Origin of the sequence: Pedobacter nyackensis, from assembly GCF_032678475.1 — a bacterium.
GTDB classification, from domain to species: domain Bacteria; phylum Bacteroidota; class Bacteroidia; order Sphingobacteriales; family Sphingobacteriaceae; genus Pedobacter; species Pedobacter nyackensis_A.
Genome location: NZ_JAVTSF010000005.1, coordinates 173,014 through 403,699 on the forward strand (window position 1 = coordinate 173,014; position 230,686 = coordinate 403,699).

Here is a 230,686-nt window from a genome sequence, read left to right on the forward strand (position 1 = left end):
ATATCCAGCGACACATGGAGATGGGCAAAAACAAAGTAAGAGCAGCTTCTGATGCGACAAGGGAAATTGGTTTTACCGTTGTATCTATCACCCTGGTAATTGTTGTTGTATTCTTCCCTATTGCGGTAAGTACAGGGCTTGTGTCGAACATTCTCCGTCAGTTCTGTGTGGTAGTAATTATCGCAACCATGCTTTCCTTGTTAGCTTCATTCACCATTGTACCATTATTATTCTCAAGATATGGTAAACTGGAACGTATTGAAGGTAAAAACATGTTTGGTCGTTTTATCTTATGGTTTGAAAAACAATTAAGAAAATTCACCTTATGGGTTACAAAGATCTTAACCTGGTCATTAAATCATAAAAGACGTACGATGGCTGGCGTTGTTGTGATGTTTGTCGCGGCTATGTGGTTAGCTGGAGCCGGTTTTATCGGATCAGAATTTTTCCCTAAATCTGATAAAGGGGAATTTTTAATTCAAATTGAATTACCTAAAGATGCACCTCTGGAACAAACCAACTTTTACACACAACGTGCCGAAGCATTTTTAGATAAACAACCGGAGATTACGCAAATGATCACTACAGTTGGTCAGGCCAGTGGAGATTTTGGTGGAACTCAGGCTACAGCTTACAAATCTGAGATCAACGTAAAATTAGTTGACCGCAAGGAACGTGAAGGTGTTTCATCAGACATTTTCGCAACCAAAATGAGTCGTGCACTAGCCAAAGAACTGGTAGGTGCAAAAGTTAAAACTGTACCAATTAGTATTTTGGGTATTGCAGAAAATGCACCAATACAATTAGTGGTAATGGGTTCTGATCTGGATAGTGCATTAAAATATGCCGAAGGTGCACAAAAAGTACTGGCAACAATTCCAGGTGCTACAGAGATCAAATTATCTGTGGAAAAAGGAACCCCTGAGATTAACGTTCAGGTTGACCGCGATAAAATGGCCGCAGTTGGCTTAACCCTGGCAACGGTAGGCTCTACTATGCAGACTGCTTTTGCGGGTAACACTGATGGTAAATACAGAAAAGGCGAGTACGAATACGACATCAATATCCAGTATCAGGATTTCAACAGGAAAAATGTTGATGATGTACGTAACCTGATTTTTATAAATGACAGAGGAGAGCAGATTAAACTATCGCAATTTGCGGCAATCACTGAAGGATCAGGACCAAGTCAGTTAGAACGTTTAAATAAATCTACATCAGTATCTGTTAAAGCACAATCTATCGGTAGACCAACAGGAACCGTAGTTGCTGATTTCCAAAAGAAACTGGAGGAACTACAAAAGGATGGGAAGTTAAAAGCTCCTATTGGTGTAAGCTACACCTGGGCAGGAGATCAGGAAAACCAGTCTGAAGGTTTCGGTACTTTAGGTATTGCCCTAATGGCATCTATCATCTTAGTCTACTTAATTATGGTGGCCTTATATGATAGTTTTGTTTATCCTTTTGTGGTAATGTTCTCCCTGCCACTGGCATTGATCGGAGCTTTCTTAGCACTGGCTTTAACAAATAACTCAATCGGTATCTTTACCATTTTAGGTTTTATTATGTTAATGGGTCTGGTAGCGAAGAATGCGATTATCCTGGTCGATTTTACCAACCACATGAAAGCAGAAGGAAAATCAACAACGGAAGCGTTAATTTTAGCTAACCACGCTCGTTTACGTCCAATCCTGATGACCACAATCGCCATGATTTTTGGTATGTTACCTATCGCATTAGCGAGTGGTGCCGGTGCCGAGTGGAAAAATGGTTTGGCCTGGGTTATCGTAGGCGGATTAACCAGTTCGTTATTTTTAACGCTGATTGTTGTCCCGGTTGTTTACCTGGTCTTCGATATTATATTGGATAAATTAGGCTTCAACAAAAAAGGAAAAACAATTGATGAAATGCTGGAAGAACCTTATGATCATAAGGATGTGTTAGAATATGATCTGGATCACGGTCATTAGTCTTTCAAACTAATCAATAAAAAGAGGAACCCTGACACGGTTCCTCTTTTTTTATATCCACAAAAAAACCCGAAGATTAAATCTTCAGGCTTTTACGTAACCTATCAGAGTCGACTAAATATGTATCGCCCTGTTTTCAGTTGCAGCCATAGCTGCTTCTTTTAACGCTTCAGTATAAGTTGGGTGTGCATGACAAATTCTTGCAATATCCTCAGCAGATGCACGGAATTCCATAGCAACAACTGCCTCAGCAATCATATCAGCAGCACGCGGACCAATCATATGAACACCTAAAATTTCATCCGTCTTAGCATCAGCCAACACCTTTACAAAACCATCCGTATCCATACTTGCTTTAGCACGTCCACTTGCTTTGAAAGGGAACGAACCAGCTTTATACTGAACACCTTGTTCTTTTAACTGCTCTTCAGTATAACCTACAGAAGCAACTTCAGGCCAGGTATAAACAACACCCGGGATCAGGTTATAATTGATATGTGGTTTTTGTCCGGCAATTCTTTCAGCAACATATACACCCTCATCTTCTGCTTTGTGCGCAAGCATTGCTCCTTTAATTACATCGCCGATAGCATACACACCTGGCACAGCAGTCTCCAGATGATCATTTACAGGGATTTTATTCCCTCTTTCTTCAGTTTTGATACCGATATTTTCTAAGCCCAATCCTTCGGTATAAGCAGTACGGCCAACAGCAACAATACAATAATCAGCATCGAAGCTTACTTCTTCACCTTTCGCATTGGTTGCAGTAACCGTTACTTTTTTGCCTTTAGTAGTAGCACCTGTCACTTTATGGCCCATAAAGAACTCCATACCAAGTGATTTTTTCAATACACGTTGCAGTTCTTTACCTAAACCAGCATCCATAGTACCGATAATAGACGGCATGAACTCAATTACAGAAACTTTAGTTCCCAAACGAGCGTAAACAGAACCTAACTCCAAACCAATTACCCCGCCACCAATTACAATCATTTGTTTTGGTACTTCAGTAATGTTTAAAGCTTCTGTAGAAGTAATGATACGTTTTTTATCAATTGGTAAGAAAGGCAATGCTGTAGGTTTTGAACCTGAAGCAATGATTACATTTTTAGCCGTAATCGTTTCAGATTTACCATCCTTAATGATCATTATCGTGTTTTTATCCACAAAAGAACCAACACCTTCAAAAGAATCGATCTTGTTCTTTTTAAATAGATACTGTATACCAGCTGTATTTTGAGCTACCACATCGTTTTTACGTGCGATCATTTGCGGCATATCAACTTTTAAATCTTTTAAGTTGATACCGTGCGTTTGAAAAGTATGTGTCGCATTATGAAAATGTTCTGACGAGTCTAACAAGGCTTTTGATGGAATACAACCTACATTTAAACAGGTTCCGCCAAAAGTTTTATATTTTTCTATAACTGCCGTTTTTAAGCCTAACTGGGCGCATCTGATTGCTCCAACATAACCGCCCGGGCCCGAGCCAATTACAACTACATCGTATTGCATATTAAGGATTTTTTTTGCGTAAAGTTAAGAAACATTAACCAATTCCATATATTTAAGCGACTAAAACTCCGTCTATGTTCCCTGTAAAATCTTTGTGGTTTACCATTTTACTTTTATTTGCAAGTATATCTCTATTTGCACAACAAACCGACTCAGCTTACATCCGTCAGCACTATACCAAAATAGAACGGCTTATCCCCATGCGTGATGGGATCAAGCTCTTTACGGCTATTTATATCCCAAAAGATAAAGATAAAAAATACCCTTTCCTACTGAATCGTACACCTTACACGGTTTCCCCATACGGAGAAAACAACTATAAAACCAGTCTGGGTAATTTCCCTGCCGAAATGAAAGAAGGGTTCATCTTTGTATACCAGGACGTAAGAGGTAAGTGGATGAGTGAGGGCGAATTTGACGATATCAGACCACATGTGGCAAAAAAGAAAAGCAAAAAAGACATCGATGAGAGTTCAGACACTTATGATACGATCGACTGGCTGCTAAAAAATATAAAAAACAATAATGGTAAAGTCGGAATTTATGGTATCTCCTACCCAGGGTTTTACAGCACAACTTCCTTACCGGGTGCACATCCGGCATTAAAGGCCGTTTCTCCACAAGCCCCCGTCACCGATTGGTTTATTGGTGACGATTTTCACCACAACGGAGCCCTGTTCCTTAACGATGCCTTTAGCTTTATGAGTAGTTTCGGCGTACCAAGACCCAAACCCATTACCCCCGACAAAGGCCCTAAGGGATTTAAGTTTCCTATTCAGGATATTTATCGTTTTTACCTGGAAGCGGGATCTGTTAAGAATTTAAAAGAAACATACTTTGGTGATAGCATCCGATTTTGGAACAATCTTTTTGCACACCCTAACTTGGACACCTTCTGGAGGGCCAGAAGTATTGAACAACACCTTACTAAAGTAAAACCTGCGGTAATGGTAGTTGGTGGATTCTTCGATGCCGAGGATGCCTACGGAACTTTTGCAACCTATAAAGCCATTGAAAAACAAAGCCCTGGTGCCAACAATATTCTCGTAGCGGGCCCATGGTTCCATGGAGGCTGGGTACGCGGCGACGGCAGCAGCTTTGGCGACATCAATTTTGGTCAGCCGACCAGCACCTACTACCAGGAAAAATTTGAGCTTCCTTTCTTCAAATATCATCTGAAAGGTGAAGGCAGTTTTACTCCGGCGGAAGCTAACATATTTTTAAGCGGCAGCAATGAATGGAAATCATTTAGCGCATGGCCTCCCAAAGAGACTGAAGAAAAGACACTTTACTTCCAGCCGAACGGGAAACTGAGTTTCGATAAAGTAAAGCGGACAGATAGCTGGGACGAATATGTGAGTGACCCCAATGCACCTGTCCCATACCAGGAAGGCGTTCAATCCCGAAGAACCCGGGAATATATGATAGACGATCAGCGCTTTGCTGCCCGCAGACCTGATGTTAAAGTTTATCAGACAGAGGTGCTAACAGAGGACATTACCTTAGCAGGCCCGGTGCTGGCAAACCTGGTTGTTTCTACAACAGGTACAGATGCAGATTATGTAGTGAAATTGATAGATGTATATCCGGAAGATAGCCCGGCCCCATCTCCCAACCCACGTAATATTATTATGGGCGGTTACCAAATGCTGGTACGGGGCGAAATCATGCGCGGTAAATACCGCAATAGCTTCGAAAAACCAGAGCCTTTTGTACCCGGAATGGTAACTAAAGTAAACTATGCACTTCCAGATGTTGCACATACCTTTAAAAAGGGGCACCGAATTATGGTACAAGTACAGAACTCATGGTTTCCACTAGCGGATAGAAACCCTCAGAAATTTATGGACATTTACCAGGCAGAACCTCATGATTTTCAGAAGGCAACACACCGAATCTTCCATGATGTAAATAACTCATCTGCCCTCACGCTAACGATATTAAAACCATAATGAGAAAGGTCATATACTATTTCCTGTTCATCCTGATCACGACAAACTGCGCAAATGCCCAGCTGATGCAGGGAAAGCAACAGTTTTCAAAGGCAGACACCCTACGTGGGACCTTAACACCATTACGCAGCTGCTATGACATCAACTATTATCACCTTGATGTTAAAGTTGATATTCAAAATGAATTCATCAGTGGTAGTAACGAATTTAAATTTACTGCAACACAAAATTTCAAAAAACTACAATTTGACCTGTTTAGCAATCTAAAGGTTGAAAAAGTAATTTATAACGGAAATTCACTGCCGTTTAAGCGTGAGTTTAATGCTGTTTTCATAACCTTTCCCCAGGAAATAACAAAAGGATCGAAAGACAGCTTTACTGTATTTTATGCTGGAAATCCTGTTATCGCTAAAAACCCGCCATGGGATGGTGGCTTTATTTTCAGTAAAGACAGGTCTGGTAATCCATGGGTATCAGTAGCCTGTCAGGGATTTGGAGCAAGTAGCTGGTGGCCAAATAAGGATCATCAAAGTGATGAAGTAGACAGTATTCTGATCAGCATAAGTGTACCTAAAGGTTTGCAGGAAATCTCCAATGGCAAACTGCGCAGCATAAAAGAACAAGCGGATGGCTATACGCAATACAACTGGTTTGTAAATAACCCTATCAACAATTACAACGTCACATTATACATTGGTAAGTACGCACATTGGACAGATCAGTACGATGGGGAAAAGGGAAAGCCTGAATTAGATTACTGGGCCTTAAAGGAAGACAGTACGCGCGCCCGTCCACATTGGGATGCAGACGTGAAACCCATGTTAAAATCTTTTGAGCATTGGTTTGGCCCTTACCCTTTTTATGAAGACGGATATAAACTTGTCCAAGCCCCACACCTTGGTATGGAGCATCAAAGTGCAGTAGCTTATGGCAATAACTTCAAAATGGGTTATCAGGGTAATGACTTGTCCGGTTCTGGCTGGGGATTAAAATTCGATTTCATCACCATTCATGAAAGTGGGCACGAGTGGTTTGGTAATAACATTACCACGAAAGACATTGCTGACATGTGGGTCCACGAAGCTTTTACAAATTATTCCGAAACTTTGTTTACCGAATCAACATCAGGAAAAGAAGCCGGATCAGCCTACGTTATTGGAATCAGGAAGAACATAAAAAATGACAAGCCGATCATCGGTATATATGGGGTAAACCAGGAAGGTTCCGGGGACATGTATTACAAAGGAGCAAATCTTGTGCATATGATCAGACAGCTGATCAACAACGATGAAAAATTCAGGAATATCCTAAGAGGGCTAAATAAAACCTTTTACCACAGTACGGTCACGACACAGCAAATAGAAGGTTACATCATCAAAGAAAGTGGTTTAAAGCTAAACAAGGTGTTTGATCAGTACTTAAGGCATACCAATATACCTACACTGGAGTATCGGGTCAATAATGGAGTACTTAAATACCGATGGATTGCTGATGTAAAAGACTTTGATATGCCTATAAAAGTAACACTTAAACCAGGTAGCTTCAGTTTCATTACGCCTTCTGCCAATTGGAAAACGACCACCATCGATAAATCAATTAGCGGTAAGTCTTTTAAAACAGATCCTAACTTTTACATTAACATCAAATCAGCCAACTAAAACCTGGTATAGAAAGCCAATTGGATGGCATTGTTAATGGTATTCGTAGAGCGCCCGTTAATAAATTGATTTAAGTAACCTGCTTCTACATCAAAACTTTTGGTAAACCGGTAACCAGCTGCCGCATATGCCCGGTTTTGATCAAACAATTTACCGTTTAACTTCGCTTTGTTTTGAACATTGAAGAACAATTCATTCTGCAATGCGACAAACGGGCCTTGCACAAACGCCTCTTTAGGACCAAGAACAGGAAGAGTAGCTCTAAAAAAATATCTGAACCGCTGTGAAAAGACATCCCCTCCAGCGGTTTCCATAAAGCGCTGCTCTAACCGAAAGCGATGTTGTGCATACACAGGTTTAATCCTATGTGTGTAAATATATTGCTCCCAGATCCGGTGCTCCGTCAGTGTATTATTTGCTGCCCCGTCATTCTTTAAATAAGTATTAGTCAGTAAATACCCTACAGTTGCATTGCTATTTTTATTGATATAGTGGGTAACACCTGGCCTAAAGAGGAAATTCCTAATGCCATCCCAATCATCTGCGGTTCTCAGCTGGACATCAAGATGCATCCCCCACTTATCATTAATTTTGGTACTATTTAAAAACATAACCCACCCAGAATTTTGGTTTACATTCTGGGAAAAACCATTCAGTACAAAAAGAGCAAGAAAAAAGGTAAAGATTAAACGCTTCATATGCTTAGGATCAGATCAAAGCACTAAAATAGAAAACAAATCCCATAAAAAAGGTTCCAGAGATCATCCGGAGCCTTTTCTTATTCAATATTTTACAAAATTATACGCCTAAAAGCAATCTTGCCGGATCTTCTAATAATTGTTTAACCCTAACCAGGAAGCCTACAGACTCTCTTCCGTCTATAATTCTGTGGTCATAAGATAAAGCAAGGTACATCATCGGACGTACTACAACTTCTCCTTTTTCAGCAATTGGACGCTCAATGATATTGTGCATTCCTAAAATAGCCGATTGAGGCGCATTGATAATTGGTGTAGACATCATTGAACCGAAAACACCACCATTGGTAATAGTGAAAGTACCACCAGTCATTTCCTCGATAGTTAATTTGCTATCGCGTGCTTTGGTAGCCAGTTCGATAACAGTTTTTTCAATTTGAGCCAGGCTCATACTTTCTGCGTTTCTGATGATTGGCACAACCAAACCTTTAGGTGCAGAAACAGCAATAGAAACATCTACGAAGTCATTGAATACTACCGACTCGCCGTCAATGCGTGCATTTACTGAAGGGAAATCCTTCAATGCTTCACAAACAGCTTTTGTAAAGAAGCTCATGAAACCTAAACCTACGCCAAACTTTTCTTTAAACTGATCCTTATATTTTCCACGCAGATCCATAATCGGCTTCATGTTCACCTCATTAAAGGTGGTTAACATAGCCGTTTCATTTTTAACAGCAACCAAACGTTTTGCTACTGTTTTACGCAATGGCGACATTTTTTCTTTGCGCTCATTCCTTGAACCCGCTACAGCTGCAACAACAGCCGCTTTTGGTGCCTCAGCTTTAGCAGCAGGGGCAGTTTTTTGTGCGTTTAAAGCATCCTCTTTGGTAATTCTGCCATCAACACCAGTACCTTTAACAGCAGCAGGATCAACACCTTTTTCAGCAAGGATTTTACCCGCTGAAGGAGAAGGCGTACCTGTTGCATAACTTTCGTCCGACTTCTCTGCTACCGGAGCAGCAGTTTTATCTGCCGTTGCAGCCGGAGCGGCCGCAGGTGCAGCTTCTGCTTTAGCTTTTGGCGCAGCACCACCATCTTCAATTTTACAAACTACAGCACCTATTGCCAAAGTATCACCTTCAGCTGCTACTGTTTTTAAAGTTCCGGCTTGTTCTGCAGTAAGTTCAAACGTTGCTTTATCAGACTCTAGTTCTGCTATCACTTCATCCATTTCTACTACATCACCATCATTTTTCACCCAACGGGATAAAACAACTTCGGTTATTGACTCGCCTACTGGCGGAACTTTTATTTCTATACTCATAACACCTGTATTATTTTTTCTAATCTACATTAAACACTTTACTCACAGACTTCTTTGCAATCTTCTGTTCTTGTTCTGTAACAGCCATTTCAAAAGCTTTAGCTAAAATATAAGCCTGCTGATCTGCATGTTGTTTTGCAAATCCTGTAGCTGTACTGCTGCTTTCTTTTCTTGAAACCAATTCAATATCACTAAAGATAGTCCTTCTCAACCTGCGCAACAAGTAAGGCCATGCGCCCATGTTTTCAGGCTCCTCCTGAACCCAAACGGCTTCCTTAGCATTTTTATATTTCTTATATACAGCCTCCATTTGCTCAACAGGAGTTGGATACAATTGCTCTACACGAACAATAGCCACATCCTTAGTCTGATCCTTTTGCTGTTTTTCTAACAGTTCATAATAAATTTTGCCTGAGCAGAACAATACTCTTTTTACATCAGCCGCTTTCACATTGCTGTCGTCAATAACCTCCTGGAATTTTCCTTCGGTAAAGTCAACCAATGGCGACACGCATTGCGGATGACGTAATAAACTCTTAGGTGTAAACACAACCAAAGGCTTTCTAAAATCACGTTTAAACTGTCGGCGCAATGCATGGAAGAAGTTTGCAGGTGTAGTACAATTGGTTACCTGCATGTTATAATCCGCACAAAGCTCCATAAAACGCTCAATCCTTGCAGATGAATGCTCAGGGCCTTGTCCTTCATAACCATGTGGCAATAACATCACCAATCCATTTTCACGTTGCCATTTTGTTTCCGCACTCGCAATATACTGATCCACTACAATTTGAGCTCCATTAAAGAAATCACCAAACTGGGCTTCCCAAATCGTCAGGGCATTCGGGTTAGCCATCGCATAACCATACTCAAAACCTAAAACACCATACTCAGATAAATGTGAATTATAAATATCAAATGGTGCCTGTTGGTCAGAAATATTTGCCAATGGGATATATTCTTCTTCCGAATCTTCTAAGGTGATTACAGCGTGACGGTGGGAGAACGTACCACGTTCCACATCCTGTCCACTTAAACGTACCCGTTTACCTTCGGCAAGCAAGGTACCATAAGCAAGTTGCTCACCCATAGCCCAATCAAATATATGGGTAGTGTTTGCCATTTTACTACGCTCATCAAAAAGCTTTTCAATTTTCTTGAAGAACTTTTTATTAGCAGGTAATGTACTTATTCTTTTTGCTATCTCTAATAAGGTTGTTTTCTTCACCGCAGTTACCGGTGAGCTTTCAAAATCCTTAGGCGTAGCAATACGCATATCAGACCATGCACCACCAAATTTAACATCCTGGTAAGTAGAAGTAATTGCTTTAGCTTCATTCAGGCGCTCTTGCAAAAGACCACGGAATTCCTTTTCCATTTCTTTTGCCGCACTTGCTTCGATTGAGCCTTCTTTAACCAATTGATCGATATAAATATCTCTTGAATTGGCATGTTTTTCTATTAATTTATAAAGTAGTGGCTGCGTAAATTTCGGCTCATCAGATTCGTTGTGTCCAAATCTGCGGTAACATAGGATATCAATAAATACATCATTTTTGTATTTCTGACGGTACTCCATCGCCAGGTTAATGGCGTAAACCAAAGCTTCAACGTCGTCTCCATTTACATGGAATACCGGCGATAAAGTTACTTTAGCGATATCGGTACAGTAAGTACTGGTACGCGCATCTTTAAAATTCGTTGTAAAACCTACCTGGTTGTTAATAATCAGGTGAATCGTACCACCTGTTTTATAACCGTCCAAACCAGCCATCTGGATTACTTCGTACACAATGCCTTGTCCGGCTACCGAAGCATCACCGTGAATTAGAATTGGTGCAATGCGGGCATTATCACCACCATATTTAAAATCTATTTTAGACCTGGTCATACCTTCAACCACTCCGTTCACTGTTTCCAGGTGTGAAGGGTTCGGACAAAGACTCAGGTGTACACTCTTGCCATCATTTGTAGTAACGTCTGTAGAATAACCCAAATGGTATTTAACATCCCCACCAAAAGGTGAATCAGCACTATAACCTTTCCCTTCAAACTCCGCGAAAATGTCTTTATAAGATTTCTGCATGATATTAGCGAGAACATTCAAACGTCCTCTGTGTGCCATACCAATTACAAATTCTTCGATACCAAGATCTGCACCTTTTTCAATTACTGAATCCAATGCCGGAATCAAAGCCTCAGCCCCTTCTAATGAAAATCTTTTCTGACCAAGGAATTTCGTTCCCAGGAAATTCTCAAAACTTACTGCCTGATTCAGTTTGGCTAAAATGCGTGTTTTTTCACTAATTGAAAAGCTTGCTGTATTCCGCACACTTTCCATCTTATGCTCCAGCCAGGAAAGGATTTCCGGTGTACGCACATATTTATACTCTACACCTATCGAACGGCAATAGGTTTGTTTTAGAACAGCGACAATATCACTTAATTTTGCGGCACCTATACCAAGTTCAACACTGGCATTAAAAACAGTATCAAGATCCGATTGGGCTAAACCAAAATTCTCCAGATCTAAAGTAGGTAAATGCTGACGTCTTTCTCTTACAGGGTTAGTATGCGTAAACAAGTGACCACGCTGGCGATAGCCATTGATCATATTTAACACATTTACTTCCTTTAAAAAGTGGTCAGGGGCTTCAGCGCTAACAGAAGTACCGGAAGAATCTCTTCCAAAGTCAAAACCTTCAAAAAATTTCTGCCATCCAAATTCAACAGAATTTGCGTCTTCTCTATAAGATTGGTATAAGGACTCTATGTATTCGGCATTTGCGCCGTTGAGATAAGATAAATTATCCATTATGTTTAAGTATGCTATAAGTGATGCAAAATTAGGATTTTACCTTATAAAACAGGCAATATTCTTTATAATTCTTCAAGAAATTCCACCATATCACAAACATTCTTTAAAGGGGTCAACCGATCGTTTATAAGAAGGTCAAATTCCGAGATCAGGCTTCCGCCAACTAATAAAGGAACTTCAATATGTTCCATTACTTTTGCAATAATTTTATTAAGATCTTTCCCGAGATTTAAAGAGGTCAGTATGATAAAGGCGTAATCAGGTTGATACGAATGAATGACCTTTTTGATATCATTATATCGAACATCTCCCCCAAGATAAAGCGTTTCATGTCCGCATCGTTTAAGTAGATACCTGGCGAAAAGCAAGCCGGTTTCATGCATTTCTTCTTCAGGCAAAAAGAGTACAAAACGCAAAGGCTTCTCCAGCTCTGGTTTTTGAATTTTATCAATTTCGACTATGATACGGTCCCGGATCAGGTTAGCCGCAAAATGTTCCTGCGAAGGCTCGATGGTACCGGTTTGCCAAAGCATCCCGATCCGCTTCATAAACGGGAACAGCACTACGTCCATTGCTTTTATCAAACCCATTTCCTTAATACACCCCATCAGGATCTTTGAAAACTCCCTTTCGTCATATCTTAATGTTGCATTGGAAAGGTTCAACAGCTGTACCGTTTCATTCTCCAAATTAGCATTAAGCTGTACAATCAAATCCAGGATCTGCGGTTTGCCCATTCTGGCTATTCTGCTGATTTTATAGCCGTTCTCATTTAATGTAACAATGTTGAGCAGCATTTTCAAATCCTCCTCATCGTAATACCTGATATTGGTTAGGGTACGTTTTGGCGGAACAAGATTATACCTTGCCTCCCAGGCCCTTATTGTATGTGCTTTTATACCGATAATGCCTTCTATGTCGCTGATTGAATATCTCTTCACCTTCATTAAACAACAAAAGTTAAACAACTTTGTTTAAAATGCAAATTCGTTGAGCTTTTGTTGAACGCAAAAAAATATAAAACTTAAAATCAGGCAAAAAGAGAATCATCAGGAAGTACCACTTCCAAAATTTTGATCTGTTTGTTTAAATCGAACCCATTTTTTGACTTAACATCCTTACTAACCCCCGCTACGCTTGCCCAGTTCCCCCAATTACTTGCAGGTGCATAATCAACCAGTTTTTCTTCAAAATAGGCCGCACCACAACTCCAGTGAACTCTTAGTATATGAACAAGAAATGTAGCAACCAGCAATCTCCCGGCATGAGGTATAAAACCAGTCGCGTTTAAATCAAACATATATTTATCAACTACAGCATTACCAGTGTTTCCCGATTTCCAATCCTCCAAACCTGTTCCTTTTAATTCAAGGGCAGTGAGAATAGCCTGTTCCAGGTTCTCTTCCTGAAAAAAAGTAACGCCATGTTTTTTAAACATAAACCTGTAATAATCTCGCCACAACAGCCCCAGTATAATTTGATTAAAATTACTGTTACTGCCAAATTTACTCTCAGCCTCTTTAACCTGCCAATAAACTTTTCTCGGCGACAAGCATCCTAATGCCAGCCATGCCGACAATCGTGATGCAAATCCGGGCTTATCTATACTTGATTTATGATTTGTCTTTAAATAAATATCAGAGCCTTCGCTAAGCAATAATCTCAAATGCTCAAGCCCTGCCTCCTCACCACCCTCTGCATAACTGGCATCAGGATCATTACCATTTAAGCTAAAGCCCAATTCATCAAGCGAAGGGATGACTCCCCAACTGTCATGCTCTACAAAAACGATACTTTGTGGAGAATCAAAACAAGATTTCACAATAGCGTCTCTTTCCGTTTTCTTTTTAAACTGAGCAAAGACATCCGGGATATCCTTTATAGGAAAAGGAAGATCTTCCTTATTATAAAGCGTGTGTCCTATAAAATGCCTTAGGTTAATTTTAAGCGTCCACAAAAGATCTTCTACGTGACCAGATATAAGTGTTTCCTCTGGTCCTACTTCGCGGTGATGATACACTTCCGCAATATCAAATTGTTCAACAAGTTCTTTTATATGATCTTCTGGCTTGCCATGAACCAACAAAATATCGCCCCCCATCTTTTGAAACACGGTTCTTAAAGCAGCTACACTTTCTCTTAAAAAACGTGCCCTAAAAATACCCGTCTTAGCAGTACCAAATTTTGTATTTTCAAAATAACGCGGGTCAAAAAAATAAACGGGTAAAATACTGTCTGATTTAGCAATTGCCTCAACCAACATCTCATTGTCATGTAAGCGAAGGTCGTTTCTAAACCAAACTAATATTTTTTTATTTTTCATTAATTTCTGAACTAAACTTTTATGATAAACTTCAAAAATATGCCATTTTTTATCTTAAAGCTAATAATACGCCAATCTTTACATAAGCAGAACAAAATATTTACCATAAAAAGATAATTTAACAAACCAAATCAACCGGGAATAGTTATATAAGAGCCGCAATAAATCTGCAATTAAATAACACTACCCAAAGAGAATAACAATTGTTTTAACATCTTTAAGTTAACCCTTCATTTAAACCTAAGAAACCTGTATATGAACAAGCAAATTTTAATCACGGGAGCAACAGGATTAATAGGAAAAAAAATAATCAATGCTTTGCAAAAAGCCGGACATACGGTATCCATTCTTTCCAGGAAAAACATTTACATACCCGGTGTTAAAACTTATGTATGGGATGTTTATCACGATAAAATTGACGCCAATTGCATGACGGGAATTGACACAATCATCCATCTCGCCGGAGAAAATATTGCTGCAAAAAAATGGACCCCAAAACGAAAGCAACAAATCATTGACAGCAGGGTATTATCTACCCGGCTATTATACAAAACGATAAAAGAGACCAATGCAACAATCAACACCATAATTTCGGCTTCCGCAGTTGGCTATTATGGCGACCGCGGGGAAGAGATTCTTACTGAAGATAGCCCACCGGGTTACGGCTTTATGGCCGATTGCTGCAAACAATGGGAAGAAGCCGTAGATGAAGGTAAATCACATGGGATCAGAATTGTAAAATTCAGGATTGGTGTCATACTGGCCAAAGGCGAAGGTGCACTGGATTCCCTGGAAAAACCAATTAAATTCTTTGTCGGTGCAGCACTGGGCCCGGGAAACCAATGGGTTCCATGGATACACATTGATGACATTGTTGCTATGTTCACCAATGCGGTTGAAAACCCATCGATGAACGGCGCATACAATGCCTGCGCACCATTCCCTGTAACCAACGCGAGCCTAACCAAATCCATCGCTCAAACACTTCATCGCCCCGTATGGCCTTTTAATGTTCCCGAAAGTTTGCTTAAAATCATCCTGGGAGAAATGAGCGAAGTGATCTTCATAAGTACAAATGCTTCGGTTCAAAAACTACTTTCAACGGATTTCAAATTCAAGTACATCCAACTTAAGGATGCTTTATCCGATATTTACCGTTGAAAAAACTCCTTATGAAACAAGAAATCGCCATTTACTGGATGCGCAGGGATTTAAGGCTAACAGACAATGCAGCACTTCACCATGCACTTAAATCAGGCTATCCTGTACTCTTGCTATTTATTTTTGACAAACACATTCTTTCTAAACTCCCTTCTAAACAAGATGCACGTGTCACTTTTATTTTTGATACAATCGAACAGCTCAACCTAGATCTGAATGAATATGGTTCATCTCTATTGATAAAATATAACACACCAGAAGGAGCATGGGCGGAAACACTGTCTGCCTTTAATGTAAAAGAAGTATATACCAATCACGACTATGAACCTTACGCTCGCGAAAGAGACGATACGCTGGCCGAGTACCTTGCATCAGAAAATATCATCTATAAAACTTTCAAAGATCAGGTGATCTTTGAAAAAAATGAAATCATCAAAGCAGATGGCAAGCCTTACACTGTATTCACACCGTATTACCGTCAATGGCAACAAAAGCTAGATGCATTTTATTTCAAAGCATATCCGGTACAAAAATACCTTAAAGATCTTCTTCCCATCACAATAAAAAATAAGCTGAACCTTGAAGATATGGGATTCGAACGCTCTATGCAGAAATTTCCGACTAAGCATTTTGAGGATAAGCTTCAGACTTATGAAGACAAAAGGGATTTCCCGGCAGAAGATGCAACTTCCCATATCGGCCTGCACCTTAGGTTCGGAACCATCAGTATTCGTGAAGCTGTGAGAGCTGCGATTACACAAAAGGCACATAAATGGCTCTCGGAACTAGCCTGGAGAGACTTCTACATGATGATTCTCTGGCACTTCCCCCACACAATACAGCAGTCTTTCAAACCCGCATACGATAACATACAATGGATTAATGATGAGGCCGATTTTGAAAAATGGTGTAACGGAAACACAGGCTATCCCTTAGTTGATGCCGGGATGCGACAGCTTAATGCAACAGGCTATATGCACAACCGCGTACGCATGGTTGTTGCCAGTTTCCTAACCAAGCATTTATTGATCGACTGGCGTTGGGGCGAAGCTTATTTTGCAGAGAAACTATTAGACTATGAACAAGCCAGTAATGTTGGTGGCTGGCAATGGGCTTGCGGATGCGGCAATGATGCTGCCCCTTACTTTAGAGTATTCAACCCCGAACTTCAGGCTAAAAAATTCGATCCGCAAAACAAGTACATCCATCAATGGATACCTGAGCTAAAACAACAAAAGCATGTTGAACCTATAGTTGAACATGCTTTTGCCAGAGAAAGAGTCTTAAAAGTATTTAAAGAAGCATTAAATCAATAATGCTATACCAATTAATTGGTAACACTCACGATCTCAATATCAAAATCCAGGCACGAATTTGCCGGAATGGATACGTTTCCATTTCCATCTGTTTGCGCAAATTGGCCATAACCTAAATCAGAAGGGATCAACAGTCTGATTTTACCTCCTACACCTATTTTACCTGGTATAACTTTTGTCCAGCCCTGAATTACTTCATTCAACACAAACTCTACCCCGTCAGCACTTGAATCAAATACAGTTCCATTCAGGAATCTACCCGTATATTTCACTTTAACTTTCGACGTTTCCTTAACAGTTTCTTTACCTGTACCCTCTGCCGATATGATGTAACGGACCCTTGTAGGATCTAGTGTTGTTTGCAAATTATTAGCTGCAATAAATTTCTCTAACAAAGCATTATCCAGCTGCACACGGTTCGCATAATCAAGCAGCCCAACTTCAATAATTACGATCTCGTTAGACCCGATTCCCAATTGAGACTGACCATTCTTACCGAAAGCCAATCTTGACGGCAGGATAATTCTTGCATTACCTCCTTTTTTTAATTTATTCAAGGTAAGTCTGACAGCAGGTATCATCCTGAAACTAAACCTATCGGTATAACCTAAAAAAGTAGACGGAATCTGATAATCAGGGCTTTTTAAGAATGAAGTTCCGTCGGCACGTTTAAAATCGTAAGTATAATATACAGAGTCCGGGTAATTAACATCAGCTCCCGTACCTTCATTAATAATCTGATAATAATAACCCAATGTATCTTTTGCATCAGTAATGTTATTTTTAGCCAGATAATCTGCTATCGAACGCTCGTCTAATGTTTCAATAGTTTCATACTCTTTTTTACATGAATTGAATAATACTAAACAGCCTAACAAGGCAATGGTATACAATGATAACTTTTTAATCATTTGTGTTTTTGGGTTTTACAGAATCTATATCTAAAGTAATATCTAAAATTGAATTGGGTGCTATTTTCGGTGAAACAACTTCCCTTTGCTGATAAGCGAGGGGCGAGGGGACAATTAATCTGATTGATCCTCCTACCTTGATTAAACTAACGCCAATCTTCCAGCCTTCAAAATAACCGGGAAGCGTAAATCTAAATGTGCTGTCAACACTCTTGCTTAATAACACCGAATCTTTTAAAATTTTCATGGTATAATTACCAAATATGGTATCAGTCTGACCAACTTGAGCTCCTTCACCTGGCCGGATGATTTTATAATACAAGCCCGAATTGTGTTTAGTCATAGTTACGGCACTATCTACCAAATATTTCGCAATTATCTCATCGTCAATCTCCAGCTGCGTTACGCTATCATAAGGCACTTCTTTTTTGCAGGCAAAAAATGCAACTGCCATCAAAACAAAGGCCAACAAGACACTGGTTTTTAACATAATTCACAAAAATAGTCTTTTATTGCCGATAGCACAATTTTTAACCAATTTTAACAATTATCAATTCCATAAAAAAAGCCCGCAATCTAATTACGGGCCTTCCAGTTTTAATTATGAATCGTCTCTTTTATAACAACTTAATTAGTAACAATATTTATTAGCAGCAATCAATTGTTGTGCCACATTTTGCCTGGCATTTTTAACATTAAAAGCTTCCATTTTAGTAAACCTTTTCAAGCCTACCATCATCATGCGCTGTTCATCACCTTCGGCAAAAGCCCACAATGCCTCTTTTCCTGCTTTTTGTACCGCATCAACTGCTTCAACAAAATAAATACGCATCATATTTAACTGACCTTCGCAAGCTTCCTCACCACGCATACTCACTAATTTCTCCGTTCTCAACATTGCCGATTCAGCGATATAAACATAGCTGGCCATATCAGCAATATTCATCAATATCTCCTGCTCTTTTGATAAGCTCATCATCAGCTTCTGTACCGCAGCACCGGCAACCATAAGTGTTGCTTTCTTCAGGTTTTTAATGATCTTTTTCTCAGCTGCAAAAAGTGTATCATCTTCTTCACCGAAATCAGGTATCGACATCAGCTCAGCTGCAACAGCAGTCGCAGGCGTCATCAAATCCAGCTCACCTTTCATTGCTCGTTTCAGCATCATATCTACCGTCAGCAACCTGTTGATTTCGTTTGTACCTTCAAAAATCCTGTTGATCCTTGCATCACGATATGCCCTATCCATTGGCGCCTCCGCTGAGAATCCCATACCTCCATAAATCTGAACACCTTCATCCACTACATAATCCAGTGCTTCAGAACCCCATACTTTCAGGATGGCACATTCTACCGCATATTCTTCTGTAGACTTCAGCTTGGCTTTACTCGCATCCATACCACCTGCAACCAGGCGTTCATAGGCATCATCAATATTCTGACCTGCACGATAATTTGCAGATTCTACTGCATATACTTTTGCGGCCATTTCCGCCAATTTATAACGAATCGCACCGTATTTCGAAATCGGGCGATCGAACTGGATTCTTTCATTTGAATAATTAACTGCAGTATCGATCACTGCTTTAGAAGCACCAATCGCGGCAGCTGATAATTTAATACGACCGATGTTTAAAATGTTAACGGCAATTTTAAAACCATTCTGGCGCTCAGAAAGCATATTCTCTACAGGAACAGGACAATCATTAAAGAACACCTGTCTGGTTGAAGAACCTTTGATTCCCATTTTATGTTCTTCCGGGTTCATGGTAATACCGCCAAACTCCCGCTCTACAATGAAAGCGGTTAAATTGGCATCGTCATCAATTTTAGCAAACACAATAAAAACATCCGCGAAACCACCATTGGTGATCCACATCTTCTGACCAGTAATCAGGTAATGTTTCCCATCTGTAGATAGCTTTGCTTTTGTTTTACCAGAATTGGCATCCGAACCAGAGTTAGGCTCTGTTAAACAATAAGCAGCCTTCCACTCGCCTGTACCAAGCTTAGGAATATATTTATTTTTTTGTTCTTCAGTTCCATAATACAGAATAGGCAAAGTTCCAATTCCGGTATGTGCCGATAAAGCTACAGCAAAAGAATGTCCCGCACCAATTACATCAGCCACCAGCATTGAGGTATTGAAGTTTTTTCCAAATCCACCATATATTTCAGGAATAGAAACCCCTAAAATACCCAGCTCACCTGCTTTATCCATCAGTGATGGCATCAAACCTTCTTCCTGCGTGTCAATACGGTCCAGGTTAGGATATACTTCTGCTGCCAGAAAATCCCGACAGGTCTGTGCAATCATTTGCTGCTCTTCATCAAATTCTTCAGGAATAAATACATCCTGGTAAGTGGTTTCTGTTATCAAAAACTCGCCACCTTTAATTGTCTTTTTGTCTGTAGCTTCCATGTTTTTTATATTAGATTAAAGCATTTCAAAAATTCCGGCAGCCCCTTGTCCTGTACCTACGCACATCGTTACCATTCCGTATTTCTGATTTCTTCTTTTTAGTTCATTAAATATTTGCACCGATAGTTTCGCGCCTGTACATCCCAATGGATGTCCGAGTGCAATAGCTCCTCCGTTTACATTTAAGATATCCGGATTGATTTTTAACTCCCTCACAATAGCCAGCGATTGCGAAGCAAAAGCCTCGTTCAGCTCAATCATCTCTATCTGATCAAGCGTCATACCAGCTTGTTTTAAAGCCTTTGGTATAGCATAAATTGGTCCAATACCCATAATACGAGGCGGTACACCGGCAATACCGTAACTTACCAAACGCGCTATAGGCTCAACTCCCAGTTCCTTCATTTTCTTTTCAGAAACCACAAGGACAAAAGCAGCACCATCCGACGTTTGCGACGAATTACCCGCTGTTACACAGCCATCGGCAGCAAAAACAGGTTTCAGTTTCGCAAGTTTCTCTACCGAAGTGTCAGCACGGGGGCCCTCATCCGTATCTACCACATAACTCCGGGCCTTCTTTTTCATATCCGCATCCAGGTAATTTTCATTCACCGTAATTGGCAAAACTCCAGCTTTCAAATGGCCATTTTTAATGGCCTCCACAGCTTTCTGGTGCGACTGGTAGGAAAACATATCCTGATCTTCCCTACTCACATTATATTCCTTAGCTACCGCTTCAGCAGTCAATCCCATCCCCCAATACCAATCCGGATTAGTTCTGGCAACATCTGCATTTGGAACAATTTTCCATCCACCAAAAGGCATACCCGACATCACTTCAACTCCACCTGCTATGATGCAGTCAGCCATTCCACTTTTGATCTTGGCAACAGCCGTAGCAATAGTTTCCAACCCCGACGCGCAATACCTGTTTACAGTAACACCCGGCACTTTATCCGTATCCAACCCCATTAGCGAGATCATACGGGCTATGTTCAATCCCTGCTCAGCCTCAGGCGTCGCATTCCCAACAATTACATCATCAATCTGTTCTTTATCCAGATTAGGTACCGAAGCAACCAATGCCCTGATCACTTCTGCGGCCAGATCATCAGCTCTTGTAAAACGAAATACACCACGAGGGGCCTTGCCCACTGCGGTACGATATCCTGCTATAATATATGCTTCTTGCATGTCTTATCTTTTTATTAAGCTAATTAGTTTCTTAATGGTTTACCCTTGGTTACAATACTTTGAATACGTTCTAAAGTCTTACGCTCACCACAAAGCGATAAGAAGACTTCTCTTTCCAGATCCAACAAATACTGTTCTGTTACCTCTGTTGGCGAAGAAAGATCTCCTCCACACATCACCCAGCCCAGTTTCTCAGAAATCTTTTTATCATGCTCAGAAATGTAATGACCAGAGTACATCGTATTCGCGCCAGCATAAACAATTCCCAATCCCTGCTTACCTAAAACTTTAATGTCTTTACGCCTTACGGGCTGTGTATAGCCAGCGTCTGCAAGCTCAATCGCTTTAGCTTTGGCATCAGCAATCAGCCTGCTCCTGTTCATAGAAATCGAATATTTATCCTTTTGCAAATAGCCCAATTCAAAAGCCTCCACAGCTGAGGTAGAAACTTTAGCCATACCAATCGTAAGGAATCTATCTTTTAATGCATTTTGTACAATCTGGTCGTCCCTGTATTCATCAGAAGCACGCAAGGCGAATTCTTTTGTACCGCCACCACCAGGGATTACACCAACACCAAACTCAACCAATCCCATATAAGTTTCCGCATTCAGCTGCACATGATCTGCATGTAAGCTAAACTCACAACCACCACCAAGGGTTAAATTATGAGGAGCAACAACTACCGGAATTGAAGAATATCTGATTCGCATAGAAGTGTTCTGGAACATTCTGATCGCCAGGTTCAATTCCTCCCATTCCTGCTCAACTGCCATCATAAAAATCATTCCCACGTTAGCACCTGCCGAGAAGTTTGCCCCGTCATTACCAATCACTACCCCTCTATAATCTTTTTCTGCCATATCAATGGCTTTATTTATCGCCTGCAAAGTATCTCCACCAATGGTATTCATTTTAGAGTGGAACTCTACATTCAAAATGCCATCACCCAGGTCAATAATAGAAGCTCCGGAGTTTTTCCAGATCACTTTATTGGCCCTTAAATTATCCAGAATGATAAATTCTTCCGCACCAGGCACTACTTTATAACTTTTAGATGGGATATCGTAATACTTCCTTACTCCATTCTCTACCTTGTAAAACGACTTATTTCCGGCAGCAAGCATCTCATGGACCCAGGCCGCAGCCTCATGCCCATATTTCTTCATACCTTCAATAGCTTCGGCAACACCTACAGCATCCCAAACTTCAAATGGCCCCAGGTCCCATCCAAAGCCAGCGCGCATCGCATCATCGATTCTGTACAATTCATCAGAAATCTCAGGGATCCTGTCCGATACATACTCGAACAATCCAAAGAATGAAGCCCTGAACAACTCTCCAGCTTTATCTTTTCCAGCGGCAAAGACTTTCATCCTGTCGCGCACACTTTCAATTGGCTTAGTCAGATCAAGCGTAGCAGATTTAACTTTCTCCTGTGGACGGTACTCCAGCGTTTTTAAATCCAACGCTAATATTTCTGTTTTGCCTTCGGCAGTTTTTGTTTTTTTATAAAAACCCTGTCCGGTTTTATCGCCCAGCCATTTGTTGGCTTCCATCTTTTCCACGTAAGCAGGTAGCTTAAACAAGTCGTGCGCTTTGTCATCCGGACAATTGTCATACAGTCCTTTCGATACTTTAATCATCGTATCCAGACCAACCACATCAGTAGTACGGAATGTCGCCGATTTAGGCCGTCCCAAAGCCGGTCCGGTAAATTTATCAACTTCCTCAACCGTCAGCCCCATCTTTTCTACCAGATGTAGCAAGGCCATAATCGAATATACACCTACCCTATTCGCTATAAATGCAGGTGTATCTTTACATAAAACAGTTGTTTTACCTAAAAACTTATCACCATAATGCATTAAAAATCCCACCAGTTCAGGATTAGTATATGGTGTTGGAATAATTTCCAGTAACCTTAAATAACGCGGCGGGTTAAAAAAATGCGTTCCACAGAAATTTGCTTTAAAATCTTCCGAGCGTCCTTCTGCCATTAAATGGATTGGAATACCCGAAGTATTGGAGGTAACCAAAGTACCGGGCTTACGGTATTGTTCTACCTGTTCAAAAACCTTTTTCTTAATGTCAAGATTTTCCACTACCACTTCAATAATCCAGTCATACCCGGCAATCTTAGACATATCGTCCTCAAAGTTCCCGGTAGAAATTTTATTCAGAACCTTTTTCGAATAAACCGGAGAGGGATTGGTTTTTACGGCATTTTGCAATGCGCTGTTTACAATGGTGTTTTTATCACCCTCTTTCGCTGGAATATCCAGTAAAAGCACCTCTACTCCTATGTTCGCAAAGTGACAGGCAATTCGCGAGCCCATAATCCCTGAGCCCAGCACCACTACTTTATTTATCTTTTTGTTCATCATTTTCATTAGGATATAATTTCTTTTTTATCGGTTATGAATTTAAAGGCTATGAAGCTATCATAAACTATTCATCTCGTTTTGTCGATGGTGTGTTTATGATGGTTTCAACGGGAATTTTATATGCCAATGTCAGTTTATTCAATTTCTGCAGGGTAACTATAAGATTGTTTTTTTCGGTAACACTCAGATTTTTCCCCAGGTACTCATTAAAAGCAATCACCACACCCTTAGCCATATGTCTTTTTTCATAACCAAGGTCTGTCAGATAGACTTTTACAGAACGCTTATCACCTGCAGAAGTCTCCCTGTATATTAACCCTAATTCTTCCATATTGTTTAGCATTCTCGACAGACTTGTTGCCTTTACGCCAAGGAGGCCGGCAAGCTGTGAAACCGCCGTTCCCTCTTTATCAATGTTGATCAACACATAGCCTATAGCTTGCGTTATTCCAAATCCTGAAGCTATCTGATTGTATGTATTCGATACATTTTGCCAAACCACCTTTAAAAAATAATCAATTGTTTCCTGCTGTTTCATTAAATACTATGCTTGCATAACAAAGCTATAGAATATAAAACTATAATGCAAGGAGAATTATTAAAATAATAAAACATAAAAAAGCCTCCCTAAATAATTCAGGAAGGCTGTTAAATTCAATGATTTTAGTGCTTAGAACAAGGTAAATTCAACCCTTCTGTTCTTCTGACGACCAGCAGCCGTTTTATTAGAGGCAATAGGCTGGTTCATTCCATAACCAGTTGCTTCAATTCTTGACGGATTAGCGCCCTGAGAAACCAGATAAGCTTTAATAGCCTCCGCTCTGTCTTTAGACAACCTCATATTTAGCGCTGCCGAACCAGTGTTATCTGTATGACCAGCTAATTTTAAACTGAAGTTCTTCTCTATCAAAAGTGCAGCAACACGATTTAATGTAGCGTAAGATTTTTGGCGGATAGTTGCCTTACCTAAATCGAATTCCAGATTTTTTATGGCATCCTCAACAACTCTGCGATCAGCTTCTGTGATGATTACTTTTTCCTGAATAACCGGAACCGGTACTTTTAACGGGCAGCCTGAACCATCCACTACAATACCAACTGGTGTACCCGGACATTTATCCAGTTTATCTGCAACACCGTCACCATCGCTATCTTTCAATAGGTCGTTCATTTCAGACCTTAATTTCGAATTTTCAGCTTTCTGTGCGTCCAGATCACTTCTCAACGACGTAGCCAGTTGTTTAGCCTGCAATGCTTCATCATAAGTTAAAGCTACAGGATTATGCCAGGCCAGCTGTTTTCCTTTGCCAAGCGCAAACTCCAGGCCTCCGTAAGCATAATTGTATTTATCGTTACCTCCACGACTGAATCCATCAAGATTATCACCGTCAACATAGTTAATGGTCCAACCTAAATCCAGGTTCAACCTCTCAGCCAATTTGAATTTAGCGCCTACACCAACTGGAATAATAAGCTCTTTAATTGTCTTACCGCCAGCATAATCCGTTAATCCGCCACTTCCTGCGGCAGTTTTAACTTTATAACCAGCTAAACCAGCACCGGCAGAGGCATACAACTGCACAGCACTATTGTCATTAAACATACTGATGTTAAATAAATTCACCACAGCATTTAAGCTTCCTGAGTAAGAAAGGTCAGTTTCAAAAGCACTTACAGGACTTGTGTTGGTCGCCCCACCATCCCATGCTTCAGAGTTATCTCCTTTTAATTTACCCCTGACTCCATCTAAACGCAACGAGAAATAAGGTGTGATTTGTTTTTTGATGTACAAACCATACCCCAAATCGGTTTTCCATTTGGAGAAATCATTTTTACCGCCTAATGGAGAAACAGGTGTCAGCGCACCTGCATTTAAGCCAATAGACCAGGTTGAGAGCGAACTCCCCTCGGCTATTTTATCCTGCGCCTGAACAGCACCGCCTAACAATAAGGCTGAGAAAGCCAGCGGCAAGCATTTAAATAGGTTTTGTTTCATAGTAGGGTTATTAATTAGTTAGCAGAATGTTTAATTCTCAAAACCACAATTCAATCTTCAAGCCAAATTCTGAAAACCCCTTTTTCACTATGAATACAAACTTTACCTGTGCGTAATTCTATACACCTTACCGATCAAAACATACACATCTGACAATCTTCCATTTACCACTATTTTCGCCCAGCGAAACTTATGATATACAACTACCCTTTGTATCCCTCAGCGTCAGCATAAATTTTATCAATAATTACTGCGTTTTTCTCTAGTACAACTTTTCTTTTCAAGCTCAATTTCGGTGTAAGTTCACCACCATCTATACTCCATAACTTAGGTAATAAAGCAAAACGTTTTACTTGCTCCCATTTACCAAAATCTTTACTACTCAATTCCACTATCTGACTAAATTTCTCAATAACCTGAGCATTTTTAGACATATCTTCATCATTGGTGTAGTTAATTCCCTTTTTCTCGGCCCAGGCTTTCAACGCCACAAAATTAGGTACTATTAAAGCTGCCGGGAATTTGCGGTTTTCACCCAATACCATCACCTGTTCAACCAAAACCGTTTCCTTAAATTTATTTTCTATAGTTTGTGGAGCGATGTACTTCCCGCCAGCAGTTTTAAATATTTCCTTTTTACGATCGGTGATCTTAAGGAACCTGCCTCCAACAATTTCACCGATATCACCAGTATGGAACCAACCATCCTTATCTATCGTTTCGGCAGTCAGATCATCACGCAGATAATACCCTTTCATAATTGCATGTCCACGCGCCAAAACTTCGCCATCTTCCGCAATCTTAATCTCCATCCCATCAATTGCAGGCCCCACTGTTCCAAACATCGTATTATCAAAATGATTAACTGTAATTACCGGCGATGTTTCTGTTAAACCATAACCTTCAAAAACCGGCATTCCTGCAGCCCAGAATATTCTGGCCAAACGAGGATTTAAAGCTGCTCCACCAGAAACAATGACAACAATATTTCCACCCAGGGCCTCCTGCCATTTCTTAAAAACCAGCTTTCGGGCAATACCCAGTTTTAAATTGTAGAACCAGCCATTCCTGACTTCATATTTTTCGGCCAACGCTACCGACCAGAAAAAGATACCTCTTTTGATTCCGGTAAGCGCTTTACCTTTTTCCATAATCTTTTCATACACCTTTTCCAACAAACGCGGAACGGTTGAAAAAACACTAGGTTGCACAAACTGTATATCGGCAACGATGGTTTCCATACTTTCAGCATAGTAAACACCTACACCAGAGTACATGTAGAGGTATACCACCATTCGCTCAAAAATATGAGAAAGTGGCAAAAAGCTTAAGCCTTTTTTTATACCATCCGGCAACAACACCGCAGAGTTTTCAAAGTTTTTCACCAGATTATTATGGGTTAACATTACCCCTTTAGGTGTTCCTGTGGTTCCCGAAGTGTAGATCAACGTTAAAATATCGTCTGCCTTAACAGCATTTCTATATTCATCCAGATTTACCTGATCCTGACTTTCACCTGCTTTTAACAAGGCTGTCCAATTTTCTGTTCCGGCTATTTCATCGAATGTGAAGATCTTAACCGGTGAGGCTAATACTTTATTTACGGCTTCCAGTTTTTTATAGATGACTTCATCAGCTGCAAAAACTACAGTCACCTCAGCATTTTCGAGAATAAATTTAATGTCATGTTCCGCAAGTGTAGGGTACAACGGGATCTGGTAAGCTCCAATCTGCATAATCGCAAAATCAGTAATATTCCACTCCGGCCTGTTGTGCGACATAACCGCTACCCGGGAAGTCTTACCCAGACCTAACCCGACCAATCCTTTACTTAATAAATTAACTGTATCACTAAACTTTTGGGTACTATATTTCACCCATTGACCTTTTATCTTACCACTGATAAATTCCTCTTTCGGAAAATTCTCTAAGTTGTATTGAAGTAAATCGAATACTCTTGTTATCGTTGCAGCCATAGTATGATCAGCTTAATTAAAGATTTGGTTAAATGACTGTACAACGATAGATACTTTTGCACAGTCCTTGCTTCCCAAACTTAATTAAAAATAATTGAATTTTACAGCTGCTGCTTTCCAAAAAACCGAAAGTCATTTCATCATTTTTTAGGTATTTTTTCAGAAACCCAACCATTTCGATTAACAATACAAGCTTTTTTTGACTACTGTTTTCTGATACTACCGTAAATACGAACAGGGACATAACAGGGAGATAACAAGAGCATAGCCCGGATCAAGCAGAGCCAACCTCCCTAAAAAAACATATAAAACGCTTTCTATAACGGGCTCATTTTCTGATATCAGAAAATGAGCCTGTTAATCACAAACGACGTTTCAAGTATTTGTACTATTGATTCTATTTAGGATTTAGGCTCCTGGAATTTAGCTTTTACCTCATCCAATGTGAGGTTTTGACCAACCACCATTCCTTTTTCGTTAAGCAGGAACATCGCTGGAATAGCTTTGATTTTCCATGCATCAGCCGATGGCCCCTTATCCAGAAAACTTGGCCAAGGTAATTGTTCTTCAACTTCGGCTTTTTGCCAGTCTGCCTCTTTTTTATCAATAGACACGCTAACGATCTGCAGTCCTTTAGCATTCAATTCAGCATATAGTTTTTTAAGCGCAGGGATTGATTTCCGGCAAGGTGCACACCAGGAAGCCCAGAAATCAACAAGAACATATTTGTGTCCATTGGTTAAGGCTGCAATAGCCGGTGAAGCATTATTATTTGCTTTCATATCTAGTAACGGTGCCTGTTTACCTATAAATCCTTCCGGAAATAATTCCTCTTTAACTATTTTCCCGTAGTGACTTTTTTGAGCCTCTGGAGAAAATGACTCGAACAACTTGTTTTCATTCGGTGTAAAATAGCTCATCGTATTTAACATAAAGAATGGCCCCCACCAGGAGTTATTATTTTCTTTAACAATTCCAGTAAGTGTTTTGGACACATGATTGAAGAAAGCGGATTCATCTGCCTCAAATTGCTTGTAGGCATCAGTTTTTCTTAATGAATCAACTTTAACACTATCTTTTGCCTGTTGTGCAACGGCTAACTTCGAACTAATGTCTTCCCCTCTTTTGTGATAAGCCGCATAGTCACCATCCAACGCATATTTTGGAGCCACCTTTTTAAGGTAGAGATCATGAATCGGACTACCTTTTACTTTAATATTGCTGAAGTTGTAAACTTTAATACCCTCTCTATCTTCAAAAGTTGCCTTTCCTGTTACTGTGATCGCTGTATTTTCAACCATAATTTCACAACCTCCATAGGTACCCTTTACCTGAATCATCAGAAATCTTGGTCCAGCTACGGTTCCTTTAAAAGCAAATTTTCCATTAGCGATTGTTGTTGTTCCTATTGCTTTTTCATTTTTATGTGTAGAAGCCGGGACAAGTTCTAATATCGTACCGTTATTAAGTCCCGAAAAACTTCCTGTTATTGTAAATGTTGAGGCCAAAGGGTTTGCCTTAATCGCCAGGGCAAAAAACAATAATGCCAGCGTATTTATTATTTTGAATGATTTCATTTTATTTTTTCTAATTATTTACTTACGTTTTGTTCCAGTGTTCCATTTCCCGGATTTTTAATCGCGCCCAAAGGGAATGGCATTGTCCAGAGGTGGGAATTGGGCGACAAGCTTAAATTCTGACCTCCTTCTGTTTTCGTGAGTGTAGTGGCGTAATTGCTGTCTTTATTTAAGCGCCGCATGTCAGCAAATGGTACTACTCCAAAAATCAAGCTGTTGCCTTTAGTACGCTGTATGAGTTTAACAGCCTGGATAACCGTGGAAGCACTAGACGCCACATAATTTTGTGGAAAAATGTGCTTCACACGAACCGCATCAAGTGTAGTAAGCGCTCCGCCAATATTATTCAAACGCGCCTGGCATTCAGCTTTGATCAAATACACTTCTGTCGTTGTCAATCCACTATGGTTGTAGAAGCCGTTAGTGATACTTGTAAAATAGGTATCTGGCCCTACCGTTCTCTGCCTCCAGCGCGACGCAAACATAGCATCACCATTCTCATACCTGGCGGCCCTATCACTACGGATTGTAAGTTCTCTTCCATTATTACTGCTGAGACCATGGCGGAAGTAATAAGTTTCCACAAAATTAAATCCCATAGGAGAGGGACTAAGACTATAAACTGGCTGGTTATTTGGGTCCACAGCCTCAATTCTGCTCTTGTTCTCCGCATAATAAGCAGTCCAGTCGAACAACTTGTCGTTATATTTCAAAGCTTCATTTGCAGCAGTTAGCGCCTCATTGTATTTACCCATAGTCAGGTAAAGACGTGCCTTGAATGCATAGGCAGCCCCCAAATTGGGATGTAATACCGTTGCGCTGGTTGCTCGCAGCGCTGGTATTGCCTCATCAACATTCTTTAGCATAAAGTCATAAATCTCCTTTACAGATACCTGTTTGTAAGGGGCGTCAACATTTGCACTGGTAATCAGTGGTACCGCACGCTTGTTAGCGGCATTTGCTTCCTCATAAGTATCCGCATAATAATTCGCAACAGTATAGTAAGCTATTGCCTGAATTATCTTTGCTTGCGCGATAAGTTCTGCCTTCTGCGCATCAGTACCCTCTGTTGCGTTATTTACGTTCTCAATCAGCAGATTTGTGGTACTGATAGTCGAGTAACTGCTATAATAAGTCGTTTCATCAGCATTGTTGAGTGTGATCCGGTTGGCACTCTCGTTCCAATTGTAGTTAACCCCATCTAATGGACTATAATTCAGGTTTGCCGTGGTTTCGAAACGGTCATTCAGCAATAAAGTTGCACGGTTTACATTCGTCGTATGATTATCATATTCGTTGCGCATAAACGCTTCATAGTCAGCAAAAGTAGTTGGTATCTTTTGCCCCGTAGGTGGGACGTCTATAAACTTTTTGCAACTGATAAAACTTAAGCTGAGTAAAACCGTTAGTATGCCTATGTTTTTTGAAAATATTGTTTTCATCTTTATAGAGATTTAATAATGTCTAGAAATTAAGGTACATGCCCCATACGTAATTCGGTCGTACATAACCGTTCAATAGGTATTTGGCATTCTGACTTTTAGCAAGTGTAAAAGCATTCTCTACGTTGAACTGGAAGCGCACACCTTGCATACCCCACTTGTTGCTGATGTTAGCAGGCAGTTTGTACGCAAGTGATATGTTTCTCATTCGCAGATTGCTCGCATCCAGCACATTGATATCAGCATTCTGATAGATACCAGCACTCTGACTGCTAAAATCAGGATCTTCGGCAAATACAGCACGCGGCACATTCGTCCTGGTCTCATCACCTTTTACTTTCCAGCGATTATTGATATCCTTATTAATCACCCCAATTGTACTGACATAGCCAAATAGATTATTGTTATCGTTCTCTAGCATTGGAAGGAACGTATTTCTCATTTTATGCCCCCCTTCAAAAGTGAGCAGGAACGAGAAAGTAAAGTTTTTATAATCCAAAGTGTTGTTTATTGATCCACTATATTTAGGCACCATAGTTCCTGCATAAACAATTGATTGCAGTGTGCCTGGAGAATAAGTAAATTTCTCACCCCTTTCATCATAAACCTGCGGCAAGCCGGTATCGCTCAAGCCCGCCCATTTATATGCATAAATTGCATTGTAAGGATTGCCAACCCGTGGAAACGCTTCAGGATAGTCTAACTGCAGGAAGTATACCGGTGCTTCAATGTTAACATAAGTTACCTCATTTTTATTCCGTGCATATTGAACTGCCAGGTTCCAGTTTAGATCTTTACTACGTAAAACATCACCAGCAATTGAAACTTCAATTCCTTTGTTGACCATTTCTCCATTGTTGATACTGTAAGTGCTATAGCCAAATCCCTCAGTCGGAACACCCTGCGTATTGGCCAGCAGGTTTTTACCTTGTCTGTTGTAATAATCTACACTACCGGAGATTCGGTTATTAAACATGGCAAAATCAACTCCAACATTTGTCGTAGTTGTTTTTTCCCAGGAAAGCAGTGGGTTTGGTCTACTGCCCACACTAGCCTGCAAACCACCAACATTATTGTTTTGATAATAATAAGCGGTCAGAAAAGGAGCTCTGTCCGAATAAATATTTCCACCTGTACCATACGATGTACGAAGTTTCAATACGTCTAACCAATCGGTTTGAAAAAATGATTCTCTATGAATGTTCCACCCTGCTCCTGCAGACCAGATTGGTGTATTCTGGTATTTAGAACTGTTACTCCAGAGGTTAGACTTATCCAGACGAATGCTACCGGTAAGCAAATACTTATCATCATAACTGTATCCAGCATTGGCATAAAAAGATACGAAACGATTTACATTCTGATATTGAACATACTGATCCCTGTCCATGAAACTTCCAGAGCCCACAATATTACCGGGGTAACCGGCCAGCAATTGGGGATTAATGAAATCATAGCTCAATACTTGCGGATCAAAATTATATAGATATTGTGAATTGTTTTCTCGTTTTGCATTTCTGATCTCTGTACCCATAATGGCATTCAGGCTATGTTTTTCTCCGAAACGCTTATCAATATTCAACTGCTGCCGGAAGTTGTAAGCACTGCGGAACTGATTTTGGTCGTAATTAATGTGACCATAGGGCAAATTAAAGGTCGCCGGACCAGTAGGGTTACTTGAAGCAAAACTATTCACTCTGTTCCGCACATAGAAAGAGTTTTTGTCATACAAGATATTGCCACGATCGGTAGCATATTCGTACTGGAAGGTTGGGCTGTAAGAAAGCCAATCGGTAATCTTTGCATGCAATTTGACAAAAGTCCGGCTGCTGAAACTTTTTGTTTTCTCAATATTCCAGGCCTGCTCCTGTAATGGGTTAATATCCAAGCTGTAGAGTCCATTGCTGTTGATCTGTGTCATGGTACTTGCGGCCAAACGTGAAGCTGCTGCGGATACAAAATTGCTGCCATCAGGATTTACAAGCCTGTCATAAGGTAAATATTGATATCCTGGCGAAAGGGTATTATAAGTTTGTGCTTTATTTTCTGTGTAAGACAAAAACGTATTGAGATCCAGGCTAAGCCATTTGGTAATCTGCGTTTTATTGTTCAGGTTCAGACCTACAGATTCATCTCCATTGTATTTATTTTCAAACTTATTATTACGGTATGTAACAGAGCTGTAAAACGAGTTTTTCTCCGTAGCATTGCCAACACTAACATTGTATTGCTGGTAGAAAGGACTGCGCTTGCTATATTTTTCTACGTCTTTATAGTATTGAAATCCAGCGCCTGCAAGACGGTCCAGGGTGGCATTCATTTCTGCCGCAGATAATGTGCCCGCTGTATTGCGCAATATCGCATTGATACCCTGATTTTGGTAAGCTACATTTTCCAGGAGATTCGTTGCATATGCCGCAGCATCTGCACCTTTAAGATTGGGGTTACTTGCTGCCCATTCTTTTTCAAGGGCAATAATATCAGCTGCATCGGTAAGGTTGCCAGTATAATAGCGGTAAGGCTGCAAAGTTAAGGTGCTGGAAACATTGATCTGCGGCTTTCCCAGTTTTGCTTTCTTAGTAACGATGACAATAACTCCATTAGAAGCACGGGAACCGTAAATCGAAGCCGCAGCAGCATCTTTTAATACAGTTATACTTTCTATATCTTCCAGGTTCAAACCCGGAATTCCATCGGTAATTGAGCTGTTAGGATCATATTTGGTATTTTCTACCGGGAACCCATCAATAACATACAAAGGAGCTGTTAACCCCTGCATGGTAGAGGTACCACGGATAAGCCCGTTGTTGTAACCCGCAATCCGGCCTTCCAGTAAAGACTGCATACTGCTTAAACGTTGCTGTTCCAGTTTTTTTGAAGACAGCGTAGAGAATGATCCCGTTACGCGTTCTTTTGGTAAGGTTTGATATCCGGTAGACACGGTAACTTCCTCCAGTTCATCCGTAGCCACTTCCAGACTAATATTTCCCAGATCTTCTCCAGCTTTTACTTCTTTAGTTTTATATCCTAAAAAAGAAATAACCAAAACTGCATTTTGGTCTACTCCTTTGAGCACAAAACGTCCCTCCTCATCCGTCGAGCTAACTCGCTTGGTTCCTTTTACCAGTATGGTCGCACCAATAAGTGGCCTTCCTGCTTCATCTAATACTTTACCCTTAACATCAATTGCCTGAAACCGGGCGATAAGATTATCTACAAACGAGGGTTCTTTTTTCTTAACAAGGACTGTTTTATTATTTATGATAAATTCCAGTGGCTGGTTTTTAAATATCTGTTCCAACACATCTTTTAAATCGGCATTTTTTGCCTGTATGCTTACTTTTGCAGCATTTTTTAACATAGAATTGGTTACAACAAAGCTAAAGCCTGTCTGATCACTGATCTGATCAAAAACGGTTAGTAATTTTGCGTCCTTAACTGACAAAGAGATCTTTTGTGCATAGGTTCCGGCATTGACCTGCATAATTACTACAAATAAGAGTAGAGTGGTTAACTTCATAACTCTCCATATTTTATACTGCGCATACCATGAGCACAGCATTTGGGTGCAAATTTTGTACATTTGTTTAGGGTCGGTTGTTAGCTGTTTGCCTTGTATTTTCCAGATTCGCGGCGTCCAGCGGTTAGTTGATATTTATATCTATTATTTTCATCCGTACTTATACCAGTTCGATTGCATTCGGACTGGTATTTTTATGAATTTTAAGTAGCATTTACTTCATCACAGTCACCCTCCTCCCTTCGATTTTAAATTTAACTGCATTGGAATAACTCAGCATTGTTAATACTTCGCTAATATTCTTATATCTGGATATATTTCCACTGAATTTTTCATCAGACATTTCACCTTCATAACTCACTTCAATATCATACCATCTGCTCAATTGTATCATAACCTGGTCTATCCGCTCACTATTGAACCTGAAATAACCATTTTTCCAGGCCAGGGCATCTTTGATATTTGCCGGTGTAACTTTCAATTCATTGTCGGCAGTTAATATAGATTGCTCTCCTGGTTTCAGGATATTTTCGGCTTTATTTTCTTGCCTGGTTACACGTATTGCACCTTCAATTAGAGTGGTAATCGTCGCACCTTTATCTCTATAACTATTGATGTTAAAATGCGTACCTAAAACATGAACTTCCTGCCCCGGGGTTTTTACAACAAATGCCATTCTGCTCTTTACAGCTCCATGCATGGTCATCACCTTTGCCACCTCAAAATATGCTTCACCTTCAAGTGCAATATTTCTAACAGATGAATTGGCGGACATCGAAGAAAAACTAAGCTTACTGGCCGAGTTGAGCCAGACGTTTGTACCATCAGGAAGTTTAACCTGATATTGTCCACCTCTTGGAGTTGAGATCGTTCCGCCTTCCATCCCCTGATCTGATTGCGTTTCAACGCTCGAGCCATCATTATAACTAAGCTTTGAAGCATCTATTACAAGTCCGGTTTTATCATTACTTAACTGGATCTTTTTTCCATTTGCCAATGTTAAAATTGCGGCATTTCCACCTGGTGGGATATCATTTTTAGCGATGACCTGAGGGTTATTACTTATAACATACGGTTGTGATACATAGAACCAAAGACCGGCACCCACTATAACTATGACAGCAGCAGCGACAGCGAACCATCGCCATAACGTATAAATACCCGCTGATTTCTTATTAATTGAAGCATGAATTTGTTTCCAACTTTCCTGAGCAATCGAACTGAAATCAATAGATTTATCTTCAAAAGACCTCTTTAATGCGGTTTTCTGATAAATATTTTCAACAAGACGACATTCTTCGGGACTACAATCTCCCGACAGGTACTTGTCAATTAACTCTTCTGCTTTGTGTTTTGAATTCGTCATTATCCTTTGATTATAATAAGGACACTTCTCAACCTATGCAGGTGGTATTCTATATTAAAATAAAAATCATTTTCTAATGCACGAATTATACGATAATCTTTTTAATGCCTGTACCGCATGATTTCCAAAAGAATAACAGAAGCCCCGGCATATTTATCCAACTTGATTTTAATGGTTTTTATGGAGTTCGATATTTGCTTCTTAACGGTTTCTTCTGTTGTACCTAAGAGGGCAGCAATTTCTTTGTTAGTCAGAAAATCCTTCCTGCTCATTTCAAAAACCTGTTTCATCCTTGGTGGTAACAAGTTAATCTCCTCATCAATTAAAGCAATTAAATTTCTATCATCGATTTGCTTAATAAGTCGTTCGTCAGCTTCCGGCATTGCTTCAGCAAGCATGACTATAAAATCATCATTGATTCTATTTTTTCTGATATAATTAATTACCCTGTTTCTTGCCATCACGTACAAGTATGATTTTAAGCTCGTACTGATGTGCATAGTGGAGTTTTTTGACCAAAAGGCAATAAAGAGCTCCTGAATTACATCTTTCGCCTGATCTTCATCACTTAGCATCTTGTAGGCATGGAGATAAAGCGGGTGCCAGTATCTTCTATACACTTCAGTAAACGCCAGCTGGTCACGCTCCCTAAGTAGGGCGGTTAGTTCCTGATCAGAAAAATTACTGTAGTCAACCATTATCAAGTTTTTCCAATGTCAAAGTTACCAAATTTTAAATCAAACCAGCCGTAACAACTATTGCCATGCCTTTGTCATTATTCCGGCACAATAGTTGATAAGAGATTCCCGATTAGAAAATTAAATAAACATATTATGATTATGAAAAAATTACTTTTTACTTTAATTGCCGTTACTGCCCTTTTCACGATGAGTGCTACTAATGCAAATGCTCAAGACTACAAGAATGCTATTGGTGGTCGTTTTGGAGCTGCCAATGGAGTGAGTTTTAAAACACAATTAAACAAAGGTGCGATGCTTGAGTTAATTGGTAACTTCAGAAGCAACCATGGTGCTACATATGCGAAAATTACAGCTTTATATGAGGTTTATAATCCAATTGGTGGCGCTGAAGGTTTAAACTGGTTTTATGGTGGTGGTGGATCAGTTGGTTCTTATAAAGTTAAAGGTTTTGATGGAGATGTCTATCTAGCTGCTAACGGTATTTTAGGCCTTGACTATAAATTTAATGGTGCTCCAATCAACTTATCATTGGATTGGATGCCAGCTTTAGAATTAACTCCTGACACAGGTTTCTGGGGTGGTGATATAGGTTTAGGTGTACGTTTCACTTTCTAAACTTCTTTAACAACACAAAAAAAGGCGGCATTTTTACAAATGCCGCCTTTTTTTAGCTCCTGGCTTAACCATAAAAATTACCTTCTCTGAAGAGCATAGGAAAATTTTTTCAGTAGTTTCTATTTTCTTTGCCTTCAAGATTGCTTCGCAATTTGTCCTTCTTCTGGACAAAAGGTTCCCGCGATGAAGAGAATGGTTATTTTTACATCCATTGTTTTCTCACTTTCTTTTGTAATTCACTAGCCTCCGCATCAATCTCTCCTACCAGTTTAATACCGTGGTAATTTTTAAGCGTAACTTTAATGTCTTTTAATTCACCATCTCTGGCAACTTTAATCACCACTACGTCACCAACCTTTTTATTGCTGATGGCCGGCATACGCTCAACCGCAGCCTCGATAGGTGTACCATCAATACTGATCAGCTCATCGTTAACATTTAAACCATCAACCCAGGCTGCTGAATTACGTAAAACTGCTGAAATGAACATTCTTCCTTCAATTTTCTTAGAAGTAACACCTAAATAAGGACTGGTTTTCCCTTCAAGTTCATTAGTTACTTTTATACCGGCGTAGCCAAAGTATTTAGCATACTCAGGTAAGGTTGTACCATTTACATATTTAGCCCAGAAATCCGTAAAATCCTGACCACTGATCTTTTCAACCATTGCTTTAAACTCAGCATCAGTATAACCTCTTTTCTGAGCTTTATTCTGCCAGTACATCGCTTTCATTACGTCATCCAGACTTTTAGTCCCTTTAGTCGCCTGAGCAATCGCAATATCCATCAATATACCTACCACTTCACCTTTGGCATAATAAGAAACAGTAGTATTGTTTGAGTTTTCATTAGGCCTGTACAATTTAATCCATGCATCAAAGCTCGCTTCGGCAACAGATTGCACCTGTGCCCCCGGAATATTAGAAACATTACTTACTGCAGTAACCAACTGATCAACAAATTCTTTCTCTGTGATAAAACCTGCGCGAAGCATCAACTTGTTTTCGTAATAAGCGGTAAAACCTTCTGCTACCCATAAACTCGTTGTATAATTCTCATTGTCATAATCGAATGGGCCTAAAGCTATCGGGCGCATTCTTTTCACATTCCAAAGGTGATAGTATTCATGTGCAACCAGGTTTAAGAAACCATTGTAACCTTCTCTGTTTGAATAGGCATTTCTACTTGCACCTAAAACGGTAGAATTTAAATGCTCTAATCCGCCACTGCCATTTGCGAAGTTATGTACAATAAAGGTATAATGTTTATTTGGGTTCTCTCCATAAATTGCAGTTCCTTCTTCTACAATTTTGGCCATATCAACCTTAAGTTTTTCCTTATCATAGTTACCACCGCCATACATCGCTACCTCATGTCTCACACCCGAGGCCATAAACTCAAATATGTCCTGGTTCCCCACCTCTATCGGGCTATCATACAACACATCAAAATCCGATGCAGTATATGTAAATGCTTTCCCTGCAACAGGCTCTAATCCTGTCGACACTTTAGTCCAGCCATTAAAAGGAATAATTTTTACGGTGCTCGGGGTATTCAGCATACCATCAGGATGCATAAACACACCAGTACTCGAAAGGAAGGCATGTGTATCATCAATAAATGAGGTACGTACTGAAACCTCGAATGCATATACCCTATATTTAATCTTTACAGCATTGGCTCTTTTTGTGTAAACCCTCCAGGCATTTTTCCTTACTTTCTCATGTTTCAGCACTTTTCCGCTTGCTGTAGCACCAAAGCCCTCTACACTTTTGGAGAATTCACGTACCAGGTAAGAACCAGGCGCCCAAACAGGCATTTTTACATCTACATAATCTTTAACTAAACCTGAAATGGTCATTTCTACTTCGGCATAATGCGCCTGGGGTTCTATAAAGCTAACCTCGAACCCTATTTTTACTTGTGATTTGGCTGTCATACCTACTGCGAGCAATATTACTAATGCAATTAATGGTTTGTTCATCTGTTATTTTTTTATCTTTTTTGCTCAGATGGATCCTTTAGTGATTCATATGAATAATTGTTGTTAAGCTGCGCCAAACTTAGAAAAATTTGATACTTAAAGCAAGCCGGTTTATGGCATACGCCATGCAGGCAGCCATAAACGTATAAGTTCTACATGCTGTAACACACTTAATACAAGCTATTCTTGTCATTTTAAATATTTTTGTATGTTAACCCAATCAAAAGTGTTATCAAAACGTTATCATAGCGTACGGAAATACCAATACATAAATTTGCAATCGCAGGAACTCGAATTGCAGAAAAAAGAACCACAAATGAAAGTAAAGTACATCATTTACACCCTTATTGTTTTAGGGGTAGCTTATTTAATCTACTACAGGATCGATGCAAATAAAAAAATTGCAGCAGAAGGAGCCAGTATGGGAGGCAAAGGTAAAACTGGCGCCACAAAAGGACTACAGGTTGAAGGCATTGTAGTAACAGCAGGCGACTTCACCAATGACCTGGAAGTAACCGGGACCCTTGAAGCCAACGAATCTGTTGAATTACGCAGTGAAGTCTCTGGCCTGATTACCAGCATCAATTTCAAAGAAGGTGCTCATGTCAGCAAAGGCAGTCTCCTGGTGAAGATTAACGATCGCGACATACAAGCCCAGTTACAGGAAGCGCTAACTAAACAACGTTTATCGGCCACCAACGAAAACCGCTCCAAACAATTGCTGGAAAAAGGAGCAATCAGTCAGGAAGAATACGACACTTCACTGGCCGACCTTCAATCCTTAAAAGCACAAACTCAATTGATTCGGGCGCAACTTGCCAAAACAGCAATATATGCGCCATTTAGTGGAAAAATCGGACTTCGATCTGTGTCTGTAGGCGGTTATTTAACTCCGGCAACACCCATTGCGAATCTGTCTAGTATAGACCCTTTAAAAGTTAGCTTTTCAATCCCTGAGAAATATATCGGACAGATAAAACCGGATTCAGAAGTGACTTTTACAACTGATGGTTTTAATAAGAAGTTTACCGGTAAAGTTTTCGCTATTGAACCGGGGATCAATACGCAGACCCGCACATTACAAATCAAAGCGCTTGCACCGAATGCCAATAATGAGTTGTTACCGGGTTCTTTTGCTAAGATAAACCTATCACTAAGCACCATAAAAAATGCATTACTGATCCCAAATGAAGCCATTATACCGGTATTAAAAGGCAAAACAGTTTACATTAGTAAAGATGGTAAAGCGCAACAGGTAAATGTTGAAGCAGGTACCCGTACCTCAACACAAATACTGATTACATCTGGTCTAAATATTGGTGATACCGTGCTTACGACTGGTGCAATGGCCTTAAAACCTGATACTCCTGTAAACGTAACAGTGGTTAATCATAAATCTAAAATATGAGTATTTCAACCACCAGTATAAAGCGGCCCGTACTGGCCATTGTAATGAACCTGATGATCCTTTTGTTTGGCGTCATCGGCTATAACTTCCTGGGTGTAAGGGAATACCCAAACATCGACCCTACAGTAATTAACGTACGTACATCTTATCCGGGGGCAAACTCTGACATCATTGAATCGCAGATTACTGAACCATTGGAGAAATCCATTAATGGCATCGACGGGATCCGGAACATTTCTTCATCCAGCAACCAGGGTAGCAGCAACATCACCATCGAATTTAACCTGAACAAAAACATTGACGATGCGGCCAATGACGTAAGAGATAAGGTTTCCGAAGCTGCCAGAAGATTACCCAAAGATATTGACGGGAACCCTGTAGTAAGTAAAGCCGATGCCAATTCGGATGCAGTAATTACCATGACCATACAAAGCGATAAACGCAATGTAATGGAACTGAGTGATTATGCAGAGAACGTAATTGCTGATCGTTTACAAACCATTACTGGTGTGAGTAGCATACAGATTATGGGACAAAGAAAATACGCCATGCGTATTCGAATTGCTCCGGATAAACTGGCAGCCTATGGATTGACATCCCAGGATATCGTAGCAGCGCTGGACAAAGAAAACGTGGAGCTACCTTCGGGAAAAATCACAGGCGAAAACACGGAACTCATTGTAAAAACACTTGGAAAACTGACAGATGTTGATGAGTTTAACAACCTGATTCTTAAAAATGACACAGACAATGTGGTGAAATTAAAAGATGTTGGTTTTGTGGAACTTGGTTCTGAAAATGAGGAGACTGTTTTAAGGGAATCAGGTAAACCGATGGTTGCCGTAGGGCTTATCCCACAGCCTGGGGCAAATTACCTTGATATCTCCAAAGAATTTGACAAGCGTTTCGCACAACTGCAAAAAGATGTACCCCAAGACATTAAACTCAACATATCTTTAGATACCACTAAATTTATCAAAGCATCGGTAACAGAGGTAGCAGAAACCATCATCTTGTCGTTAATTCTGGTAATTATAATTATTTACTTGTTTTTTAGAGATTGGGCGATTGCCATCAGACCGCTTATCGATATTCCGGTATCGTTGATTTTCACCTTTTTCATTATGTATATTTTTGGATTTTCCATTAATGTCCTATCCTTACTGGCCATAGTACTGGCGACGGGTTTAGTTGTGGATGATGGGATTGTAGTGACCGAAAATATATTTAAAAAAGTAGAAGAGGGCTACTCTCCTTTTGAAGCAGCGATTAAAGGATCGAACGAAATATTCTTTGCCGTAATATCTATTTCTGTTACCCTTGCAGCGGTGTTTTTACCAGTTATATTTTTACAAGGATTTGTAGGTCGGTTATTCCGGGAATTTGGAGTGGTAATTGGCGCAGCAGTATTGATATCCGCTTTTGTCTCGCTTACCTTAACCCCCATGTTAAATGCTTACCTGATGAAAAAAACAGGCCATAAGAAATCAAGGTTCTATGAAGTAACAGAACCTTATTTCATTAAGCTAAATGAGGGGTATGCTGAAAAATTAAACAAATTCCTGGATAGAAAATGGTTGGCTATTCCGATTATAGCAGTATGTGTTGGTTTGATTGTATTATTCTGGAAAATCCTTCCAAAGGAAACGGCTCCTTATGACGACCGTAGCGCTATCAATATGAACCTGACTACCCCTGAGGGATCTTCTTTTGCTTATACCGATAGGTTTATGATGAAGGTGCAACAAATGGTTAGTGATTCGATTCCGGAAAAGAAGGTGAATATTACGATTACCTCTCCGGGTTTTGGAGGTGGGTCTACAAATAGTGGTTTTGTTAGGATGGGCTTAACTGACCCGGGCGACAGAGATAAAACACAGGCAGAAGTTGCTGCCAAACTGACTAAAATCACCAGAAAGTACACAGAAGGAAAAGTAACAGTAATCCAGCAACCTACCATCTCTGTAGGAAGGCGCGGAGGCTTACCAGTTAATTATATCATCCAGGCACAGAATTTTGAAAAACTAAGAGAAAAGATTCCTTTATTCATGGACGAGGTTTCCAAAGATCCGACTTTTACGACTTCTGATGTAAATTTAAAGTTCAACAAACCAGAGATCGACCTGACCATTGACCGGGATAAAGCTAAAAACCTTGGCGTATCAGTTTCGGATATTGGTACGGCCTTGCAATTGGGATTAAGCGGTCAACGTTTCTCCTATTTTTTCATGAACGGAAAGCAGTACCAGGTTATCGGACAGTTTGAGGTTGGCGACCGTAAAGATCCTTTAGATTTAAGTTCAGTGTATGTGAGGAATGACAAAAATGAGCTGATACAACTGGACAACCTGGTTACGGCCAGAGAAGAAAGCAGTCCTCCACAATTATACCGCAACAACCGCTTTACGGCTGCTACAGTTTCGGCTGGTTTAGCTCCAGGAAAAAGTATTGGTGAAGGTATTGAGGCAATGGACAGGATTTCGGAAAAAGTATTGGACGAGTCATTTTCTACCGATCTGGGCGGGGAATCAAGGGATTTTAAGGAAAGTTCATCCAATACACTTTTTGCATTTGGACTTGCATTGCTATTGGTTTATTTAATCCTTTCTGCACAGTTTGAAAGTTTCATAGATCCTATTATTATTATCTTAACCGTCCCTATGGCTGTTGCAGGGGCATTTTTATCCTTGTGGTTATTTGGACAGAGCTGGAATATATTTAGTCAGATCGGGACCATCATGCTAATTGGTTTGGTAACTAAAAATGGTATTCTGATTGTTGAATTTGCGAACCAGCTGAAGGAACAGGGAAAAAGTGTTCATGATGCCATTCGGGAGGCTTCAGTATCCAGGTTAAGACCGATCCTGATGACAAGTCTTGCTATCGCCATTGGCGCCGTCCCTATTGCCATGGCATTAGGTGCAGCTGCTAAAAGCCGGATGGGAATGGGAATCGTAATTGTAGGAGGAACAACATTTGCATTGATATTAACACTATTCGTTATCCCTGCAATTTATTCCTACTGGTCAAAAGAACATAAAGCAAACACAGAATTAGAAGAATCATTAAAAGCAGCTTTGGAACATGAAAAAGCTTAATTATATGCCTGGGAAACGTGGCACTGTATTTTGCCTGATGACGGTTTTAATATGGAGCACTCAACTGGGTTTTGCACAACAAAGACTTAGTCTGGAAGAAGCAATCAGTGTAGCGTTAAAAAACAACTACGATATTAAACTGGTAAACAACGACATCCAGATAGCTAAAAACAACGTGAATGTAGGTAACGCTGGCATGCTACCTAAACTAGACGCCAGTTTTTCAGATGGTGGTAGCAGACAAAATATTACACGTACACAAAGTAACGGAAATCAGCAAACACTGGATGGCGTAAGAAATACAAGTATGAATTACGGTGCAGCATTGGGCTGGACAATATTTGATGGCTTGCAGATGTTCACAAATTATGAAAAACTTAAAGAACTCCAAAAGTTAGGAGAAGTCAATGCAAAAGCAACAATACTCACAACAGTTAGTGATGTAATCAATGCCTATTATACCGTATTAAAAGAACAGCAACTGGTAATTGCCAGAGACAGTGTATTAGACATTTCGCAATTGAGGTTAAAAATTGCAAATAACAAATTAACAATTGGCAGAGGCTCTAAACTTGATGTGCTGGCAGCAAAAGTGGACTACAACACGGATACATCAGCATATTTACAGGAGATTAATCTACTTAAAACAGCTAAAACGGCTTTGAACCAGGTCATGGCCAGAGACCTGAATCTTGATTTTAAAGTAGATCATGAAATTGCTATTGATGCTGCATTGGATTATACAACTTTGTCGGGACAAATGGCGCAGTTAAATCCTGATTTGCAAAATGCTTTCATTAATAAAAAAATAGCAGAACTGAACCTGAAACAGATTAAGGGACAGCGGTATCCTGTAGTGGCAGTAAACAGTGGCTATGAATTTCAGAAAAGTGCAAGTCCTACTGGTTTCAATACACAAACCCGTTCCAATGGCTTTACCTATGGGGTTACGGCCAGTTTAAATATTTTCAACGGCTTTTTACAACGTCAAAATGAGCGAAATGCTAAGATAGGTATCAACTCCTCAGCACTGTCTTTCGAAAAGATAAAGCAGGATATCAATGCACAACTGTTGTCGACTTATCAAAACTATAGCACGAACCTTGATTTGCTGAAAATAGAAAAGAGCAATGTGGAAATTGCGAGGCAAAACCTTGATATTACTCTTGAAAAATACAGACTAGGCAGTATCTCTCCACTGGAGCTCAGAGAGGCTCAAAAAAACTCGATTGATGCCATAACTCGTTATCTGGAAGTACAATATCAGGCAAAACTTACAGAAATTAGCCTAAAAGAAATCAGTGGTACATTAAATATTCAATAAGATTACTATTTTTAGCGAATGATTCTAGTAGCAGACAGTGGTTCAACAAAAACTGATTGGATGGGTTACAGCCCAAATGAACAAATCAACTTCAGTACACAGGGGATAAACCCTTATTTCCTTAATGCACACGACATTTTCAAGCTTTTTTCTAAGAAGAAGGAAATTGCACAGTATGCGAGTAAGGTTAAGGAAGTTTATTTCTTTGGAGCAGGCTGTTCTTCACCTGATAAGGTAGAGGTCATATCAAATGGGATCTCTTCTTTTTTCACCAATGCTTATGTAGCCGTAGAACATGACCTTATGGGCTCTGCATATGCTACCTGTGGTGATAAACCAGGGCTAACCTGTATTTTAGGTACCGGATCTAACATATCCTACTTCGATGGACAAAACCTACATCACGGCATACATGGATTGGGTTATGTACTGGGTGATGAGGGCTCAGGCACCTGGTTTGGACGTAAACTAATTACTGCTTATTTATATAATCAGATGCCTGCCGAACTGAGTGTGGAATTTGGGAAAGAATTTCAGATCGATAAAGAGACTGTAATCACTAATGTCTATCAAAAAGCTTCTCCAAATACCTATCTGGCTTCGATAAGTCGTTTCATGGTAAACCATCAGGACCATCCATTTATTCTAGACATATTGCGCAAAGGTTTTCAGGAATTTGTAGACAGCAATATCAAGGACTATAGCAATTACAAATCGCTTGATTGTCACTTTGTAGGCTCAATAGCTTTTTATTATCAGGACATCCTGAGAGAAGTTTGTTTAAACAACCAGGTTAAATTGGGTCAGATTCTTCAAAAGCCAATTCAGGGGATTTACAATTATATTTTAAGAAAAGAAGGTATTACTGTTTAAGATTAATTTTTCTTAATCCATATACTGCAGCAGCACCGAGAAGCACCACGAGCCCCCCATCAACCGGGACATCAGGATCTCCTCCGGGGAAACCGGGATCATCAATTTGCTGACCTATTGCCAGCAAATTACCAAACATAAAGATGGAGATAAATAAATATTTCATACAGATTAGTTTTTAAGCATTTTAAAGGTTGCGATAGTTCTGTTTCTTTTTGTATCAATCAGTTGCAGTATGTAAAGCCCTTTCATGAAATGATTAGCCGGTAGTTGAACTGGCATACCTGGTTCAAGTAAAGGCAAATCACCAGTCCAAACCACCTGACCTGTTATTGTTCTGATCAGGATCTTCAGATTTCTCCAGCTTTGACTTCCAGACTTGATGTAAATCATATCACTTATCGGATTAGGGTATAACAAGAGGCTGTTATCCTGCTCCTCATATCCCGGGTTCATAGTTTCGAAAGGTTGAATTAGCAATGAAAAACGTTTTCTGCCATGGGTATCACTGTTCTCCGCATCTATATCAAACAGATATTGCTGCTTCCCTTCTTTAACCGTGATTTGTTTATTCAGGTAATGGTCCACAAGAATAACCTGTTCTTTATTTTTGATTTTACCTATCAGACTTAATTCATAGGTACCACTATCCCAGTCCTTCACAAACAATTGAATTGTTCTGCTAGCTGTATTCACTCCCCGCTCATCAATAGCCAGCTTGCTATCGTTGGAGGTTAAACCAGAAATACTTACATAGCCCTCCCCAATTTTAGGCGCATCAGCGTCCGTAATTTCATCATGACCACCGCTCTTCATGATCAATACGTATTCATCCGATAAGTCTTCTTTCGATAAGCTTATCCGAAGTTCTGTTTGTATATGATCTGTATTTACCCCCTTTTTTGTATCAACGGATGCAAATTTAGCAGATGTTAAAACAGGTGCAGCGGAGTACTTTGATGCTTCTGTAAATGTGACCTCTCCAGTACTATGTCCTGTACTTACTTTAACAAAAAATCCTTCTCCAGAATGAATGACATGTGCTTGATCATCGGTTACCAGATAAGCATTATTCTTAGGGTCAAATACCCAAACAAAGGGCAATATATTTACTTTCTGTACTTTACCCCATGTTATCGGCGAAGCATAAGGGTTTCCCAACAAATTGTAACCATCCCCCTCTTTCCCTGCATTTCTATTAAAAAGATCTATTTTAAGTTCCCCCACAAACAGTTTCCCCTTAGCAGTGATCGTGTAGGCTTGCGGATTTGAAAACGGAGGGCGTTGTATCTGTTGTTCGAAGGCATTCGGATCTGAGCGGCTCCCCCTTGAAAATACATAGAATCCCTTTCCTAATGTTACACTTGCGCTCATGTTAGCTATACCTGTATATTTCTGCGAAAGCGTACCCGGCAATGCTTGATTATGCGTATAAATTGTTGGGTTATTGTTTGGTGAGACATCGAATCCATTCACAATTCCACCAGGCCCTGTAACAAAAATACTTTGTTGGACGGCATTAAAATTATACTCCCGAATACTACCCGGGGATTGAAAAACAGGTGAGCTCAGTAAGCGCCAGCCTCTTGCCGTGGAAGGGTTGGAAAAACTACCGTCAATAAACTGTTGTACGTTAACATTTCCAACAATGCCGGTCTGATAAATATTTCCAACAGGTGCTATTGTTCCATAACTTTTATATCTGTTTGCCAGTAAAGTAAGTTGATCGTTTGCATTGAGTATACCCTTTAAAAGGCTCAATTGTGTACTGACATTGATTTTTGCATTCAGCAAAATGGTACTCAGGGGTATGGCTTGATTGACTTCCAAATGAGAAACTGTGGTTGTACCGGATCCCGAAAAACTCTGCAAAGAGGCTCCGCCATTAAAAACCAACGTTCCTAAATGCTGATCTAAACTAATTTCCCCATTGTTAATCACGTCATTTTTAAACGTTAGTCTCACCCGTTCTTTCAATATCACAGATGAAGAAATATCAAATTGTGCTTTACAATTCACGTTCAGATCAGCTGCTAAAACAAGTCGGGCTCCCGTTTCTAAACCCAGACTATTTACCGAAATAGAATTACCCGGATCTATTTGCACCTCTCTTCCTTGTGTAACAACGACATTAGTGTAACTTCCAGGTACGCGTCCAAAACTCCAGTTTGCTTCATCATTCCAGCTACTTGTGCCATTAGCCCCGGTAAACCTGTTCACATCTGAGTGTTGTTCCGGATTAATCTCCTGAGTAGAAATAGTAACAAAACTTACAGGGTTTAGCTGATTTTTATATTCTGTCAATATCCAGTCTATAGACCTCTCCACATTTCCAACTCTCAACTCATCAATTACTCCGTTAAAATAACGGTCATTTTGTTTACTTCTGCCAATAATTATTGACCCTTCGTTATGTCTGCCCGGAACTGGAGCAAAACCTCCTCCCTTGTACAAGCCATTTAATAAAATCCGCTTTAGCCTTCCGTTAAGGCTAGCTGTTAGAAAAACCCAGGTATCAACGGGTAAAGCTTCAACCGTGACATGGCTACTTACTGTCCCCAATATAATGACATCAAAAACTATTTTTCCCTGGGCATTAATCTTAAGCAGGCAGCCGTTTCCGGCGCTATCATTAGCGAAAATCATCTGTTCCGTACCAAGCTGCCTGAGCTTTATCCAGCCACTTATACAGAAATTTCTATTCGTATCCGGGGTTGAATGCATCGCATCACTTACGCCATTAAAACTTGTTGCTGCTCCTATTATCCCATTAGTAAAACTTGCAGCGTTCATGCCGAAGACACCAATTGCATTACTTCCTAAACCAGGGACAGCATTAAAACTTACAGCAGGTTCAGCATCAAACCCCATGTGCCAGACGCGCTGGTACCCCATTGTCCAGATCGCACTAGTTTCTTCAGATGAATATCCCTCAGCCTCATTTCCTCCATAGTAAAAATAGATTTCATTGAAGCCTGGCCTACCCGCTGTAATGAGTTCAGCAATTTGTACCCAGCAAATAAGTCGGCCTGTAACAGGATCATAACTATCGATCTGAAAACCAATGGGCACATCAGGTTTACTTTTCAAAGCAAACGAAATCGGCAATGCATTATGCTGCGCTCGGTTGCAACCGGGCAGATCACTCAACTCTACTGACTGCAGTTCAATCAATAAGTTAAAATTGAGCAGATTTGAAGCACCAGAAACTTTAGATTTATCAACAGTGATTGTCTTCCTAAAGTTATACCCTTTCATCCACGTTTGGGCAAACGCGGATTGGCTCAGCACAATTACAAAAAAAAGAGCAGCAAATTGTTTAGCACAAAAAAATGATAATTCTTTCAAAATATTAACATTTAATTACAGAATACCTAATTATTAATTACCAGCAATTCAACTGTAATAATTATTATTGATATTCCGTGAATTAAATTAACAATTATGAAAAAAAATAATCACACAAACACTATAAGTTTCGAATCCATATGTTACGATAGCTGACTAAGTCTCCATGGTCCTGCAAGCTTAAAGGCTCCTTATCTCCATGTTTTTCATAAGACGGGGCACCAATGTATTGTGTAGTCCCGGCAATTATTGCATGGTTCTGAACCAATACTCCATTGTGAATAACGGTTATATTGGCTGGGATTTTTACAGACCCGTCTTCATTAAACCTGGGTGCCATAAAGATCACATCATAACTTTGCCATTCTCCCGGTTTACGTGAAGCATTTGCCAGAGGAATTAATTGTTTATAGATACTGCCAGCCTGACCATTAGAGTATGTTATATTCTCATAAGAGTCCAGCACTTGTAGCTCATATTTACCCATTAAGAATATCCCACTATTTCCTCTTCCCTGCCCATTTCCTTTAACAACTTTGGGGGCTCTCCATTCGATATGTAACTGACAATCTCCAAATGCCAACTTACTGGTGATCATACCTGTACCTTTTTCTACGGTCATACTTCCATCAGCAATTTTCCATTTTACAGGTTTACCATCACTTCCAATAAATGCTGAAGCATCTTTACCGTCAAATAGGACAATAGCGTCTGATGGGGCCCCGGAATCCGTTAAACCGGGTGTTATCAACTTAGGACTGGGTTTCCAAACCTCGGTAAGTGTAGGGGGATCTATTTTTTTTTCCTGGGCGATCGCTCCTCCCGAAATCCCTGTACTTAACAGGCATAAATATAAAATACTTCTTCTCATGGAATGAACTTTGGATAAGTAATTAATATTCTAAATATATTAATTATCCTCCGCTAAATGAAGCCATTATCTAAAATATATTGACTAGGCAAACGCCCTTTGTGCTCTTTTTTTATTCATTTCCCTGTTTACCATTTCTGCTACCCACTCCAGCTTTTCTTTTTCCTGAGGAAGGAATTCGCGCTTAACTTTATCGATAATACAAACAGATCCGATCCGGATTCCCTCATCTGTAACAATAGGCGTGGCGGCATAAAACCTCATTCCAAATTCAGCAGCGATTAAAGCATTTGTGATAAGTGAAGGTGCTACCGAAAGTCCTTCAAAAGCATCTGCAATTTCATTTGCAATAGCCAGGGAACAAACACTTGTTTCAAGCTGCAAGTTCGAAAGTCTCTTTGATGACAGTGCTTTTTTGGTCCAGAAATGATGATGATCAACAAAATTGATAACCGCAATCTGAGTATTGAACAAACTTGCTGTAAACGCAGATAATTCATCAAAAAACCTTGATGTTTTTGTGCAAAGTATTTGATATCCTTTAAGATTTTCCAGTCGCGATTTTTCAACGAGGGAAATACTTTTTCTTATTCTCTTTTCCAATTTCAACAGTAGATAGATGTACTGTGAATTAAACAATTACCATACCTGATTATTATTTTGCCTGCGACAAAACACCAAAAAATGACGATGGCTTCTTAAAAGTACTTTAAAAAGCAAACAGTGATGTTTTCGTTCACGACGGTCTATTTTTTTCAGAAAAGACAAGAAAAACAGCTTTCAAAGGATTAAGAAAAACGGGGATTATCTAAAGTAAAAAGGGTAAATTTTTACTCAGTTTTTAGCTTTCCACAGGTTCAAAACTGATGAATATCCATTCATTTTTGATGCTTTTTTTATAATTTACCTTATAGCTTTTATTAGGAGGGATTGTAAAATGAAAAGTCAATTCGTTTTCGCTGGGGTCTTTTGGAATAAACCCAGGAAGCAAAGTATCGGCGATTAATTTAATTTGTCTTTCAGCATGCATAATTAACTATTTAATTAAAGATTTCATTTTGCATGCTTATAATAAGCAAAATTTATCTTAAAATTGAATAACAAATATGTTTTTAATGTAATTATAGCATAAATATTTTTAACATATAGCGGAAAATGAGTCGTATAGCAAAAACCCCATATAAACTCTAAAGAAAAGCCTATACGGGGTTTAGCCGAGAATCAATCTTATTTATTTTTTGGTAACCTTAAATTCTGTTCTTCTGTTCAATGCCCTTCCATCAGGATTGTCTGCTCCATTAGGCAGTTCATTTGGTGCAACAGGTCTGGTTTCACCATAACCTTTACTGGTCATTCTATTTGTAGCAATACCTTTTTCAATTAGGTAATCAACGCAGGATTTAGCCCTTCTCTCAGAAAGGTCCAGATTATAAGCATCACTACCCTTACTATCTGTATGCGAGCTCAGCTCGATCTCAATCGTAGGATTATCAACCATAATGGTATAAAGATGATCTAGTTTCTCCTTAGAGTCGGGTGTTAATTCAGCTTTATTAAATTCATACAATACATCCTTAAGTACAATTGGCTTATCTATTTCAAAAGGAGTCAGACACAGTTCCGGACTAAACAAGGTATCCCTTTGTGCCATTTGTCCGTGATTAAAAGTAAGCGTTTTACTAAAGTATTTATCCTTTTCAGCAGTTAACTTAAAGTATCTGTTTGAGTTCACTTTAAAAGTATACCTGCCCAAATCATCTGTGGTAAATTTAAATTGTTGTACCGAATCCGCAAGCGTAATTACAGCTCCACTTAAAGGCTTTAGTGTATTGCAGTCAAGGACTGTCCCCTTAATAAAAAGGAACTCCCTTCTGATATGAAAAACCTCCAGACAACAAACAGACTCCCTGTCTGAGCTAATATATCCCTCTGAATCATTATCTGTAACCGGCGTAAAATAAAGATCATCTTTTGATGAATTAAATGGATAACCTAGATTTTGTGGTTCAGACCACTGACCAAAGTCACCTACACTTTCAAAGAAATCAAAACCACCCATACCCACTTTTCCATTACTACTAAAAAGCAATCTTTTGGTGGCAGCGTTATAGTAAGGTGCCTCTTCATCTTCTGGAGTATTGATCACACTACCCATATTGACTGCAGTACCTAAGACGCCGTCAATATGAATTGCAGCATACCAGAGGTCATATTTACCAGCCCCTCCAGGTCTGTCAGATGCAAAAATTAAATACTTTCCATCCTTAGTCACAAAGGGTTGCATTGCATTGAAACCTTTTACATTGATCTGGCTTCCCAGCTCTACAGGTGCAGACCAATCTTTTGAAGTGCCCGTCATCGCATTCAGCTGGTATATTTTTTTATTGCCCTGACCAGTCCAGCTGGTTATAAAAGCAATTTTTCCATTTGGATGAAATGCGGGTGCGGCCGACTCCTTTTCTTTTCCTTCAACAGTAGCTTTTCGGATGGTTACATCTTCTTTAAGCGGGTTCCCCGAAGTAATATAAATAGCATTTAAATATGGGCTTTCTTTTCTGGTAACTTTTGCATTCTGGTCACTTAATACTTCTTTTTTACCACCAACATGCAATGGCCGTGATGAAGTAAAGTAGAAATTACCTCCTTTTATCGTTGGTGTATAATTTGACCCTTTATCATTAATTTCATTCTTCAGTTTGTTTACGCTAAACATTCTTGGATAGCGCAACTCGCTCAATGCAAATCGACAAGAAGCAATTTCCTCTACCGCTTTAGCCGAATAACTATCTTTAACATTATACTTATCCAGAAAGACATTGAAAGCCCTAATGGCTTCTTTAAATTTTTGATTTGCCCTTAAACTTTCCGCATACCAAAAAGCACTTAAAATATATTTAGGGTTGGTGAAATCCCTTGACACCTCATACCATTTCTCGGCATCATTAAAGTTCTTATATTTCCTGGAAGATTCCCCAAGCTGAAATACACAGTATTCGTATTCTTCTCTTTTTGGACTTTCTTCTTTTATTTTGTTTTTGAAACCATACGGAACTATAGAGCCCGAAGTATCCGCTTCAATCTGCAATGCTTTTTTATAGTATTCAGATGCGGCATAATATTCCTTATTTTGAAAATATACGTCAGCCACTCTTTTGTTATTGGTTACAAATTGCGCGTGAGCCGCGGAGGCAAATAAACAGAGGATCAGAAGTATCTTTGTTTTCATCAGTGTTTCATTAATGGGTAATGAATTCATATTAGTTCAACTATAATCGTGGGCAAAAGAAGTTCGGCCCAAATATTCCTTTTCTGCCGGTAAAGGAGACCGACAGCTCCAACCCTCCTTTACTTCCGGTAATTCGGTTTAAGCTCGAAGTATTAAAATCATAACTCAATCCGAACACCATATTTTTGAGGTGTAATCCAAAAAATGCAATAGCAGAATCATCTACCCTATAATTAGAGCCGAACATCAAATCAGTCTCTTCATTAAGCATATACTGGGCGTAAGCACCTGCCGAAATTTCGCGGGCATTACCTTGCTTCATATACAGTCCGTTTGGAGTAATATCAAACGCATCCGAAATTTTTATACGTGCCCCACCATGTGCAGCATATCGAACAGGCATTCTTACACTGTTCCCTAAAAACTTGTCTACCGGTCTTGTTAAGTGTGCCGCTGTAGCTCCACCAAACACATTAACCTGCTGATCAGGATTTCCATCAAAATACATCACACCCACGTTTACATCAGGGACAAGCGTATTGGATGAAGCAAAAGATTCGCTAATCCCTAACCCCGGATCGTATCCGGTTACAGGATTAAACTGGCTACCCAATGTAATTTTGGATGGGTCAAAACTCTTATTTAAAATACCTGCCTGCAGACCAAAATTTACCATGTTTAGTCCAGCCCTGCCGAAGTGAATACGGTAAGCGCCGGAAACCAAAGCACTCAAATGATTATAGCTGATATCCCCTGCATTTTGATTGAGCACCATTGCTCCAAAAGCGAGGTTCTTAACAGGGGCCATATCAAACGATGCGCCCCCTGTTAAAAATGAATTAGAGATCGATCCCCATTGCTGTTTAGCGTTTAATGAAACCCTGTATTCTCCATCGGTAACCCCGGTAAGTGCCGGGTTTAACCATAGCGGATGTGCATAGTATTGAGAAAAATGAGGATCAATTTGAGCTGTCCCATTTAAAGCTCCCAAAGTTAAAAATGCTCCTATTGCTATTGTTCTTATTAGTTTCTTCATGATAAATTTGTTTTTCATTGTTCCCGGATACATTTATCTTAAAAGTGTTACGGTACCTTTTTTAGTCGCTTTTTTACCGTCGTTAAACTCAACATCCAGGTAATACACATACACTCCGTTTGGTTGCATCTGTCCTTTGTAAGTTCCGTCCCAACCATTTTGAATGGTTAGTGACTCATATAAGAACTGCCCCCACTGATTGTATATACGGAACTTCATTTTTGCTATAGTATTTCCGTACACATACAACACATCATTTTTACCATCGTTATTTGGCGTAAACGTATTCGGAACAAAAATCTCATTGCCTAGTGGATTATCGCTGCTACCATTAAAGGTAGTCGCATCGCTCAACTGGCAATCCAGCTGACCTTTGGCCCTTACCCTGATCGTAACTTTTTGGTCAGGTTGTAAGCCAGCGATAAGATGAGAGGTTCCTGCAGCTCCAGAGCTTGGCTGTATCCATGTTAAACCATTATCTATTGAAACCTCATAACCCGTTGCATCGGGTATCGCTGCCCACGCAAAAGTGACACTCGTTGCAGTTCGTGATTGTACTAAAACTACAGGAGCGGCCAGTTTTGCTGACACAGTAAGCGTAACTGCGGTCCGTGTAGCACTTGAGCAACCAGTTAGAACATTGCTGGCTCCTACATAGTAAATAGTTGTCGCATTTAGTACAGGAACATTAAATGTAGTTCCGTCGGCCAGAGCAGTTCCGCCTGTTGCTACACTATACCAGGTATACTTCAATGAAGGGTCTGGATTGTTGACCGTCAACACGGCAGTACTACCTGGACACAATGGATCCGAAGCACCTGAAACTGATGGAGGTGGCAATGGAATTGCACCAGCATTTACAATAACAGGTGTACGTGAGGTGCTGATACAGTTTCCAGATTTGGCTTCAACATAAAAAGTCGTAGTTGCTGCTGTAATTGGTTGCGTGGTAAAGGTTGTGCCTGAGCCCAATATAGTCGTACTAATGGCCGTTGCATACCAGTTGTAAGTTACACCTGATACCGGTCCGGATACCGTTAAAGTTGCCGAACTTCCAAGGCAGGTGTTAACAGTACCTAAAGCCACTGCTGGAACCGCAGGTTTGGTTGTCACATTTACAGTAACTTTAACTCTTCCCGTTGCAGTTCCACAACCAGCAGCGCTTGTTGCAAGCACATAGAAGTCAGTCGTTGCACTTAAAACACCTGTAGTGAAAGATGTACCTGTACCAACCGGAGCACCTCCATTCGGCACATTGTACCAGCTATAGGTAATTCCAGCTTGTGCATTTTGTATCGTTAGCGTAGTCGCTTCCTCAGAACAAATTGTGGTCCCGGTAGTAGCAACACCAGGGGTATTTGGTAATGGGTTAACCGTTACCGTCACTACTTTAGCTGTCCCCGCAACGTTTTCACAGCGGTTATCGCCTTTCACAGTTACATAATAAGTAGTGGTTTCAGTAAGCGCTTTTTCTAGTACCGGTCCGGTAAACACAGCATTTGTCAATGCTGCATCACTGTACCAGGTAAATACAGGTTTGGTCACTGTAGTACTGCTGGCTGTTAATTTAACGGTAGTACCCGCACAAACAGGGGTCTCAGCTCCTGCTACAACCACATCAGAAGCGATTGCAGGAGGGTTCACCACCAGGGTAACAATTTTAGCATCACCGCTGGCATTCTCGCAACGATTGCTTCCTCTTACAGTTACATAGTATGTTTTAGTTGCAGTTAATACAGGTTCGAATACAGGACCGGTAAATGCAACATCTGTCAGGGCCGCATTGTTGTACCAGGTAAACACTGCATTGTCAACAGTTGTACTGCTAGCCGTTAACATTGCTTTTGAACCAGCACAGAAACCTGTATTGGTTCCGGCAACCGTGATATCAGCAGCTAATGCCGGTGGATTTACTGTTAAAGTAACCACTTTAGCGTCTGCTTTCAGATTTTCACATTGGTTTGATCCGCGAACGGTTACATAATAAGTTGTAGTTGCAGTAAGTACCGGTTCAAACACTGGTCCTGTAGCAGCCACATCGGTCAGGTTTGCATCCCTGTACCAGGTAAATACCGGGGTGTTTACAGTTGTACTGCTAGCCGTTAATTTCGCCTTAGTTCCTTTACAGAATGGGGCATCATTTCCTGCTATTGTAATATCACCAGCTGTTGACGGTTTGTTTACAATGATAACTACTGTTTTCGCATTTGCCGGTGTATTTGGACATCTGTTGTCCCCGCTAACCGTTACATAGTAGGTAGTACCCACTGTTACAGTTGGCTCATAAACAGGACCTCTGAATACCTCGTTCAATAGTCCGGAATCACTGTACCATATAAATTTAGGATTGGTTATCGCAGCATTTGCCGTTGCAGTTAAAGTTGCTTTTGCTCCGGCGCAGAATGGAGTTCCATTTCCTGTAACAGTAATATCTGCGGCTGTTGATGGTGTATTTACAATAACTGTTATTGACTTACCTGTATTAGGTAGGTTTTCACATTTATTAGCCCCCTTAACCGTTACATAATAAGTTGTTGTAGCGGTAATGGCCTTCTCAAATACAGCACCCGTAAATGCTGCATTTGTTAAGGCCGCATCAGTATACCAGGTAAATATAGGGTCGGTAACAGTAGTACTCGCAGCATTTAGCTTAACGGTTGCCCCTGCGCAAATTGGCAAATCGGCACCCGATAAAATTAAATCCGAAGCATCTGCAGGTTTATTCACAATAAGTGTTACAATTTTTGCATCACCAGGTACATTTGGACATTTATTAGCACCACTAACGGTTACGTAATAGGTTGTAGTAACCGCCACTACTGGTTCAAACACAGGACCGGTAGCAGCTATATCTGTTAAGGCTGCATCTTTATACCAGGTAAATACGGCACCAGTTACAAGCGGGGCTGTTGCTGTTAACAGCGCTTTTGTACCCGCACAGAATGGTGCATTGTTTCCGGTAACGGCGATGTCAGCTGATACCGCAGGCGGGTTAATCACCACAGTAACGACCTTCGCTCCTGCTTTCAAACTTTCACATCTGTTCGTTCCCCTTACAGTTACATAGAAGGTTGTACTTGCTGTTAATACAGGTTCGAATATTGGTCCGGTAAATACGGCGTCTGTAAGATCAGCATCTCTATACCAGGTAAATACAGGATTGTCAACTGTGGTACTGCTTGCAGTGAATTTAGCTGTTGTTCCCTTACAGAACGGAGCATTATTGCCAGCAACACTAAGATCGGCCTGTGTGGATGGGTTGTTAACCACAATGGCTACAACTTTTCCAGTTCCAGACTCATTAGGACATCTGTTGTCACCACTAACAGCTACATAATATGTAGTGCTGGCAGTTAATGTTGGTTCGTAGATGGCACCTCTGAATATTTCAACAGTTAATGCGGCATCACTATACCATATAAATTTAGGGTTCACGATTGCAGCATCTGCAGTCGCTGTTAATTTTGCTTTTACTCCGGCACAGAACGGCCCATCATTTCCGGCAACTGTAATATCAGTAGCTACCGATGGTGTATTTACAGTTACCGTTACTTTTTTAGCATCTGCCGGCAAATTAGGACATTTATTATCTCCACTAACGGTTACGTAATAAGTAGTAGTTACGGTAACCACTGGCTCATACACAGCGTTACTTGAAACCGGGTTGGTCAATGCGGCATCCGTATACCATGTAAATTTCGGATTACTTACAGTTGTTGAACTTGCTGTCAACAAAGCTTTTGCCCCTTTACAGAACGGTGCATCTGCTCCTGTGACATTGATATCAGCCGCTACTGCAGGTGGGTTCACAACAATGTTCACTACTTTTGCATTCGCAGGTCCGCCATCGCAAACGTCATCACCACTTACACTCACATAAAATGTAGTATTAGCTGTAATAATTGGCTCATACACCGCATTCGTAGATACCGGGTTAGTCAATGCAGCATCAGTAAACCAGGTAAATTTCGGATTAACGATCGCACTGCTAGCCGTTAAAGTTGCCTTAGTATCTTTACAGAATGGCAAATCGGCTCCCGTTACAGCAATGTCAGCTGGAGTAGATAACCGTTTAACAGTCAATGTAATCATTGTACGTGCAGCCATGCTGATACATGAATTTGCATTTGAAGCTTCTACATAGAAGTTGTATACTCCTGGAGTCAGGTTCGCTGCAGTTGTATAAGTATCCGTGTTTGTTGCCAATTGGTTTCCGGCAGTCAAAGCATCAAACCAGTTAAAGCTTACACCAGCTACGGGAGTTACAGCAAGTACAACTGCCACATTAGGACAAACACTTTTAAGGTTTGTCGCAACTGGCACCGGTGCACCTGGTGCCGGTAATATGGTTACGGTAACTTTAGTTTTTGCACTGGCGCAATCATTACGACTTGCAGTTACAAAATAATCGTAAGTACCCGCAGCCAATGTTGTTTCAGTGGTATACGAGCTACCTGTTCCAACTGGGGTACCATCATCTTTATACCAGGTATAAGTAATTGGTCCTCCTAGCGGTGACGGGTTCTGAACGTTCAAGGTTGCCGCTTTTCCTACACAGGCAGAAGCGTTTGCACTTGTTACTTTTGGCGCAACCAGTACACGTTGTGCGTAGTTGAAATCAAGTGTTGTTAAAGCGGCTACAAGACCTGATCTTAATCTAAGCTCAATACCATCGAATGGTTTTGTAGGCACGAATGAAATGATTCCATCGCTGTCACCACTCAATAATTCCAGATGAATCAGCGGATTATCGGCAAGCAACATATCATTGTTACTTAATGTCCCCTGGAATGTAGTTAACTCAATAGAAGGCAATACTGCTAATGAAAGTAATTTCCCCGGAGCGCTGATACGCACACGTACAGTATCTCCAATTGTAGATAAACCGTTGAACCCTACTTGCTGATACACAGATGCACCAAGTGCACCAACTGGCATAACTAGCGAAGAAGCACTCTCGGCATCAGCATCAGTAGCTCTTTCCTTATTAAATACTCCAGTCAGCAAGGCAACACCATCTACACCCTCTCTCACCAATACTGTAGCAAGCTCACATGGAACCCCACTTGGGTCTTTGGCAGGTAATACAGTTACTACCACAGCTGCTTCTGCCGAAGCAGGACATCCTCCAGCAAGTTCTGCAGTTGCATAAAACGTAAAGGTTTTAGGCGTATTACCTGGATTGTTTAAGACTGCTGTAATATAACGGGCATCAGTTGATACAACCGTATTTAATGGAAAATCATCGTACCATTTAAAGTTGGCACCAGCAGTACTGGACGTTGCAGTTAATACAGCGGAAGTTCCAGACTTAATGGTTACTGCCATTGGTGTAATTACCGGTTTATCCAAACCATTTAAAGTAATTTGTGCAGTTGCTTTTGTTGCTGAAGGCACATTACATGCGATTGAAACGGCTTCAACCGAATAACTGGTAGCAACAGTTACATTTGTGATGATGAAGGTCGCCCCATCTTTATTTGTCTGATAAACTCCAAGGTTGTCATACCATTTATAAGTAATTCCTGTAAGCGGATTTGCTACCTCAAGCCTAACATCAGATCCGGGACAAGTAGTTATCGTTGAATTAACCAACGTAGGCGATACAGGTACCGGAGTTACAGTAACATCAACCTTGGTTTTATAACTCACGCAACCAGTGGTACTGGTAGCAGCTACATAATAAGTTTTATTTGTTGTTAATCCTGCAATGTTGAACGTAGTTCCCGTAGCCAAAGCTACGGCATCTGTCGCCCTCGAATCATACCATTTATAGGTAAGTGCCGCATTGGGATTTTTAACCGTAAGCGTTGCTGGTGTATTCGCACAAATCGTAGGATTAGCCACTACCAGAGTAGGTGCTACTAAAATGCGATGTGCATAATTTACATCTATAGTCGAAAGCACACCTGCAAGTCCTGAATTCAAACGAACTTCCAGCTGATCAAATGCTGCTGCAGGAACAAAGCTAAGCAAGGCCTGGCTATTGTTACTCAACAGCTCCAGATTGATCAAGTTACTGTTTAAAGAAAGTGCATCATTGTTACTTGTCGCGCCATTATAAGTAGAAACCCGAATGCTTGACAATAAACCCAGAGACAATAATTTTCCTGGTGCACTTAGTAATACCTTAACGGTATCTCCGGCACTAGAAACAGAACCAAATCCTAAACGCTGATAAACTGAAGCGCCCAGAAGGCCAACAGGCATCACTAATGACGAACCAGTTCTGGTATCACCATCAACAGCCAATTGTGGATTAAATACAGCTGAAAGTAGTGCCACACCGTTAACATCGTGTGTTTCTGAAATTGCGGCTTCACACGGAACCGGGCTAGGCAAGCTATTGTCAACAGTAATCGTTACCTGTACACGGCTAAGCGAAGTACAACCTGTTGTATTCGATTTAGCTTCTAAATAATAAGTAGTATTTGCAGTAAGTGGTGCGGTAACATAAGTAGCACCAGTATATATTGGCGTTGTTGCATTTGCAGAAGTGTACCAGTTAAAGGTAACATTCGCATCTGGCGACGATGCATTTAAAATGACAGTCTGACCAGGCGCAACAGTTGTTGCAGAAGCCTGGATCTGTGGTAAAGTCACCACCGGATTAACAGTAACAGGTACAGCAGTACGTGTAGAAACTCCACATCCCGGATTAGCTGCTTCCACATAATAAGTAGTATTCGCAAATAATCCTGGCGTCACAAACGTTGTTCCCGTAAATACCGGAGTAACGCCCGCAGCTGTTGTATACCAGTTGTAACTTACACCCGTTACCGGGTTACTTACAGCAATACTCGTTGTTGATCCATAGCATACAGGCAATACCGTTGCAAATGCCGGTGCAGCTGGTGCTGGAGTTACATTAACTTTAACCGGTATACGTTGTAAATTTGCGCAACCGGCTTTGCTCACTTCTATATAATAAGTTGTTGAGGCATTAAGTATAGGGGTAGTAAAAGTTGTACCATTACCAAGAGATGCTCCTCCGTTTGATGCCGCATACCAATTTAGTATTGTACCACCATTTGCTGTAGCAGTTAAAGTAGTCGTATTGCCTGCACAAATGGTTTGACCAGTTGCGGCAACTGTTGGATTAGGATAAATGATCGTAGCACCATAAATTTTGTAATTGGTTAGTAAGCCCGCCACAGAACCTACCCGAATTTCAACAGCATCAAACGCAGCAGTTGCAGGGAATGTTGCCTGAACCCTGTTGCCACTTAAAAGCTGAAGATTTAACAACGAAGAATTTAAAGGATAAACTTTAACTGCAGTACCACCTTTGTAAACAGTAATTGTAGCACCGTTTAACACCCCTATATCGGCAAGGCCAACTGGGATCTCCATGTCAACACGAATGCTATCAGTGGCAGCCCCCTCCTTTCCAAACATCATTTTCTGATAAGCTACACCTGCCACATTAACACCAAGGTTAATGGTTGTAAATGTATTCGCATTTGCATCGGTAGAACCAGACGGATCAGTGATTCCGCACAACAGGCATAGTAAGGACTCAATTTTAGTTACCTGACCTGTAGCGGCATTACAGTTAGGATTAACCGGACCACTGGTCACAGTTACAACAACCGGAACCCTGGTTGCACTTTTACAGCCCGTTGCATTGGTTGTTTCAACATAATAAGTTGTGGTAGTATTTAATATAGGAGTGGTAAAGCTCGTACCTGAGCCCAAAGCTACACCACCTGTTTCTCCTGCAAACCAGCTAATGGTATTTCCTGCTTCTGCTGAAGCTTGAAGTGTAGCCGTTTGTCCGGCACTAATCGACTGACTTGAAGAAACCACAGCTAAGGCCGGAGTTGGACGTGCGGTTACGGTTACTGCAGTACGACTACTTGTTGCTGTTCCAGAAACGGCCTCTACATAATAAGTCGTATTCGCAGTTAACGCAGCAGTAGTATAAGTAGCGCCCGTAAAGATTGGTGTATTTCCTGTCGCCGCATACCAGTTATAAGTTACCAGCGGTAATGTGTTACTTACACTAAGCGCAGTCGTACTTCCCGCGCAGATACTCGTTGAAGCTACTACTGGTGCATCAACTTTTACTTTTACAGTAAAGGTTGTTGTTGTTGAATTGTTGGCTGCATCCTTTGCAGTTACCGAGAATGTAAATGTTCCACCAGTTGTCGGCGTACCGGTCAACTTACGTGTAAGCGGATTAAAATCTAATCCCGCAGGGACATTAGCGGCAGTATATGTATAAGGCCCGGTTCCACCAGTTACTTCAGGTAAAGTCTGTTCGGTATAAACCGTTCCAACAGTACCATCAACTAAAGCCATTGTTGGCAAGTTCAATGCACCAATTACTCTTAATGAATAGGTATTCGACGCTTTAGTGCCAGCGCCGTCAGTTACGGTTACACTTACGGAATACAAACCCGATTGTGTTGGCGTTCCTGAAATGACACGGGTAGTTGGATTAAAGGTAAGCCCCGGAGGAAGACTTGCTACTGTAGCAGCATAAGTATATGAGCCTGCCCCCCCTGTGGCAGCTGGAATTGGTTGTGAGGTATATCCAACATTCACATTTCCATCGGCAAGCGTTGCGGGAGGTAAAACCAATGGGTTTCCTACAACAATCGTATAGCTTCTGGTAATCGTTTTTCCGTCTCCATCTGTTACAGTAACAGGAATTGTATAAGTTCCTGCAAGTGTTGGTGTACCTGTAATCTCACGAGTTAGTGGATTAAAAGTTAACCCGCCTGGTACCTTATCCGCCGGGACAGTGTAAACAAAAGGACCTATTCCACCTGTTGCTGCCGGAATAACCTGAGTTGGGTAAGGAATTCCTACTGTACCATTTGCAAGTGTTGCCGGAGGTAAAGCTAGTGGATCCCTAACCACAATCGTGTAATTTATTGTTTTTGTATTTCCATTTGCATCGGTAACCGTTACAGGAAACACATAAGTTCCAGCCTGAGCTGGTGTACCCGTAATTTCACGGGTTGCCGGATCAAAGTCTAATCCCGGAGGAAGACTTGTTTCAGGATCACTATAAGTATAAGGTCCTGTACCGCCGGATGCTTCCGGAAGTGTTTGTTTTGGATAAACTACGCCAACAGTTCCGTTAGGAAGTAATGCTGTCTCAAGTGATAAAGCACCTTTTATTGTTAAACTAAATGGCGTTACAGCTGTACAGCCTTTGCTATCTGTAGCCAGAATAGAGAAGGTATAGGTATCTTCCGGAGCCGTTGGTGTTCCAGAGATCACTCCCGTTGCAGACAGACTTAATCCGGCAGGAAGTGCAGTTCCAGGAGCTACCGTATAGTTAAATGCTGGTGTACCACCTGTTGCAGCCGTAATTTGTTTAGCATAGGTAGATGCTAAATTTGCATTCGCTAAAGTAGTGGTTGGAAAAACTATGGCAGGGTTTACATTCACTTTAACAGGAATGCGTTCTGCATTTACGCAAGTCCCTTTACCTACTTGTATATAATAAGTTGTAGATGTGGTCAGTCCTGTTGGAGAGTAACTATTTCCTGAAGCCAGCTCAATACCGCCTGTTTCATCGGCATACCATTTCAGGGTGGTGCCATCAACCGGAGTTGCAGTTAGCGTAGTTCCAGTACCAGAACAAATATTCAGGCCAGTTGTAGCAACTATTGGATTTGGATAAATTACTGTTGCACCATAAACATTTACGGTAGTCAAGGCTGTCACTACAGCACCCAACCGTATTTCGATACCATTATAGGCGGCCCCAGCGGGAATCGTTACTTTAAAACGACCTCCACCCAATAGGCTTAAATTTAATAACGAAGAGTTCAGATTATAAGTTTTAACAACTGCACCGTTCATCAGCACATTTGCTGTGATACCACCCAACACTGAAACATCCGCTAGACCACCAGGTATACCTAATTCCAGACGAATACTGTCTGTACCAACACCTATGTTAGGGAAAATCAAACGTTGATATGCAGAACCTGCAACCCCCACAGCTAACCTGATACTTGAAAAGTTAGTTAAATCTGCATCAATTGCAGACATTGGGTTTTCTACACCACATCCAACACAAAGCAAGCCGTTTACACCATTACTTTGCGCGTTGGGAACATTACAAGCTAAACCCGGATCAATATTGGTTACCGTAACAAGAACGGCAATTCGATTAGCACTTAAACAACCACCTGCACTTTGTGTCCCTACATAATAAGTAGTATTTACATTTAGGGCAGGTGTAATAAAGTCGTTTCCTGTAGCAACTGGTGTTCCCCCCTGTTCAGTTGTATACCAATTTACAGTACTACCCACATCAGCTTTAGCAGTAAGGGAAGCGCTTTGCCCTTTAGAAATTGTTACATTGATTAAGGTCACCTCCGCATCGGCAGGAATTGGATTAACTGTTACATCTACCTTAGTGCGGACACTCGCACAAGCTCCTATAACAGATTCCACATAATATGATTTACCCGCCGCTAAATTTGGCGTAACAAAAGTTGTTCCTGTAAAAACCGGGCTACCTCCTGTTTCAAGTTCGTACCATTTATAGATCTCTCCTGCAACTGGCGTATTGACCGCTAAGGTTGTATTAGAACCACTACATATTGGAAGCGGAACTGATACAACCGGTATGGATGGTTTATTAACTGTAATCCTTACCAGTTTCCGTGGTGTTTCATTTGTACAGTTGTCCCTTTTTCCGGATACATAAAAATCATGAACACCAGTAGCAAGGGCCGCAGGTGTAAAGCTTGTGCCTGTAACTCCTGTACCTCCGGTAGCCTGAGTATACCAGGTGTAAGTTGCACCTGCTTCTGGTGTATTGATGCTTAAAACTACAGCATCACCTGAGCAAGCAATCGCATTGGCTGAAACTGTAGTTGTTGTATTTATTTTTATTGATGTTGGTAATGCCATTGAACGGGAAACTTCGTGAAGATTCACCGCGTTTAATACATTAGCTACACCGCCTACCCTGATTTGAACCCGGTCAAACAAGGTTGTCGGCGCAAAAGTTACCACCCCAATGGTACTTCCGGGACTCAAAAGCCGAAGGTTAAGTAACCCACTACCACTAACCGGCGTTCCGGGGATATCGCCGTTAAAAGTTTGAATGGAAATTGCACTTAATAAATCGGCAGATACCAGGGCACTTCCAGTAGACATTAATACGCGTACTGAATCACCAGCTTTAGACAAACCGGGGAATATAACCGTTTGCTGAGTATAGCCTAAAACACCTGCTACTGCACCCAACGTAGCATAAGTAGCCTCATTCCCATCCATTGCATTGAGTGGATTCGAAACTCCACCCAGACCTGCAATATTTGAAGATATCCCATGTAATTCATCAACTGGCAGATCGCAATTTATATTTGTTGCATCTTTTAAATAATAAGCGTGATAAACATCTATTGATGCAGCGGCACTTACAAGCCCACCATCTATTGTCACCCTTATCCTATTATAAGGTACACCTGGAGAAGGGATAAAAACTTCCGTCTGATTACCCACCGCCAAAAGCGTTAATAATCCAGAGTTCCCATCATACTCGTTTCCAACAAGCTGACCGGCTGCATTAACAGCCTGAAGTTTAATACCCCCGAGGAGGTTAGCCGTTAACAGTTTTTCGCCGGTACCTAATTTAACTACTGCCGCAGGGCTACCGGTTAAGTTCGTCGGAGAAAATATAAGATCCTGAGAAACCCGGGCTCCGAGTAATGCCACTGTCAGGTTTACGGTCGATTTCGTGTAAGGACTACCATCTGTTGCCAGCGTAGGCGTTATAACGCCACAGCCTATGCAAAGGCCTGTACTATTCGAGCTTTGTGAAGTCGCATAAACACGTTCCTTTGCTTGCGCATACGATTTTGAACTTACAATCGTTATACAAAAGAAAATAAGAAGGAAAAGATACTTTTTAAACAATTCTAGCAGGGTAGATGTCCTTTTCATAGGAGAGGGATTGAGATGATTATATAATAATGCTACAATTTTAGGCATAGATTCGATCCCATTCTCCGTTCGAATTGTTCATTCCAAGCAATTCAGAGGCGTACTATTGTTCATTTTGTTCATTATTTCTGTTCACAAAAAAACATTTTCCCGCTCAACCTCGTTTAAACGCTTGTCAGATAGGTTTTTGACCATTTGTTTTCTTTTTTTTAAATTTCTTAACAAAATAACCGCCGTTCATTATTCTTATTAAAGCATTACATTCGTTTAGTTGATTTTTTTAACGCTCACTTATAAAGTGTATGGATGAAGTATCTATCTTAAATGAACTCAAAGGATTAATCCTAATTAAAACAGGAATTAGGACGATTACTCCGGCTGATTGCAAAAGGATATCGATTGAAATCAGTAGGACATTAAATAAGAACGTTAGTGAAACCACTATTAAACGGTTGTTTGGATTTGCTGTTGTAAAACATAATTTTTCTAAATTCACCATCACTACCCTCTCAGAATATGTAAACGGAGAAAATCTGGAAAACTGGCCTTCGGCTGTTAGTCATATCAGCAACGTACCTGCAACCTGGAATGATGTAAAATATAAAGTAGCCAAGATCACGGACTTTACCCTAAAAGGTATCAAGAACCGATCAGGCATGCCTTACCAGATGACCATCAGCAGAAAATTTGCTGAACATGATTTTGATGAATTCTTTAAAAGTGACTATAGCTTTACTGCATTCATTTCTCAACCAGGTTATGGAAAAACAATTCTGTTAAGCCACGTTGTAGAAAAGTTTTTCAACAGCGCCAGCCCTATTTATAAGGATTCCTCAGTATTGTTTTTGCAAGCCTATAGCTTTTTCAACACGGAAAATATTTTGCTCAATTTTGAGGATCAGCTCAAGGCCCTGCTTAACATCCCCAAAAAGGATAGTCTGCTAAATTATATCGAAGAAAATTATCAGCAGACTAAAGGCAAGTTTGTTATTTTTCTGGATGGTTTCTCAGAACTTACACTTAAAAAAGAATTAAAGAAACAGCTATTTGAGAGCATTATTAATTTTATCTGTGCAATAGAACACTTAGATTCAATTAAATTGGTATTAAGCATGCGTTCTACCAATTGGACGCGTTTCTATGATCTGATCAGGCATTCAGCTTATTTGAGAACAAAATGGTTTACAGGTAACTACTTTAATCATACAGAAATTTCAAATGTTCCACCCCTTACTGAGAAAGAGGTTGACCAGATCATATCTAATATTGGTGGGGAGAATGTTAAGGAAATTAACCCAAAACTCAAGGCGCAACTAAAATTCCCTTTTCATATTCAATTGTACCATCAGCTAAAAGAAGAGGATCCTACATTCAATTATTCAACAAACATTACTTTCCATGAATTGATATCGAGATTTATTCAGGAAAATATATACCGTTCCAATTACTATACAGAAAAGATACTCTTCCTTAAAAAAATAATCCAGCTTACAAATTATGGTAAAGATGGAACTTCCGTTCCTAAGGATAGTCTAATCGGAGAATTAGCAGCATTCAAAAATGCATACATGGAACTGCTTTCCGATGGAATAATCATGGAAGAAAAACGATATGAAAACTATCATCCCCGGGAATTTGTCCGTTTTATACATTCACACATTTTTGAGTACTTTCTGTTTATAGAGCTTCTTGAAATTTTTCATTTACAGGTTGATCAAAAGTTTTTTCAACATGTACAAACTCAATACGAAAATGAAAGTATCCGCTTTCAGCTGATACAATGGGCACTCCGTTTCATCATACGTATCGGTGATCTGAAAGCCCTGTTCAGCATTTTTGATTTACCGCTAAATCAAAAAGAACACAACTATTTAATTCTCTTTATTGCAGAAAATTTAAAATACAGATCCAGATATAGTGCTGATACTACTTTGCTATTAAAGGAGTGTAATATCCACGACAAGATTATAGAAGAAATGATGCATTTTGACTTTGTAGATTCTTCATATAAAGAAGCAATCGAGGTCATGTCGGATATTTCGGATTCCAATGAACATCAGGTAATCTATCAGTCGCTACTCGCTATTTTGGATATGTTGAGTCTGGACGAGGAAAAAATCAATGTTCGTATGCAATCGATACGGGCGCTGGATTGTAGTGACTGGGAGTTAAATCCTTATGAAGTGATAAAGTTAGTTTATTCAAAACTGACCAATACACCGACTGAAAACCCATTGTTTCTTGCCCAGATAGAGCATTTTCAATATCCATTTTTAGGCCGGGAAAAAGCACTTAATACAAAGCAGGGAATTATCTATCTGCTGACCATTGTACTCAATTTATTTTATGGATCAGATGAGGACACCATTAAGATTATAGACCTCATCATTAAATCACATCCGCAGGAATTTAAAAAACGTTCTGCCTTTACAATATTGTTCATGAACATACTTGCTTTATCTAAATCCAGAATAAAGCCTGGTAAAAAGACAGATCAATTGATAAAAATTCTTGTTCATATTCATGAAAATAAAAACAGGTTTAAAGCCACACAAAATGCCGAATCCATTCTAAAAATGACACAGGCTTATCAGCTTAGAAACAAAGGAGAATACCTGCTGGCCAGCGAATACTGCGATGATTGCATCCACCTCTTTAAGAGAAATCATTTGAATTTAAACTGCATACTTATTTATAATCTGGTGATATCTCTTTATGCGGATTTAAACGACATTGTCAAAGTAAATGAATACAAGTATGAACGTTTATGTTTTATGGATGATCATAATATTCCCGCCAGGATTTTCGCCCTGCCAACTGAATTCACAGACTTTAAAAATCGCTAAATGAAAAAATCCCTTTTGATGTATAATCAAAAGGGATTTTTTCATTTAGTGAAATTACTTATTTTTTGTACTCAGCTGCCAATTTCAACGCATCATATGCGTTTACAATACCACCGGTAACACATAAATCTGAGAAAGGAACAGTTTTAGTATCTGTTTCAGTTTTAATCTCTACTGACTGATTAACTTTAACTACAGATTTAAGAATGATATCCTTCACCTCTACGGCCTTTAATTTAGGATAATAAGAACGAATAAGAGCTGCCAATCCTGCTACTACAGGAGCCGCCATACTTGTACCACTTAATTTTTCATATTTCGATCCTGGAACTGTTGAGTTGATATCTACACCCGGTGCAAAAACATCAACTTTTGTTTTTCCGTAGTTAGAAAAGTTAGCTTTTATCTTACCATCGTTTGTCCATGCAGAAGCACCAACAGTAATCCATGTAGCAGCTTTACCACCACCTACATATTCCGGGTCAGGGAAATTAGACTCTACTTCAAGGTCTTTATTGTCATTACCTGCAGCATGGATCAATAATACATCTTTTGAGACTGCATATTTAACAGCCTCATCCACGATTGCTTTATCCCAAGAATAAGATTTTCCGAAACTCATATTGATTACTTTAGCACCGTTATCAACCGCATAACGGATACCATTAGCAACATCTTTATCGCGTTCGTCACCATTCGGTGTGTTTCTCACGCCCATAATGACAACGTTATTGGCTACCCCCTGTATACCAAGATCATTTGTACGTACTGCTCCAATAATTCCTGCTACGTGTGAACCATGTTTCGCATCTGGACCCGCTACATCATTGTTTCCATAGAAACGTTCTTTACTATTATTTGGATCATCTCCGACGATACCACGTGGATCAAAATCAACATTTAGATTATATTCAACCTGGTTTTTATAATGATCGTAAGCAGGTTCAATCTGACTGGTATAGAACTCATCAAAGCTGGTATTTTTTAACTGGCCAACCATAATTCTCTGAATATTGGTTTCCATGTCGTCAGCAGGTTTAAATGCCTGAAAATCTTCTCTTGTGGGTTTCTCTTTTCCGATTTTCTTTACAACTGCATCGATAGCATTTTTAATACCTGAAAAACGCTCATAACCAACTTTTGCTTCAGCCAGTTCTTGCTCAAGTGCCGCTTTATTTTTCTGATAAGCTTCGAAAGCGGGAAGATCATCTGCTTTTACCGAAGTCGCATCTGAATTTGCAAATCTGGCATTGTCTCTTCTTACCAAACGCGTTAACTCCAAAGTCTCGTAGTTAATTGATCCCTTCGACGAACCTAAGAAGTTCCATCCATGTACATCATCTATATAACCATTCTTATCGTCATCTTTCCCGTTTCCCGGCTTTTCTTTTTTATTTAACCAAACTACAGGCTTTAAGTCCTCATGCTCAATATCAACACCACCATCCAATACAGCAACTATTACCGGTACAGATTTCTTTCCTTTTAACAATTCATTATAAGCTTTTTCTGTGCTGATACCAAATGTAGAATCTGCTTTCAAATCCAGATTCTGCCAGTTAGGTTTCTGAGCAAATGACACAAAAGGCATAGCTGCTAAAAAAGCCACACATAATCCCCTACCGCAGAAAAAATTCAGGTTATTCTTATTCATAGTTTTCAAAATTTTGACCAAAGTTAATTAAATTTATAAGCATCATCGTACGGAGCGATAAGTCAATATCACCCGAAATAAAATGACAATGTCATAAAAACGATCGCCGCAATGAATTTATTTCATTACGGCGATCGTGTATAAAAAATGTTATAAAAGTATCGTTTTACCTCGTATACTATTAAGTGACTAATGTATCATCAGTTTCCCTGGCAATCACATCTGCAATAGTGGTTTGAGCAAGTACTTTTAAAGTTGCATCTCTTACATCAATAAATGTTTTTCTAATTCCACAAGTTAGCTCATCATGGCATTCATCACATTTACGATAAAATTTTAAACTGGCACATGGAACCATCGCAATGGGGCCATCTGTAATCCGGAGTATATCAGCCAGATAAATTTCATTTGGATCTTTATTCAAACTATATCCCCCCCCTGCACCTTTCTTACTATATAAGTAGCCTGCATTCCGCATATCCAGCAGTATTTGCTCCAGAAACTTCCTGGGTATCATTTCCTGCTCTGCCAGCCTCACTATTTGCATAGGAGGATTTTCTCTATTCTTGCCAAGAGCAACCAGTGCCTTTATTGCATATTTCGTTTTCTTTGACAGCATACTAGCAAAGCTAAGAAAAGATTTACGCATTTATACAAAATTTGCGGTTTGACAGTTTATTTACCCCATTGCCAGATCGCTGTCTTTTAATGCTTCATCTCTCTACACATTGTGGAATAAGTCTACAGTTTCCGCGGGCAACCAAGACCACAAAACACTGAAAACAAATAAATTACCCAGAAACACTATTTATGGCACCATTCTGTATTATATCTTACCGTAACTAATTGAGAATAGAATTTAAAATTTATAACTATGAAAAAGATCATTTTATCAGCAGCATTCCTGGCATTTGCAGGATTAACCACAGTAAAAGCAAGCGAAATCAAAGTTCCAGTTGTAATTAGCACGTTGCAAGACAGTGTAACTAAAACTCCGGTTGAAGTGAAAGACCTTCCGGATGCAGTTAAAACTACCCTATCATCAGACAAGTATAAAGAATGGATTCCTACCGCAGCATTCCTTGTGACAAAAGCAGACAAATCTGAATATTATCAGGTTGATGTTAAAAAACAAGAAGAAACTGCTTCTTTAAAAATTGGAAAAGATGGTGTAGTTATTGAATAGTCCCTATATTCCTTAATTAAATAACAATTTAACACCTTACAAAAGCCGGATTTCATCCGGCTTTCGTATTTTTGCTATATTCTCTAGCGAAATCCTATGGCAAAAATACTCATCATTGAAGACGACACCACTTTTTCTCAGGTACTGGAAGGCTTTCTAGCAAAACATGGCCATGAACCGCATGTTGTTAATGATGTAAAAAAAGCTTTTAAGATAACCGATGAGCAAAACTTTGATTTGCTGTTGATAGACTATCGCTTACCCGATGGCACAGGACTAGATATTCTTTCGCATATCCTAAAAAAAGGCGCTATGCAACCAGTCATTATTATGACCAGCTTTAATGACGTCAGGACTGCTGTAAAATCAATACAGTTAGGTGCTTTTGATTACATTACAAAACCTGTTAATCCAGACGAACTGCTAATGCTTATAAAAAATGCGTTAGGTAAAAAGGGAGCATCTGATCCTGGAAAATCTGTTGAACATGCCGATGCAATAAAAGGAAAGAGTGCTATTGCCGATAAACTATATGAACACATTAACCTTGTAGCGCCTACTGATATGTCGGTGATTATACAAGGCGAAAGTGGCACGGGAAAAGAATATGCTGCAAGGGCATTGCATATGCAAAGCAAGCGAAGTGACCGGCCTTTTGTTGCTATTGATTGTGGGGCCTTATCAAAAGAACTTGCAGCAAGTGAATTGTTTGGACATGTAAAAGGTGCTTTTACAGGAGCCCTGACGGATAAAAAAGGACAGTTTGAAGCAGCCAACGGAGGTACTTTGTTTTTAGATGAAGTAGGCAATTTGAGTTATGAAGTTCAGGTTAAAATGCTGAGGGCAATTCAGGAGCGGGTTATACAACCCATCGGCAGCACCAAAACAATTAAAGTCGATGTAAGGATTATTACTGCTACAAACGACGATCTGAAAACCAGTGTAGCTAATGGGTCTTTCAGAGAAGACCTTTATCACCGCCTTAATGAATTTAAAATACAGCTCCCCGCTTTAAGGGAAAGAGGTAAAGATATTGACTTGTTTATCAACCATTTTATAAAACTTTCGAACCTGAAGCTTCAAAGAAACGTACAGCACATCTCTACACAGGCCAAAGACCTTTTATTACAATACGATTGGCCGGGTAACCTTAGAGAATTAAAGAACGTGATCAAGCGGATGGTCTTATTGACCCCCTCTGATACGGCAGATGTAGATTCGCTTCCTGAAGAGATGATTATTTCCGTGAACCAAACACCAAGGCCAAACACCTCTGATCTGAAAGTGATTAATGAAGTAAATGAAAAGGCTGTGATTATTGAAACGCTCATTAAAGTCAAATACAATAAATCAAAAGCTGCAAAACTACTAAATATTGACAGGAAGACCCTGTACAGTAAAATGGAGCGTTACGACATAGAATAGTCTTTTAAGTCTATTGCTCAATAAGGGACAAAAGTGCTGTTACTTCTTTCAACAACCTCCGTATACGGTCTGTTTTATCCTGATCTAAGCCAGTTGATGCAAGTTCTATTTCGATAAGCCTAAATGCAGAAGCAAGCTTTCTTGCTCCTACCTGTGCAATACGTCCTGCCATTCGGTGTAAAAGCAACCTCAATTGATCTGAATCATTTTCGAGAATTGCTTCTTCAATTTCCTGACTATCATTCAAACTGTCTTCCGAAAACCTTAGCAAAATGCGTTGCAACTGAGCTTCATCATTAAAAGTCATCTTTTTTAAATTGGTTAAATCCAGGTCTGCCATCTCCGGTTTTTCCCCTTCAGTTTTCACTTCTGATGTTTCTTTATTAAACAACGCTAAGAGTTCGGCCTCTTTAAACGGTTTCATGATCAAACCATCAAAACCATTGTTCAACAGAAATTCACGCTCATCTGGCAACACCTGCGCTGTAATCGCAACAATAGTCACCTTATCTCCAACCTTTTCCCTTAACAACCTGCAAAGTGTTATACCATTCATTTCAGGCATACGCATATCCATCAATACATACCGCACATCTTCATCCCAATATGCACCCAGCAATTGTGAAGGGGCATTAAAGAATCGCGCATCAACTTCATGCTTTTGAAATATGATTTGACATAGGTCCAGTATCAGTTTATCATCGTCTACTACCCAAACCTTTAAGTTTTTCAAATCAGGAATATCGATAGTATTTTCACCTAGCGGTGATACTGTTGTTTTGAGGGTAAGGTAAACTGTAAAAACACTCCCCTCATCTTTTTTACTTTTTACATATACCCTTCCACCCTGCTGCTCAATTAGTGATTTAATGATCGTTAAACCCAAGCCTGCGCCGGCTTTATTTACTTCTTCATTCTCCAGTGTATTGATCTGTTCAAACTCATTAAAAATGTGGGCACTTTCAGCTTCAGTCATTCCAATTCCGGTATCTTTTACCATAAAAGTAAAATGAAACAGATCCCCTTGTCTTTTATAAAAAGCAGAAAGTGTTACCGTCCCTTCAACAGTAAACTTGATGGCATTTCCGAGTAGATTAAACAAGATCTGTTTAAGCCTAAAAGGGTCCCCTTCAACAAATGTCAAACCCTGAAGATCAAATTCAGCAACTAGATTAAGTGCTTTCTTTTCGGCCTGCGCCTGCATTACGGACACCACTTCGTTTAAAAGTTGTCTCATGTCAAATGCTTTTTCGGAAAAAGTAAACTTGCCGGATATGATTCGGTTATAATCCAGCACCTCGTTTACAATCTGCAACAAATGACCAGATGAAAGATATATAGCCTCAATATCTTTTTGTTGGGGATGCTCCTGATTTCTTATAATTTCTGAATAACCAATGATAGATTGTAGCGGTGTTCTGATTTCATGGCTCATATTGGACAGAAATCTCTGTTTAGCCATGCCATGATATTCAGCTTCATCTTTAGCCTTTTCCAGCTCCAGCCTGTATTTATTACTTCGGGTAATATCTGTTAAAATGAAATACAGCAATAATACCGTTAAAAAGAAAAACACGAGCATAATAATGCTGATGGTATTTATACCTGTGTTTACCACATTTTTTGCCTGAATCCCGTTCAACTCTATTTGGGCTACAACCTCACTCTCTACTTTCCTTAAAACATCCAGCATCTGGCTAACCAGCAAATTATTTGCATCGGTTAAGAGCGCTTCCATGTTTAAAAAACTCTCATTTTTAATACGCTGCTCTTTTTCAATAACTTTTAAGGACTGTTCAAGATTTTTAGTCATACGGTCTTCAGCCGACAAAGCAATCGTGTCCCTTTTTACACTTTCTTCGTTAACAATCTTAAAAGCATTATCCGGGTCATTATTTTTCTTTTTACCAAACAGCTTGTTAAAAAAACCTTTTGGCTTTTCTTCTGTGGGATAAATGGTAGTAGTTGACGTCTTCTGTTCTGTAGCAACAATGGTACTATCAGCCTGTTCCGCACTTCGAACCACAATTGCACTAAGGTTTTTAACCTGTTTTGAAAACGACTTGTTGTTGATCAATCGCTCTCTTACCTTTAAGTAATTTATAAATTGTTTGTCCCTTTTTCCCAGGAGTTTTTTGATCGTTACAATCCTGTTCAGCTGAATAGAATCATCTGCATATAATGTAGCTAAGGTATCCAGTACCAGACGTAATTGCCCGGATTCTTTAAATAGTTTATTGTAATTACCGGGATCATTAAAAGCCTGCTTTTTCTGCAATTGATCGAGATTACCTATTTGTCGTGAGATGGCATTTACAACCCTCAGTCTTTCACTGGGTGCCGTAATATTCTCGACAGTAGCGAGCATTTCCTTAAATGCGACTTTACTTACCCCCCAGGCCATAAACAAGGCACAACAACCCAATAGTAAAGCAATAATGACTTTTCCTTTTATAGCCTGAAAAAAACTTCTCTGGGGTGTATTACTCATCTTTGTTACTCCTAAAACGGCAATAATCTTGTTTTAATGCCCATCAAGTAATAAAAACAAAAAGTATGCTACAATTTGCTTACAAAGAGCCTAATGACCTCACGGCTTTTAAAAAATCCCATTTTTTATTTCCAGACTGTTTTTGCTCTTCAATCAGCAATCTTGCAAGCTTCGTGATACGAGCTTCGTTTTCACTAACAGTTCTATCTCCAAGTGCTACTAATTTTTCAATATTAGTAGGGCTTGCCGCATCCAGGCCTTCTTTTATACTTTCCAGGCTATTCGGTTCAATACGGATATAGTTTTCCGTTTTACCTGCCGAATGAAACAGCTGTTGCAGAAAGAAATCACTGGTTTCCGCCACACCACTCATCATAATGTCAAGTATCGCTGGCACAATGGCCATGGCGCTACTTTTCTTAAAATGATCATAGTCATAAGACCTTCTTGATCTTCCTGTACCTAAGGACACCAGAAATATATCGTTTATACGAGTTTGATTAAATGCCCGGGTCACTTCTATTAATCCACTAAGTGCGGGATTAGTCGCAAATACACCTCCATCGAGCAAAGGATAGCGAACATTAGCCAGAGAATGAATTTCTGCCACACTAAAATAAGTCGGAGCTGCTGATGTAGCACGACAAACATCCTTTAAATAAAAATCACGCGTATCACCTCTTGCAATTGCCGATTGCTGTCTGAAAAAATGGGTTTTTCTCAACTCAATGTTATATGCGCTAATGATACACGGCTTAATGAGCTGGCTCAGTTTACTTTCTCCGAAATAGGTGGTTAATACACCTTCAAAAATAGCACTGTTATATCTTTCCCCAGCAAGTCCAAATTTTGCTCTGAGCCTTTTAAAGAAGCTCATTTTAAAAATCTCGTTTCCGTGTTCCAGGTATAAATCCAGTGCAGCCTTAGCAGAAAACTTTGGCCTTGAAGGATCTATCTCTGATGGGCATAACAGCAAGGACGTAAGAATTCCGCCAGTACTGGTGCCTGCAAAAAAATCAAAATAATCAACAATTGCCGCATCCGGATTTTTACTCTCACGTTTCAGCTTTTCTTCCAGTGCAACTAAAATCATTCCGGGAATAATACCTCTTATTCCTCCACCATCAATCGAAAGGATCTTCTTCATAATATAACTAGCGCTTAAGGTAAATATAGGTTTTCTACCAGAATAGTTTATCAACTAACTATCTATATTAATAGGGTTTTGATCAGTTCATCAACAAATAAGGTTGCAGACTTTTTCCTGTACCCTCCTTTTTGCCATAAGATAAAGGCTTGTTTATAATATTCCTTGCCGGATATGGGTATTGCCACGAGGTTATCCCAGGTAATAAGTGCCTTTTCATTAAGGATCGTAGCCCAACTCCCATTATCAACCAGCGATAACAGCGAATGTATATTGTTCAACTCAATTTTTATCAATGGAGAAAGATTAGCTTTACGGAACAATTCATCCAATAAATCCCTCGAGCTAAAACCTTTGCTCGGTAAGCAGAGTTCTATCCTTGCAAGATTAGCCAGAGAAATCTTTTTGAGGCCCGCAAGTGGATGATGCTTTGATACCACCATCATGATCCTTGATGAAAAAAGGTGCTCCATCTCAAGACTCGTATCGTCACTATCCGACTGTTCATGAAAAGCCAGAAGTACATCGAGCTCAGATTGTTTAAGTTTATGTTCAAGCTCCGCCGCTGTGCCATATTCCACAACGATTTTAATTCCCGGATATTTAGCCGAAAAAGGGGCCAGTGCGGGCAGTAATACAGAACTAAATGCAGACGTAACCCCTATTTTCAAATCCCCGATAACCAGATTATTTAATTCGAAAATCGCCTGTTTAGATTTTTTTACATCCAGCATAATCTGCCGGGCATGGTTCAAAAACACACCGCCAGCTTCAGTTAAATGTACATGCTTCCCTATCCTGTCGAACAACAACATACCTAACTCTTCTTCCAGCTGTTTAATTTGCTGCGAAAGGGTCGATTGCGTAACAAAACAGGCTGCAGCTGCTTCTGTAAAATGCAGCATTTCGGCCGCTTTTATAAAATAATTGATTTGTCGTATTTCCATTTCATCTCAACATTCAATCGTTAAAACTAATCAATATCATTAAAACAATCAATTTTACCACTTTAATTCTTATCCCGAGATTTGTATCGCAGCATCGTAATAAAAAAACACCTATGTTCAGATCATTAAAGTACCGCAATTTCAAACTCTTCTTTTACGGACAATCTATTTCTCTTATAGGGACCTGGATGCAGAAGACGGCGGTAAGCTGGTTAGTTTATAGGTTGACCGACTCGGCCATGCTACTGGGCCTCGTAGGTTTTGTAAGTCTTATCCCCTCTTTAATCTTGTCGCCATATGCAGGTAGCTTAATAGACAGGCATAACAAATACAAAATACTGTTGATTACCCAGGTGGTCTCAATGGCGCAAGCTGGTGCACTTGCTGCAATCATATTTTTTAAATTTTACAACATCCCTGTTATTATCGGCTTAAGCTTACTTCAGGGTATCATTAATGCCTTCGATGTAACTTGCCGTCAATCGCTAATGGTTGAAATGGTAGAGGATAAAGCAGATTTACCTAATGCGATTGCACTGAATTCAACCATGGCAAACCTGGCCCGTATAGTAGGGCCAGCAATTGCTGGTGTTATCCTGAGTACTTTTGGTGAAGACTTTTGTTTTGTAGGCAACTTTGTGAGCTATATACCTGTGCTGATTTGCCTGCTCATGATGAGATTAAACTTAGCGGTTATACCACATGGACAAAAGAGTATCTGGACAGAACTTGAAGAAGGTTTCAAATACATTTCTGGAGATAAAGAACTGAGCAGTATGATTGTGATGATAGGCATCAGCAGCCTATTTGTAATTCCTTTTAATACACTGATGCCGATTTTTGCCAAAGATCTTTTTAGGGGTAACGCCGGCACTTTTAGCTGGTTTGAAAGTGCAGCGGGGTTAGGCTCTATGATCAGCGCCATGTACCTGGCAAATTTAAAATCAGCGAAGCCATTGATGAAGATTACAATTATTGCAAGTGGAATCTTCGGCTTTAGTCTAGTCCTCCTCTCGTATTCTTCCATACTACCACTGGCACTTGTTTTCATGACGCTCAGTGGACTGGGAATGATGGCCCAGACATCTGCTATCAACACCTATATTCAAACACATGCGGCACCTGAAATGAGAGGAAGGGCGATTAGTTATTATGTGATGGCTTACCAGGGTATGATTCCAATTGGGAGTTTACTGATTGGCTGGGGGGCACATGCATTTGGTCCAAGATTAGCTGTTTGCATCGCGGGGTTAATCGGACTGCTCGCTACACTCATGTTTGTATTGTATAAAACAAAGTTCTCCGGCAAACAGATTTCAGCATCGATCATGAGATCCTGATCTGATAAAAAAAGGTTGTACGGACACACCTTTCCATACAACCTTTATTAAGCAAAGTACTGTTCCGTTATTTCGCGCAGTCAGTGGGAACAAACGTAAACCTTCCCTTTTCAAAACTAATTGGCTTTCCTTTCACAAAATAAGACTTACCCATACTCGTTTCTATTTGCCCAACACCCAATACCAATTTACCTTCTTTCTTTAAAAAAGCCAGGGGATTTTTGTAAAAAACTTTATTGGTTGTCCCAATTTTGAAAGTATAATCAACAAATAAAGTATCCCCTTTATAAGCCCCGGATATTTCTCCGTCGTTCTTTCCCTTGTCTAAATAATTAATAACCAGGTGCCCGGTAATCTTACCATTATCAGTTTCATGAAGGGTTAATTTAGCCGTATCCCGCTCATCTACCGCTACAAAACATTTTTCACTAGCTACAGCAGGGCTAAGCGAACTTAAAGTATCTTTCAGATCTGAGCTTTTGTTACCGGTCTGGTTGCAACTAAATGCTAAAGGCACTGCTAAAAATGACAAATAGAGTCCTGTTTTTTTCATAATCAACTTAATGTATAATAAACGATTAATTGGTATTTGATATACAAATAAAAAAAGTGTGCATAATGTTTTATTTATTTCAATTATTAGATCCTATTGACCACACTTTTAATCAAACCTGTTTAAATAGCTTTTGGAAATATTTAACTTACACACTTTATAAAACAACCTCATATATTTTATATTATAGTTCAATCATGCTTAAACGATTCATCCTTTTTGCCTGTTTATTTCTGCATCTGGATAGCTTGTACGCTAACGACATTGACTATAGCTTTTGGCCATTATCTGTAGACAAAGGATTGTCTCATTCTGACGTAGTCTCTATTTTACACGATCGTAAAGGATCTTTATGGATAGGTACGGTATCGGGATTAAACCGATACGACGGACAACAAGTTAGAAATTACTTTAGTAAACAAGGAGAAAAATTCTCGCTACCCAGCAGTTACATTCGTTTCATAGCTGAGGATGACAAAGGCAATATATGGGTATCTACCACAAATGGATTAGTCAGGTACGATCGGTTTGGAGACTTTTTTATTCCTCCCCTTTCGGACAAGCAAGTACATGTAAATTCCTTTTATAGCACAGACGATCGTATCTTTTTTGGGGGAGATCATCTTTACGAATTTAAAAATGGGACATTTAAGAAGATTTCTATAAAATCTAAAGGAATTTATCCTTCCATTAATGCGATCTATGAGTGGAAGAAAGGAATATTATTACTCATCCTGGATAACACAGAAATTTATGAGTACGATTATCAGCGTCGTATCCTTAAAAAGTCTGTTTACCCAGAATTTGTAGATGGCGGAATTACATCTTCACATCTGGATACCCAGAAAAACCTTTACTTATCTTCATATGGAAAGGGTATTCATATTTATAATGCTAAAGGCAAACACTTAAAACATTTAACCTCAAAAAACTCCTACCTTACGCACGATGTGGTTCTCGACATGGTCGAAAAAGACGGGAAATTGTGGATAGCCACTGATGGAGGGGGCATAAACATTTTAGATACAGATGATGCATTTACAATTTCTTCTTTAGCCTACACACCTGGCGACAAAAATTCAATGCCTTCTAATGCCATCGTATGTCTACACAAAGATCAATATCAGAATATCTGGGCCGGAAGTGTTCGTGACGGAGCTTTTGAGATTAGAGAAGAATCTGTCCGTACTTATGCAGACGTGCCTTTCGGTAAGACATATGGACTAAGCAATAAAACAGTAATCAGTTTGTTTCAGGGCAAAGATGGAATTATCTGGATAGGAACAGACGGCGGAGGGATAAACCGATATAATCCGAAGGATGGAATTTTCACTCATTACGCTTCTACTTATAAGGAGAAAATAGTTTCTATGATTGAGTATTCTAAATCTGAACTGCTCATTTCCTTGTATGATAAAGGTGTATACTTATTTAATAAATCAACCGGAAAATGTACACCATTTATTAAAGACAGCTCGTTAGTCAATTTTCTTAAATCTCAGTCTGGTCATTTACAATTAATCTATGAATTACCAAATGATAAAATTCTATTTCTTGCTGAAAAAGCATATTTCTACGATAAACAAACTAAAAGGTTCTCTCCTTTAAAAACTAAAGAAAATCCGAGATTTTTATCTGTCTTACAATTAATTGATATCGCTGAAAAAAAAATCCATTTTGTCCAGGGCAACAGGTTGATGGAGGGAGATTTAAAATCTGAAAGTGTTTCATCTTTTTTCACAGTGAATGATAAAGAGCAGGTAAAAGTAGTAAGCAGGGACAAAAGTGGTATATTCTGGATAGGTACCGATCAGGGATTAAGACGGTTAAATCCTGCTACTAAACGATATGAAAACATAGAAACCAAATTATTTAAAGATGTAACTGCTATTCAGGTGGAAAGTGAAGAGCGTATCTGGATCGGATCACAGAACATGCTGTTTTCTTATAATCCTAAGGAAAACAAATTTGTTATCTGGTATGATTCAGAAAATTTCTTACCCAATGGGATGTCAAATATGCAAAGTCCTCCTTCGTATGGTAAATATATATATTTAGGAGGAATACGTGGCCTGGTAAGAATCAACAAAGAAACCATTTCAAATTCAAACATTCCTTATGATAAAATTCTCTTAACCGATGTAGTATTAAACGGCATCTCCATGAGGGATGAAGACAATTCGGAGATCTCAGTTCCCTGGGATTATAAGTTGCTACAAATAAGGGTCAGAATAACTGGAGAAAATACATTTAGAAAAAGTAGGTTCAAATATATAGTGTTAAAAAATGGACAAAATGAAGCTTTCACTATGGAGTCCTACGAACCTACCATCCCTTTGAACTTATTATCACCGGGAAGATATACCATCCAGGCATCTTATTATACGAGTAATGGAACATGGAGTCCGGCGGCTCAAATTTTAAACTTCTCTGTTAGCCCTCCTTGGTATAAAGACTGGCGCTTTGTAATAGCTGTGCTTCTGCTCTTATTTGGAATTCTATTCTGGTCGGTGCTGGGTTTTGTTCGCAGAAGAGAAAATCAGATGAAATGGAAAATGAGTGAAAAGATCCAAAAGGTGAATCAGGAAAAAATTCAGTTTCTGCTAAATATTAGTCATGAATTACGTACTCCGCTTACATTGATTTATTCCCCGCTAAAAAAAGCCCTCGATACAATCGATAAAGAGGAAAAAAATCAGACCGCCTTAAAAAGTCATCTGATGAGTGCTTATAGCTTTGCAAGCAAAATGAAAAACATTGTAAACATGACACTTGACGTAAATAGAATAAGTAGTGATGAAAATCCATTAAATAAAAGAAAACACAGGTTAAACGAATGGATTTATTCGATAGCGGAAGAATTTAAACAAGAATTTCGAGACAAAAACATCTCCCTTATATATAGACTGGATGAGCATATTGAAACAGTAGAATTCGATGATATAAAATGTGAAGTTGTGCTTTCTAATTTTTTAATGAATGCGCTGAAATTTAGTCCGGAAAACACTCAAATAGAAATATCAAGTCAGCTTCAAAACAATTGCGTACATGTTAGCATTTCAGATCAGGGCATCGGGCTGGAGAATGTAGATCTCGATAAGCTTTTTACCAGGTATTATCAAGGTAATCATAATAAACTAGGCACTGGGATCGGGTTATTTTACAGCAAAATCTTAATTGAAAAACATGGTGGTACCATAGGGGCATTTAAGAATATGGGACAAAAAGGAGCTACGTTCTATTTTGAACTACCATATCATCCTGTTGAAAATGAAATAGTATTTATTGAAGAAGATCATACTTCCTTTTATAACACTTTAACACTTCCCATTACAGATGCTCTTGAAAAAGCAAATTTTAATACACAATCTTATACAGTAGTGATAGCAGAAGATAATGATGAACTTAGGAAGTTCCTCGTTAATTCGCTCAAAGAATTCTTTAAAAAGATCTATTCAGCAGAAAATGGAGAAGATGCCTGGGAACTTGTCGCCAGATACACGCCAGATATTGTGGTTAGCGATATCATGATGCCTATCTTTAATGGATATGAACTGTGCCACAAAATCAAAGATAATGAGCACACAAGACATATACCAGTCGTACTGCTCACCGCACTTGGTGATGTAGTAAACACAACTAAAGGTTATAAAATTGGGGCCGATGCCTATCTTCCTAAACCATTCGACGTAGACCTATTGCAAAGCATGCTTAGTAGTCAGCTTCAGAATAGGGAATCATTAAAACAAAAATACCGGGAAACTTTTGTTCGCGTGTTAGACACAGATACTTCTCTTGCGCAAATAACGAATAGCGACGAACAGTTTTTACTAAAACTTAACAAATTAATAATTGATAATATCTCGAACATAGAATTAAATGTAACCTTCCTTACAGACCAAATGGCCATGAGCCGTTCTCCACTTTATACAAAACTGAAAGCATTAACCAATCTCGGTGTAAATGATTACATCAACTTGTTGAGAATAGAAATGGCAGCGAAATTACTTGTCGAAACCTCAATGACAATTGCCGAAATATCGGACCGGGTCGGCTTCGAATACCCACGTTATTTCAGTACCCTATTCAAACAGACCAAAGGCCTTACGCCAACACAGTTTAGGCAACAAACCCCTCCTAAATAACAAAAAAGGACAATTACGGACTTAATAAGGATAATTACGGATGTCGTAAATGGCATTTCTATGCACATTTGATTCTCAATGTATAGGGCTACCTATGCCTTTTACCGCCACTTTCATTGAGCGCTTACTAACCAAATTATAAACCTTTAATCAGAACGCCTATGGTAGTATAAAATACATCTCTCCTAATTTTTATAAACCAGAATAGTATCAGCTATCTCTTCATCCGAAGAGCGCTAGAAGATATTATCACATGAAATTTTCTAAACAAACCAAAATGAAAGAAATAACTTTTTTTATAAAAAAAATGTCAAGTCATGTACTCACCTTATGTACAGTATTACTACTGAATTTGGTGATTGCTTTACCCAATATTGCTACAGCATCGTCAGTAGAAAGTGTCAGTTCTAAGTCATTAATAATTTTACAACAAAAAGATACCATTACGGGTCTGATTACCGACGCAAATGGAGGCCCACTGGTAGGAGTTATTGTCCTTGAAAAAGGTACAGACAACCGTACTACATCTAACAGTGAGGGGAAATATAACATAAAAGTTTCTCCCAATGCCATATTAGAATTCAGATATGTTGGCTACAACAACGAAGAGCGAAAAGTATCTAAATCAGGGACTATTAACGTGCGTATGACCGATACGAATAACAACCTGGAGGATGTGGTAGTCGTTGGATATGGACAACAAAAGAAAACAAGCGTAGTGTCAGCCCTCAATACCATTTCCTCCAAGGAACTATCCATGCCAACACGAAGCTTATCAAATAATCTCGCGGGCCAGATTGCAGGAGTATTGGCCGTTCAACGTTCTGGTGAGCCTGGGAAAGACAATTCAGATTTCTGGATCCGTGGGGTCAGTTCTTTTGCCGGAGGAACCAGGCCTTTAGTATTGGTTGATGGTGTACCCCGAAATATGAACGACGTCACTGTTGATGAAATTGAGTCTTTTTCAGTACTTAAAGATGCCGCAGCTACTGCGGTCTATGGAGCAGAGGGAGCCAATGGCGTAGTTCTGATCACTACCAAACGGGGTGCGACGCAAAAGCCAACTTTAGATGTCCGATCCGAATACAGCATGGTTAAATCAACACGTATGCCGCAATTGTTGAACTCCTATGATTACCTGTCATTGTACAATGACGCGGTTTGGGAGGTAGCGGGAAATCCTGCAAATTTTACAGCCCCTTTCTCTCCACAAGTTCTGGATTTATATCGTTCAGGAGTAGATCCGGATCTATATCCCAATGCCGATTTTTTAAGCCTGATGAAAGACAACACTCAGAATAAGCGTGTCACATTGAATTTAAGAGGTGGTTCAGAGCGGGTCAAGTACTTTCTATCAAGCGCTTTCTACAATGAGAATGGCATTTTCGACTCAAAAGCCATCGATAAATATGATGCCAATATTGGCCTAAGCCGTTACAATCTCCGTTCTAACATTGACATTAACGTTACAAAAACAACAGATCTATCCATTGATATGAGTGGGCAATACACAGATGCCAGCTATCCCGGCAAACCCACCGACGAAATCTTTGGATCCATGTTTGACTTTGCTCCACATATTTTCCCACTACGCTTCTCTGATGGCAAATTCTCCGAACCCTCTATTTATAATGGAGAAACGGGAAACCCTTATAACAAGCTAAATGAATCCGGATACCAAAAACAATGGAACGCTTCCATTCAATCCAAGGTGGCCTTAAATCAAAGGTTAGATATCGTCACGCAAGGTTTGAGCTTAAAACTGATCGGAAGTTTTGACGCAGATTATAACTCGGCTACACTACGAAGTAAGACACCGACCTCGTACAGGCTCATATTAAACGACAAAAACGAAAAAGAGTTTCTTCAGGTAAATGAAGGTTCTCCAGACCTGAAAGACCCTAGCGGCCAAGGAAGTGGTGGTGAAAAGCGGGTTTATCTGGAAGGGTCATTAAATTATAAACGCCTTTTCAACAATCTTCATGATGTTTCTGGTCTCTTACTTTATATGCAAAAAGAAAATCAGTTGCAGGGAAGTGGTCTTCCTTTTAAAAAACAAAGTGTGGTGGCGCGTGTTTCCTATGGGTACGACAACCGGTATATGGCCGAGGGTAGTTTTGGTCTGACAGGTAGTGAAAACTTCGCAAAAGGTTATCGTTATGGAATATTCCCCGCAGTAGGTGTCGCCTGGTATGTGAGTAATGAAAAATTCATGAAAGCAACTGAAAATGTGATCAGTAAACTCAAATTCCGTGCATCTTACGGCCTTACAGGGAACGATAATGTCGGAGGAAGCAGGTTCCCCTACAGAGGCTCGTTAAATAGTGGTGGCAGCGGTTATAACTTTGGATTCAATGTAGGCGCAAACGGAGGACCTACCAATAGTCCGGGTGCCGGTATTATTGAAGCCGCTTTTGCAGCGCCTTACCTATCCTGGGAAGTAGAAGAGAAAAAGAATATAGGCCTTGATTTAGGCTTGTTGGGGGGACGAATAGATATGAGCGTCGACGTCTTTAGAAATGACCGCCGGGATATTCTGATGCAACGTAAAACGGTAAGTGCCGTAACCGGTTTTAGGCAGACACCATGGCAGAACTTTGGTAAAGTGACCAACAAGGGGCTGGATGGTAATGTGATCATCAAACAGAAAATTAATGATGTAACGTTGAATTTTAGAGGTAACCTTACCTATGCAAAAAATAAGGTAATAGAATATGATGAGGTAAGTCCACGTTATGATTATCAACGTTATACCGGACAAAGTTTGAACACACCTCTCTTATATATCGCCGATGGGCTATATAAAAATGAAGACTTTATCATCACACCAAATACAAATGGTGGAAAAACCTATACCTTGAAAGATGGCTTACCCAAACCGAGCGCAGGTGTTGCTCCGGGTGATGTCAAATACCTTGATTTAAGTGGAGACGGCAAAATTGATGATTATGACCGCACTTATGACCACGGTTATTATTCAGAAGTCCCGGAATGGGTTTATGGCTTTGGACTAAATGCGGACTATAAAGGTTTTTATGCGGGCATATTCTTCCAGGGAGTGGCCAATGCGTCTATGAGTATAAGTAGCATTATGCCTTTCAGGTTAGGTCAAACCAGTTCCGCCCGTCAGGATGCCATGAATCACTGGAGCAGCCGAAATCCGGACGACCAGAATGTACTCTTGCCACGCCTGCACACAACAAACTTCCAGCACAATACTTTTGCCAGTACCTGGTGGTACAAAAGTGCCAACTTCATCAGGCTTAAGAATTTGGAATTCGGGTACGTAATTGATAGCAAAACCATGAAAAAACTAGCGATGAGAAATGCACGGATTTACGTACAAGGTAACAACCTCGCCGTTTGGGACAACATCAAAATGTGGGACCCGGAACTGGGTTCTTCGGGAGGTGGTGTGAGATATCCGATCAACATGACCTGGACACTAGGCCTTGAACTTAGTTTTTAATTTATTTAAATATGAAAAAGATAATTATTTCTATGATAGCAGGGGCATGCCTGACATTCTCTTCATGCAAAGATTACCTGAATGTTTCTGATGAATTGGCCAGTAGCCTGACTATTGAACAAACTTTTGAAAACGTTAGATATACCAAACGCTGGCACGCCAATATTTTTAATTGTATTTCTGAATACTCCAGGATATTTGATGGCGTTACCGGCTTCTCAAATCCCTGGTTTGTACTAAGCGGAGAAGGTGCAACTAACTGGGACAACCTCAGGACAGAAATGACAAATGGCTTTAATGCAAGTAATGCCCATTTCCACCGCTTTAATTCTATTTATCAATCTATCCGTCAGGCAAATTTGTTTTTGAAAAAAGCCAAACCGATAGGTGTGAGTACAGATAAGGAAAAGTTGACCGCCGAAGAAATCAACCGTATGAAATCCGAAGCCAAGTTTTTCATCGCTTATGCTTACTTCTCCTTATTTGAGCTATATGGCCCCGTTCCGATTGTAACAGATGCGGTTGAATCATCCTCCACTTCGTTTGACTTTCCACGTGTATCTGTTGATGAAATGGTCAATTTTATCGATGGCATGTATCAGGAAGTCTTAAATGAAAATTTTTTACCACAAACTTTGAGGACTACAGACGTTACAGGCAGCCAGGTGGAAAACATGAACGAAATGGTTCGACCTACACGGGCAGTTGTTTTGGCATTGCGTGCCAAACTATGGGTTTATGCTGCCAGTAAACTATTTAATGGAGGCTATTCAGAATCATTGACGTTAAAAAACAAAGATGGCAAACAACTGTTCTCACCCTACAATGCCTCCAAATGGGAAACTGCTAAAAGACATCTCGAAACGTTTTTGAATTTTGCAGAGACAAATGGTTATACCCTTTTCCGAAAATCCAATGGAGATGGCACTGAAAATTACAGTCAATCTGTTTACCGGCTTTTTCAGGATTGGAATAAAGAAATCATCTGGGCCAGCAGCAATACCTATATGAACGAAGTTGATGGCTCTTTTGATCGCAGATGTCGCCCAACCGCTATTTTGGATGGTTTCAGTGGTATAAGTGTATCACAACGAAGTGTGGATGCCTTTTTTACTAAAAATGGTCTTGATATTAATGAAGATCCGGAGCATAACGAGACTGGTTTTACAGACATAGAAAATCCTAGTGCGTATGTAAAGCCCCAGGTAGATAAACATATCTTTAACATGTATGTTAACCGAGAGCCCCGTTTCTATAATGCCATCACTTACCAGGGTAGAAGCTGGCACATCCAACCTTCAAACAACTGGTTTGTAGATTTTTCCGTGAACGGGAATAACTCAAATAACATAGCCTACCGGGAACATTACACTGGTTATCTGCTATACAAACGGACCAATCAGGAAATGTATCCAGGCGGCTCGTACTTAAGAAATTATGCACGCCCATCTATCCTGCTCCGTCTGGCAGATTTCTATCTCTATTATGCAGAGGTTTGTAATGAGATCAGTCCATCTGATCCGAATATCATTAAATATCTGGACCTGGTAAGAGAAAGGGCTGGTATCCCAGGTTATAAAAAGTTACAGGAAACAGGAAAAAAGACAGGAGTAATCGGCGATTACGAAGACCAGGCTTATGCTATCCGTAGGGAACGTCAGGTAGAACTTTTTTCCGAAGGCCAACGTTATTTTGATATTCGTCGCTGGATGATCTGCGGACCTGGAGAAGAAGCAGATCAGACAAAATATTGGGGAATGAATGTAGATGGTAAAAGCGAACTCCCTCCTTCTGATCCAAACTCTTTCTACCGCAGAAAACTCATTCGTAACCACCAATGGATGAGAGCCATGTATTTATATCCGATACCACACGACGAGATTGTTAAATCGCCGAGTTTAGTTCAAAATCCATTATGGTAGCCCATTGGTAAGATAGATATATTAACCTAAGTCGATGCTCGATGAGAACTGTTGCTTTTTGTATCTGCGGTATACAGGAGCAACAGTTTCTCTATTTAAAAATCTTACGCCAATTATAAATATGATATTACTCACAAAAGCAAAAAAAATATATTTACTCCTTATTTCAACTGTACTATTATGTCTTGCTGCTCATAAAAAAGAAAAAGAACCTGCCCCCTATGGCCCCATTCCTACCGAGCGTCAAATTCGCTGGCAAGAGTTAGAGTTTTACGCATTTATCCACTTTAGCATAAATTCATTTACCGATGTAGAATGGGGATATGGAGACAAAGACCCCCAAATATTTAATCCTACAAACCTGGATTGTAAACAGTGGTGTAAAATCATTAAAGATGCAGGTATGAAAGGAGTCATTCTTACTGCAAAACACCACGATGGCTTCTGTTTATGGCCATCAGCTTATACAGATTACGACATTCAAAAGTCGCCCTGGAAAAACGGCAAGGGAGATTTAGTAAAAGAATTGGCAGAAGCCTGCAAAGCCTACGATTTAAAATTGGGGATCTATCTATCACCCTGGGACCGGAATAACAAAGATTATGGGACAGCTTTGTACCCTACCTATTTTCGAAATCAATTAAAAGAATTACTGACCAATTATGGTGATATTTTCGAAGTTTGGTTTGACGGCGCAAATGGAGGCTCTGGATATTACGGGGGAGCAAATGAAACACGTAACGTGGATAGAAAAACATATTACAATTGGCCTCAAACAAACAAACTTGTTCATGAATTACAACCAAATGCGGTGATATTCAGCGATGGGGGGCCTGATGTTCGTTGGTGCGGAAATGAATCCGGATGGGTAGGAGAAACCAATTGGAGCACGTTGCGGAGAGATGAAGTATGGCCAGGATGGCCACTTTATGAACAATTACAGAATGGTCATGAAGATGGAAATTATTGGGTTCCCGCTGAAGTGAATGTATCTATTCGTCCGGGTTGGTTTTACCATAAGGAAGAAGACAATAAAGTTAGATCTGTCGACCAACTATTAGACATTTATTATAATTCTATTGGAAGAAACGGCACCTGGAATTTGAATATACCTATTGATCGTAGAGGATTGGTTCATCCAGCCGATTCTGCAGCTCTAACGGAGTTCGCTCAGGTTATTCGAAGAGACCTTAAAGATAATCTGGCCAAACGGGCAAAAGTATTTGCGAGTAATACCCGGGGGGCAACATTTTCAGCAGAGAACCTGATAGACGGCAATAAGGATTCTTATTGGGCAACAGAGGATAAAATCACAAAAGCATCCTTAACTATTGAATTAGGAAAAGAACCCATTATATTTAATCGGCTATTGATACAAGAGCATATTCGGCTAGGACAGCGCATTAAATCGTTTACTGTAGACGCCTATGTAAACGGACAGTGGCAGCCCTTGGATTCACAAACAACTATAGGGTACAAAAGAATTCTAAAATTTCCAGATACAAAAGCATCTAAAATCCGTATTAATCTGGATGCAAAAGCTCCACCAACCATTAGCAATATAGAAATTTACAATGCTCCTAAAAGGATACATCCTCCATCAATAACCAGAAACAAAGACGGAATTGTATCGATCAAAAGCAATTCTACAAAGACCAAAATTCTCTATTCCCTGAATGGAGGTTATCCAGATATGGTATACAAGAAGCCTTTTGAAACAAAAGCAAATGTTGTGGTGAAAGCGATGATCATAGACACAGATAATAGTAACCGCAGTGAAATACAGACTAAAAATTTCAACATTGACAAAAGGAAATGGAAAGTACTGAACATACCGGAACTTTCTGTAAACAAGATATTCGATGGAGATGGGAACACATCCTGGATTAGCAAAGATAGTAAGCTTCCATTTGATCTCATTGTAGATTTAGGGAAAGAACAGGATGTTAACGGATTCAAATACTTACCTGATCAAAATGCAAAAGGTGTCGTATTCAATTATACACTCTCGTCGTCCTCAGATGGAAAAACATGGAAAACGATCTTTAGAAGAGAGTTTGATAACATAGGAAATAATCCAGTTATGCAGATTGTCCCCTTTGAGCCTAAAAAAATGAGATTTATAAAATTTACAGCGAACTCGAATGTCAAAAACAGTTCAGGATTTGGATGTGCTGAATTCGACATTTCAACAATAAATAATTCGAATACCCACTAATAGCAACACACAAAAGCCAATTGATTTATAAAACAAGTAAAAATGAAAAAGAGTATTTTTTTTACCATGCTCGCTTTGATTAGCATTCAGAGTTATGCACAAAAAGAGAACAACCAGAAATGGAATTTTAATAATCTTGATGGATGGAAGTTTGAGCATCAAGATGAGAACCCCTCAAATCAGTGTGAAATAGACAATGGAATCCTAAAGATTTTTACGAGAGCGCAATCCTGGGACCGAAAAAAAGTGAGAACTGCAGCAAAAAAATACACATCAGGGAGGTACACCTGGCGAACATACATCCCACAAATGGGAGAAAAAGATCAGGCCAGTGTGGGTTCATGGATTTATTGTGATGATCATCATGAATTAGATTTTGAGGTGGGATACGGCAATGCAGCGGTTAGAAAGCAACTCAATGCAGCACCAGACGATATGATTGCCTACATGACCTCACAAGACTTCCCATCAACATCTGTCCCTGTTACGATTAAACCCGGATGGCACATCTTCGAAATTGACTTGACAATTAAAGACAACAAATATTATGTGACCTGGCTAATAGACAAAAAGAAGCAACATGGCGTTCAGTTACAATTCGGCAATGAAATCTCATTTGCGATCTATTGCAGCGTCGAGAATCTAAAATTCTTAGGGGACCGTATTCCTCAACAGGACAATTATGGATTATACGACTTTGTTAAATACCAATACCACAAGTAAACTATGGCCTTATTCAAAAATAGAATTAATATGAAAATAAAATTGTTGCTCTTTTTAGTCGTAACTGCATTGTCTTTAAAGGCCCAGGACAATACAATGTATAAATACCTTAATCTGGCGTCCTCCCCTTTTACAGTAGACAACAACTACCTTTCAAAGCATGATATCGTTTACCTTTCCCCAACACAGCTTGAAGCCGAAGGCTTCCCTATGGGAAACGGAAATATGGGAGGTATGATTTGGAATAATGACAACGGTATAGAATTACAGATTAACAAAAACGATTTATGGACTAGCTTAAGCGCCGACGAGGGCGGCACATCCATTCTCAAACATGCCGCCCGACTGAAAATAGATTTCGGCACTCCTGTTTTTAGCTGGATCCATCTTAATAATTTTGAAGGAAGATTATCTCTAAAAAACGGAGAAGCCACCTACAAAGCGTCAACCGCCTACACAAAAACAAATATCAAAACATGGTTAGCGCGAGGCAAAAATGTATGGGTGGTAGAATGTGAAAATATACCGAATGCAAGTGTTTTAGGCGAAAGCCTGATGGCAACAATCTCATTAGAGCGATTAGGAAGTCGTGCTTTCTCAGGTTGGTATGGAGGGGGATTCCCTAAAAATACAGCAGTAGGAATAGGAAAGACACAGTCACTCTTGAACGGCCGGGATATGGTGATTGAAGAAAAAGGAGAAGGCTTACATTTTGCGGTAGTCTGTAGAGTTATTAAAGGTTCGAACCTGCCAACCCTGGTCAATTCACATCGAACAGAGCAGAAAACCAGTCATAATAAATTCACTGTTCTTATCAGTGTAGTGTCTGACAGAGAAAATAATCAACCCGTCGCGGCAGCTCAACAATTGTTGGATGAAGCTGAAAAAACCGGGATTAGACAATTGAATGAAGAAAAAAACGACTGGTATAAAAATTTCTGGTCAAACTCTTTTGTAAAGTTAGGGAATGATTACCTCGAGAACATTTACTATCTGCGCAGGTACCTGATGGCTGCAGGCTCACAAGGAGAATTCCCTGTCGCTTTTAACGGAGGACTATGGCGTTGGAACCGGGATGTTATGAACTGGGTAACCCCACATCATTGGAATACTCAGCAACAGTATTGGGGGCTGGCCGCACAAAATGATTGCCAGTTGATGCTCCCCTATTTGAATACCTATTTCAAAATGATCCCTTACGGAGAAGCATTGGCAAAAGAAAGAAAAGCGCCGAATGATGCTTTGCTCATCACGGAGGCTCACTGCTTTTCCGGTGAACAAGTATACAAAGACCGGAGTGACATGAAAAATAATTTCACGCCGGCTGCCCAGATCTCTGCGCTCTTCTGGGACTATTACGCATTTACCGGAGATCAGACTTTTTTAAAAAACAAAGCCTATCCTTTCATGAAAAAATCGGCTAATTTCTATCTCGACAAGCTGCAATGGGATGCCGACAAAAAAGAATATTTTCTGCTTTCCTCCCTGTACGAATCAGCTGATATCGATCATGCAAAAAATACGATCAGCGATAGAAACTGTATAGAGCAACTCTTTAAAAATTGTATTAAAAGTGCTTCCTTACTCCATGTTGATAAAGAAAAAATAGCCAAATGGAAGCATGTCTTAGCACATCTCTGGAAACGATCTTTTCAACAACTCGAATCATCCGGAGAAGTCATTTCTCCTGCTGAGGAGTATTACACTACAACTCGCTATTCTTCCTGGGCATGGGCAAGTGGCGGATCTATTGCATTTCCATCTAATCTTATAGGTATTGATGATAAAGATTCACAGTTAGGGAAAGCAGTCATCAATCTTGTTAAATACAGAAAAGAAGCCAATGCACATTATCCCGTCCCGGAAGTAGCGGCAAGAATGGGCTTGGGAAATGAGACACTGGAATATCTTATTAATGGTGTAAAAATACACCAGATGTATCCGCAGGGACTGATGCACAATGTAACAGGCTATCCTGATAACATCTATAATCTAAATTCTATACACGACTTGTTAGACGGCAGGTATACGATACGTTCGCAGGCATTCTTCCAGTGTGGGATGGAACCAATAAGTAATTATGGGACTACTATGAACGAAATGATGCTTCAAAGTAATGAGGATAAAATCAGGGTATTTCCTGCTATTCCGTCGGCATGGGATACCACAAAAATCGCCTTTACATTATTAGCCAGAGGGGCATTTGTTGTTTCCTCTGAAAGGGACAATCAAGCTCAGGTGGTACAAATAGGAATAAAAAGCCTAAAAGGAAATCATTGTCGAATTCAGAACCCCTGGTCTGATTCTGAAAAGATTACCGTTCTTCAGGCAGGTAATGGAAAAAGCATAAAATTTAAAATCGATCCCGGCAATGTAATTTCTTTCACCACACAACCCGATGTAGAGTATATGATCAGGAGTGTGGTCAGGAAAACCCCAACAAGCAAAACTGTCTATTCAGGAATGCCAAATCCTACAGTAAAACATCTGGGCAATCGTATCCTGGGAAAACTTAGCGGATTGAATGACGCGATCAAGTAGTCCGGAGCATAAGACGCTAATTTAACATAAAGGCCTCGACTGGATCTAACGTCGAGGCCTTTTCAGTAGTTTTGGTTGATTTGTTTTAGCGGGATTGGAGTATTATATTGTACTCATGAACCAGATCAAACCGAACCAACCCAAAATTATACTGTTGCTTTCACTTTGCTTATTGTGCTTTTATAACACAATGGGTCAAACAAATAAGAAACCCAATATCGTATTTATCTTTTCTGATGACCATGCTTTCCAGGCAATCAGTGCTTACAAAGGACCTCTGGCCCAATTAGCGCCAACTCCGAATATAGATCGGATAGGAAAAGAAGGAATGCGCTTTGACAAATGTTATGTGACCAATTCACTATGCACTCCTTCCCGGGCCTCCGTTCTTACGGGGACGCACAGTCATATTAATGGAGTAAAGATTCTAAGCGACAAGCTGGATACCAATCAGGTTACTTTCCCAACTGTACTACAATCTTTAGGCTACCAAACTGCAGTTGTCGGAAAATGGCATCTCAAATCAACACCAAAAGGTTTCAACTACTGGGAAATACTTAATGACCAGGGACAATATTACAACCCGGATCTCATCACCAGGGAAGGCCAGAAACAAGTTGAAGGTTATGCAACTGACGTGATTACCGACAAAGCATTGAACTGGCTGCAAAATGACCGCGATCAGACGGCTCCTTTTATGCTTATGATTCATCACAAAGCACCTCACAGGTCTTTTGAAAAAGGGCCTGACCATTTGCATACTTATGAAGACGTTACCTTTCCCGAGCCCTCTACACTATTCGATGATTATTCAGGCCGCGGCACTCCAGCCAAAACACAAGAGATGACCATAGCTGAGCACTTGAAACTGGATAGTGACCTTAAGGTATACCTTGAGCAAAATGTGTCAGGTTTCAACAAACGTATGAACGAACAACAACGTAAGGCATGGAATAAAGTCTACGACTCTGTAAAAACAGATTTTCTATCCAGAAATCTGACTGGAAAAGAACTTATAAAATGGAAATACCAGCGTTACATGAAAGATTATCTTGCGACGGTACGGTCGGTAGACGACAACGTGGGAAGGGTGCTCGACTATCTCGATAAAAACGGGCTAACAGAAAACACGTTGGTGGTATACTGTTCTGACCAAGGCTTTTACCTGGGAGAACATGGATGGTATGACAAGCGTTTCATGTACGAAGAATCCTTTCGTACACCATTGCTGATGAGGTGGCCTAAGGAAATCAAGAAAGCTTCCGTAAATGCAGATTTGGTCAGTAATCTGGATTTTGCTCAAACTTTCATCCAGCTGGCTGGTGGAGTATCGCCAGAAACCATGCAAGGATTAAGTCTGTTGCCGGTAATGAAAAATCAAACTCCTAAAAACTGGAGATCTAGTCTGTATTATCATTATTATGATTATCCTGCTGTGCATAGTGTAAGAAAACATGAGGGGGTTGCCAACAAAAGATATAAGCTTATTCATTTCTATGAAATTGACGAATGGGAACTTTACGATTTATCCAAAGATCCGAAAGAGTTAAAAAACCAATACAACAACCCCTCTTACCTGAATAAGGTAAATGAAATGAAGGCAGAACTTAAAAGATTAAAACAACAATACAAAGCATCTTAGAAAAAGTTATTTATCAAGATCGTTTTTTCTGACTACCATAAGTTTTTGTTTCAACCGTTCCTGCATCATCTTCAAAGTTTTTGAGTGATCGGGACTTTTACTTAAATTATGAAACTGCTTTGGGTCATTTACCATATCATAAAGTTCCATTCCTTTTGAGGCATCTTCTTTATACTGGATATAAGCCCAATCTTTAGTCCGCACAAGAAAAGCTTCGCCGTTAAGAGAGACGCTAAATGCCTCATCTCTGACCGCATGTTTAGGGTTATTCAATGTTTTTACAAGACTTTTTCCTTGAACGTGTTTTGAATATTCTAATCCTGATAATTCAGCCAATGTAGGGTAAAGGTCTATCAGCTCTGTGAAAGTTTCACAAACGGCCGGTTTTTTACCTGGGACTTTAATAATCATTGGTACACGTACAGACTCTTCATGAAGACTTACTTTCATCCAAAATTTATGTTCCCCTAAATGAAAACCATGGTCAGAAACAAAAACTACAATTGTATTGTCTTCTAACCCTTCTTCCTTGAGTGTATGGAGTACTTTTCCCACCTGATCGTCCATAAATGATACAGATGCGTAATACGCAGCAATTGCTTTTTGCTCCTGCACAGCATTCATCATCGCATTTTTGCTGGTCACATAATTTATCCCATTTGCAGGAATATCATCCCAATCATTTTCTATAACATCCGGCACCACAATATCTTGATAGGGATATGCATTAAAATATCTTTTCGGTGCAACGAAAGGTACATGAGGACGGACAAAACCAACGGCCAAAAAGAAGGGTTCATTTTTATGCTTGCGAATAAGGTCGCTGGCCGTTTGGGCTGTTATTCCATCCGCATGAACAAGATCATCACCTTCAGCCTTCACAATAGTCATTTTATTTCCACCTATTCTTTCAATTTTCCCATCAGGATTGTCTTGTACCAGCTCTGCCTCCCCTGGGGTTTGCCATTCTGCAGCTTTACTATTGAACCTTTCTGTCCAGGAAGCTTCGTCATCCGTACCGTTTGTTCCTTCTTCAATATCAATTGGAATTCCCATATGATAAATTTTACTAACACGGGCAGTATAGTAGCCGTTGTTTTTAAACACTTCCGCAAGCGAAGCACGTTCTTTTCCAACCCGTTCCCGACCGCTAACGTACCCATATGTTTTTGTAGCCGTAGGATAATAGCCAAACATTAGGGAGGCACGGGAAGGACCACAAACTGGAAATTGGCAGTAAGTTTTAGTGTAACGCGTCCCTTCGCCCGCAAGTTTATCGATGTTAGGTGTTTTAGAAACCTTGTTCTCATAACAAGATAATGCGGTGCCTGTCAGGTCATCCGATATAATGAAGAGGACATTCGGCTTTTTTTTTAGTGACTGCGCATGAGATGTAAAAACGGTCAGCACAATTAAAGCTAATAAAACTGTCTTTGACAAACTAAACATGGGTTTCATTGGGATATATTTTATTTTCAATATCTATTCTTTATCCGCAGATAATATCTGCGCTGCATCGCCGTCTTTATATGCTGTCACCAGCTCAGTTAATCGCGTTCGAAGTTCCTTGCGAATACCAGCATAAGATGGGTCATAGATCAGATTACGCATCTCCCTAGGGTCTGTTTGGAGATCATACAACTCCCATTTATCAGCACCTTTATAAAAACGGATTAGCTTATACCGTTCTGTACGAACACCAAAATGTGGGATCACGTTATGTTCTCCAAATTCAAAATAATGGTAGTATACCGCATCACGAACCTGTTTCTTTTTATTTTGAAATAAAGGTAACATCGACTGTCCATGTATTTCTTTAGGAATTTTAATTCCGGCAAGCTCCAAAGCTGTAGGCGCTATATCAATATTCATAACCATATCCTTATTAACAGTACCAGGCTTGATCACTCCCGGATAACGAATTATCATCGGGGTTTTAAAAGATTCCTCATACATAAACCGCTTATCAAACCAGCCATGCTCTCCTAAATAAAAGCCCTGATCAGACATGTAAATAACTAAAGTATTCTCCTTCAAACCATTCTCATCTAAGTAATCCATTAGTCTTCCTACATTTCGGTCCAATGACACGGCAGTACTCAGATAATCTTTCATATAACGCTGGTACTTCCACTCAGTCAATGCTTTTCCAGATAAGTTTTTTGAAATAAACTCCTTTTCAATCCCCTTGTAATAGTCGGTATACGTTTTCTTCTGATTGGCATTTAAACGGGTTAAGTTCTCACGTCCCATATCAAGCCCCTGCATAATCTTTAAATCATAACCAAGACGCATAGACTTTTCTATATTCATATCCTGCATGGCAGCAGCATAACGGTCTTCATAGTTGTCATAAAAATTGGTCGGAAGAGCGAAGTTTTCTTTATCAAACTTTCCCAGATCCTGTAAATCCGGCATCCACACCCGGTGAGTAGCTTTTTGACCAACAACCAGGCAAAAAGGCTTATCCTTATCCCGCTTTTCCAGCCATCCTTCGGCAATATCCGTTGTCAAATCAGTCACATAACCTTCCATTCGCTTAACAGAACCGTCCATCTGGATGAAATCTGGATTATAATAATATCCCTGCCCAACCAGAATATTCCAAAAATCAAACCCCTGTGGAGTAGATTCCAAATGCCACTTCCCAACCCAGGCAGTCTGATAGCCTACACCTTGTAACCTTCTTACAAATACATCCTGACTAGCGTCAAACTTACTTAAATTATCCTTGAACCCATTTGCGGCACTGTGTTTCCCTGTCAATATGCAGGCTCTGCTAGGCCCACAAATAGAGTTGGAAACAAAAGCATTTTGCATAACCATCCCCTCGTTAGCAATCCGATCTATACCAGGAGTTGGCATCAATTTACCTCCATATGCCCCAATTGCCTGGAACGCGTGATCATCAGATATGATGATTACAATATTTGGTTTTTTTGATGTGACTTTTTTTTGCGCATTTGCCTGACCAAACACCATACATACCGCAGCAAACAAACTAATTATACTTTTATTCATGTTCTATCCATTTTTTTCATGTATAACACACGCTTGGCTAAATGCAAGCACACATTATACATAGACTATAAACTCTATTTTTTTTTAAACCATCGCGAAAGCCATTTGTCAAGACAAAATCTTGACATTGCTCTTTACCCTCTTTTATTGATCCGTCCTTTAAACTTACTGACACCGTCCATAAAAGCTTCCACAATTATTCTTCCTGTCGGAAGGTGTTTAAGATCATAACTGAATACGGCATTCTTAACAGATTTGTATTCATGTTTTTGCCACAGTACACCATCAACCGTAATCTGAACCGTCATATCGCTGAGCTTGTTGGATACCACACTCAATTGCGTTTGGTCAACTACTGATCTTGGATACAAGGAAAACGCATAGCGACCTGTTGCAGTATCCATTTCAAAGCCAGGGATTGCCTTAAAACTAAACATTTCACCAGTCCCGCAATCACTCTCGAAAGCATGGATAAGATTTCCCTTCATATCCAATATGCGGAGATAACCATCCCCATTTGCTGGCTGTGCCCAGAATTGTAGTCCATTTGCAGAAGTATCTATCAGACAAAGAGAATAACTACCCTTCGCAAGGCGAATAGTATCAGTATAAAGCGTTACAGCAGCTAACTGCGATGCAGTTTTTCGAAAAACCGTGTCTTGTTGCGCATTTACAAGAAAAATGCTGTTGTCTTTAGGTTGTTTATTCGTCAGAAATTGAAGGACAAATTCTGAAGGAAATTTCTCCGGTGCTGTAAAGACAGCTTTCATTTCATTATCCGCAGACCATGCATCTTTCTTCCCATTAGGTTGGATAAGCACTACATTAAATACATTTTTGCCATCTTTTTCCTGAATTTCTCCTGGCAATATGACTTCTGCTACCTGGTTAAAAGGAAGATTTCCTTTCCAATGGAATGTTTTGGAAGGAAACCCATCGGTTCCATAAACAATTTTGAGCGAACGAACCGGATCGGCACCCAGATTCCTAAAGGATATACGAGGAGCGGAACTAGCCGGGTTCAACCGGGAAAAACGTTGCTCATCATTAGGTACCATAATGGATTCAACTGCCACATCTATTTTTTGCTTAGGTGCTGAATAATGAAACAAATACGCTGAAATATTTTCAACAGCCTGTATGTTGTCTGTAGCTATATAGGGCTCCATTTGCAACGACACTTTATGGCTTCCTGGCTTTGTAAATACATCGATCACATCAGGTTGTTGTAAATCGCCCGGACACCAGTACGCCCGGTCGAATATCCAGGTACCCCCTTGCGGATACAGCGGATTGTTGCCACACTTTTTCCACATATCCCGCCGGTCTACTACTTTTCCATCCAACATGAGTTGACGCCAGCGACTACAAAACTCACTGCAACCGCGTGGCCTGTCCATACCATGCCCGGTATGCTGCATACGTATCCGACTTAACGCCGCACCACTTATCGACTCATAACTTATCGGCAACAGATTCTCTTCAATCTTCTCTTTCGGATCTCCATATTTATACGCCTTATTCCACAAGGTTGTTATCCCAAGTGGTGTAACAACAGGAGGACCAGATAAGATTTCAAAGTCTATGGTAAGCGCCCAGCCTACGGTTTTATCTTCATAACCGGAATGCACATAGACAACTTCTACACTATCACGCAGGAAAGGAGCAAAATCGGTAACATCTACCTGCCATTTCCAGCTCCACCCCTTATTATAAATACTGCCGTACGGAGTAAGCATCCTGCCCAATTCATAGTTAAGCCCAGTACCATGTGCCCCACCTTTACGTCGCAGTACAATATGATCCAGGTAATCCCAGTGTGCAGTATGCAGACTATCAGGGCTTCCCAGTGTAACATGCATGGTTATTTTCCTTACGGGGTAATCAGCCTTAGGAAATATACCCCATGCAGGATAAGGATTTTCACCTTTGGGATCGCAAATAATAGTAGAACGGTTATGTGTAACGACATGCCTTATCTCCGGCTTTTGCGCGAAAGCATTATAACAGACGATAATACACAACAGGGTTAGTATAGATTTTAAGTTCATTAATCTGAAAAAATAATAGTTAACGACATAAAGATAACATTGTCCGGCGACAATGATACAGATTCTATTTATTCAGTATAAATCCTCTCCAGATGTAACCGTCAAATATTTTGTTTGGATGTCTTCCTATGATATATCCTTTGTCGATCTGTAGTAGGATTTTGGCATAAAACAAAAATCCCGCTCTACTCATCGTAAAGCGGGATTGTAAGCCAAGCGTTACATTTGTAGAACACCCATCAGACCGATTTGATTCTTTTAGCTAATTTAGATCTCAGTGTCATTGAACCCTAGTATTATAGATAACAGTGAAATTTTGAGAACGTTCTAAGTCAGTGTTTCACTCTTAAATCCGCATCACCTTAATTAAGTAAATGCGACATAAACTTAAATAGACACTTTATTATTTAAGTTTATATCACATTTACTTAAATAAGTATATCTTTATTTAAGATCTTTTGAAAATGGACAAATACAATTCAGGAAAGCAGATAAACCAAGGGTATTACAAAAGTTTCCAACCAAGCCTCATCAATAAAGAATGGCATCTCGATAACATGGAAGTAATACAATTGTTGAGTAGAGCTGATAGACATGTAGGACGACTAGATATGTATTCCGAATATGTGAACATAGAATTATTCATACGAATGCATATTGCAAAAGAAGCTACACAGTCTTCTAAAATTGAAGGTACTCAAACAAATATGGAAGAAGCCTTTTTAAGTAAAGACGAAATAATTGCAGAGAAAAGAGATGATTGGGAAGAAGTTCAGAATTACATAAGTGCTATGAATGAGGCTGTAAAATTATTACACCGCCTACCTTTTTCGTCTCGTCTAATTAAGCAAACTCATAAGATATTATTACAAGGGGTGAGAGGAGAGCACAAGCTCCCAGGAGAATATCGAAGTAGTCAGAACTGGATTGGTGGGGCAACCCTAAATGATGCAGTTTTCATTCCGCCAGTACATACATCAATCAATGAACTTATGTCTGATCTAGAGAAGTTTGCAAATGATGATTTAAACCTATTACCCGATCTAATAAAAATTGCTATTATTCATTATCAATTTGAAACTATTCACCCATTTTTAGATGGAAATGGGCGTGTAGGCAGGCTCCTTATAACGATTTATTTGGTAAGTAAAGGCATCCTTAAACAGCCTATCTTATATCTTTCGGACTTTTTCGAAAATAACAGGCAATTATATTACGATAATCTGATGTTAGCGAGGGTTCAAAACAACATATCCCAATGGTTGAAGTTTTTCTTAACAGGGATTATAGAAACTGCTAAAAAAGGCGTCACGACATTCGATGCTATTCTTCAGCTGCAAAAAAACTTAGAGATAAAACTGAAAACATTAGGTAACAGAAATATAAATGCACAGAAGGTAGTCGATTACTTATATACCCAGCCTGTAATTAATGTCAATAATGTTGAAACAATCATCCAAAAATCTTATGTAACAGCTTATAAACTAATTAATGATTTAGAACAGTTAGAGATTTTAAGCGAGATATCCGGTGCTCAAAGAAATAAGCTTTATGTTTTTAAAGATTATCTTGATTTGTTCAAAAAATAGATTGAAACTCACAGCCTTTAAGGATTTGATGAAATTAGCAACGAAATAAACTTTTATTTTACCATGATATATGAAGCTTTTTTTATTTTAGAGCGTTCTTTGAAAGCCAATTTTCTAAAAAACCATTTTTAAGTGTCTTTAGGCACATAGTTTAAATGGTGCCTTGCGGCAAGGCACCCAAAAATAATGAATTCCTAACCGGGTCGTTTTCTTGATTTGCCATGGTGATTAAAATGTTCTTGCGGCCAGAAATTTCTCTGGAATTTTTAAGCATCATGAACATGAGAAAAAGAAAAATGGTGCAGAAGCAAATGAAAAAGCTTTTGTTAAAGAACCGCAAAAATTTATCAAGAACGGAACAATGGTTAATTGAGTTATTGATTTTCAAGTTAAGAAAACACCCAACGCAAATCATGAAATGGTTTACGCAAAAAATGTTTAAGCTAGTAAATCTGATTCTGTCCAAGTTCTAGACCCGGTTTCATTTTGAACAATTTACAATGTACACTATCTTAGACTTATTAATTGATAAAAACCTACTTGAGCGTCTAAATAAAAAATCCTTTGATATTTATTGGAATAAAACAAGAAAAAAGAAGAAGTATGGAAAGCCACAACAAAATAAGGACGGCACTTTCAAGTACCGCAATACTCAAGAACCGATTCCACAACTAAAGTATTTACAGCGAAAAATAAACCTCGTACTTCAAAAAATTCCTTTACCTCATGAAATGTATGGAAGTATTATGGGGAAAGACAATATCATGAACGCAACGGTTCATGTCCATAGTTCTAATTTTCTAACAATAGATCTCAAAAATTACTTTTCAAATATCACAAATACCCAAGTACACCAGACATTATTATCTTTAGGTTTTTCAACTAACGAAGCACGTATCATTACCAAGCTAACTACTTTTGAAGGTAGATTGCCTCAGGGTGCACCCACCTCACCAACATTAGCTAACCTTGTTTTTTCTTCAACAGTTAAAGAGCTAGCTGAACTATGCTCCGACAAGGGCATCATTTTCACAAATTATGTGGATGATCTTATGTTTTCAGCAAGTAAAAGATTTAAAAATCATGTCCCGGAAATAATAGCAGTTATTAAACGAAATGGCTTTTTTGTTAACAATAAGAAGATATCATATAGAAATAGATACAGTGAAGTGACAGGCTTGTTTATTCGAAATGGGCAACTACATTTAAAAAAAGAGATGTTGGAAAATATCGAAAACCGGGGAACGAAAGAATATGTAAAACGAGTTGAGGAACAAAATAAGATTTTACGAAGAATTTCGACATTAAAAAAATAGCTAGAAAGCAAGATTACTCTAATTGAAATTTTCTAGATTAGATACTCAACTGCCATCATATTGTGCGAAGGAAACTTTACTCATGAAGTCCGATCAAAATTTGTACATTTTAACATCTTTGCTTCGATTTTAGCATAAAACAAAAATCCCGCTCTACTCATCGTAAAGCGGGATTGTAGCCCGTAGGGGAATCGAACCCCTGTTTCCAGAATGAAAATCTGGCGTCCTCACCCCTAGACGAACGGGCCATTTCGTAAGGCGACTCACATTTCTGCTTATGCCTTACTTTGGTAGCGGGGACCAGACTCGAACTGATGACCTTCGGGTTATGAGCCCGACGAGCTACCAACTGCTCCACCCCGCACTATATTATCCTGGGTTTTACCCCTTTTTTCGGGCGATCCTGCCGTCAAAAAAAAACCGCTCAACTTTATTTGTAAAGCGGTGATGTAGCCCGTAGGGGAATCGAACCCCTGTTTCCAGAATGAAAATCTGGCGTCCTCACCCCTAGACGAACGGGCCATTTCGTAAAGCGACTCACATTTCTGCTTATGCCTTACTTTGGTAGCGGGGACCAGACTCGAACTGATGACCTTCGGGTTATGAGCCCGACGAGCTACCAACTGCTCCACCCCGCACTATATACAATTTCGTGAGTGTTTGTTAAATCCTTAACTCTTCTTCCGAATTGGAATGCAAAGATATAATTCGTTTCTTTGTGGTGCAAATTTATTTTAAAAAATATTTTCATGTCGCATAAAGCAGGTTTTGTAAGTATCATCGGTAAGCCCAATGTGGGCAAATCTACCCTAATGAATGCCCTGGTGGGCGAAAAGCTTTCTATCATTACTCCTAAAGCGCAGACTACCCGTCACCGCATTTTAGGAATTGTGAACGAAGAAAACTATCAAATTGTTTTTTCTGATACCCCCGGCATCATAAAACCGCTGTATGGTTTGCAAGATTCTATGATGAGTTCAGTAAAAGGAGCATTAACTGATGCTGATTTAATCCTCTTCGTAACCGACATCAATGAGCAACATGATGAAAATGATGTGCTCGAAAAAATCATCAATACGCAAATCCCATTGGTGGTACTTTTAAATAAAATTGACAACTCTACACAGGAACAGGTAGATGAAAAATCTGTTTACTGGCAGGAGAAGTTAAATCCTAAACATATATATGCGATCTCGGCCTTACATAAATATAACCTGGAAGGCATCTTACCGATGATACTGGACTATATCCCTGAGCATCCGGCCTTTTATGACAAAGAAGAATTAACCGACCGTAGCCAGCGCTTTTTCGTTTCAGAAATTATAAGAGAGAAAATATTCTTCAACTATAAAAAAGAAATACCATACAGTACTGAAGTTGTTGTTACCGCTTTTAAAGAAGAACAAAGTAAAAACGGTCCAATGGTACGCATTACTGCCGAGATTGTAGTTGAACGTGATTCGCAAAAGAACATCCTGATCGGAACGGGCGGTGCGATGCTTAAGAAAGTAGGTATGGAAGCCCGCAAAGACATTGAGAAATTCCTGGATCAGAAAGTTTTCCTGGAAACATTTGTAAAAGTAATCCCGGATTGGCGTAGCAAAAAGAACTACTTAAAAAACTTCGGTTACGATTAATTACCTGCACTAAACACCAATTTTACATTCCCACAAAAACTAAACTCCCCCATATCAATGGGATTGTGTATCTTTGTGGCCTTTAAATTATTCGTATAAACACCCATGGCAAATATTATTGCAATTGTCGGAAGACCTAACGTAGGCAAATCTACCCTTTTTAACCGCTTAACCGAGAGTCGAAAAGCTATTGTTGATGATTTCAGCGGGGTAACGCGCGACCGTCACTATGGCTCGGCCGAGTGGACAGACAAACAGTTTACCGTTATTGATACCGGTGGCTATGTAGCCAACTCAGAGGATGTATTCGAAACAGCTATTCGCGAACAGGTAGTTATTGCCATAGAAGAAGCCTCGGTGCTCCTTTTTATGGTTGACGTAACTACCGGCATCACTGATCTCGATGACGAGATTGCCCAACTACTAAGACGTAGCAAAAAACCGGTATTCATTGTGGTAAACAAGGTAGACAATACCCAGCTACAAAATGACGCCGCCGTATTCTATAGTTTTGGTCTTGGAGAAATCCATCCAATATCTTCAATGACAGGATCAGGAACCGGAGATTTATTAGACGAAGTGATCAAACACTTCGAAGATATCCCGGAAGAAGAGAATACATTACCAAAGTTAACTATCGTAGGGAGGCCTAACGTAGGAAAATCATCCCTGATCAATGCTTTAATGGGCAGAGAAAGGAACATTGTAACACCTATAGCCGGTACCACAAGAGATTCGATACACATCCATTACAATCAGTTCGGTCACGAGTTCATGTTTATTGATACTGCTGGTCTTCGTAAGAAAACCAAAGTAAAGGAAAACATCGAGTTCTATTCGGTAATGCGTACCATCAAAGCGCTTGAAGAAGCTGATGTAGTGATCCTGATGATCGATGCAATGGAAGGTTTGGAATCACAAGATGTGAATATCTTCCATCTTGCCGAGAAAAACAAAAAAGGCATTGTGATCCTGGTAAACAAATGGGATTTAGTAGAAAAGAACAGCAAAACTGTAAACGTTTTTGAAGACCAGATTCGTCACAAACTACAGCCATTTACTGATATTCCAATCATCTTTACCTCAGCTTTAAACAAGCAGCGTATCTTCCAGGCAGTAGAAAGTGCACTTGAAGTATATAAAAACAGAGGCAAGAAAATTCCTACATCGAAATTAAACGATGTGATGTTGCCAATTATTGAAAAGTATCCACCTCCTGCATTAAAAGGAAAATACATCAAGATCAAATACATTACACAGATTAACGGTACATCACCAATGTTCGCATTCTTCTGTAACCTTCCTCAATACATTAAGGAACCTTACAAGCGTTTCATTGAAAATAAGTTACGTGAAAACTTCAACTTTAGCGGAGTACCTATTCAAATCTACTTCAGACAGAAGTAACGGCAATTTATTGCAGGCTTGAAATGGCCTGCTTCACCATAGGATCACTTAGGTTTAATGCCCTGTAATACCCGGCATCACCTAAGTGATACTTGTATAAAAGCAGTTTAACATCATTCAAAATCAATGATTTTGCAGCAATAAGTTGTTTCTGATCAATAACCACACCCCTTTCCTGAATATACCTCAGCAAGTCTCTATAGTCATTCTCAGTGATTGCAAATGTAGATAAGCTCTGATCTAAATTCGCAGCATTGTATCGGTTACCCAATATATCATACACAAAATCAAACAAAATCTTTTTAGTGACAAGCTGGTTATAAAACCTATTGTAACCAGCAGTATCCAGCTTCACATAAATATCAGGCTGTATCCCACCCCTCACCAATGTTCTGTTTTTCAAACTATCTTTTGCTAAATTATCAGCCGTTAGTTCCCCATCGTTAAAGCGATCGTCAATCTCATTTTTATAAGCGGTATATCCGTTCTTATACGACTTCTGTATACTTTTACCAGAAGGGGTATAATATCTTGCAATGGTCAGATTCAAGGCCGAACCATCTCCAAAAGGAAACTGTTCCTGAACAAGTCCTTTACCGAACGACCGACGGCCGATAATTACTCCCCTGCCCCAATCCTGTACCGCACCTGCAAGAATTTCACTGGCTGAAGCCGAATTTTCATTTATCAGTACCGCAAGTTTGCCTTGTTCAAACTCACCTCCGCCCGAAGTTGTATAATCCGTACGTGGTTCGTGTTTTCCTTCTGTATATACAATCAGTTTATTTTCTTCCAAAATCTGATTTGCCAGACCCGTTGCCGCACTTAAATAACCTCCACCATTATCCCTCAAATCCAGGATCAGCTTCTTCATACCTTTGGCTTTCAGCGTTCTGATGGCTTCTATAAAATCTTTATCTGTATTGGCGCCAAACTTACTGATCCGAATGTAGGCCGTTTCCGGATTTAACAAGTAAGCGGCATCAATACTGCTTACATTTACACGGCTACGGTTAACAAAAAATATCACTTGCTGTCTATCCTTTGGATGAAGAATCGTTAGTTTCACAGCTGTTCCCTTCCTGCCTCTTATCCGGCCAACCATCTGTTCCCGGGGCAAAGCCCTGCCACTTACAGTAACCGTATCAATCTTCAATATTTTATCTCCCAACCTGATTCCAGCCATAAATGCAGGGCCGTCTTTTACAACATTGGTCACCAGCAACGTATCGTTTAATATATAATATTCAATGCCAATACCTTCAAAGTTCCCCTCCAGTGTTTCGGCCATTTCATTGGCTTTCGCAGGTGGTAAATACATACTATGCGGATCGAGCTTATGCAGTAAGCTGTCAATAGGCAAATGGTTTAGGGAGTCCGCATTAATGTCATCAACATAGTTTTTATTAATAATGTGGATAATTTCATCTACCTTTTCGGTATGGTTACTGGCCAGATGAACAGGTCTTTGTAACTGAAACCCCTGATCCTTTAAAAACTTGTACCCAAAAAACATCCCACCTATTAATGTAACCGAATAAGTGAGGGCTATTAAAACATTATAACGGGTATTCTTCTTCATGACTAAATGCACTGTAAAGTTATAAAATAACCTAGTCAATTAATAAATTAAACGTGCTTCATTTGCATTTGTTTAAATATTTCAAATATTTCCTATAAATGCTGCTGAAATCGTAACAAAATAGGTTGATTTTATGCTTAAATTTCTTGTTTAATAAGAAAATGCCGAGTTTTATAAAACTATTTCCGAACCAGATCGAAGATGTAAAAACGATCCGGGGATAAACAAAGGCTTTAAAAAAGCAAAAACCAAGGAAAAAAGATTATGATAAGAATAACCGAGCAGGAATCAAAGCATCACAACATCGACCAGATGTCTGTACTCGAGATTCTGAAAAGCATAAACCAGGAGGACAAGCTTGTTCCCCTGGCAGTAGAGAAAGCAATTCCACAAATTGAAAAATTGGCCACTGCAATAGCAGAGCGAATGAAAAATGGCGGAAGGTTATTTTATATCGGCGCAGGCACAAGTGGCCGTTTAGGGGTTGTTGATGCCTCGGAATGCCCCCCTACTTTTGGTGTCCCATTTGACTGGGTAGTTGGCATTATTGCCGGCGGCGATACAGCCATCAGAAAAGCTGTTGAAAATGCGGAAGACGATGCCGCGCAAGCATGGGTAGATCTTCAGGAGTTTAACATCAATTCAAATGACTGTCTTGTAGGCCTTGCCGCATCTGGCACAACACCTTACGTTGTAGGCGGCTTAAATACAGCTCGTCAGCACGGAGTACTTACCGGCTGCATAGTTTGCAATGAAGGTGGTCCTATTGTCGCTGAAAGTGATTACCCTGTAGAAGTAGTCGTTGGCCCTGAATTCCTGACCGGATCGACACGCATGAAATCAGGAACCGCACAAAAACTGGTTTTAAATATGCTGAGTACCACGGTAATGATTAGACTGGGTAGAGTAAAAGGCAATAAAATGGTGGATATGCAGTTAACCAATCATAAACTGGTTGACAGAGGCACACAAATGGTAATGGAAGAGTTAAATATCGGCCACGATGAGGCTGCAGAACTGCTGCTACGCTACGGAAGTGTTCGTAAAGCTGTTGAAGCTGGTAAATAAAAAATATCCTCATGCACGAAATAGAACCTTACTATCTCTGGCGCGATGATTATATCGCGGCCGAAGATGAGCGTTCCCCTTTTTACAATACGGAGTATTCGGAGTTTTATTTCGATAAACAACTGTATAACTTCCTTATTCATCCACAGTGGGACGACTTCGGATCCGGCACACTTTACCTTAAAGTATTGTATGCGGATTATGAAAGAAACTATGCGATCATTGAATTCATTGGTGAATGGAACGATGCCATCGGAAATGATATCATGCTGTTAAAACGCGAAATTATAGAACTGATGATGGACGAAGGCATTAACAAATTTATCCTCATTGGCGAAAACGTATTGAATTTCCATTCTTCTGAAGAAGACAGTTATTATGAAGAGTGGTTTCAGGAGGTTGAAGACGGCTGGATTACAGGTATTAACTTCCAGGAACATGTCATCAACGAGTTCAAAAACAACAATATTGATTACTATATCAACTTTGGTGGACAGCTTGACGATTTGGCATGGCGGACTTTAAAACCACTTCAATTCTTTAAAAAAGTTGAAGAAACCCTGACAAAAAGGCTTGGGGCATAGCTTTTGTATGATAGAAACAATTAGTAACTTTAAATAAATTTAAAACAAATGGATAACAAAAATAATTACGACTGGTCACAGCAAACCGTTTTTGTAGAAAAGACAACGGCTGGTGTGGGTAAGAAATTCTTCGCTAATGTGTTCTTATGGATGTTTGTGGCACTAAGCTTATCTAGCTTTGCGGCTTACTATATGTCGAGCACACCTGAAATGATGACTTACCTGATCAATCAAGAAACTGGTAAAATGGGTATGTTAGGTTGGGTAGCGATGCTTGCTCCGCTTGGCTTGGTTTTATTGATGAGTGCAGGCCTTAACCGTCTCTCTTTTGGGGCATTGGTAGGTGTTTTCATTCTTTATTCTGTATTAACCGGGGTTAGCTTAAGTTTTATCCTGCTAGCTTATACCTCTGGCTCAGTATTGAGCTGCTTTATTGGTGCTGCCGGTATATTTGGTATTATGGCTGTAATGGGCTATACCACCAATGTGGACTTAAGTAAATTTGGCCCAATCTTAATGATCGGTGTAGTAGGTTTGGTAATTGCCAGTGTGGTAAATATGTTCATCCAAAGTGAAAACTTTAGCTTATTCATGGCCTTTATCGGTATCGCTATCTTTACTGCCTTAACTGCTTACGATGTTCAAAAACTGAAAAGAATAGGTGCTGGTTTAGAAGAAAGTGGCGCACAGATGCAAGATGCTGATACTAAGAAACTGGCTATCATGGGTGCTTTGTCACTTTATCTTGACTTCTTAAACATCTTCATTTACCTGCTAAGAATATTTGGAGACAGAAGATAATTTTTTCTGATCAAAACAAAAAAATCCCTCTGAACTAAAAATCAGAGGGATTTTTTTTGGCCTCTATCTAAATATTTACATGATAAGATATATTCCCGGCATAAAAAACGATTACATTAGTACCAGCAGCTTTAGGTACTGCCACAAAACACATCTACACATATGAATTACAAGAAACTACTTATCCTCAGCTTAATGCTATGCATTGGACTGGCCGGCAAAACACAGGAAATTATCCGTACTAATTTTATAATTGAAGATTATAAAAAAGGTATACAGGAAATTGAACTCACTTTTAACACCTTCATTATTGGTCTGGACGACAAGGGCGGAATATGTTTTTTAGAACCCCTCAAGCGCAACAACGGTAACTCCTGGGCCGACTTTGAGGATAACCCTGTGCAGGGGCCAAAAAACCTTGGCAATTTGAATGTTACTTACTATGATAATTTCGACAGCTCCAAATCAGGAAAAATAAAATCAATAGATGGAATTCCATTCGATTATTACAGCGATTTCGATATTCATGACAAAAAAGGCAGGTTAAAATCAATTGGAAAGATAGTCATCAAATACAATAACAATTTTGATATTCATGATGTTAACGGAACATTAAAGTCTATTGGAAATATTAATATCAACTACAACAACAGTTTTGACATCCATGATCCTAAAGGGACAGTGAAGTCCGTTGGTCCCATCAAGATAACCTGGTACAACACGTTCGACAATGAAGCATTACGTGGAAAAATAAAATCCATTAAAGGTAACACCAGGATGCTACACGTTACCAAAGCTTACAGCCGATAAAACAAAATTTTTTTTCGTAAAACAGCACAAGACACTTTCTCCAAAGTTAATTCTAATGACTTTCTGCGTTCGGTGTTACTAGGGTGTTAGTAGGGCCTTAGTAGGGCGTTAGTAGGGCCTTGCTTTACCCCCTAGCCCTACTAAGGTCCTACTAACGCCCTGTTAAGTATAAGTTAATACCTAAGTAAATATAAACTCAGAACAGGAACTGACATCCTTTTGCTCAGATCAATGGAAAAGCAATATTAAATCAAAAGAACACCTCATCCCCGACAAAAGAATAAAGCTATTCCAGGACTATGCAAAGCCGGCCTTACATAAAGGTTTGGTGCACATTCCCTGCACCTTTCTTCGGAAAAAGGCACCCTTTTTCCGAAGAAAACCTTGACCAATCTACAATCAACCCTATTTCAGTGCAACAAGAGTATCGTCCTGAAATAGCTTTACCCCAGGTTAAGTTTATTCGAGAAAGCACAAACAATTACCTCAAAACACAAAATATAATTCTTTTTCACACAGCAATATGTATGTTCAATACAATTTTATATGCTTTAACCTCTGTTTTTTTGGAAATGATTTTTCTTTGTTGCACCTTTGTAATGCTTATAGAGAAAGACGGAGGGATTAGACCCTGCGAAGTCTTGGCAACCTGTGCTTACAAGGTGCTAAATTCTACTGGGACTGAACCATTGGTTCCGGAAAGATAAGTTGAATTCGTCCAACACCAGAATTCCGAATAAGCTTTGTACGTAATGAGTTCGGCACTTGTTTAGGCTTTCGCCTCTATCAAAAATAGCTTATTACCTGCTCATATGATTTTTTTTAAATGAACATTAGAGAAGAATTAGAAAAACGAATCCTAATTATTGATGGTGCAATGGGCACTATGATTCAGCGATACGTTTTAACTGAAGAAGATTTTAGAGGCGAGCGCTTCAAAAATCACCCATGTGATGTAAAAGGGAACAACGATTTATTAAACTTAACGCGTCCCGACATCATTAAAGAGATACATACCGAATACCTGAAGGCCGGTACTGATATCATTGAAACCAATACTTTTAGTACACAACGTATTTCTCTGGCCGATTACCAGATGGAAGAGCTGGACTATGAGATGAGCTTTGAAGGTGCTAAAATTGCCAAAGAAGCCGTTAACGAATTTATGGCGGTCAATCCAGACCGTAAATGTTTTGTAGCCGGAGCTGTAGGGCCAACCAACAGAACATTATCCATCTCTCCGGATGTAAATGATCCTGGTTTTAGGGCCATTACCTTTGATGAACTGGTTGATGCTTACGATCAACAGGTTCGAGGACTGGTTGATGGCGGTTCTGACCTGCTATTGATCGAAACCATTTTTGACACCTTGAATGCCAAGGCTGCCATATTTTCAATTAAAAAGTATGAAGCAGAAATTGGCCGCAAAATAGAGATCATGATCTCGGGCACAATTACCGATGCCTCAGGAAGAACGCTTAGCGGACAAACGGCCGAGGCTTTCCTGAACTCTGTAATCCATGCCGACCCAATAAGCATAGGTTTTAACTGTGCCTTGGGTGCTAAAGACATGAGACCGCACATCGAAGAGCTTTCTGCAAAGGCACCGTGCTACGTATCGGCCTACCCAAATGCAGGTTTACCAAACGAGTTTGGTGCTTATGATGAAATGCCACACGAGACTGCTCACCTGGTTGAAGACTTTATTCAGCATGGTTTTGTAAATATTGTAGGTGGTTGCTGTGGTACCACACCAGAACATATCGGCTGTATTGCCGCGAAAGCAAAAAATGTAGCACCACGTAAAATTCCAACATTGGAGCCTTACATGCGCTTAAGTGGTCTGGAACCTGTTACCATTACACCGGAAAGCATTTTCGTAAATATTGGTGAGCGTACAAATATCACCGGGTCGCCAAAATTCTCTAAATTAATTTTAGGAGGAGATTTTGAAGCCGCATTGACCGTTGCCCGTCAGCAGGTTGAAGGTGGCGCACAGGTGATTGATGTAAACATGGATGAAGGAATGATCGACTCTGAAGCTTCGATGACGAAGTTCCTGAACCTGATTGCTTCTGAGCCTGATATTTCTAAACTGCCTATCATGGTCGATTCATCAAAATGGTCGGTTATTGAAGCAGGATTAAAATGTTTACAGGGTAAAGGGATTGTGAACTCCATTTCCTTAAAAGAAGGAGAAGACAAGTTTAAAGAGAGTGCACGTAAGATTATGACTTACGGTGCTGCCGTAGTGGTAATGGCTTTCGATGAACTTGGGCAAGCCGATAATTTTGAAAGAAGAAAAGAGATCTGCAAAAGATCATACGATATTTTAGTAGATGAAATTGGCTTCCCGCCACAGGATATCATCTTTGACCCGAACATTCTGACGGTTGCTACTGGTCTGGAAGAACACAATAACTATGCGGTAGATTTTATAAATGCTACCCGATGGATTAAAGAAAACCTTCCTTACGCAAAAGTAAGTGGTGGTGTATCCAATATATCCTTCTCTTTTAGAGGGAATAATACAGTTAGAGAGGCCATGCACTCGGCCTTTTTGTACCACGCTATTCAAGCCGGACTGGACATGGGGATCGTGAATGCTGGTATGCTTGAGGTTTACCAGGAGATCCCACCTGAACTACTGGTGCTGGTGGAAGACGTATTGCTAAACCGCAGAGAGGATGCTACAGAAAGACTGGTTGAATTTGCAGATACCATTAAGTCTAAAGGAAAAGAGATTGTAAGAGACGAGGAATGGCGTAAAGGTACCGTTGAGGAACGTTTATCGCATGCCCTTGTTAAAGGAATTATCGAGTACCTGGATAATGATGTAGAAGAGGCACGCCAGAAATATGCAAGGCCAATTCAGGTAATTGAAGGGCCTTTAATGGACGGAATGAACATTGTAGGTGACCTTTTTGGTGCCGGAAAAATGTTCCTTCCGCAGGTAGTAAAATCTGCCCGTGTAATGAAAAAAGCCGTGGCTTACTTACTGCCTTTTATTGAGCAGGAAAAACTAAACAACCCGGACCAGGATCAGAATTCATCAGCAGGAAGGATATTAATGGCTACTGTAAAAGGTGATGTGCATGATATTGGAAAAAATATTGTTGGTGTCGTACTGGCTTGTAACAACTTCGAAATTGTCGATATGGGCGTAATGGTTCCCGCACAGGAAATCATAAAAAAAGCCAAAGAAATTAATGCTGATATTATTGGTTTAAGCGGACTAATCACGCCTTCCTTAGATGAAATGGTCCATTTCGCTAAAGAGATGGAACGTGAAGGTTTTACCATTCCGCTGATGATCGGTGGAGCTACGACCTCCCGTATTCACGCTGCAGTAAAAGTGGCACCGAACTATTCGGGCCCGGCTATACACGTACTGGATGCGTCGAGAAGTGTAACAGTAGCCAGTACGTTGATGAACAAGGAAACCAGGGATGAGTATATTGCCGGGATCAGAGCTGAATACGACAAGGCACGTGAAGCACATTTAAACAAACGGTCTGACAAGCGTTTTAAAACCATTGAAGAAGCACGTAAGGATAACTTTAAAATAGATCCGGCATTAGTGGCCCCTGCCCCAACCTTTACAGGCACACGGGTATTTGAAAACTATCCGCTGGAAGACCTTGTTCCTTATATTGACTGGACTCCATTTTTCCAGACCTGGGAACTCCGCGGTGCTTACCCAAGGATCCTGGAAGACAAAGTGGTTGGCGATGAAGCAAAAAAACTATTCGCTGATGCACAAACTTTGTTAAAAAGGATTGTTGACGAGAAATTGTTAACGGCGAAAGCGGTAATTGGTTTCTGGCCGGCAAATGCTGTTGGTGATGATATTGTGTTAAATGTAGATGGTAAAGAAGAAGTGATCCATACGTTGCGCCAGCAAGCTGAAAAAACTGCTGACCAGCCTTACTATGCACTTTCGGACTTTGTTGCACAGAAAGACACTGGTATTCCTGATTATTTTGGCGGTTTCGCTTTAACAACGGGGATTGGTTGTGACGAATTGGTAGCAGAATTTGAAGCTGTTTATGATGATTACAACAGCATTATGGCTAAAGCCCTGGCCGATAGGCTTGCCGAAGCTTTTGCTGAGAAGATGCACGAACTGGTACGTAAAGATTATTGGGGTTATGCGAAAGATGAAGCACTGGATAATGAAGCTTTGATTAAAGAAGAATATTCGGGCATCCGTCCTGCCCCCGGTTATCCCGCTTGTCCGGAACATACCGAAAAAGGTACTTTATTCCAATTATTAGATGCTGAGGCAAAGATCGGCTTGCGTTTAACTGAAAGTTACGCCATGTATCCAACCGCAGCGGTAAGCGGATTTTATTTTGCACACCCTCAATCAAGGTATTTTGGATTAGGTAAAATCACCAAAGATCAGGTTGAGGATTATGCAATAAGAAAAAATATGCCGCTTGAAGAAGTAGAAAGATGGCTTAGTCCTAATCTTGCGTATTAATGATATTGTGTGTTGTAAGTTATGGGTTGTAAGTTATGTGTTGTAGGTTGTGGAGAATTGATACCCAAAGTCCTAACTTACAACCAATAACTGGCAACTCATAACTTACAACCTATAATAAACAACTCGCAATGGAAAAAAAAGTATATACTGATTTGGATGTGTGGAAGGAAGCAAGGACTTTGGTTAATGATATTTACGTTGCAACTAAACGTTTTCCAAAGGAAGAAATTTTTGGGCTCATGAACCAGATGAGACGGTGTGCGGTTTCAATACCATCAAACATCGCCGAAGGTTGTGGGCGTAATCATCCAAAAGACAGTATTCAGTTTTTTTTCATTTCAAGAGGCTCATTGTATGAATTGGAAACTCAATTATACATTTCTTTTGACCAAAAATATATTGACGAATTATCTTTAAAACCAATACTAAATAAATTAGAAATAACTAGAAAATTGTTAAATGGGTTTATAAAATATTATCGGGGTTTGGTCAGATAGACATACAAACCTATAACACTAAACCTTCAACACATAACTCAACTATGAAAATTATAGACCATATAAATAACGCCGAGGGTAAAACCTTGTTCTCATTTGAATTACTTCCACCAATAAAGGGGCAAAGCATTAAAGGAATATTTGATGCCATAGATCCGCTAATGGAGTTTAATCCGCCTTTTATTGATGTAACTTACCTGCGTGAAGACTACATTTATAAGCAACATGCCAATGGCTTACTTGAAAAAGTGGCCTACCGCAAGCGTCCAAGTACAGTAGCCACCTGTGCCGCCATTATGAATAAATACAAGGTAGATGCAGTACCCCATTTAATCTGCGGTGGTTTTACGAAGGACGAGACGGAGAACGCTTTGATTGATCTTCAGTTTCTTGGTATTGACAATGTACTTGTTTTAAGAGGTGATGCGCGCAAAAGCGACAATGGATTTATTCCTACACCTAATGGCCATGCTTACGCCTCTGAGCTTTTACAGCACGTAGTAAACATGAATAATGGCAAATATCTGCATGATGATATGGAAAGTGCGGAAAAAACAGATTTTTGTATAGGAGTTGCAGGATACCCCGAAAAACATTTTGAGTCGCCCAACCTGGATACTGATTTTAAATACCTGAAACATAAAGTTGATACCGGTGCGGATTTTATCGTTACACAGATGTTCTTCGATAATAAAAAGTATGCTGAATTTGTAGAAAAATGTAGAACTAATGGGATCAATGTACCCATCATTCCAGGTTTAAAGCCGATTACCAACAGTAAACAATTGATTAGTTTACCAAAAATTTTCCACCTCGACATTCCGCTGGAACTAACCGAAGCTGTACAGTCATGCAAGTCAGAAAAAGAGGTAAAAGAGGTTGGAATTGAATGGATGATCAACCAGTGTAAGGAGCTTAAAGCAATGGGAGCACCGGTATTACATTTTTACACAATGGGTAACCCCGAGCCTACAAAAAGGATAGCCAGAGCCATTTTTTAAATACAGACTAATACAGTTATCATTAGCATAATGCTTTTGTTATGCATCACCTCTTCCTGAATTTATTTTGCTTCGCAGCAAAATAAATTCAGGAAGACGACTGTATTAAACACTCAATTTTAGCGAGCCTTTTCCAGTCATTACGCCACAACATTGATACTTTGTTCCTTCAGTTTTGGAATACTCTTTGTACCTTCACATAAAAGTTTAGTGAATTATGATGAAAAGGTTGATGCTATTTACAGTTATGATAAGCTCTTTAACAGCTTGTACAACGATGAAACCCGGAACTATAGGAAATGGTGGCTTATCACAATTGGGGGGTACCTGGGAGTTGAATTACATATCTGGACCAAGAATTGCATTCAATGGATTATACCCAGGCAAAAAACCAATCATTAAATTTGATATCACTGAGAAAAGATTTAGCGGAAATACGAGTTGTAATTCCTTTTCGGGACAATTGGTTGCCGATGATACCACCCTCAATTTCACTAAACCCTTCATGATGACAAAAATGGCCTGCCCTGGTGAAGGAGAGACCACTTTTGTAGAGATGCTGAAAAAAGCAAGTACTTATTCTATAACGAACGACACTACCCTTAACTTTATGATGGGCGATATTGCCATTATGCGTTTTAGTAAGAAGTAGTTAAATATTCTTTAAATGATTCAAAACTGGTATCCATCGTTGTAGCCTGCTTTGGTTTCGCAGCAAGATCCTTTACCTGTTCCGGAATTTCAATTTTAGCCTTCATTTCTTCAGGGAAAATATCAGGGAATTTACAAGCATGAGCTGTAGAAAGAAATACTCCTGTAACTTCCGGGTGTTCCCGTTGATAAGCTTTTAAGGCTGCCCATGCAATTGCTGTATGCGGACATGCCACATAATCATAAGTATTGTAAATGTCTTTTATAGCTTGCAATGTCTGTTCGTCGGTATAACTATCACTTTGTACAACCTGTTTTAAAGCAGACTGGTCATTTTTAAACAAGTCCATTATCCTTACCCAGTTACTTGGCGCACCTACATCCATCGCATTGGCGTAAGTTTGAACAGATGGTCGCGTTTCATACACACCGGTATTTAAAAAGCGTGGCACGGTATCATTAACATTGGTTGCAGCAATAAATTGTTTCACCGGTAAGCCCATTTTATAAGCTAACAAACCTGCTCCGATATTACCAAAGTTTCCGCTAGGCACGGAAAATACAAGCGCTTCTTTCCCTTGTCGTTTTAACTGTGCATAAGCATTAAAATAATAGAATGTTTGGGGAATTAACCTGGATATATTGATAGAGTTAGCAGAGGTAAGACGAAGTTTAGCGTTCAACTCTTCGTCTGCAAACGCTTGCTTCACCAGCGCCTGGCAATCGTCAAAAGTACCATCAACTTCAATCGCATGAATATTTTGTCCGTTTGTGCATAACTGCAGTTCCTGTATTTCACTTACTTTACCTTTTGGGTATAATATAGTCACACGGGTATTGGGCACACCTAAAAAGCCTAATGCTACAGCTCCTCCGGTATCTCCGGAAGTAGCTACCAATACATCTAAAGTCTTTTCATTTTCCTTTAGGAAATAGGCCATAATACGGCTCATAAACCGGGCACCAAAATCTTTAAATGCCAATGAAGGACCGTGAAAAAGTTCCAGCACGTACGTTTCTTCGTCGAGCTCTACCACAGGTGCTTCAAAATTAATGGCATCGTCAATAATTCCCTGCAAATCTTCCAACGGGATCGTATCCTTCATCAACACAGAGGCTACTTTAAAAGCAATCTGAGATAAAGTGAATTTATCAATGTTATCAATAAACTCCTGATCCAATTGCGGGATATTCACAGGCATATAGAGTCCTTTGTCTAACGGCATGCTATTAAACACTGCAGTAGGGAAATCGACGCTAAGGTTATGGTTGTTGGTACTGTATAGTTTCATTTTGTTTAATCTAAAATAATTGGGCCTTTTTTGTTGACTTCAGAAACAAAGGCAAGGCTATTGATGTCAATATGCTGCAAATGTTGCTGCAATTTCTGAGTAATCTGTCTGGCTGTTTCAGGATCTTTGGTTAATGCAAATACCGACGGGCCGGAACCTGAAATACCAAAGCCTACTGCCCCCGCTTCCATTGCCAGTTCTCTTAATCTGTCAAAATCAGGGATCAGAATAGAACGGGTAGGCTCTACCAATACATCTGTCATACTGCGACCAATCAGCTCGTAATCATTCATAAACAAACCGCTTACCAGTCCTGCAACATTACCCCACTGGGTTACCGCATCCTTTAAAAACACTTTTGAGCGGATCATCTGACGGGCATCTTTAGTAGGCACTTCTACTTCCGGGTACACTATAGCCGCATGTAGGTCCTGTGGAAAAGGCAGACTAATGATATCCAGCGGGCTATAACTTCTGATCAATACAAATCCACCCAATAAGGCAGGAGCTACATTATCAGCGTGACCATAACCACAGGCCAGCTCCTCTCCTTTCATTGCAAAAGGAACAAGCTCTTTATTGGTCAGCTGGTTATCAAACAGGGAATTAATTGCAAACAGACCAGCAACAGTACTTGCAGAACTAGATCCAAGACCACTGCCAATAGGCATTTTTTTATGAAGCTCTATTTCAATACCAGCATCCGGGCGACCGATATGTTGCAGGTAATGTTTTGCTATAGCACTCACTGTATTCTTATCAGGGTTTAAAGGCAAACGACCTTCATCACCTGTAATTTTTAAAAGAGAAACCCCTGGCTTATCTGTAAGGCGCATAATCACCTCATCACCCGGCTGGTTTACAGCAAATCCAAGTACATCAAACCCACATACTACGTTGGCTACAGTAGCCGGGGCAAAAACTTTTATTGACTTATTCATATATCGATTATCTTTTACCCACGTTTATAATGTCTGCGAATACCCCTGCGGCAGTTACCTCAGCTCCAGCTCCAGGCCCCTTTACTACAAGCGGGCGGTCTTTATATCTATCCGTAGTGAAAGAGATAATATTGTCGCTTCCCGAAAGCATATAGAAAGGATGACTGTCATCCACCATCTGTGGCGTGATAGAAACCTTACCATCTTCCAGCTTACCAATGTACCTCAACACTTTATTTCCTTTAGCAGCTTCCATTTTTAAGTTTTCAAAGTGTGCTGCATTCTTTTCCATTTCTTTATAAAAGTCAGCTACACTATTTGCCGCTAAACATGCATCAGGAAGCATACTTTCTATGGATACATCTTTTTCTTCCAAAGCATATCCTGCGTCGCGGGCAAGGATCAACATTTTACGCATAAAGTCCTTACCATTCAGATCATCTCTCGGATCAGGTTCAGTATATCCAAGGTCCTGTGCTTCTTTTACCACTTCATGAAACAACCTGTCGCCCTTAAAATTGTTAAAGATGTAAGAGATGGTGCCTGATAAGATCGCTTCGATACGTCCAATTCTATCACCGCTAAGCATCAAATCTTTCAAAGTACGGATAATTGGTAAACCTGCGCCTACATTCGTTTCGTAATAAAATTCTACCCCATGTTTCCTGGCAGCCTCTTTAAAGGCCACATACTGCTCATATTCTGCAGAGTTTCCTATTTTATTACAAGTTACCACCGAAATACTGGATTGCAGTACATCAAGATAATACTGGATTGGATTATGACTGGCGGTGTTGTCCACAAACACACAATTGGCAAGGTTCATGGCTTTCATTTTTTTGATGAACTCGCCTAAATCCGCCTTTTCACCTTGTGCTTCGAGTTCGGGCTCCCAGGCATTAAGGTCTATTCCTTCTGGATTCAGGTACATTTTACGGGTGTTGCTAATGCCCATCACTTTTACCTGAAGGTCGTTATTTTTAGCCAGGAATGGCATCTGATGCTGCAATTGCTGGAATAGAGTTTTACCTATGTTTCCTGTACCCAGACAAAAGACATTCAAAGTTTTCTTTAAATCTGAATAAAAGGCATCGTGTACAGCGTTTACCGCTTTCGAAAGGTCTGCCCTTGATAGGATCACAGAGATGTTATATTCTGACGACCCTTGTGCAATTGCCCTGATGTTTACGCCGTTTCTACCTAATGCGCTAAACAACCGTCCGGAAATACCAGGTGTACGTTTCATGTTCTCACCAACAATGGCCAAAACAGAAAGTCCATTTTCTACTTCCGGATATTCCAGCTTACGTGCCTGTAGTTCCAGTTCAAATTCTTTGCTGATCAAAGCCAATGCTTTTAAAGCATCAGTAGGCTTCACCGCAAAAGTAATGCTATGCTCTGAAGAAGATTGGGTAATGAGTACCACATTTACCTGCTCTCTGGATAACAGCGAGAATAACCTTCCGCTAAATCCAGCTTTACCTACCATCCCACTTCCGGAAAGGTTTAGTATACTGATTTCATCTATTGAAGAAATCCCTTTTATAGGTAATGTTGAGGCCTGAGCACCATGTTTGATATAAGTACCGGGGAAATCAACGTTGAAAGTATTCTTTATAACAATTGGTATTTTCTTTAAAAATGCCGGGGTCATGGTTGGCGGATAAATTACCTTTGCGCCAAAATAAGAAAGCTCCATAGCTTCAATATAACTTAACTCGGGCAGTGAGAAGGCCTTTTTTACAATCCTCGGATCTGCGGTCAGCATACCGTCAACATCTGTCCAGATCTGAATTTCCTGTGCATTTAATGCCGCGCCCCAGATGGCAGCAGTATAATCGCTACCACCTCTTCCCAGTGTAGTAATCCGTCCCTGATCATTACTGGAAATGAAACCGGTCACAAAAAGTAATTTATCGCTATTCGATTCGTAGAATTCGCGGATCAATATTTCGCTCAGCTGGGTATTCACTTTGGCCTGACCAAAGTTACTGTCCGTCTTGATCAGTTCAGATCCATCCACATAAAATGCGTTAGGGAATTGCTGACGGGCAATATGACTAACCATTGCGTTTGAACAACGTTCGCCATAACTTAAAATCAGGTCTTTGGTTTGCAGACTTAACTCCCTTAGGTTGTAAACAGATTGCAGGATATCCTCTAACTCATTGAAATAAATTTTTAATTTGGTAAGTACCGGATTTTGTGCCCCTGCAGGCAGTAAGGTTCGAATAACTTCGAAATGCTTGGTTTCAATTCCCTTAAGCTGATCGGCATAATCTTCTCCATTCCGTGCATTTTCTGCCATTTCCAACAGGGTGTTGGTTACGCCCCCCATTGCCGAAAGAACAACAATTGGGTTTTCCTCCCCCTTTTCCTTCTTTAAGATATTTATCAGCGCACTTATGCTTTGTGCTGAACCGACAGACGTACCTCCAAATTTTAAAATATTCATAGTTTTTCAATAATTCGTTTATATCTTCTTTGCATTGAAGCTTGTCCGAGCAGAACTCAAACGGTTTTGGTAAAAAAAAAGCGCCTTCCTGTGTTAGAGGAAGGCGCTTTTTTTGTGGTTGTTATATTTTATTTTTCAGCCCACTAGCTTACCTTCCTCCGTGCTATGCCGGTGGTTGTGGTAGTGGTAGTAATGGTTGAATTGTTATACATCGTATTTTTTACACTGTTTGTAACTGGCGGTAAAGTAAAGTTATATTTTTCTAATTAGCAAATGTTTATAGAAATAAATTATTAGCAGATCGATTTAGTAGGAATTATAAATTCCTACATTTTCTTACCTTTACGCATTATATGCAAGGATTAATTATAAAATCAACAGGAAGCTGGTATCAGGTACATGCAGAAAACGGGCTTGATTACGACTGCCGGATAAAAGGCAAGTTTAGGATACAAGGTATCCAAACTACCAACCCTGTTGCAGTTGGCGATCGTGTGGAGTTTGAGCTGGAGCCAAATTCGGAAAATGGAATTATCAATAAGTTGCATGACCGCAGGAATTACATTATCCGCAAATCCATTAATCTTTCCAAACAGGCACAGATCATTGCAGCGAACCTGGATCAGGCTTTTCTTGTGGTTACGCTGGCCTCACCACGTACTTCATTGGGCTTTATTGACCGCTTTCTGGCCACTGCCGAGGCTTATGATATCCCAGCTGTACTGATTTTTAACAAACTGGATCTTTTTAATGAAGATGGACTGGAAGTTTTGGAGATGTATAAAAATATCTATGAAAATATTGGTTACCCCTGCTATTCCGTTTCAGCTTTGGAGGGCACAAACATCCCTCTAATTGAAAGCCTGTTAAAAGATAAAACTACATTGTTCTCTGGTCACTCTGGTGTCGGAAAATCTAGTCTGATCAATGCTTTATTACCTGGTCGCAGCATCAAAACCGGGGAAATATCTGAATCTAGTGATAAAGGACAGCATACGACTACTTTTGCAGAGATGCATACACTTCCTTTTGGTGGATACCTGATTGATACACCGGGAATACGGGAATTGGGTATTTACGACATCAAACCTGAGGAACTGGGACATTACTTCAGAGAAATGCGGGCAATGATGAACCAGTGTCGTTTCAACAATTGCAGGCACGTAAATGAACCTGGATGTGCCGTAATTAAAGCGGTAGAGAGTGGTGACATAGAAATCAGCAGGTACGAAAGCTATCTGAGTATTTACAATGGAAATGAGACCCGGGCTTAAATGAGAGCTGTTATACAAAGAGTGACGTCGGCCAGTTGCATGGTTAACGAGCAGATTACCGGCAGTATTGATCTTGGTTTCCTGGTATTACTTGGCATTGAAGACGCAGATACCAAGGAAGACCTGGAATGGCTGGCAGGAAAAATCGTAAACATGAGGGTATTTGGTGATGCGGAAGGCTTGATGAATAAGGCTTTGGCCGACGTTGATGGAAATATCCTGCTGATTAGCCAGTTTACTTTATTTGCCACTACTAAAAAGGGCAACAGACCTGGTTTTACCAGGGCTGCCAGACCAGACAAAGCGATTCCGCTTTATGAGTCGATGATTAAGCAGCTTTCTTCCTTATTAAACAAAACTATACAAACCGGAGTATTTGGGGCCGATATGAAAATCAGCCTGGTAAATGATGGCCCGGTTACGATCGTTATCGACACAAAAAACAAAGAGTAATATGACCATAGCAGAAGCACAGGAAACAGTAGACCAGTGGATCAAAACAACAGGCATCCGTTATTTCAACGAGCTAACCAATACCGCTATCCTGATGGAGGAAGTTGGTGAAGTAGCCCGGATCATGTCTCGTAAATATGGTGAGCAATCTTTTAAAAAGAGTGATGAAGCAGTTGACCTGGGCGACGAAATGGCTGATGTATTATTTGTATTGATTTGCCTGGCCAACCAAACTGGCATCGATTTAACTGCTGCAATGGAAAAAAACCTGGAAAAGAAAAGTATCAGGGACGCAGACAGGCATAAAAACAACGAAAAGTTAAAATAACATTTAGTCAGTCTATCCATCTGCTTTTAAGCACTGAACCGGATTAACATTTGCCGCTCTCAAAGCTTGTGTAAGTACCGTTACAACTGATATTAACAAAGCCAGGAACCCCGCAGCAACAAAATACCAAAGCCTTAGTTCAATTCTGTAAGCAAAGGAATTGAGCCAGTTCTGGGTCAGCACATAGCTAATCGGAATTGCAATCAATATGGCGGCGACAACAGGCTTTGTAAAATCTTTGGACAGTGTATAAACCACATGCAAACCACTGGCGCCTAAAACTTTCCTGATCCCAATTTCTTTTAATCTCCTTTCGGCTGTAAATGTTGCCAGACCAAATAATCCCAGGCAGGAAATCACAACAGCTATTGCCGCAAAATAGCGAGATAACAAAGCTACCCTGCTTTCGGCTACATATTGTGCCTGAAAGTCCTGATCCAGGAATTTAATATCCATATTGTAGCCCGGGTTATAAGTCGCATTCATCCTCTGAAGGCCATCAATAACTTCTTTTAACTTGCCGGCACTAACATTCACCATAATCCTATTGGTATATTGGGGACGATATTTAAAGAACATTGGTTTTATCGTTTGGTGTAATGATTCAAAATGAAAATCCTTAATCACGCCAATAATCTGAAAGTCTGTTCCCCAGATATTAAACACTTTGCCTACGGGATTTTTTAAACGCATTACTTTTATACCTGCTTCATTGACAATGATCTTTGAGGTATCCGATCTAAATTTATCAGAGAAACTTCTCCCCTCCGCCATTTTTATACCCAATGTTTCAAACAGGCCGCTATTGACATCTGCCCGCTGAAATTTAATCACCTCTTTAGGGTCTCTCCCTTCCCAATTGAAATCCCCAAAAGTATAGTTCAGGTCGCCAAGCAATTCCCTGTCTATACTGGATGCATTGATTACCCCTGGCATTTTTTTAATTGCATCTATAGCAAAGTTGATGTTATTTTTAAACTTCCCTGCGGCCTCAAAATAAAGTACATTATCCCTTTGATAGCCCTGATTTTTGTGCTGAACGTATTCTATTTGTTTGTAGATAACCAGTACAGCCACAATTAAGATTACTGAAAGTGTAAACTGAAAAACCACCAGCCCCTGCCGGGTCCATAATGCGCCTTGTGTTAAATTGAGCCTGCCTTTTAAGGCTAATGCAGGTTTGAGACCTGAAAGATAAAATGCAGGGTAACTTCCAGCTATTAATCCTGTGAAAACAGTTATGCCAAGCAAAGCTAAAATCAGTGGGACGCTATAGTGCAGGCTGAGCTGCTTGTCTACAATCGTATTAAACTGTGGTAACAACAGCTCTACTGCAAGCAATGAAACAAATACAGCCATTACGGTTAAAAGCATTGATTCGGCCATGTATTGTAGAATTAATGAGCTCCGCTGTGCACCCATTACCTTTTTAACACCAACTTCTTTTAGCCTTCTGGATGCTTTTGCTGTTGAGAGATTCATAAAATTAATACAGGCAATGAGTAAAATGAATACCGCAATAAGAGAAAACAGTTTCACATAATCAATCCTGCCACCTGCAACCTTTCCATTTTCAAATTTGCTATACAGGTAACTATCTCCGTAAGGCCTGATGAACAAACTAATGTTAGTTTGCCCTTTTGTTTTTAGAAAACCTTTAATCTTTGCATTGAATTGCAAAGGATCCGCCCCTTCTTTTAAAATAAAAAAGGTATTTGGGCCAGAATTTCCCCATTTCAGGTAATTGGGAGCTGCAGCAAAAAATACATCAAGAGAAACCAGGAAATCAAAATGATCAGACGAATTTCCGCGGATATCTTTAAAAACACCAGAAATCAGCGCATGGTTATCACTCTTCATGTCGGCATTACGCCACAAAAATTCTTTTCCGATCACATCTGTACTGCGAAATAGCTTCAGGGCCAATTCCTCAGAAATCACAACCGTATTTTTATCTTTAAGTACCTGATCTGCCTTTCCGACAAGGAGTGGATAAGAAAATATTTTGAAGAAGTCTGCCCCTGCAAACTTGCCTGCGGCTTTTATAGCAGTTTTGTTATTGGTTGAAACACTACTTTTCCCGAGCCAGTAAGTTGGCGAGGCCGTAACCGCAGATTCAACTTCGGGCATTTCCTTTACCATGGTCTCTGCTAAAATACCTGGCGTTGCGTCCACGGTATTTACACCCTCGGTAATGTTTTCGTTTGCCATAACCTGGTATAACCGATCGTTATGAAAACGGTCCATTTTCATTTCATCGTTTACCCATAAATAAATGAGCAAAGCACAGGAAATACCGGTAGACAATCCGATAAGGTTGATAAAAAACGAGTTCTTATACCGCCTAAAATTCCTATATATCAATAACAGATGGTGACGAAACATAATTCATATTTATTATACACCTCTTGATTCAATCCATGTGCCATTGGCTACCCAATGCCTTACAGGAGCTAATATAAGCTATAATTAAAACAAAGTGTACGAATATGAACAGATGATGTACGGTTGCGAACATCCGTAAAACAAAAAAGCAGGACCATGATTGATCCTGCTTTTTTGTTTTATGCAATGCTTAAAGAAAAATTGGTGTCTCAGAGAAGAACCGGAACATTTTTCCAATTCTTCATTGGAAAAAGATTCCCGGCTTCGGGGAGATTCCTATTTTTTAAGCTTAATCTTTAGAAAGTGCGGCCTTAATCTTAACTGCTGCTTCTGCAAGTCCTTCCTGTGTTGGTTGTAATTTAGCTTTGCTAAAATTCATATCACTTACATTATTCATAGGAATCAGGTGAATGTGTACATGCGGCACCTCTAATCCGATAACAGCCACGCCTACTTTTTTACAAGGGAAGGCTTCTTTTAATCCCGTTGCCACTATTTTAGCAAACAAGGTTAATCCAAAGTAGCTCTCTTCATCCATATCAAAAATGTAATCGATCTCCTTTTTAGGGATAACCAGTACATGTCCCATCACTAAGGGGCTTACATCAAGAAATGCTAGAAACTCGGTTGTTTCGGCAACAATATGTGCAGGAATTTCACCACTTACAATTTTCGAAAAGATACTTGCCATAACTTTAAATTTTATCTGCTGATTTCAAGGATTTCAAACTCCATTTTACCTGCAGGCACTTCAATTTCGGTGGTATCACCTACTGATTTTCCTAGCAAACCTTTGGCGATTGGTGATTTAACAGAAATTTTCCCTGTTTTAAGATCAGCTTCAGATTCTGCAACCAACTGGTATGACATGGTTGCCCCGTTTTTAACATTTTTTATTTTCACTATTGAAAGTGCCAGTACTTTTGACGTATCTAATTTCGACTCGTCAATTAACCTTGCTGTAGAAAGTGTAGTTTCCATTTTAGCTATTTTTGCTTCATGCAAACCTTGCGCTTCTTTAGCTGCATCATACTCAGCATTCTCAGAAAGATCACCCTTATCTCTTGCTTCGGCAATAGCTTTTGAAATCATTTGCCTTCCAGTAGTTTTTAAGTACTGTAACTCTTCTTTCAGTTTATCTAAACCATCTTGGGTATAATACGTTACCTCTGTCATAGCTCGTTATTTTTTTCTAAGTCCTCTAAAAAACAAACAAGACTACATCGGCCTATAAGCCTACATAGTCTTGCTTCAATTAAAACGAAGATAACAGGGAGTGAGGACAAAAGCAAATTTTTGATACTAAATGATACCCCTGTGATCAAATATATTTATTAAACAGTCTCAAGTTTTTTGGCCAGTACTTCGGAAATTTTACGATAAGATTCGAAAGTCCAACCACCAACGTGTGGTGTTAAAATTACTTTTCCGGATAATTTAAGCTCATCAAACCATCCCTGTGTTCCTAAAGCAGGAAACTTCTCTACTTCAAGCACATCTAATCCGGCACCAATTATTTTTTTGTTTTGAATAGCCGATAAAACAGCATGGGTATTGACAATCTCTCCACGCGCCGTATTAATAAAGAATATAGGCTTACGGAAATGCAACAAATATTCTTCGTTAACCATTTGCCTGGTTTCCTTTGTTAATGGAATATGAAGGCTCAGTACATCACATTGCTTTACCATCTCTTCCATACTTACTTCTTTAGCATACGCATCACTAAAGCCAGTTTTGTATTTATCATAAGCGATTACATTCACGTCAAAACCTGCTAGTTTCTTTGCAAAACTTCTGCCCATGAAACCATACCCAATGATACCGACAGTACGTCCCTTAAGCTCGTAACCACGATTACCTTCTCTGTCCCAGATACCATTTCGAACTTCAATATCGGCATTTCTATAGTTATTCATCAAACTTAACAGCAAACCTACAGCATGCTCACCTACAGCATCCATATTGCCTTCCGGAGCATTCAGCAGCTTTATATTTCTTTGTTTTGCAAATGTTTCATCAATATTATCTAAGCCTGCACCCGCTCTTGCAATAAATTGAAGATTTGGAGCTGCCTCCATTAGTTCTTTATCAATTTGAAATTTGGTACGAACAGCAATACCTGCATAGTTGGCAATAACAGCCATTGTTTCCGCCCTGGTAATTAATGGGTAGTCATCAACTTCATAACCTTGTGCAACTGCCTGTTCCTTAAATACAGGATGCAAATCATCAACTATTAATATTTTTCCTTTCATAACGGATAATGATGGTATTATTTAGAAAGTGCGGTTAAATGCGCCGTCAGTTCAATAAAATCAGCTACACTCAACTGCTCGGCCCGCTTATCAAAAAACAGGTGGTTATCCATTTTATCTTTTGGAACAACACCGGAAAGTGCATTTCTCAAAGTTTTTCTTCTTTGGTTAAAACCTGCTTTTACCGTCCGCCAAAACAATTTTTCATCGCAGGGCAATGTTTCTACATTATTGCGGCTTAACCTGATCACGCCTGAATTTACTTTCGGTGGTGGATTAAATGTTCCCGGCTTAACAGTAAAAAGGTACTCTATATCATAATATGTCTGTATCAAAACACTTAATATGCCATAGTCTTTTGTCCCTGATTTAGAAGCACAACGCTCTGCAACCTCTTTTTGAAACATACCGACCATTTCCACTACATTATCGCGGTTCTCCAATATTTTAAAAAGGATCTGGGAAGAGATATTATAAGGAAAATTACCAATAATGGCATACTTCTCTTTAAATATCGAAGAAAGATCAAGGGCAAGAAAATCTCCGTTGATCAATCTGTCACCCAGTTGAGGATACTTTTTCTGTAAAAAATGATAAGATTCCACATCAATATCTATCAGATGCGTTTCTATGTCATTGCGTTCCAGCAAAAGATCAGACAATATGCCCATTCCCGGTCCAACTTCCAGCACCTGCTTATACTTATCTGTATGAACAAGTCCGTTTACAATTTTTGCTGCGATATTTTTATCCGTTAAAAAGTGCTGCCCTAAATGTTTTTTTGCCTTAACCAAACTCATATTTCCTCCCTTAAAAGCTGCAAAATAACTAAAGTTTTATCAGCATCAAGCTAACATTAATTGAAAATCTGTAATTTGCGCTAAATTTCTATTCGGGCATGAGCAATAAAATCAAAATTGGGATAAGCATTGGTGACATAAATGGGATTGGATTAGAAGTAATCCTGAAAACCTTATCGCACAACAGCATACTTGACTACTGTACGCCAATTGTGTACGGGCATACAAAAGTGGCTTCTTATCATAGAAAAGCTTTAGGATTAATGGATTTTGCCTTTAATGTGATCAATGATCCCTCAACTGCAAATCCTAAAAAGGCAAACCTGATCAATTGCTGGGAAGAAGATGTGAAGATTGACCTGGGGACTTCTAATGAAACAGGTGGAAAATATGCTTTATTATCGCTTCAAAAAGCTACAGATGCCTTATTAAAAGGAGAAATTGATGCGTTGGTTACTGCTCCAATTAACAAGCACAACATACAATCTGAGAATTTTAAATTCCCGGGACATACAGAGTTCCTACAAGAACAAAGTAACAGCGCAGATGTACTGATGTTCATGATCAGCGAGGATATCCGGGTAGGTGTGGTAACAGGACATATCCCGGTTAAAGACATCGCACAAAGTATCACGAAAGAAAAAATTGTAAAAAAACTGGTAATGATGAATGAAAGCCTGAAGAAGGATTTCTGGATTGAAAAACCAAAGATTGCTGTTTTGGGATTGAACCCTCATGCAGGTGACAACGGCTTGCTTGGCAATGAAGAAGCTGACATCATTGTTCCTGCGATCCAGGAAGCCTTTGACAAAGGTGTAATTTGTTTTGGCCCTTATCCTGCCGACGGCTTTTTTGGGAATGGTAGTCATAAGCAATTTGACGCAGTATTAGCCATGTACCACGACCAGGGCTTAATTCCTTTTAAGACCATTGCCTTTGGTACAGGTGTGAACTTCTCTGCAGGTTTAAAAATTGTACGCACTTCGCCAGATCATGGTACAGGATATGATATCGCAGGAAAGAACCTGGCAGATCCATCATCATTTATTGAAGCTGTTTTTGCAGCTACACATATTGTAAAGAACAGAAGAGAACAGGAGGCACTCCTTAGTAATCAGTTAAGAAGCGGTGGAAAAGTTATTGAAACTGCTGCGGACATGAAAGACGACGCGAATTAAAAAAGATTTGCAAGCATTAAAAATAATCTCTACATTTGCGGGCTAAAATTTTGTTACAATTGAAACCACTAAAACAATTTTCAATCCCCTTTACAGGCTTAAAAATTGGCAAACATCAGTTTGATTTTGAGATTGATAACAGCTTTTTTAATGCTTTTGAATATTCACTGGTAAAAAAGGGAAATTTAAAAGCAGAGGTTGAGCTCGACAAACAGGAGACGATGCTGATACTGCATTTCCATATAAAAGGGAACATAGTATTAGATTGCGACAAGTGTTTAGCTGAATTTGAGGCGCCAATTGAGATACAGGAAAGGCAAATTGTAAAGTTTGCTGAAGATGAATTAGAAAGCGATGATCTGGAGATCATTGTGCTAAGTAAAAAAGAAAGTGAGCTTGATGTCTCAGAACTGATTTACGAATTCATTACGGTATCGGTACCTTATATTAAAGTTTGTGAAGAAAATGGCATCGACGGTCAGAAATGCGATCAGGAAATGATTACAAGACTGGAAAGTTTAGCTGTGGGATCACAACAGGAAAACGAACAAGAAAATGATGACCCAAGGTGGGCAGCATTAAAAAAATTAAAATAATAAATTAAATAAATCAACAATGGCACATCCAAAACGCAAGATTTCTAAGAGTAGAAGAGATAAGAGAAGAACTCACTACAAAGCAGAAGCTCCTTCTTTAGCTACTTGTCAGACAACAGGTGCGATACATACTCCTCACCGCGCTTATAACGTTGATGGTAACTTATACTACAACGGTAAATTGGTTATTGAAAACACCTCAATAGGTTAATTTTCTTGAAAAATAGTTTGTGTTTTAACTGCACTATAGTTTAACTTAGAGCCGTTAAAAAACGGCAATTTTGCCTGGTACACAAACTGATTTTACTATGAGAATAGGTCTCGATATAATGGGCGGAGACTATGCTCCTAAAGCTAATGTTTTAGGAGCAATAGCGGCTCATCCCTTGTTATCTTCGGATGAGCAATTAGTGCTCATTGGAGATACCCAGCAAATTAAGCCCATCCTAATTGAAAACGGATTCAACCCCGATCACTTTGAGTATGTTCATACCGAAGAGGTGATTGGTATGGGCGAACATCCCACTAAGGCTATTGTTCAAAAGCCGAATTCCAGTATATCTGTTGGTTTCAATTTACTTAAAGAGGGTAAAATTGATTCATTTGCTAGCGCAGGTAACTCTGGCGCAATGCTTGTTGGTGCCGTATTCAGTGTAAAAACTATTCCGGGAATCATCAGGCCATGTATCACTACAATTCTTCCAAAACTCAGCGGAGGCTTAGGCCTGATGCTTGATGTTGGTGCTAATGCCGATTGTAAGCCGGATACTTTGCTGCAATTTGGTGTACTTGGAAGTTTGTATGCTGAATGTATGCTAGATATAAAACAACCTAAGGTTGCCTTATTAAACATTGGTGAGGAAGATGAAAAAGGCAATATGCTTAGTTTGGCGACTTTCCCTTTAATGAGAGACACCAATCTATTCAATTTTGTGGGTAATGTAGAAGGAAGAGACTTGTTCAACGATAAGGCTGATGTTATTGTATGCGATGGTTTTACAGGAAATGTGATGTTGAAACTGGCAGAATCATTTTATGTATTGACTCTAAAAAGAGGTTTGAAAGATGATTTCTTCGACCGCTTTAATTATGAAAATTATGGTGGCAGTCCCGTTTTAGGTGTCAATGCTCCTGTAATTATCGGACATGGAATTTCAAGTCCGCTCGCCGTTAAAAATATGATCCTGCAATCCAGAGACATGATTACAACCGGCTTGGTTGGAAAAATACAAGCTGCATTTAAATAATTTTAAATAAAATGAGTAAAATTCACGCTGCGATTACAGCTGTTCATGGTTATGTACCTGATTACATAATGACCAATAAAGAGCTGGAATCAATAGTAGAAACTACTGATGAATGGATTACATCCAGAACAGGGATCAAAGAGCGAAGAATATTAAAAGGAGAAGGATTAGGTACTTCAGATATGGCAGTACATGCTGTAAATGGCTTGCTTGAAAAACGAGGCATCAGTGCTGAAGAAATCGAACTGATCATCTTCTGTACCACCACTCCTGATATGCCTTTCCCGGCATCAGCTAATATTTTGGCCGACAAAATCGGTGCTAAAAATGCATGGGGTTATGATCTTCAGGCTGCCTGCTCAGGCTTCATTTATGGCCTTTCAACGGGATCACAATTTATTGAATCTGGAAAACACAAAAAGGTTGTGGTAGTTGGTGGTGACAAAATGTCGTCTATTATTAATTACGAGGACCGGACCACCTGCATCATTTTTGGTGATGGATGTGGCGCTGTACTGCTTGAACCAAACGAAGAAGGTTTAGGCGTAATGGATTCCATTTTAAGAAGTGATGGTGCGGGTAAGCAATTTTTACACCAGAAAGCTGGTGGTTCTGCAAGACCTGCTTCACATGAAACGATCGACAATAACGAACACGTAGTTTACCAGGAAGGCCAGGCTGTATTCAAATTTGCAGTAACGAATATGGCTGATGTTGCCGCTGAAATCATGGACCGCAACAACTTAACATCTGATGATGTAACCTGGTTAGTACCGCACCAGGCCAATAAACGCATTATTGATGCAACAGCATCGAGAATGGGTGTTGGTTCAGAAAAAGTAATGATCAACATACAACGCTACGGTAATACAACTAATGGTACCATACCTTTGTGTTTATGGGAATGGGAAAGTCAGCTTAAAAAAGGCGATAATTTAATACTAGCCGCTTTTGGAGGGGGATTTACCTGGGGTTCCGTTTATTTAAAATGGGCCTACTAAATTTATAAAATAAATAATCTTAACTTAGATAGTTCTAAAGACGTACTATTTTTTCTAAATAACACCTAAAAAATGGATATTAAACAAATTCAGGAACTTATTAAATTTGTTTCTCGTTCGGGCGTAAACGAAGTAGCTATTGAGCAGGAAGACTTCAAAATCACTATTAAAACCAATCAGACTCCTACAATTGTTCAGGCAACTGTACCAGCTCAGATTGCTCCTGCTGTAGCACCAACTGCTGCTGCCCCGCAGCCGGTTGCCCCTACTGAAACAAAATCAGCACCTGTTGAAGATACTTCAAAGTACATCACAGTTAAATCACCAATGATTGGAACGTTCTATCGCTCTGCGAGCCCGGATAAACCTTCTTTTGTAAATGTTGGTGATGAAATCTCTACAGGTAAAGTAATCTGTATCATTGAAGCAATGAAACTTTTCAATGAAATAGAAAGTGAAGTTTCAGGCAGAATCGTAAAAGTTCTGGTTGAGAATGCATCTCCGGTAGAATACGATCAACCTTTATTTTTAGTAGAACCAATTTAATCCGTCATGCGGAATTCAAAGTAGCCGGGAGGCTATTCTATTCCAGCATCTACATAATCAAATAGATCCTGAAATTTATTCAGGATGACGTAAAGGAACGAAAATATGTTTAAAAAAATACTAATTGCCAATAGGGGTGAAATTGCTTTACGCATTATTCGCACCTGTAAAGAAATGGGCATCAAAACTGTAGCTGTTTACTCTACTGCCGACAGAGAGAGTTTACACGTACGTTTTGCTGATGAAGCCGTTTGTATTGGCCCACCACCAAGTAAAGACTCTTATCTAAGCATTCCGAATATCATTTCAGCTGCTGAGCTGACTAATGCGGATGCAATACATCCTGGTTACGGTTTCTTATCTGAAAATGCTAAATTTTCATCGGTTTGCCGTGACTACGGAATTAAATTTATTGGCGCAACTCCTGAGCAAATCAACTCTATGGGCGATAAAGCATCGGCCAAAGAAACCATGAAAAAGGCTGGTGTACCTACCATTCCTGGTTCAGAAGGTTTAGTTGAAAGTGTAAAAGAGGGAATTGTAACTGCTAACGAAATTGGCTATCCTGTGATCCTGAAAGCTACTGCCGGTGGCGGTGGTCGCGGAATGCGCGTAGTGTGGAAAGATGAAGATTTTGAAAATGCGTGGGACAGTGCCAGACAAGAATCAGGTGCCGCTTTTGGCAATGACGGTCTTTATTTAGAAAAATACATCGAAGATCCACGTCATATTGAAATCCAGATCATTGGTGATCAATATGGTAAGGCTTGTCATCTTTCTGAGCGTGATTGCTCTATTCAACGCAGACATCAAAAGCTGGTTGAAGAAGCCCCTTCTCCTTTCATGACACCTGAATTACGTGAAAGAATGGGTGAAGCGGCTATTAAAGGAGCTATCGCAGTTCAATATGAGGGTGCTGGTACCATAGAATTTTTGGTGGACAAACACCGTAACTTCTATTTCATGGAAATGAATACCCGTATCCAGGTAGAACACCCGGTAACTGAAGAGGTAATCAATTACGATTTAATTAAAGAGCAGATTAAAGTTGCTTCTGGCGTTCCGATCTCCGGTAAAAATTATTTACCAGATATGCATGCTATTGAATGCAGAATAAATGCGGAAGATCCATTTAATAACTTCAGACCTTCACCAGGTAAAATCACAAACTTCCACTCTCCGGGAGGCCATGGTGTAAGGGTAGATACACACGTATATGCAGGTTATCAGATCCCTTCCAACTACGACTCTATGATTGCTAAACTGATCTGTGTTGCACAAACACGTGAAGAGGCAATCAGCACAATGGAGCGTGCATTAAGTGAGTTTGTAATTGAAGGTGTAAAAACTACGATACCTTTTCACTTAAAACTGATGAAAGATCCTAACTTTAGAGCTGGTAATTTTACGACTAAGTTCATGGAAACTTTCGAGTTTTCAGAATAAAAAGGATACAATCAAAAGCATACAGTTAAAAACTATTTGATAGATTTAAAACGTAAATACCATTCTAAATAAAAGAATGGTATTTTTGTTTTACAAATAACGTACATGAGTGATAATAAAAAACGTGACCTGATTGGGGCCATAAAAGAAAAAGGAAAAACTTTAGAGGCAGAGATGTCTTTTTTTGACCATATAGATGTACTTAGAAAACATTTATTACGCTCTTTATTGGTAGTTGTATTACTTACCATTGGTGCTTTCTGGTTCTCTGATTTTATTTTTAATGAGCTCATTATGGGCCCAAAAAATCCAGACTTCTGGACATACAGAATGATGTGTAAGATGGTGGAAACATGGCCTCATTTGTTCGGCCCTGATTTTTGTATCACACACATTGATGCCAAGATTATCAATACAGAAATGGCAGGTCAGTTTACCCTTCAAATCAATGCCTGTGTAATGGTCGGCATTATGATAGGTATCCCTTATATCTTGTTTGAACTGTGGCTATTCATAAAACCTGCATTACATGCAGAAGAGCGTAAATCAGCAAGTAATTTTGTCTTTTTTGCATCCAGCTTATTCTTTATCGGTGTACTGTTTGGTTATTACATTGTGTGTCCCCTATCGGTTAACTTTCTTACAAATTTCACTGTAAGTCCCGATATCGAGAATACATTTACCATCTCATCTTATTTATCATCGGTAGCTACTTTAACCATTGGGTCGGGCGTAATTTTTCAACTACCAGTTGTAATTTACATCTTATCTAAATTTGGAATCATGACGCCAGCCTTCATGCGCTCTACCAGAAGGTATGCTGCCGTTATTATTCTGATTGTTGCTGCGGTAGTAACACCAACAGCTGACGTAATGACCATGGTTGTGGTTGCCTGCCCGTTATTTATTTTATATGAGCTGAGTATTTTTATATCAGCCAATATAGAACGTAAAAGAAACAAAGAACTTTATGGCGTAGCCACCTTTAAAAAGTAACAAAGGCTCTGCTATTTTATCTATCCAAATAAACCTTAAAGATGTCAACAAATACAAAATTTAAAATTGCAATCGGCTCAGACCATGCAGGATTTCAATACAAAGAAATGCTAAAGGCATTTCTAAACGATCACGAAGTAAAAGATTTCGGAACTTTTAGTGCCGATTCTGTTGACTATCCTGATTTTGCCCATCCTGTAGCGGACGCTGTTGAGAGTGGGGTATTTACCTTCGGCATATTAGTTTGTGGTAGTGCCAACGGGGTTGCAATAACGGCTAATAAACATCAGCAGATTCGTGCAGCAATTTGCTGGCAAAAAGAAATTGCGGAACTGGCAAGACTACACAACAATGCAAATATCATCTGCATTCCTGAAAGATTTGTATCGGAAGAACTAGCGAAAGAAATGGTAAGCACCTTCCTGAATACAGCCTTTGAAGGTGGCAGACATGCAGGTAGAGTAAATAAAATGTCTTGCTAAAAACAAAATTATGAAAAGACAATTTCTATATACCAGTCTTGTTCTTTTGATGGGCTGTACTGCCATTGCGCAGAACAGAGATGCCATCAAATTTAGTCAGACAATCAATAAAGATAATGCCTACAAACATCTTTCTGTCTTAGCTTCCGACGAATATGAAGGACGGGAAACAGGTAAGAAAGGTGGCTGGATGGCCGCAGACTATATTAAAGCTTATTTTAAAGGACTGGGTTTGAAAGGCCCTGTCAACGGAGACTATTTTCAGCCGGTAGACATGGTGAATTACGGAATCTCTCAGATTCTAACCGTAAACGGACAACCTGCGGAAGCGCTGAAAGACTTCTATATTATGCCTCATACTGTATCTGGTGCAGGATATGCCTTCAATACAGATAAAGTCTTATTCGCCGGATACGGACTAAACAAGGAAGGTTATAATGATTTTGAGGGCCTGAATCTGGAAGGAAAAGTTGTGATGATCTTTAAATCCGGAGATCCGACATTGGCCTCAGGTGCAAAAGCTTCAGGTGGAAATATCAACAATAAAATCAAATACCTATCGGAAAGCAAAGCTAAGGCAGTGCTGGTCATAGACCCAACCATTGATTCAATGCCAGATAATTTAAAAAGTTATCTGCAGTCGGGACAAATGGTGATGAAAACCAAAGAGAATGTTGAACGCATGCGTACACCTCAGGGTATGCCGGTGGTATACATCAGCTCTAATACTGCAAACTTACTATTCAAAGCGGCAAAAACTACCTTAGAGGATGTAAAAAAAGCAATTGATGACAGTAAAAAGCCTGCTTCTCAGGAATTAAATATTGTTGTTACAGCAAGCGCTCAACAAACCGAGACAAAGGTTAGAGCAGAAAACGTTTTAGGCTTCCTGGAAGGATCTGATCCTAAACTTAAAAATGAAGTCCTGGTGATCACAGCACATTATGATCATATTGGAATAACACCTGAAGCTAAAGGTGACGATAAAATTAACAATGGAGCTGATGACGATGGTTCTGGCACTACAGGCGTTTTATTGATTGCTGAAGCTTTTGTAAAAGCAAAAAAAGCCGGCAAAGGCCCCAAGAGAAGTATCCTGTTTATGACGGTTACAGGAGAAGAAAAAGGATTGCTGGGTTCTGAGTGGTACTCAGAATACCCGATTTTCCCGTTGAAAAATACGATTGCCAATCTGAACATCGATATGATTGGCCGTGGTGATGAAGCACACGCCTCAGATAATAATTTTGTTTACATCATTGGTTCCGACATGTTAAGCAGCGACCTTGATCGTATTGGTAAAAAAGCCAATCAGGATTATGTAAAGATGAACCTGGACGAGAGGTATAATAACCGTACAGACCCTAACCGGTTCTATTACCGGTCGGATCATTACAATTTTGCAAAACATGGCATCCCTGTAATTTTTTATTTTAATGGTGTGCATGACGACTATCACCAACCTGGTGATGAAGTTAGTAAAATAGACTTCCCGATGCTTGCAAAAAGAGCGCAACTGGTTTATTTTACCGCATGGGAACTGGCAAATGGTGCAAAAAGACCTGTTGTCGATAAAAATGAGGATGGATCCAAAAAGAATTAAAACACCTATATTTAAAACCTGCCCATATAAGGCAGGTTTTTTTATGCCCTATTTCGTACTGATATTTTTTTCAGAATCTCGTTTAAGTAAGTTTCAACCAGCATATTTTAGATTCTGAATTAAACAACGTTGTCCTCTTGAAGACAAAAACAATAAAAACTACCGAAAAATTCAGGAGGACGTGATGTATAATCAACACGTAATATAAGTTCAGCATGCAAACCTTAAACTTATTTATTTTTATATTTGGAAGATGATGAAGGTATCTGAGGAATTTTTGGTGAAGGCTGATGAAAAGGCCTTTGATTTAGGACATCGCAAGACTATTAATTATAATATTGGTAAGTATAATACTGCCGTTGAGCGTGGCTTGTCCAGATTTGAAAACCTGGAGAACTCAAAAAAGAAAGCTCATGTAATTAAATGGCGGGTAATGGAAAACCTGGATAAGTTTCTGCCCGAATTTGAGTCTAACTTTCAGCGTCGGGGAGGAAAAGTTATCTGGGCAAATAATACTGAAGAAGCTCAGAAAGAAATCCTCAACATCATCAATAAAAGCGGTGGTAAAACGGTGATCAAGTCAAAATCAATGACCACCGAAGAGATACACCTCAATGAATTCCTCGGAGAACATGGGATAGAATCGCTGGAGAGTGACCTGGGCGAATATATCGTTCAGCTTCTTGGCCAACATCCGTATCACATCGTAACTCCTGCAATGCATCTGAACAAAGAAGACATTGCTAAACTATTTCATGAAAAATTCGGCACTCCGTTAGATTATACCCCTGAACAGCTTACACAAAAAGCCAGGGAACTATTAAGAGATAAATACCTAAATGCGGATATCGGGATCAGCGGAGGGAATTTCTTAATTGCGGATACCGGAAGTATTGCATTAACCGAAAATGAAGGCAATGCGAGGCTATGTACGACCTTTCCTAAAATACACATAGCAATTGTAGGTATCGAAAAGATCATTCCTTCTATGGCAGATCTTGACCTTTTCTGGCCATTGCTTGCCAGTCATGGTACCGGACAGAACCTAACCGTGTACAATACCATATTAAGTGGCCCCAGACAAGCTGAGGAAACCGATGGACCAGAAGAAATGTATGTGATCCTACTCGATAATGGCCGCACTAATCTGCTGGCGCAAAAAGATCAGCGTCAGGGATTATATTGCATCAGATGTGGTGCATGTTTAAATGCGTGTCCTGTTTATAAGAACATTGGCGGACATACTTACAATACCACTTACAGTGGTCCGATTGGTTCAATCATTACCCCGCATTTAAAGGGGATGAAAGACTTCAAGCACCTCAGTTACGCCTCGAGCTTATGTGGAAAATGCTCCGAAGTCTGTCCGGTTAAAATTGACATCCATAAAATGTTACTGCTCAACAGAAGGGATGCTGCGGCCAATCACGAGAATACCAAAACAGAAGAAATCGGCTGGAAAATCTGGAAAACAGGAATGCTGAAAAGGTCCAGAATGGATAGTTTTGGCGGCAAGATCAAGAACTTCTTCCTTAAGTTTCTATTTAAAAAAATCTGGGGTAAATATCGTGAAATGCCAGAGGTTGCGCCTAAATCCTTCGCTAAACTATACGAAGAGAAAAACAAGGCTAAAAGTGTCTAGCTGAGATAGAGAATGGTTTTAAGTTCCGGTAGCTTCAATGGTTACTTCTGCCAGGGGGTTAAACAGGTAAATATGTCCATTGTCCAAACATGTGCAACGGTACCTTTTTCTTAGTTTTTCACCTTTTTTAAACTGTCGGCCATCCTTAATCGTAAAAACAGTATGTAGGGGCAATTCTTCCAGTCTGGATACATCGATTGACTCATCATATTTCTTTAATGCCCTGGAAAGCGTTAAGTCGGTACAACTGGCAGCTGTAGGATTATTCAGATAACGTACAATGGCGGTCTTCACATCCTCAGGGAAAACGTTTTGTTCCAGAAAAGGAACCATCATCCGTTTAAAGTTGTATTTCCATTCCTCACCATGCGGCTTTACCTTATTCTTATGATCATTCCAGGTGAGCAGATGAGCAAACTCATGAACTGTTGTAACCAGAAAGGCATAACAGTTCAGGTTATTGTTGACGGAAATTTTATGACCCGCACCTCTATAAGGATGTCTGTAATCGCCGAGCTTTGTTGTCCGGCCTTTACTTATTTTAAATTCGCACTGAAAATAGTCGATCCATTTAGCAATTATCGGCGCAGCCGTCACAGGCATATATTGTGATAAAATGCGTTCTTTTTCCACTATCACAATATAAGTAAATTACTTTAAAAGCTGATAAGCGATTAAACTAGCCACATAAGCCAGCGCAGTCATATAAACCAGCTGAATCATTGGCCAGCGCCACGACTTGGTCTCTCTGTAAACTACAGCAACCGTACTCATACATTGCATGGCAAAAGCATAAAACAACATCAAAGAGAAAGCAGTCGCAAAACTAAACACAGGTAATCCTGTGTCCGGATTTTTTGCCGCCCTCATTTTGTCCCTTATAGTAACGACATCTTCATCTCCCCCATCAACACTATAAATGGTTGCCATGGTACCAACAAAAGCTTCACGGGCCGCAAAAGACGTAATTAAAGCGATGCCTATCTTCCAGTCAAAACCTAAAGGTTTAATCACTGGTTCGATTGCATGACCTAAAATCCCTGCATACGAATTTTCCAGCTTTTCAGCCGATTTGTCGCGCTCCAGTGTACTGATCTGAACACTGTCTTTCTGCGCCTCTATGGCTTCATATTTTTTATCAATTTCAGCAAAACGATCCGATGGCCCATAAGTTGCCATTACCCACAAAATAATGGAAATGGCAATGATCACCTTACCTGCTTCGACAACAAAAGTTTTAGATTTCTCATACATGGTATAAAGCACATTGCTCCATCTCGGCATACGATACACCGGTAACTCCATAATGAAATAAGATTTCTCCTTGGCCTTGATGAAAAAATTCATCACAAAAGCGACCAGAATGGCTGCGAAAATACTAATCACATACATTCCCATCAGCGTTAAGCCCTGCAGGTTGATAAAACCCCATATCATCTTTTCCGGTACTACCAATCCAATTAATAAGGTGTACACGGGCAACCTGGCAGAGCAACTTACTAATGGTGCCACCATAATGGTAATGATCCTGTCTTTCCAGCTTTCAATATTTCTGGCACTCATGATAGATGGTACTGCACAAGCCAGACTTCCTATCATAGGTACTACTGATTTACCGCTCAGACCGAATTTTCTCATGATTTTATCCATCATAAAAGTCACCCTTGCCATATAACCGGTATCTTCAAGAATAGAAATAAAAGCAAAGAGTATGGCAATCTGAGGAATAAAAATGACAACGCCACCTAAACCTGCGACAACGCCATCTAACAATAAATTAGTCAGAATACCTTCAGGAAGATGTGCATGCCCATATTCTGTAATCCATGCAAAAGCATTTTCGATTAACTCCATAGGGTATGATGACCAGGAGAAAATAGAATTAAATACAAAAAACAAGATCATCAGGAAGATGGCAAATCCCCAGAAACGGTTGGTAAGGATCCTGTCTATCTTATCACTAAAAACAAATTTCTTAGCAGCACCAGTATCTTTTACAATTCCTGTTAATACAGTACTTAAATAGCGATAGCGCGCAATAGTCTCTGCGGCTTGTAGCTTGGAAGATTCAAAAGCATGTTCCTTTTTTATATTTCCGAGTGCTTGTTTTTCCTCCGCAGAAAAAAGATCAAGTGTTTCGTATTGGTGCAATACCTGTAATGCAAAATAATCATTATCCGTTTTCAGCAGATTTTTTGCCTGATTAATGGCTTCCGGCGCCAGTACATGTACGTCGGTACCTTCTACCTGAGTGGCTATAGATGTGGTATTACCAATCGCTTCCTTTAGCTCAGGCAGTCCCGAATTACTCCTGGCAGAAATAGCTACAACCTGAATCCCCAATCGCTCAGAAAGCTTATTCACGTCAACTTCTATTCCTTCCTTTTTGGCCATATCTGTCATGTTCAGGGCCAAAACAACAGGTAATCTTAAATCCGCTACCTGCGAGTAAAGCAATAAATTTCTTCTTAGGTTTGTTGCATCGGCAACTAATACTACAACATCAGGGTGACTGGAATTATTTTTATCTGCCAACACCTGAAAAACAATGCTTTCGTCCTTGCTTTTAGGATATAAACTATAAGTACCAGGTAAATCAATGACCTCAGCACTTTTGCCATTGCTCAATTTGCAATAACCTACTTTTTTATCGACTGTAATCCCTGGAAAGTTTCCAATCTTCTGATTTAATCCGGTAAGAAGATTAAAAAGTGTAGATTTTCCAGTATTGGGATTACCAACTAATGCAATTTTAATATCTTTTCCCAAATCACTATTGAATTATAATAACAGAAGCTTCGCTTTTACGTAAACATAGCTGATAGCCAGCAACGCGAATGGCTATAGGGCAACCTAGCGGAGCAAAACGCTCAACTTCTACAACCTCCCCAGGCAAACAGCCCATTTCCATTAATTTTACAGACATCTCTAAGTCTGTAAACGCAACAATAGTTCCTTGTTCTCCGGGATTAAGCTGTGAAAGTTTCATCTATATTAAGGTTTGTATAAATCTGCCTTTAAGGTATCTTCCTGTGGCAGAGAATGGTCGCAATTTATACTTAATTTATAATAATTCCAAATAAAGACGGTATAGGAACACCTCCCTATACCGTCTTTATTTAGTCATTTTCGCTTATTTTGAAATCAGATAGCACCCATTGCAGCATCAGCGTTTCGGGTAAGCATTATAGCTCACTTTAGGACATTTACAGCCCCCTTTAAAAACGCTACAACTTCCTAATGTACAAACCATTAAGAGTAACAAAAAGTTAACTACCAGTCTTTTCATTATAATTTGATTTATGAAGCAATATGTAACTGAAAACCCCCATAAATACGCCGATCATATCACAACCAAAATCCCACCATTCGGCAGATCTGTAGCTAAAAAACATCCATTGTAACATTTCTATTCCACCACCTAAAGCAGCAGTAATTATGATGATTTTAAAGATGGTCAAAGAGCTAAAACTATAATTGTGTTGGTGATTAATCTTACCGTAAAACAAGAGTATGGTCAGCACATAAAAGAATCCTAAATGGACAAACTTATCAAAGCCCTCAAAAAAGAAGCCACCGCCACCGCCCGAAGGCATTTTCACACTGCAAAGGATTACAATGAAAATTGTCCATAGCACAGCCCATATCTGGTACCTTAGTTGTCCAAAAATGCCCATTTATTATGCGCCAACTAATGCTTTATAAGCATCTGCAGTTAACAGACCATCTACCTGAGATGCATCTGCTACAGAAACCTTAACCATCCATCCGTCGCCATAAGGATCAGTATTAACTAATTCCGGGTTATCATTCAAAGCACTATTCACTTCCAATACAGTACCTGTAACCGGCATAAATAAGTCTGAAACAGTTTTAACTGCCTCAACTGTACCAAATACATCGTCTTTACCAACCTCGTCACCGATAGTATTGATGTCTATATAAACGATATCACCTAGTTCACGTTGTGCAAAATCAGTAATTCCAATATAAGCTTCGTTACCTTCAACTTTAACCCATTCGTGGTCTTTAGTGTACTTTAATTCTGATGGAAAATTCATTTTTCTATTTATTTGTTAGTTGCAATATTTTATAATAGAATAAGGTAATCGACTACGCTATTCGCCTCAAAGGTAATTAAATCTGCTCATTTAAAACAACTCTAATTCAGCGTAATCCTCAAGCTAAATCCAAAATTACTAAATGAAGTATTAAAGGTTTGCGAAGTATATGGCTTGGTAACGTTAGAATCATAAAATACCCTTATGTTAAATCGTTGATTCAGGATATAATCAACACTTGGACGTAGGGTAATGTTTTTAGCTCCCGAAGAAACCTCTGCTTCATTAACGTCAGCCCTGTAAATCACGGTCTTGTTATCTCTTATCGCAACATCAAGTTTAAAATCCATGTTATTATCCGTTTTTAACCCTTTAAACAAACCAAAAGGGAAGCGGAACTTGTTAGTGCGGTACCCCAAACCAAAAACCATATTACTTTCTGATAGTTGTGCCAGCTGACTATTGGCCAAACTCAATCCCAGCATTCTTGTTCTTCCCAATTCAAAATTAGCAGTCATGTTGTTTTTCAAACGGGTATCTATACCTATTAACGGAGAAAACTGTTCGGCAATAGTCACCTGCGCATATTGATAGAAAGGCAGGAAATTCTTATTCTCATCTCTGCTGCTTACTGCGCCATTTGTCTCCTGATACCTGATCAGGGAATTAAATCCATTAATGCTATACACAGAACGGTACGAATGTCTCAGGTCAATAGAACTAAATCGATCCGCAAGAAAACCAATCCTGGTCAGTCCTCTATAATTCAATCTCCAGTTTGGTAATGGAATTTTCGGCAGGGAATTCAGGCTCGCGGAAGAAGCGCTCTTACCAGTATAAGCAGCAAGGAAGGCAGAAACAATTACATCCTGTGAATTCTTATCATAACCATCTGCAAACCCGGGTGAGGACTCCCCAACAGAGTTGCTATTCAGCGCACCCAACCTTTGAGAAATCACCTGTCTGTTTGACATAAACTGGTTAAATAATTTCGACACCGTACTACCATTTTTCTCTGAAAATGCTGTACCCAGTGATATGAACGATATGCTATAATCGCCCGTAGTAAACGGGCTCAGGTTCTGAAAATCCTGCAGGGAACGGTCATACCTGAAATTGCTGGAGTAGTTTAAAGTTCTATTCTTATTTGCAGTTAGGGTAATACTAAGGTCCTTAATCGGTTCAATTAAACCTGTCAAACTCAGATCTTCTCTAAGGGTATTGATATAAAGTTGAGTCTGCAGTGTATCCCTTGTAATCCAGCCATGATTTAAAGCCATTGATCTGATGTCGCGCTGACTACCAAAAACAAAACCAAGACCTGGAGCTCCGGTAGCCTCGTCCAGACCAAAATAACTTACCCTTGGCAAGTAACCGGGTAAAAATGTACCCTTGGTTTGTGTAAATGCAGCGTTTATGTTTTTAACACTGGTTAATAAACCAACAAAGAATGCTCCACCTGGGGCATCTTCTCCGCCCGAGTTCGCCCTTCTTACAAAGCCAAATTTATTGTACAATCCGGCAAGGTTAAACGTTGGGTTCAATTGTACAGTTTTAGAATTCTGAATGGTATTACCAAGGTCAATCAGCGGATCCCTTAAGGTCGACAACGGCTCCGTTTGCCAGTTAAAATTAGTGCCGTACCTGGTAGCAACAGTTACCCAATCCATGCCCGGAATTTTATTCAGTGGCAGGGAATAGGTAATATTCATATTATGGTTATAATCCGTTGTTCTTCCTAATCGCTTTAGGTTCTGCCATAAGGTATCACGTTTCATCCCCTCAATCTTACCGTCTGGTTCGTCAATAATGGAATAGTTTGTTGCGTCAAAATCCAGCGTCAGCGACTTTGTTAAATTCCAGGAAATACCATATACCCTCGTAACCAGGAAATTCTTATTAAAGGTTGTATTGATCGGGATAGAATTATTTGGATCATTATTTCTCAACGTATTTTCTGAATAAAAACGATCTACATCAACCCTAAAATTAAGTGCATTTGGTACCAGGTTCAAATTAAAATCCCTTAATAAAGCCAGGGTGTTTGACTTAATAATCTTCGCAAATGGCTCCACGGTTTTTGATTGCCCCGAGTAATTATAGGCTAATGATCCTCTGTAAGTTTGCTGAGTATTACTTTCGTTTATGAAATCGCGATGGGCCAGTTTGGTATAAGCATAACTTACATTAAAGTTCTCGATATCCCATATCTGGGCTTTCTTATCCGGATTCGTACGTTCTTTCCTTACATTGGTAAAATTGATACTATTTCTGGTCGTATAATCCTGGGCATATTCCAGAATAGCTTTTCTTTCAGATTTTGTAGCCTTATCAAGCGCATTACTCAATTCAATATCCGGTGTTTTCGGATCATATTGAGGCGTACTGATCTGGCTCGAGTAACTCACAAACATTGGAATTTTAATCCCCGTTTTCTGTGGAAAAAACTTACCCAGCTCCATACTCGAAGAGATGTCAAAGAAAACGTCATCCGTACGGTTCCTTTCACTTACCCTTTTCTCCAACGATCCAAAACCGATAGTAGACTTACTTCCTGAAACATTTACATCAGCAAAATCAGCCAGCTTAGCATTCATCCTTGCAGTTGCAGCCCAGCCGCCACGTTCGTCAAACTCAGTAAGTCTCATTTCATTAAACCATACTTGCGCATTTTTGTCCAGGCCATCGTCCGAAGTACCTGTTGCAGCATTTCTATATGGGTTCAATATACCAAGCATATATACCCTAACCTTACTCATATCCGGTTGTCCCTTCACAATGATAGTCTTTCCGTCAACGATATACCTAAAAGGCTTACTTATATTCCAGGGCATTCCATCAACATCCAGCGCCTTATTCCTTGCTAACTTTGCCTGCTGGAACTGTTCCAGGGTAATGTCCATTTTATTCTGATCCGGCCAGATCGCATAAGGATCACTCGTACCCGGACGTGTTACCCTTAACGGCTGTTGATATTCGTAGTAGTTGTCCTGGTTATCAGTTCCGATTCTTAAAAATGCATTCAAATCATTGTCATTCAAAACAGAGTTCCCCAACGCTTCTACGTGAATATACATCTCCAGGTGCTTATATGACCTAAAGTCGTTCAAGGCTGTTTTAAAAGTTGCTCTGCCATAACCATCACGCAGATTTTTAACCGTTGCAGCAAGTGATTGCTCATTCTGCCGGGTATCACCACGGTAATTGCTAAAATCGCGTTCCCTTTCTATACCTGGGGGCACTACATAAGGAATTGGTGTTCTTTTTCCATTCTCCTCAATGTTTACTGTAGAAATTTCTAAAGTAGAATTGTCAGGTCCCAGGTTTTGTAAAGCAGGGTCAAGAATAACCTGTGAAGCCTCGTTATTTGCATTATATTGTCTCCACTCCCCTCTAACCAACTGGATCTTTCCAAACCTCAATACCGTTGTATCAGCAAAATTTGTCAGGAACATCCGTACAAACCGAATCGATTTAAAGTCTTGTATGTTGCCTTCTTTTCTCTCATACTGCGCCAAAGGAATTCGAATCTGGTACCAGCTCACCTCCTGGGTTTGTCCATTTGCTAATTTAACCTGAGAAGTTACTTTATCCGTTACAAAGTTCTGCCCTACCATTAAATCACCAGGACGCATAGAAACTTTATACTGGAAATACTCATCGCTCTGGGTCATGTTATTGTCCCTGTTCACATCCTCACCATCAGGTAATGAAGTCGACGCAGAATTGTCAACCCCAAAATCTTCCTGTGATTGTTGTGAAGTTTTCGAGTTTCCTTCAGGACCGTTGTAACGCTGATAACGTTTTAAAATACCTGCATTGGCCTGATCCTGCTGTCTTCCTCTAAAATACATATAATCATCAGACGAAGGATCATTGTCAAACTCAGCTGCAGCATCAGGATTAAGTTGTCCTTTGATCTGGTTGATTAATATGGAAAATTTAGTTTTCTCATCCACATTTGATAACCCGTCTAAACCAACATCCTGAACTTTTCTTGCTGCCGGGTCATTATCAAATGCCTGGATTACCGGTTGTAACTTAGGCACCCGCCCCCAATTGGTTTCATCATAGGCATTCTTATCCCCATTTGCCGGCAATCCGTTTTCCAGTGATTTACGCCCGTCCTTTAAAATATCTTCCGAGAGGTTACCCAGATTAAAATACAAATCACCACCAGCAGAGTTCGGTTTATAGATATTCGGATCCATCACCCAAAGTTCGATGTATTCAATATTTAGTGCCTGAAAATCGGTAGTTTCAATTCTTCTGAACAAACCTCCCCATCTCGACCTAGGGTTGGTCAGTGTACCATTGGCATTGAACCCGGTGGTAGCATAATTGTACGGTCCACGCAGCGTCGGGTAAAAAGCAACATCAAGCGTTGGTAAAGTAATGGCTTGCCCGGTACTTGTTTCTTTAAAAGGAAATACCTCCTGCTCAATAATCTCACGTACATAATGGTTAGAGCGTTCGGCTACATTATTACGCAAACTCGAAGGTATATCAGGGGAATTTCTATTGTAAAAAATTGGATCTATGTTATAAAATGCAATTCTGGCCCGGTTAAAACCATAACTCAGGTCATCAATTCTACTGGCTTCCGGAAATAACTGGGGAGTTCCGGATAGTTGCCATGCAATGGCACTTTTCAAATCTATAACAGAGCGCGAAGCTTCAAAATCATCCAGGTAACTTACTCCTCCTTTTTTACCTCCAAAGTTCAAAGCGCTTGGGTGACCAGGTATTAATTGTGCAAACTCACCCGCGAACGTAATGTTAGATGGCACTTTGGTAGACAAAAATGGCAATTTATCCACCAACTTAGTCAAAAATCTGGAAGGCGAACTGTAGTTCATATCCAGTCCCCACATCGTGTTCGATATAGGTTCCTCCCCAATATTCACCTTTGGTGTTAACGGTTTCTCGGTAAGGTTCATCAAAGTACCACCAAGATTCAGTTTATTGTTTACTTTATAATCCAATCGGGTACCAAACAACGAACGCTGTTGTAAACCAAACAACTCATTATTTTCTGTTGAGATCCTTATAGGCTGACCAGAAGTTAGCAATGCTGGATTGATGATCCTTACCCTACCCCCCTGATAATCCACTGTAAAATCAATACCTTCCTGCAAAGGAATGGTACCTGCAAAAACTTTTACCGATCCTTCTGGTACATTAATTGCATTTAAACTAAACTCAGAAGCAATTTCAGACTGGTAAGCCCCCTTGATCACATATCTGTTCTGATTGCTGAACAACTGCTGTGCAACAACCTTTGTAGAATCATACAAAGCAGTAAAAGTATATTTATCAATCAGCTTCTGTTCTCCAGGTAAAAACTGACTGGCCAGATCCTTTCCAAAAGGTTCAATGATTGGAAAAATGATCCTCCCGTTCAATGGGTCAATCGTGATATATCCATTCACCGTATTGGTCGAAAAATTGAGCAGGTTATTCGTTGATGAGCCATTGTTACTACCATTACCGAAAGACGAACTCTGTGCATTGTTTGCTGTTGAACCAAAAGGTCTATTTTCTGTTTCAAAATCAAACACGCCGTCCGGCTTCCGTTCCTTTTGCTGGTTCAATCGATCAAGTCCCACAACTTGTATCCATTGTTTACCATTAAGGGGCCTCCGATCTGCATCCAACTTCTCCCCTTCCTGTATCAAGGGTTTTTCAACCCCTGTTTTTTCATCAATTCTAAAAATATCCAGCTTAAAGTTCTGCTGACTGATCTGGTAGCCTCCGATAGAATAAATATTCTTCATCATCAAATCCCAGGTAGGCAAATTGGTTTTTAATGTTTCGTTCTTCAGTAATTTAGTATATAAAACTTTAGGGCTTGCCGGATCAAAAGGAACATCGGTAGAGAACTCTCCAACCTGGTATTCTACTCCGTTAAAAGTATACCGGAACGCAACAGTAAGCACCTCATCACTATTCAAACCATTATTAAGAGAGATGTAACCCAGCTGAGGATGAAAGGTATATTCTCTATCTGCCAGTTTCCTTGCATAAGTTAATTTAGCGTAGTTATCCGTTCCTCCATTAGGCGCAAAAAAACCAATGATATCATTAGAGTTTGTCAACCTGGAAGTTTGAGGGATCCTGGTCAAAAGGTCATTCGAATTCCTTGGAAAAACCGGATTTGTAAAACCCGATGGAAGCACAGATCCTCCTCCGGTTATCCCCGTGTTAAAGGTTTTATTTTCACCCAGGTCAATAAAGCCCAATACATCTCTTGAATCCTGGGTACTGCCCGCTTTATTGGTAATCCATACTTCAATTTTAGTAATGATAACACCCGAAGTGATAGTAGGCGGATTAGATTGCGATTTATTGTAATTATCCCTGAAATATTGCGCCAGGAAAAAGTGTTTATTGGCTTCATAATTATCGGCACTCAGTCTGAACTCATTCTGCTGCGCACCATTGTTAATCTGTATTTGCCGGGTCTGCGACTTCTGTTGTGTAAAAACGGTAGCTACATTCAGTTTTCCAAATTTCAATTGTGTTTTTACCCCAAACAAGGCTTGTGTTCCGTTGATCAGGGTTGTATTTAAAGGCAAGCTTACATTACCGGCCTCAATTTTTTGTATAATATCATCTTCATCACCTGTATAATCCAGTTTCACCTGGTTTTCAAAATCAAACTGAGCTTCTGTATTATAGTTCATGTTGATTTTCATCTTGGTACCGATGTTACCAATCACATCCATCTGAATGCGCTGGTTAAAATCAAAGTTACCTTGTACCCTTTGGCGTTCGTTAAATAAAGGGTTCTCATTTTTATTGATACGCCCTAAAAAGGTAAGTTCTGCTTCACCGCGAGGCTGAATATCAATGGTCGTACCTCCAAATATCTTCTCGAAAGACTTACTGTTAATTTTTAAACTCGGAATAATTCCGGTCCTGCGTACCTCTGTCACCTCCTGATCGGAAAGTGAACGCCAGTTGTCCCGTTTAATTTCACTGTTTACCAAACGGAGATACTCGTCCACTGACAAGTATTGTACACCGCCAAAAGGCTTATCGCCAATCATTTCCTGAATGATATATCTTTGATTTGCAGCATCATACTCTACCTTCCGCTGCATATTTTCCGGCAGTGGATAGAATGGGTTCGACAAGGATCTTATTCCAAGTCTTTGCTTTTCTTTCAGACCGAAAGAGTTCTTCACCGTATCCTGTTTTGCTTTTTTAGGAGCAACCTGCGAGAATGCTTGTTGTCCTCCAAAACAAATTGTCAGGAAGAGAAATAGCGTTAATAAAGTTTTCAATGGCAATTTTTATAAATTCTTCAATGCTATTTTTATCATTTGTTCAACAGACAATTCCTGTCCACCAACTTTCACCGCATTGTCTATTGCTTTTTCAGAAGCGAGCTTGGCAAAACCGAGCATCATTAATGCCGAAATTGCCTCTTCTCTTACTGTATTGTTTAAAGGAGCGGAGATTAACGACCCTGAACCTTCTTTTTTTAGTTTGTCTTGTAATTCAAGTACCAGTCGCTGCGCAGACTTAGCTCCTATTCCTTTAATTCTTTGGATCAGGGCCAGGTCAGCATTTACAATGGCAGTTTGAATTTCCACAGGTGTGATGGACGATAACATCATCCTTCCTGTATTCGGCCCTATCCCGGATACCGAAATCAAATGTAAAAAAAGCCTGCGCTCCCCTTCATCGGCAAAGCCATAAAGGGTATGCGCATCTTCTTTTACGTGCAGCCAGGTATAAACTTTACACCTTTCGGTATTTGCCAGGCTGCTATAAGTATTTAAAGATATATTTAAATGATAGCCAACGCCACCGGCCTCCACAACAATATAAGTAGGGCATTTAAACGCTAGTTTCCCATCAATATACTCGAACATATCTTATTTTTTAACTATTCTTTTTAATATTCCACCTTTTTTCGCATTTGCTTCGTCCTCTTTACCTTGAACATCCAAAACAGCTAAGGTAACCATATTTACAATCTCTCTCACCGAACTTCCGAGTTGAACAATATGAACAGGCTTATTTAGTCCCAACAAAATCGGACCTATTGCTTCAGCTTCCCCTAATTCCTGTAATAATTTGTAAGCAATGTTGCCGGACTCCAGATTAGGGAATATCAAGGTGTTTGCAGGCCCGTCAACCAATCTGCTAAAAGGGAAATTACCTTTCAATAACTCGTTGTTCATGGCAAAATTCCCCTGCATTTCTCCATCAACAACAATATGTGGGTGTTGCTCATGTAATATTTTTACTGCCTTTCTCACTTTCTCAGGAACCACACCTTCGTTAGAACCAAAGTTTGAATAAGACAATAAAGCAATACGAGGATGGATATTAAACTTACTTACCGAACGCTCCAGTAACAACGTCAGATCGACCAATTCCTCTGCAGTTGGGTCAACATTTACAGTCGTATCCCCAAAAAATACAGGGCCTTTCTTGGTCATCATCATGTACATTCCCGCAACACGGTTTACACCAGGTGCAGTACCAATTACTTGTAAAGCAGGTTTAATGGTCGAAACATAATTTCTTGTCAAACCAGAGATCATTGCATCTGCCTCTCCAAACTCAACCATTGAAGCCCCAAAGTAATTCCGGTCGCGCATTAGTTTAGTTGCGTCAAACAAAGTCAGTCCTCTGCGCTGTCTTTTTTCATACAAGAACTGTCCGTATTTCTGCATCAGCTCAGGCTCCTTAAATGGATCAATGATCGTTACGCCTTCCAAATCAAGTGCACTTTCTTCAATAATCCGTTCAATCACCTCCTTATTACCCAATAGAATTGGGATAGCAATATTCTCGTCTTTAACAATCTGGGCAGCCTTTAAAATCTTATAATGATCAGCTTCCGCAAAAACAACACGCTTAGGATCAGATTTAGCCTTATTCGTAATTGCACGCATAATGGCATCATCCATACCTAGTCTATGTTTCAGTTCTTCCTCATAAGCATCCCAATCGGTAATAACCTTACGTGCAACGCCAGACTCAATTGCTGCTTTCGCCACAGCGATCGACACATTTGTCATCAACCTCATATCCATTGGTTTCGGAATGATATACTCCTTACCGAACTTGATGTTTTTCTCATTATAGGCCATATTTACAGCCTCAGGAACAGATTTCTTGGCTAGTTCAGCAATTGCTCTAACCGCTGCAATCTTCATCTCCTCGTTAATCGCCGTAGCTCTTACGTCAAGCGCTCCTCTGAAAATATAAGGGAAACCCAAAACGTTATTCACCTGATTAGGATAATCAGAACGGCCTGTAGCCATAATGATATCTTTACGTGATTTAATCGCCAGTTCATATGCGATTTCCGGATTAGGGTTAGACATTGCAAAAACAATAGGGTTCTTTGCCATTGATTTTAACATATCTTCCGACACACAATCTGCAGATGAAAGACCGATAAACACATCAGAATCTTTCATGGCTTCTTCCAGTGTATCCAGTTTTCTCGAGGTTGCAAACTCCCTTTTTATGGCATCCAGATTTTCTCTGTTATCCCTGATTACGCCAGAACGGTCGCACATCACAATATTTTCCTTTTTCGCGCCCAAAGAAACGTACAAACGTGAGCATGAAATAGCTGCAGCACCAGCACCGTTCACCACAATCTTAACTTTGTCCATTTTCTTTTTCTGCAATTCGCAGGCATTTATTAATGCTGCAGCAGAAATAATAGCAGTACCATGCTGGTCATCGTGCATTACCGGAATGTTCATTTCTTCCTTTAAACGGCGTTCAATTTCAAAACATTCAGGTGCTTTAATATCTTCTAAATTGACCCCACCAAACGTAGGCTCCAATGCTTTTACAATTTTAACAAAATCATCAACATTTGTGGTATCCAGTTCAAGGTCAAAAACATCGATATCAGCAAATATTTTAAACAACAAACCTTTACCTTCCATTACTGGTTTACCAGCTTCCGGACCAATATTTCCCAATCCTAAAACTGCGGTACCATTACTAATTACAGCTACAAGGTTACCTTTGGCTGTATACTTATAAACGTCTTCTGTATTCTCGGCTATCTTTAAACAAGGTTCAGCAACACCAGGTGAATATGCAAGTGCCAGATCCCTTTGGGAATTTGTTGGTTTAGTGGGTATAACCTGAATTTTCCCAGGTCTGCCTTGCGAGTGGTAATCTAATGCGTCCTGCTTCCTATTAATCTTACTCATAAAATGATCTTATATGTAAGGGGCCAAAGTTACAATTCTTTTGATAAGCCATAAATAAAAAAGAATACTTATAATTTAATTTTATGACCGTAGCAGAATCAGAAAAATGCTAGCCTCTGGTATGGCTGGCACTACGCTTTCCCTCAAAATTCGGGTATATCTTCAGCCGTTGACCTGGAACGATCCCCGACCCTTTTAAGTTATTCCATACCTTCAGGTCCTGCACCTCAACATTATATTTGTTCGCAATGGTACTCAGATTTTGCCCCGCACTAACCTTATGGTAAGTAATACCTGGTTTGCTGGCAACAGCCTTAGCTTTCGGCTTATGCCTACCCTTTCCATCATTAGATGCCAATACGATATTTCTATCAACATCCAGTTCTTCTTCATTCAACAAGCGATATACGTTCGAAAAGCTAGCCAGGCTTACTTTTGGCAGGATCACCCTTTTTGGTGCAAGTTCGGTCCCATTTACAATTTTCTTCTTGTAAGAGGGATTTAAACTCCACAACTCTTCAACGTCAACACCCATAGCCTCAGCCAATGAAGGTAGCGATACAAAACGCGTAATCTGTATGGTATCAGTATTTTTTAAAAGAGGAGATTTTTGTATTTTGATCTGATGACTATCTGAATAGTTCATCACATATACAGCTGCAATAAACGCGGGAACGTAATTACGGGTTTCCATAGGTAGAAAACGCCTGATTTCCCAGAAATCTCTTGAATCAGCTTTTGCCATTGCACGCTTCACATTCCCCATTCCGCAATTATAAGCTGCGATTGACAGCAACCAATCACCTAGTTCCTCATATGCATCTCTAAAATAAGCCGCTGCAGCATAACTGGCTTGGATAGGATCTTTTCGTTCATCAACAAAATTATCCATATTTAATCCATAGTCTTTTGCTGTAGCAAACATGAACTGCCACAAACCTGTAGCACCCACTCTTGATACTGCATGTGGGTTCATAGAAGATTCTATAATTGGAAGGTATTTAATTTCTTCAGGGATATTATAGCTTTTAAGTGCCTTTTCAAAAATCGGAAAATAGTAACCCGATAAACCAAGCATTTTCCCCATCATATCCTTACGACCTGCATATATATCTATGTAGTCCTGCACAAACTCATTATAGGAAAGCGGCACCATTTGCTGAATAGAATCCAGGCGGGCTTTATAAAGATAATTGTGATTGTGAAAAGTAGGTCTTTCATCTAAAACCGGAACACTCGTAGTATCGGTTATTGCTAATTCTTGCTGTTGTTGTGCAGCTGCCGAAAAGCTTGTTAAGGCAAAAAAGCAAGCTGAGACAAAGCATATGATGATCTTCATAGGCGTATTATTTCCTTTTTATCGGTTAATAAAATCTATTTCAGGCAGCAATAAATGCGGTGATGGTTTAGTTTGCCTGTTTTGTTAACAACTCAACGTTTCTTTATTTAAAAAAGCCTGGGACAAAGATAACAGTTCCTGTTCCCCAAAATGTCGCGCCATTAGCTGCATACTTAACGGCAAACCTGCAATATTATTGCCCAAAGGAATTGCAATTGCCGGAATCCCGGTTAAAGAAGCCAGGACGGTAAAAATATCTGCCATATACATAACCAGGGGATCATCAATATTTTCACCGATATTAAATGCAGGAGTCGGTGTTACCGGACTTATTACCACATCAAATGTACTCAGCATTTCTTCCATCTTTTCCCTGATCAATCTTCTCACCTGCTGGGCTTTCTGATAATAAGCATCGTAGTAACCAGCACTTAAAACAAAAGTACCAAGTAGAATACGCCGCTTAACTTCTTCACCAAAACCTTCAGCTCTCGACAACTTATATAGCTCATTTAAGCTACCTGCTTCCATATTACGGTGTCCATAATGCACACCGTCGTAACGAGAAAGGTTAGAAGAAGCCTCGGCTGTTGTCAGCACATAATAAGCCGGAACTAAATAATCCAGTAAATCGAAAGAAACATATTCTACCGTATGACCTTGTTCTTTAAGTCCTTCAATTGCCTTTAATATGGCCTCTTTGATATCGGCATCCAGCGCTTTACTCTCTAAAGTTTCCTTTAAAACAGCAATCTTTTTAGCCGGACTATTTTGTAAAGCTTTTAAATAATCAGGGACAATATGTTTAGATACTGTACTGTCATATTCGTCAGCACCAGCAAGCACCTCCAGCAAAACCGCAGCATCACTTACCGATGAGGTTATGGTTCCTACCTGATCAAATGACGAAGCATAAGCAATTACGCCATACCTTGAAATTCTACCGTATGTTGGTTTTAAACCAATGCAACCACAAAATGCAGCGGGCTGCCTTACAGAACCACCGGTATCAGTACCTAGCGCCGACAAACATAAATCTGCTTGTACAGCAACCGCCGAACCACCTGAAGACCCACCGGCAACTTTTTCATGATCGGCTGCATTTTTAACCGGTCCATAGAAAGATGTCTCATTTGATCCCCCCATAGCAAACTCATCACAGTTCAGTCTGCCGATAATTATCGCATCTTCACTGATCAGTCTTTCCACCACAGTAGCAGAATAGGGAGAAACAAAACCTTCCAGCATTTTCGAGGAAGCTGTAACCTGGTGATCTTTATAACAGATATTATCTTTTATACCAATTACCATTCCAGCCAGCTTCCCGGCAGTCCCGGCATCTATTTTCTCTTGTACAAGCTTAGCCTGAAGATCCGCAGAATAAAAAAACACCTCATTAAACGCATTGAGGTGTTTATGTTTTTCTATTTGCTTAAAATAATGATCTAATAACTCTGGTAAACTGAGCTCTTTTTGCCCAATAAGAGTTTGTATCTCTTTTAAGGAGTTATACTTCTTCAAAATCAAGAATTCATTAAATTAAAAATCGGGTTCGTAAACCTATAATGGCTTGTTAGGATTGCCAGGATTCTGTCCGGCAGCATCATCAGCACCATCCTTACCATCTTTAAATTCTTTAATTCCTTTTCCCAGGCCACGCATTAATTCAGGGATTTTTTTACCGCCAAAAAGTAGCAATACAATTACTACAATGACAGCAATCTCTCCGCCACCCAGTCCAAAAGCTAATAATGTTGTGTCAAACATGATATTTTAGTTAAAGTTTTAATGTTTATCTGTTTCTATTTTTGTGTTCTCATTCTTATCCGTAAACTCAGCTCCTTCGCTATTATTTACGTTCTCAACGCTCTTTGCATGATCAGCACGCGCCCGGTCCTCAGCAATTTTAACATCATCAGCCACCGTACTATTATAGTGTGCAGCTTCATCACCGTTATATCCCGATCCACCATCGTAACTATCATTGTTGTATGCGTTCTCACCAGGTTTATAATCATAATTATGTTTCCTTGGAGTGTCCTCACCACTAAGTGTCGATTTAAAATCATTAATCTCGTCAGTAATACCTGCGGCATTAATGTTCCTATGGATTTCGCGTTTTACACCATCCGAAGCATCCTTAAAATCTCTTAACCCCTTTCCAAGTCCACGTGCCAATTCAGGCAATTTTTTACCTCCAAATAACAAAAGTACTACGGCAAGAATAAGCATTATCTCACCTCCACCCATATTTAAGAATTCTACTAACGTGCCTGTATACATCTCAATCTCTTTTTTACTTCTTTAAAACAAATATAAACAATTAATTGCAATAGTTTATTTAGCGATCCATGCCGCAGGGTTCTGAGCTACTGCGCCTCTATAAATTTGGAATTGCAATTCAGGTATATCTCCCGCTGAAGCCACGGTACCAATATTTTGTTTTGTACTCACATCATCTCCTGCACTTACACTTACAGATCTTAGGTTCTGATATACCGTAAAGAACTGTCCATGTTTAATCAAAACATAATACCTGCCCAATGCATTGCCGACCTTACTTACTTTTCCATTAAACACAGCTCTTACACCAGCTCCTTCTGCTGTTTGTATGGTTACCCCGGCATTGTCATAACTCGCCTGCCCTTCCTTATGTTTTCCGAAACTTTCTGTGATAGAACCTGAAGCTACAGGCCATGGTAACGATCCACGATTACTTTCAAACGCGGCAGATAACTTCGCAGCTTCTGGAGTTGCAGCCAAATAGCCACTACTGTTTGCTTTTGGTTTAGCTACCGGTTCCGGAGCTGCAGGTGCAGGTTTATTTTCTGCCCTTGCTTTTGCAGCAGCAGCATCGGCAGCAGCTTTTGCCTTCGCAGCGGCTAACCTTGCGGCCTCTTCAGCACGCTTACGTTCCAGTTCAATCTCACGTACGATGGCAGCACGAATACTCCTGTCGAGTTGGGCCTGTTGCTTTTTGCGGGTAGCAATATCCTGGCGGAACTGCTTCTCCTGCTTACTATATTTATTCAATACCGCAGACTGCTGCGTTTTATTTTTACCAAGTTTATCCTTTTCATTTTCCTGTTCATGTAAAAGATTACTCTTCTCTTTCAGGTTCTTGTCCAGGATAACAATTTTATAATTCAGATCTTTTTGTGTCCCTTGTATATACCCTGCCTGCTTTTTTCTATACTGACCAAATTGCTGCAAGTATTTAATCCGCTTGTAAGCCTGATTAAAATCCTTCGCGGCAAAAATAAACATCATCTTATCGTAGGCATTTTTATTGCGCTGGGCAAAACGGATCATCGCTCCGTATTCCTTTTTCAGCTGACCCAGCTGACCTTTCAAATGAATTACGGTATTGGTATTTTCATGAATCTGATTGTCCAGGTTCTTTATCTCGGAATTGATCACTGTGATCTTATCCTGCATCAAACTAATTTTTTTATTTAATGCATTGATCTCGCCCAATGTTAGTTTCTTGCTTTTTGCAGTCTTGTTCAGGTTTCGCTGCAACAATTCGATCTCTCTTTGAATAGCCTCTTTTTTTCTTTTAAGTTCCGAGCTGCTTTGGGCAAATACAACTGACGCGGATAGTACAAATAGCAGGAGGAAAAGAAATTTTATTAGCTTCATTGGGTCAAAAGTATGAAAAAAATCAGTTTATTACTTCATACTTCCCTGGAACACTAAACGGAAATTCAAGTGGAACATTGCGTTCTGCACCAGAATACTCCAGTTCAATATTTACGTTTCTAGTCCCTGCCATCGAACTTATTGTCACCCCCTTCGGAAATAAAGAACCTCCAAGGTCCTGATAAGGCCCGGCATAAACAACTTTTAAAGCTTGCCCCGCACTCACATCATTGATCGTATTTTGATTTACTTTCATCAATGCATCAAAAAACACTTTATAGGCAAGTTTTTCTTTTTCACCGTCCAATACCCATAGTCCATCAGCTTCTTCAATGTTGGCTTTTTCATTCACAAAATCAGCAATTGTATTGCCAGACAGAATAGATTCAAGCCAATCAAAGCTGATCTGTTTATTGGCATAACGATGCAGGTAACTAAAAGGCTTTTTAAGATACACAGATTGAAAATTATTCCTCACCTTAACACTATCAGGTGTAATTAAAGCCCTGGCCACCTCAATACCAGCCAATGCAGTAATACTTACCCAAATCCTGCGACCTTTCTCCATCCTGATATTCATCGTTGCGCTGTTCTTACTCCCACCTATATCAATTTTCGCTTTAGCTTTAACCGCAAGTGTATTAAAAACTAAATCCTTAGATTTTAAGAGCTTAATATTCTCCGCTTTTTTATTACTTAATTCGTTGACAACAGGCGGTGGATTCCCTACAACCTTCTTCCTGGTTTTACAGGCAAACAGCGCAGTTGAAAGTAAAGCTGCTAAAAATAATTTATTCCAAATATTTACGCTCATTGATCTTTTTATTTAGTTTTTCTGAACTGTTTCCTGCAGCCTTCGCCTTTTTCCATTGTATCAGTGCCTGTTCTTTCTCTCCTCCTAAAAACAGGATATCTCCATAAAGCTCCAGGTAAATTCCATTCTCGGGATCTAGCTGCAAGGCCGCTTTAACATTTAATAAAGCTTCTGCATTTTGAGTTTCCTGATGCAGGGCCAAAGCCATAAAATAATATAAAATCGCCTGGTTTGGGTAGATAGTTAAAGCTTCGTCGGCTGTCTTAATTGCATTTTTATATTGTTTTAAAAGCAATTGAATGTTCAAGGCCTGTTCCCAGGCTTTATAAATCTGATCATCATCTGCCAGCAGCGACATAAATTGAGCTAGTGCTCCCGCCAAGTCTCCCTTTTTATATAGGTTTTCCGCAAGCTGCACTTTTTTCTCGCTACTGGTTAATTCAGCCGCAGCTTCCCGATCATCATTCAAGCCTTCTTTTTCGTTTGGAGCGTTTAACTGTCCGCCCGAAGTTACCCGTCGCCTGGCCCGCGCCAACTCGTCAGATGGCCCAAATTTCTTTTCCAGCTCATCATAGCCCCGCATAGCCTCGGCCGTTTTACCCGCCAATAAATAAGCATTAGACCTATCGAAATAATAATCCGATTTATCCGGCGAAAGTCTGATCAGCTGATTCAAGGCTCCCGTCATTCCATCCATATCCCCCTTGCGCTTATATAGCTCAGCCATCATCATCCAGTACCAGCTATTATTTGAGTCGAGTGAAGTAGCTTTTCTAATTGCCATTTCAGCATCAAGAAGATTATTCTGTCTGTAATTTACAACCGCAATCTCATAATACACGGCAGCATTTTTTGGGTCCAGCAAGACAATCTTATTAAAGGTCTCATTTGCCTTACTATAATCCTCATTCAGCTTATCACGTAAACCAGCAAAAAAAAGTGTTTTTATCATAGTTGTATCAGCTGCCGGAACCACAGGTTTCTGAGCAAACAGACCAGGCGAATAGCCTAACAACACAAGTAAAAACACTTTACATTTCATAATTTATACAGTAATATACTATTTACCTGTATGCCCATAGCCCCCGGCACCACGGGCAGTCTCATTTAATTCTTCAACAGCATTCCACACAACAGTTTCGTGCTTCGCAATTACCATTTGTGCAATTCGCTCTCCATCTTTTACCACAAAATCAGTGTCCGATAAATTAACCAGCAGTACCTTAATTTCTCCACGGTAGTCCGCATCAATAGTACCCGGCGAATTTACTATACCAATACCATGCTTATATGCCAAACCACTTCGGGGACGGATCTGTGCTTCAAAACCTATCGGAAGTTCTATATATAAACCTGTTGGAACAAGAACACGTTGTAAAGGTTTAATTGTAATTTCTGTTTCTATAGCTGCCCGTAAATCCATCCCTGCCGCATGTGCAGTTTCATATTGAGGTAAGGCATGTGCCGATTTATTAATAATATTTATATTCATCTTTTAATTCTTTTTCAACAAAGTTATCAGTTCTTTTTTCTCCGCATAAAACGTAGCTACAACAAACAATATCAGCAATGCATTCCCAATAAATATGTTTCTGTTGAATACATTAAATGATATAAAAACGATCACAATAGCAGCAACAATATAAGCTAAATTCTTTTTTACATTATAAGGGATCGAATAATTCCTCTGTCCCCACAAGTATGACAGTACCATCATGCCTGCATAAGCGATAAATGATGTCCAGGCCGATGCCATATAACTATATTTAGGAATAAAAATCCAGTTCAAAACAATAGTCAGCACCGCACCAATACCCGATATGTAGAGCCCGTATTTGGTTTGATCAGACAACTTGTACCATACCGACAGGTTCATATAAATACCAAGGCTCAGGTAACCAAATACCAATGGAGGAACTACACCCAGACCAGACCAATAAACATTAGGCACTACATGATGATTAATAATACGGTTTTCAGGACCTACTATAATAGTAGCAAGAATATTTACATTGGCAACCAACGCAACCGCTATAATTGCTACAGTGATCACAAAATAATTCATGATACGAGCATAAGTCTCTCCTGCGTTTTTATTTTTTGAATGATTGAAAAAAAAAGGCTCTGCGCCTAACCTAAAGGCTTGAACAAAGATGCTTAAGAATAAAGCTATCTTCGCACACAAACCATAAATACCTACCTCCTGGTCACTAATGCTCTCAGGCAGCATATGTTTAAGCATAGCTTTGTCTAAAGCTTCATTAATGATAAATGAAATATTGGCGATCAGTACAGGCCAGCTGTAGACTAACATTTCTTTAAACATGCCCAGATCAAACTTTAGCTTCAACTGCAGGATTTCCGGCAACAACAAAAATATGGTACAAATGCTTGCAATTACATTCGACAAAAAGACGTACCCCACCCATTTGGGTCTATACCACTCCATCATCCATTCCGCACCCGGCAGTTTGTAACTGATAATCAAAGGGATCAGAAACAAGAAAAATACGTTAAAAAAAACAACGATAAAAATATTCAGGCACTTTATAGTACCAAACCTTATTGGCCTCCCTTCTGCACGAATTTTGGCAAAAGGAATAACACAAAAAGCATCAGTAACCAGGATAATCAGAAAACACTTTACATAAAAAGCATAATCTGCATGATCTTTAACATCCCCGGTCTGCATAAAATCAATAATACTGTCTAAAAAAAGTAGAGAAAATAACAAAAACACAATAGAAATAGCAATCACCGCCCCAAAAGCATTGTTATAAACCTGTTGCCGATTATCATTCTTTTTCTGGAGGTACCTGAAAAAGGTTGTTTCCATCCCGAAAGCCAATATCGGATTGATAATAGCTGCATAACCATACATAGCAGTAAAAATACCGTTTCCACCAACCGGCAACGCTCTTGCGTAAATGGGGGTTAAAGCAAACGCGATCATCCTTGAAAGGATGGTGCTCAACCCATAAATAGCTGTATCGCCGGCAAACTTCTTTAAGACTGACATCTATTTTTTTATGATTTCAAAATTCTGATAGTTCTTAAGCTCTCCCGGCGTAACCTCCACATTTTCCACTTTTGCGCGGTCAGTCCCCTCATTACACCAATCCACAAAAACTTCCAGTAAAGTATCGTCGCCTTCCGCTTCTATATAAACGCTACCGTCTTTTTCATTTCTAATCATCCCTCTCACACCCATCTGATCGGCAACAACTTTTGTCACAGCTCTGAAAGATACACCTTGTACTTTCCCGCTAACTTTAATTTTTATATGTCTTACTTTCATCTGTACCTTAAAAATTTAAAACCTCATTGCTGCAATACGTTCCTTCTCCTCCAAAAAAGTTCTCCATATCTCTTTCAATATTTCTGCCGCTGGCTTTATTTCTTTCAGCATTGCCGAAACTTGCCCTATCTCCAGTTCACCCTGCTCCATATCGCCCTCAAACATACCTAATTTAGCACGAGCCCGCCCTAAAATTCTCACAAGCTCATCTGCATCAGCACCTTTCGATTCCGCCTGCGCAATTACATCCGCGAATTCATTTTTAAGTAAACGCACTGGTACCAGTTTCTTCATACTCAACTTCGTGTCTCCTTCTGCCGATTGCAAAATACGGTCTTTAAATTTCGGATGTGCCGACGATTCTTCTGCCACAGCAAACGCAGACCCAACCTGAACCCCATCAGCACCCAAAGCCAGTGCAGCCAGCATTGCAGCTCCACTACCAATCCCACCAGCAGCAATAACAGGTATTTTTACAACGTCGCGTACCATTGGAATCAAACACATAGTTGTTGTCTCCTCCCTTCCATTATGCCCACCTGCTTCAAACCCCTCCGCTACAATAGCGTCTACTCCACAAGCTTCAGCCTTTATCGCAAATTTGGTGTTTGCAATTACATGTACAACTGTTAGTCCTTTATCCTTTAAAAAGCCTGTCCAGATCGCTGGGTTTCCCGCAGAGGTAAATACAATACGAACCCCCTCTTCTACAATGATATCCATAACTTCCTGCACATTTGGATATAGTAATGGAACATTCACAGCAAAAGGGTTGCTGGTTGCCATTTTACATTTCCTGATGTGTTCCCGCAAAATCTCCGGATACATTGATCCTGCACCAATAATACCCAAACCTCCCGCATTTGCAACTGCCGACGCTAATCTCCAGCCACTACACCAAACCATTCCAGCCTGCACAACAGGATACCTGACTCCAAATAGTTCCGTAATCTTATTCACCATATGCTCAAACAAATCTATTGCTTCTCACTAAAACAAACGTGTTATATTATCTCCCAATATTACTTTGCCATTACGTTCCGTAAAGTCAACAAGGTTTATACCAGGCCGCTTACCCCGTTCAAAACTGCCGTAACGCTCTTCAATTTCCAAAAACTCTGCCCCATTAAATATTGCCCATTTCAGCAGTTCATCAGTAGGGACATCAAAACGTTCCTGCAAAAGGTTCATTTCCGATAAAATACTAAGACTGTCATTACTCGCCAAACTATCCGTACCCAACGTAATTTTTAAATCTGCTTTCCTCAACATATTTACGTCAGGCAACGCATTTTCTATGTACATATTAGCGCGTGGACATAAACACCAATACAAATTTGGATGAATGCTTGTAGCATAAGCTACATCTTCAGCTGAGGTATATGTATTGTGTACCAATAAAGTTTTAAGCTGGGGCGATAAAAGTGGTATATACGTTTGAAGCGAAGTTTTCCCTGAGGGCTGATAAAATTCTATATCCTGTCCCAGGAATTTAAAAAGCTCTAAAAACTCACCTGTCTTATGTTCAAAAAAGGCATTCTCATCTTCCGTTTCCTGATTATGAATACTAAGAGGCCCGTCCTGAAACTCTTCGTACGCACGAAGTTCATCAAACAATTCAGCCGAAACAGAATACGGTGCATGAGGCACAATCGAAACCGACAAAGGATCGAGCTCAGCTTTAAATTGTTTTGCTCTTTCCATAGCATCTTTAGCTAATGCAGGATTAAACCCCATAATCTCTAAAAATGTAAAATAGTAAACCGGAGAACTTATCTTTAAAGATTTTGAGATCAGCTGATTAGAAATATCTGCAACAGCAACAATCCCATTCTGATGCATTTCAATATCTGCCTTTAACATCGCAAGATTCAGCTCATATTCGTCAGAGCTTCTTGATTTTATTACCCACTTTACAAACTCAGGCAAGCCCGTTCCTTTTGGAATTTGACCTTTAAGGTTGGACAGTTCAAGATGACAATGCGTATTTACAAAGCCCGGCACCAACAAACCCTTATGATAGTTAATATCACTGATCTGCTTAGCCTTAGCCTCCTCCTCCGTATAGACATCCATAATAACACCTTTTGAATCAATCGCAAGTACGCCGTTTTTTATAACCGGACCTGTTATAGGATATATATAAGTTGCTGAAATATGAGAAATCATACGCAAATAAAAGATTTTTCCGCCTAATAATGTGAAGACCGCAAACAATTAAAATCCAAAAGGACAATTATTCAAAAAACGTTTAAATTTGTAGAGAAGCTTTTACCCCAGTCACAAAATTAGATGAACAGAATAGACCGGTTATTTGGAATACTTTTGCTGCTACAAACAAAAAAGCATGTTTCAGCAGATAAAATTGCAGATCAGTTCCAGATCAGTACACGAACGGTTTATCGCGATATCAAAGCACTCCTGGAGCAAGGAGTTCCTATTAGTTTTGAACAACCAAAGGGATATTATATTGTACAGGGGTATTTCCTGCCCCCTGTTTCTTTTTCTTCTGATGAAGCCAATGCTTTACTGATCATGGAACGTATGGTATCACGCTTTGCAGACAAGTCTATTTTTACCAATTATACCTCCGCACTAAATAAAGTGAAAGCTGTTTTAAAACACAGCCAAAAAGAAAAACTGGAACTACTCAATGAAAGCATCAAATTTCAACTGAATCACGAATGGGGCAATGAGGAATTTGACCACCTTGCAGACTTACAAAATGCAATTTCCGGCAAATACATTATCGAAATAGATTACCTTGACCAAAACAAAGAAAGCAGTAAACGCGAAGTTGAAGCAATTGGCCTGGTATTTTATGCATACAACTGGCATCTCATCGCCTGGTGCCATTTACGAAATGACTACCGGGACTTTAGAGTTTCCCGAATTGTAAAAGTTAGAAATATGGAACTTGCTTTTCGAAAAACACCACATATGGCGTTAAATGAATATATGAAGCAACTACCTGTTAACTATTAAAAATAACCGTTCTTTTCGGAGTCTGGCATCTTTTTCTGAAGGGAAAAAGCGCCTGAGGCCTCCTCGAAGAAGGTAATTTTTATTTCAAAATCAAGCAAACCGGGAGCTAACCCTTGCTTCGAGCCGTAGGTTATTTTGAGTTAAAACAAACCAGATGACTATTTTTACTTCAAACCTGTTGATTTTATTTCAAACCCGTTGATTTATATTTCAAATCAGGTTAACTCCAAACACTTTCATATCATTTGTGTTACGCATATATGAAAGCATTCCTGTTTTCGTTAATATAGTTCCAATTGAGCTCAAGTATTTAATTTAAGAATAAGAAACTATGAAATGTCCTTCCTGTAACGAGACTTTATTAATGACCGAAAAAAGCGGTGTGGAAATCGATTATTGCCCAACTTGTCGTGGTATATGGCTGGATCGCGGAGAACTGGATAAAATCATTGAACATTCCGCAAATCACTACGCTAAAAAAGAGAACTACGACAACGATTATAAGCGTTATGAATACAAGGAATATGGCAAGGACTACGACAAAAGGTATCCGCATAAAAAAAAGAAATCATTTTTGAATGATTTCTTTGATTTCTAAATCCGGACAAAGCCGACAAAAATGTACTAAGTCAAGTTCAACATATTGCGTTAAACGCACTAGAACAGCCTATGCGTCCTGCCTGGCCTAAAAATTACCTTCTTTGAGGAGGCCTCGGGTGCTTTTTCCCTTCAGAAAAAGATGCCAGACTCCGAAAAGAATGGTTATTTTTAGCTTTCTTTGTAAATAATTTTACACCAATACCCATGTCTGATTCTACCACACGGTTAAATAAATACATAAGTGAAAGCGGTTTATGCTCAAGAAGAGCGGCCGACAGATATATTGAGCAAGGAAATGTATTTATCAATGGCAAAAAAGCCAAAGTAGGCGATAAGGTATTTTTCGGCGATATCATCACGGTTAATGGACAAACCATTGAACCAAAAGAGGTCGACAACTCTGTTTTAATTGCCTATAACAAACCTGTGGGTATTACCAGTACAACCGAAGCTGGTGTTAAAGGAAATATTGTTGATCATGTAAACCATAGCGAAAGGGTATTTCCTATTGGTCGTTTGGATAAAGACTCACAGGGACTTATATTCCTGACCAATAATGGTGACCTCGTGAATAAAATCCTTCGCGCCGGCAATAACCACGAAAAAGAATATGTGGTTACCGTAAACAAACCCATTACAGAAGCTTTTATAACTGGTATGGCTAAAGGCGTTCCAGTGTTGGGCGTAATGACAAAAAAATGTAAAGTACAACAGGAAAGTACCTTTGTATTTAGAATTATACTTGTTCAGGGCCTGAACCGCCAAATCAGAAGAATGTGTGAACACTTCGGCTTTGAAGTAACAAAACTTGAGCGCGTACGCATCATGAACGTTAGCCTGAAAGGTATCCCTGTAGGAGAATGGCGTGAGCTTACCCCTGAAGAACAAACTGACATATTTAACCTGGTTGCGAAATCAAGCGCTTTAGAAACAGCATCTGCACCAAAACGGGCAAATAAAAAACCTAAGGCAAAAGCCGAAGAAGATTTTCTTGAAAATGTTACTCCTGGAAGATCCGGCAGTAGAGGGGCAACGTCTAAAGCTCCAGGAAAAAGACCTGGTAAAAAAGCCCCTGCTTCTTTAAGCAGGGAAGAGCGTCCCGCCGGCGGAAAAGGTAAATCATTTGGTAAAGCTCCCGCAGCGAAATCAAGAAGTGCTGCGTCAAGCAGTAACGATTGGTTTAAAGCAGGAGGACCAAGCAAAAGACCTGTTAAACCTGGAAACGGCAGGCCTGGTGCACCAGGTGCCAAAGTTAAAAGCCCGAAAAGATAGCCGGACATAGCTTTACCCGGCAATTACAATCTGTTTTGCAAATTTTTGGTACCTTTGCATTTAAATGCCTGCAACAAATAAAATAGATATCCGTTCGTTAGATCTTTCTCAGCTTCAAGAGCACTTTGCTGCTATGAAGGAACCTGCCTATAGGGCAAAACAGGTTTACCAATGGCTTTGGGAAAAATCGGCACGCTCATTTACAGAGATGAGCAACCTTTCTAAAGACCTTAGAAATAAGCTCGACGAACATTATGCCATTAATGTTGTAGCCGTAAACAACTCTCAATTCAGTAACGATCACACCATAAAAAATGCTTTCCGTTTGTATGATGGCAACATCGTAGAAGGAGTGCTGATCCCTATGGATGACCGCATGACTGCATGTGTAAGCTCACAGGTTGGCTGTAGCTTAACCTGCAAATTCTGCGCAACGGGATATATGGATCGTAAGCGGAACCTCAATGCCGATGAGATTTATGACCAGGTTGTCTTAATAGATCAGCAGGCAAAGAAAAATTACAATGCTCCGCTAACCAATATTGTATATATGGGTATGGGCGAGCCCCTGCTTAATTATGCCAACGTAATGAAGTCTATTGAGCGCATCACTGCTCCGGATGGACTAAACATGTCGTATAAACGCATCACAGTTTCTACAGCGGGTATTTCCAAAATGATTAAAAAGCTTGCGGATGATGGCGCTAAATTTAACCTGGCTCTATCATTACATGCTGCGAACGATAAGAAGCGAAATGAGATTATGCCTATTAATGAGCACAATTCATTAAAAGCACTTGCCGAATCCTTAAAATATTACTTTTCCAAAACCAAGAACCCGGTAACATACGAGTACATCGTATTCAACAATTTTAATGATGAAATTGAAGATGCTATGGAACTGGCCAGGTTTTGCAAACATATCCCCTGCAAAGTAAACCTGATTGAATATAACCCAATCCAGTTCGCAGATTTTATCAATGCCGAAGGCGATAAGATTGATGCTTTTTCCAATTATCTGAAAAGCCAGGGAATAAATACCAATATCAGACGTAGCCGCGGTAAAGATATTGATGCGGCATGTGGACAACTGGCCGTTAAAGAACAAAATTAAAATACTTTTTTACCAACGTAAGCCTAAAACAACATAGATTGACAGCATGATGCTGTTAAAACGTTTTTTAGAAGACCTATTGAGCCTGCTGTTCCCCAATTTATGTTGTGGTTGTGGCACACATTTATACTATGGCGAGGAGCAATTGTGTACATCATGTATGTATCGGCTACCCTACACTGATCATCATTTACATAACGAAAATATTGCTGCACGCCAACTTTGGGGACGTTTACCATGCAATGCCATCATGTCTTTGCTTTACTTTAAGAAAGGTAGCCGTACGCAAAACATCATTCATAGCTTAAAATATAAAGGAAGAAAGGACCTGGGTGTAAAACTAGGTAATATGATTGCAGAGAAGTTGCTTATGAACCCTACCTACGGCGATATAGATCAGATTATCCCGGTTCCGCTACATCGCAGCAAAACAATTAAAAGAGGCTATAATCAAAGTCTTTGCATTGCTGAAGGCATTGCTGCTGTACTACATGTCCCGATAAATGCAAACAGTCTGTTGCGGACTAAGCGTACCGGGACTCAGACTAAAAAAGACAGATACAGTCGGTTTGAAAATATGCTGAATGTATTTTCAATTGTAAACCACACCACCATCGTCGGGAAACACATTTTACTGGTAGATGATGTTATGACTACAGGTGCAACTCTGGAGGCTTGTGGGACAGTCTTATTTGACGGTAAAATCGGCAAACTCAGCATTGCCACCGTCGCCTTCTCAGAATAAATAAAAAAACTTTCCAAAATATTTGGTAATTCAAAAATAATTCGCACCTTTGTTGTGAGAGCGTTAATTTAAGGGTCGATAACTCAGTCTTGAGATATCGGCCCTTTATCTTTTTAACACAATTCCACTTCCATATTCAACAACGGTTTCTTTGATCTCTCATGAAACCATCATAGGCAAACAGCAATAAACAGATAAAAAACTAATGATATAAATAACTGGAAAGCACAGTTTTGATATCCTCCGGGTCAAAAGGTTTTAAGATATGGCCATTCATCCCAGATTCCTTAAACTTAGCATATTCGTTACTTAATGTGGATGCGGTTAAGGCTATAATAGGAACGCTACTCAAATAAATGCCTGGCATTGCCCGCATCAGCTTCGTGGTTTCAAAACCATCGATACCCGGCATTTTAATGTCCATAAAAATCAGATCGTAAGTATTCTGCCAAACTCTTTCTATTGCTTCTTCACCATTAGAAGCAGTATCCACAACCAGTCCGAACTTGCCCAGGACTCTTTTAGCAATTATTATATTGATTTCATTATCATCTACAACCAATATTTTTTTCCCTGAGAAATCAACAGATGGAGTTCCCACAGTTGCTCCCTTAGATACTGCATTGGCTTTTCCAAAATTCAAGGTAAAAGCAAAACTTGTACCCTCCCCCTCTATACTGTTAACCATGATCTCAGAGTTACATAACTGCAATATCTTTTTAGTAATTGCGAGCCCTAAACCTGTACCTCCATATTTTCTTGAGGTATCTGCTTTAGCCTGGGTAAACGTCTCAAATATGTAATTCAACTTATCCTCCGGTATACCAATTCCATTGTCCAGCACTTCAAAATAAATCTCTACATTTTCCTGATGAATACCCATAAGCTGAATCTGAAGGGTTATTTTACCTTGGTCAGTAAACTTAATTGCATTCCCCAGTAAGTTCATCAAAATCTGGTAAAGTCTTGTTTTATCACCCAAAATCAGCTCTGGAATAGCGTCATCATATTGCAAAACAAGTGCATTGCCTTTTTTTATGGCATCAATACTCAAAGAAGTTATTATATCTGTAGTCAGCGCCTTTAAACCAAATGGTGTAGCTTCCAGACGTAGGTTCCCGGTTTCAATTTTTGTAAAGTCAAGAATATCGTTAATGATATTCAACAGGTTCTCTCCAGAAAACTTCAGAATATTCAGGTCTTCGATCTGCGACAACTTCGGATCATTCTCGATCAACAAATGAGTCATACCTATTATTGCATTTAGCGGAGTTCTGATTTCATGACTCATCACAGAGAGAAACATTTCTTTCGCCTTACTAAGTTGCAAAGCTTGCTCCTTCGCTTCCATCATCTCCCGCTCTACCTCTTTGCGGGGTGTGATATCGGTAATCAGATCGATCTGCCTTTCCAATTTACCTTTTGCATCAATCACCGGAGTATTAGCTACCGACAACCAGATTATTGTGCCATCCTTTTTACGAGCCTGAACTTCTATAGAATAAGGCTCTTTGTTTTGAGATTTTTTCCTTGATTCACGGATCAGTTCTTTTTGATCCTCGTCAGTATCTGCAGAGAAAATATCTCCAAGCTTAAAGCCCTGTAATTCTGCCAACGTATAACCTGTTAACTTCTCAAGTGATTGGTTTACCCAGGTTGTATTACAGTCGGGATCTGAAATGTTAACCCCCGTATTGGTTTTACTGGCTACCAGAGACAAGATATGTAACTCCTCTTCTGCTTTTTTCTTATCCGTAATATCGATAATAATCTCCACCTCGGCTTCCACCTTGCCCTTTTCATCAAATACAACTGTATTATATATAGACAGCCATATCGGCTGTTTATCCTTTCTGTAGGCAAGCAGATCAACAGTAAACGATTCGTTTTTTTCCGTGAGTGCCCTTGCACGATCCAGCAAATCCATATCTGTCTTTGGTCCTGCAATCAAATCTCCCAAGCGCCTCCCTTTCAGGTCATCCAGATTAAACCCGGTTATCTTTTCAAATGCATCATTTACCCAGGTCACACGGTTATTGGCATCATTGATTACGATTGCATTATTTACCTTACTGGCAACAAAAGAGAGTTTCATCAGTTCATGCTCAACTTTCTTCCCTTCTGTAATATCCCTGCCATAAGCATACCATCTGTCATTTTTGGCAACCATTGTCCAGCCTAACCATCGGACAACCCCCATTTTACTGACGATACGAAAATCGATCGAAAACTCCTTAATTCCTTGTCTCAACCCATCTTCGATAGTTGTCACTACACGGTCCAGATCGTCCCTGTGACAAAAACCCCAGATATTTAACCCTACCGCTTCATCAACAGTATACTCAAGGATTTTAGTAACCGCCTTATTTACCATCAGCAAATTACCATGATTATCAAGAATGCAGTGTATTTCTGGCGATACAGCCGAGATGTTAAGCAGCTCCTCAAACTTCTGTGCATTGGCCGCAAGTTCTTCACTTTTCCTTTTCAGAGAGATGTGTGTCATCACTTCCCTTGCCAGCGTCTCCAGCCCTTCTTTTTGATCATAGGTAAAAGATCGGGGGACGGTATCAAATACACAGACAACGCCTAATTTAAAGCCCTGCTCATCAACCAATGGCGCACCGGCATATGACCTCACATAAGGTTCATTAATTACAGAAGGATGGTGTTTTAAGAGATCATCATTGAGGGCATCATAAACTTCAAAGACACCTTGATGATCGTTAAGAATGGTTTGTTCAGAAAATGAGATGCCCCTGGGCACCTCATTAAAAGTTATTCCTCTTGAAGATTTAAACCAAACCCTGTCTTCATCAACTAATGCAATTAATGCAATTGGCGCATTACATACCAGAGAGGCAAGCTTGGCTATATTATCGAACTGATATTCCTTAGGTGTATCAAGAATATTATAACCATGTAACGCGCTTATACGTTTACTTTCATTAGTTGATGAATTCTGGTTTTCTGAAAACATTTAGTTTATAGTCTAGCCATTATTTATATAACGGAAAACGGCTTACTAAATTTATCACTTTTTCTTTTACTTCTTTTAAATTATTTTCATCTTCTGCATTGGTCAGCACCTGATCAATCAGATCAACGATCTCTGCCATCTCAGTTTCTTTGAAACCTCTGGTTGTAATTGCTGCAGTACCTACTCTGATACCCGAAGTTACAAATGGAGACTTATCATCAAAAGGAACCATGTTTTTATTCACAGTGATCTCTGCTTTTTCCAAAGCGCTTTCAGCTAATTTACCGGTGATGTTTTTATTACGCAGATCAATTAACATCAAATGGTTATCCGTACCACCCGAGATGATACCATATCCTTTAGCTACAAAAGCTGCAGCCATTGCCTGCGCATTTGCCTGCACCTGTTTCACATAAACCAGGTACTCATCACTCAAAGCTTCACCAAATGCAATAGCTTTAGCCGCAATAATATGTTCCAACGGGCCACCTTGTGTACCAGGGAAAACAGCCATATCTAAAACAGATGACATCATCCTTGTTTCTCCTTTAGGCGTTTTTAATCCGAAAGGATTTTCAAAGTCTTTGCCCATCATAATCATACCGCCACGAGGACCACGTAAAGTTTTGTGGGTAGTAGTAGTTACAATATGGCAATGTGGTAGCGGGTTCTGTAATAATCCACGGGCGATTAAACCAGCAGGGTGTGAAATATCTGCCATCAGCAATGCACCAATTTTATCAGCAACACCACGTACAAATGCATAATCCCATTCTCTTGAATAAGCAGATGCACCAACTATGATCAGTTTAGGACGTTCTGCTAAAGCTAATTCTTCCAGCTTTGCATAGTCAATTCTGCCATCTTCTTTTGTTACCCCATAAAACAACGGGTGATACAATTTTCCTGAAAAGTTAACAGGAGAGCCGTGTGTTAAATGCCCACCATGTGAAAGATCGAAGCCAAGAATTTTATCTCCAGGCTGGATCACTGCCAACATTACTGCCGCATTAGCCTGTGCACCGGAATGCGGTTGTACGTTTACCCACTCTGCACCGAATAGCTCTTTCGCACGCTCAATTGCCAGACTCTCAATCTTGTCAACCACCTGGCAACCACCATAATACCTTTTACCTGGAAGACCTTCAGCATATTTGTTGGTCAAGCATGACCCTGCAGCCTCCATCACCTGTTTGCTTACGAAATTTTCAGAAGCAATCAGTTCCAGACCATGCTCTTGACGGTCCAATTCTTTGTCAATCAAATCAAAAATTAAAGTATCTCTTGTCATTTATCGAAGTATATTTTTGTAAAATTAGCGATTTTCCTTCTTAGTTTAATAACAAAATAGCTTACTTTGTACTTTCTATTCGATAAAGCCTGCATGGAAGATATTAACGGTCCGTTTTTACCCAACATAAATTATCCTGCTGATTTAAAGCGGTATAAAGAACAAGATTTAGAGCAAATAGCCCAGGAACTTCGCCAGCATATCATTGATGTGGTCAGCGTAAACGGGGGACATTTCTCGTCCAGTCTTGGTGTTGTGGAGTTAACGGTTGCATTACATTACGTTTTAAATACCCCTTACGACAAGCTGGTATGGGATGTTGGTCACCAAGCTTACGGTCATAAAATACTAACCGGAAGGAAATCTGTATTTCATACCAACCGTATCATAAATGGCATAAGCGGATTCCCAAAAATCAGTGAAAGTGAGTATGATACCTTCGGTGTCGGACATTCCTCAACTTCAATTTCGGCAGCATTAGGCATGGCTGTCGCTTCTCATTATAAAGGAGAAACCGACCGTCAGCACGTAGCCGTAATTGGCGATGGCGCCATGACCGCGGGGCTTGCTTTCGAAGGATTAAACCATGCGGGAATTGAAAACTCAAACCTGCTGGTAATTCTGAACGACAACTGTATGTCTATCGACCCAAATGTTGGTGCTTTAAAAGAATACCTGACGAACATCACTACGTCTAAATCTTATAACCGCTTCAGGGATGATATTTCTAACGTCCTCATCAAGCTTTCTGAGCTTGGTCCAAATGCACATAAGTTTGTTAAAAAAATAGAGAAAAGCATTAAAGGCACCTTGCTTAAACAAAGCAATTTGTTTGAAGCACTGAATTTCAGGTATTTCGGTCCGGTTGACGGACATGACGTACAACGCCTGGTTCAGGTAATCAGGGACCTGAAAGATATTCCCGGACCTAAACTTTTACACTGTGTAACTTTAAAAGGTAAAGGTTTTGCCCTTGCCGAAAAAGACCAGACCAAATGGCATGCGCCAGGTTTGTTCGATAAAATTACAGGTGAAATCAAAAGATCGGTATCCAATAAACCACAGCCACCAAAATACCAGGATGTTTTTGGACATACACTGGTAGAACTTGCTGAGGCCAATAAAAACATTGTAGGCATCACACCTGCTATGCCCTCAGGCTCATCCATGAATATCATGATGAAAGCCATGCCAAACCGCGCATTCGACGTAGGCATTGCAGAACAGCATGCGGTTACTTTTTCAGCTGGCCTTGCTACACAAGGCTTAGTACCTTTCTGTAACATCTATTCCAGTTTCATGCAAAGGGCATACGACCAGGTGATACATGATGTTGCCATACAAAACCTCAATGTCGTATTCTGTTTAGACAGAGCGGGTGTTGCGGGTTCTGATGGCGCAACACACCATGGTGCATATGATCTTGCCTACATGCGCTGCATCCCGAATATGACGGTTGCCGCACCTATGAACGAGGAAGAATTGCGCAACCTGATGTATACTGCACAATTAGAAAATGCAGGCCCATTCTCTATCCGCTACCCAAGAGGTAATGGAGTAATGGCCGATTGGAAACGCCCGCTTAAAGCACTCGAAAAAGGGAAAGGCCGAAAAATCTCCGACGGAGAAGATGTGGCTATATTAACCATTGGCCATGTTGGCAATTTTGCTGTTGAAGCCTGTAAAGAACTAAATAGCGAAGGCATACATCCTGCGCATTATGATATGCGCTTTGTAAAGCCTATTGATGAAGCTTTGCTGCATGACGTATTCAAACGTTACAAGCATGTAATTACGGTGGAAGATGGTTGTCTGCAAGGCGGAATGGGAAGTGCGGTAATTGAATTTATGGCTGACCACAATTACAATAGCCAGGTCATCAGACTAGGAATCCCTGATGAATTTATAGAACATGGTGAACAACCGGAACTATGGGCACTTTGCGGATATGATACCAATGCGATTATCACAGCGATCAAAAAAATCGCGGTGAGCAGAACTACTGCAACTATAGCATCTTAGTTAAAAAATTCATCTATAAACTAAACAAGAGGGGCTGCATCAATGATGCAGCCCCTCTTGTTTATCAGTACTTTACCATCCTGAATTTACTAAACCATTTTGATCCCGATCTCAGTAAAACGCGCCAGCTCCTCATGCTGCGGATCAGCATCTGTAATAATGATATCAATCGCTTCAATACCACAAATATGATAATGCTCGGCTGTACCCATTTTTTCGAGGGTAGATAAAGCAATCACCTGTTTCGCATTTTCAACCATTTTCCTTTTTACCTGTGCATCCTCATAATCTTTACCCGTTACGCCTAAATTAATATCTATACTACAGATCCCTAAAAAACAGATATCTGGCCTGATGTTATTCAAGGTCTGAACCACCTCATGACCAAAAGTCGAAAAAGCCGTTTTATTTAGCCTCCCACCTATAAAAATCACCTCAGCATTGGGATGATCCTCCAGCACCGAAGCAACTGGAAAACTATTAGTAATCACAGTAATACGTCGCTCTTTAGGCAAATGTGTTGCAACCGCTAGCGCTGACGTTCCTGCATCAAAAAGCACAACCTGTCCGTCTTTGATAAAATCCAAAGCCTTCTCCGCAATTATTTTCTTGTGGCTTACATCATAATGTTCCCTATCCCTGAAATGTAGTGGAATCGGCGAGTTTAAAATCGCCCCGCCCCTTACAGCTTTCAATAATCCCTGATCGGAAAGCTCCTTAATGTCCCTCCTCACCGTATCTTCAGACACATTCAATAAAGTACTCAAATCTCCCAGAAGTACCTTTTGGTCTTTACTGATGTGCGAAATAATCAGCTGTTGTCTTTCTGCTTTAATCATAACTTAACTGCAATATAATGCAAATATAATAAATTTAATTTGCAACATAATGCAATTTATTCGTACATTTGTTGCAACAAAGCTCATTATAATGCAATTTAAACTGCAACAAACAGCAAAAAAAAGCATATTAATCAGCAAGGGCTTTGTTATTTAATATAAAATAGTATTTATGAAAAGAACAATTGGAATAGACATGGACGGCGTTTTGGCCGACATTGAAACACACTGGTTAAACCTGTACGAAAAGGACTATGGAGTTAAACTAAGCCCTGAAATATTTAAAGGTGTTACCGAATCGGATGCCTTCCCTGATAAAACGGCAGTTCACAAGTATGTATTTACACCTGGTTTCTTCAGAACCTTACCCGTTATGGAAGGCGCTGTAGAAGCTGTAAAAAAACTGGCAGAAGATTACGAGATTTACATCGTTTCAGCAGCGATGGAATTCCCACTTTCCCTGTTTGAAAAAAGAGAATGGCTGGCTGAACATTTCCCGTTTATCAGCTGGAAAAACATCATTTTCTGTGGAGACAAAAGCATCATCGATACCGATTACCTGATTGACGACCATTGCAAAAACCTCGACTATTGTAAAGGGATGCCGATCATGTTTAGTGCTGGTCACAACGCAAATCAAAATCATCATGTTCGCGTGAACAGCTGGACAGAAGTACTTGCATTGATGGAGAAAGAACAGGAGTTATGTACGTCTTAAACGAGTGTCATAACGATGCACGGAGGGTTAAGTGAAAAGGCACCTCGAGGTGCACCTTTGAGTTCTCCAGAATAAGATTTGCAGTCATTTCACCCATTTGTCTAAAATCGGTAGAAATGGTTGTTATTCCATTTAAAATGATCTTCTTTAAAGGTGTTTCATTATAAGAGATTACACCGACATCTTTACCCAAAGTCAACTTCAGATTGATAAGCCTTTCAATCAGCGTCACCAGATCATCTTCCATCAGGTTAATGTATACCTCCCCTTCAGCAATTTCCTCGGTGAGGATCTGGTTAATCACCTTTGGCGTAAAAGCATATTGCTGGCAAAACCGATAGAACCCTTTTAAAATCTCCATCGGATAATAACTCCGCTTTGGCATAATTATCTTAATAGTATGGTATTTTCCCAACTGCTCTCTGGCCTGATCCAGCGCATTATAAATATCATTTTCAAAATTTTCATACACGGCAGCATATTCTCCTGTTACACCGGGAACCAGCTTGTCCAATATCACCAGCTTCTCCTTCGGAATCAGGTTAATCACTTCATGCACCAGGTCGTGCCCCTCCATAAAATGAGGAATGATCACATAATGTGAATAGTCTTCCTTTTTATTGGAAAGCAGCTTTTTAAAAAGATTAAAGTCATTGTTGTAGATGTAAAAATCTACCGCCACATGGTCGCCCAGTGCCTTTATAAAAGCATCGTAAATGATCTTTTTATGGGAGCTCAGCTTATTGAAAAGCAGAAATATTTTGAGCGTTCTTCTGAATTCCGTGCTAATGATATAATACCCTTTGCCCGGAACAGAGCCTACAACACCTATTTTCTTCAGGTACTTATAGCCCTTCTCTGCCGTATCCCTGGATATTTCAAGTTCATAACTTAGCTCGTTAATAGATGGCAGCAGGTAATCCTTCTGGATCTTCCCGGCCTCAATTGCACTAAGAATGGAATTGGTTAATTGTAAATATTTTGGTGTTGAAGAGTATTCATCAACATGGATATAATCAAAAAATTTCACGGGCTTCATTCCTGGTATTATGCGCTAGGTAGGGTTAGTGTTCAAACCATTAGCGTAATAGTATGTAAATTAAGACGACGTCATCCTGAATTTCTCAGTAGCATCTATTGATTTCTGCCTTCAAGAATGCTACACAGTTTATTTCAGGATCCCGAACCTGTTCTTCGATACTGCTTAAAGAGATCCTGAAATAAATTCAGGATGACGAGGACGCAGAAACAAAAAGGTAACGGTAATCGCATGAATGGTACAAACTATTACGCCAAAAAGTTAATATAGCACTAATTTAATATAAAACAGTACCTCCTGCATAATATTTTAATTCAACAATATCGTTAGGCAAAGGCTTTGTATTCCAGGTTTTATGAATGGCGAGTGCTGCTCCAACGGCCGTTGCCTGGGCCATATAAGCGGCAAACACCTCCAGTTCCGGGAAAGCGGCAGCCAGCAAGTTCATAAATATAACGTTCTTACTAAACCCACCATCTACAAAAATCCTTTTCACTTCAGTTCCTTTAAGCACCCTGCTGGTCGAAATATATTGCTGGTTTACCAGGTCAAAGATCAACTGGTGATAAGCCATCACATCCGAAGGATAAGCATTTAAATCCCGCTTCGAAAAGACTGATTCCTGCAAACCAGTACCCGTGTCTTCCGCAAGCGTACCCTCTTTATCCATCAGCTGAATTTGTTCAATCAAACCAGCATCAAAAGGAACGGAGCGATAAGCAATCACATCAGTCCCGAAATGTGCGGCAATACGCTTCACCTGCTGTTCATGCTCATAACCTGCAAAAAGACGGGAAGCCTTTACCGGCTTTCCTTCATACTGCAAATAACAAAGGCAATCGTTTTCCAGTTCCTCAGCAGTAAGCGGAGTAGAATTGAAAGGATTTAAGCTGATACACCAGGTACCGGTAGACAACAGGATAAAGGGCTCATGGAAGTTAACCAGGTAAGGCACTAAAGCAGCGGAGCTGTCATGGAACCCCGGGCCAACCGCATAATTATTACCAGGGAAGGCCGCGGGAATCACTTTGTCGGCCGCAACTATAGGCGCAAGCTTTTCAATAACCCCTTCCTTTCTAACCCATTCATGGTAATCATTTTTCGTAAAATCCCATAAATTCGTATGACAACCTATACTGGTAATATCAGAATACGCTTCGCCCGAAATCAGGTAACTCAAATATTGCGGCAGGTGCAAGGCATATTTTATCTTAGCATACAACTCCGGCTTTTCATACTTGATGCGGTAAAGCTGCATACCCGAATTTAAACTCCCCAGCACAGGTGATGCCGTAAGGTTCGAAAATACCGCCGTTCCGCCGTAAGTATTGTAAAACTGATCTTTCAGTTCCTGCGGATATTCCTTCAGGTAGTTATACAGCGGTGCCAAAGGATTACCAGCTTCATCAATATAAACGAAGCTGGCACCATAAGTAGCGAAATTAATAGATTTCACTTCAAAAGCAGGATTCTTAAACACCTCTCTCAGCGAATCAAAAATTGATAACCTTAAGCTTTCCAGGTTTTCGCAGGGATCTCCATCTTCATCCACAGTCTCCAGGAAACGGGCAGATCTTTCGAAAACAATTTTATACTGTTCATCAAAAAGGAACAGCTTCTTATTGGTTTTACCCACATCAAACACAGCGATTACAGGAGTCGGTTTCATCTTTAATCCCATTAATTATAATCCCGTTGCTACAGTATTTAAACCACGGCTTTTAATCAGTTCTTGTCTTACATTCTGTTGCCTGAACAACTCAAGCGGAGCCAGAGCTGCACCCGCACGCAAACGCGCCTCAGCTACCAGCGGACGCAGATCAGTACGGAATGCCTGCTGCAGGACCTCCTGTGCACGGGCCACGTCATTTTCAGCCTGTGCTTTTTGTAAAGCAGCTCGGTCAACCGATAATGCCTGTGCATAAGCCAGCATAATCGCTTCTACAGATTGCAACAAATCTTCCAATGGATCTTTCACGTTGTGCGAAGCATCAATCATCCAACCCAGGTCAGAGCTGTGGTTCATACCACGTGCATCCATACCTTCAACTAATTCATTAAAGATCAGAAACAACTGATAAGGCTTCATACTGCCAGCTGTTAAGTCGTCGTCCCCATATTTTGAATCGTTGAAATGGAACCCGCCAAGTTTCCCTTCCATCAGCAACAAAGAAACAATCTGCTCAATGTTGGCATTTGGCAGGTGGTGACCTAAATCTACCAGCGTATAAGCTTTAGGACCCAATTTACTTGCATACAATAACGATTGCCCCCAATCACCTACCGTTGTCGAGTAGAAGTTTGGCTCAAATGCTTTGTATTCCACAAATACTTTCCAATCGGCTGGTAAAGCCGCATAAATTTCCTGTAAGCTCTCTAATGTATTTTGGAAAGCCTTTCTGAAGTTCAATTGTCCCGGGAAGCAAGATCCATCAGCCAACCATACGGTAAGTGCTTTTGAACCCAACTCTATACCCTGACGGATCACTTCGATATTGTGTTCAATCGCTTGTTTTCTTACCGCTTTATCCACATGTTGCAGAGAGCCGAATTTATAGCTGTGCGCTGCGTTGGCCTGATCCTGAAAAGTATTAGAGTTCATGGCATCAAACGTTAAGCCATGCTGCGCAACCAGCGCTTTAATAGCCGGTACATTATCAGCAGTATCCCATGGAATATGCAGAGAGATAGAACCACTGGCAGCATTTAACTTATGCAATAAGCCAATATCCTCAATCTTCTCCTCAATGTTACGGGGCTCACCACCAGATGAAAAACGTCCGAAACGTGTACCACCTGTACCCAATGCCCAGCTAGGAATGCCGATCTGGAAATCAATCAGTTTCTGAATAATTTCCTCTGCATTTGCAACTTCATCTGTAATAAAAGCAAGCTTACGCTGATGTTTAGGTAAAAGCTCATTATTATGTGATTCAATGTGATAATTCTCTATTTTCATCTTGTCTATATTTTGGTTATACAACAGTCCATTTCGTCATCCTGAATTTATTTCAGGATCTCGACACCTATTATTTTTTTAACGAACAAAGGCATTCGCAACACCCCCATCTACATTTAATACATTTCCGGTTGATTTATTCAGCAATCCACCTACAAACGCGAAACAAGCATTTGCGATATCATCCGGCAAAATGATCTGGTTCAGCAAGGTACGTTTTGCATAATAAGCAGGCAACTCCGCAACTGTAATTCCATATGCTTTCGCACGGCCTTCGGCCCATCCACCGGCCCAGATATTGCTATCGCTGATCACTGCATCAGGGTTTACCACATTTACACGGATGCCATCAGCACCCAGTTCAGCAGCATTTAATCTACTCAAGTGTAACTGTGCAGCTTTAGCACTACCATAACCTGCGTTATTCGGACCGCTAACCAAAGCGTTTTTGCTTACAATATTAAGAATATCACCACCAATTTCCTGCTTTTGCATTACCGCGGCAGCAGCCTGTGTCACAAAGAACTGACCTTTCACCAGTACATCATACAACAAATCCCAATCCTTTTCTGTGTGATCTGCAATCGTTTTTGAGATAGAAAGGCCTGCGTTGTTCACTACAATATCCACACCACCAAAAGCCAGGGCAGCTGCGTCAAACGCCGAAGCAATGTCTTCCGCACTGGTCACGTTCAATACTGCTGTCGCATAACTGTCTTTACCAAATTTACTGGTAAACTCTTCACCAGCGCTTTCCAAACGTTCTGCGTTCATGTCGTTCAGCACCACTACTGCACCCTCTTCCACAAACTTACGGGCAATAGCCTTTCCAATACCACCAGCGCTACCGGTAATCAGGGCAATTTTTCCTGAAAGTGGCTTAGGCTTTGGCATTCTTTGCAGTTTCGCTTCTTCCAGCAACCAATATTCAATGTTAAACGCTTCCTGTCTCGGTAAAGAAGTGTATTCAGAAATGGCTTCCGCCCCTTTCATTACATTGATGGCATTGGTATAGAACTCAGCTGCTACCCTAGCGGTCTGTTTATCTTTCGAAAAAGAGAACATACCGATACCAGGATAAAGGATAATTACCGGGTTGGCATCGCGTATTGCAGGGCTATTGCTGTGTTTGCATGAATCGTAATATTCCGCATACATTTTCCTGTAAGCTTCAAATTCAGGCGCTAATCTTTCTTTTAGGGATTTAATATCACTAAGGTCTTCATTAGGCTCCAGTTTCAGTACCAGCGGACTGATTTTGGTGCGTAAAAAGTGGTCAGGACAACTTGTACCCAATGGAGCAAGACGGCTCAGGTCGTTCGAGTTGATAAACTCCAATACCCTAGCGTCATCCGTAAAGTGACCAACCATATGTCTTTCGCTTGAGCAGAAACCTCTCAGTACAGGTGCAATTGCCGCCGCTTGTTTGCTACGTTGTTCTTTCGCAGCACTTTCTATTTTTTGTCCGCCAAATACCGGCGCTTTTTTTCCATAATTTTCTTCTAGGTATTCAGCACACCTTTCAATCACTTCCAGGGTATTCATATAGCTTTCGTAAGCCGTATCTCCCCAGGTAAATAAACCGTGAGAGCCCAACATGATCCCTCTGATCCCTGGATTTTCGTCCAGGCATTTGCGTAGCATCAAGCCCAACTCGAAGCCTGGCTTTTGCCATGGCACCCAGCCAATTGTTCCGTTAAACAACTCTTTAGTTATGCGTTCTCCATCTTTAGCAGCCGCAATTGCGATCGCTGCATCAGGATGCAGGTGATCAATATGTGCAAACGGCAGGAAGCCATGCAAAGGTGTATCAATAGATGGCGCTTTAGATTGCAGGTCATAAATGCAATGGTTAAACAATTCCACCATTTCATCCTCATGTTCCAGGCCTCTGTAAATATTTTTAAGATCACGCAGGCGGTCAACATACAAAGCTGCCAAACCACTGCTTTTCAAGGTACCCAAATCACCACCAGATCCTTTAACCCACATAATTTCAGTATCCTGCCCGGTAAGCGGATCTTTAGCAATGGCTTTACAAGATGTATTTCCACCACCATAATTGGTTAAGCGCAAATCAGCACCTAATAAATTTGAACGGTAGATTAACAGTGCAACTTCATCACCGGCCATTTCAGCAGCCTTTGCATCATCCCACAAATAGCTTACATGTTTAAAATCAGTTGTTCGAGTACTCATAAAAGTATTTAAATTAATTGTTTTATATTTTTTATTTAAGTGAATTTCCATAACCCACAATGAATATGGATAAGATCAGAATTACAATTCCGGCGATTACCGTTCCAAAGGTTTTTTGCTTAACACCGTTCCATTCTTTAAAGAACAGTCCCCAGCCATTGGCAACCAGGATAATACAGGCCATGTGCAAAATCCATCCGCTGGCACCGTTCCCCATTTTACTTTCGCCCATTCCGTAAAAAAAGAACTGTAAAAACCAGGTGGTACCTGCCAGTGCCGAGAAAATATAGTTTTTAAGTAATGGCGCCTTTTTGTCTGTATAATCACCAAAAGTTTTATTGCGCGAGTTCAATAACATACACCAGAATAAATTGGTAGTTAAACCGCCCCATAAAATCACTACATAAGTTACATTGTTCTGAAAAAGGAATTCACCCTGGTCAGGATTTAAAGCTTTCCAGGCATCATTCGCATGATGGGCCATATCTTTACCTGCATCAATCCCGAAGGCAAAACATGCACTTAAGATACCCGAAACAATAGATACGATCAGTCCGATTCCCAGTTTATATTCTTTATTTGAAGGGTCCGCCTTTCCTGAAGCAACCAGGTCTTTCTCTTTCATGCTCCCCGCCAAACCACATACTACAATACCAATTACACAAACAAGAAGCCCCAGTAATACCATTTGTCCCCATTGTGACCCAGCCATATCACTTAAACTATCTTTACCCGCCACCGGAAAAAAGTCATAGTATAAAGAAGGGATTAAAGCGCCAAAAACCGAACAAAGGCCCAGGATAATGGTACTTCCCAATGAAATCCCGAGGTAACGCACCCCTAATCCATAAGTTAACCCGCCAATACCCCAAAGCAAACCAAAGAAATAAGTCAGCAACAATATCTTACCATCGGTCTGTGTAATGATATCCATAAAACCGGGGATAGTTAACCAGGCTGCCAATGGTGGAACAATTAGCCAGGAGAACAATCCACCTACGATCCAATAGGTTTCCCAGGACCAACTTTTTACTTTTTTGAAAGGGATATAAAAACTACCAGAGGCAAAGCCACCGATGAAATGAAAAATAACGCCTAGAAGAACCTGCATGTTTTAAGATTTAAATTTGGTTCGACTAATGTAGCGCTATCAAAGAATACTTCTGTCATGTACTGTCATGCTCATCTTCCTAACCATTTTTATTTATCACGCAATCTCTTTTCGCATCTCGTCATCCTGACGCAGGTCAGGATCTCTCACCTGCAATGGTGGAATATCGAATGCGAGATCCTGACCTGCGTCAGGATGACGAATGAGTTAACCATACGAATGAGTTAGCAATCAACAAAAAAACTGGGCGATTTTCCTGAGTGGTTTAAGCATCACCGCCAGCAACGGGATATTGATATGATTCATCTTCATCGCTTTATAGTCCGACTGCCAGGCCAGCAATCTATTCCCCAAATACCTGTTACTAATACCGCCAGTCTTCATTTTAACGATCACTTTATTCAAATAACTCACCTTCGTTTTATTCAGATACATAAAACGGAGCATCAGTTCATAATCAGCAGCAGAGCCATAATCACCCCTGTATAAACCAAACGTATCAAATAGCCGCCTTCTTACATAAAAAGTCGGATGAGGAGGCATCCAGCCATAATTAAAATGATTACGTTCATAATTACCTGCGCGCCACCTACGAACAACCTGATCATTATGACCTACATAGTCTAAATCTGCATAGACAACATCCGTATCCTTGTCTTCAAAACACCCGGCAACAGCACTTAATACCTCCTCATCCACAAAATAATCATCCGCATTCAATACCCCAACTACATCACCGGTAGCATGTATAATACCTTTATTTATGGCATCATAAATCCCAAGATCTGATTCAGACTTAAAAAAATGGATATCCGCTTTGTTTTTTAAAATGGTTTCCCAGGTGCCATCGTCAGAATTACCATCAATAACAATGTACTCTAAATTATGATAGGCCTGCATAAAAATAGAATCCATGCAACGCTGAATAGTAGTAGCCGCATTTCTGGAAATCGTGATTAAAGAAATTTTAATACCATTCATGTAAATAAAATTAACAAATAATTACAATTAATTGCACAATTATTATCACGTTCACTATCTAGCCTATTGCTAAAAAAATTAAACTTAATTTCATTATGCATATTGGTAATAAACCGGCACTTTCAATTGCTATAATAACCAGCGTAACACTTGGTTTTTCCTGCGCAAATAAACAGCAACAATTATTGTTCGACACGAAAACTCATGTTGCTACAATAAAGAGCAGCAATCTTCCAAAAAGTACTCATTACATACAACCGCAGGATCTGTTACAGATCAGAAATCTACAGAACCGAAAATATATTATACAAGAACCGTTCATAGTAAACACACAACACTCTGGTGCCGACGACCATCTTTACGAAGTACAGGCCGACAGTACCATTGCCCTCCCCGTATTAGGTCGTGTAAAAGTCGCTGGCCTTAACCGTTTCGAAGCTGCAAAGCACATTGAAATGCTTTACAGCATTGAGCTCAAAGCCCCAATGATAGCGCTAAAAATCGTTAATCTTAAAGTAACATTAATTGGCGAAGTCAAAAACCAGGGAAACTATCCCCTGGTAAAAGACCATACATCATTGATGGAAGTGATCGGTACTGCCGGTGGAATTACGGATAAAGGCAACGTAAGAAATGTAAAAATCATTCGTGGAACCTCAGACAAACAAGAGATTAACACATTCGACCTAAGTAACATAAAAACACTTTCAGATCCGGGAATCATCCTGCAGAACAATGACATCATTTATGTGGCACAACACAAAAAAGCCATCAGAAACGAAAAACTACAAAGCATATCTGCCATCCTGCAACCCGTCATTACACTTCTAAATACCGTATTGATCATTCACACCCTTAGCCGCCGATGATGAATAAAGAAATCGATTACCTTAAAGTATCGCGTATACTTCTTAGTCGCTGGTATCTGTTAGCAGGAATGCTAGCCTGTGCGTTACTAATCGCCTACACTTACTTATGGTACTGCCCTAAAACTTATTCCACATCCGGGATACTTAAATTTGAAGAAAAAAAACCTGAGCTATCCGATCTGGTAAAGGTGATGAACAATACCACGCGCAGCCCGGCCAGTTTACAAAGCGAAAAATCCATCATACACAGCAGGAACATATTACTGGATGCCATCAAACACATAGATTATCAAATCAGCTTTTACACAAAAGGCAAATTCCGAAATAAGGATCTGTATCCGCAAAAACCATTACACATTAAGCTGGTTAAACCAGGCAAACAAACGGGTACCGAAAGCCTGATTAGTTTCAAAGCGATAAACATAAAGACCTTCCGCCTGAGCTGGAATGCTGAAGGTAGGAAAATTGAACGCAACTTTAGGTACAACAGCCTTATCAGTATTCACAACACCAGCTTTACCATCCAACACAACAGTGCTTTAAGCCTGGACAGCACCTACCTATTTAGATTTAACACTCCAGAAACACTGTTAGAGCGGGTAAACGAGGGACTACAAACAACTGAGGCCGTTAAAAATTCAAATATAATTAGCCTCTGTCAAACAGATACCAACCCTTATTTCGCCGCCGATATACTAAATGCCATCATGCATGCTTATCTGAACTATGATCAACATCAGAAAACACAGTCGGCTACACAAATGATCCATTTTATAAATACCCAGCTAGACTTCCTTTCTACGGAAGTAAAGGATGCTGAAACAGCACTTGAAAAGCATAAACAACACTCCGGCATCATGGATATCCGAATTTCAGCAAACCTCAGCTTATCAAAACTGAGTGATCTGGAGGCACAACATACCGCTTTAAAAATACAGGAGATTTCGATCTTGCAATTAAAAAAACAAATCAGTGAAAACACAAAGGAGGTAACCCCAAATCTCAACCTGGAAGGACATGTTGAGCCGTTGCTCAGCACATTAATCCTTAACCTGAATAATCTGCTGAGTGACAAACACCTCCTGCTAAAAACGTATACCAACACATCTATACCTATACAGGACATAAACATACAGATCACAAAAGTTAAAAATGCTGTTTTACAAAACATCAATGCATCCTGGGAAAGACTTCAGAAAAACATGCATCATCTGGATAGCCGTATACAGTTATTAAACCGACAAACAGCCACGCTTCCTGCTACAGAAAAGAACCTGGTTAGCCTGGGCCGGGATTTTGAAATCAATGAAAAAGTATACTCTTTCCTGTCTCAAAAGAAACTCGAAACACAAGTCAACCGCGCCGCCGTTTTGCCCGCTGCCACCATCATTGAACAGGCGCAGCCCAACGACATACCTATCACACCAAACCAAGCTAAGGTTTACCGGACAGCAGTTATTTTAGGGCTTTTAGCCGGGATAATTATCATCATCCTGCTCAGAACATTGACACCTTACATTTACAACAAGGAAATTGTTCTATCTGCAACAAGCATCCCCATCGCGGGAATCATCAGGAAATCCACAGGAACAATAGATGAGTATAACCCACACATACTGAATTTAGTTCAGCAACGAACGGTCTTTGCCGAATCGGTACGTGCCCTGCGCAGCTCTATTAATATGTTTGCTCCCGAAAAAAAGAGTAAAATCATCTGCATCACCTCTGAAATTGCAGGAGAAGGAAAATCCTTTGTTGCCCTTAACCTGGCCGGAAGCCTGGCCATGATCAATAAAAAAGTAATAATTATTGGGGCCGACCTGCGACGACCAAAACTACATATGGCTTTTACCAGTTCGAACACGTCAGGCCTCAGCACTTACCTGTCCAGCGCATATACCATCGATCAAATTATCCAGCAGACTAACCACAAAAACCTTGATTTCATTAACTCAGGACCAATTCCTGATCACCCGGCAGAATTACTGCACAATGGAAAAATAGATAAACTGATCAGCGAACTCAGGGATAGATATGAAATGATACTCATTGATACAGCTCCCGTTGGCATGGTATCAGATGCCATTTCCTTATGCTGTAAAAGCGACATCAATCTGTTCGTAATACGGTATGGGAAATCCAAACGTAAAACACTAAGTACAGCTCAGGGACTAGCCATCAAGTACAACTTAAGCAACATGGCTATAGTGCTGAATGCTTTTGAAGAAAACCGACTGCACGCGAGCTGTTACAAAGCTGATGCAGACCAGAGCGTTCAGCATCACTGCACCGACTACAACAACTATAAAAATTCGGGCTATTATGAAAATGAGCCGAGGTTAAATTGGTGGAACATCCGCAGCTAAAAAGATAAATATGTCTAAAAGAATACTAATCCTTAGTCCCGAAACATTCAATGCCGCCGGCGGCATCCAAAGTATGAGCCGTACGTTTGCCCACATTTTACATGAATGGTGTCAAAAAAACAGTTACAACCTACATTTGTATGTTTTAAATGATGCTGCCAATGTAACCAGCAGTCCCTATCTACCACCTGCTTACTTCAAAGGTTTTGGAAAGAACAAAATATGGTTTACCCTACAAAGCATCTGGAACGGACTAAATGCCGAGATCGTAGTACTTAGTCATGTTAACCTCTCCTTCCCTGCTGTTGTCATCCGCTTACTACGTCCCTCCTGCAAAATATGGCTTATTGCCCATGGCACAGAAGTGTGGCGCCCATTGTCGGGCTGGAAAAAGACCATCTGGGAAATTGCAGATCGTTTTATTTGTGTCAGCAACTTTACAAAAGATAAAATCATTACACTGCATCATGCAAATCCGGCACATTGTACCGTATTAAACAACATTTCCGACCCATTTATACAACCACCCGAAAATCTACGGAAACCAATCTACCTGTTAGAACGCTATGGACTAGCATCTACCGATAGAGTAGTCTTCACGCTAACCAGGATGAGTGTTCATGAAAAGGCCAAGGGATATGATCAGGTGATCCGGGCGATCGGAAAAATCAGACAACACTTCCCAAACCTGCTATATATACTCGCAGGACCATGGAACAAAAATGAAAGAGAGCGCATAGAGCAGCTGGCTGCAAGCGTCGGACTAGGCGATAATTTTATACTGGTAGGCTACATCAAAAAAGAAGAGTTGTCGGACCACTACCTCCTGGCCGACGTATTTGTTTTACCCAGCAAAAAAGAAGGTTTCGGAATTGTCTTTACGGAAGCCATGGCACATGGCCTCCCAATAATCTGTGGTAATAAAGATGGCAGTACAGACGCAGTTTGCCACGAAGGATTAGGAACAACAATCGATCCCGATGATGCTGAAGCACTCGAACTAGCCTTAAGAAGAATGCTCCACCGTAGCTTAACGGCTGAATTCCGCAAAAGCATTCAACAGGAGGCCCTAAAGCATTTCAATAAGCAACAGTATACCAATACATTAGCTAAACTGATCACAAATGAATAACAACCAGACGCCTACACCATACGTAATGCTATTTGTTCCATGGCTATTATCACTGCTATTCATGGATTATCCCTTCATCTCTTATCTGCTGGCCTGGCTGGGTTCTTTTCTAATTTTTTACATCAGCCTTAGCGGAAAGATCAAGGCTTTGCCCAGCGACCTCCCATTTGCAGCACAACTGATGCGCCCATTGATCCTGGTACAACTCATTTTTGCCGGCTATATGTCCTGCACCTCTATCTTTTATTTTATAGAATTAGTACATACCCTCCCAGATACCAGCGTCACAAACGGCACAAGCACGCTTCACCTCACTGCGCAATGCCAACGACACTACTCCCTGGCACATGCTGCTTTTGTAACCGGAATACTGCTTTTTTTGCCACCCACACCTATACATAAATATTCCTACATCACCCCACAGCCAGGCAAACTGATCTTTAGTATCAGTATCATCGGCATTTGCCTTTCTTATCTGCTAAGCAAGCTCGAAGGACTCGAACAGCTTTCCCATCAGTTCAACACCTTAAGCGCCATTGCCGGTACCCTTGCTTTAACCTATGCCATAACTGAACGAAAAATCATACACATTTCTTGTTGCCTGCTCATTTATGGAATGAACTTTTATCATGCACTAATTTCGGGTTTTAAAGAGCCCATTATTCTAAGTATTGTGGTCCTCGCCATTTTCCTATACCCAAGCTACAAGAGAACAGTAATATTTGTCTTTCTACCTTTATTATTTTCGCTTTTTTTCCTCTTGCCCACATACAACCGGATTTTCAGGGAACAAGCCTGGTCTGGCGGACTTTCCGTAACACAAGCAGGACAGCTGGCACTTTCCGCTACTTTCGACGAAGAAAACACGGACAATAACCTCGCATTTTTCACAAACAGACTTAGTGAAATCAGCATGTTTACTAAATATGTTCAATCCACACCCAATAACGTTGATCATTATGGCTTTGACCTGGTTCATCAATCCTTACAGTCGATCATTCCCCGTGTATTCTGGCCGTCCAAACCTAATACCGAACAACTGGTTATGGAACGTGTTTATAAAGCCGGAGTGATAAACGAAGCATCAAAAGTTTCCGCTAAGCCTGCTTTTGTTGTTGATGCCTACCTCTCGGGAGGCATCCCTGGCATCTTCATTTGCCTGTTCAGTTATGGCGCAATGTGCCAGCTGATCAGCAATAAGGCAGAGGAACTGTTTGGTGGTTACACCCTTGGCATTGCATTGATATTTACCGGGTTATTTCAAATCTTCTGGCGCGGACAGAGTTTCGAGTTTTTAATCAATTCTGTGTTCTGGAGTTACATCAGTATGTACCTTATTTTCTGGACACTCCGTTTTTTTGCTGTTGTCATACCCTCTGCTGTCGTCATGCCGGCGAAGGCCGGCCCCTCTTAGCGCTTGCGAGATACCGGCCTTCGCCGGCATGAAGAATTGCACACTATAGCATCACAACCGAAAAAATTAAATACAAACTCATGAAAATACTGCAAATCAACGCGTTGTACAAACCTGCTTACATTTATGGTGGCCCCACCATGTCAGTATCTGCACTTAGCGAACAGCTCGCAAAAAATGGCTATAACATTGAGGTATTTACAACAACAGCCAACGGAAAAACTGAACTACCTGTCATCAAAAATACCATTCAACAAGTCAACGGTGTGGGGGTCTGGTATTTTCAACGCATCAGTAAAGACCACAGCCATTTCGCACCATTACTCCTGCTTGCACTCTTGAAAAGGGCCAGATCATTTGACCTCATTCATATCCATACCTGGTGGAACCTTGTTTCTGTTCTTTCTTGCCTGATAGCTATTTGTCGTGACATTCCTATCGTCCTATCACCACGTGGCACACTCAGCCATTATACCTTTAACCACAATGGTAAGTTTATAAAAAAGCTTTTTCATGCCCTTGCAGGAAGATTTCTGCTCAACCACTGTCACATCCATTGTACTTCAAAAAGAGAACAACTGGTCGTTGCCCGATTGATTAAACCACTAAACGTTTTCAACATTTATAACTTAGTACAATTCGGGAATCAAAGCCAAACCCCATTTCGAAAAGAAGCTCAACTCAAATTACTTTACCTATCCCGCATTGCGCCCAAAAAGGGTATTGAACTCCTGCTTAACGCCTTATCCGAAAGCCATATTCCCTGGCAACTCAGCATTGCAGGAGATGGAAACCAGGCTTACATAAACCAATTGAAGGCGCTGAGTCGACAATATGAAATCGAGGATCACATCCAATGGCTTGGCTTCAAAGAACAGGACAAATTCGAACTGATGGCCCAACACGAGGTATTGATCCTACCCTCCTATGATGAAAATTTCGGCAATGTAATTATAGAAAGTCTTTCCGTAGGAACCGCAGTCTTAGTCAGCAATAAAGTCGGACTAGCCAGCTATATCCAGAAAAACAACCTGGGTTGGGTATGCAATACCAACAGCCGTTCGGTTAAAGACAATCTTAACAACATATACCAGCATCCGGAAATACTTCATAGCATCCGAAAATTTGCGCCCGAAATAATAGCAAACGACTTTAATAAAGACCTGCTCATCAGGCAATACTTCAACATGTATCAGCAAATCAAGCAAAAGAATGGGAAAAAACATGATTAACCAGCATTATTCCTTTATCATTTTAACCCATGATGAGGAGATACATTTACCTCGATTGCTAAATTCAATCTGTAATTTAAACGCCGCAGTTTACATCCTCGATTCCGGGAGTACCGACCAGACCATTCCTATTGCACAACAGTTTGGCGCCCAAATCAGGCAGTTTCCATTCAGCAATCATCCTCAGCAATGGCACCATGCCCTGGAACATTTTGACATCCGTACACCATGGGTAATCGGACTAGATGCCGATCAGATATTATCAACAGAACTGAATCAACTATTGCTTGACTTTAAGGATAAAAACTACAGCAATATAGATGGAATCTATTTTAACAGAAAAAACTATTTCAAAGGAAAATGGATACGTCATGGTGGCTATTTCCCTTTTTATCAGCTAAAAATGTTCAGGGCCGACAAAGCTATTTCCGATTTAAATGAAGGTATGGATCACCGGTTTATTGTTAACGGTAAAACCCTAATCTGGGAAAAAGGCTGCCTAATAGAAGAAAATTTAAAGGAAAACAACATCAGCTTCTGGATAAACAAGCACAACACCTATAGCAACCTCTTGGCCAAGGAAGAAATAGAACGGAAATTATTCTTGCGAAAGCAAATCTTAAAACCCTTGTTTTGGGGTAACCCCGATCAAAAGAGAGCCTGGTTAAAAAAACTTTGGTGGCAGATGCCGCTATTTGTCCGACCTGCACTTTATTTCAGCTGGCGCTATATATTCAGATTAGGTATACTGGATGGTTACCAGGGCTTCCTCTTTCATTTCCTGCAAGGTTTCTGGTTCAGATTAATTGTTGATGTCAAAATAAGAGAAATGACAAAAAACCATGAGCAAAACTAATCTTTCTTTTTACGTAAAGCCCGCATTAAACCTTAAACATGGTTTCATTAAAAGAACCTTTTGGTTCATCATCAATGCCTGGGTTTTCAAAACTTCCCTATTTCCCAGCAGTCGGTTAAAAGTACAGCTATTACGTTGGTTTGGTGCCAGCATTGGGAAATCTGTTGTCATTAAGCCCTGTGTCAATATCAAATACCCCTGGCTGCTTCAAATCGGAGACCATTCATGGATTGGAGAAAAAGTATGGATTGATAACCTTGTTGCCGTTTGTATTGGTCATCATGTCTGTATTTCCCAGGGTGCTTTGTTACTTACGGGAAGCCATAACTATAAGGACCCGCGGTTTGAACTGATCAAAGGTCGCATCATCATCGCCGATGGAGTGTGGATTGGTGCCAGAGCAATCGTCAATCAAGGTATTACTGTCAAGTCACATGCTGTACTCTCCGCAGGATCTGTAGCCACAAAACAACTCGAAGCTATGTCCATTTACCAGGGCAATCCAGCCATAAAAGTAAGGAAGCGCATCTTTAACAATCCGTCCCCTAACTGAACAACATGGCTACAACTCTCTGTTTTGAGCATTACCCGATATACGCTATAAGTATACTGATCAGTTCCTTTCTCTTCACCTTTCTCATTATTCCCTCCATTATACATGTTGCCCGCAACAGGCATTTGTACGACGATCAATCCCATTCCAGAAAAATCCATACCCCAGGCATTTCCCGCCTGGGTGGTATAGCTATCTTTATCAGCTTTGTCATTACATTACTACTGTTTGGTACCAAAAGTTCCTTATTCCCCTTCAATTACCTGCTCATTTCCTGCATTTTACTTTTTACCATCGGGATTAAAGATGATCTAACAGGCGTTGGTTATCTAACCAAATTCACTATCCAATTTTTAGCCGCATTTATCGTTGTCGTCCCTGGGAATATCCGAATTCAACGATTAGATGGTCTATTGGGGATTGATCTACTACAAAATTTCTCCTGTATAGTGCTCTCTATACTGACTATTATATTTATCGTCAATTCCTTTAACTTAATAGATGGAATTGATGGCCTGGCCGCAACCATCGGTATTGTTGCAAATACTGCATTTTCAATATTGTTTATATACATTCAACAATATGAAATCGCCACAATCTCCTTATCTCTCGTCGGAGCACTCTTAGGATTTATCAAATTCAACCTCAGTCCTGCAAAAATATTTATGGGCGATACCGGAGCCTTACTCATCGGATTAATCTCAGCAGTCATGGCCATTGAATTTGTAAGATCATTTCCTCTTCAGCAAAGCTTATTTCCGGAAACGCGTTCGGCACTCGGAATCGTCACAGCAATTCTGATTATTCCAATATCAGATACCATTAGGATAGTTGTTATTCGGCTCTCCAAAGGAAAGTCGCCCTTCAAAGCCGATCGAAACCACATTCATCACCTGATGCTAAAACTCGGTTTCACACCTCTGCAAGTCACCTTCATATTGGCCTTAATTAATATTATCCTCATTTTAGTGACCTTTCTTTTTTCCTAAACTAGCAGCTCAGCTACTCAGGCCGCTTCGCAAAGCACTCATCAAAAGTTATAAGTATAACTTTCACTAAAAAGCCAAAATTTTACTTCGAAAATACCGGGCTTAGAAATCCAATTATCGGATACAGTCCAAAAGACCTTGGCAAAATATTAGAGAATGTAGTGTACAACCACCTTTTATTTCTGGGATACACAATAAAAGTTGGTACCATGAACACCCAGGAAATTGACTTTGTGTGTGAACGCAACGGAGAACTATTATACGTAGCGAAACTACCATAGCGCGTGAATTCGGCAATCTGCTCCTTATATCCGACAACTATCCGAAAATTGTGGTTACCTACGACCAATTTACAGGAAATACCTATTAGGGCATTGAACATGTAAACATCAGGGACTTTTTAATGCGTAAAACGATCACGTAGTTTCCTTTTCACCTTATTCTTTATTCTGTTTTAACAATCGAGATTTTGCCTGTTCAAATCCCGATAGTATGATTTATATTTGCGTTCTATATTATACTATGTTAAACAATCAGCATCCAAAAATTGCGATCATCGGTTTAGGCTATGTAGGTCTGCCTTTAGCAATTGAATTCGCTAAAAAATATAATGTATTAGGATTCGACATCAACCAATCGCGTGTCGAAGAACTTAGCCAGGGTAAAGACCGCACACAGGAAGCCGATCTCCATGCTTTAAATACATTAATAAACGATCAAAAAGAGCAATCCGGTTTATCATTTTCTTTTAACAAAACAGATTTAAAACACTACAATGTATTCATTGTAACTGTTCCCACACCTATCGATCAATTTAAGTCTCCGGATTTGACGCCACTACTTAAGGCATCAGGAATGTTAGGCAGCATTTTAAAAACCGGTGATATCGTTATCTATGAATCTACAGTATATCCCGGTTGTACCGAGGAAGACTGTGTTCCCGTTCTGGAAAAATATTCAGGATTGAAGTTTAACCAGGATTTCTATTGTGGATATTCCCCTGAAAGGATTAACCCGGGAGATAAGATCAATACCCTGACTAAAATCAAAAAAGTAACTTCCGGCTCTACCCCTGAAATTGCTGAAGTAGTAGATCAATTGTATAAAAGTATAATCACCGCAGGAACACATAAAGCACCAAGCATTAAGGTTGCAGAAGCATCAAAAGCCATAGAAAATGCACAAAGGGATGTGAATATATCTTTTGTAAATGAATTGGCCCTGATCTTCGATCGTATTGGTATTGATACCAATGACGTAATTGAGGCCGCAGGCACCAAATGGAACTTTTTAAAGTATAAACCAGGTCTCGTTGGTGGTCACTGTATCGGGGTTGACCCTTACTACCTCGCACACAAAGCACAGGCTTTAGGCTATCATCCTCAGGTTATCTTATCCGGGCGTAGGGTAAACGACAACATGGGCCCATTCGTGGCTGATAAGGTCGTAAAATTAATGATCCAGAAAGACCAGAAGATTAAAGGAGCCAAGGCATTAATCATGGGGATCACCTTTAAAGAAAACTGCCCTGATGTGCGTAACACCAGAATTATTGATATCTATTATGAGTTGAAACAATTCGGCCTTGAGGTTGACATTTACGATCCATGGGCAGATCCGCATGAGGTACAGGAAGAGTATGGAATAAGCATAGAAACCAGTCTTAAAGAGACCGTTACTTACGATGCCATAATTGTCGCAGTTGCGCACCAGGAGTTCCTTAAATTCGATTATAAGAAGATAAGCAATACAAATTGTGTCATCTACGACACCAAAGCCTGCTTAGATAGATCTTTAGTAGACGGCAGGTTATAAGTTAAAAATCCTGATATAGATTTCTGAATGTACTACGGAGTCCAAAAGTAAATAATGCTGTATTGGTATTTTTCACATTGTTAGTTTCTCTCCTCAATACTCCGCCAATTTCCAACCTCAAGTTGTATTTCGGGTTTAGAAGATAAGATGCACGGCCTTCAGCAAAGTAAAGATCTGTTTTTATACCCTGACCAATTTTGTTACCATAATTGGCTACTCTGGTGTCATAGTCTTTAAAGATATCTTTACCGTAGTTCATTCCAGCGGGATCCAAGCCATAACGGGCATACATCATTTGTCCTTGAAAATCAAATCTTTTGTAGCTGTAGTTTAAAATTCCTAATACCTCTCTAAAGTTTGCTCCCATAGGATGGGCCAAAGGTTGGTTCATTGCGGCATAATTAGATAGTCTTTCAAAATGCGCATAAGTATATGGACGGGCGGTATTGAATTCAGCCAGGTAATTTAAATTCTCTACTTTAAACAAGTCCGAACCTCTAACCCCTAACTGCAACGCCCATTTATTAGCCCAATAGCCTTTGTTACTAAAAAACTCTTTAGCAGTAAACTCATCAATCATAAACTGACCATATACCGTTGTCTTGTCCAGTACCTCGTATTTGGTATTGATACCCAAACGCATTTTATCAGGAGAGCTCACATTAGCCCCTTCCACTGATCTTAGGAAAATAAAGGGATGTACATAATTGAAATCAAATCCCCTCTTACCTTCCGGTTCAGCATCCGCCCAGGTTACTGCCTGAAAAAAACCAATAGAGAAACGGTTAGTCGCATTCCAATCTATGTAATGCATGGCCGCCCATTTACCGCGGTCTCCTAATCTTCTGTCATTCGTTAATTTCTCTGCTCCCGGATCCAGCATATAGCCAAATACCGTTTGGTACTGCACATTTCCGAGCGTTGCCCTAATCCTTAAAAAGGAATAATTGGCGGCTACATCAGATAAAAGCATGGAACGATAACCATCACCAATAAAGTTCTTATCATAGCCCAAAGCTACGTTTAAATGCTTATTAGGCGTATAAGAAAGCAAAGCTGTTACGTAGGACCAGTCTTTTGTTTTCTTACCAAATTTCCCGCTCATCTCACTAGGCACAACCTGGTTTGCATTTATAAAATCGGTCAGATAATTGGCAAACACTCCCTGGTTTTCGAAACCATTGGTATAAAACGAGAATTTTTCTCCCACTGTACCACCAATCTGGAAACCTCTGGTATTCTTCCAGGTGCTTGCATTGTTCTTAAAATCACGGCCAATCTGAAAGTCAGGAAGAAAGTCAGCATATACCGTATAATCTTCTCCTTTAAAATTAAATAAATGTTCTTCCGTTAGTTTTCTGCGTACCCAGGAACGTTTGTTCAAAGAATCAGTCCCCATTTGCATCAGCTCCTGGTAACGATTTACCAATAAGGAATCATCTGCATAAAAACCTTTAATTGCCGAATGGGACCGACTGTTCACATCATACACAGAACGGTTTAACTTCTGATAAAACTGATAAGAATAGGGTATATTTACATTAGGAGTCTGTGCTTTTAAGTTTTGGAAAACTAAAGCCAATACACCTACTAACAGGAATTTCTTCATTTCTAGGAATTTTCTTCGACTGGCAATTTTATGTCCAGCTCTTCAAATACGGAATTTTTACTGATAAACTCAGGAACCATGGTCTTCATTTGTTTAACCACCTGCCTGTTATTACTGATTACAGCATATTGAATCAATTGATAAATCTGCGCTTCAATCTCATTAAACACATATTCCCTCACCTGTCCAATCATAATCTGTTCATGGTGGGTAGGTAAAGTTGTTTCACTATCATTTAACAATTCTTCAAATAGTTTCTCCCCTGGTCTCAGGCCCGAGTAGGCTATTTTAATGTCCTGATTGGGCACTAAACCTGCCAGTCGGATCATCTTTTTCGCCAGTTCCACTATCTTTACAGACTTGCCCATGTCAAACACATAAATCTCACCGCCTTTGCCCATACATCCAGCTTCCAAAACCAAACGACAAGCCTCTGGTATCGTCATAAAATAACGGGTAATTTCAGGATGCGTTACCGTAACCGGGCCTCCCTTTTCTATCTGTTGTTTAAAGCGTGGAATTACTGAACCGTTAGAGCCCAATACATTTCCGAAACGGGTTGTAATAAATTTAGTAATCGGCTTTACATTTCCTTCATTTAAATAACTCAATCCATTGGTGAAAATATGATCAGCTTTGGTCAACGAATTGTTTAAGGATTGTACATAAATTTCAGCAATACGCTTTGATGCCCCCATTACATTGGTCGGATTCACAGCTTTATCTGTAGAGATCATTACAAACTTTTGTACACCGTATTTCACCGAAAGATCGGCTATGGTTTTTGTTCCCCCAACATTGGTTTTAATTGCCTCTGCAGGATTGTCCTCCATTAAGGGCACATGCTTATAGGCCGCAGCATGATAAACATAGTGTGGTTTATATGTACTAAATAAAGACTCCATTCTCTTCACATCCCTCACATCCCCCATAAATGCATGAAAATTGGTACGCACATGCGTTTCCTCCAATTCCAGGTAGATGTCATGCAAAGCGGTTTCACTCTGGTCGCAAAGAATGATTAAGCCCGTTTCAAATTTCAACAACTGCCTTACAATCTCACTCCCAATAGAACCGGCAGCACCGGTAATCAGGATCCTTTTGCCTTTCAACTGATTCTGAATTCCATCTATATCAATCTGAATGGATTTTCGGTTCAGCAGGTCCTCAATATTAATGTTCTGAATTTGCGCTGTAGTTACATGTCCTTTTGCCCATACATCGGGCGAAGGAATATTTAATATCTTTACATTATTTTCAAGGCAAATATCAACAATCTCGTTCTTACGTTCCAGGGGAATCGTATAAGAGGCAAAAATGATTTCATCCACTTCGTGTTGCAAAATCAAGTCATGCAGGGAAGCAGCGTCTAAAATTTTCACTCCATCTATAGTCTTACCGACTTTTCGCAAATCATCATCCACAAAAGAAATAATTGTTTTATTTACTTTTGGATCATGGTCAAAAGTTCTTTTTGTGGCCACGCCTGCCTCTCCAGCACCATAGATGATCACTCTTATTTTGTCCAGATTAGCATTCTTAATGTACATAAAAAAGTACTTTACCACAATCCGGTAAATAATTAAAAACAAGAAGCTACATAGGGTATAAATAATTATGCTCACATTGCTCATAAACGGATCCAGATTAAAAACAATGAACAATGTATTAATGATAAATATGGCTAAAGAACTCAGTAAAACAGCAAACAAAATACGGAAAGAATCCTGTGCACTGGTATAACGAACGATTCCAGCGTAGGTTTTAACATTGTAAAAAACCAATGAATTCACCAAAAGCAATACCAATACGGTTTTATAAAGTGCTAATGCATTGATATCTTCCAGAATGAAATTATTCTTCAGAATTTTCGCAAAGACCACAGCCATGATACTCAAACATATATCAATGGCAAAAATAATCCAGCGCGATACGATTTGTAGTTTTGTAAACATAGAGGTTTTTGTTAACTCCACAAAGCTAACAATAATTGAACCAATCTTGAAATACCTACTTCTGGGTATTCCTCTAATGTAGCGTCAATTGATTAATTAGCGTTAATTTTTTCTTTAGGACCACATACAATAATGCGAGCGGGCTTACTGTAAGCAACAACAATCCGCCAAATCCAATAGGCAAATATATGACTATTAAAATAATTAAAGCCTGAAGGCTACCATATAACACCGAAACCCATAAATGAGGCCATTTTTGTTCGTTGGCAAGGATTTGATAAAAGTGTAATCTATGCGCTTCAAAAATATTCTGTTTCAACAACAAACGATGAATAATCGTTAAAACGGCATCGACGCCATATACGGTTAAAAACAAAATATAGGCATAATTTCCAGTGTCAAGTATGAGTTTAAAAATCAGGAATATGATCCAAAAAGCTATACTGATACTTCCTACATCCCCCGCAAAACATTTGGCCCGTTTACGAAAATTAAAAAAGAGAAAGACCAGGCAAGCTATAACTGGAATCCAAATTAAATCGGGCGTTATAAATGGTGTGATATAATAATTTACGAACTGCAATCCAGCTAAGACCACCAAACTATATAAACCTGTGATTCCATTTATACCATCCATAAAATTATAGGCATTGATGATACCGATAACCAATATATATAAGCAGATAGAAATATACCAGGGGCAAACCTGGAAAATATTTAAGAATAGAAATAACAATGTTACTGCCGTTAGGTGAAATAGTAACCTTATTTTATTTGACAACGTAACTCTATCGTCAATAAAACTGATCGTACCAATAATCAGCATCCCTATCACAGGCATCCAGAATTCAGGATGCAGAATCTGTATTGAAATCGCACCAAAAAGGAAGATAATCCCCCCTCCCCTAATAGTAACTTCTGTATGAGAACTTCTTTCATTTGGGCGATCTATAATATTGTAGCGATCTGCAACTCTAAAATAGATGCCCATTGCAATAAACATCAATATAAATAATAGAGTGTATAACATTACTTAATCAATTTTAACAGATAACTTCCGTAACCGCTCTTTACTAAAGGATCAGCAACCGCACGAAGTTGTTCCCTATTGATAAAGCCCATTCTATAAGCCACCTCCTCAATACAGCCAATCTTCAATCCCTGACGTTCTTCTATTACTTCAACAAATTGTCCAGCTTGCATAAGCGATTTAAAAGTACCCGTGTCCAGCCAGGCAGTTCCCCTACTCAACACACCTACTTTTAGATTTCCCTGCTCAAGATATACTTTGTTGACGTCAGTAATTTCATATTCTCCCCGCGGAGAAGGCTTAATATTTTTAGCAATTTCCACTACACTATTGTCATAGAAATACAAACCAGGAACAGCGTAATCAGATTTTGGGCTTAGTGGTTTTTCTTCTATCGAAATAGCTTTATTGTCTTTATCAAATTCAACAACACCATAACGTTCAGGGTCTGAAACCCTATAAGCAAAAACAACGCCTCCATCTGGATCTGCACTATTTTGCAACAGCTTTGTCATACCATCTCCATAAAAAATGTTATCACCCAAAACAAGTGCAACTTTATCCTGACCTATAAAATCAGCACCAATTACAAAAGCCTGGGCAAGGCCATTCGGTTCATGCTGTACGGCATAAGAAAATTTACATCCCAAGTTACTCCCATCCCCCAGCAATCGCTCAAAGTTAGGAAGATCATGTGGAGTAGAGATAATTAAAATTTCTTTAATACCAGCCAGCATTAAGGTTGACAATGGATAATAGATCATTGGCTTATCATAAACCGGCATCATTTGCTTACTCATCACCAGTGTCAAAGGATGCAACCTTGTGCCACTTCCTCCTGCTAAAATTATTCCTTTCATTATTTATTTTCCATTAGATTTAATTCCTGTATACATTTAACCAGGCTATCTCTCCAATTAGGAATTTCCAAGTCAAATGTCTTTTTAATTTTCGCCTTATCCATAACAGAAAATGCTGGCCGAACCGCTTTTGTAGGATATGCCGAACTTGGTATTGGATTAAGCTCCACGGTAATTTCACTAATATCAAAAATTGCCTTTGCAAAGTCGTACCAAGATGTGACCCCTTCGTTGCTATAATGATAGGTACCATAAGCCAGGTTTTCAGATTCTATAATATCTAAAATAGCTTCAGCTAAATCAATTGCGTAAGTTGGCGTTCCAACCTGATCTACAATTACTCCTAACTGGTCTCTTTCCCTACCCAATTTACGCATGGTTTTCACAAAATTATTTGCGAACTCTGAATAAAGCCAACTGGTTCTTAATATAAAATACTGGTCAAAAAGCTTAGAAACTTCCAGCTCTCCTTCCAGTTTAGTTTTTCCGTAAACGTTAATTGGGTTGGTTATATCTTCTTCATTAAGTAACTTCGGTAAGTTTCCTTCGAAAACAAAGTCTGTAGAAACATGCAGCAGTTTGGCCTTAAACTCCTTGCAAAACCTAGCCAGATTTCCCGCACCAGCTTTATTGATCTGTTCACACAAATCCATATCGTCTTCAGCTTTATCCACTGCTGTATAAGCTGCACAATTGATTACAAAATCGGGATTCTCTTTAGCGAACAATGCTGACAGACAATCAACATCTAAAATATTTCCTTCTATTTCATCCAAAAATAAAATAGAATTATACCCTCTTCTGCTACTGATCTTATCTATGCATTGCCCCAATTGTCCAAGACCACCAAAAACTAATATTTTCTTCATACTAATGTTGTAGAAAAAAAAGGTAATGACAAATCTTTCTCAGCTATTACCCGCTTATCTTCCTCAATTAGCCAATCAATTTCCAAATCAGGAGAAGCCAAATGAAATCCTTGTTCCGAGTCTTTATTATAAAAATTATCACATTTATAAAAGAACTCTGCAGTTTCACTCAGTACGGCAAATCCATGTAAAAATCCTCTCGGAATATATAGTTGCAGTTTATTTTCAGCACTTAAACGTACAGCCAAATGCTGACCATACGTTTTTGAATCTGGTCTAATGTCGACGACCACATCCAATACCTCACCTTGTAAAACTCTTACCAGTTTAGCCTGGGCATGCTCACCAGACTGGGCATGTAGTGCTCTAATTACTCCGTAAACAGAGTAACTTTGGTTATCCTGCACAAAATCAGCAGACATTCCTGTCACTCTTTCAAAAGTTGCAGAGTTAAAGCTCTCATAAAAATAGCCTCTATTATCCTCAAATAGCCGAGGTTTAATGATCAAACATCCCTCTAAAGCTGTCTCTTGTATTTCCATTAGTTACTGCTATACTGTTTATTGTAATAAGTCTGATAATTTCCAGAGGTTACATTCCTTAACCATTCTTCATTTTCCAGGTACCAATCTACTGTTTTTTCCAAACCCTCTTCAAATTGAAGGCTTGGAACCCAATTCAATTTATTTTGCAATTTCGACGAGTCGATAGCATAACGCAAATCATGCCCCGCCCTATCTGTTACAAAAGTGATAAGTTGAGCAGAAGTACCCATTTCACGTCCTAACTTTTTATCCATGATTTTACATAATAAATGGATCAAATCAATATTCTTCCACTCATTATGTCCACCTATATTATAAGTCTCACCCGTTTTTGCCTCATGGAAAATCACATCGATTGCCCTGGCATGATCTTCTACCCAAAGCCAATCGCGCACATTTTCCCCCTTTCCATATACTGGAACAGCTTGGTTATTTTTGATGTTGTTAATTGCCAAAGGAATCAACTTTTCAGGAAAATGGTGAGACCCATAATTATTTGAACAGTTAGATATTACCACATCTAATCCGTAAGTATCGTGATAAGCACTTACAAAATGATCTGAAGATGCTTTTGATGCCGAATATGGACTATGTGGATCATAAGCAGTGGACTCAGTAAACATACCTGTTTCATCCAGGGCACCATATACCTCATCTGTGGAAACATGGTAGAATCGCTTCTGATCATAAGCACCCTTCCAGTATTCCCTTGCTGCATTTAATAGATTTACAGTCCCGATAACATTCGTCATCACAAAAGCCGTAGGATCAGAGATAGATCTATCAACATGCGATTCCGCTGCTAAATGAATCACCGCATCAAAGTTTTCGACTCTAAAAATTTCAACCATCGCAGCGGCATCGGTAATGTCTGCTTTTACAAAACGATAATTAGGTTTATGCTCAATATCAGTTAAATTGGCCAGATTCCCTGCATAAGTTAACTTATCGAGATTCAGAATCTCATATTCCGGATAATTGTTCACAAAGCGACGAACCACATGCGAGCCAATAAATCCAGCCCCCCCCGTTACCAATATTTTCTTTTTCATAGTATCTTATTACAGTATTATTATTTAAATAGAACCTATTATTTTAGTTCTTTAAAAGAGTCTGCTGTTGTTCTTAATCCTTCTCTTGAGGGCACTGGCAATAGTGCATTTAGCCCCTCTTTTATCTTATGATTACTTACGACATAACTTTCAGTCATCTTATACAACCTTTCATTGGTCAAAGGTAAATGCAGCCAGCTGCCAATTCCTGCAGCTAACCGAACCAGCCCAATTGGAATACTGCAAAGTTTAGCCTTTTTTCCTAATGAATTGCCAAGAATCCTCACCACTTCGTTGGTAGATAAGGCCTCGTCATCAGCAACATTATATATTCCGGATGGAATGGATTCTTTTTCAATGATACGTTCAATAACAAAACATAGATTTTCGATGCTCAGAAAAGATCGCTTATTTTTAAAGGCCGCCAAAGGATAAGGAATACCTTTTTTTACAAACTGATAAAGAAGATTTAAGTTTCCCTTGTTCCCAGGACCGTGAATCATGCAAGGCCGAAGAATGATATAAGATTTTCCTTCAGGAAGAACTTGCTGTTCAATATATTTTTCCGCCATCAGTTTCGATTTCCCGTAATCTGTCTGGGGATTAGGCTTATCACTTTCACTTAGAATACCATCAACAGAGTCCGCAGCGGATTTCACGCTGCTAATAAATATAAATTTCGAAGCATGTGATTGCAGGAAGACGTCAAATAATTTTTTAGTAAGTTCATAATTTACACTATAATATTCCTGAGGATTTGAAGACTGCTTAAGATCATGTGCTTTTCCTGCCAGATGTACAATAACATCCGAATCTTTCAAACTATCAACTTGTATGTTCTCCAATTCTTTCCGGAGGACCGGTTGTATTGTCAATCCTTTATCCTTTAAATAGGGGATAAGATTTTGTCCAACAAAACCACTACTCCCGGTGATACGAACATTTTTCATAGTTACCTTTCTAAAATTTGATTGGCCAAATTGATGTACTGCTGAGTCACAGCTCTTTTAGAATATTCCTTTTCAATTAATTTATAACCATTTTCACCCAAGTTTTCCAGATGAGCTTTATTGCTCGCCGCCTCTTGTAAGAAATCAACTAACAACTGGCATTTTTCCTCAAAACTACCTCCATCAATTAAAAAGGCGCAATTAGCCGGGTTCAAAAAATTATAAATTGGTGTATTCCTACCAGATATGACGACTAATGGTTTTGCACATGCCATAATAGTATATACTTTTGAAGGAAAACCCTGTCCTTCCATTTCGGGTGACATAAATATGAAATGAGCATCCGCATAAGCAATCAGACTCGGCATTTGCTCCCTTGCCTGGTAAGGAATAAGGTGAACATTTTTTAAGTTATTTATTCTGACTTCGTTTTCAAGATATTCTTTCATGACACCTTCGCCAATTACCCAAAATTCTATTTTTTGATCAATTAGTCTCTTTGCTACCTCAAGTAAAGGTTTCCAATCCTGTGCATGTCCTATATTTCCCGCATACATCACTTTTAAAATACTATCTTTTTCAGGGAACAATCTCCTATCCAGATTTAATTGTTCTCCAGGAATCGGCCGAAACAGCTCGGTATCCACAAAATTAGGAATCACATGCAACTTTGCAGCATCTTTAAATCTTGGACGAATGGTATCGTAAAAAATTGAATCTATGGTTGTGACTGCATTTGATCTATTATAGACAAAGCACTCCATTGACTTAAGAAAATTGACAACAGGTTTGAACTTCAGTCCTCCCTGATTAATTAAAAAATCAGGATAGATTTCCTGGACGTTATAAATAACCTTGCATCCTTTAATTTTACCAATGATAATATTTATCAACCCTATAGTTAAGGGAGGTGAGGGTGACAAGATTAAGGAAACTCCCTTTTCTGCCAAACCCAGAATTAAAGACAGTAAATGCCAATACAAAAAGCCAATAACTCTTAAAATGGAGCTTTTAAACTTCTTTTGAGGAACATGAATAACACGAATATTATGGAATTTACTTTCGTAATACAGTCCCCAGCATTTTGCCTTAAGTGGTTGTTTTTCTAACTCTTCCTTCAATACATTGTAGTGAGGTGTAGTACTTAACACAACCACTTCATATCCGCTGTTCGCAAAATTTAAAGCAATGTCATTATACAGATAAGCCGTCGAAACACCATCCGGGCTAAAAACTATACTATGTATTAGGATTTTTTTTGCCATTATTAATTATTGGATTCCGACCAAACGACTCTTTTTATATAGTCAACATAGCTAATAATAATTTTGACCATCTTATCTGAGACGTTTGGCATGGAATAATCAGCAACTCTTCGGAAATTCCGTTCAGTTCCCCTTTTTTGATACTGCAGCTGAGTTAATCCCTGCATAATCCTTTCAGGATTCATTCCGACCATCATCACTGACGCTTCTTCCATCGCCTCTGGACGTTCGTGGGCATCCCTTATATTTAAAGCTGGGAAGTTTAAGATGGAGGACTCTTCTGAAATGGTCCCGCTATCAGATAACACTGCATACGATTTCATTTGTAAAGCATTGTAATCATTAAAGCCCAAAGGTTTTAAAAATTGAATTTCAGGACGCATTTTGATATTTTTTGCCTCGATCATGTTGCGGGTACGAGGATGGGTACTTACGATAATCGGATAGCCAAATTTCTCCGCAATAAGATTTAAACTATCCATTAAACCTCTGAAATTTTTATCACTATTTATATTTTCTTCACGATGTGATGAAACAACAAAATACTTATTCTCTTCTAAATTTAATCGGCTTAATACTTCCGATTTTTCTATATCAGGTAGATAGTGATTTAAAACCTCAAACATCGGTGAACCTGTTTTAATGATTCTATCTGCAGGCAATCCTTCTCTCAAAAGGTATTCCCTCGCGATGTCGCTATATGTTAAATTGATATCTGAGATGTGATCTACAATTTTCCTATTGGTCTCCTCTGGCACACGTTGATCAAAACAACGATTCCCGGCTTCCATATGAAAAATAGGAATGTGACGCTTTTTAGCCGGTATCGCACATAGACAACTGTTCGTGTCTCCCAGAACCAGAAAAGCATCCGGATTTTCACTAACCAGTAGAGGATCTATTTTTATTAGTATTTGTCCTATAGTTTCAACTGCAGAAGATCCGGCAGCATTCAGAAAATGGTCCGGCTTGCGTATAGCTAAATCATCAAAGAAAATCTGATTTAATTCGTAATCATAATTTTGTCCAGTGTGAACGATGATATGTTCGATAGCCTCAGAAGCATCAAGAGCTGCCATGACTCTGGCCAATCTTATAATCTCAGGCCTTGTGCCCACCACTGTCATCACTTTAAGTTTCGATTTCATCTTTTATGATTTACTAATATCTATGGTAATTAAATTAAACATTTTCAAAATAGGTATCCGGATCATTCGGATCAAAAAATTCGTTAATCCAGAAGTTAGTATACAATTCTTCCTCTCCTATATTTTTTATATTATGTGTATACCAAATAGGCATATCAACATATGCCGGTTCCATTCCATCCAAGTAAAAATCCAACACCTCTTCCGTACCGATTTTTCTCAATTGAATCAATGCCTTACCCTTAATCACGGCAAAACGTTCAATTTTACGTGTATGGTAATGATTGCCTCTTGTGATTCCTGGAACAGTGGTAGAAAAAGAGACCTGCCCTCCGACATTTAAACGGATCACTTCAACAAAAGTACCTCTTGGGTCTGCATGTTTAACAAACTTCACAGGGAAGTATTCCCTAATATTCATGTAACACCTAAATGTGTTAAATAGGTTCAGTTCAAACTGACTGTTTAATTCCGGGATCATACCTTGCTCGACATATTGGGTTTTATATCCTTGTAAAAGGCCAAGTATTTCCGATACTTTTTTCTGATCTGTGGCAGAGATATTAATCAAATCAACGGCAGAAGAGTTTCTGATTTCTGAGATCATTAATTTCACTAGATCCCCCACGTAGATAAGTCCAACTTCTCCATCTACTTCAATTTTAGGGGCTTCATTATGACAAATCTGATGACTGAAAGTCGCAATAAAAGAATTGTAATTAGGATGTCCGAAAGGCCCAAACACATTAGGAATTATCAATCCTGTAAATTTACCTTTTGATTTTTCTGCCCATTGAGCAAGCAGCTGTCTTCCTTCCTTTTTGCTTTTCCCATATAAGTTATCTCGTTCTTCCTGAGAAGAAGACGAAAATAACACATGCGCAACACTATCAGTGGCTTCCAAGGCTGCCACCAGTTTATTTATCAGAGCTATGTTGTTATCGTATATCTTTTGGGCATCATGATGTCTGTTCATCGCTGCAAGATGAATGATGACGTCACATTTAGATACAAAATCATTAAGCAGATTCTCGTCTTCGAAAAATTCACGTCTATACTCGACTCTTTCAAATTCTTCAGGAAAAAGCCCAATAGTATTATACAAATGCTGTCCAATAAAGCCAGCTTGTCCGGTTACTCCTATTTTTAACATAAATTATATTTTATTCCAGTCACACCAAAGCGCTTTATCAAAACGATAAGAGTCCAAAGAGGATTGTTCTACAGTAAAATCAGAGTACACGATCATTTTGGAATCAGGCATCAGGGCTTTTAAGCCAGTAGCATGTCCTCCCGGAACATGCAAAACCCCCATTGAATTTTCAGATAATACAAATTTCTTAGTCTCCAGAAGATCCGCAGGCTTTTCCCAGTTATCAGGTTGCACAACAAAAATAGTAAAACTTCCAGCCGTGACTAAAAACCATTTCTGTTCCTTTTTGTGTCCTTGCCATGCCCTTACAATATCCACAGTCGGATGCTCAATTATATACAACCTTTTCACTTCATCCAGACAAAAATCATTAACGAAAGAGAGTGAGCCTCTTTCGTCAACATGTTTCCCACCAGAGATAAATATAGGTTCTGCTACCATAATCTATATTATCCGGGATACTGGATAGTATCCAAATCACCAAAAACTTCTTTTTTTATTAATGGAAGGTTGGACAACAATTTTTTCATTCCTTCTACGCCTAATTGCTTTGTATTATGAGAATGGTAGTCTTCTACATTAGAAATATCCGTCTCCCCTTCTGTGAAGAATTGATTATAATTCAAGTTTCGGTTATCAGCAGGTATCCTGTAAAACTCACCCATATCCTGAGCCTTGGTCATCTCTTCACGGGTACATAGGGTCTCATATAATTTCTCCCCATGTCTGGTACCGATGATATTAATTTTATTGTCTGCCTCGCAAAGCTCCTTGAGAGCCTGAGCAAGATCACCGATGGTACCAGCTGGTGCCTTATTCACAAATAAGTCTCCTTGATTACCGTGCTCAAAAGCAAACAATACCAATTCCACAGCTTCTTCTAATGACATTAAAAATCTGGTCATTTTCGGATCAGTAATGGTAAGCGTTTTCCCCTCTTTAATCTGTTTTAGAAATAATGGAATTACGGATCCTCTGGAGGCCATTACATTTCCATAACGCGTCAGACAAACGATGGTCTTATTGTCAATAATGTTACGTGATGCTGCAATCGCCACTTTCTCCATTAGCGCTTTCGAAATACCCATTGCATTGATAGGGTAAGCCGCTTTGTCCGTACTTAAACAAATCACTTTTGAGACGTTGTTTACAACAGCCGCATCAATCACATTCTGAGTTCCAAACACGTTTGTTTTTGTTGCCTCTAAAGGGAAAAATTCACAAGAAGGGACTTGTTTCAATGCTGCTGCATGAAAGACATAGTCTACTCCATGCATTGCTCTTTCGATACTATTATAATCCCGGACATCACCGATATAGAATTTCAACTTCTCATTATTAAGCTGATTTCTCATATCATCTTGTTTCTTTTCATCCCTGCTGAAAATACGAATTTCCTTAAAATGGTCAGAGTTCAAAAATCTGTTCAATACAGCATTTCCAAAAGAGCCTGTACCGCCAGTAATTAGTAATACTTTATGTTGAAACATACAATGTGTTTATTAATTATTCTTAAAAAATTTTAAATTAAATACCCCATCAACATTAATCCATTTACTGCACATGCTTTAAGTTTTTTAGGTAGTAAAAATAAGATGCCCTTGAAAATTCATATAACTTCCTATTGCTTATCTTTCCTATGGAAGCATGATCATGATGATTAACAATCAAATCCGGACGATATAATGTTATCCCATCTACACTTAAAACCTGATTCCCTATAATACATTCCTCCCCCATTAAAAAAATAGGTGCATCCAATTCTTTAAAATGCTTGAAAAAATTCTCCGTCAATATATAGCAAGCTCCGTATCCCATAATAATAGGCTGTTCATTTTCATGTCCAACCCTGTCAACAGGCTTTACCTGTTCTCTTATTGTATTATACATGAACTGCATGATATTCCCGAAGAAATAGTTAATGTAATAAATGCGTCTGTAAATCCGTGCAATTCTCGAAAATCGATTTGGGATATGAGGGTTCTGATGGATACCATCTAAACGGATAATATTGGGAGCGATTACCAATACATTTTCTTTTACAATCTTATTTTCAAGGTTTGTCAAAAATGACTCATCAAAAGTTAAATCGTTATTCCCAATTAAAATAAAATCAAAATCTGCCGCTTGAATTGCGTTAATACCAAGATTTAATCCTTTGAAATACCCTACGTTAGTGTCGCTTTTTATTAGAACAAGTTCATCATGACGTATCTCGTTTAACTGATCGATATCGGATTGATTTGAAGCATTGTCAACCACGATAATAGTCACCTTATGAGTACCCTTTACCTTCAACACATTATCAATGTACTCTTTTGTGAACTTGACGTTATTGTAATTAACACAAATAAATGCGATTTTCATTTTTATTTCTTTTATCAAAATTTAGTATGTCAAAATCAATCTGACAGGTTATCCGGCAAAATTAACAATTTAATTTACACCTCTCTTTTTCTGCTTTTTAGAATGAGCCTATCTTAAATCTCTCAATTCAAATTTGCTTCATAAAGCCTAACATAGCTCAGGTTCAGGACTTTTCTTGAATAAAAATCTCTTGCCTTAACCGAAATGTCAGCTCGTTTCTGATCATTAAATTTTTCAGAAGTAATGTTTAGGTATGAAACATAATTATTCAGTTCTTTTGAAACGGTATAAGCCTGATCCACTGTTTCATTCATGATAACAGGAAGGCCAGTCAGGCAATACTCTCCAAATTTGGTGGGAGATGCCACATAGTTCAATTGCTTCTTATCTCTCATTAAAAAAGCAAAATCAGAGAGATTATAGTAAGCATTCATTTCTGAGAAACTCACACTGGTAATGATCAATTGATCTGACTTCAAAGATTTAAAAAATTCGTGGGCAACATCCGGTTGGGAAGTGGCAATAACAACCATATTGTCTGGATTCTTGAGTATAGCCTCATATTGCTCGTATTGTTGTTGAAGAGATTGATAAGCAACCATGCTTCCTGAATATAAATATACAGATTTATGCACTGCGATATTTAGCTTTTCCCTCATTGTCCGGCGGAGCTCTCTATCAAAGAAAAACTTCTCCTCTGAAACAGGGCAGGGGATAATTTCATAACATTTTGTTTTTAACTTTTTCAGAAAAATCGCCGATAGGGCTCTACTCACAAATATGGCTCCGTCAGACATTTTGCAGTTAAAGTAAGCCACTATGCGATTAAAACCCAACAAATATATGTTTCCAATAAATCTAATCAGTACTTTTTTTCTTGACAAACTATCTTCCAACTCAGATACCGCATCTCCTCTGCAGTCCCAATAAACAGGTAAGCCGTGAAAAGGCTTAGTTAATAGACATAAGAATGTTGTGTAATCAGCTCTGCCCTGAATAAATGAATAATGATCTTTGTTTTTGATGAAAAATGCCACCAAAAGGCAAAGATTATAAATGGAAGAAAAAGGATAATAGATATTCATAGCCTTTTTCAACATGATTTTGATATCAGGATCTGTATTTTTAAATTTTGAAAGATTTTTATTAGAAAGATCCCAGGTTTTGGCGAAAGTGTCATATGCAAGAATATCAAAGTCCAATCCAAACTTTTTCATGCCTCTTGCATGTTCAATTACCTGAGAATTGAAAATTGTAGAACCTATTCCTTCATGTAATATAAAAAGTGCCTTTTTATTTGGTCGTTTATCCATTTTTTAAGGCAATTTGATTTTTATTGATGTGATCTTCATCTTTTGATAAGGTATTTTTATTGGCATATACAGAAATAAATAAAAGAATAAAAAGGTTATTGTTACCTGGTATGTCACCACTTACAAGGCTAGCCAGAAAGAAGTAAATACACAGGAAATTTATAATATTGGGCTTAAAAGATTTTAAAAACAAAAACAATACCAAACAAAACAAGAATACGCCTATTAATCCATTTTCAAAGAGAAGCTCTAAAAAAACATTATGTGGATAATACATCACATCCTCTCCAAAGAAAAATAAAGAATATGAACCGATACCGGCGCCTTTCAGGTAATCAAAATCGACATCAAAAAAAAGTTCAAAAAGGTTCAATCGTGCATACAAAGAATAAAAATTAGTTTCAAACATATAACCACCGATAAACACAAATCCTATTACAATAATACAAGCAATACCTGCTAATAGTAAGAAAAGTTGTCTTTTGGAAATCAGGTAACTCTGCTTGATAAAAAAAACTATCACCACAGAGAGAGCCGGACCTCTGGATCCACCACCAAATAACAGCACTAAGGCGATAAAAATTGAAACAACATACAATAAAAGGTTATTCATTCTAATTTTTGCACAGCATAATATGATCAACAGTAGCATGCCCACATACCTGGAAAACCAGATTGCGTTATCTATTCCGGGGATGGTGTAGCGATTTCCATCAGCTTTGCTGAACAGGATATAGGCTACAAAGATAAACCAAAGTAAAACAAAGGCATACTTTAAAAGAATCGATTCAACGGCAGGAAGGTCAACAACTTTATCCTTAGAAAACAGAAAAAATAACTCGACTATTAATATTGGGAGAAGGGTATTATATATAATTATTATAAACTTTTGTTCGGAAGCTATTACCGATGGAGTATAGCTTATACTCGCTAAAATCCAAACAAACAAGATGTAAAAAGTTAGTTTTGTCCAACTCTTAGAAACTGTTAAAATATTATTTGCGATTAGCGGAATTGCACATAATGAAACTACGATAATAAATAAGTAACTAGGAAGCGGCAAACCAATCATTTTAAAAACAAATGAAAAAATTACCGGAAATAAAATGATAAAAGAAAATAAATGATTAAAAATGGAATCCCTTTTTATCATAATACATTCCCTTTAAATTCCAAATTGCACATTAAACATTTCATCCACTAACTAGTTATAATTTTGATATTGATTTCTTCTTTAACTTCAGAATCGGCTGCTCAACAAACTTCCAAGATAACATTGCCAGACTCATTACAATTAAAAATACGAATACTACATAATAAGGTTCTTTAATGAATCTATTTTGCACAAATACGTTAATTACAAGCATATGATAGATGTAAATACCATATGATAAGTCATTTTCTTTTATAAAGGAATTACTCAATTTCGGATATGAAAAAACAGCAGATAAGGTTAAGCACGACAATAAAACATTTGTTATTATATGAAAAGGACTGCTAATGAAATAGGACACCAACTGTATATTTAAAAAATTACCCGCAAAATTTATATATATCAAATATATTATTAACCAAATAATAAATTTCCCAACAAAATATGTTTTAATCTTTTCCCATTTCAAATAAGCCACTACACCAAACATAAAACAATATAAATAAGGAAAAATAGAAACAGTGGCTAGCTTATGTATCAATGATTCGTGATTAAGTATTCCAAAATAGTAATTACAGAATATTGATATAACAAATATACCGCATATTAAAATCGTTCTTTTAATATTTGCTTTTGCTAAAAAATAATACAAAAGAGGAACTAAGCAATAAAACTGAACTTCGACAGCAATAGTCCAAAGACTACCATTTGGTGTACCAACTCCCCAAAATCTTAATAAATCGGGAGTGTGAAATTGAAAAAAAGTTAATTGTTCCAAAATCCATAAATAAAACGTTCTAGACAAAACAAGATCCTTAATATTCCCTGAATAAGCTTCCAGCAATAAAAAGATTGTAATCAGTAAGCAGACCCATAAGGCTGGATACAACCTCACTACACGATTAAAAAAATATTCTTTTACAGCCTTATGATTTTTCTCAAATGAAGCAAAGATTAAAAAACCACTTACTGTAAAGAAAATAGGAACCCCTGGAAAATAATAAATGAATTTCTCTCCAATAAAAGAAAATATTTGATTGTCTTTTAACTCCAAATGCTCAATAGAATGACAAAATAAAACTTGTAATGCAGCAAGTAACCTAATTAAACCAAAATTATTAATTTTATCAAACTTCATTTATTTCTAATTTATATTCTTCTTTAAATGTATATTCTTGCTTCTTTAAATGTATATTCTTGATTTGACTATTCTTTCTTCTATATCATGGAAACCAAAAAAATAGTCCTTCTTTTTTATTAATAACGGAAACTGAACAGTTTATTTTCAAATGAATAAATAACCAAAATTTTATTCTTATCTAGAATATAAGGTGTTGATGTCCCTTTATAAGAAACTACAACTTTAGCCCTATTTACAATGGCATTATTAAACACACAAAATACATCACCATTAATAGGGGCTTTATAATTTGTTGTTTTAGCAATGATATTTCTTAATACAGCATCATTCTCTATCTTATTTAATCCTACTGATGGCAATTTCGTAGCCAAGATAGACACGCTACCATTCAGATCAACCAACCTACTTTGTGATGAATCGACATCTTGTACATTCTTAGACACAAGGATATTTGAATAATTCACCATCTTCTTTTTTGCATCAAACACTTTTATCCTATGCCTATCAAAAGTGTTTCTTGCAATCTTAATTCCAGATGCATCCTGAAGCAAAATCCGATCGGTCATGATGGACCCCAACAAATAGTTATCGGATATATTCACATCAGAAATATTTTGTTTTCCTCCCCCATCCAATGTTATCCCTTTATAGCTTTTTTGAATGACATTTGATTTGACCTGTATATTGTTAATTAAATCCAGACCGTTTACAATGGACACACCAATAGCATTATCTGATAAAAAATTATTCTCCGCAACGACATTGGACCGTTGAATTTTAATTCCCCTTCTTCCATGTAAATAGCATATATTATTGTTAATCTCTATTTTCTGTATCGATTTAACATCATAATATCCCGTTATACCATATTTAATACTTCCAATTTGAATTCCATCTCCATCTTGTGTATCAAGCGGATTATTATTATAAATTACATTGCTGCTAATATTTCCCTGGTAAAGAGAATGAACCGAAACCCCATCACTTGGCAATGTCCCATCCCCGTTATTAAAAATAAGATTTTTACTAACATTAGCTGATTTTACCCATGCAATCAGTATCCCACTAAACTTACAATCTTGTATTTTACAATTTACGATCCTTAAATCTTTAGAGTAATATACAGCCAGACCGTTTCCATCCTTTTTTTGAGCTTTATTTCCCGAGATGTTAAGGTTGCTAATGCTTAACCCATTCACAAAAAAGAATTTAAATACATTATTACTCCCTCTGTTGATACACTTGATATTGGCATTATTCCCGATAATCTCCAGCTTCTGAAAGGGTGTAGCTTTCGTTCCAACTAAAGAAACAGTATCTACCAGATATGTTTTATTCTTCTCAAAATATAATTTAGCGCTATTTTTAGCAGCACTTAATACTGCAGCGTTAATTGCCCGGGTATCATCTGTTTTTCCATCTCCTTTAGCGCCAAAACTACTCACATATATGTTATTTCCCTGAGCAGAACATAGCAGGGGCACAAGAAAGAATACAAGACTTGTAATGGTAATCCTAAAGCATAAGTTCAATCTTTCCATATTCTTTATATTTTATTAAAAAAACAATTGATATTCAAGTTATTATATATTAAAAATCCCTAATTTTCCTATATAGAACATAGAAAAAGCGATAGATCAAAGGATTAAGTATCCTCTGAATATTAGCAAATTTGTAAGGATCGATTTGTTTTAACCCTCGGCAATGTTTAATCAATTTTAATGCGACTTCCTTAATGTCATGATTCTGAGAGACATAATTATAACATTTTTGTCCCAGATTTTTATCAACAGTATATTGATCCAATAACTCCTCAAAAGAATGATTACGATTAGTCGCAGACTCTATATTACTACCCAATGTATAATTTTGAGTTTCAAAAAGCCAATTGTATTTAATTTTATCTGGCATTGGATGAAATGAGTAATCTATGATAAATACAGGAATCTTTCTAGCAGCAAATTCCATACATGAAGTTCCCATAGAGACCGCCAGATCAATATGTTCATCAATATATTTATTCAATTCATCAGCAAGCAAAGTTCCCGTTAAGAAATACGGGATTTGAGATTCCTTAAGATAGGCTAGTAGATCAGCCTTTTTTTCTCCATCACCAATAATATGAAAAACGATCTTTTCCTGAGAAGATGAAGATTTAATCTCATCTATAACTTTGATTATTGAATTAACTTTATCATATGAGATTCGTCCGAGCCAACCTATGTTTAGCATTCCATTCTCAATCTTTTTTCTTTCAATAGTCTCAACTTTAAGGTCTAAAGGGATCGGGATATAATGTGGTTTTAGAGCTGTCTTTAACTCTTCCTGAACTCCTAAAAAATTAGCTTCATCCATGTAAATGATATTGCCATCATTTGATAGGTGCTCAACAATTTTTTTCACCTGCTCTTTCTTTCCAAAAAATTTTCTTCCATTATAATAAAGGGCAAACTGCAAATTATACGGCTGTATGCACCAAAATAGAATATTTAAATGATCCTTATTCCCTTTTACCAGATTATTGATATCAGATAGATTGGAAAGAGGTGTAATAAGAATCGTTTTAAAACCTATTCTTACAGAAGCATTTTTAAAGTTTAAAATATTAATTCTACTATTAGATTGTAGTTGTGATCTTAAGTACCCATCCTCAAAATCAACGACATTGACTGAGATGTCCTCGTATCTAGAAAGCTCGTCTGCCAATCTTATAAATAACATTTGAGCCCCTCCTACCCGCCTGCTCGGGTATAAAAAGGTGATCGACGTAATATTATGGCTTTCGTTCTCTATCATTAACTACTAGTTGTTTTAAATAAAATCCGCCTAAAGGTGAAAATCATTATCATTAGAAAAATAAAATAATTCAATGCAAATGCGATTGTAATTCCTTTTAAATGAAAGTGGTCAACAAGAACATACCCCAGAACTACATAAAGTACACTAAATCCAATTTCGCAAATTATATACATTTTGGTCATTGCTTTTGCTAACATAAGATAAGCAAGTATCCAGGATGCGATTTTAAAAAAGTCGCCTGCCAATTGCCATAGAAACAAATTCTCCATAGCAAGAAACCCATCTGTGTAGAGCAATTTTATTATAAAAAATCTAAGAAAAAAGATTAACATACAGCCCAGCAATACCACAGGCAGCACTATCTTATATACAGAAAGAATCTCCTTACGTAATTCCAAGTTCGTTTTTAAAGAAGACAATTTTGGTAAATAATATGTGGCCAGAGAAGTAGTTATGATCAACAAATATCCATCCGACACCCTCATCATGCCTTGCCAGTATCCTGCTTCATTTATCCCAACCTTACTAATAACCATATTACGCAAGACAATTTGTGAAACTGGAGCTGTCAATGCGGTAACCACTGCCATCAGGCTATAGCTTCCCAATTGTTTTCCTATTACCCTATCAAATTTGCCATTAAAATAGTTCCAGGAAAACCATGGTCTTTTAATGATTAGAATTAATGTAACAAAAAACACAATGGATTGAGCCAATACGAGCGCATATAATGCTCCATTTATCTTATAAAAATACACTAAAATCACGGTGAATAACAAACCAATTAAACTCCCGGCTGTATTCACAATCGTATAGACTTTAATCTCTTTTTTCCCATTTAAGATGGAAATCAGCAAAGAGTTTAATGAATATAGTATTATTGTCAAACCTAATACATGAATTGCATTTGAATAAAGATCACTCGCAAATATCCAAGCAGAACAATAAGGCGCGAGAATCAGTAAAATTAGTCCCACTATTAAAGAACAGTATATACTTATTTTAAAAGATGTACTAAATAATCTTTTAAGTTTGGCTTCATCACCATCAAATTCGGCTGTATACTTAATTACACCAGTATTAATGGCTCCGTTAGCAAATGTCAGTACAATAGTTATAAAATTTGCAAATGCGCCTATTAATGCCACTCCGGATGGACCGGTAAAGATTGCAACGACTTTACTCGCAGTAAAGCCAGAAGCAATACGTATAAAAGTGATTATTGCTGAAAAAAAGGTTGTCTTTACTAATTTCAAAGCAAAAGTTTAATACGCATTTAACACTTCAATTACCCGACTCACTTCGTGCTCTTTCATAACAGCACTCAAAGGTAAACTCAAAACTTCATTATGAATTTTTTCAGAAATAGGAAGACTTAACTCAGCCCATTCCTTATAGGCAGTTTGCTTATGAGGGGGTATTGGATAATGTATAACAGTTTGAATCTCGTTTTTTGTAAGATAATGTTGAAGTGCCTCTCTGTCATTCGTTCTGACAACGAATAAATGCCAAACATGTGCCTCTTGCTCCCTAACCTTTGGCAACTGAATCTTAGGATTATTAACTTCAGTCAGATACCTGTTCACGATTGTACGTTTAACAGAGGTCTCCATATCAAGTGTTTTTAATTTAACCCCCAATAAAGCCGCTTGCAACTCATCCAAACGACTATTTACTCCCTTATATATGTTTTGGTATTTTACGTGAGAACCATAGTTTAACAACGCTTTAATTGCAACAGCTAGTTCATCGTCGTTGGTTGTAATTGCGCCCGCATCACCCAATGCACCAAGGTTTTTACCGGGGTAGAAACTAAATCCAGCTGCATCGCCAATATTTCCCGCAGTGAGTCCGTCTTTTTTCGCTCCATGAGCTTGTGCACAATCTTCAATTACTTTTAGGTTATGTTTTTTCGCAATCGCATTTATGGCTGACATATCACATAACTGACCATACAAATGAACAGGTAGTATTGCTTTTGTCTTTTCCGTTATTTTGGCTTCTAATAAGGAAGGGTCGATATTATAAGAATCTAAATCCGGTTCAACTAAAACAGGAACAAGTTGATTAGCAGAAACAGCCAATATACTGGCGATATAAGTATTTGACGGAACGAGGATTTCATCTCCATCCTTAAACAAGCCTAATTCCTTGTACGCTCTTATAATTAAAATCAAGGCATCTAAACCATTAGCTACACCGATAGCATGTTTTACCCCGCAATAGGCTGCAAAATCGGCTTCAAATTTCTTTAGCTCAGCCCCCATGATATACCATCCCGAGTCCAATACACGGTCAAAAGCATTCTTCAATTCTTCCCTGTGAAGTTGATTTATTGTTTGTAAATCCAAAAATTTAATCATAATTCAATATTTTTATAGTATTCTATTTTCTTTTTATAGGCTTCTTTTTACAACGGCAGGATTTCCTGCTGCCAATACGTTAGCAGGGATATCCTTCAATACAACGGAACCTGCAGCAATAATACTGTTATCACCAATTGTAACGCCTTTTAATATAATACATCCCCAGCCTATCCAAACATTATTACCTACAGTAACGGCCGATTTATTCACAACCGAATGATCAATTCTATATCCCATAGACTCACGCATTCGAATTCCCGGATTTATCGGATGAAAGTCTGTGTCTGATATCATGGTACAAGAGGCAATCTGACAATTTGCTCCAATTGTAACACGGTCATAAGCCGTTATAGAAACTCCATTAAGCATAGAATTGGCACCAATCTCAATGGTTCCATTCAAGCCACAGGCTAAAGTACAATTAAACGTAAGTGCCGTATTTGAATGCTTCGCGTCGGAATTTAAAACAACTTTACTTCCCAGCTTTACCTTACCGTTCCCCGGTATCTTAAAAACAGGAAGATTTCCCAATATTCTAATCGGCCCATTTGTTTCCAGTTTTTCACCATACTTCCATTTCAACAATTTTGTTTTTAAAATCTGTATGAAAGAAACACTCCTCTGGTTAGATAAAAGTTCAGTCATTCTTTTATGATTTAATTAAAAATTAAGGCTCATTACATTATCTACAATTATATCTGGTTGATATTCAAACAAAATGTCTCTGCCCAAAAATCCAGATAGTACTGCCGCAGTATTTATTCCCAGTAGTTTACCTGTTTGAATATCTTTACCTGTATCACCAATAAACCAATCCTGACTCTTCACATCTACGGCATTAATGATCAGATCATACTTTTCTAGTTTCTGCCCTGTCACAAATACCTTTTTAAAAATTTGCTGCCATCCATATCCTTGAATCTGTTTCATGGCAATCTCTTCAGATTGTCTGGCAGTCACAACAAAAAGATCATGTTCTTTACTCAGTTCAGTCAAATACTCAGTTATACCATCAAATGGGTGGTCCAAATCAAGCCACTTGTCAGCTTCAATAAGTCCCATCCACTTCACTTCAAAGTCAAGGAAAGCCTCCAAAGAATAGCCGAACTGACTCAGGAGTATTTCCTTATGACTAACCCTATTCATTTTATACCCCCAATATTCCTCAAATGTATAAGCTGATTCAGGAACTAAATGTTGAAAGAGAAAATAGAGCCTGTCTTTTGAGTCTATTAACGTACCGTCTAAGTCAAAGAAGATATTCATTAGTTTAAGTTTAACATGTAATCCCACTCACTTTTTAAGCCCTCAGCCAAAGAATGTTCTTTGGGAAGTAAATATCTCAGCATCTTACTATTGTCAAATTTTAGGCTTCTGATTTCAACTTCTTTTGGGATCAGTTTGATTTCAGCTTCTTTTCCACTGAGATCAATTATTTGCTGAATGAGCTCTTTAATGGAAATTGAATAGTTACTTACCAAATTCACGACCCCAATGTCTTCTCTTAAACTTAAAGAATTCAAAATGGCTTTAACAATATCATCTATATAAATAAAGGCACGTAGATCTGCACCAGTGCCCCAGAGTTCTATAGTTTCACCTAGTAATAGCTTTCTCATCGTAACTGGAATAACTTTTTGATAAGCTTCTTCTCCAGGTCCATACACATGACCTATACGCAATATTTGTCCAAACGTCCCTGTAGACTCAGCCCAGGAAGTGATTAGCTTTTCGCCATAAAGTTTCGAATGTCCGTACAAGGACGTCGGTGCTATTACTGAATCTTCGGAGATTAAATCGGCATTTCCATATACATCAAGGGTGCTTAAGTAAATAATTCTCTTCAAATTCGGAAGAAACGAACTGATTAACTTCTCAATATTATAAATATTCTGATTACAATTTTTCCAATCGTTACCCTGCTTTGAATTCTTTGGAGTAAAGGCTCCGGCATGGATAATCGTATCCACGGCATCCGCAACCCCATTTACCTTAAAAAAATCAACGTCAAAATTATAATTGTTATGAAGAAGATAATTACATCCAGCTATTGGTCTGGAGGTTAATGCAAGTACATTTTTTTTCCCGTAAGTTTCAATTAAAGAGGACAAAAGGTGTTTCCCTATAAATCCAGATGCACCGGTTAATAAGATCATTAGAACCTCACTTCGTTTTTTAATTGTTCAGAGGTCATTAAGCGAGGCTTGGTATCCATTCCTCTAACCCATAACAAACCGTCTTCCAGTGGGTTTATTTTCTTTTGAAGATCTGGCAACTCATTATACAACACAATATCCTTAAATATTTCCGGCAAATTTAATCCAGCTTCAGTAAAGAACAAAACAGTCGTAAAAAATCTAGAGATATTAATTTCTGTAGGATTAGGGACTCCATTTTTATCGTAAGCCATGTCCACTCCAAAAATACCGTGTGGTTTATCTGAAACAGCTTTTACAGTTTCAATTGAAATACGATCTACTTCAGGATCAGAAAAAGTCTGCCCTACTTTTGTTACACCTGTAACTCCTGAAACAGTTCTGTTACCATGAGTCCAACCTTTTCTGATTCTTGTTTGAGCCACAACTAATTCTCCTTCATTCCATACAGACAACCAAGTAACTGTATCTGGAGTCAACATTTCAGCGGCAACAAAATCTCCCCAACCATTATACCTTTCAATCCATCCCTTAGCAAAAGTATAGTCACTGGTAGGTAACGCTCCTTTTCCTCCTCCGCCAATAGACGAAGCCCTAAGCCAGATCTTACCATTCTCATCACCCAATTCCGAGAATGCTCTTTTTAAATCATTTTCATCGTTGATCATGATATTCTCAGGAACTTTAACACCGGCTTCTTTACACTTCAAATAGGTTTTATATTTATGTACACAAGTGTCAATAACCTCATGCGAAGGCATATATGTTTTTACACCTAAAGCATGAATTTCATCCCTTAACATTGAAGCATGGTAAATTTCCAGATCATTTTGGAAATGAACCAAGTCCGGTTTTGTTTCTCGCAATAACTTCAATAAGGCTTCTTTGTACTCAGGACTATCAGCATAAGGGATATAATATTTCTCCTGGGCATTAGATAAAACCAAATCAGTTGGTTCACTACCCATTCCAATAATTATTTCATTCTTCTTGCTTCTTAGAAGAGAGTTAATCACTCCTTCTGAAGGAGCGCCACCAGCACCGGCAATTAATATTTTTTTCATGTGTTTATATACTGTTTAAAATCATTATAGTCTCGAAGGTAATCCGCTTCATTATATGTGTGAGAAGCGAATACCAAACAAATCGAGCCTGACGAAAAATTGATCTCCGATGCCCAAATGCCAGGAGGAATATGCAACCCAACGTAAGGACGGTTCAATTGAACCAAACGCTTAGTTTTTCCATCATCCAAAAGCACCTCAAAACTCCCACTTGCTGCAATTAAAAACTGATGACATTCTTTATGTGCGTGTGCTCCCCGCGATTCACCTCCTGGTATATCATACAAATAAAATACTCTTTTAACAGCAAAAGGAATTTCTACATTATTATGAACAGGGGTAATATTTCCTGCGCGGTTCATAATCCTGGGCAGTTCAAAAACTGAACAATCGTATACTAAAGTCCTCATATTTTATTTTTTTCCAGAAAATATTTATAATCTCTGATGTAATCCTTTTCATCATAATCTTCCGATGCGACTACAAATGCGAGAGAATTTGTAGAAAAATTCTCCATCCCTCTCCACAATCCATTTGGAACATAAAGGCCGTAATAAGATCTATTTAAAGAAAATACTTTTTTCTCAGTTCCATCGTCTACAACAATATCAAAGCTACCAGAAAGGGCAACAATGAATTCTTGATTGTTTATATAACTATGCCCACCTCTTTCTTCTCCTCCAGGAACATCATAGATCCAATAGGTCCTTTTTATTTCAAAGGGGGCGTGTGAATTACCCTCTAAAAAAGAAAGATTTCCTCTGGGATCAATAATCTTAGGAAGTTCAATAATTCGGCATTCATTTACGCTACTCATAGTGGTTAGATTAAATTAGTTTTTAGCTGTTACCCCACAAAAGTCTAGGATAATCTTTTCCGAATTATTTTCAAGTTGCTTAAATTCTTTATGGGCAACAAGAAAAGCAATTATATCAGCGTTCTCATAAGCATTTTTGTAATTAACCAGATCAAAAATTGGATGCTCAGAAATATTTGGTTCAACTACTAAAGTATTTTCCTTTTCTCCTTCAGTCTCTAAAGCTCTTTTCACAATATGAACTGCCGGAGATTCTCTTAAGTCGTCGATATCGGGTTTAAATGCTAAACCAAAGTAAGCAACTCTTGCCTTTCTCTGATGCTTTAATTCGAACTGTAATGCTGCATTTTTTATTTTTTCAGAAACCCATTCTGATTTATAGTCGTTACTTAATCTCGCTTGTTTAATAACTTTAGCTTCTTCAGGATAGGCTGAAACAATAAACCATGGATCAACAGCAATGCAATGTCCGCCTACCCCAGCCCCTGGTTGAAGAATATTAACTCTAGGGTGTTTATTCGCCAATTTAATGAGCTCCCAAACATTAATATTAGCCTTATCACATATCATCGACAATTCATTTGCAAATGCGATATTTGTATCTCTATAAGAATTCTCCACAAGCTTACACATTTCAGCTGTTTTAGCATCTGTAATTAAGACTGCGCCTGATACAAAGCTTTCATAAAAAGCCTTAACAAGCTTTGTAGATTCTTCTTTTGTACCACCCACAATTCTATCATTCTCAATAAGTTCCTTCATCACTTTACCTGGAAGAACTCTTTCAGGGCAATGAGCAATGTGTAGCTTGTCAGTATTTATATTCATTGATTCCAATGTCTCTACGATTTTATCTGTAGTTCCCACTGGAGATGTGGACTCTAGAATAATAATATTACCGTCTTTAAGATAAGGTGAGATTGACTTGGTTGCCGAAATTACATAATCAATATTAGGAACATAATTATCATGAAAAGGGGTTGGCACAGCAATAATAAAAACATCCGCTTCCTGAGGTTGAGTGCCAGCTATTAACTTTCCTCCGTTCACTGCAGATCTAACAAAAGTATCTAATTCAGGTTCGACGATATGAATTTCGCCCCTATTAATGGTATCAACAACACGCTGAACAACATCAACACCATAAACCATATAACCTCTATTAGCTAGTAAAGCTGCAGTAGGTAAGCCTATATACCCTAAACCAACAACACAAATTCTATTAATATTCATTTCTTATATCATTTAAAATAAAATCGACAATTCTTTGAGATGCAGATCCATCTCCGTAAGGGTTATGCAACTCACTCATTTGGAGATAAGCATCTTTATCATCTAACAACCGTTGCGTTTCTGAAACAATTCGATCTGCATCAGTTCCTACCAACAATACAGTTCCTGCCTCCACAGCTTCCGGACGTTCAGTCGTATCTCTCATCACAAGTACAGGCTTACCTAAAGAAGGTGCTTCTTCCTGAACACCTCCGCTGTCTGTAATGATCAGATAAGAACTATTCATCAGCCATAAAAATGACTCGTAAGCAAGTGGACTAATCAAGTTAATATTAGGGGTATCAGCCAATAAATCAAATACAGGCTTCTGCACATTTGGGTTAAGATGTACAGGATAAATAATCTGCACGTCAGCATTATTCTCTGCTATAGCCTTTAAGGCTTTACAGATATTTAAAAATCCATCTCCAAAATTTTCTCTTCGATGACCGGTAACCAGAATAATTTTCTTATCAGGAATTATCAAGGCTCGCAGGGCTGAAATCGCGTCATTATCAAGATTCTTAACCTTATTAATACCAGCAAGAAGTGCATCTATAACAGTATTTCCAGTTACAAGTACTTTATCTTCTGCAACCTGATCTAACAAAAGATTGGATTTTGATTTTTTTGTTGGAGCAAAATGAATATCCGCGAGCTTTCCCGTAAGGACCCTATTCATTTCTTCAGGAAAAGGAGAATGCTTATTATATGTTCTTAATCCCGCTTCAACATGACAGATCTTCACATTACTATAGAAACAAGCAATGGACGTTGCAAATGTAGTGGTAGTATCACCATGAACAAAAGCATAATCTGGTTTAACTTCTTCCAGGATTGGTTTTAAACCAGTTACTATAGCCGCTGTTAAGCTAAAAAGATCCTGACCTGGTTTCATTAGATCTAAATCAAAATCAGGAGTGATTTCAAAAAAATCCAACACCTGATCCAGCATCTCTCTATGTTGTGCGGTTACACAAACCTTAATTTCTACCTTTTCGTCTTGAAACTTTTTAATAAGAGGTGCCATTTTTATAGCTTCAGGCCTCGTACCAAACACAAATAGAAGTTTCTTCATTTTAACTTTTTATATTCTTAATTGATTAAAAAATTCATTTTATATACCCCGGATTCGCATTGGTGAAACAAATAACCAAGGCTTCTTTTTCATTAAGATGCTAATGGTTTATTAAAAATCTTTTGAACAAGAGGAATAGAGCAGTCATCAGTGTAAAAAGAACTCCACCGATAAACATACCTTTCATTTTCCCAAACTCTTCTTTTTCCAATGGAAATACCGGACTATCCACCACCTGAATTAGCGGGTATTCTTTTCGCATTGCCATCTTAGACATTTCAAGATTTTTCACCAGTTCACCTAAAATATCTTTATTGGTTTCGGCTGAAAACTGGGAGCGTTGTGCTGGAACCACACGTTGTACCTGTCTTGTAGGATTTAGATTCGGGGTAGCATCCATTGCCGCTGCAGCGGAGTAGATAGCCCCATTCATTACCGCCCTAACAGAATCGGTCTTCTGCTGCAGGATTGCGATATTATCTAAAGATCTTTTAGTCTTGGTCTGTATATAGAAATCGTTAACATTTTGTACAATGTGATCATTGAATTCTTTTGCAAAAAATTCATCACCTCCTCTAACCTCTGCTTTTATGATACTTAACAGTTTATCTGGCTTAACAACCTTTAAATAATTCTTATTTATATCATTGACAATGGCTCCTAAAACACTGTCTTGTAAACGGGTAAAATTATGCTTTACATTAAATTGAATGTCTTTTAAAGCGGGGAATTTTGCCCACTTTTCTCTGAGTCCGTTAAAAGCAATATATCGATCCACAAGAAGCTGTTTCTTCCCGTCATATTCAACCTCTGTCAATAATGTTTTTTGAATCATTGTGCGTGATTTGTACAACTCAAGGATATTATCTCCTCGAAAAATTCCACCGCTACCACCACCGCCCACATCAACGCCAACCATTGAAGCCAGACCAGCATACTTTCCTAACCCACCTCCACTATCTCCATCTTCCAGTACAAAAGTGGTAACAGCGGTATAAACAGCTTTTTTATAATGGGCATATCCGAACCCAACCAATGCACCAATCACGCAAAATAGTAACAAGACCCCCCATTTTGACAACAAAAATTTATACCATTCTATGATTTCGAGCACTATTCCATTCAAAGAAATTTCATCCGAATTACTAGGCTGCTTATTTATATTTTCTGAGTTCATTTGATTAATACAAAAAGTTGGATGATCTTATAAGTTATCTAAGCAAGGATACTACTATTGCTGCCAACGAAGCCAATCCCGTTCCCAAGCCAATCCAACTCTGTGCACTCATCTTTTCCTTCTCCGCCTTTTTAGGCACTAAAATTTCAGATCCTGGCTTAACCCTTGGGAAGTTATTAAAGAACAAGAACTTACTGCCTGCTTCAACAGCACCGTTCGCATATCTAATATATGCACCTCGTTTTAATGCACTAGAAGAAAAGCCTCCGGCACCATTAACATATTGCTTAAAGCTCTTACCTGGTAAAAACACAATACTATTTGGATTCAAAACCTCTCCTGTTACCTTAACTGTTTGCAACTGCCTTGGCACTCGAATCACATCACCATCTTCAACTATCAAATCGTATCTAGATTTAGGCTGATTTAAAATCCGCTTCAAGTTAATCCCAACCAAATCGGACTGAATCAACTGTTGTTCAATGGCCGGCTTCAA

General features: G+C 39.4%; 170 protein-coding genes, 4 tRNA genes and 1 riboswitch (2 of these 175 running past the window's edge). Of the genes, 64 read left to right on the top strand and 110 right to left on the bottom strand.

Annotation, left to right across the window (positions count from 1 at the left end; all coding sequences use genetic code 11):
* Positions 1–1,970, top strand: partial view of an efflux RND transporter permease subunit gene (locus tag R2Q84_RS17170; protein WP_316817812.1) — the 3' portion only. It extends 1,225 nt beyond the left edge of the window; only the last 1,970 of its 3,195 coding nucleotides appear in the window; its start codon lies off the left edge, out of view; its stop codon occupies positions 1,968–1,970.
* A gap of 114 nt (positions 1,971–2,084) precedes the next feature.
* On the opposite strand, the gene lpdA is transcribed toward R2Q84_RS17170, so the two are convergent.
* Complete coding sequence (gene lpdA / locus R2Q84_RS17175; protein WP_316817813.1) at positions 2,085–3,488, bottom strand: dihydrolipoyl dehydrogenase; 1,404 nt, start codon at positions 3,486–3,488, stop codon at positions 2,085–2,087.
* Positions 3,489–3,562: 74 nt separating this feature from the next.
* Here lpdA and R2Q84_RS17180 point away from each other — a divergent pair, with 74 nt between their 5' ends.
* Positions 3,563–5,440 carry a CocE/NonD family hydrolase gene (locus R2Q84_RS17180; RefSeq protein ID WP_316817814.1) on the top strand — a complete coding sequence of 626 codons (1,878 nt, stop codon included), beginning with the start codon at positions 3,563–3,565 and terminating at the stop codon, positions 5,438–5,440.
* Positions 5,440–7,098, top strand: a complete 1,659-nt coding sequence (locus R2Q84_RS17185; protein WP_316817815.1) for a M1 family metallopeptidase — start codon at positions 5,440–5,442, stop codon at positions 7,096–7,098. The genes R2Q84_RS17180 and R2Q84_RS17185 overlap by 1 nt, the downstream gene beginning before the upstream one ends.
* Here the strand turns inward: R2Q84_RS17185 and R2Q84_RS17190 are convergent.
* From R2Q84_RS17190 to R2Q84_RS17210, 5 genes are all read right to left on the bottom strand, one after another.
* Positions 7,095–7,709, bottom strand: a complete 615-nt coding sequence (locus R2Q84_RS17190; RefSeq protein WP_316817816.1) for a DUF2490 domain-containing protein — start codon at positions 7,707–7,709, stop codon at positions 7,095–7,097. The two genes, R2Q84_RS17185 and R2Q84_RS17190, sit on opposite strands and share 4 nt — an antisense overlap.
* A 187-nt stretch (positions 7,710–7,896) precedes the next feature.
* Positions 7,897–9,123, bottom strand: a complete 1,227-nt coding sequence (odhB, locus tag R2Q84_RS17195; protein WP_316817817.1) for a 2-oxoglutarate dehydrogenase complex dihydrolipoyllysine-residue succinyltransferase — start codon at positions 9,121–9,123, stop codon at positions 7,897–7,899.
* Positions 9,124–9,142: 19 nt separating this feature from the next.
* On the bottom strand, positions 9,143–11,938 hold the full coding sequence (locus tag R2Q84_RS17200; protein ID WP_316817818.1) for a 2-oxoglutarate dehydrogenase E1 component: 2,796 nt from the start codon (positions 11,936–11,938) through the stop codon (positions 9,143–9,145).
* Positions 11,939–12,003: 65 nt separating this feature from the next.
* Positions 12,004–12,888 carry a MerR family transcriptional regulator gene (locus R2Q84_RS17205; RefSeq protein ID WP_316817819.1) on the bottom strand — a complete coding sequence of 295 codons (885 nt, stop codon included), beginning with the start codon at positions 12,886–12,888 and terminating at the stop codon, positions 12,004–12,006.
* Positions 12,889–12,971: 83 nt separating this feature from the next.
* The gene (locus tag R2Q84_RS17210) at positions 12,972–14,264 is read right to left on the bottom strand and encodes a DASH family cryptochrome (protein WP_316817820.1); all 1,293 of its coding nucleotides are present in this window, start codon (positions 14,262–14,264) and stop codon (positions 12,972–12,974) included.
* 255 nt (positions 14,265–14,519) lie between these two features.
* On the opposite strand from R2Q84_RS17210, the gene R2Q84_RS17215 reads away from it, so the two are divergent.
* Positions 14,520–15,425, top strand: coding sequence for a TIGR01777 family oxidoreductase (locus R2Q84_RS17215; RefSeq protein WP_316817821.1), 906 nt, complete (start codon positions 14,520–14,522; stop codon positions 15,423–15,425).
* An 11-nt stretch (positions 15,426–15,436) separates the two neighbouring features.
* Positions 15,437–16,741 (top strand): deoxyribodipyrimidine photo-lyase, encoded by a 1,305-nt coding sequence (locus R2Q84_RS17220; protein ID WP_316817822.1) that lies wholly within the window; start codon positions 15,437–15,439, stop codon positions 16,739–16,741.
* Positions 16,742–16,752: 11 nt separating this feature from the next.
* Here the strand turns inward: R2Q84_RS17220 and R2Q84_RS17225 are convergent, their stop codons facing one another.
* From R2Q84_RS17225 to R2Q84_RS17285, 13 genes are all read right to left on the bottom strand, one after another.
* Entirely contained in the window at positions 16,753–17,652 is a 900-nt protein-coding gene (locus R2Q84_RS17225; RefSeq protein ID WP_316817823.1) for an FKBP-type peptidyl-prolyl cis-trans isomerase, read from the bottom strand.
* The gene (locus R2Q84_RS17230) at positions 17,645–18,142 is read right to left on the bottom strand and encodes an FKBP-type peptidyl-prolyl cis-trans isomerase (protein WP_316817824.1); all 498 of its coding nucleotides are present in this window, start codon (positions 18,140–18,142) and stop codon (positions 17,645–17,647) included. The genes R2Q84_RS17225 and R2Q84_RS17230 overlap by 8 nt, the downstream gene beginning before the upstream one ends.
* A 141-nt stretch (positions 18,143–18,283) precedes the next feature.
* Complete coding sequence (locus R2Q84_RS17235; RefSeq protein ID WP_316817825.1) at positions 18,284–20,074, bottom strand: acyl-CoA dehydrogenase family protein; 1,791 nt, start codon at positions 20,072–20,074, stop codon at positions 18,284–18,286.
* A gap of 15 nt (positions 20,075–20,089) precedes the next feature.
* Positions 20,090–21,268, bottom strand: coding sequence for an acetyl-CoA C-acyltransferase (locus tag R2Q84_RS17240; protein WP_316817826.1), 1,179 nt, complete (start codon positions 21,266–21,268; stop codon positions 20,090–20,092).
* Positions 21,269–21,291: 23 nt separating this feature from the next.
* A complete protein-coding gene (locus R2Q84_RS17245) occupies positions 21,292–23,652 on the bottom strand; it encodes a 3-hydroxyacyl-CoA dehydrogenase/enoyl-CoA hydratase family protein (RefSeq protein WP_316818026.1) in 2,361 nt (786 codons plus the stop codon).
* Between the two features lie 67 nt (positions 23,653–23,719).
* Positions 23,720–24,193 (bottom strand): MarR family winged helix-turn-helix transcriptional regulator, encoded by a 474-nt coding sequence (locus R2Q84_RS17250; RefSeq protein WP_316817827.1) that lies wholly within the window; start codon positions 24,191–24,193, stop codon positions 23,720–23,722.
* Positions 24,194–24,325: 132 nt separating this feature from the next.
* Positions 24,326–25,651 (bottom strand): DUF6089 family protein, encoded by a 1,326-nt coding sequence (locus tag R2Q84_RS17255; RefSeq protein WP_316817828.1) that lies wholly within the window; start codon positions 25,649–25,651, stop codon positions 24,326–24,328.
* A 203-nt stretch (positions 25,652–25,854) separates the two neighbouring features.
* Positions 25,855–27,627 carry a long-chain fatty acid--CoA ligase gene (locus tag R2Q84_RS17260; RefSeq protein ID WP_316817829.1) on the bottom strand — a complete coding sequence of 591 codons (1,773 nt, stop codon included), beginning with the start codon at positions 27,625–27,627 and terminating at the stop codon, positions 25,855–25,857.
* 401 nt (positions 27,628–28,028) lie between these two features.
* Positions 28,029–29,204, bottom strand: a complete 1,176-nt coding sequence (locus tag R2Q84_RS17265; RefSeq protein ID WP_316817830.1) for a TlpA disulfide reductase family protein — start codon at positions 29,202–29,204, stop codon at positions 28,029–28,031.
* Positions 29,205–29,218: 14 nt separating this feature from the next.
* A complete protein-coding gene (locus R2Q84_RS17270; RefSeq protein ID WP_316817831.1) occupies positions 29,219–30,646 on the bottom strand; it encodes a RagB/SusD family nutrient uptake outer membrane protein in 1,428 nt (475 codons plus the stop codon).
* Positions 30,647–30,668: 22 nt separating this feature from the next.
* Positions 30,669–34,166, bottom strand: coding sequence for a SusC/RagA family TonB-linked outer membrane protein (locus R2Q84_RS17275; protein ID WP_316817832.1), 3,498 nt, complete (start codon positions 34,164–34,166; stop codon positions 30,669–30,671).
* A gap of 214 nt (positions 34,167–34,380) precedes the next feature.
* Complete coding sequence (locus tag R2Q84_RS17280; RefSeq protein ID WP_316817833.1) at positions 34,381–35,532, bottom strand: FecR family protein; 1,152 nt, start codon at positions 35,530–35,532, stop codon at positions 34,381–34,383.
* Positions 35,533–35,633: 101 nt separating this feature from the next.
* Positions 35,634–36,230 carry an RNA polymerase sigma-70 factor gene (locus R2Q84_RS17285; protein WP_316817834.1) on the bottom strand — a complete coding sequence of 199 codons (597 nt, stop codon included), beginning with the start codon at positions 36,228–36,230 and terminating at the stop codon, positions 35,634–35,636.
* A gap of 141 nt (positions 36,231–36,371) precedes the next feature.
* Between R2Q84_RS17285 and R2Q84_RS17290 the strand changes: the two genes are divergently transcribed.
* Entirely contained in the window at positions 36,372–36,848 is a 477-nt protein-coding gene (locus R2Q84_RS17290; protein ID WP_316817835.1) for a hypothetical protein, read from the top strand.
* Positions 36,849–37,050: 202 nt separating this feature from the next.
* Here the strand turns inward: R2Q84_RS17290 and R2Q84_RS17295 are convergent, their stop codons facing one another.
* A complete protein-coding gene (locus R2Q84_RS17295; RefSeq protein WP_316817836.1) occupies positions 37,051–38,832 on the bottom strand; it encodes a M61 family metallopeptidase in 1,782 nt (593 codons plus the stop codon).
* Between the two features lie 316 nt (positions 38,833–39,148).
* Between R2Q84_RS17295 and R2Q84_RS17300 the strand changes: the two genes are divergently transcribed.
* The 4 genes from R2Q84_RS17300 to R2Q84_RS17315 are packed head-to-tail and all read left to right on the top strand — an operon-like array spanning position 39,149 to position 45,535.
* Complete coding sequence (locus tag R2Q84_RS17300) at positions 39,149–40,240, top strand: efflux RND transporter periplasmic adaptor subunit (RefSeq protein ID WP_316817837.1); 1,092 nt, start codon at positions 39,149–39,151, stop codon at positions 40,238–40,240.
* Positions 40,237–43,338, top strand: a complete 3,102-nt coding sequence (locus tag R2Q84_RS17305) for an efflux RND transporter permease subunit (protein ID WP_316817838.1) — start codon at positions 40,237–40,239, stop codon at positions 43,336–43,338. Before R2Q84_RS17300 ends, R2Q84_RS17305 begins: the two co-directional genes overlap by 4 nt.
* Complete coding sequence (locus R2Q84_RS17310) at positions 43,325–44,662, top strand: TolC family protein (protein WP_316817839.1); 1,338 nt, start codon at positions 43,325–43,327, stop codon at positions 44,660–44,662. The genes R2Q84_RS17305 and R2Q84_RS17310 overlap by 14 nt, the downstream gene beginning before the upstream one ends.
* Before the next feature lie 18 nt (positions 44,663–44,680).
* On the top strand, positions 44,681–45,535 hold the full coding sequence (locus R2Q84_RS17315) for an N-acetylglucosamine kinase (protein WP_316817840.1): 855 nt from the start codon (positions 44,681–44,683) through the stop codon (positions 45,533–45,535).
* Here R2Q84_RS17315 and R2Q84_RS17320 read toward each other — a convergent pair.
* From R2Q84_RS17320 to R2Q84_RS17355, 8 genes are all read right to left on the bottom strand, one after another.
* The gene (locus tag R2Q84_RS17320; protein WP_316817841.1) at positions 45,525–45,701 is read right to left on the bottom strand and encodes a PID-CTERM protein-sorting domain-containing protein; all 177 of its coding nucleotides are present in this window, start codon (positions 45,699–45,701) and stop codon (positions 45,525–45,527) included. The genes R2Q84_RS17315 and R2Q84_RS17320 overlap by 11 nt on opposite strands.
* A gap of 5 nt (positions 45,702–45,706) precedes the next feature.
* Positions 45,707–48,883, bottom strand: a complete 3,177-nt coding sequence (locus tag R2Q84_RS17325) for a LamG-like jellyroll fold domain-containing protein (RefSeq protein WP_316817842.1) — start codon at positions 48,881–48,883, stop codon at positions 45,707–45,709.
* A gap of 121 nt (positions 48,884–49,004) precedes the next feature.
* A complete protein-coding gene (locus R2Q84_RS17330; RefSeq protein WP_316817843.1) occupies positions 49,005–49,754 on the bottom strand; it encodes a DUF1080 domain-containing protein in 750 nt (249 codons plus the stop codon).
* An 84-nt stretch (positions 49,755–49,838) separates the two neighbouring features.
* Positions 49,839–50,357: a GAF domain-containing protein gene (locus R2Q84_RS17335; protein ID WP_316817844.1), complete on the bottom strand. Its 519-nt coding sequence runs from the start codon at positions 50,355–50,357 to the stop codon at positions 49,839–49,841.
* Between the two features lie 238 nt (positions 50,358–50,595).
* The gene (locus tag R2Q84_RS17340; protein ID WP_316817845.1) at positions 50,596–50,784 is read right to left on the bottom strand and encodes a hypothetical protein; all 189 of its coding nucleotides are present in this window, start codon (positions 50,782–50,784) and stop codon (positions 50,596–50,598) included.
* Positions 50,785–50,985: 201 nt separating this feature from the next.
* Complete coding sequence (locus R2Q84_RS17345; RefSeq protein WP_316817846.1) at positions 50,986–52,980, bottom strand: OmpA family protein; 1,995 nt, start codon at positions 52,978–52,980, stop codon at positions 50,986–50,988.
* Between the two features lie 40 nt (positions 52,981–53,020).
* A complete protein-coding gene (locus R2Q84_RS17350) occupies positions 53,021–54,016 on the bottom strand; it encodes a PorP/SprF family type IX secretion system membrane protein (protein WP_316817847.1) in 996 nt (331 codons plus the stop codon).
* Positions 54,017–54,049: 33 nt separating this feature from the next.
* Positions 54,050–65,938: a putative Ig domain-containing protein gene (locus tag R2Q84_RS17355; protein ID WP_316817848.1), complete on the bottom strand. Its 11,889-nt coding sequence runs from the start codon at positions 65,936–65,938 to the stop codon at positions 54,050–54,052.
* A gap of 302 nt (positions 65,939–66,240) precedes the next feature.
* On the opposite strand from R2Q84_RS17355, the gene R2Q84_RS17360 reads away from it, so the two are divergent.
* Entirely contained in the window at positions 66,241–68,784 is a 2,544-nt protein-coding gene (locus R2Q84_RS17360; RefSeq protein ID WP_316817849.1) for an NACHT domain-containing protein, read from the top strand.
* A gap of 58 nt (positions 68,785–68,842) precedes the next feature.
* Here R2Q84_RS17360 and R2Q84_RS17365 read toward each other — a convergent pair whose 3' ends face one another.
* Positions 68,843–70,438 (bottom strand): S8 family peptidase, encoded by a 1,596-nt coding sequence (locus R2Q84_RS17365; protein ID WP_316817850.1) that lies wholly within the window; start codon positions 70,436–70,438, stop codon positions 68,843–68,845.
* Between the two features lie 181 nt (positions 70,439–70,619).
* Positions 70,620–71,057 carry an Rrf2 family transcriptional regulator gene (locus R2Q84_RS17370; protein WP_316818027.1) on the bottom strand — a complete coding sequence of 146 codons (438 nt, stop codon included), beginning with the start codon at positions 71,055–71,057 and terminating at the stop codon, positions 70,620–70,622.
* A gap of 255 nt (positions 71,058–71,312) precedes the next feature.
* Between R2Q84_RS17370 and R2Q84_RS17375 the strand changes: the two genes are divergently transcribed.
* Together R2Q84_RS17375 and R2Q84_RS17380 are read left to right on the top strand one after the other, a co-directional pair.
* Positions 71,313–71,624 carry a hypothetical protein gene (locus R2Q84_RS17375; RefSeq protein ID WP_316817851.1) on the top strand — a complete coding sequence of 104 codons (312 nt, stop codon included), beginning with the start codon at positions 71,313–71,315 and terminating at the stop codon, positions 71,622–71,624.
* Positions 71,625–71,720: 96 nt separating this feature from the next.
* Positions 71,721–73,049, top strand: a complete 1,329-nt coding sequence (locus tag R2Q84_RS17380) for a sigma-54 dependent transcriptional regulator (protein ID WP_316817852.1) — start codon at positions 71,721–71,723, stop codon at positions 73,047–73,049.
* Positions 73,050–73,059: 10 nt separating this feature from the next.
* Here R2Q84_RS17380 and R2Q84_RS17385 read toward each other — a convergent pair whose 3' ends face one another.
* From R2Q84_RS17385 to R2Q84_RS17395, 3 genes are all read right to left on the bottom strand, one after another.
* Entirely contained in the window at positions 73,060–75,540 is a 2,481-nt protein-coding gene (locus R2Q84_RS17385) for an ATP-binding protein (RefSeq protein WP_316817853.1), read from the bottom strand.
* A 79-nt stretch (positions 75,541–75,619) separates the two neighbouring features.
* Complete coding sequence (locus tag R2Q84_RS17390; protein WP_316817854.1) at positions 75,620–76,687, bottom strand: patatin-like phospholipase family protein; 1,068 nt, start codon at positions 76,685–76,687, stop codon at positions 75,620–75,622.
* Positions 76,688–76,749: 62 nt separating this feature from the next.
* Positions 76,750–77,634 (bottom strand): LysR substrate-binding domain-containing protein, encoded by an 885-nt coding sequence (locus R2Q84_RS17395; RefSeq protein ID WP_316817855.1) that lies wholly within the window; start codon positions 77,632–77,634, stop codon positions 76,750–76,752.
* A gap of 113 nt (positions 77,635–77,747) precedes the next feature.
* Here R2Q84_RS17395 and R2Q84_RS17400 point away from each other — a divergent pair, with 113 nt between their 5' ends.
* Positions 77,748–78,974, top strand: coding sequence for an MFS transporter (locus R2Q84_RS17400; protein ID WP_316817856.1), 1,227 nt, complete (start codon positions 77,748–77,750; stop codon positions 78,972–78,974).
* Positions 78,975–79,041: 67 nt separating this feature from the next.
* Here R2Q84_RS17400 and R2Q84_RS17405 read toward each other — a convergent pair whose 3' ends face one another.
* On the bottom strand, positions 79,042–79,527 hold the full coding sequence (locus R2Q84_RS17405) for a hypothetical protein (protein WP_316817857.1): 486 nt from the start codon (positions 79,525–79,527) through the stop codon (positions 79,042–79,044).
* 197 nt (positions 79,528–79,724) lie between these two features.
* Here R2Q84_RS17405 and R2Q84_RS17410 point away from each other — a divergent pair, with 197 nt between their 5' ends.
* From R2Q84_RS17410 to R2Q84_RS17440, 7 genes are all read left to right on the top strand, one after another.
* Positions 79,725–83,672 carry a two-component regulator propeller domain-containing protein gene (locus R2Q84_RS17410; RefSeq protein ID WP_316817858.1) on the top strand — a complete coding sequence of 1,316 codons (3,948 nt, stop codon included), beginning with the start codon at positions 79,725–79,727 and terminating at the stop codon, positions 83,670–83,672.
* 277 nt (positions 83,673–83,949) lie between these two features.
* Positions 83,950–87,141 (top strand): TonB-dependent receptor, encoded by a 3,192-nt coding sequence (locus tag R2Q84_RS17415; protein ID WP_316817859.1) that lies wholly within the window; start codon positions 83,950–83,952, stop codon positions 87,139–87,141.
* A gap of 11 nt (positions 87,142–87,152) precedes the next feature.
* Complete coding sequence (locus tag R2Q84_RS17420) at positions 87,153–89,063, top strand: RagB/SusD family nutrient uptake outer membrane protein (protein ID WP_316817860.1); 1,911 nt, start codon at positions 87,153–87,155, stop codon at positions 89,061–89,063.
* A gap of 121 nt (positions 89,064–89,184) precedes the next feature.
* Entirely contained in the window at positions 89,185–91,281 is a 2,097-nt protein-coding gene (locus tag R2Q84_RS17425) for an alpha-L-fucosidase (RefSeq protein WP_316817861.1), read from the top strand.
* Between the two features lie 42 nt (positions 91,282–91,323).
* Positions 91,324–92,004: a hypothetical protein gene (locus tag R2Q84_RS17430; protein ID WP_316817862.1), complete on the top strand. Its 681-nt coding sequence runs from the start codon at positions 91,324–91,326 to the stop codon at positions 92,002–92,004.
* Positions 92,005–92,034: 30 nt separating this feature from the next.
* Positions 92,035–94,545: a glycosyl hydrolase family 95 catalytic domain-containing protein gene (locus R2Q84_RS17435; RefSeq protein WP_316817863.1), complete on the top strand. Its 2,511-nt coding sequence runs from the start codon at positions 92,035–92,037 to the stop codon at positions 94,543–94,545.
* 190 nt (positions 94,546–94,735) lie between these two features.
* Positions 94,736–96,187 (top strand): sulfatase, encoded by a 1,452-nt coding sequence (locus R2Q84_RS17440; protein ID WP_316817864.1) that lies wholly within the window; start codon positions 94,736–94,738, stop codon positions 96,185–96,187.
* A 6-nt stretch (positions 96,188–96,193) separates the two neighbouring features.
* On the opposite strand, the gene R2Q84_RS17445 is transcribed toward R2Q84_RS17440, so the two are convergent.
* From R2Q84_RS17445 to R2Q84_RS17455, 3 genes are all read right to left on the bottom strand, one after another.
* Complete coding sequence (locus R2Q84_RS17445) at positions 96,194–97,645, bottom strand: sulfatase (protein ID WP_316817865.1); 1,452 nt, start codon at positions 97,643–97,645, stop codon at positions 96,194–96,196.
* Between the two features lie 24 nt (positions 97,646–97,669).
* Positions 97,670–99,208: a sulfatase gene (locus R2Q84_RS17450; RefSeq protein WP_316817866.1), complete on the bottom strand. Its 1,539-nt coding sequence runs from the start codon at positions 99,206–99,208 to the stop codon at positions 97,670–97,672.
* Positions 99,209–99,342: 134 nt separating this feature from the next.
* Positions 99,343–101,259: a peptide-N-glycosidase F-related protein gene (locus R2Q84_RS17455; RefSeq protein WP_316817867.1), complete on the bottom strand. Its 1,917-nt coding sequence runs from the start codon at positions 101,257–101,259 to the stop codon at positions 99,343–99,345.
* 464 nt (positions 101,260–101,723) lie between these two features.
* On the opposite strand from R2Q84_RS17455, the gene R2Q84_RS17460 reads away from it, so the two are divergent.
* Positions 101,724–102,848, top strand: a complete 1,125-nt coding sequence (locus R2Q84_RS17460) for a Fic family protein (RefSeq protein WP_316817868.1) — start codon at positions 101,724–101,726, stop codon at positions 102,846–102,848.
* Between the two features lie 500 nt (positions 102,849–103,348).
* A complete protein-coding gene (locus R2Q84_RS17465) occupies positions 103,349–104,164 on the top strand; it encodes a reverse transcriptase family protein (RefSeq protein WP_316817869.1) in 816 nt (271 codons plus the stop codon).
* 176 nt (positions 104,165–104,340) lie between these two features.
* Here the strand turns inward: R2Q84_RS17465 and R2Q84_RS17470 are convergent.
* The 4 genes from R2Q84_RS17470 to R2Q84_RS17485 form a co-directional block, all read right to left on the bottom strand.
* Positions 104,341–104,412: transfer RNA gene (locus R2Q84_RS17470), tRNA-Glu, on the bottom strand.
* 40 nt (positions 104,413–104,452) lie between these two features.
* A tRNA-Met gene (locus tag R2Q84_RS17475) sits at positions 104,453–104,528 on the bottom strand.
* Between the two features lie 86 nt (positions 104,529–104,614).
* Positions 104,615–104,686: transfer RNA gene (locus R2Q84_RS17480), tRNA-Glu, on the bottom strand.
* A 40-nt stretch (positions 104,687–104,726) separates the two neighbouring features.
* Positions 104,727–104,802 (bottom strand) — tRNA-Met (locus tag R2Q84_RS17485).
* A gap of 111 nt (positions 104,803–104,913) precedes the next feature.
* Here R2Q84_RS17485 and era point away from each other — a divergent pair.
* Together era and der are read left to right on the top strand one after the other, a co-directional pair.
* On the top strand, positions 104,914–105,801 hold the full coding sequence (gene era / locus R2Q84_RS17490) for a GTPase Era (protein ID WP_316817870.1): 888 nt from the start codon (positions 104,914–104,916) through the stop codon (positions 105,799–105,801).
* 105 nt (positions 105,802–105,906) lie between these two features.
* Entirely contained in the window at positions 105,907–107,208 is a 1,302-nt protein-coding gene (gene der, locus R2Q84_RS17495) for a ribosome biogenesis GTPase Der (protein ID WP_316817871.1), read from the top strand.
* Between the two features lie 7 nt (positions 107,209–107,215).
* Here der and R2Q84_RS17500 read toward each other — a convergent pair whose 3' ends face one another.
* Positions 107,216–108,790 (bottom strand): S41 family peptidase, encoded by a 1,575-nt coding sequence (locus R2Q84_RS17500; RefSeq protein ID WP_316817872.1) that lies wholly within the window; start codon positions 108,788–108,790, stop codon positions 107,216–107,218.
* A 264-nt stretch (positions 108,791–109,054) separates the two neighbouring features.
* Here R2Q84_RS17500 and murQ point away from each other — a divergent pair, with 264 nt between their 5' ends.
* From murQ to R2Q84_RS17540, 8 genes are all read left to right on the top strand, one after another.
* Positions 109,055–109,858, top strand: a complete 804-nt coding sequence (gene murQ / locus R2Q84_RS17505) for an N-acetylmuramic acid 6-phosphate etherase (protein WP_316817873.1) — start codon at positions 109,055–109,057, stop codon at positions 109,856–109,858.
* An 11-nt stretch (positions 109,859–109,869) separates the two neighbouring features.
* A complete protein-coding gene (locus tag R2Q84_RS17510) occupies positions 109,870–110,442 on the top strand; it encodes a hypothetical protein (RefSeq protein ID WP_316817874.1) in 573 nt (190 codons plus the stop codon).
* A 48-nt stretch (positions 110,443–110,490) separates the two neighbouring features.
* Positions 110,491–111,243 carry a Bax inhibitor-1/YccA family protein gene (locus R2Q84_RS17515; RefSeq protein ID WP_316817875.1) on the top strand — a complete coding sequence of 251 codons (753 nt, stop codon included), beginning with the start codon at positions 110,491–110,493 and terminating at the stop codon, positions 111,241–111,243.
* Between the two features lie 162 nt (positions 111,244–111,405).
* Positions 111,406–112,053, top strand: a complete 648-nt coding sequence (locus R2Q84_RS17520; RefSeq protein WP_316817876.1) for a hypothetical protein — start codon at positions 111,406–111,408, stop codon at positions 112,051–112,053.
* Between the two features lie 600 nt (positions 112,054–112,653).
* A riboswitch (SAM riboswitch) is annotated at positions 112,654–112,763 on the top strand.
* 116 nt (positions 112,764–112,879) lie between these two features.
* A complete protein-coding gene (gene metH, locus R2Q84_RS17525) occupies positions 112,880–116,539 on the top strand; it encodes a methionine synthase (RefSeq protein ID WP_316817877.1) in 3,660 nt (1,219 codons plus the stop codon).
* A 131-nt stretch (positions 116,540–116,670) separates the two neighbouring features.
* A complete protein-coding gene (locus R2Q84_RS17530; RefSeq protein WP_316817878.1) occupies positions 116,671–117,039 on the top strand; it encodes a four helix bundle protein in 369 nt (122 codons plus the stop codon).
* Between the two features lie 44 nt (positions 117,040–117,083).
* Complete coding sequence (gene metF, locus R2Q84_RS17535) at positions 117,084–118,040, top strand: methylenetetrahydrofolate reductase [NAD(P)H] (RefSeq protein ID WP_316817879.1); 957 nt, start codon at positions 117,084–117,086, stop codon at positions 118,038–118,040.
* Positions 118,041–118,287: 247 nt separating this feature from the next.
* Positions 118,288–118,692 carry an META domain-containing protein gene (locus R2Q84_RS17540; RefSeq protein ID WP_316817880.1) on the top strand — a complete coding sequence of 135 codons (405 nt, stop codon included), beginning with the start codon at positions 118,288–118,290 and terminating at the stop codon, positions 118,690–118,692.
* On the opposite strand, the gene thrC is transcribed toward R2Q84_RS17540, so the two are convergent.
* From thrC to thrA, 3 genes are read right to left on the bottom strand one after another with little or no spacing between them, the layout of a single operon-like run.
* Positions 118,679–119,983 (bottom strand): threonine synthase, encoded by a 1,305-nt coding sequence (gene thrC, locus R2Q84_RS17545; protein ID WP_316817881.1) that lies wholly within the window; start codon positions 119,981–119,983, stop codon positions 118,679–118,681. The genes R2Q84_RS17540 and thrC overlap by 14 nt on opposite strands.
* A gap of 5 nt (positions 119,984–119,988) precedes the next feature.
* Positions 119,989–120,924, bottom strand: a complete 936-nt coding sequence (locus tag R2Q84_RS17550; protein WP_316817882.1) for a homoserine kinase — start codon at positions 120,922–120,924, stop codon at positions 119,989–119,991.
* Between the two features lie 7 nt (positions 120,925–120,931).
* Entirely contained in the window at positions 120,932–123,379 is a 2,448-nt protein-coding gene (gene thrA / locus R2Q84_RS17555) for a bifunctional aspartate kinase/homoserine dehydrogenase I (RefSeq protein WP_316817883.1), read from the bottom strand.
* A gap of 353 nt (positions 123,380–123,732) precedes the next feature.
* Here thrA and rsgA point away from each other — a divergent pair, with 353 nt between their 5' ends.
* The 3 genes from rsgA to R2Q84_RS17570 are packed head-to-tail and all read left to right on the top strand — an operon-like array spanning position 123,733 to position 125,434.
* Complete coding sequence (gene rsgA, locus R2Q84_RS17560) at positions 123,733–124,653, top strand: ribosome small subunit-dependent GTPase A (RefSeq protein WP_316817884.1); 921 nt, start codon at positions 123,733–123,735, stop codon at positions 124,651–124,653.
* Entirely contained in the window at positions 124,654–125,106 is a 453-nt protein-coding gene (gene dtd / locus R2Q84_RS17565; RefSeq protein ID WP_316817885.1) for a D-aminoacyl-tRNA deacylase, read from the top strand. It begins immediately after the preceding gene.
* A gap of 1 nt (position 125,107) precedes the next feature.
* On the top strand, positions 125,108–125,434 hold the full coding sequence (locus R2Q84_RS17570) for a nucleotide pyrophosphohydrolase (protein WP_316817886.1): 327 nt from the start codon (positions 125,108–125,110) through the stop codon (positions 125,432–125,434).
* A 12-nt stretch (positions 125,435–125,446) separates the two neighbouring features.
* On the opposite strand, the gene R2Q84_RS17575 is transcribed toward R2Q84_RS17570, so the two are convergent.
* From R2Q84_RS17575 to rsmA, 5 genes are all read right to left on the bottom strand, one after another.
* The gene (locus tag R2Q84_RS17575) at positions 125,447–127,819 is read right to left on the bottom strand and encodes an ABC transporter permease (RefSeq protein ID WP_316817887.1); all 2,373 of its coding nucleotides are present in this window, start codon (positions 127,817–127,819) and stop codon (positions 125,447–125,449) included.
* Positions 127,820–128,108: 289 nt separating this feature from the next.
* Complete coding sequence (locus tag R2Q84_RS17580; protein WP_316817888.1) at positions 128,109–128,510, bottom strand: HIT family protein; 402 nt, start codon at positions 128,508–128,510, stop codon at positions 128,109–128,111.
* Positions 128,511–128,521: 11 nt separating this feature from the next.
* The gene (greA, locus tag R2Q84_RS17585; RefSeq protein ID WP_316817889.1) at positions 128,522–128,995 is read right to left on the bottom strand and encodes a transcription elongation factor GreA; all 474 of its coding nucleotides are present in this window, start codon (positions 128,993–128,995) and stop codon (positions 128,522–128,524) included.
* Positions 128,996–129,153: 158 nt separating this feature from the next.
* On the bottom strand, positions 129,154–130,077 hold the full coding sequence (locus tag R2Q84_RS17590; protein ID WP_316817890.1) for a 2-hydroxyacid dehydrogenase: 924 nt from the start codon (positions 130,075–130,077) through the stop codon (positions 129,154–129,156).
* Positions 130,078–130,094: 17 nt separating this feature from the next.
* Positions 130,095–130,877, bottom strand: a complete 783-nt coding sequence (gene rsmA / locus R2Q84_RS17595; protein ID WP_316817891.1) for a 16S rRNA (adenine(1518)-N(6)/adenine(1519)-N(6))-dimethyltransferase RsmA — start codon at positions 130,875–130,877, stop codon at positions 130,095–130,097.
* A gap of 98 nt (positions 130,878–130,975) precedes the next feature.
* Between rsmA and pdxA the strand changes: the two genes are divergently transcribed.
* The 11 genes from pdxA to R2Q84_RS17650 all read left to right on the top strand — a co-directional run bounded on the left by pdxA (position 130,976) and on the right by R2Q84_RS17650 (position 141,614).
* Positions 130,976–132,055 carry a 4-hydroxythreonine-4-phosphate dehydrogenase PdxA gene (pdxA, locus tag R2Q84_RS17600; RefSeq protein ID WP_316817892.1) on the top strand — a complete coding sequence of 360 codons (1,080 nt, stop codon included), beginning with the start codon at positions 130,976–130,978 and terminating at the stop codon, positions 132,053–132,055.
* A gap of 59 nt (positions 132,056–132,114) precedes the next feature.
* Positions 132,115–132,651, top strand: a complete 537-nt coding sequence (locus R2Q84_RS17605; protein WP_316817893.1) for a DUF177 domain-containing protein — start codon at positions 132,115–132,117, stop codon at positions 132,649–132,651.
* Between the two features lie 19 nt (positions 132,652–132,670).
* Positions 132,671–132,862 (top strand): 50S ribosomal protein L32, encoded by a 192-nt coding sequence (gene rpmF / locus R2Q84_RS17610; protein WP_048903635.1) that lies wholly within the window; start codon positions 132,671–132,673, stop codon positions 132,860–132,862.
* A 97-nt stretch (positions 132,863–132,959) separates the two neighbouring features.
* The gene (plsX, locus tag R2Q84_RS17615; protein ID WP_316817894.1) at positions 132,960–133,898 is read left to right on the top strand and encodes a phosphate acyltransferase PlsX; all 939 of its coding nucleotides are present in this window, start codon (positions 132,960–132,962) and stop codon (positions 133,896–133,898) included.
* Positions 133,899–133,909: 11 nt separating this feature from the next.
* Complete coding sequence (locus R2Q84_RS17620; protein ID WP_316817895.1) at positions 133,910–134,899, top strand: beta-ketoacyl-ACP synthase III; 990 nt, start codon at positions 133,910–133,912, stop codon at positions 134,897–134,899.
* Between the two features lie 72 nt (positions 134,900–134,971).
* On the top strand, positions 134,972–135,445 hold the full coding sequence (accB, locus tag R2Q84_RS17625) for an acetyl-CoA carboxylase biotin carboxyl carrier protein (RefSeq protein WP_316817896.1): 474 nt from the start codon (positions 134,972–134,974) through the stop codon (positions 135,443–135,445).
* A 105-nt stretch (positions 135,446–135,550) separates the two neighbouring features.
* Positions 135,551–136,891 (top strand): acetyl-CoA carboxylase biotin carboxylase subunit, encoded by a 1,341-nt coding sequence (gene accC, locus R2Q84_RS17630; protein ID WP_316817897.1) that lies wholly within the window; start codon positions 135,551–135,553, stop codon positions 136,889–136,891.
* Between the two features lie 105 nt (positions 136,892–136,996).
* The gene (gene tatC, locus R2Q84_RS17635; RefSeq protein ID WP_316817898.1) at positions 136,997–137,887 is read left to right on the top strand and encodes a twin-arginine translocase subunit TatC; all 891 of its coding nucleotides are present in this window, start codon (positions 136,997–136,999) and stop codon (positions 137,885–137,887) included.
* Positions 137,888–137,928: 41 nt separating this feature from the next.
* Positions 137,929–138,369, top strand: coding sequence for a ribose 5-phosphate isomerase B (gene rpiB / locus R2Q84_RS17640; RefSeq protein WP_316817899.1), 441 nt, complete (start codon positions 137,929–137,931; stop codon positions 138,367–138,369).
* Positions 138,370–138,379: 10 nt separating this feature from the next.
* Positions 138,380–139,972, top strand: a complete 1,593-nt coding sequence (locus tag R2Q84_RS17645) for a M28 family peptidase (RefSeq protein ID WP_316817900.1) — start codon at positions 138,380–138,382, stop codon at positions 139,970–139,972.
* Positions 139,973–140,225: 253 nt separating this feature from the next.
* Complete coding sequence (locus tag R2Q84_RS17650) at positions 140,226–141,614, top strand: LutB/LldF family L-lactate oxidation iron-sulfur protein (RefSeq protein ID WP_316817901.1); 1,389 nt, start codon at positions 140,226–140,228, stop codon at positions 141,612–141,614.
* Between the two features lie 18 nt (positions 141,615–141,632).
* Here R2Q84_RS17650 and R2Q84_RS17655 read toward each other — a convergent pair whose 3' ends face one another.
* From R2Q84_RS17655 to R2Q84_RS17750, 20 genes are all read right to left on the bottom strand, one after another.
* Positions 141,633–142,247, bottom strand: coding sequence for a SprT-like domain-containing protein (locus R2Q84_RS17655; protein ID WP_316817902.1), 615 nt, complete (start codon positions 142,245–142,247; stop codon positions 141,633–141,635).
* Positions 142,248–142,265: 18 nt separating this feature from the next.
* The gene (gene feoB, locus R2Q84_RS17660) at positions 142,266–144,383 is read right to left on the bottom strand and encodes a ferrous iron transport protein B (protein WP_316817903.1); all 2,118 of its coding nucleotides are present in this window, start codon (positions 144,381–144,383) and stop codon (positions 142,266–142,268) included.
* Between the two features lie 4 nt (positions 144,384–144,387).
* Positions 144,388–144,603 carry a FeoA family protein gene (locus tag R2Q84_RS17665; RefSeq protein ID WP_316817904.1) on the bottom strand — a complete coding sequence of 72 codons (216 nt, stop codon included), beginning with the start codon at positions 144,601–144,603 and terminating at the stop codon, positions 144,388–144,390.
* Positions 144,604–144,883: 280 nt separating this feature from the next.
* Positions 144,884–145,291: a VanZ family protein gene (locus tag R2Q84_RS17670; RefSeq protein WP_316817905.1), complete on the bottom strand. Its 408-nt coding sequence runs from the start codon at positions 145,289–145,291 to the stop codon at positions 144,884–144,886.
* A 3-nt stretch (positions 145,292–145,294) separates the two neighbouring features.
* Entirely contained in the window at positions 145,295–145,675 is a 381-nt protein-coding gene (gene gcvH / locus R2Q84_RS17675; protein WP_316817906.1) for a glycine cleavage system protein GcvH, read from the bottom strand.
* A gap of 101 nt (positions 145,676–145,776) precedes the next feature.
* On the bottom strand, positions 145,777–152,964 hold the full coding sequence (gene sprA, locus R2Q84_RS17680) for a cell surface protein SprA (protein WP_316817907.1): 7,188 nt from the start codon (positions 152,962–152,964) through the stop codon (positions 145,777–145,779).
* Between the two features lie 9 nt (positions 152,965–152,973).
* Complete coding sequence (ruvA, locus tag R2Q84_RS17685; protein WP_316817908.1) at positions 152,974–153,558, bottom strand: Holliday junction branch migration protein RuvA; 585 nt, start codon at positions 153,556–153,558, stop codon at positions 152,974–152,976.
* Between the two features lie 3 nt (positions 153,559–153,561).
* A complete protein-coding gene (locus R2Q84_RS17690) occupies positions 153,562–155,877 on the bottom strand; it encodes an NADP-dependent malic enzyme (protein ID WP_316817909.1) in 2,316 nt (771 codons plus the stop codon).
* Positions 155,878–155,986: 109 nt separating this feature from the next.
* Positions 155,987–157,216 carry a lytic transglycosylase domain-containing protein gene (locus tag R2Q84_RS17695; RefSeq protein WP_316817910.1) on the bottom strand — a complete coding sequence of 410 codons (1,230 nt, stop codon included), beginning with the start codon at positions 157,214–157,216 and terminating at the stop codon, positions 155,987–155,989.
* Between the two features lie 84 nt (positions 157,217–157,300).
* Positions 157,301–158,737, bottom strand: a complete 1,437-nt coding sequence (gene gatA / locus R2Q84_RS17700) for an Asp-tRNA(Asn)/Glu-tRNA(Gln) amidotransferase subunit GatA (RefSeq protein ID WP_316817911.1) — start codon at positions 158,735–158,737, stop codon at positions 157,301–157,303.
* A 39-nt stretch (positions 158,738–158,776) separates the two neighbouring features.
* Positions 158,777–158,983, bottom strand: coding sequence for a twin-arginine translocase TatA/TatE family subunit (locus R2Q84_RS17705; RefSeq protein ID WP_316817912.1), 207 nt, complete (start codon positions 158,981–158,983; stop codon positions 158,777–158,779).
* Between the two features lie 18 nt (positions 158,984–159,001).
* Entirely contained in the window at positions 159,002–159,499 is a 498-nt protein-coding gene (locus R2Q84_RS17710) for a twin-arginine translocase TatA/TatE family subunit (RefSeq protein WP_316817913.1), read from the bottom strand.
* 54 nt (positions 159,500–159,553) lie between these two features.
* The gene (locus R2Q84_RS17715) at positions 159,554–160,858 is read right to left on the bottom strand and encodes a murein hydrolase activator EnvC family protein (protein WP_316817914.1); all 1,305 of its coding nucleotides are present in this window, start codon (positions 160,856–160,858) and stop codon (positions 159,554–159,556) included.
* A 22-nt stretch (positions 160,859–160,880) separates the two neighbouring features.
* Positions 160,881–161,672: a DUF4292 domain-containing protein gene (locus R2Q84_RS17720; RefSeq protein WP_316817915.1), complete on the bottom strand. Its 792-nt coding sequence runs from the start codon at positions 161,670–161,672 to the stop codon at positions 160,881–160,883.
* A complete protein-coding gene (locus tag R2Q84_RS17725) occupies positions 161,650–162,714 on the bottom strand; it encodes a tetratricopeptide repeat protein (protein WP_316817916.1) in 1,065 nt (354 codons plus the stop codon). The genes R2Q84_RS17720 and R2Q84_RS17725 overlap by 23 nt, the downstream gene beginning before the upstream one ends.
* An 18-nt stretch (positions 162,715–162,732) precedes the next feature.
* Complete coding sequence (gene dut / locus R2Q84_RS17730; RefSeq protein ID WP_316817917.1) at positions 162,733–163,164, bottom strand: dUTP diphosphatase; 432 nt, start codon at positions 163,162–163,164, stop codon at positions 162,733–162,735.
* A 3-nt stretch (positions 163,165–163,167) separates the two neighbouring features.
* Positions 163,168–164,691, bottom strand: a complete 1,524-nt coding sequence (locus tag R2Q84_RS17735) for an oligosaccharide flippase family protein (protein WP_316817918.1) — start codon at positions 164,689–164,691, stop codon at positions 163,168–163,170.
* On the bottom strand, positions 164,692–164,970 hold the full coding sequence (locus R2Q84_RS17740) for an acylphosphatase (RefSeq protein WP_316817919.1): 279 nt from the start codon (positions 164,968–164,970) through the stop codon (positions 164,692–164,694).
* Positions 164,971–164,985: 15 nt separating this feature from the next.
* Entirely contained in the window at positions 164,986–165,933 is a 948-nt protein-coding gene (locus R2Q84_RS17745) for a nitronate monooxygenase (RefSeq protein WP_316817920.1), read from the bottom strand.
* 27 nt (positions 165,934–165,960) lie between these two features.
* The gene (locus tag R2Q84_RS17750; RefSeq protein WP_316817921.1) at positions 165,961–167,139 is read right to left on the bottom strand and encodes an amidohydrolase family protein; all 1,179 of its coding nucleotides are present in this window, start codon (positions 167,137–167,139) and stop codon (positions 165,961–165,963) included.
* 123 nt (positions 167,140–167,262) lie between these two features.
* Here R2Q84_RS17750 and R2Q84_RS17755 point away from each other — a divergent pair, with 123 nt between their 5' ends.
* The 5 genes from R2Q84_RS17755 (at position 167,263) to R2Q84_RS17775 (ending at position 171,686) form a co-directional block, all read left to right on the top strand.
* Positions 167,263–167,955 (top strand): YafY family protein, encoded by a 693-nt coding sequence (locus R2Q84_RS17755; RefSeq protein WP_316817922.1) that lies wholly within the window; start codon positions 167,263–167,265, stop codon positions 167,953–167,955.
* A 331-nt stretch (positions 167,956–168,286) separates the two neighbouring features.
* Positions 168,287–168,553, top strand: coding sequence for a zf-TFIIB domain-containing protein (locus R2Q84_RS17760; RefSeq protein WP_316817923.1), 267 nt, complete (start codon positions 168,287–168,289; stop codon positions 168,551–168,553).
* Positions 168,554–168,759: 206 nt separating this feature from the next.
* On the top strand, positions 168,760–169,827 hold the full coding sequence (gene rluF / locus R2Q84_RS17765; protein ID WP_316817924.1) for a 23S rRNA pseudouridine(2604) synthase RluF: 1,068 nt from the start codon (positions 168,760–168,762) through the stop codon (positions 169,825–169,827).
* Between the two features lie 64 nt (positions 169,828–169,891).
* Positions 169,892–170,941, top strand: a complete 1,050-nt coding sequence (rlmN, locus tag R2Q84_RS17770; protein ID WP_316817925.1) for a 23S rRNA (adenine(2503)-C(2))-methyltransferase RlmN — start codon at positions 169,892–169,894, stop codon at positions 170,939–170,941.
* A gap of 46 nt (positions 170,942–170,987) precedes the next feature.
* Entirely contained in the window at positions 170,988–171,686 is a 699-nt protein-coding gene (locus R2Q84_RS17775) for a phosphoribosyltransferase family protein (protein WP_316817926.1), read from the top strand.
* 202 nt (positions 171,687–171,888) lie between these two features.
* On the opposite strand, the gene R2Q84_RS17780 is transcribed toward R2Q84_RS17775, so the two are convergent.
* Both R2Q84_RS17780 and glyA read right to left on the bottom strand, forming a co-directional pair.
* Entirely contained in the window at positions 171,889–174,666 is a 2,778-nt protein-coding gene (locus tag R2Q84_RS17780) for a PAS domain S-box protein (protein ID WP_316817927.1), read from the bottom strand.
* Between the two features lie 19 nt (positions 174,667–174,685).
* A complete protein-coding gene (glyA, locus tag R2Q84_RS17785; protein WP_316817928.1) occupies positions 174,686–175,957 on the bottom strand; it encodes a serine hydroxymethyltransferase in 1,272 nt (423 codons plus the stop codon).
* A gap of 93 nt (positions 175,958–176,050) precedes the next feature.
* Between glyA and dxs the strand changes: the two genes are divergently transcribed.
* Complete coding sequence (gene dxs / locus R2Q84_RS17790) at positions 176,051–177,979, top strand: 1-deoxy-D-xylulose-5-phosphate synthase (RefSeq protein ID WP_316817929.1); 1,929 nt, start codon at positions 176,051–176,053, stop codon at positions 177,977–177,979.
* Positions 177,980–178,068: 89 nt separating this feature from the next.
* Here the strand turns inward: dxs and R2Q84_RS17795 are convergent, their stop codons facing one another.
* Positions 178,069–178,818: a DeoR/GlpR family DNA-binding transcription regulator gene (locus tag R2Q84_RS17795; protein ID WP_316817930.1), complete on the bottom strand. Its 750-nt coding sequence runs from the start codon at positions 178,816–178,818 to the stop codon at positions 178,069–178,071.
* 172 nt (positions 178,819–178,990) lie between these two features.
* Between R2Q84_RS17795 and R2Q84_RS17800 the strand changes: the two genes are divergently transcribed.
* A complete protein-coding gene (locus tag R2Q84_RS17800) occupies positions 178,991–179,536 on the top strand; it encodes a 5' nucleotidase, NT5C type (RefSeq protein WP_316817931.1) in 546 nt (181 codons plus the stop codon).
* A 7-nt stretch (positions 179,537–179,543) separates the two neighbouring features.
* Here the strand turns inward: R2Q84_RS17800 and R2Q84_RS17805 are convergent, their stop codons facing one another.
* From R2Q84_RS17805 to R2Q84_RS17830, 6 genes are all read right to left on the bottom strand, one after another.
* A complete protein-coding gene (locus R2Q84_RS17805) occupies positions 179,544–180,575 on the bottom strand; it encodes a transcriptional regulator (protein WP_316817932.1) in 1,032 nt (343 codons plus the stop codon).
* A 277-nt stretch (positions 180,576–180,852) separates the two neighbouring features.
* Complete coding sequence (locus R2Q84_RS17810; RefSeq protein WP_316817933.1) at positions 180,853–182,244, bottom strand: FGGY-family carbohydrate kinase; 1,392 nt, start codon at positions 182,242–182,244, stop codon at positions 180,853–180,855.
* 15 nt (positions 182,245–182,259) lie between these two features.
* Positions 182,260–183,534, bottom strand: coding sequence for a TIM barrel protein (locus tag R2Q84_RS17815; RefSeq protein ID WP_316817934.1), 1,275 nt, complete (start codon positions 183,532–183,534; stop codon positions 182,260–182,262).
* Positions 183,535–183,612: 78 nt separating this feature from the next.
* Positions 183,613–185,733, bottom strand: coding sequence for a bifunctional aldolase/short-chain dehydrogenase (locus tag R2Q84_RS17820; RefSeq protein ID WP_316817935.1), 2,121 nt, complete (start codon positions 185,731–185,733; stop codon positions 183,613–183,615).
* Between the two features lie 31 nt (positions 185,734–185,764).
* Positions 185,765–186,844 (bottom strand): L-rhamnose/proton symporter RhaT, encoded by a 1,080-nt coding sequence (gene rhaT, locus R2Q84_RS17825; RefSeq protein WP_316817936.1) that lies wholly within the window; start codon positions 186,842–186,844, stop codon positions 185,765–185,767.
* 231 nt (positions 186,845–187,075) lie between these two features.
* Positions 187,076–187,825 carry a glycosyltransferase family 2 protein gene (locus tag R2Q84_RS17830; protein WP_316817937.1) on the bottom strand — a complete coding sequence of 250 codons (750 nt, stop codon included), beginning with the start codon at positions 187,823–187,825 and terminating at the stop codon, positions 187,076–187,078.
* A 95-nt stretch (positions 187,826–187,920) separates the two neighbouring features.
* On the opposite strand from R2Q84_RS17830, the gene R2Q84_RS17835 reads away from it, so the two are divergent.
* The 10 genes from R2Q84_RS17835 to R2Q84_RS17875 all read left to right on the top strand — a co-directional run bounded on the left by R2Q84_RS17835 (position 187,921) and on the right by R2Q84_RS17875 (position 199,051).
* On the top strand, positions 187,921–188,694 hold the full coding sequence (locus R2Q84_RS17835; protein WP_316817938.1) for a polysaccharide biosynthesis/export family protein: 774 nt from the start codon (positions 187,921–187,923) through the stop codon (positions 188,692–188,694).
* Complete coding sequence (locus tag R2Q84_RS17840) at positions 188,691–191,060, top strand: polysaccharide biosynthesis tyrosine autokinase (protein ID WP_316817939.1); 2,370 nt, start codon at positions 188,691–188,693, stop codon at positions 191,058–191,060. The genes R2Q84_RS17835 and R2Q84_RS17840 overlap by 4 nt, the downstream gene beginning before the upstream one ends.
* 10 nt (positions 191,061–191,070) lie before the next feature.
* Positions 191,071–192,192, top strand: a complete 1,122-nt coding sequence (locus R2Q84_RS17845) for a glycosyltransferase family 4 protein (protein WP_316817940.1) — start codon at positions 191,071–191,073, stop codon at positions 192,190–192,192.
* Positions 192,185–193,606: an exosortase Y-associated Wzy-like protein gene (locus tag R2Q84_RS17850; protein ID WP_316817941.1), complete on the top strand. Its 1,422-nt coding sequence runs from the start codon at positions 192,185–192,187 to the stop codon at positions 193,604–193,606. The genes R2Q84_RS17845 and R2Q84_RS17850 overlap by 8 nt, the downstream gene beginning before the upstream one ends.
* Before the next feature lie 80 nt (positions 193,607–193,686).
* Positions 193,687–194,838: an XrtY-associated glycosyltransferase XYAG1 gene (locus tag R2Q84_RS17855; RefSeq protein WP_316817942.1), complete on the top strand. Its 1,152-nt coding sequence runs from the start codon at positions 193,687–193,689 to the stop codon at positions 194,836–194,838.
* On the top strand, positions 194,819–195,694 hold the full coding sequence (locus R2Q84_RS17860) for a glycosyltransferase family 2 protein (protein ID WP_316817943.1): 876 nt from the start codon (positions 194,819–194,821) through the stop codon (positions 195,692–195,694). Before R2Q84_RS17855 ends, R2Q84_RS17860 begins: the two co-directional genes overlap by 20 nt.
* On the top strand, positions 195,681–196,247 hold the full coding sequence (locus R2Q84_RS17865) for a WcaF family extracellular polysaccharide biosynthesis acetyltransferase (RefSeq protein ID WP_316817944.1): 567 nt from the start codon (positions 195,681–195,683) through the stop codon (positions 196,245–196,247). The genes R2Q84_RS17860 and R2Q84_RS17865 overlap by 14 nt, the downstream gene beginning before the upstream one ends.
* A gap of 5 nt (positions 196,248–196,252) precedes the next feature.
* Positions 196,253–197,236 carry an MraY family glycosyltransferase gene (locus R2Q84_RS17870; protein WP_316817945.1) on the top strand — a complete coding sequence of 328 codons (984 nt, stop codon included), beginning with the start codon at positions 196,253–196,255 and terminating at the stop codon, positions 197,234–197,236.
* A gap of 56 nt (positions 197,237–197,292) precedes the next feature.
* The gene (locus tag R2Q84_RS25260; protein ID WP_410478431.1) at positions 197,293–197,517 is read left to right on the top strand and encodes a DUF4143 domain-containing protein; all 225 of its coding nucleotides are present in this window, start codon (positions 197,293–197,295) and stop codon (positions 197,515–197,517) included.
* Positions 197,518–197,758: 241 nt separating this feature from the next.
* Complete coding sequence (locus tag R2Q84_RS17875; RefSeq protein ID WP_316817946.1) at positions 197,759–199,051, top strand: nucleotide sugar dehydrogenase; 1,293 nt, start codon at positions 197,759–197,761, stop codon at positions 199,049–199,051.
* Position 199,052: 1 nt separating this feature from the next.
* On the opposite strand, the gene R2Q84_RS17880 is transcribed toward R2Q84_RS17875, so the two are convergent.
* The 31 genes from R2Q84_RS17880 to R2Q84_RS18030 all read right to left on the bottom strand — a co-directional run.
* Entirely contained in the window at positions 199,053–200,660 is a 1,608-nt protein-coding gene (locus tag R2Q84_RS17880) for a gliding motility protein RemB (protein WP_316817947.1), read from the bottom strand.
* 2 nt (positions 200,661–200,662) lie between these two features.
* The gene (locus tag R2Q84_RS17885; protein ID WP_316817948.1) at positions 200,663–202,615 is read right to left on the bottom strand and encodes a nucleoside-diphosphate sugar epimerase/dehydratase; all 1,953 of its coding nucleotides are present in this window, start codon (positions 202,613–202,615) and stop codon (positions 200,663–200,665) included.
* Between the two features lie 73 nt (positions 202,616–202,688).
* Complete coding sequence (locus R2Q84_RS17890) at positions 202,689–203,645, bottom strand: glycosyltransferase family 4 protein (RefSeq protein ID WP_316817949.1); 957 nt, start codon at positions 203,643–203,645, stop codon at positions 202,689–202,691.
* Positions 203,645–204,505, bottom strand: a complete 861-nt coding sequence (gene rfbA, locus R2Q84_RS17895) for a glucose-1-phosphate thymidylyltransferase RfbA (RefSeq protein WP_316817950.1) — start codon at positions 204,503–204,505, stop codon at positions 203,645–203,647. Before rfbA ends, R2Q84_RS17890 begins: the two co-directional genes overlap by 1 nt.
* Positions 204,505–205,374 (bottom strand): dTDP-4-dehydrorhamnose reductase, encoded by an 870-nt coding sequence (gene rfbD, locus R2Q84_RS17900; RefSeq protein ID WP_316817951.1) that lies wholly within the window; start codon positions 205,372–205,374, stop codon positions 204,505–204,507. Before rfbD ends, rfbA begins: the two co-directional genes overlap by 1 nt.
* Positions 205,371–205,916, bottom strand: a complete 546-nt coding sequence (gene rfbC / locus R2Q84_RS17905) for a dTDP-4-dehydrorhamnose 3,5-epimerase (protein ID WP_316817952.1) — start codon at positions 205,914–205,916, stop codon at positions 205,371–205,373. Before rfbC ends, rfbD begins: the two co-directional genes overlap by 4 nt.
* On the bottom strand, positions 205,916–206,971 hold the full coding sequence (gene rfbB / locus R2Q84_RS17910) for a dTDP-glucose 4,6-dehydratase (protein WP_316817953.1): 1,056 nt from the start codon (positions 206,969–206,971) through the stop codon (positions 205,916–205,918). The genes rfbC and rfbB overlap by 1 nt, the downstream gene beginning before the upstream one ends.
* A 38-nt stretch (positions 206,972–207,009) precedes the next feature.
* A complete protein-coding gene (locus R2Q84_RS17915; protein ID WP_316817954.1) occupies positions 207,010–207,921 on the bottom strand; it encodes an NAD-dependent epimerase/dehydratase family protein in 912 nt (303 codons plus the stop codon).
* 2 nt (positions 207,922–207,923) lie between these two features.
* The gene (locus R2Q84_RS17920) at positions 207,924–209,186 is read right to left on the bottom strand and encodes a glycosyltransferase family 4 protein (RefSeq protein WP_316817955.1); all 1,263 of its coding nucleotides are present in this window, start codon (positions 209,184–209,186) and stop codon (positions 207,924–207,926) included.
* A gap of 2 nt (positions 209,187–209,188) precedes the next feature.
* Positions 209,189–210,334: a non-hydrolyzing UDP-N-acetylglucosamine 2-epimerase gene (gene wecB, locus R2Q84_RS17925; protein ID WP_316817956.1), complete on the bottom strand. Its 1,146-nt coding sequence runs from the start codon at positions 210,332–210,334 to the stop codon at positions 209,189–209,191.
* Positions 210,335–210,368: 34 nt separating this feature from the next.
* The gene (locus R2Q84_RS17930) at positions 210,369–211,487 is read right to left on the bottom strand and encodes an NAD-dependent epimerase/dehydratase family protein (protein WP_316817957.1); all 1,119 of its coding nucleotides are present in this window, start codon (positions 211,485–211,487) and stop codon (positions 210,369–210,371) included.
* Positions 211,488–211,490: 3 nt separating this feature from the next.
* Positions 211,491–211,928: a WxcM-like domain-containing protein gene (locus tag R2Q84_RS17935; protein ID WP_316817958.1), complete on the bottom strand. Its 438-nt coding sequence runs from the start codon at positions 211,926–211,928 to the stop codon at positions 211,491–211,493.
* Between the two features lie 8 nt (positions 211,929–211,936).
* Complete coding sequence (locus tag R2Q84_RS17940) at positions 211,937–212,977, bottom strand: polysaccharide biosynthesis protein (protein WP_316817959.1); 1,041 nt, start codon at positions 212,975–212,977, stop codon at positions 211,937–211,939.
* A 64-nt stretch (positions 212,978–213,041) separates the two neighbouring features.
* The gene (locus R2Q84_RS17945) at positions 213,042–213,854 is read right to left on the bottom strand and encodes a glycosyltransferase family 2 protein (protein ID WP_316817960.1); all 813 of its coding nucleotides are present in this window, start codon (positions 213,852–213,854) and stop codon (positions 213,042–213,044) included.
* Between the two features lie 122 nt (positions 213,855–213,976).
* Positions 213,977–215,167 carry a hypothetical protein gene (locus R2Q84_RS17950; protein WP_316817961.1) on the bottom strand — a complete coding sequence of 397 codons (1,191 nt, stop codon included), beginning with the start codon at positions 215,165–215,167 and terminating at the stop codon, positions 213,977–213,979.
* Positions 215,160–215,780, bottom strand: a complete 621-nt coding sequence (locus R2Q84_RS17955; protein ID WP_316817962.1) for a hypothetical protein — start codon at positions 215,778–215,780, stop codon at positions 215,160–215,162. The genes R2Q84_RS17950 and R2Q84_RS17955 overlap by 8 nt, the downstream gene beginning before the upstream one ends.
* Positions 215,781–216,375: 595 nt before the next feature.
* Complete coding sequence (locus R2Q84_RS17960; protein ID WP_316817963.1) at positions 216,376–217,458, bottom strand: acyltransferase; 1,083 nt, start codon at positions 217,456–217,458, stop codon at positions 216,376–216,378.
* Positions 217,459–217,577: 119 nt separating this feature from the next.
* Entirely contained in the window at positions 217,578–219,002 is a 1,425-nt protein-coding gene (locus R2Q84_RS17965; protein ID WP_316817964.1) for a right-handed parallel beta-helix repeat-containing protein, read from the bottom strand.
* Between the two features lie 49 nt (positions 219,003–219,051).
* Complete coding sequence (locus tag R2Q84_RS17970; protein WP_316817965.1) at positions 219,052–220,257, bottom strand: hypothetical protein; 1,206 nt, start codon at positions 220,255–220,257, stop codon at positions 219,052–219,054.
* Positions 220,257–221,516 (bottom strand): O-antigen translocase, encoded by a 1,260-nt coding sequence (locus R2Q84_RS17975; RefSeq protein WP_316817966.1) that lies wholly within the window; start codon positions 221,514–221,516, stop codon positions 220,257–220,259. The genes R2Q84_RS17970 and R2Q84_RS17975 overlap by 1 nt, the downstream gene beginning before the upstream one ends.
* A 9-nt stretch (positions 221,517–221,525) precedes the next feature.
* Complete coding sequence (locus tag R2Q84_RS17980) at positions 221,526–222,623, bottom strand: DegT/DnrJ/EryC1/StrS family aminotransferase (protein ID WP_316817967.1); 1,098 nt, start codon at positions 222,621–222,623, stop codon at positions 221,526–221,528.
* Between the two features lie 33 nt (positions 222,624–222,656).
* Positions 222,657–223,271 (bottom strand): DapH/DapD/GlmU-related protein, encoded by a 615-nt coding sequence (locus tag R2Q84_RS17985; RefSeq protein WP_316817968.1) that lies wholly within the window; start codon positions 223,269–223,271, stop codon positions 222,657–222,659.
* A 15-nt stretch (positions 223,272–223,286) separates the two neighbouring features.
* Positions 223,287–223,892 (bottom strand): HAD family hydrolase, encoded by a 606-nt coding sequence (locus tag R2Q84_RS17990; RefSeq protein ID WP_316817969.1) that lies wholly within the window; start codon positions 223,890–223,892, stop codon positions 223,287–223,289.
* The gene (locus R2Q84_RS17995) at positions 223,892–224,782 is read right to left on the bottom strand and encodes an NAD(P)-dependent oxidoreductase (protein WP_316817970.1); all 891 of its coding nucleotides are present in this window, start codon (positions 224,780–224,782) and stop codon (positions 223,892–223,894) included. Before R2Q84_RS17995 ends, R2Q84_RS17990 begins: the two co-directional genes overlap by 1 nt.
* Positions 224,782–225,846 carry a hypothetical protein gene (locus R2Q84_RS18000; protein ID WP_316817971.1) on the bottom strand — a complete coding sequence of 355 codons (1,065 nt, stop codon included), beginning with the start codon at positions 225,844–225,846 and terminating at the stop codon, positions 224,782–224,784. The genes R2Q84_RS17995 and R2Q84_RS18000 overlap by 1 nt, the downstream gene beginning before the upstream one ends.
* A complete protein-coding gene (locus R2Q84_RS18005; protein WP_316817972.1) occupies positions 225,843–226,256 on the bottom strand; it encodes an FdtA/QdtA family cupin domain-containing protein in 414 nt (137 codons plus the stop codon). The genes R2Q84_RS18000 and R2Q84_RS18005 overlap by 4 nt, the downstream gene beginning before the upstream one ends.
* On the bottom strand, positions 226,253–226,663 hold the full coding sequence (locus R2Q84_RS18010) for an FdtA/QdtA family cupin domain-containing protein (RefSeq protein WP_316817973.1): 411 nt from the start codon (positions 226,661–226,663) through the stop codon (positions 226,253–226,255). Before R2Q84_RS18010 ends, R2Q84_RS18005 begins: the two co-directional genes overlap by 4 nt.
* A 15-nt stretch (positions 226,664–226,678) precedes the next feature.
* On the bottom strand, positions 226,679–227,896 hold the full coding sequence (gene wecC, locus R2Q84_RS18015) for a UDP-N-acetyl-D-mannosamine dehydrogenase (RefSeq protein ID WP_316817974.1): 1,218 nt from the start codon (positions 227,894–227,896) through the stop codon (positions 226,679–226,681).
* Positions 227,886–229,013 (bottom strand): non-hydrolyzing UDP-N-acetylglucosamine 2-epimerase, encoded by a 1,128-nt coding sequence (gene wecB / locus R2Q84_RS18020; protein WP_316817975.1) that lies wholly within the window; start codon positions 229,011–229,013, stop codon positions 227,886–227,888. Before wecB (R2Q84_RS18020) ends, wecC begins: the two co-directional genes overlap by 11 nt.
* A 100-nt stretch (positions 229,014–229,113) precedes the next feature.
* Complete coding sequence (locus R2Q84_RS18025; RefSeq protein ID WP_316817976.1) at positions 229,114–230,190, bottom strand: lipopolysaccharide biosynthesis protein; 1,077 nt, start codon at positions 230,188–230,190, stop codon at positions 229,114–229,116.
* Between the two features lie 34 nt (positions 230,191–230,224).
* Positions 230,225–230,686, bottom strand: the 3' portion of a protein-coding gene (locus R2Q84_RS18030; RefSeq protein WP_410478432.1) for an SLBB domain-containing protein. Its footprint extends 2,013 nt past the window's final position; 462 of the gene's 2,475 nt are visible here — the last part of the coding sequence; its start codon lies off the right edge, out of view — the gene reads right to left on this strand; the stop codon is at positions 230,225–230,227.

Coding starts and splice junctions, on each gene's coding strand:
- rfbD (WP_316817951.1), bottom strand. CDS start 205,374: ATGAAGAAAATATTAGTTTTTGGTGGTCTTGGACAATTGGGGCAATGC.
- R2Q84_RS17940 (WP_316817959.1), bottom strand. CDS start 212,977: ATGTTTCAACATAAAGTATTACTAATTACTGGCGGTACAGGCTCTTTT.
- R2Q84_RS17590 (WP_316817890.1), bottom strand. CDS start 130,077: ATGAAAGGAAAAATATTAATAGTTGATGATTTGCATCCTGTATTTAAG.
- R2Q84_RS17250 (WP_316817827.1), bottom strand. CDS start 24,193: ATGAAACAGCAGGAAACAATTGATTATTTTTTAAAGGTGGTTTGGCAA.
- R2Q84_RS17510 (WP_316817874.1), top strand. CDS start 109,870: ATGCACGAAATAGAACCTTACTATCTCTGGCGCGATGATTATATCGCG.
- rpmF (WP_048903635.1), top strand. CDS start 132,671: ATGGCACATCCAAAACGCAAGATTTCTAAGAGTAGAAGAGATAAGAGA.
- R2Q84_RS18000 (WP_316817971.1), bottom strand. CDS start 225,846: ATGAAAAAAATATTAATTGCCGGTGCTGGTGGCGCTCCTTCAGAAGGA.
- gcvH (WP_316817906.1), bottom strand. CDS start 145,675: ATGAATTTTCCATCAGAATTAAAGTACACTAAAGACCACGAATGGGTT.
- R2Q84_RS17985 (WP_316817968.1), bottom strand. CDS start 223,271: ATGACTGAACTTTTATCTAACCAGAGGAGTGTTTCTTTCATACAGATT.
- R2Q84_RS17280 (WP_316817833.1), bottom strand. CDS start 35,532: ATGACGAATTCAAAACACAAAGCAGAAGAGTTAATTGACAAGTACCTG.
- rhaT (WP_316817936.1), bottom strand. CDS start 186,844: ATGCAGGTTCTTCTAGGCGTTATTTTTCATTTCATCGGTGGCTTTGCC.
- R2Q84_RS17550 (WP_316817882.1), bottom strand. CDS start 120,924: ATGAATAAGTCAATAAAAGTTTTTGCCCCGGCTACTGTAGCCAACGTA.
- R2Q84_RS17710 (WP_316817913.1), bottom strand. CDS start 159,499: ATGTATACAGGCACGTTAGTAGAATTCTTAAATATGGGTGGAGGTGAG.
- R2Q84_RS17210 (WP_316817820.1), bottom strand. CDS start 14,264: ATGAAAAATAAAAAAATATTAGTTTGGTTTAGAAACGACCTTCGCTTA.
- R2Q84_RS17500 (WP_316817872.1), bottom strand. CDS start 108,790: ATGAAGAAGAATACCCGTTATAATGTTTTAATAGCCCTCACTTATTCG.
- R2Q84_RS17295 (WP_316817836.1), bottom strand. CDS start 38,832: ATGAACAAACCATTAATTGCATTAGTAATATTGCTCGCAGTAGGTATG.
- wecC (WP_316817974.1), bottom strand. CDS start 227,896: ATGAATATTAATAGAATTTGTGTTGTTGGTTTAGGGTATATAGGCTTA.
- R2Q84_RS17400 (WP_316817856.1), top strand. CDS start 77,748: ATGTTCAGATCATTAAAGTACCGCAATTTCAAACTCTTCTTTTACGGA.
- R2Q84_RS17695 (WP_316817910.1), bottom strand. CDS start 157,216: ATGAAGATCATCATATGCTTTGTCTCAGCTTGCTTTTTTGCCTTAACA.
- R2Q84_RS17430 (WP_316817862.1), top strand. CDS start 91,324: ATGAAAAAGAGTATTTTTTTTACCATGCTCGCTTTGATTAGCATTCAG.
- rfbA (WP_316817950.1), bottom strand. CDS start 204,505: ATGAAAGGAATAATTTTAGCAGGAGGAAGTGGCACAAGGTTGCATCCT.
- R2Q84_RS17205 (WP_316817819.1), bottom strand. CDS start 12,888: ATGAAGGTGAAGAGATATTCAATCAGCGACATAGAAGGCATTATCGGT.
- R2Q84_RS17880 (WP_316817947.1), bottom strand. CDS start 200,660: ATGAAGAAATTCCTGTTAGTAGGTGTATTGGCTTTAGTTTTCCAAAAC.
- glyA (WP_316817928.1), bottom strand. CDS start 175,957: ATGACAAGAGATACTTTAATTTTTGATTTGATTGACAAAGAATTGGAC.
- R2Q84_RS17445 (WP_316817865.1), bottom strand. CDS start 97,645: ATGAAACCCATGTTTAGTTTGTCAAAGACAGTTTTATTAGCTTTAATT.
- R2Q84_RS17775 (WP_316817926.1), top strand. CDS start 170,988: ATGATGCTGTTAAAACGTTTTTTAGAAGACCTATTGAGCCTGCTGTTC.
- tatC (WP_316817898.1), top strand. CDS start 136,997: ATGAGTGATAATAAAAAACGTGACCTGATTGGGGCCATAAAAGAAAAA.
- murQ (WP_316817873.1), top strand. CDS start 109,055: ATGATAAGAATAACCGAGCAGGAATCAAAGCATCACAACATCGACCAG.
- R2Q84_RS17200 (WP_316817818.1), bottom strand. CDS start 11,938: ATGGATAATTTATCTTATCTCAACGGCGCAAATGCCGAATACATAGAG.
- R2Q84_RS17530 (WP_316817878.1), top strand. CDS start 116,671: ATGGAAAAAAAAGTATATACTGATTTGGATGTGTGGAAGGAAGCAAGG.
- R2Q84_RS17425 (WP_316817861.1), top strand. CDS start 89,185: ATGATATTACTCACAAAAGCAAAAAAAATATATTTACTCCTTATTTCA.
- R2Q84_RS17860 (WP_316817943.1), top strand. CDS start 194,819: ATGGGAAAAAACATGATTAACCAGCATTATTCCTTTATCATTTTAACC.
- R2Q84_RS17260 (WP_316817829.1), bottom strand. CDS start 27,627: ATGGCTGCAACGATAACAAGAGTATTCGATTTACTTCAATACAACTTA.
- accC (WP_316817897.1), top strand. CDS start 135,551: ATGTTTAAAAAAATACTAATTGCCAATAGGGGTGAAATTGCTTTACGC.
- R2Q84_RS17390 (WP_316817854.1), bottom strand. CDS start 76,687: ATGAAGAAGATCCTTTCGATTGATGGTGGAGGAATAAGAGGTATTATT.
- R2Q84_RS17970 (WP_316817965.1), bottom strand. CDS start 220,257: ATGATAGAGAACGAAAGCCATAATATTACGTCGATCACCTTTTTATAC.
- era (WP_316817870.1), top strand. CDS start 104,914: ATGTCGCATAAAGCAGGTTTTGTAAGTATCATCGGTAAGCCCAATGTG.
- R2Q84_RS17890 (WP_316817949.1), bottom strand. CDS start 203,645: ATGTTATACACTCTATTATTTATATTGATGTTTATTGCAATGGGCATC.
- rfbB (WP_316817953.1), bottom strand. CDS start 206,971: ATGAAAAAGAAAATATTGGTAACGGGGGGGGCTGGATTTATTGGCTCG.
- R2Q84_RS17275 (WP_316817832.1), bottom strand. CDS start 34,166: ATGAAGTTAACCACTCTACTCTTATTTGTAGTAATTATGCAGGTCAAT.
- R2Q84_RS17435 (WP_316817863.1), top strand. CDS start 92,035: ATGAAAATAAAATTGTTGCTCTTTTTAGTCGTAACTGCATTGTCTTTA.
- R2Q84_RS17760 (WP_316817923.1), top strand. CDS start 168,287: ATGAAATGTCCTTCCTGTAACGAGACTTTATTAATGACCGAAAAAAGC.
- R2Q84_RS17800 (WP_316817931.1), top strand. CDS start 178,991: ATGAAAAGAACAATTGGAATAGACATGGACGGCGTTTTGGCCGACATT.
- R2Q84_RS17980 (WP_316817967.1), bottom strand. CDS start 222,623: ATGATTAAATTTTTGGATTTACAAACAATAAATCAACTTCACAGGGAA.
- wecB (WP_316817975.1), bottom strand. CDS start 229,013: ATGAAGAAACTTCTATTTGTGTTTGGTACGAGGCCTGAAGCTATAAAA.
- rpiB (WP_316817899.1), top strand. CDS start 137,929: ATGTCAACAAATACAAAATTTAAAATTGCAATCGGCTCAGACCATGCA.
- R2Q84_RS17725 (WP_316817916.1), bottom strand. CDS start 162,714: ATGAAATGTAAAGTGTTTTTACTTGTGTTGTTAGGCTATTCGCCTGGT.
- R2Q84_RS17450 (WP_316817866.1), bottom strand. CDS start 99,208: ATGAATAAAAGTATAATTAGTTTGTTTGCTGCGGTATGTATGGTGTTT.
- R2Q84_RS17715 (WP_316817914.1), bottom strand. CDS start 160,858: ATGAAGCTAATAAAATTTCTTTTCCTCCTGCTATTTGTACTATCCGCG.
- R2Q84_RS17835 (WP_316817938.1), top strand. CDS start 187,921: ATGCATATTGGTAATAAACCGGCACTTTCAATTGCTATAATAACCAGC.
- R2Q84_RS17965 (WP_316817964.1), bottom strand. CDS start 219,002: ATGGAAAGATTGAACTTATGCTTTAGGATTACCATTACAAGTCTTGTA.
- R2Q84_RS17345 (WP_316817846.1), bottom strand. CDS start 52,980: ATGAAAACAAAGATACTTCTGATCCTCTGTTTATTTGCCTCCGCGGCT.
- R2Q84_RS17665 (WP_316817904.1), bottom strand. CDS start 144,603: ATGAAACTTTCACAGCTTAATCCCGGAGAACAAGGAACTATTGTTGCG.
- R2Q84_RS17740 (WP_316817919.1), bottom strand. CDS start 164,970: ATGAAAGTAAGACATATAAAAATTAAAGTTAGCGGGAAAGTACAAGGT.
- R2Q84_RS17310 (WP_316817839.1), top strand. CDS start 43,325: ATGAAAAAGCTTAATTATATGCCTGGGAAACGTGGCACTGTATTTTGC.
- plsX (WP_316817894.1), top strand. CDS start 132,960: ATGAGAATAGGTCTCGATATAATGGGCGGAGACTATGCTCCTAAAGCT.
- pdxA (WP_316817892.1), top strand. CDS start 130,976: ATGAGCAATAAAATCAAAATTGGGATAAGCATTGGTGACATAAATGGG.
- R2Q84_RS17540 (WP_316817880.1), top strand. CDS start 118,288: ATGATAAGCTCTTTAACAGCTTGTACAACGATGAAACCCGGAACTATA.
- R2Q84_RS17810 (WP_316817933.1), bottom strand. CDS start 182,244: ATGAAACCGACTCCTGTAATCGCTGTGTTTGATGTGGGTAAAACCAAT.
- R2Q84_RS17370 (WP_316818027.1), bottom strand. CDS start 71,057: ATGCTGTCAAAGAAAACGAAATATGCAATAAAGGCACTGGTTGCTCTT.
- R2Q84_RS17375 (WP_316817851.1), top strand. CDS start 71,313: ATGAAAAAGATCATTTTATCAGCAGCATTCCTGGCATTTGCAGGATTA.
- R2Q84_RS17235 (WP_316817825.1), bottom strand. CDS start 20,074: ATGGAAGCTACAGACAAAAAGACAATTAAAGGTGGCGAGTTTTTGATA.
- R2Q84_RS17950 (WP_316817961.1), bottom strand. CDS start 215,167: ATGGATAAACGACCAAATAAAAAGGCACTTTTTATATTACATGAAGGA.
- R2Q84_RS17245 (WP_316818026.1), bottom strand. CDS start 23,652: ATGAACAAAAAGATAAATAAAGTAGTGGTGCTGGGCTCAGGGATTATG.
- R2Q84_RS17885 (WP_316817948.1), bottom strand. CDS start 202,615: ATGTTTACAAAACTACAAATCGTATCGCGCTGGATTATTTTTGCCATT.
- R2Q84_RS17440 (WP_316817864.1), top strand. CDS start 94,736: ATGGGTCAAACAAATAAGAAACCCAATATCGTATTTATCTTTTCTGAT.
- rsgA (WP_316817884.1), top strand. CDS start 123,733: ATGCAAGGATTAATTATAAAATCAACAGGAAGCTGGTATCAGGTACAT.
- R2Q84_RS17805 (WP_316817932.1), bottom strand. CDS start 180,575: ATGAAGCCCGTGAAATTTTTTGATTATATCCATGTTGATGAATACTCT.
- R2Q84_RS17360 (WP_316817849.1), top strand. CDS start 66,241: ATGGATGAAGTATCTATCTTAAATGAACTCAAAGGATTAATCCTAATT.
- R2Q84_RS17875 (WP_316817946.1), top strand. CDS start 197,759: ATGTTAAACAATCAGCATCCAAAAATTGCGATCATCGGTTTAGGCTAT.
- R2Q84_RS18005 (WP_316817972.1), bottom strand. CDS start 226,256: ATGAGGACTTTAGTATACGATTGTTCAGTTTTTGAACTGCCCAGGATT.
- R2Q84_RS17240 (WP_316817826.1), bottom strand. CDS start 21,268: ATGCAAGAAGCATATATTATAGCAGGATATCGTACCGCAGTGGGCAAG.
- R2Q84_RS17415 (WP_316817859.1), top strand. CDS start 83,950: ATGAAAGAAATAACTTTTTTTATAAAAAAAATGTCAAGTCATGTACTC.
- R2Q84_RS17930 (WP_316817957.1), bottom strand. CDS start 211,487: ATGTTAAAAATAGGAGTAACCGGACAAGCTGGCTTTATTGGACAGCAT.
- thrA (WP_316817883.1), bottom strand. CDS start 123,379: ATGAATATTTTAAAATTTGGAGGTACGTCTGTCGGTTCAGCACAAAGC.
- R2Q84_RS17460 (WP_316817868.1), top strand. CDS start 101,724: ATGGACAAATACAATTCAGGAAAGCAGATAAACCAAGGGTATTACAAA.
- R2Q84_RS17255 (WP_316817828.1), bottom strand. CDS start 25,651: ATGAAACAAAACCTATTTAAATGCTTGCCGCTGGCTTTCTCAGCCTTA.
- R2Q84_RS17720 (WP_316817915.1), bottom strand. CDS start 161,672: ATGAGCGTAAATATTTGGAATAAATTATTTTTAGCAGCTTTACTTTCA.
- R2Q84_RS17850 (WP_316817941.1), top strand. CDS start 192,185: ATGAATAACAACCAGACGCCTACACCATACGTAATGCTATTTGTTCCA.
- R2Q84_RS17855 (WP_316817942.1), top strand. CDS start 193,687: ATGAAAATACTGCAAATCAACGCGTTGTACAAACCTGCTTACATTTAT.
- R2Q84_RS17270 (WP_316817831.1), bottom strand. CDS start 30,646: ATGAAAACAATATTTTCAAAAAACATAGGCATACTAACGGTTTTACTC.
- R2Q84_RS17180 (WP_316817814.1), top strand. CDS start 3,563: ATGTTCCCTGTAAAATCTTTGTGGTTTACCATTTTACTTTTATTTGCA.
- metH (WP_316817877.1), top strand. CDS start 112,880: ATGAACATTAGAGAAGAATTAGAAAAACGAATCCTAATTATTGATGGT.
- dut (WP_316817917.1), bottom strand. CDS start 163,164: ATGAATATAAATATTATTAATAAATCGGCACATGCCTTACCTCAATAT.
- R2Q84_RS17945 (WP_316817960.1), bottom strand. CDS start 213,854: ATGAAAATCGCATTTATTTGTGTTAATTACAATAACGTCAAGTTCACA.
- R2Q84_RS17365 (WP_316817850.1), bottom strand. CDS start 70,438: ATGAATAAGAATAACCTGAATTTTTTCTGCGGTAGGGGATTATGTGTG.
- R2Q84_RS17990 (WP_316817969.1), bottom strand. CDS start 223,892: ATGAATATCTTCTTTGACTTAGACGGTACGTTAATAGACTCAAAAGAC.
- R2Q84_RS17305 (WP_316817838.1), top strand. CDS start 40,237: ATGAGTATTTCAACCACCAGTATAAAGCGGCCCGTACTGGCCATTGTA.
- R2Q84_RS17870 (WP_316817945.1), top strand. CDS start 196,253: ATGGCTACAACTCTCTGTTTTGAGCATTACCCGATATACGCTATAAGT.
- R2Q84_RS17420 (WP_316817860.1), top strand. CDS start 87,153: ATGAAAAAGATAATTATTTCTATGATAGCAGGGGCATGCCTGACATTC.
- accB (WP_316817896.1), top strand. CDS start 134,972: ATGGATATTAAACAAATTCAGGAACTTATTAAATTTGTTTCTCGTTCG.
- R2Q84_RS17225 (WP_316817823.1), bottom strand. CDS start 17,652: ATGATTAAAAAGTTATCATTGTATACCATTGCCTTGTTAGGCTGTTTA.
- R2Q84_RS17795 (WP_316817930.1), bottom strand. CDS start 178,818: ATGATTAAAGCAGAAAGACAACAGCTGATTATTTCGCACATCAGTAAA.
- R2Q84_RS17780 (WP_316817927.1), bottom strand. CDS start 174,666: ATGTTTTCAGAAAACCAGAATTCATCAACTAATGAAAGTAAACGTATA.
- R2Q84_RS17690 (WP_316817909.1), bottom strand. CDS start 155,877: ATGAGTAAGATTAATAGGAAGCAGGACGCATTAGATTACCACTCGCAA.
- R2Q84_RS17735 (WP_316817918.1), bottom strand. CDS start 164,691: ATGTCAGTCTTAAAGAAGTTTGCCGGCGATACAGCTATTTATGGGTTG.
- R2Q84_RS17820 (WP_316817935.1), bottom strand. CDS start 185,733: ATGAGTACTCGAACAACTGATTTTAAACATGTAAGCTATTTGTGGGAT.
- R2Q84_RS17960 (WP_316817963.1), bottom strand. CDS start 217,458: ATGAAGTTTGATAAAATTAATAATTTTGGTTTAATTAGGTTACTTGCT.
- R2Q84_RS17650 (WP_316817901.1), top strand. CDS start 140,226: ATGATGAAGGTATCTGAGGAATTTTTGGTGAAGGCTGATGAAAAGGCC.
- R2Q84_RS17935 (WP_316817958.1), bottom strand. CDS start 211,928: ATGGTAGCAGAACCTATATTTATCTCTGGTGGGAAACATGTTGACGAA.
- R2Q84_RS18025 (WP_316817976.1), bottom strand. CDS start 230,190: ATGAACTCAGAAAATATAAATAAGCAGCCTAGTAATTCGGATGAAATT.
- R2Q84_RS17865 (WP_316817944.1), top strand. CDS start 195,681: ATGAGCAAAACTAATCTTTCTTTTTACGTAAAGCCCGCATTAAACCTT.
- odhB (WP_316817817.1), bottom strand. CDS start 9,123: ATGAGTATAGAAATAAAAGTTCCGCCAGTAGGCGAGTCAATAACCGAA.
- R2Q84_RS17285 (WP_316817834.1), bottom strand. CDS start 36,230: ATGGTTGACTACAGTAATTTTTCTGATCAGGAACTAACCGCCCTACTT.
- lpdA (WP_316817813.1), bottom strand. CDS start 3,488: ATGCAATACGATGTAGTTGTAATTGGCTCGGGCCCGGGCGGTTATGTT.
- R2Q84_RS17670 (WP_316817905.1), bottom strand. CDS start 145,291: ATGGGCATTTTTGGACAACTAAGGTACCAGATATGGGCTGTGCTATGG.
- R2Q84_RS17355 (WP_316817848.1), bottom strand. CDS start 65,938: ATGAAAAGGACATCTACCCTGCTAGAATTGTTTAAAAAGTATCTTTTC.
- R2Q84_RS17620 (WP_316817895.1), top strand. CDS start 133,910: ATGAGTAAAATTCACGCTGCGATTACAGCTGTTCATGGTTATGTACCT.
- R2Q84_RS17645 (WP_316817900.1), top strand. CDS start 138,380: ATGAAAAGACAATTTCTATATACCAGTCTTGTTCTTTTGATGGGCTGT.
- rfbC (WP_316817952.1), bottom strand. CDS start 205,916: ATGGAAATACAAGAGACAGCTTTAGAGGGATGTTTGATCATTAAACCT.
- R2Q84_RS17385 (WP_316817853.1), bottom strand. CDS start 75,540: ATGAGTAATACACCCCAGAGAAGTTTTTTTCAGGCTATAAAAGGAAAA.
- R2Q84_RS18010 (WP_316817973.1), bottom strand. CDS start 226,663: ATGAGTAGCGTAAATGAATGCCGAATTATTGAACTTCCTAAGATTATT.
- R2Q84_RS17320 (WP_316817841.1), bottom strand. CDS start 45,701: ATGAAATATTTATTTATCTCCATCTTTATGTTTGGTAATTTGCTGGCA.
- rluF (WP_316817924.1), top strand. CDS start 168,760: ATGTCTGATTCTACCACACGGTTAAATAAATACATAAGTGAAAGCGGT.
- dxs (WP_316817929.1), top strand. CDS start 176,051: ATGGAAGATATTAACGGTCCGTTTTTACCCAACATAAATTATCCTGCT.
- R2Q84_RS17840 (WP_316817939.1), top strand. CDS start 188,691: ATGATGAATAAAGAAATCGATTACCTTAAAGTATCGCGTATACTTCTT.
- R2Q84_RS17575 (WP_316817887.1), bottom strand. CDS start 127,819: ATGTTTCGTCACCATCTGTTATTGATATATAGGAATTTTAGGCGGTAT.
- R2Q84_RS17220 (WP_316817822.1), top strand. CDS start 15,437: ATGAAACAAGAAATCGCCATTTACTGGATGCGCAGGGATTTAAGGCTA.
- R2Q84_RS17395 (WP_316817855.1), bottom strand. CDS start 77,634: ATGGAAATACGACAAATCAATTATTTTATAAAAGCGGCCGAAATGCTG.
- R2Q84_RS17340 (WP_316817845.1), bottom strand. CDS start 50,784: ATGCATGCTGAAAGACAAATTAAATTAATCGCCGATACTTTGCTTCCT.
- R2Q84_RS17705 (WP_316817912.1), bottom strand. CDS start 158,983: ATGTTTGACACAACATTATTAGCTTTTGGACTGGGTGGCGGAGAGATT.
- wecB (WP_316817956.1), bottom strand. CDS start 210,334: ATGAAATCGAAACTTAAAGTGATGACAGTGGTGGGCACAAGGCCTGAG.
- R2Q84_RS17315 (WP_316817840.1), top strand. CDS start 44,681: ATGATTCTAGTAGCAGACAGTGGTTCAACAAAAACTGATTGGATGGGT.
- R2Q84_RS17300 (WP_316817837.1), top strand. CDS start 39,149: ATGAAAGTAAAGTACATCATTTACACCCTTATTGTTTTAGGGGTAGCT.
- rsmA (WP_316817891.1), bottom strand. CDS start 130,877: ATGAGTTTGGTTAAGGCAAAAAAACATTTAGGGCAGCACTTTTTAACG.
- R2Q84_RS17185 (WP_316817815.1), top strand. CDS start 5,440: ATGAGAAAGGTCATATACTATTTCCTGTTCATCCTGATCACGACAAAC.
- R2Q84_RS17515 (WP_316817875.1), top strand. CDS start 110,491: ATGGATAACAAAAATAATTACGACTGGTCACAGCAAACCGTTTTTGTA.
- R2Q84_RS17380 (WP_316817852.1), top strand. CDS start 71,721: ATGGCAAAAATACTCATCATTGAAGACGACACCACTTTTTCTCAGGTA.
- R2Q84_RS17215 (WP_316817821.1), top strand. CDS start 14,520: ATGAACAAGCAAATTTTAATCACGGGAGCAACAGGATTAATAGGAAAA.
- R2Q84_RS17265 (WP_316817830.1), bottom strand. CDS start 29,204: ATGAAATCATTCAAAATAATAAATACGCTGGCATTATTGTTTTTTGCC.
- R2Q84_RS17410 (WP_316817858.1), top strand. CDS start 79,725: ATGCTTAAACGATTCATCCTTTTTGCCTGTTTATTTCTGCATCTGGAT.
- R2Q84_RS17815 (WP_316817934.1), bottom strand. CDS start 183,534: ATGAAAATAGAGAATTATCACATTGAATCACATAATAATGAGCTTTTA.
- metF (WP_316817879.1), top strand. CDS start 117,084: ATGAAAATTATAGACCATATAAATAACGCCGAGGGTAAAACCTTGTTC.
- greA (WP_316817889.1), bottom strand. CDS start 128,995: ATGACAGAGGTAACGTATTATACCCAAGATGGTTTAGATAAACTGAAA.
- R2Q84_RS17290 (WP_316817835.1), top strand. CDS start 36,372: ATGAAAAAATTACTTTTTACTTTAATTGCCGTTACTGCCCTTTTCACG.
- R2Q84_RS17350 (WP_316817847.1), bottom strand. CDS start 54,016: ATGAAGAAACTAATAAGAACAATAGCAATAGGAGCATTTTTAACTTTG.
- R2Q84_RS17465 (WP_316817869.1), top strand. CDS start 103,349: ATGTACACTATCTTAGACTTATTAATTGATAAAAACCTACTTGAGCGT.
- R2Q84_RS17755 (WP_316817922.1), top strand. CDS start 167,263: ATGAACAGAATAGACCGGTTATTTGGAATACTTTTGCTGCTACAAACA.
- dtd (WP_316817885.1), top strand. CDS start 124,654: ATGAGAGCTGTTATACAAAGAGTGACGTCGGCCAGTTGCATGGTTAAC.
- R2Q84_RS17750 (WP_316817921.1), bottom strand. CDS start 167,139: ATGATTTCTCATATTTCAGCAACTTATATATATCCTATAACAGGTCCG.
- R2Q84_RS17570 (WP_316817886.1), top strand. CDS start 125,108: ATGACCATAGCAGAAGCACAGGAAACAGTAGACCAGTGGATCAAAACA.
- R2Q84_RS17920 (WP_316817955.1), bottom strand. CDS start 209,186: ATGGCAAAAAAAATCCTAATACATAGTATAGTTTTTAGCCCGGATGGT.
- R2Q84_RS17830 (WP_316817937.1), bottom strand. CDS start 187,825: ATGAATGGTATTAAAATTTCTTTAATCACGATTTCCAGAAATGCGGCT.
- R2Q84_RS17745 (WP_316817920.1), bottom strand. CDS start 165,933: ATGGTGAATAAGATTACGGAACTATTTGGAGTCAGGTATCCTGTTGTG.
- R2Q84_RS17580 (WP_316817888.1), bottom strand. CDS start 128,510: ATGGCAAGTATCTTTTCGAAAATTGTAAGTGGTGAAATTCCTGCACAT.
- ruvA (WP_316817908.1), bottom strand. CDS start 153,558: ATGTTCGAGTATATTGATGGGAAACTAGCGTTTAAATGCCCTACTTAT.
- R2Q84_RS17995 (WP_316817970.1), bottom strand. CDS start 224,782: ATGATCTTATTAACCGGTGCATCTGGATTTATAGGGAAACACCTTTTG.
- R2Q84_RS17330 (WP_316817843.1), bottom strand. CDS start 49,754: ATGAGAAGAAGTATTTTATATTTATGCCTGTTAAGTACAGGGATTTCG.
- R2Q84_RS17230 (WP_316817824.1), bottom strand. CDS start 18,142: ATGTTAAAAACCAGTGTCTTGTTGGCCTTTGTTTTGATGGCAGTTGCA.
- R2Q84_RS17455 (WP_316817867.1), bottom strand. CDS start 101,259: ATGAACTTAAAATCTATACTAACCCTGTTGTGTATTATCGTCTGTTAT.
- thrC (WP_316817881.1), bottom strand. CDS start 119,983: ATGAAACTATACAGTACCAACAACCATAACCTTAGCGTCGATTTCCCT.
- rlmN (WP_316817925.1), top strand. CDS start 169,892: ATGCCTGCAACAAATAAAATAGATATCCGTTCGTTAGATCTTTCTCAG.
- der (WP_316817871.1), top strand. CDS start 105,907: ATGGCAAATATTATTGCAATTGTCGGAAGACCTAACGTAGGCAAATCT.
- R2Q84_RS17845 (WP_316817940.1), top strand. CDS start 191,071: ATGTCTAAAAGAATACTAATCCTTAGTCCCGAAACATTCAATGCCGCC.
- R2Q84_RS17520 (WP_316817876.1), top strand. CDS start 111,406: ATGAATTACAAGAAACTACTTATCCTCAGCTTAATGCTATGCATTGGA.
- R2Q84_RS17955 (WP_316817962.1), bottom strand. CDS start 215,780: ATGAATAACCTTTTATTGTATGTTGTTTCAATTTTTATCGCCTTAGTG.
- R2Q84_RS17190 (WP_316817816.1), bottom strand. CDS start 7,709: ATGTTTTTAAATAGTACCAAAATTAATGATAAGTGGGGGATGCATCTT.
- R2Q84_RS17915 (WP_316817954.1), bottom strand. CDS start 207,921: ATGAAAAATGTTCGTATCACCGGGAGTAGTGGTTTTGTTGGACAAAAT.
- R2Q84_RS17405 (WP_316817857.1), bottom strand. CDS start 79,527: ATGAAAAAAACAGGACTCTATTTGTCATTTTTAGCAGTGCCTTTAGCA.